This is a genomic window from Allostigmatella hybrida (assembly GCF_020103775.1).
Classification (GTDB): Bacteria; Myxococcota; Myxococcia; order Myxococcales; family Myxococcaceae; genus Hyalangium; species Hyalangium aurantiaca.
In genome coordinates, this window is the sequence record NZ_JAHXBH010000001.1 from 917,932 (window position 1) to 1,143,523 (window position 225,592).

Here is a 225,592-nt window from a genome sequence, read left to right on the forward strand (position 1 = left end):
GACGCGCCACACGGAGCCCCCCGCCCCATGAGCGTGCCGCAAGGCGCTGTCTGCGCGCGCTGCCCGGGGCTGCTCGGCAAGTCCTGCTGCGAGCCGCGCAACGGCGAGCACCTGGCCATGGTCACCCGCGCGGACATGGAGCGGATCCACGCCCACACGGGGCTGGCGGTCCACCGCTTCACCCACCGGGAGGGGCTCACCGACCTCGAGGCCCAGGAGTACGAGGGGCAGTGGCCGCTGTACCGGGGCTACTTCCGCAAGGGGCCCGTGCGGGTGACGCTCGCGGAGCGGCGCGGGGCCTGCATCTTCTTCGCGCCCGCCACCGGGTGCACCCTGCCCGCGGAGGTGCGGCCCGTGGCGTGCCGGCTCTACCCCTTCGAGCAGTGGGCGGACGGGAGCTGGAGCGTGGCGGTGGGCCGGTATGGGGACCTCGCGCTGGCGCGGCAGGAGGGCGGAGCCTGTCTGGGGGTGGAGGAGGCCTCCTCCATGGAAGCGCTGCTTGCGATGTTCGGTACTACGCGTGAAACGGTGGAGGCGCTGGGAGCGCAACTGGCCGAGGAGACACGCGCCCACGGGCGCGGTTGACGGTCTGACGGAGGGCGGGCGGCCAGGAGCCGTTGGCCTTGAGTCCCCGAGGGTGCCGAGTACGATGCCCTCCGTCGATGCCCGAGTACCCTCCGCAGATGTCGATGTTCACCCTGGCTGGCAGCCCGGCGGCGCCCGCACGGCCCCTGGTGCTGCCCCAGCCCCAGCCGCCCGTGCGCAACCGGCTGGAGGAGGCCCCGCGGGCGCTCTCCTCCCGCGAGGAGCTGTTCGCCCGGGCGGAGACGCTCGCGTGGCGGCTCTCGGCGGATCTCGGCATGCCCGTGCGCCTGGCGGTGACGGACAACCGCTCCACCATGGTCTCGTTCCGGCGGGGCGCCAACGTGCTGCAGCTGCGGCTGCACCACATGTTCCTGGACGCGCCCGAGTCCGTGGTGCGCGCCGTGGCGGACTACGCGGGCCGCGGCCACCGGGGCGCGGGCGGTGTTCTGGACGACTACATCCGCGGCCAGCAGCCGCGCATCCGCCAGTTCCGCCGCGAGTCCGACGCGGAGCTCAACCCGCGAGGCAACTGCTTTGACTTGCAGGTGCTCTTCGACACGGTGAACCGGCTCTACTTCCAGAACGGCATCCAGGCGCGGATCGGCTGGGGCCGCATGCCCCCGCGGCGCCGGCGGAAGTCGATTCGTTTGGGCGTCTATGATCATCAGACGCGGGAGATCCGCATCCACCCGGCGCTGGACCGGCCCGAGGTGCCCGCGTTCTTCGTGGAGTTCATCGTCTTCCACGAAATGCTCCACCAGCTCTTCCCGAGCACGGGGCGGGGCGGGCGGCGGGTGCACCACCCGCGCGCGTTCCGCGACCGGGAGAAGGCCTTTCCGCATTACGGCCTGGCCTTGAGGTGGGAGCGGGAGAATCTGGGCGTGCTGCTGCGCGGCTGAAGCGCTTCGCCGGCAGGCGGCTCTTTTACCGTTTTACCAAGCGGAGGAGGTGCGCAGCGTGCTTGACCCGGCGCGGTTCAAGCCCCCATCCTCCGTGCCCTTATGCGACGAGCAAAGATTGTCTGCACCCTTGGTCCCGCCAGCCAGAGCCAGGACATGTTGGAGGCCCTCATCGAGGCCGGCATGGACGTGGCCCGGTTGAACTTCTCCCACGGCAGTCACGAGCAGCACGCCGAGAACATCGCCAAGCTGCGCGCGGCCTCGCTGAAGCTGCGCAAGGCGGTGGGCATCCTCGGTGACCTGCAGGGGCCGAAGATCCGCACGGGCCGCTTCATCACCGGCAGCACGATGCTGAAGGAAGGCGCCACCTTCACCATCACCACCGACGAGAGCGTGAAGGGCACCGACGACATCGTGTCCACCACGTACGCGCACCTGGCGGCGGACGTGAACCCCGGCGACCGCATCCTCCTGGATGACGGCCTGCTGGAGCTCAAGGTGATGGAGACGGACAAGAAGCAGATCCTCCGCACCCAGGTCGTCATTGGCGGCGTGCTGAAGAACAACAAGGGCATCAACCTGCCGGGCGTGGCGGTGCGCGCCGACGCGCTGACGCCGAAGGACCGCGAGGACCTCATCTTCGGCATCAAGGAAGGCGTGGACTTCCTGGCGCTGTCGTTCGTGCGTCAGCCCGCGGACATCGAGCTGGCGCGCCAGGCCATGGCGGAGGCGGGCCGGCAGGTGCCCATCGTCGCCAAGCTGGAGAAGCCGGAGGCCATCGCGCGGCTGGACGCCATCCTGGACAAGACAGACGGGGTGATGGTGGCGCGCGGCGACCTGGGCGTGGAGATTCCCCCCGAGGAGGTGCCGGCCGTCCAGAAGGACATCATCCGGCGCTCCAACCAGCGCGGCCTGCCGGTCATCGTGGCCACGCAGATGCTCAACTCGATGATTGAGAACCCGCGCCCCACGCGCGCCGAGGCCAGCGACGTGGCCAACGCCGTGTTCGACGGCGCGGACGCGGTGATGCTCTCGGGCGAGACGGCCAGCGGCCGCTACCCCATCGAGTCGGTGCAGATGATGGACCGCATCGTGCTGGCGGCCGAGTCCGCGGGCCGGGCGCAGACGGGGCTGGGCCGGATTCCGGACGGGCCCATTGGCGTGCCCTCGCACTTCCCGGACGTGATTGCCCGCGTGGCGTGCCAGGCGGCCCAGGCGAGCGGCGCCTCGCTCATCGCGGCGTTCACGCTCTCGGGCGTGACGGCGCGGCTGCTGGCGCACTACCGGCCGGCGGTGCCCATCGTGGCGTTCAGCCCGAACCAGGAAGTGCGCCGCCGGCTGGCGCTGCTCTGGGGCGTGGTGCCGCGCGTGCTGGAGCCCATCCAGGAGACCGAGGCCATGGTGAAGCGCGTGGAGGAGGAGCTCCTGGCGCGCGGCCTCGCGCGGAAGGGCGAGCGCATCGTCATCGTCTTCGGCGCGCCCGTGGGGCAGCCGGGGAAGATCAACAGCCTCCGGCTGCACACCATCGAGGGCTAAAGCCCCCACCGGGTTTTGAAACGGCCCCTCTGGCGCCCGCGGGCGCTGGAGGGGCTTTTCTACTTCTTGGCGCGGGCCGTCACCTTGCGGACCACTTCCGCCTCGGTGAAGACCGTGAGGAGCTCCTTGTCGAGCTGGCCGCCGTTGGCCTCGCGGGACAGGATGTCGATGGCGAGCGTGTGGGGCACGGCCTTCTTGTAGGGCCGGTCCGACGCGGTGAGCGCGTCGTAGATGTCCGTGATGGCCATCATCTTCGACTGCACGGGAATGGTCTTGCTGGGGATGGCGCGCGGGTAGCCGGTGCCATCGAGCTTCTCGTGGTGCGCGTAGGCAATCTCGGGCACGCGCCGCAGGGTGCGCGTCCAGGGAATCTGGGACAGGAAGCGGTAGGTGTGATCGACGTGGCTTTCGATCTCCCGGCGCTCCTCGGCGGAGAGCGTGCCGCGGGTGATGGAGAGCGAGCGGATCTCCGGCGTCTGGAGCAGGGGCCGCTCCTGGCCGAAGGCATCGGTGTAGGTGAGCTGGGCCAGCTCCTGCAGCCGCTCGAAGCCGCCCTGGGCGAGCACGGTGGGGCGGTTGCAGGTGAGGGTGAACTCGAGCACCTCGTCCAGGCGCTTGAGCTCCTCGCCGAGCCGCTCCTCCTCCTCGGCTTCGATTTCGGGCAGGGCCTTGTCGCCGCGCAGCTTCACGGCGGTGAGGCGGCGGCGGTAGCTCTGGAGCTGGAGATCCTTGCGGGCCACCTGGAAGCGGGCGCGCAGCATGTCCAGCTCGTGGGGGTAGAGCTTCTCGGCCTTGACGAGCACGGCCTCGCGCACGCCCACCTTGCCGAAGTCATGGAGCAGCGAGGCGTAGCGCAGCTCTTGCAGCTCCATGGGCGAGAAGCGGATGTTGGCGTAGGGCCCGGTGGCGGTGTGCTCCAGCGCGTGGGCGAGCTCCACGGTGAGGTTGGCCACGCGCTCGGAGTGGCCCGCGGTGGACGGGTCTCTCGCTTCGATGGCGACGACGGAGGCGGAGACGAAGCCCTCGAAGAGGCGGTTGATCTCCTCGTGGAGCAGGGCGTTCTCGATGGCGCCGGCGGCATTGGCGCCGAGCGCCAGGAGCAGCTCCTCGTCCTCGGCATCGAAGATGCGGCCGTTGCGCTTGTTGAGGGCCTGGATGACGCCGGTCACCTCGCCGGAGGCATCGCGCATGGGCACGCAGAGGATGGTCTGCGTGTGGTAGCCGCTGGAGGTGTCGAAGGAGCGGTTGAAGCGCTCGTCGGCGTAGGCATCCGGGATGTTGATGACGGCGCCGGTGGAGGCCACCTGGCCGGCGATGCCGCTGCCCACGGGCAAGCGGATCTCATTCTTGGAGCCCTGGGCCACCTTGCTCCACAGCTCGTTGCGCTCGCGGTCCATGATGAACAGCGAGCAGCGGTCGGCCTCTACGACCTTGGAGGCCTCGTAGAGGATGAGGGGCAGGAGCAGGTCGAGGTCGCGCTCGGCGCTCATCGCCTTGGCCACGTCCAAGAGGGACGTGAGCTTCAGCAAGCGCCGCGTAAGGGCGGTGTCGTCGGACTGGAAAAGCACCTGGGAGCGACTCCGAAGAAAAGGCGTGTTCTGGCGCAGACCGCTCTTTCTAGCACGAGGCTCCGGGGCGGGCCTGCCCGGCTGGCTGCCTGCATCTGGGATTGAAAACTTCGGCGCTGAACAGGCGGGAAATGCCCGGTACCGTTGGAAACCCGGAGCAGCTATGACAGGAACCCATCATGAGCCGCCGCGTCCTTATCTCCCCGTCTTTGTTGTCCTGTGACTTCAGCCGCTTGGCCGAGGAGGTGCGCGCGGTGGAAGCGGCGGGCGCTGACTGGATTCACGTGGATGTCATGGATGGCCGTTTCGTGCCGAACATCACGCTGGGGCCGGTCATCGTGCAGGCCATCAAGCGGGTGGCGACGAAGCCGCTGGACGTGCACCTGATGATTGTCGAGCCGGAGCGCTACATCGAGGCCTTCGCGAAGGCGGGGGCGGACGTCCTGACGGTGCACGTGGAGGCGAGCCCGCACCTGCACCGCACGCTGCAGCAGATCCGCCAGGCGGGGGCGAAGCCCGCGGTGGTGCTCAACCCGTCCACGCCCCTGTCGGCCATTGAAGAGGTGCTGGGGGAGGTGGAGATGGTGCTGGTGATGAGCGTGAACCCGGGCTTCGGGGGCCAGAGCTTCATCGAGGCGTCGGTGAACCGGGTGCGCCGGCTGCGGGCGATGCTGGATGCCCGGGGGCTGAGCACGCACATCGAGGTGGATGGCGGCATCAACGCGGAGACGGCGAAGCGGGTGGTGGAGGCGGGAGCCTCGGTGCTGGTGGCGGGCTCACACGTGTTCGGCGCGAAGGACTACGCCGAGGCCATCCGCTCGCTGCGGCCGTGACTCAGGCGGGGATGGGCATGGGCTGGGCGCTGGCGGCCAGGCGTGCGACGCGGGGCATGAAGGTGGTGCTGAAGGGCTTCACCTCGTAGGCATCGGCGCCGAGCTTGAAGCACTGGTGGCGCATGTGCTGGTCCTCGATGCCGCTGAGGACGATGACCTTGCAGTGGCGGGTGGCCGGGTCCTGCTTGAGCTGGGAGAGGAGATCCCGCCCATCGAGCTGCTGGTGGATGTCGAGGATGACGACGGCGGGGCGGTGCTGGCGGGCCAGGGGGAGGACATTCTCCGAGCGGGTGTCCCCGATGCAGGTGAGCCCCGCGCGGCGCCCCTCGCGGACGAGCGCGGAGATGAGAAGGGGTTCGTCGTCGGAGATGAGGATGATGGGGGAGGTCATCAGGATCCGCGGAAAGGCGAAAGAGGCGAAAGAGGACCAGAGCAATCCGCATTCCCGGCATCTCTCTGAACAGAATCAGGAGGTTGCGCCCTTCAGGACAGGGTCAAGACGCACTCCTGGGTGCTCAGCGACCCGGGAAACAGCGCTCAAAAGGGTCAGAAAGAAATGCAGATCCTGAGGCGTTGACTCGGCCAGGCGGGTCGGATACATCCGCCGCACTTCGCCTGCCCGAGGCCGTACTCAGGTGAAGGGAAGAGACCGGGGAGTGGCTCAGCCTGGTAGAGCACTTGGTTCGGGACCAAGGGGTCGCAGGTTCAAATCCTGTCTCCCCGACCATTCAAAGGGCGCGGAATCCTTGGAGAAATCCTCGGGTCCGCGCCCTTCGTTTTTCTGGGGTGCAGAAGCCCCGGGCCTTCGTTGTCCGTGCCTGGGGCGGGGCTTAAACTTCTGCTCCATGGCGACCAAGGAAGACCTCCTCTCGGATGTGCTGCGGCTCCCCCCCGAGGAGCGCGCCGAGGTTGCCCACAAGCTCCTGCTCAGCTTGGAGGAAGGGACCGAGGACCCGGAGGCCCAGGCCGAATGGTCCGCGGAACTGGAGCGCCGGGCCCGTGAAGTGCTCGACGGGAGTGTGAAGACGGTGCCCTGGGAGCAGGTGGAGGAACGCGTCCGTACCCGGCTCGGTCAGCGGCGGTGAAGGTTCGTCTCGAACTCCACCCCGAGGCTGTCTGAGGTGGAGGCGGCCATGGACTGGTACGAAGGCCAGCGCGCGGGCCTGGGAGCCGAATTCTTCACTGAACTTCGACGGAGTCTCCAGGTGATTGCCGAGGCTCCTCTCGCCAACCCTTCATGGTCTGGCGGGCGAGCGAGGGACGTGGAGGTGCGGCGGCTCCTCATGGAGCGCTTCCCCTTCGCGCTGCCCTACCTCGTGCTGGAGGAACTCGTGGTGGTGCTTGCCGTCGCGCACGTTCGCCGCCGGCCGGGGTATTGGCTCCAGCGTGCGCGGCCATTGCGGCAGCGTTGAAGCATCGGCTCCAGCTCGGCTTCAGCTATTCCGTAGCCGCTCCATGCGGTGGATGGAAGTTGAGCGGGTTGAGGCCCTTGCGCATGTCCTTCACGTCGAGGTGGCCGTACACCTCCGTGGTGATGGCCGGGTCGTGGAAGCGGACTTGCTGCCGAAGATGCTCGGCCAGCGCGAAGAGGACAGCAACAGTCATCCTCCGGGGGAGTGTCGAGGCCAGCAGCTTCCTCACGGTGCTCAGCATGGCGTTCACCCCCTTCCCGCCGGACTGATCCAGCGCGAACGTCCTACGCAGCAGTCCAGCGAGAGCCCAGTCGCGGCGTGCGCTCCATCGTCGACTCCACGTGAGGGAGCTTTTCCGTGGCTCCCGTTGTGCAGTAAGTCACTTCCCCAATGACCCATACCCCCACTGCTCAGACCTATCTCTCGGACCTGACAGCGCGCATGACGCGGCTCTTTGAGATCAATGGCGAAGCAATTGGAGCCGCTGCCGCTGCCATCCAGCGCACGGCGGAGGCTGACGGCCTGGTCTATGTCTTCGGAACCGGCCACAGCCATACGATGTCCGAGGAAGTGCACTACCGGGCCGGTGGGCTGGCCCTCACCGTGCCGATCCTTGCGACGATGACCATGGTGCATGAGGGGGCCGTGGCGAGCACCGCTTATGAGCGGATGCCGGGTCTCATCGCCAACGTGCTGGTCCGCTATCCCATTTCGGCACGCGATATCCTGATCGTGGTCTCCAACTCAGGCATCAACGCGGCCCCGGTCGAGGCGGCGCGCTATGGCAAGGAGCGGGGGGCAACGGTGATCGCCCTGACCTCGGTGGAATACTCCACGTCCGCCGCCAATGGCCGCCCCCGCATCGCCGATATCGCGGACATCGTGCTCGACAACCTGAGCCCAGCCGGGGATGCGGTGATCAGCTTGCCGGGGACCGAGCTCCGGGCCGGCCCCGTCTCGACCTCGCTGGGGGCGGCGCTGCTCAATGCCGTGCTGGCTGAAGCAGCCGCGCGCCTGCAAGGGGCGGGGACTGCGGCGCCGATCTACCGCAGCGCCAACCTTCCGGGCGCCAACGAGATCAACCAGGCGCTGGTGACGCGGTACCGGCCGCGCAATCCGCATCTTTGACCGATACAACTGGGGACGGCTCGATGTGGACCGCCCATGGGTGCTCTCGGAGTCCTTCCTGGCGTCAACCCGCGAAGAACTGCTGCAGGTATACGAAGCGGCTTCTGACGAGCGGTGAATTCATGGGTTCGTACGAGTAGATCAGATTGCCCTGATCGCGCAGCTCGATCCGGTAAGGCTGGTGCAGCACCTGCGTCAGCGTGTACCAGGCCACAAGCTCGGCGATGTCGTCGTGCCAGTTGTTGCTTCCGTAGAGCGATGCGAAGGGAGTCTGTGAAAGGGCGGCGTAGACGGATGGGATCTTGTCCAGGGGCACCGTCTTTCCGCGCTCGCGCCAGCAAGTCGTATCCAGGATGTCACTGCGGTAGGCGGTCACGGCATGCAGGCGGTCCTCCCAGATGCCCTCGGTGAACGGCCTGGCCGGCTCATACCTCGCGCCGGCCTCGGCGGTGAACCCAAGGCTGCTGTCCACAATGTGCGTCGCCTCGTGCAATAGGACGTAGACCAGTGCGTCCATGTGGCCGGCGTCTATCGACAGTTCCAGCGACGGCCCGGCGGCATCGGCGCAGCTGCGCTCCTTTCGGGTGATGAGTTCGGATACCGTCTCGTTCAGCACGCCGGCGCGGATGGTGATGTGGAAGCGCTTCTCCGAACGGTCCGTCTCATCCGGATACGTGAGCGCATTGTTCGGCATGCCCTCGACGAAACTGATCGAGCGCAGATGCCTGGTCAGCACGCGGCGCTGCAGCGGCGTCAGGTGGCCCAGCGCCGCAGCGAGCTTGTGCCGCTCGGAGTCCGTCAGCGTGCGCGAGGCCGCATCGCGAAGTTGCAGCATTTCGAAGAACGCCTTGGGCGCGGGGCCATGACGGTCCTGCAGGGGAGTCGATGCATCGAATACGTGCGGCGGGGGCATGCCGTGTGCTGCGGGGGCGCGGCTGACGGCCGTGGAGCAGCCACACAGGAGGATGGCCAGGATCATCGGGGGAAGAGCGCGCATGGGGCATACTGTACAAATGTCTCCAAGAGGGGACTCCGTTGTTTTTCCAGGACCCGGGGGGCCCACAGCAAGCGGGGCGTGCCCAAGCCGTGCGAGGGGTCCTTCCCGACGTACATCATCGGAGCAGGACAGCTCACGGCAGCGGCGGGCCACTTCACGGCATGGACGGAGCGCTTTGCTGCAAGGCCGGCGTAACGGGGAACGGGGCTCTGTACATAGCCCCTCGCGAGCAGGGCGCTCCCAGCGGCCCTGACCGCCGCCAGACACGGCGGTTCTGAACCCATCCAGTCCCCAGGAGTGGTCCTTCATGCGTCTTCACAATGCGTTGCTGATGTCCGTGCTGTTCGCCACCGCTTGCGGCCCCGAGTCCGAGCCTGTCCCAGACGAGACGGGGACGCAGGCCGGTGCGCTGGCTTCTCCCTCCATCACCTTCTGGGAGGGCAACTTCTGCGGTGGAGATCAGGTCGGCTCGTATCCCTACAATACGGCGGCGACCATCATCCCCAACTCCGGCGGCTCGGGCTGGTCCAATGACGAGGCCCGGTCCATGAAGTTGTTCCAGGTGCCCGTGGGAACGGTCATCCGCGTCTACAACAGTGCTTCTGGCAGTCATGGCGATGACTGGTCTGAAATCGTCATCACCCAGTACGCGGAGCAGCTCTGTGTCACCTCCTTCGAGGTGACGGGAACCCCCAACCCCTACTACTCGCTTAGCTACTGCGACAAGGGGGGGCTTGACGGAAAGGTCTCGCAGGTCCGGGCTCAGCCCTATGCATTCGTGGGCAGCGACTGCAACTGACCTAGCGCTATTACTGAGGCCGACGTGAAAGAGAGGGCTGGGCCACGGGCCCCAGCCCTCGGCCGTCAGGGGAAGAGTCCGGGGCAGCCTCGGACTCCCAGGCCAAGATGCGGACCTGCCGGACGAAACGGGTGAGGGGCTCGCAGGCCAAGCCGCACAGAAACCAGAGGGGGGCGTAGTCCAGGCGGATCAGCCCGTGAACGCTCCACGGCGAGCCCGTGTAGTCCCACGGGCTCCGGCCAACGGCCGCCACCAGGAGGGCACCGGTGACGTACTCGATCGCGAAACTCGCGGCCATGGCGATGAAGGCGCGCGTGAGCCGGCTCAGCCGCATGCGCCGCAGCCACCCCATGAGGACCTCGGCCAGCAGCAGGGTCGCGCCCCAGATGGGGTGCATCCACAGGTACGAGTACCCCTTGAGCCGCAGGTCTCCCACGCCCGTGGCCAGATCCACCACCGAGGTGAAGCAGCACTCGATGCACAACCCCATCAGTCCATAGACGATGAACCGTCCCAGCCCCCCCAGCCGCTGTCCCCCGGGTGCCAGCGGCGCTGTGCTCGCGCTTGGACCGCCATTCATCCGTGCCTCCCACGTCTGCGACGCATGAGGATAGGCATCTTAGGCGTCTCCGAGCGAATCGCGCCTGCCCGCCCTCCCTACACGTGACGGCACCTTCGCGGGAAGCACTCAGGCAAGAGGGCTCTGGACTGAAACTGCTCTGTCCACCCTCACAAAAGGTGTGTGGTATCGATGGGTTGGATGCGTACCTCGACCCCACCCCACGACGCGGCGGACAGCGCCTCTTCCTCCACCCAGCCGCAGGGCGAGCCCCAGCGCGAAGCGGCGGCGATGCCCGTCGGCGGGGGCGAGATGGGCGCCCTCATGCGCTCCATCGACTGGGCGCAGACTCCCGTGGGGCCTCAGGAAACGTGGCCCCAGTCCCTGCGCACGGCGCTCAGCATCCTGCTCGAATCGCGCTTTCCGATGTACATCGCGTGGGGGCCCCAGTTCGTTCAGTTCTACAACGATGGGTACCGGCCGATTCTTGGCTCGACCAAGCATCCCGGCGCCATGGGCCGCAGCGCCTCGTCCACGTTCGCGGAGAGCTGGCACATCATCGGCCCGATGTTCGAGGGCGTGAGACAAGGGAAGGCGGTCGGCTCCGAGGACTGGATGCTCCCGCTGGACCGGAACGGCTATCTCGAGGAGTGCTACTTCACCTTCGCGTACAGCCCGATACGAGACGAGAGTGGGGGCGTCGGAGGTGTTCATGTCACCGTCACCGAAACGACCGGCCGGATGCTCGGCGAACGGCGGCTGAGGACCCTGAGGGACCTTGCGGCGCGGGCGGGGCCGGCGAGGCGGGAGCACGATGCGTGGCAAGAAGCCGCCCGGGTGCTGCAGGGCAACGCGCTGGACGTTCCTTTCGCCTTGCTGTACCGGATGACGGACGCTGACCAGAGGCCCGAGCTGGTGGCGGCGGCCGGGTGGGGGACGGATCCAGCCGCTGCGGTTTCGCTCCTGGGCGCACCGCAGGCAAACCTCCTGTGGCCCTTCGCGGATGCGGCCGCGGCCCTGACCCCCCAATTCGTCCCGGATGTGCGTGCCCGCTTCGTGGAGCCTCCCAAGGGCCCCTGGCCGGAGGCGCCTCGGTCGGCCTGGGTATTGCCCGTTTCCCGTTTGGGCTCCGCGCGCCTTCATGGCTTTCTCGTGGCGGGCTTGAGCGCGAGGCGCGCTCCTGACGACGACTACCGTAAATTTCTGGAGTGGGTGGCGGATCACATCGCCACGGCCATCAGCAACGCGAGCGCCGACGAGGAGGAAAAGAAGCGGGTCGAGGCACGGGCGGAGATGGACCGCGCCAAGACCGTGGACACCCTGCGTTTTCTCGAGGAGTCCCGCCGCGCCACGCGTCTTCGTGAGGACATGCTCGCCGTCGTCAGCCATGACCTGCGCTCGCCGCTCACCGCCATTCGCACCTCCGCCGAGCTCCTCCAGCGAATTCCCCTGGACGGTGAGCCACTTGCCCGCGTGCGCAAGAAGGCGGACGCCATTCGACGTTCAGCCGACCAGATGAACCGGCTGATCGATGACCTGCTGGATCTGGCGAGCATTGATGCGGGGACGCTCTCCATCCAGCCCCACCCGCAGAGGGTCGAGGCGCTTGTCCACGATGCCCGGGAAGTGTTCGAGCCTCAAGCGGCCGAGAAAGGCGTGCAACTCGCCTTCGAAGTGGAGCCGGGACTCATCCTGACGTGTGACAAGGAACGGATCCTTCAAGCGCTCGGAAATCTGCTCACCAACGCGATCAAATTCACGCCCCCGGAGGGCCGCATCCTCCTCCAGGCCAAGACCGAGGAGGGGACCGGGCATATCCGCTTCAGCGTCGCGGATACCGGCCCGGGAATCCCTCCTGCCGCGCAACCGCACATCTTCGATCGGTACTGGCACGAGGCGCAGCAAAAGCGCGAGGGACATGGCCTGGGCCTCTCCATTGCCAAGGGCATCGTGGAGAGCCACGGAGGGCAGATCCGGCTCGAGAGGACCTCTGCCGCGGGCAGCACCCTCTCGTTCTCGCTTCCCGCCGGACCCCAGGAGGCGGGCGCGGTCTTGCCAGCACACCGCCGCCTCTTCCCGCCGCCGGGCGCCGGGGAGAGTTTCATTCAAGGCGGGGGCGAGATGGGCGCGCTGATGCGCGCCTTCGACTGGTCCAAGAACTCGCTGGGCCCGCTCGAAGCCTGGCCCCAATCGCTGCGGACCTCCGTCAGCACGATGCTCCGCTCCCCGTATCCCATCATTCTGTTCTGGGGCCCCGAGCTTCGCATGCTCTACAACGATCCGTTCCGTCCCATCCTGGGGACGAAGCATCCCCAGACCCTGGGGGCGCGCGGGCATGAGGCGCTTGCCGAGGAATGGGCGCTCCTTGGCCCCCTGATGAAGCGCGTTCACGAGACGGGAGAGCCCCTGTTCATCGAGAACGGGAACGTCAATTTCGCGCGGCGGCCTGGCGGGTTGAGAGAGGAGGCGTACTTCACCTGGTCCTACAACCCGACCATCGGGGAGACGGGGGAGATCGCGGGCCTCTTCGCCATCGCGAGCGAGACGACGCGCCAGGTGGTGGGGGATCGCCGGCTGGGAATCCTCCGGGAGCTGTCCATCCGCGCGGCGCTCGATAAGAAGGTCGAAGGGGTTTTCCGCTCTCTGGACGAGGTCCTTGCGCAGGCTGGCAACGATCTTCCTTTCTCGCTCCTCTACGCCGTCGAGGCCGGGAAGGCGCGCCTGGTGAGCTGTGCCGGCCTTGCACGGGGCGCTCCCGCGGCCCCTCTCGGGCTGAGCCTCGGCGACGCCCACCCGTGGCCCCTCGCCGCCGTTGCCAGCCAGAAGCAGGAGGTGCTGGTCGAAGACCTCCACTTGAAGTTGGGCCCCCTTCCCGGCGGCCCTTGGCCCGAGCCCGCGACACGCGCCCTCGTTCTTCCCGTGCCCATGGGCGCGGATACCGCGGCCACGGGAGTGCTTGTGGCGGGCCTGAGTCCACTGGTCGCGCTGGACGACGAGTACCGCGGCTTCCTGCAGCTGCTGGCGCGGCAGCTCGCCGCCAGCCTCTCCAGTGCCCGCGCCTATGAACAGGAAAAGCAGCGGGCAGAGGCGTTGGCCCTGCTGGACCAGGCGAAGACGGCATTCTTCAGCAATGTGAGCCACGAATTCAGGACTCCGCTCACGCTCATCCTCGGCCCCATCGAGGACGCGCTGTCCAAGCCGGAAAAATCGTTGGAAGGAGAGAAGCTCGGCCTGGTCCGCCGCAGTGCCCTGCGGCTCTACAAGATGGTCAACACGCTGCTCGACTTCTCGCGGATAGAAGCAGGCCGGGCCCAGGCCCACTACGTGCCGGTGGACCTTTCCGCCGTGACGCGCAACCTCGCGAGCGCCTTTCAATCCGCGGTGGAGAGCGCGGGCTTGAGGCTGGTGGTGGAGTGCCCCCCCCTGCCCGAGCCCCTCTACGTCGATCCGGAGATGTGGGAGAAGGTTGTCTTGAACCTGCTCTCGAATGCGGTGAAGTACACCTATGAAGGTGAGATCCGTCTGGGCCTCCGCTGGCAGGAGAGCCATGTGGTCCTCACCGTGCAGGACACGGGGGTGGGGATTCCCGAAGAAGAGCTTCCGCGCGTCTTCGAGCGCTTCTACCGGGTCCGGGTGACCCAGGGACGAAGCCACGAGGGCACGGGGATCGGCCTCGCCCTGGTGCAGGACTTGGTGAAGCTTCACGGCGGCAGCATCTCGGTGGAGAGCAAGCTCGGTGAGGGAACGGCCTTCACCCTGCGGCTGCCGCGCGGGTCGGCCCACCTGCCCCAAGAGCGAATCGAGCGCACGCCCCGGCCGGACTCTTTCTCCGCGGGGATCGCGCCCTTCGTCGAGGAGGCTCAGCGCTGGTCCGCGGATGCCACGGGCGCGGGCATGCTCAGCGCTGGAGCTTCCGATGAACCGGTGCTGGAGGTGCCGGAGGAGCTTGCGCGCTCCCGCATCCTCCTCGTCGATGACAACGCCGACCTGCGCACCTACGTGGCTGGGTTGCTCGGGCGCGTCTTCCGCCACGTCGAGACAGCCACCAATGGGAACGACGCGCTCGAGCGGGTGCGTGCCCAGCTGCCGGACCTGGTCCTCTCCGATGTGATGATGCCAGGGTTGGACGGCTTTGGGCTGGTGCGCGCCCTCCGCGCAGGTGAGGACACGCGCGCCATCCCCATCATCCTGCTCTCCGCGCGGGCGGGCGATGAGTCCACGGTGGAGGGCCTCCAGAGCGGGGCGGATGACTACCTGGTGAAGCCCTTCTCTGCGCGCGAGCTCATGGTCCGGGTGCGCACCCAGCTCGACATGGCCCGCGTGCGCCGGGAGGTGGTCCGCAACGAGCTTGAGAAGAAGGTCCTGCGCGAGTCCGTGCAGGTGCGGGATGAGTTTCTCAGTCTCGTCAGCCATGAGCTGCGCACGCCCGTGGCCGCCCTGTCGCTCAACTTCCAGTCCTTGGTTCGAAGCCTGGGCAGCGAAGACCCGGCCGAGGCGGTTGGGGTAAAGGCGCAAACGACGCAGAAACAGGTGCACCGCTTGACGCGCCTGGTCGAGCGGCTGCTGGACGTGTCCGAGGTCTTTACCGGCCGCCTGAAGATCACACCGCAGGAAGTAGACTTGTCGGCGGTCGCGAGTGCCGTCGTGGAACAGGCGCGGAACAAGGCCGCTCACGCCGGTTGTGTCCTCACGGTGAATGCTCCCTCACCCGTCATCGGACACTGCGACCGGGCGAGGCTGCACCAGCTCCTCGAAGGCCTCATTGATAACGCACTCAAGTTCGGGGCGGGAAGTCCCGTTGAGGTGGCCGTGCGGAGGGACTCGGACCATGCCGTCCTCTCGGTGGTGGATCACGGCGCAGGCATCAGGCCGGAGGACGAGGCGCGCATCTTCGGGCGCTTCGAGCGCGCCGTTTCCGAGAATCATTATGGCGGGTTCGGGCTGGGCTTGTGGTTTGCCCGCTCCATTGCGGAAGCACACGCCGGCAGCATCCGCCTCATGCCCACGGAGGGCGGAGGGGCCACCTTCACGGTGGCGCTCCCGCTGAACGGGACATTGGGATGAGGCCTTACGGCGTCCCTTCCTCGCCGACGAGGAAGAGATTGCTGGTCACCGGCTCCTGGACGGCCTGTCCCTGGGAGTCGGTCCGAAAGGTGTCCACGTGGTGCACGATGCGGTACTCGCCGGCCCGTAGCTCCACGGGGAGCCGCAGCGTGCCCTGGGCCTGTGCGCCGCCCTTCAGCGTTTGACTCATGGCGGGGCAGGCCTCGTCCTCGCCGAGGTGCGGCGTGTGGGTCCACCCGGCGTCCTCTTCCCGGCGCTCGATTCGGACGATGCAGAAGTTGTAGCCCACCTTGGGAGTGCCCTGGTTCTGAAGCAAGAGCTGGACGGTGTCACCAGGCTGATACGCCGTGGTGTCCGTGGTGAGGGAGACCTCGATCTCTCCACAGGCAACCATGAGCGTGGTGAGGGCCATCAACGGAAGTGTCAGTCGCATCTGCGTCCTCCTGAGCGTGAGCCCCGGCGCCAGTGCAACCGCCGGGCCATCCTCATCCCACCGTCTTCCGGGAAGATCGCACCGGGGCCCTCTCGGAAATCCGGAGCCGTTCCCTCGGGCATCACAGATCTCTGATGCCGCCGGGAAAGGAGAGGACCGTTCAGGCGGAGCCCGTCGCCTTGCGCCACGCTCCGAGGATGTGGTCGATGACCTCTTGCAGTCCCACGCTTTTGGTCACCTGGGTGAAGACGAAGGGCCCGTCACCGCGCATCTTCCGCGCGTCGCGGTCCATCACCGACAGGTCCGCGCCCACGTGCGGCGCCAGGTCCGTCTTGTTGATGATCAGCAGGTCCGATTGGGTGATGCCCGGTCCACCCTTGCGGGGCACCTTGTCTCCGCCCGCCACGTCGATGACGTAGATCGTATAATCCGCCAGCTCGCGGCTGTACTGCGCCGCCAGGTTGTCGCCGCCGCTCTCCACGATGAGCAACTGCGGCTTGAGCTCTTCCATCAGCTCTTCGAGCGCGAGCAGGTTGTGGCTGATGTCCTCACGGATGGCCGCGTGGGGGCAGCCCCCCGTTTCCACCGCCTTGATGCGCTCGGGAGACAGCGCCTTGTTGCGGACCAGGAACTCGGCATCTTCCTTGGTGAAGATGTCGTTGGTCACCACGCCGAGCCGGTAGCCATCCCTCAGCGCGCGGCACAGCGCCAGCACCAGCGCCGTCTTCCCGCTGCCCACCGGGCCTCCAATCCCGATGGTGAAGGAACGCGAGGCGAAGTCGCGGAGCTGGCTCGGCTCGCGCTCATGGAAGTGGCCGGGGTGGTCCATCTCCTCATGGGTGTGGTCGTGATCGTCATGGCCGTGGCCGCGGTGGTCGTCGTGCATGGGTTCACCTCAGGAAAGAAAGAGCCGTGAATAGAGCCGGTCGTGTGTGGCGCTGAGCAGGTCCATCAGCGGGGAAGTCTGGCTCAGCGCCTCGACGCCCAGCTCGGAACAGGCTGTGAAGACCTCATCCAACAAGGGGGCACACTGGTGCTGAATCTGGTGGGACTCGTGGGTGCCCACCATGCCCATCCGGACCGCCGCGGAGAGCGTTCCGCGCAGGGTCAGCGACAGAAAGAGCTGCTGGGCATCGAGCCGCTCGACCTCCAAGGCACGCAGCACCGCGCCGAAGAGGGGGGCATGGTGGCAGCGCAGCCCCGCTTTCCGGGCGGTGTGCTGCAAGGGGCTCACCGGCCCGGGGAAGATGCGCGCGCACGTCCCCAGGAACGCCCGCCCCTGGGTGCGGCTTGCCCGATTGGCCACGTGGTTGGTGAGGAACGCCTCCATCCGGGCGTCCAGCGCGGGAAGCGAGGAGGGCTCGCCGTGCGCGGCGCCCAGGACGGGCAGGGCGCCATACCCCGTCTGCCAGAGCAGCTCCCGCGCGAAGCGCTCCAGCCCCTCGCGGCCGCGCACCTCACCTTGCTGCAGTGCCGCCTCCAGTCCCCCCGAGTGCGCGAAGCCCCCGGTGGGAAAGCCCGAGTCCGCCAGCTGTAGCACCCTCCAGGGGACGCCCATGGCCCGTGCCTCAGAACAGCGAATAGAGCTGGGCGAGGGGCAGGCGCGTCGCGGGCTCCACCATGAGCGGCCTCTTGTCGATGTAGACCTTGAATTCATCCGAGACGACGCTCAGGTTGGGCAGCGCGTCGTTGAGCTTCATGTCCACTTTGCCGATCTTCCGGCACTTCTGCACCGCGGAGAGGCGCTTGGTCAGGCCCAGCTCCCGCACGAGTCCTCCTGGCGCCAGGGAGCGCGCCGAGACGAAGGCGATGCTCGTGGCCCCCCGCGCCCGTCCCAGGGCGCCGAACATCGGCCGCATGAAGGAGGGCTGGGGCGTGGGAATGGCCGCCCCCGGGTCTCCCATCTGGGACCAGGCGACGATGCCGCCCTTGACCACCAGCTCCGGGCGCATGCCGAAGAAGGCCGGCTTCCACAGCACCAGGTCCGCCAGCTTGCCCGTCTCCACCGAGCCAATCTCATGCGACATGCCATGGGCGATGGCCGGGTTGATGGTGTACTTGGCCACGTAGCGGCGGATCCGGAAGTTGTCGTTGCCGTCCGTGTCCTCGGGCAGCCGTCCACGCTGCTCCCGCATCTTGTGCGCCGTCTGCCAGGTGCGGTTGATGACCTCGCCCACCCGGCCCATGGCCTGGCTGTCCGAGGAGATCATGCTGATGGCGCCCATGTCATTCAGCACGTCCTCCGCGGCGATCGTCCCGCCCCGGATGCGGCTGTTGGCGAAGGCCAGATCCTCGGGGATGCTCTTCTTCAGGTGATGACACACCATGAGCATGTCCAGGTGCTCGTCCAGCGTGTTCACCGTGAAGGGGCGCGTCGGGTTGGTCGAGCTCGGCACCACATTGGGCTCGCCGCACACGCGGATGATGTCCGGCGCGTGACCGCCACCGGCTCCCTCCGAGTGGTAGGTGTGGATGGTGCGGCCCTTGAAGGCGGCGATGGAGTCATCCACGGAGCCGCCCTCGTTCAGCGTGTCCGTGTGGATGGTGACCTGGACGTCCTCTTCCTCGGCCACGCTCAGGCAGGTGTCGATGGCGGCGGGGGAGGTTCCCCAATCCTCATGCAGCTTCAGGCCCACCGCCCCCGCGGCGATCTGCTCCAGGAGGCCCGCCGGCAGGGAGGTGTTGCCCTTGCCCGTGAGGCCGATGTTGAGCGGCAACGTGTCCGTGGCTTCGAGCATCCGGTGGATGTTCCACGCGCCGGGCGTGCAGGTGGTGGCCTTGCTCCCCGTGGCCGGCCCCGTGCCACCGCCCACCCAGGTGGTGATGCCGCTGGCGAGCGCCTCGTCCGCCTGCTGCGGGCAGATGAGGTGGATGTGCGTGTCGATGCCGCCCGCCGTGACGATGAGCCCCTCGGCGGAGATGACCTCGGTGGTGACGCCCACCACCATGCCAGGGGTCACCGTCATCACGTCCGGGTTGCCCGCCTTGCCGATGCCGGCAATGCGCCCCGCCTTGATGCCGATGTCCGCCTTGTAGACGCCGGTCCAATCAATGATGAGCGCGCTGGTGACGACGCAGTCCAGGGCGTCCGCGTCGCCCACGCCGGCGTTCTGGCCCATGCCTTCGCGCAGCACCTTGCCGCCGCCGAAGATGCACTCGTCGCCATAGAAGGTGTGGTCCTTTTCCACCTGCGCCATCAATCCGGTGTCTCCCAGCCGGACGAGATCGCCCGTGGTGGGGCCATACAAGACACCGTAATCCGCACGAGGGATGGACTTGCTCATGTTTCCTCCTGGTGCCCAAACCCGCGGGCGATCACCTGCTCCATGGCACGCTTCTGGTTCTCCGGTGTCACAGGCCCCGAGGCCAGGTTATTGCCGCCTCGAATGACCTGCGCGCCGGCAATGGGCACCAACGAGACTGTCTTCTCCTGATCTCTCTCGAAGCGCTCCGCAGTTCCCGCCTTGATGTTCAGCCGCCGCCCATACGCCCGGGCCCGGTCGAAGACGAGGTCCTTGTTCACCTCGATGAAGTGGTAATGGCTGCCCACCTGGATGGGGCGATCTCCCCGGTTGATGACTTTCAGGGTGATGGCATCCCGGCCCGGGTTGATCTCGATGGGTTCGGAATGGAAGAGCACCTGGCCCGGCACCAACCGCGCCTCTTTCGTGGAGCGCTCCTGTGGCCAGCGCAGCGGCAGCACCGGCAGGAAGCTGCCATAGAGGGCCAACGACATGTCCCCCTGCTCGAGCTCGATGGGGTTCTGCACCGCCACCAGCTTCGTGCCATCCGGGAAGGTTCCCTCGACCAGGACTTCCGAGACCATCTCCGGCACGCCCTCCATCACCTGCGCGCGGCCCAGCAGTTTACGCCCCAGGTCCATCAGCTCGTATACGCTCATCTGGCCATCGCGGATGAACTCGAGCAATTGGGTGGCGATGAGCGCCACCGCCTCGGGGTAGTTGAGTTGCAGGCCCCGCGCCAGACGTTTCTGAGCCAGGAATCCCGCTTGGTGCAACATCAGCTTCTCGATGTCACGCGGCGACAGGTGCATGGTCCTCCTCCAAGTCAAACTTTGCTGGCTGGAGCTACCCATCCAGGGCGCAGCGGCACTCTACTTCTTGCGACACGCCGGATGACGTGAATTTGCTCAGCTGCCGTGAGACCAGGGGTCATCGCCCAGCAGGGCGGGCAGAAAGGACAGCCAATCCGTGGCCGTGTGCATCAGTATCTCGGGGGAGGTGGCGGCCGCCCGGAGGACCAGCCCATCGCTTCCGATCGGGCTGGCGGAGCAGACGAGCCGGGCGCCCGGAGTGATGGGCAGGGTCCCCACGCGCCCGGCGAGCGCCTCGCGGGCCGCGGTGGACGCAGGCCCTATCAGGAGCACGGTTCCCAGCGCGTCGAACCGGCCCATCCGCTCGGAGAGCGGCCCCTGGGCAGGATCCAGCAGCCAACGCTCGTCGAACAACGCGCGGCCCTCCCGGTAGACGCCGAGCGAAGAGGAGAAGCGGGAGAAGTCCCAGCGCTCACCGGTGGCGCGGCGGCCCGTGGTGACGAGGTCCATCAGGATGAGGGAGGCCTCGGGGGCCAGATGGATGTCCTGGCGTTGCTCGAATCGGGCGCCCGTGTAGCACGTGGTGGGATCTGGAACCAAGATGAGCAAGGCCCCCTTCTCCACCCGGGCGGACAACACACTCCGGCAGCCTTGCGGCGAGCGGTAGATCCGGGTGTTGCCCCGGCTGGACAGGAGGGCGGTGGCGCCCGCGGCCACGCGCACCTCCAGGGAGAGCTGGTCTCCATCCACCAGGCCGTCACCGAACAGGCTGGTGTAGACCCAGGCGGCGTGCCCGTGGTTGCGCGGTGTGAGCAGCCGCATCGGACTGTGGGCCAGGGCCGTGCTCACCACGGTGCGTGTCCCCACCCGTTCGAAGGCAAGCCGTGCCGCTCCATCGTGTCTGCTGCGAGCGGGCTGACGCTGAATCATGCGCCACGAGCCTGCCGCAAGCGTGGCGGAGAAGCCACGAATACGTGGGTGCGGCGAAAGTCGCGGCACCGCTTGTTCACAGCATTTGCCCGCACATAGGATGAGGCGTGCCTCACCACACCAACTGGGCCCGCAACGTCGAATACGCGGCAGCGCGTTTTCACCGGCCTACCTCGCTCGACGAGGTGAAGGAGATCGTCGCCAGGGCGAAGGCCGTCCGCGCGCTCGGGTCAGGGCACTCGTTCAACACCCTCGCGGACACGCCGGGCGATCTGATCTCCCTGGAGGCATTCAACCCAGAAGTGGTGCTCGACCGCGAAGCCCGGACGGTCACCGCCAGTGGCGGCATCCGCTACGGCGAGCTCGGCGCCCGGCTCCAGGCAGAGGGATTCGCTCTGGCGAACCTCGCGTCGCTTCCGCACATCTCGGTGGCTGGTGCCATTGCGACGGCGACGCATGGCTCTGGGTGCGCGAATCGAAGCCTGGCGTCCGCGGTCGCGGGGCTCACGCTGGTCACGGCCAGCGGCGAGACGCTCGCGCTGACCCGGACGAGCCCAGACTTCGCGGGAGCCGTCGTCGGTCTGGGAGCCCTGGGCATCGTCACCTCGGTCACCCTCGACATCGAGCCGGCGTTCACCGTCGCGGTCAGCGTCCACGAGGAGCTCGCCTGGGACACCCTGTTGAACCACTTCGACGCGATCACCGGTGCTGCCTACAGCGTGAGCCTTTTCACGAACTGGGCACGTGACACGATCGATCAGGTCTGGCTCAAGCAGCGGTGCTCGGATGCGCTGCCCGCCGCGGGCCAGCGCTTCCACGGTGCCGTGCCTGCCCAGGTGCAGCGGCATCCCCTGCGTGGAGTCTCACCCGAGGCCTGCACCGAACAACTCGGCATCGCCGGGCCCTGGATCGACAGGCTGTCCCACTTCCGTCTCGACTTCACCCCGAGCCAGGGCGACGAACTCCAGTCCGAATACATCCTGCCCAGGGCCCACGCGGCCGAGGCCATCCAGGCGGTGCGCGCGCTGGCCGGCCGCATCGCGCCGCTCCTGCACATCGCGGAGATCCGGACGATCGCTGCCGACGACCTCTGGCTCAGCATGGCGTACCGCGAGGCCAGCGTCGGTTTCCACTTCACGTGGAAGCGCCTGCAGCCCGAGGTGGAGGCCCTGCTTCCCACCCTCGAAGAAGCGCTCGCGCCGTTCAGGGCGCGGCCGCACTGGGGCAAGCTGTTCCACGCCCAGGCCGGCCACATCGCGACCCTCTATGAGAAGCTGCCGGCCTTCGTTTCGCTGGCCGAGCGGCTGGATCCGGGCCACAAGTTCCGCAATGACTTCCTCACCCGCCATGTCTTCGGCGGCTGACGCTCCAGGCGCGAGGGTGAGGGGGGGACCGCTCCGTTGCCGGCGCATTCTCCGTACCGTAGCGCTCAAGCGGCTTGAGTTCCGCAGCGCGACGCCATAGAGGCCATCCGTCCACCATGACCATCCCCCCGCCACCCATCATCTCCGTCTCCGGCCTGACCAAGACCTATGCGTCAGGGCTTCATGCGCTGAAGAACATCGATCTGGAGATCCGCAAGGGCGAGATCTTCGCCCTGCTGGGCCCCAATGGGGCTGGAAAGACGACGCTGATCAACATCATCTGCGGCATCGTCACCCCCAGTTCAGGAAGGATCGTCGCCGGCGGGCACGACGTGCTCCGGGAGTACCGCGCCGCGAGGTCCAAGATCGGGCTGGTGCCGCAGGAGCTGGTCACCGACGCCTTCGAGACCGTGTGGGCGACGACTTCCTTCAGCCGCGGTCTGTTCGGCAAGGCGCCCCATCCGCCGCACATCGAGAAGGTGCTCCGGGACCTCTCCCTCTGGGAGAAGAAGGACGCCAAAATCATGACGCTGTCGGGCGGCATGAAGCGGCGGGTGATGATCGCCAAGGCGCTGAGCCACGAGCCGGAGATCCTCTTCCTCGACGAGCCGACCGCCGGTGTGGACGTGGGGCTTCGCCGGGACATGTGGGCGCAGGTCCGGGACCTGCGCGAGAAGGGGGTGACCATCATCCTGACCACCCACTACATCGAGGAGGCCGAGCAGATGGCCGACCGGGTCGGGGTCATTTCCAAGGGCGAGCTCATCCTCGTCGAGGACAAGGCCAGCCTGATGAAGAAGCTGGGCAAGAAGCAGCTCACCTTGAACCTCCAGAATCCGCTGACGGCCCTCCCGGCTGGGCTGGCCGACTGGCCGCTCACGCTGAAGGCCGGTGGCCATGCGTTGGAGTACGTCTTCGACGCGACCGAGGAGCAGACGGGCGTGCCGAGCCTCCTGCGGCGGTTGAGCGAGCTGGACATCGGGTTCAGGGATTTGAACACACGCCAGAGCTCGCTCGAGGACATCTTCGTGGGCCTGGTCAAGGAGCGCACCGCATCATGAGCATGACCTTCAATCGCCATGGCGTCTGGGCCATCTACCGGTTCGAGATGGCACGGGCGCTGCGCACCTTGGTGCAAAGCGTGGTGACCCCGGTCATCACCACCTCGCTCTATTTCGTGGTCTTCGGCTCGGCGATCGGTCAGTCGATGCGGCAGGTGGACGGCGTGTCCTACGGCGCCTTCATCGTGCCCGGCCTGATCATGCTCAGCCTGTTCACCCAGAGCCTGTCCAACGCCAGCTTCGGCATCTACTTTCCCAAGTTCACCGGGACGATCTACGAGCTGCTGTCGGCGCCGGTGAGCTATCTGGAAATCATCATCGCCTACGTCGGGGCCGCCGCGACCAAGTCGGCGGCCCTGGGGTTGATCATCCTGGCCACGGCGGCGATGTTCGTGCCCATCGACATCCTCCACCCGCTGTGGATGATCGCCTTCCTGGTGCTGACGTCGGTGACCTTCAGCCTGTTCGGCTTCATCATCGGCATCTGGGCCAACAGCTTCGAGCAGCTGCAGTTCATCCCCATGCTGATCGTGACGCCGCTGACGTTCCTGGGCGGCGCGTTCTACTCCATCGACATGCTGCCGCCCGTCTGGCGCACGGTGACCCTGTTCAACCCGGTGGTCTATCTGATCTCGGGCTTCCGCTGGAGCTTCTACGGGACGGCGGACGTGGCGGTGGAGGTGAGCCTCGTCATGACGCTGGGCTTCTTCCTGCTGTGCCTGGTGGCGGTGGGGTGGATCTTCAAGACGGGCTACCGGTTGAAGAACTAATGGGATGGCCCTGCCTCCAGTCGGGCGCCCGTGTGCGCCCAGCTCCCTGGTTGGTACTGTAGAGCGGCTGCTGCCAACGGGTTGGTACCGTCGACGGGCACAGTCCGCAATTGCGGACTGTCCCTGTCCAGTGCTTTGGGGGACGCGGTGCTGGTTCCCGTGCCTTCGAACGAAGCGAAGGCCGCGAGCTGGCCGGACGCGTGGCGCACACTCTTAAGCAGGGCTTCAAAGCCTCTTTCCGCTCCGGCACCTAGTGCCTCGCGGAGGGCGGGTGCTATTGCTAACCGCATCGAGCCCAACCCCTACGAATTCAAGATTGTAGACCTGCTGTCAGAGCCTCTCTCAAAGAAGGGATGGGACGGATGAAACACCGTACTGCCTTGGTGCTGATCACCGTCGCGCTCAGCGCCTCCACGTGTGCAACCACGGCCGAGCAGCCCGGGCCACTGCTCATTCAGGAACAAGGCAGCTTTGCAGCCGGCGGCACGGTCATCACCGCGCCCGGCACGTTCGACCCAATCAAGCAGGGCAGTTACAACCCCGCAGGGCCCGACTCCGCGGGGCAGATGTTGCACGGCGATCACGTATATGTGTCCTATGAGATCCCGGCGAATGCCAGAAAGCTTCCACTCGTGTTCTGGCATGGCCACGGCCAGTCCGCGAAGACGTGGGAGAGCACTCCGGACGGCCGAGAGGGATTCCAGAACCTTTTTCTGCGCCGTCGCTTTCCAGTGTATTTGATCGATCAACCACGGCGCGGCCGCGCAGCACGCAGCACTCAGCCCATCATGATGACGGCTGCGCCTGACGAACAGCTCTGGTTCGGCATCTTCCGCCTTGGCTTGTGGCCGGACTTCTACCCAGGCGTGCAGTTCTCAAGCGATCCGGAGGCGCTCAACCAGTTCTTCCGGCAGATGGTGCCCAACACGGGTCCCTACGACGTGGAAGTCAATTCCGATGCGGTTTCCGCACTCTTCGGCCGGATCGGGCCCGGCATTCTTGTCACACACTCACAGAGCGGTGGACTCGGCTGGCGCACGGCGATCAAGAACAGAAATGTGCGAGCCATCATTTCCTACGAACCGGGTGCTGGCTTCGCCTTCCCGCCGGGCGAAGCCCCTGAACTGACGATGTCCACCGGCGTCACGGTCAGAGGCGTCGAGGTGCCGCTGCCGGACTTCCTGCTGCTCACGAAGATCCCGATCGTCATGTACTACGGCGACTTCATTGCTGAAAATCCAACCCCGAATCCAGGCCAGGACCAATGGCGAGTCACGCTCGCCATGGCAAGGCTGTTCCGCGATGCGGTGAACCGCCACGGGGGTGACGTGACGGTCGTGCATCTGCCCGAACTCGGGGTTCGCGGCAATACGCACTTCCCCATGTCGGATCTCAACAATGTCCAGATCGCTGACCTTCTGTCTCAGTTTCTCAGGCAGAAGGGGCTGGATTGAACCTCCAGGAAGAACTCCCATGAACGTGTTCGCTTCGGCCGTCCTCTCCCTGATTCTCGCCACTTCCGCATCCGCTCAAACCATTACCATCGCTCGGCGTGGCACGCAGCCGTCGCGGCAGGGGCCAGCCGAAAACTTCACCGGCTCCGTCCGCGTCGACCCGCTGTTTCAGGCCAGCGCTCCGGCGCGGGCGATGGGCGCACTCGTCACGTTCGACGGGGGCGCGCGATCGGCATGGCACAGCCATCCACTCGGTCAGATCCTCATCGTCACAGCCGGAACCGGGCGCGTGCAGCAGTGGGGCGGACAGGTTGACGAGATCCGGCAGGGGGACGTCGTCCGCATTCCGCCGAACGTGAAGCACTGGCATGGAGCGGCGCCGGCCACGTCGATGGCGCATATCGCCATCGTGGAACAGCTCGATGGCAAGAGCACCGATTGGCTGGAGAAGGTCACCGAGGAGCAATACCGCATGCCCGTAAGAGGCTCCTCCACGCCCCCCGCATCGACGCAACCCGCGCAACCGACGCCTGCCCAGAAACTGATCGGCGGCTTCTCGCCGAAGCTGGTCGAGCTGACCGACGAAGTGCTCTTCGGCGATGTGTGGACACGCCCGCAGCTCTCGCCTCGCGACCGCAGCCTCGTGACTGTGAGCGCGCTTATCGCCATGAATCGTCCCGACCAGCTCCGCTCGCACTTTGCCCGCGCCCGCGACAACGGCGTGACGCAGGAGGAGCTGGTCGAGACGATCACACACCTCGCCTTTTATGCCGGCTGGCCGAGTGCAATCACCGCCGTGACCGTGGCCAAGGACGTCTTCGAAAAGAAATGAGGCTCTTCATTATAAATTTGTGCTTAACACCCCATTAACCCCCAGCGCCTAGTGCTCCGCAGGCTTGGGGCATATGGCTGTTCCAGCAAGACGTTCGATCGCCAGGCCAGAAGCGCTGGAGCGCGCGGCAAGGTGCACGGGCCGCAGCAGCCCCCTCTTTCTTTGAGACAATAACACCATGACTGGAAGACGCTTCTCCCTCCCGCGCAGCAACGGCGTTAAGATGCCGGCCCTTGGGCTCGTCGCAGCGCTCTGTGCCTCTGCCCTCCTGGCTTGTTCAGACCGGCCCTCCACCGAGAGGGATGCCGGCGTCGAAATGGATGCCGGGGGGCGGACCGATGCCGGAGATCAAAACCCAACGAGTGACGCTGGTGAGACCGACGGCGGGAGTTCCGATGCTGGCACTTCCGATGCTGGGACTTCTCTCAAGAACAGCTGCCTGGGGCCTTCGAGCGCCAACGTGGCCAATGCGAGGTTGCCAGCGGGGTACTGTGCATGGACCTGGGCGACCGTTACTAATCCGCGAGGGTTGATCGTCGCTCCGAACGGAGACGTTCTGGTGGTCGAGCGCACCGCAGGTCGAATCACCGCACTCTACGATTCGAACGGTGACGGCGTTTCGGATTCGTCCGAACGGGCGACGCTGGCCGAGGCCAGCGGGCTCAACCATGGCATCACACTGCACGACGGATATCTCTATGCCTCTTCCGCGACGCGCGTCCTGCGCTGGCCGTTCGCAACCGGAACGAGAGCCGCGCTGAGCGGCCAGGAAGAAGTGGTGACTGGCATCCCTACGGGCGGCCATGTCACCCGGACGATCATCTTCGACGCCGAAGGCCGCCTCTACGTGAGCGTCGGTTCAGCCGCGAACGTGGACAACAATTCGACGCGCGCTCGCATTCGTCGCTTTACCGCAGCCCAGGTTCAGGCGGGCAACGTGGCTTTCACGGACGGCGAGGTGTTTGCCGATGGCCTTCGGAACGAAGTGGGCCTGCGTTTCGACAGCCAGGGCCGGCTGTGGGGTGTGGAAAACGGGCGAGACAATCTCAACCGTGCCGACCTCGGGGGCGACATTCACACCGACAATCCCGCTGAAGAGCTGAACCTCTTCGCCGAAGCCGGGCGGTTCTATGGCTACCCCTATTGCTTCAGTGAGTTTCTGCTTCCGTCTGGTGTGGGAATGGGCCCGACGACGCAGTGGGCAGATCCGGGCTTCATGAATGATGGTACCCACTCCGATGCGTGGTGCCGCGACGTCAATAATGTGGTGCCTCCGATGTTGGCGATGCCCGCTCACGTTGCGCCGCTCGACATCGTCTTCTACGACGGCGCGTCCTTCCCGCCCGAGGTGGTCGACGACGCCTTCGTCAGCTTCCACGGTTCCTGGAATCGACAGCCCGCCCAGGGTTACGAGGTGGTGCGGGTGGTGTTCGAGAACGGGTTGCCGGTTCGCTACGAGCCGTTCTTCGAATTCGACGGCGCCAGCGACACCGCAGCCGGCTGGCCGCATCGGCCGGTAGGGTTGGGTGTGGGCCCCAATGGCGAGTTGTTTGTGAGCAGCGACGCGTCAGGTCAAATCATCGCAATCGGATACCAGCGATAACCAGATGCCCCGCGCCAATTCGTGGCCGAGCGCCACCGCGAGCACGGGAGCGCCGAGCGCGAACGTGAGCGAGAGCGCTGTCACCCATTGACCCGCCGCCGCGATGGAGACGCCCAGGTCCGTGGACAGGGCTGGCAGGAGGCCGGCCCGCAGTGTGACCGAGGCCGCCGAGTCCGACGCCGCCGACCTTCTTCGCTGGCCCGATGCTCTACCTGCGCAGCGGAGAGTAGACGGTGATGCCCGCGCACAGCATCGGTCCCGCGTGTGCCAGGGCGATCACGTCGGGGATGCCGATGACGAAGTCCTCGTCCACGACGTTGAAGGTCGAGTAGCCGCCCTGTGTCATCGCGCCGTCGCGGTCCTTCGAGCCGTAGGTGAGGACGTTGCCGTTCTCGCAGTACTGCTCCATTCCGCTCTCGCACGGGCCGCAACGGCGGCACGAATTCACCATGCAACCCACACCGACGCGGGAGCCGGCCTTGAACTTGCTGACGCTCGAGCCAACGGCGACCACCCAGTGCTCACGGCCATGGTGGATGTCGGAGTGACAGACCCCACAGTCCGCCAGCGGCCAAGGTGGCCGTCACCATGAACCGCCGCCGGCTCAGGCCAGCGGTCTCATCAGAACTCTGATCGCTTCCTGCTTCTTCGTTCGCCAGCTTGCTCTTCACGGTTCCTCCTGGGGTTTTTGAGAAGGCGGATGTCCGCCAAGCTCGGTTCTCTCAGCGGCCGACCCTGGCCTGAAGGTGCGCGGGATACCGATCCCCTTGCACCGTGATCTTGGAGAGGGCGCCCTCGATGTCGCGGAGCTCATCGGGCGTCAGCTCAACGGCGGACGCTCCAGTGTTCTCCTCCAGGCGATGCAACTTGGTGGTCCCCGGGATCGGCACGATCCACGGCTTCCGGGCCAGCAGCCAGGCGAGGGCGAGCTGGGCTCGCGTTACCTGCTTCCGGGCGGCGATTTCGCCGAGAAGATCCACCAAGGCCTGATTCGCTGCCCGCGCCTCTGGCGTGAAGCGCGGGACGATGTTGCGGAAATCCTTGCTGTCGAATGCCGTGCTCTCGCTGATCGCGCCCGTGAGGAAGCCCTTACCAAGGGGGGAGAAGGGCACGAAGCCGATCCCGAGTTCCTCCAGGGCTGGCAGGATCTCCTTCTCGGGTTCCCGCCACCACAGGGAGTACTCGCTCTGGAGAGCGGCCACCGGCTGGACCGCATGAGCGCGCCGGATCGTCTGCACGCCTGCTTCGGACAAGCCGAAGTGCTTGACCTTGCCCTCCTGGATCAGCTTCTTCACCGCACCCGCCACGTCCTCGATCGGAACGTTCGGGTCGACGCGATGCTGATAGAAGAGATCGATCCGATCGGTCTTGAGCCGCTTGAGCGCTGCTTCCGCGACTTCCTTGATGTGCTCTGGCCGGCTGTTCATGCCGCTCTGCCCGCCATGGGAGTCGAACTCGAAGCCGAACTTGGTGGCGATCACCACCTGGTCCCGGAAGGGGGCAAGGGCTTCGCCCACGAGTTCTTCGTTCGTGTAGGGGCCGTAGGCTTCGGCGGTGTCGAAGAAGGTGACGCCGCGCTCGAAGGCCGCCCGGATCAACTGGATGGCCTCCTGCCTATCCGTTGCCGGGCCATAGCCATAGCTCAGACCCATGCAGCCGAGTCCGATGGCCGAGACTTCCAATCCGCTGTTTCCAAGTCTGCGCTTCTTCATTGTTCTTCTCCTCTAGTTTTCGCTCAGGCTCAGCAGTCCTTCGCCGAGCCGGGCCCCTTGCACCTCGACCTTCGAGGCGGCGAGGTCGATCTCGCGGAGGTCGCCGGGGGTGAGCGCGGCGTCCGTGCGATCGCCTCCTGCTTGCCGGTCGCTGGGCCCAGATTGGCGCTCAGGCCCACATGGCACCGAACCCAAGGGCCGAGACCTCCAGACCGCTATTTCCCAATGAACGCTTACGCATTGCCTCTTCTCTCCCTGTGGGTTGGGAGCCGTTCGCCCTGTTCACGAAGAGAAATAACCCTGGTTTCCTCGGGGGACTACGCGCCCTGGCGTCAATAAGCTCTTAAGCGGTGCTTAACAGTGAGGCGTAAGCTCCCGCGGAATCCACGGTGGCCTTGAAGGGGCTCTCGCAATGAATACGGCTCTCCTCCCGCAGCTCCAGGTGTTCCTCGCCGTGGCCCGTCTGCGCAGCTTCAGCGGCGCGGCGCGCGAACTCGGCGTCTCCACCCCCGCGGTGAGCCAGTCGGTGCGGCAGCTCGAGGAGCAGCTGCGTGTGGTGCTGCTCACCCGCACGACGCGCAGCGTGTCGCTTACGGATGCAGGGCGGCGGCTCTTGGAGGGCGCGGGTCCGGCGTTGGGACAGGCGCTCACCGCCCTCACCGAGGTTTCTGCTCAACCGGGAGAGGCCGTGGGCCGCGTCCGGCTGTCGGTGCCGCGGTCGGCGGTGCCCTTCGTCATCACCCCGGTGCTTCCCACCTTTCGCGCGCGCCACCCGCGGGTCGAGGTGGAGGTCACCATCGAGGATCGCTTCGTGGATATCGTGGCGGAAGGCTACGACGCAGGCGTGCGGCTGAGCGAGGCCATCGAGCGCGACATGGTTCAGGTGCGCCTCACCGACGCCTTCCGCTTCGTGGTGGTGGGCGCGCCTGGCTACCTCGCACGCCACGGGACACCCCAGCGCCCCGAGGACCTCCTTCGCCACGAGTGCCTCACCTTCCGCGTGCACACCACCGGGGCGCTCTACGCGTGGGAGTTGGAGCGGGGCCGCAGAAATTGGCGCGTGCCTGTGCGCGGGGGCGTGGTCGCCAACGACAGCCGGCTGATGGTGACCCTGGCGGAAGAAGGCCTGGGGCTGGCGTACACCTTCGAGCCGATGGTGGCGGAGCAGCTCCAGACCGGGCGGCTGCAGCAGGTGCTCGAGCCCTACGCACCCACGGTCCCCGGCTTCTTCCTCTACTACCCCAGCCGTGCACAGCGCTCCGCGCCGCTGCGTCTCTTCGTGGAGGTGGCCAAAGAGTTGCTCGTGCCGCCTGCACGCGGTGTGAAGTGACCCCGAGGGCGACGCACCCCTCAGAAGGAACTGCCGGGACGCCCTGACGCGCGCGGCGGCTTGGTGCGCGAGGAACGCCAATGGACCTCGGGGCGATTCATGCTGAAACTCGCGTGGGCCTCGCGGCACTCATGGGGGCGCGGCGAAAACGAAGCCGCGCCGCTGGCTCCGGCCCTGGAGCCGCGTCTCCGATTGCACACCAGAGGTTGACCATGAAGCCGTTCCTGTCCGTTGGCGCGGTTGCCACCGCGCTGCTGGGGCTGTCCTCGCTCGCCATCGCCGGCTCGCCGGCCTCCTCGAATCCGGCCGATGAATGCAAGGACCGTCCTCGCTCCGAGGCCATCGAGAAGACGGCCATCCCCGCCCCGCCCCGCCCGGAGGCGCCTTCCCAGGGCCGCGCGGACGCGAAGGTGACCGTGGAGGTGTGGTCCGACTTCGAGTGTTCGTTCTGCGCCCTCGGGGCCGACACGCTCAAGGCCCTGCGTGAGAAGTACGGGGAGAAGGTGCGCGTTGTCTTCCGGCACAATCCCCTGCCCACCCACCCGAATGCGCGCCTGGCGGCCGCCGCCTCGATGGCAGCGCATGAGCAGGGGAAGTTCTGGGAGTTCCATGATGCGCTCTTCGCCCACCAGGACGCGCTGGACCGGGCCTCGCTGGAGAAGCTGGCCGGCAAGCTGAACCTGGACGTGGAGCGCTTCCGGCGCGCGATGGATTCGAGCACCTGGACCCACTACGTGGACATGGAGGTGGTGGAGGGCCAGCGCCGCAAGGTCATGGCCACGCCCACCTTCTTCATCAATGGGAAGACCCTCGCCGGGGCGCGGCCGATGAACATCTTCGAGCAGACCATCGACGCGGAACTCGCGCGCTGACGGACACCGCGTGAGGACAGGGGGAGGGGCAACGCCCTTTCACACCTCCTGGACCCGGTAGCGTATCCTCGGAGCCCACCCTCACCGGAGCCCGACCATGGAAGCGCAACGCCTGCATCGCGGCCGTCTCATCGACCATCTCCAGCTCATCGTTCGTGATCTCGGCGCGAGCCGCCGTTTCTACGTCGCGGTGTTCAACGTGCTCGGCGTGCCGCTGGGTGGCGAGGGCGAGGACTGGTTCTGGGCCGACGAGCTGTTCGTCTCGACGGCCAACAGTGCGGCGGCGGCCGGCGTGCTGACCGGCCGCCACCATCTCGCGTTCCAGGCGCGCGACCGCGCGATGGTGGACACGTTCCACGCCGCGGCGATCGCGGCGGGCGGGCGGGACAACGGGGCGCCGGGCCTGCGCAGCTACCACCCGGGCTACTACGCGGCGTTCGTGCTCGACCCGGACGGCAACAACATCGAGGTGGTCTTCCACGGCCCGGCGGCGCGCAGCGTGCCGTCGGTGGAGATCACCTTCTAAAGCCTGCCACCCGAGCCCCGCATGGCGGGGCTTGCGGTGCAGGGGCTTCAGTTGAGGAGCTTGATGCGGCGGAAGGCGTCGGCCGTCTTGCCGTTCTCCAAAACCCCGCTCTGCTTCATCACGCCCATCACGTGCCCGATGATGGGGATGCGCGGCCACAGCTCCTCCAGGGGCATGGGCGCGAACGTCTCCCCGAGGATGCGGTCGATGTGGTGCTCGGGCACCTGGAGGGACCGCAGGACGTCGCGCTCGTACTGAGGATCCGGCTTGAAGTAGTTGAGGATGAACTCGGGCAGGAGCGGACCGATGGCGCTCCGGGACGGCTCGTCGAGCGCGCTCCACATGAGCTTGAGGATGTGCGTGAAGAAGACGGCATGCCGGCTCTCGTCGCGGACATGGTCTTCGATCACCTGATGGACCACGGGGTTCATGGAGCGATCACCGGTCAGGTGAAGCAATTCCTTGGTCAGCGTGTTCTCTCCCACGCACACGCCCACCAGTTCGAAAATCTCGTGGAGGTTCTCGGGCAGCACGCTCTTGCCGTGGGCAATGGCTTCCGAGAGCACGGTCTTCACCGGCATGGTCACGGGCTTCACGCCGCTGCGCTCAATGACTTGCCGCATGAAATCCCGGGCCACATAGGCGTGGTAGGACTCATCCACGATGATTGCCAGCGCGTCGTGCTGAATGTCTTCCGAGAAGGAGAACGGCAGCGTGTTGTTGACGATCTTCAGGGAGATCTGATTGACCGTGTCCATCTCCACATGGGAGATGTCACTCATGTATTTGTAAGTCGTGTGGATGAGCAGGTGATCCTGCGCCTGCTGTCCTACCGCCTGCATCAGCGGGTGGTGATAGAGGGGCTGCCTCGCGGTGGGGCACATCTGCCCGGTCAGGGGACCCTCGGGGAGCATGCGCCGGGGAATGCTGCGCGCGGTGGCAAACTTGTCCCACTGGAGTTCCTTGGTCTTGTAGTCCTTCAGGTGGACACGGGAATCGGTCTGGGTCACGGCGTCCCTTTGATATGAGAATTTCTCTGGAAAGCCGGAAAATACACTAAACTGGGTATTCTTGGAAGTGGGCGCGGGGGTGATGCCTTTTAGGAGTGTTTGGACGCATGGATTCCGTTCCCCAAATGAGCCGCGCTGCGGTTCTGGATGAGTTTGGCGATGCGTCACGGTTGCACGTGACTGCGGTGCCACGCCTGTCCTGAAGCGTGATCAACCTTGGGCCTGCCAGGCATTGCCCGCTGGAATGGAGGAGGGCAAGGTGTCCGCTCACCCGGCGGCTGCCTTTGACATCAAGCAGATCGCCGAGGCGCCCTGGGGGCTGGCACTGCGCCCCGGCCTTCCTTCCGGTGAGCCCGCGAGCGGGCTTCACCGGAAGGGCAGCGGCCTTGGGCCGGGACTACTTGTTGGTGGAGTCGGTCGTGGGGATGGACACGTCGCTCTTGTTGATGGTGGGATCCTCGATGACCTCGCTCTTGCCGGAGCCGCTCTCGCTGCCGGAGCCGCCCGTGCCGCCGTTGTTCTGGTTCACGGCGCCCTCGGGGGCCGACTGGTTCGTGCCGAGGTCCTGGCCATTGTTCTGCTGCACGTCCCACTTCTGGCCGTCATCGGTCGTCACGGTCTCGCTGCCCGAGCCGCTGCCGCCGGTGGCCTCGCCCTCGTAGACGGTGGGCGCGTCCTTACGATCGCGCTCCTCCAGGGTGGTGACGTTGCTCGCCTCACCGGGCGTCAGGCTCTCCTCGGAGGAGGCCTCGCTGGCGCTGGCCTCGCCGCTCGAGGAGCCAGTAGAGGAATCCACGTTGCCCGAGCCGCCCACGGCACCGGCCTCGGAGGCCGAGGCTTCACGCGTGTTCGAGGACTGGCTGGCGCAACCGTACAGCGTCAGGGCGGCGAGCGCCGCCATCAGAGGAAGCTTCATGGGAGTCTCCACGAGGTGAAAGGTCGGAGTTCTTCTGCCGGAAATCTGGGGACCCCCTGGAGGGAGACAAGCACACCGTCAGGCCAGCGCCCTCGGCTCCGCTCCTGGGCTGACGGGCAGGCAGGCAGTCCTTTTCGTCACCGGGGAAAACGGGTGAAAAGTTACTCACCGTACTCTTGGGGGCGGAAAAATCCATGAAGGACGTGATCAGCCCGCCGCTTCGGTCAAGGCTTCCCCTCCATGATGGTTGGATCGCTGGAGCAGGGCGCGATGGAACGCCTGGAGATGGTGTTGCCGCGCACCGAGCGTCCCACGCAGGCGCAGTCCCTGCGGATTGGTGGCGTGCTCGCCCTGTGCATCGTGTTGTTCTACGCGCTGGATGTGCTGTTCCTGCGCGGCTTCTACCTGCCCTCGCTGCTGGTGCGTGTGGGCTGGGCCCTGGAGATCCTGCTCTACCTCTGGGCACGGGAGAAGGTGGGCGAGCGGGGCGAGGCGGTGCTCACGGCCCTGAACAGTGTCTGCTGCGGCGTGTGCTTCCTGTGGCTCACGTACCTGCTCGGGGGGCCCTCCAACCCGTTCATCTATCTGACCCCGGCGCTGCCGCTGGTCCTGGCGCTCGCGCAGCCCCGGGATGCGCGGCCCATCATCTATTCGGGGCTCACGTGCTCCCTGGGGACGCTGTACCTGTTGCTGTTCGTCTCGCACGATCCCATGCGCGCGCTGGCCGTGGCGGGCCTGGTGGCGTCGATGAGCTTCTGTGGCGCCTATGGCGCGGCGCAGTTCCGAAAGACTCAGCAGGCCCTCAATGCGATGCGCTGGGAGCAGGCCCATCGCGAAGCGCAGGAGAAGCTGGCGCTGGCCGAGCTGCAGCGGGCCCAGACGGAGAAGCTGGCCATGCTGGGCCGCCTGGCCGCCAACGTCATGCACGAGATCAACAGCCCCCTGTCCTTCGTGCACGCCAACGTGGAGTTCCTGCGCGGGGCGCTGCGTGAGCGGCTGTCCGGCCAGGACACCGAGGAGCTGGACTCCGTGCTGGAGGACACCTTCGAGGGGCTTCAGCGCATCGAGCGCATCGTGTCCGACCTGAAGGGCTTCTCCCGGATGCAGGCGGAGGAGCCCTCGGAGTGCGCGCTGGTGGATGTGGTGTCGGACGCGGCGCGGCTGGCGGCGGTGCGGCTCAAGCACGTGGCGCAGCTGTCGGTGGAGGTGCCCGAGGACCTGCGGGTCTTCGCCACCTCGGGGCGGCTCGCGCAGGTGGTGCTCAACCTGCTGGTGAACGCGGGGGATGCGCTGGAGCAGGCCCGGGTGCGCGAAGGGCGCGTGTGGGTGAGGGGCACGCGGGGGAGGGGCCGGGTGATTCTCCGCGTGGAGGACAATGGCCCGGGGTTCTCTCCCGGGGTGTTGCCGCACATCTTCGATGCCTTCTTCACCACCAAGGACCGGGACAAGGGGACGGGCCTGGGCCTGGCCATCTCGCGTGAGATGGCCGAGCGCTTCGGCGGCACGCTGCGCGCGGAGAACCGTCCGGAAGGCGGCGCCCGGATGATCCTGGAGCTGCCCCTGCCGCAGTGAACCCTCTGTGCGCTATCCACCACGCGCCTGGGCGGGAGGGTTGCGCCGCCCGGGTCGGGCTGGTGGGTTGAGGGCGCTCACCGCCGAACCCTGGCCCCTTTCCGGGAGAACGCCCCGTGTCCGATGAGACGACCTCCGCGCCCTCGCGCCGCCTGTTCATGACCCGCTCGGCCCTCGGCCTGGGCAGTGTGCTCCTCGCGGGCCAGGCCGGGGCGCAGTCCATTCCCACCGGCCCCACGGGCCGGCCTCAGCCCCAGCTCGAAACGGAGCCGCCGCTGCCGGCGGAGCAGCAACTGGGCTGGGCCGTGGTGGGGCTGGGCCACTACGCGCAGCAGTATGTGCTGCCGGCCCTGGGCCGCGCGCGCCGGTCCAAGCTGGTGGCGCTGGTGTCCGGCAACGCGGAGAAGGCGCGCACCGTCGCCGCGCGCCACGGCGTGAAGGCCTCCAGCCTCTACACCTACGAGACCCTGTCCCGGCTCTCCAAGGACCGGGACGTGTCGGTGGTCTACATCGTCACCCCCAACTCCTCCCATGCCGAGCTGACGGTGAAGGCGCTGGAGGCGGGCAAGCACGTGATGTGCGAGAAGCCCATGGCCAACTCGTCCGCCGAGTGCCAGCGGATGATCGACGCGGCGAAGGCCGCGGGCCGGAAGCTGATGATCGCCTACCGGGCGCACTGGGAGCCCCACAACGTGCGCGCCCGGGAGATGCTCCAGGCCGGTGAGCTGGGCAAGGTCTGGTTCGCCTCGTCGGACCACCACCGTCCGCTCAAGCCTTCCCAGCCCCGTGACCAGTGGCGGGCGAAGAAGGCCATCGCCGGCGGCGGCTCGTTGGTGGACATTGGCATCTATTCGCTCAACGGGCTCCAGTGGCTCCTGGGCGAGAGCCCGAACGCGGTGTCGGCCTCCATGTTCTCGCCCCCGGGAGACCCGCGCTTCGCCGAGATCGAAAACGTCTTCACCGCGGAGCTGGTCTTTCCCTCGGGCGCCCGCGCGACGATTTCCTCCGGCTACACGGCGGACAAGAAGCGGATCGACCTGTGGGGCGACAAGCAGGTGGCGACGTTGGATCCCGCGACCGCCTATCAGGACAACCGGCTGGTGGTGGGCAACGCCGGGAAGTCCGAGGAGGTGCTCACCTCCCAGTCCAGCGCCGAGCAGTTCACCGGGGAGATCGACCACCTCTCCCAGGTCATCGCCGAGGGCGGCGAGGTGCGCACCCCTGGCGAGATGGGCCTGCGCGACATCCGGCTCATCGAGGCGCTCTACCGCGCGGCCGGGACGAAGCGCTGGATCGAGCTCAACCCGGATATGACGATGAAGAACGGCTGACGGGAGGCGTCTGCCCCCAGCCCGGTTGGCCTCGCCGCAGGATCAGCGTCAGCCCGATGGCGAGCCCCACCGTGGCGAAGCGCGCCACGTTGGCCTGCGTGCCGCCCAGGGCGGTGTCGTCCACGGCGAACGCATCCCAGGACAGGTTCATCAGGGCGTGCATGCCGATGGGCACCCACAGGTCTCCCCAGCGCTCCAGCAGCCATGCGAAGAACAGGTGGCCCAGGCCGGTGATGGCCAGCACCCCGGCGAGCCCCCACAGATCATGCCCCGCACGGACGCTCTGGTAGAGGTGCCCGAGCGCGAAGGGGGCCAGCCCCACCAGCGCCGCACCCCAGAAGGACCAGTCTGCCCGGCGCTGCAACTGGCCGAGCACATAGCCCCGGTACAGGACCTCCTCCGCGAGGGGAGCCGTGACCGCCTGGGTCACCCAGTCGCTCCAGCTCAGGTGCACCTGGAAGCCCGCGGCGGCGCCATAAGTTAAAACCATGGGCAGCACCGCGGCGGCGCAGAAGCCCAGCGCCCGGCCGGTGAGCGGGCCCAGGCCCAGCTCGAGCAGCGCTGCCCGGGGCCGCAGCCGGTGCAGGAGCGCGACCGCCAACAGGCAGACCAGCACCTGGGCGCTCTGCCAGGTCCACAGCCGGAAAGGGCGGGGCAGCAGGCGCAGGAAGGGCAGGGTGTTGATGTACGTATCGACGAGGAGGAGCACCGTCAGGGTGAGGACGGTCACTCCCACTCGGGATTCCAGGAATCGCCGGTCCATCCACAGGCTCCTCGGAGGCCACAGAAGGAAGCGCCGCAGCGAACCGGAGTTTATCCTACCCTCCCGCATCCGATGGAGCGAAGGAGACACACCATGAGCGAGACCCTCTACGGCATTCCGGTGAAGCGCATCGACGGCCCGCAGGCCCAGCTGGCCGAGTACACCGGCAAGGTGCTGCTGGTGGTGGAGGTGCTGGGCTTCCCGGCCAACAACTTCCTGACGCAGGAGCCCGGCACGGACGCCGAGATCCAGAGCTTCTGCAATACCCAATACGACGCGGAGCGCTTCTCACCGGACGTCGCCGAGGATGATCCACGACTGCTCGCCGCCATCGACCGCGAACTCGCCAAGACCGCCTGAGAGACCCGTCCCCATGGCCCCCTCCTTTCGAGACATCCTGGCGAACACGAAGAAGGAAATCCGTGAGGTGCCGGTCGAGCACGTCAAGCAGCTCCTCGACCAGCGGCGTGCCTTCACGCTCATCGATGTCCGCGAAGGGGAGGAGTACGCCGCGGGACGGCTGCCCGGAGCCCTCTCCATTCCCCGCGGCTTTCTGGAGCTGCGCATCGAGGAGAAGGCCGCGCGCGACGACGAGCTGGTGCTCTACTGCGCGGGAGGGACCCGCTCCGCGCTCGCCGCCAAGACCCTGAAGGACATGGGCTACCTGAACGTCTCCTCGATGGCGGGGGGCTACAGCCGCTGGCACGACGCCTCCTACCCCGTGGAGAAGCCGGTGGTGCTGAGCGCCGAGCAGAAGGAGCGCTACCGGCGGCATCTGACCATCCCCGAGGTCGGTGAGGAGGGCCAGGCGCGCCTCCTGGCCTCGAAGGTGCTGCTCATGGGCGTGGGCGGGCTGGGCTCGCCCGCGGCCCTCTACCTGGCCGCCGCGGGCGTAGGCACGCTCGGCATCATCGACATGGACGTGGTGGACCTCTCGAACCTCCAGCGCCAGGTCATCCACACGCGCGAGCGGGCCGGGATGCCCAAGACGGAGAGCGCCCTGGAGGCCATTCGCGCCCTGAACCCGGACGTGAAGGTGCTCCCGTTCCAGGAGCGGCTGACGTCCCAGAACGTCCTGCGCATCCTCGAGCCCTTTGATCTCGTGCTGGATGGCGGGGACAACTTTCCCACCCGCTACCTGCTCAACGATGCGTGCGTGATGCTCAAGAAGCCGAACATCCACGGCTCCATCTACCGCTTCGAGGGGCAGGTGACGGCGTTCGTCCCAGGCAAGGGGCCCTGTTACCGCTGTCTGTACCCGAAGCCGCCTTCGCCCGAGATGGCCCCCTCCTGCGCCGAGGCGGGGGTCCTGGGCGTGCTCCCCGGCATCATCGGCCTGTTCCAGGCCACCGAGGCCCTGAAGCTGCTCCTCGGCATCGGAGAGCCCCTGGTGGGCCGGCTCCTCAACTTCGATGCCCTGAGCACGCACTTCCAGCAGCTCAAGATCCGCCGCGACCCGGAGTGCCCGGTGTGCCGCGAGGGCGCCCAGGTGGAGCTCATCGACTACGAGCAGTTCTGCTCGGCCGTGTCCTGAGCGGCGCCGGGTGGCCGCAGGCCCATCGCCGACGCGCAGAGCTCGGCGGTGGCCTGGGGGTGGAACCGCACGTTCCCATTCATGACGAGCAGCGCGCTCTGGCCGTACTGGATGGCCTCGTCCAGGGCGTGGGTCACGAAGAGGATGGGCACCTGGAACCGCCGCAGGTGGTTCAGGACGTCCTCCGCCAGGCTGTGCCGCAGTTGCCGGTCGAGCGCCGAGAACGGCTCGTCCAGCAGCACCAGCCGGGGCGGCCGGGCCAGGGCCCGGGCCAGGCTCACCCGCTGGGCCTCGCCTCCGGACAGGTGCCGGGGGTAGCGGTGGGCCAGGTGCTCCACCTTCATCCGGCGAAGCAGCGCCAGGGCCTCGTCGCGGCGGCTTGCCCGGGAGCGCGTGCGGTCCAGCGCGAACGTCACGTTGCCCAGGGCCGTCAGGTGGGGGAAGAGGGTGGACTTCTGGAAGACCATCGACAGGGCGCGCTCGTGGCTCGGCCGTTCGAGCCCGCGCTCCGTGTCCAGCCACACCTCGTCTCCCACGGTGATGGTCCCCTCCTCGGGCCGCGTGAGCCCCGCGAGCGCCGACAGCAGGGTGCTCTTGCCTGACCCGGAGGGGCCCAGCACCACCGTGACTCCGGGAGGGGCCTGGAAGGAGGCCGACAGCGTGAAGCCTCCCAGCTCCGATTGGCGCTTCAGCTTCAGCTTCACCTGGAGGAGGGCCGCGCTCATACGACGGTCTTCCGGGTGAGGCGTCCGACCGTATAGAGGATCACCAGGGCGAAGGCCGTGAGGATGATCGCCATCCGGGCCGCCTGGTCCTCCCGGTTGGCCTGGATCGCGTCATAGATGGCGAGCGGCGCGGTCCGGGTCTCGCCCGGGATGTTCCCCGCCAGCATGAGCGTCACCCCGAAGTCCCCCAGCGCCCGCGCGAAGCCCAGCATGAGCCCCGCGAGAATGCCCTGCGAGGCCAGGGGCAAGCGGATGATGAAGAACCGCCGCAGGGCCCCCGCGCCCAGGGTCCGGGCCGCATCGAGGTAGAGCTCATCGACGCCCTCCAGCGCCGTGCGCGCGGAGCGGATGACCAGGGGCAGGCTGCCAATGGCCGCCGCGAGGATGACCCCCGCCCGGGTGAACACGATGGGGCTGCCCACGAGCCGCTCATAGGCGGTGCTGATCCACGTGCCCCGGCCGATGACGACGAGCACGTAGTACCCGAGCACCGTGGGGGGCAGCACCATGGGCGCGGTGAACAACACGTCCAGGAGCTCGCGGCCGGGGAACCGCCAGCTCGCGAGCAACGCGCCCAGACCGATGCCCACCACGGCGGTCAGCAGGGTGGCGAGGGCGGCGGCCTGGAAGGACAGGACGAGGGGGCTCCAATCCATGCGCCGGCCGCTCAGGGATCCAGGAGGATGAAGCCGTGCCGCTGCATGAGGGCCCGGCCCTGCTCGGACTGGAGGAGGGCCGCGAAGCGCTGCGCCCCCTCGGGATTGCCGCCGTTCTTGCAGCGCACCGAGGTCTGCTCCACCGGCGTGTAGAGGCCCTTGTCCAGCAGGGTGTACTGCCCGTCCTGAAGTGAGAGGACCAGGGGCAGGGGCACGATGGCGGCGTCGGCGTTGCCCGTCTGGGCGAACTGGAGCGCGTGCTTGACGTTGTCGGCGTGGACCATCCGGGGCCGCAGCTTCTCCCACAGCCCACTCTTCTCCAGCGCTTCCTTGGCGGCGCGGCCATAGGGAGCGTGCTCGGGGTGGGCGATGGAGATCTTCACGAAGCGAGGGTCCTCCAGCTCGGCGAGGCTCTTGGGGGCGGTGTCCGCCTGCTTCCCACGGGTCCAGAGCACCAGGTGGCTCTGGGCGTAGCGGGCCTTGGTGCGGGCGTCACAGCTTCCCGCCGCGATGGTCTCGTCCACGAAGGCGGCATTCGCGGAGTAGAAGGCGTCATACGGCGCGCCCTGGCTGAGCTGCTTGGCGAGCGTTCCCGACGCGCCGAAGATGAGGGTGACCTTCTCGTGGTGGAGCTGCTCGTACGCCTGGCCCATCTCCTCGAAGGCCACGGAGAGATCCGCCGCGGCGGCGATCCGGGCCGGGGACAGGGCCGCCGTGGGGACAGCCGCTTCCTGAGGCTTGTTGCAGGCCAGCGCCAGGAGCAGGGCGAGCCCGGGCAGGGCACGCCCGCGGGGGGCCTGGTGCCTGCCTGCGCTCGTCCACCACGGGGTCTTCAAGGGGGCTCCCGGAAAGCCACCGGTTCTAGTCCGTCCGGCCCCAACCACCAAGCAGGGCGTCCACCCAGGAGATGTCCATTGGCGGACTGCGCCTCTTCCCGTTCCGAATCCTTCGTCCAGAGTCGCATGGCCATGCGTTCCCCCACGCAGCACTTTTCATTGGGGGAGGGGCGGCATGCGACAGGCAGCGGCGAAGGTGGGCGGTGGGCGCAAGGGTGGGCTGGGACGGTGGGGGCGGAAGGGGACGCTGGTGGCCGCCTTCTCGCTCGTGGCGTATGGGGGGCAGGACGCTGAAGCGGCCGGGCAGGCGTGCTCCTTCGATGTGGGCACTGCCCATCGGGTCAAGCAAGTCCTCCCACCGGGAACGGGCGCAACCCGGTGGGATGGGCCCTCGAACATGGTCGAGTTCCAGGGGCAGTTGTACTTCTCGCTCGTCCGCCAGAATGGCCCTCCGTCGTTGTGGCGGAGCGATGGGACCGAGCCAGGGACCTTCGCCATCCAGGAGTTCCCCATGCCCCCGGTAGGGAGCCTCGCGCAACTGACGCCCACGGCGGATCAGCTCTTCTTCGTCGCGGCGGAGCCGTCGCACGGCCGAGAGCTCTGGGTGAGTGACGGGACGGCAGCGGGAACGTACCTGTTCGCCGACCTGACGCCCGGCGTGCAGGACTCGTCGCTGAACCTCCTGGCGGGGCTGGGGCCGCGGCTCGTCTTCATTCGCAACCAGGCGGGAGGCTTGCAACTATGGGCGGCCGAGGGGACGTCCTCGGAGCTGGGGCCGCTGGTGAACCTGGGAACGAGCGTGGAGGAGTACCCCGGGGAGCCCATCCGGCTGGGAGACTCGGTCCTCTTCTTCTTCCGAAGCGCCCAGGGCAACACGCTCTGGCGCACGGACGGCACGGCGGGTGGCACGGTGGCGCTGGGGTTGCTGGACCGGGGCCCCGGGAGCGCGCGCATGCAAGATGTGCGGGTGTCGGGGGAGGCCGCCTTCTTCACCCTCATCGAGCCGGATGGGGCCACGGAGATCTGGCGGACGGACGGCACCCCGGCGGGTACGGTCCGCTTGCACACGCTCGGGGGGGAGCATCGCGTCTCGCGGCTCCTGGGCCGCATCGGCGCCTCGCTCTACGTGGTGGGCACGGACACTCGCAACCAGCGCATGTCCCTGTTCCGGCTCTCGGCGGAGGTTCCCGGCGGCCGTGAGCCCGTGATGATGCTGCCCAATCCCTACGCGGCCCAGCCCGATGCGTTTCCGTACTTCATCGGCGTCACCGGCTCGGGCGGCAGGCTCTTCTTCCTGACCGGCATTGGCAGCCCGGGGCCCTCTCCTCGCACGACGCAGCTCTGGGTGACCGATGGCACGCAGGCCGGTACCACGCTGCTGCTCGAACCGGTGAGCAACTCGGATGAGTCCGTGCCCTTCGTCCAGTCCGTGGCGGACAACCTCGTGATGCTCCTCGTCTACTCGGGCGGCCCGTCCGCCTGGGTGACGGATGGCACCGTGCCGGGCACGCGCCCCGTGGCCTACGTGGGCGCGGACGGGAAGCCATCGGACCCGGGCCCTTACACGCGCGTGGGGGAGGAGCTCTTCTTCTCTGCCCGCGATGGCTCGGGGTACTACCAGCTCTGGAGCGTTCCGTTGGTGAGTGCTTGCACCCGCCAGGAGCCCTGAGCTTTTGGTAGACTCCGCGAATGTTCAGTCGTGGTGAGGCCGCGCGCCCTGGGCTCCAGCGCTGGGGCGGCGGATGAAAGGCATCCTTCGCGGCCTCTGGTGCGCCCTGTTCCTGGGCTTCCTGGGGATGTGGGCGCTCAGCTACGACTTCTACACGTCCTTTGGCATCGACACGGACCGGCGCGGGGAGCTCTCGGCCCTTCAGGCCCACCTCCGGTTCCGCTGGACGGGCAACGGCTCCTTCATGGTGGGGGCCGATCAGTTCTGGCTGGCCTCCTGGAAGCCCCTGGACCGGTTTGACCTGGGCGGTGCCTTCTTCAAGCCTCCGAGACGGCCGCGCGTGCGCTCCACCTGGAACCAGAGGGGGTTCTGGTTCATCCGCGAGCGCTATCCCTATTCGAAGCTTCCGCTGAAGGTCTCGGAGCCGGCCTCCTCGACCTGGCTCGGCGTGCCGAGCTGGTTGCCCGTCATCCTGACCGGCATCTGGCCCGTCCGCTGGTGGCTGCACCTCCGCGGGGGGCTGCTGTTCAGTCCGCTCCTGGAGCGGATCCGGCGCCGGGGAGTCCGGTCCGCGCACTGAGCCGCCACGCCGCCTGGATGGCGTCCATCGTCTCCATGATCAACAGCGTCTCCTGGAGCGGCATGAGCGGGCTCTCCAGGAGCCCCTCGCGCATGCACCGCATTACCTCCGCAGCCTCGTGCGCGTAGCCGTTGCCCAGCACCTTGCGCGTGAGGGTGTGAGGAGGCTGGAGCGGGGTGTCCGCCCCGCCAATGGCCCGCGTGGGCACGTGCGTGAGCGTCTCGGGGCAGTTGAGGGGCTCGTGCAGGTGGAGCATGCCGTGCGTGCCAAAGACGGCCGCATCGTTCTGCAGGCGGTTGCGCACGCTGGTGCTGAGCGTGGCCTGCCGTCCCTCCGGGAAGTCCAAGAGGATGGAGACCTGCTCGTCCACGCCCGTCTCTCCCAGCACCGCATGGCTGGTGATGCGCGTGGGCCGTCCGAACAGCCGGAGGGCGAACGAGACGGGGTACACGCCCAGGTCCAGCAGCGCGCCACCGCCCAGGGCGGGGGCAAACACCCGGTGGTGGGGGTTGAACGCGAACGGCAGGCCCAGGCTCGCGTTGAGCATCCGCACCTCCCCGATGGCCCCCGTGGCCAGCCGCGCGTCCAGCTCGCGCATGATGGGGACGAACCGGTTCCACATCGCCTCCATGCAGAACAGGCCCTTCTCCCGGGCCTTGTCAGCGATGAGCGCGCCTTCCTGCGCGTCGAGCGTGAAGGGCTTCTCGCACAGCACGGCCTTGCCGTGCTCCAGGCAGAGCAGGCTGTTGTCCTTGTGCAGGGGGTGGGGCGTGGCGATGTAGACCACCTCCACCTCGGGGTCCTTCGCCAGCTCTTCATAGCTGCCGTACGCGCGGGGAACCCCTTGCGTGCGGGCGAACGCGTCCGCGCTGTCCCGGCTGCGGGAGCCCACGGCCAGCAGTCCGGCGTCCGGGAGCATGCGCAGCGCTTCGGCGAACTGGCGCGCGATGTTGCCTGTTCCGAGGATTCCCCACTGAATGGCGTGCGGCATGGCTGTTACGGGCTCCGGGGAGCGGAGGCGGCGAGAATGTGCCGGGTGAGCACCCGGTGGGTGGGGGCGAGGGCCTCGCCGAGCTTGCGCCACTGGCGGCCCGACATTCCTCCACTGTGGAGAAGAACGGCGGGCTCGCCCTCACCGCGGGCCGTGACATGCAGGGACATGGCCCCCAGGCTACGCGGCGCTGCGCAGCTTGAAACGCTGAATCTTCCCCGTGGCCGTCTTGGGCAGCTCGGTGACGAACTCAATCCAGCGCGGGCGCTTGTAGGCCGCCATCTTCTCCGTGCAGTGCTCGGTGAGCTGGTGGATCAGCGCCTCGGAGGGCGTCTGGTCCGGCTTGAGGATGACGAACGCCTTGGGCTTGATGAGCCGGCTCTGGTCCGGGCACCCGATGACGGCGCACTCCTGCACGGCCGGGTGCTGGATGAGGGTGCTCTCCACCTCCACGGGGGACACCCAGATGCCGCCCACCTTCAGCATGTCGTCCGAGCGGCCCGCGTGCCAGTAGTAGCCGTCCGCGTCGATGAAGTACTTGTCCCCCGTGGCGAGCCACTCGCCCTGGAAGGTCTGCCGGCTCTTCTCGAAGTTGTGCCAGTAGGAGAGCGCCGCGGTCTCGCTGCGCAGCAGCACGTTGCCGATCTCGCCGGCCTGCACCGTCTTGCCCTCATCGTCGACGAGCTTGAGGTCGTAGCCCTCGACGGGCTTGCCGCTGCTGCCGGGGCGGATGTCCCCGGGCCGGTTGGAGATGAAGATGTGGAAGTTCTCCGTGCAGCCAATCCCGTCGATGATGTCCACCCCCGTGGCCTCCTTCCACGCGTACCAGAGCGCCGCGGGCAGGGCCTCGCTGGCCGACACGCACAGCCGCAGGGAGGACAAGTCGTACTGGGAGAAGTCCTTCATCGCCAGCGCCGCCGCGTAGCCGGTGGGGGCGTTGTAGAAGATGGTGGGCTTGAAGCGGGCGATGGTGCCCAGCACGTTCGCCGCCACGCGCGCGGCGCCCGGGAAGAGCACGCAGCTGGCGCCCACGTACCACGGGAAGATGAGGTTGCCGCCCGTGCCGAAGGTGAAGAACAGCTTGGCCAGCGCGAAGGTGCGGTCGCTCTCGCGCAGCCCCAGCACGTTCACGCCCCAGAGCTGCGCGGTGAGCGGGTAGTCCTTGTGCGCGTGGGGAATGCCCTTGGGCCCGCCCGTGGTGCCGCTGGAGTAGTTCAGCGAGCAGATGTCCTCGCGGTGGCTCTGCGCCGCCTCCAGCGCGGTGGACTGCCCGCGCATCCACTCGTGGAAGGAGAGGTGGCCCGCATGCGGACCCTCGCCGATGACGACGATGTGCTCCAACATGGGCAGGTTGCCGCGGACCGACTCGATGAGCGGGAGGAACTCCTGATGGACGATGAGCACGCGGGCCCGGCAGTCGCGCAGGATGTACTCGTACTCGGGCGCCTTGAGCAGCGTGTTGATGCCCACCGCGATGGCGCCGAGCTTCACCGTGCCGAAGAAGGACGTGACCCACTCGGCGCTGTCCAGCGTGAGGATGCCCACGCACTCGCCGAAGCGGACCCCCAGCCCCTTCAGCGCGTTGCCCACCTGGTTGGCCTCGTCCGAGACCTGCCGGAACGTCAGCTCCCGCTCCGGCGTGAAGAGGGCCGTCTTGTCCGGGCGCGTGGCGAGGTTGCGCTCCAGGATGTCCACAGCGTTGTAATACAGCGGTAGATCTGCAGCCTTCATCCACAACCCTCGTCGCGAGCTGTCAGCGGAATCGCCTCTAAGTGGAATAATGCACTTTTGGCGGCTAACAGGGAAGTGGGGGGCTGCCGCAGCTCGTCACGCCCCCGCGCCCAGAGGGGCGGGGGGCATGGGTCAAGCCGGACCTCAGGCGGATTCGGCGACGCGGACCGGCTGGGGCTGGCCGCGGTAGATGCGGTTGACCAGGGTGCGGACCTGGCCCAGGGGCTTGTCCAGGCGGCCCAGCTTCATGCCGCGCAGGTTCGGGTCCTTGTCCGCCAGGTTCGCGAGCATCTCCTGGTCGAGCTTGGTCTCGTAATCGACGAGCGTGTAGAGCACCTTCCGGCCCAGGAAGGGCATGCGCGTCATCATCTTGTGGAGCTTGGGCGAGACGAAGGTGAAGGTCAGCACGTCGGTGATGTCGTCGGTCACCGGGGTGAAGTAGATGACCATCTGGGTGCCGGGGGAGCGGACCTTGCCGGGCTCCTTGTCGTTGGTCCAGAGCTGCTCGGAGATCATGCTCACGGGGCTGAAGCGCATCTCGGTGGGCACCTGCACCCAGTCGCCCTCCTTCACGCCGAACATGAGCTTCAGGGGCAGGGAGACCTGCTTCTGGGGGCCCCGGTGGTTGACGCGCATGACGTCGCCGTCCATCTCGACTTCCGCGGAGGCTTGGGTCACGTTCTGGTAGCCGAAGATGAGGTGGGTGGTGACGCTGTGGTCCAGCTCGACGAAGTTGTCGAGCACCACCTCCAGGGGGGCCTCCATGCGGTGGCGCATAACGAAGGCGCAGCGGTGGTCGGGCTTGTGGAGCTGGGGCAGCGGGGTGTCCTCGCCCGCGTTCTTGAGCCAGATGGCGCCGTGCTGCTCGGCGGCCATGTAGTGGGTGGCGCACGAGCGCATGGGCTCGTTGTTGTGGATGGGCGCCTTCACCTCGCCGGCCCGGTCGATGCTCCAGCCGTGGTAGGGGCACACCAGCCGGTCCCCCTCGACCTTGCCCTTGCTGAGCTTCATGCGGCGGTGGGGGCAGCGGTCCTCCAGCGCGCCCACCTTGCCGTCCGCGGTGCGGAACAGGGCGATGTTCTTGCCCAAGACGGTGACGGCCAGGGGCTTGTCCTTCAGGTCCTGGCTCTGAATGACGGGGTGCCAGAAGTCGAGTTCTTTCATGACGTCCTCCCAGGTGAATCAAGCAGCAATGCGTTCAAAGCGGTGAGTCGAAGGCCAGGGGCTCAAGACGCCTGGGCGTGGGCATGGGGCGCCGCGCCCCGGAACTCGCCCTGCAGCATCTTGCCATCCTGGATGTGGAGCGCGCGACGGGCGTGGCTCACCACCCGCGGGTCGTGGGTGGAGAACAGGAACGTCACCCCGTTCTCGCGGTTGAGCCGGAGCATCAGGTCGATGATCTGCTCGCTCGTGGAGGAGTCGAGGTTGGCGGTGGGCTCGTCGGCGAGCACCAGCTTGGGCTCGGTGATGAGCGCCCGGGCAATGGCCACGCGCTGGCGCTGGCCGCCCGACAGCTCGTCCGGCCGGTGGTGCAGGTAGGGCTTGAGGCCCACCGCCTCCGCCAGGGCCTCCACGCGCTGGCGCAGGGCCGCCTTGCCCTCGGCGTTGCGGCGCACCACGCAGGGGAACTCGATGTTCTCCGCCACGTTCAGCACGGGGATGAGGTTGAAGTTCTGGAAGATGAAGCCGATCTTCCGGTTGCGCACCTCGGCCAGCGCGTCGAAGTCGCGGTTGCCCACCTCTTCCCCGTCGAGCTTGTAGGAGCCCGAGGTGGCCCGGTCCAGGCAGCCGATGATGTTGAGCAGCGTCGTCTTGCCGCTGCCCGAGGGGCCCGTCACCACGGTGAACTCACCGGCCGCGACGGACAGGTCCACGCCGCGCAGGGCGCTGACCTTCGTCTTTCCCAGCAGGTAGTCCTTGGTGATGCCCTGGAGGTCGAGGATGTTTTGAGAGGTGTTCGCAGAGGTCATGGTCGTCTTTCAGTAGAAGATGCGGGCCTGGAACAGGCCGCGATACTTGAGGGGCAGGAGACTGAACTCGCTCACCGCCTCCCCGGTTCCGGGTCTCTTGGCGGCAAGTGAGCGGGGGCCCGCGTAGGGAACGAAGGCGGACAGGGTGAGCGTCAGCCACTCCTTGGCGGACCAGGCGAGGCTGGGGCTCACCAGCCCGGACAGGTCCTGAAGGCTGGAGACGAGCACCACCGAGAAGGTGAAGTCGTCGCGGATCTTCGGCTTCTGGAAGCTGAGGAAGGCGTAGTGCCGGGTGATGGGCTCGAAGCTGAACTTCTGGGGCAGCCCCGGGTCCGCCCCGCCAAAGCCGATGCCGGACGGATCCAACCCGAACTGCTCGCCCGAGCGCAGGAGCGACAGCCCATTGAGGTAGTCCTGCGCCTCGGCCTTCTTCAGGCCGTCGGCCTGGTAGAGGTACTCCAGCGACACCATGGACTCGTCGCTGAACATGTAGCGCGTGCCGGCGAGAATCTGCGGCCGGATGCGGCCCTCCTTGATGCGGCGGGGCACGAGGAAGTCCGCGCCGCGCTCCGCGCAGCCGAGCGCCGCCTCCGGGGAGGCCACGCAGTCCGGGGCCGCATAGAGCCGCGGGGAGCCGGCGCCCACGAGCGCCTCCACGTGCAGCTCGTAGTCGGTGAAGAAGTAGCGCGAGAAGGAGAAGCCGAGCTGCGTCTTGTCCTCGAAGGCGTTGCGGTACAGGTTCGAGTGGAAGAGCATCAGGTTGACGTCCGCATCGAGCACCAGCGCGTACGCGCGGGCGGCGATGAGGTAGTGCAGCTCGTCATCCCGCTTGTCCCACGAGGGGTAGGTGAGGATGGAGCGGGGCAGGCCGCTCACCTGCTCGGTCACCGCGGGGCTCGCGAGCAGCGTGAAGGCGTACTTCTCCAGCGGCACCTCCAGGCGCACCATCCACGCGCCGGCGCGCTGGAAGGTGGGGTCCGTCGGGTCCTTCAGCGGGTTGAGCAGGTCGGTGGGGTTGTAGGCCAGGCCCGCGCCCCAGATGAGCCGCTTCTTGCCCGCCAGCACGTTGAAGGCCGGGGCGAACTCGTGCTGGAGGAACAGCTCGTTGATGGAGGCGATGGGCTGGGCGCCGGCCTCCTCGGTGGGCCGCACGCCCACCTCCCGCTGCTCCGCGTTCAGGCTCCGGTAGCGCCCGGCCATGGACAGGAACAGCGAGAGGTCGGCCGAGACGACGCCGCCGGGCCGGTACTCGTGCCGGAGCTGGCCGTTGAACTCGAAGAGCTGCTGCAGTTCGGGCTGCCCGCGGGTGGGCAGCACCCCGTCCACCCGGGAGCGGGTGTACTGGGTGCGGCTCTCCACATAGCCATTCACCTCGGCGCCCCGGGCAACCGGGGACAGCAGGGGCGAGGCCAGCAGCAGGCAGAGCAGGGCGTGGGGGCGCATAAAGGCCAGGGGCGGCAGGAGGGGGTTAGCGGCCGAGATCCGCCTGGGTGAAGCGCTGCGCCTTGATCTCCACGTCGCGCTTCATGGTCTTGAAAATCATCTCCGAGCGGCGGGTCTTCACCAGCTCGTTCTGCATGATGATGCGGGCCGGCCGCGTGAAGCCCTTCTCGAGCTCGGTGTAGTCGGTGAACTCCGCGCTGCGCTGGAGCTGCCCGCTGGTGCCGAAGTAGTGGCCCTTCACCGGCAGGCTGTCGGACTTGCGCAGCCACAGCTTGATGGAGTCGTAGGCCGTGTCCTGGTTCTTCGCCTTCAGCTCCAGCGCCCAGGTGTCCGGCACGTCGGAGGCCACCAGCTTGGCGGTGTAGTCCTTGGCGTAGGTGACGCGCAGCACGTCGGCGTTGTTGAAGTCACCGCCCTGGAAGCTCTCCCGGTTGGCGATGCGCGTGGCGCGCTTGAGGTTGGGCAGGTAGATCCACATGTTCTGCCCGGAGCGCAGCACCTCCTGGCCCTTCACGCTGGAGGGCGAGGTGAACCAGATGCGGAACTTGTCGTCGTCCGCCTTCATCATCCGCATGCCGTAGGTGCGCTTGCTGCCATCCTCCCGGTACGACACCATTTCCGATTCGCTGTCGTACGTGTGGGGCCCCATGACCGCATCGTACTGGGCGATCAGTTGATCGGCGGTGGGGTCCGCGGCGAGCGCCGGAGCGGCTGCCAGGAGGGTCATCAGGCTGAGGAGCAACGTCTTCATGGGTTCCTCGGGGGTCAGGGAGTAGAGAGACCTACACGGAGCGAAGGGCATCCACGGGCTGCATGCGGCTGGCCCTCCAGGCGGGGTAGCTGGCCGCGAGGACGGCGCCGAGGGTGGCGAAGGCGAGCGTGCCGAGCATGAAGGGCGCGTGCAGCTCGGGGCGCAGCAGGGACTCCACGCCGCTGCCCAGGCTCTTCATGGGGATGCCCTTGGAGGCCAGCAGGGCCACGAGCGCGCTGCCAATGGCCGCGCCGCCCACGCTGCCCAAGAGCCCCAGGAAGGCCGCCTCCGCCAGGAACAGGGTGAGCACCTGGCGGCGGCGCACGCCCACGGCGAGCATGGTGCCAATCTCGCGCACCCGCTCGAACACGCTCATGAGCATCACGTTGATGATGCCGGTGACGATGATGATGCCGAGCACCGCGGACACGAAGCCCAGCACCACCTTCAGGCGGACGATGACGTCGCGCACGAACGGCTGCAGCTCCTGCCAGGTGTGGACCTCGTACTCGGGGCCGAGCTTCGTGCGCAGCTCCGCGGCGATGCGCTCCAGGTTCTCCAGGTTGTCCACCGCCACGGCGTACTCGGTGACGCGGCCCTGCATGCCCAGCAGGTCCTGCGCGAGCGCCAGCGGCACGGTGGCCACGCGCTTATTCTCGAAGGGCAGGTTGGAGTCGCTCAGGCCCTTGATGGACACGTCGAACGAGTTGGAGCGGCCCTTGGGGCTGGTGGAGGAGAGCGTCACCTGCTCCACGAGCGCCTGCGCGCCGGGGGCGTTCTCCGCCAGGGCCTTCTTCTTGGCCGTCTGGGTCACCGCGCCGAAGGATTTGATCAGCTCGGCGCCGAAGATGCCGTGGGTGTAGTCCGCCTCGGTCAGCGCCTCGCCGCCCACTCGCACGTCGAAGCCCGAGCGGGGCACCGCCTGCTTCTCGGTCTTCATGTCCAGCGCCCGGCCGACGAACATCGTCTGCGAGACGCCGTTGCTCACCAGCCCCGAGAACTGGATGTGGCCGGTGACGCCGGTGACGCCGGGCACGCCGCGGATACGGGCGCGCATCTCGTCGTCGTAGGGCATGTTGGGCTCCAGCGGGAGCGCCTCCACGCTGTCGACGAAGCCCTTGCGGTGAATCTGCAGGGCGCCCGTGCGGCCCTGGACGACTTCGTCCTCCATGAGGCGCACGAAGCCATCGGAGATGCCGCGCAGCACGATGACGGCGGTGACGCCGAGCAGCACGGCGGCCAGGGTGATGAAGCTGCGGCGCCCATTGCGCGCCACGTTGCGGACGGCGATCGAAGGAAGGGACGTGCTCATGAGGTGCTCAAAGCCTCCACGGGACGGAGCCGGGACGCGCGGTAGGCGGGCCACAGGGCCGCCAGCGATGCGCCCACGATGGCCACCACGGTGGCCCGGACGAGGTAGGTCAGCGGAATGACGGGCCGGATGATGCTGTCCACGCTGGCGCCAGGGGCGGGGATGCGGATGCCCTTCTGGTTCAGCCAGAGCGTGAGCGCGTAGCCCACGAGCGCGCCGATGACGCCGCCCAGCAGGCCCAGCACCGCGCCCTCCATCAGGAAGAGCGAGATGATGTGGCGCCGGCGCATGCCCACCGCCAGCATGGTGCCAATCTCCCGCACCCGCTCGAGCACGTTCATCAGCATCACGTTGACGACGCCCAGCAGCACCACGAACAGGAAGATGAAGATGATGATGCCGAAGAGGGAATCCTCCTGCTTGAGCAGCTCCGCCACGTAGGGCTGCACCTCATCCCACGTGTGGACCTCGTAGTCCGCGCCGAGCTGGGCCTTGAGCGCATCGCGCACCCGGGGCGCATCCTCCAGCCGGTTCAGCGCCAGGGCGTACTCCGTCACGCGCCCCTCCATGCGCAGCAGGCGCTGCGCGGTGGCCAGCGGCAGGTAGCCCAGGCGCCGGTCTCCCGGCGTGGCGCTCACCAGCGTGCCGGAGAGCTTCACGCCCTCGCCGTTGAGCACGCCGTCGCGGTCGCTGGCCAGCAGCGCGGGCCACTGGTCCTCGGGCGGCGGCGACTGGAGGCTCATCACCTGGGTGCCCAGGCTGCGCGCCATGTCCGCGTTGAGCATCATCTCGGAGGCGTCCACGCTGGACAGGAAGCTGCCGGTGCCCAGCCAGTCCATCCGGCGGGGCGTCACCTGCGCCTCCAGCTTCGGATCGAACGCCGTCATATAAAGGAAGGTCGTCTTGCCCGCGCCCTCGTCCTCCTCGGAGGCGGGGGGCGGCTGGCCCTCGGCCTGCGTGTCCGGCATGGAGAGCATGGCGCCGAAGGCGATGCGCGCGGTGAGCGCCTTGACGCCCTCCACGGAGGCGATGCGCTTGCGCAGCTCCTCCGAGTCCGCCATGTCCAGCGTCAGCGGCGAGCTCTGGACGTTGGCCTGGTAGCCCTTCTTGTTGATGACGACGGCCCCGAGGTTGCCCTCCACCACCCCATCCTGGGTGACGCGCTGCTGGCCGTTGATGTAGGCGCGCAGGAGCACCATCACACACACACCCAGGACGAGGGCGGCGAGCGAGATCGCGGTCCGGCGCCGGTTGCGCGTGAGGTTGCGGGCGGCGAGTGTGATGAGCTTCACCGGCCCCTCCACTGAGCGAACGTTCGTTTCATAGTTTCACCGACTGACAGAAATGGTGGACGTGTTGTTCAACCTGGTTTTTCAGGACCCGCATGTCCGTCAGGCCCCAGGACATCATCAGGTACATCTGGCGCAGCATGATGAGCGGCCCCATGAACTCCAGGGCGTAGAGGTCCAAATCCCCGGGGCGGATGAGCTGGCGGCGCACCAGCTCCTCCAGGAAGTGCACCATGTGGGTGTGCGACTGGCCCAGGATGGCGGCGGGGTGGACGATGCCCGCGGTGCTCAGCCGCGGGGCCTCGGACATCATCAGCCGGGCGAACTTCTGCTCGCGCGGCAGGGCCCATTCCTCGAAGAGCGCCACGGCCATGGTGCGCAGGCAGGCCTGGACGCCGCCCGCCAGCGCCGCGTCCAGGTCGAGCTGGCTCAGGCGCTCGGTCTTCCCCGGGCCGTACTCGTGCAGCAGCGCCTCGAAGATGGCCGCCTTGGACGGAAAGTGGTGGTAGAGCGCACTTTCCCGCACCTCCACGGCGCGGGCGATCTGCCGGATGGACGTGCCCGCGTAGCCATGGACTGAGAACAGGTCCAAGGCCGCATCCAGGATGGCGCGCCGGGTGTTTCGGGCCTCGTCTTTTCGCAGCGCTTGCGCCATGGACCGCTGTTTAGCCTAACGAACGTTCAGTTCACAAGCCGACCCCCGGCGGCCGGGGGGTGGGGGTTCTGATGTTCGTGATAAGAACCCGGAGAGGTGGGACAACCGGGTTTAGCCGCAGTTTGAACCCAGAAAGAATTTTCCGTATCTTATGGGATTTGTGCAATCAGCGACATTCCCCACGCGCGTTGTGACCCTGCTCCAAGTGGGCAGCATCCGGTTCACGGCCTTTTATCTGGCGGCCTTCTCCACGGCGATTGCCGCCACGGGGCACGACCCCGTGCCCTGGCTGGCGATCGCCGTGCCGCTGTGGATGGTGAAATGCCTGGCCATCGAGCTGACCAACCGCTACGCGGACCGCATCGAGGACGCGGTGAACCGCCAGGAGCGGACGCTGCTGTGCGAGCAGGTGGGGTACGACATCATCCGCCGGGCGGCCATCGGGCTGAACGCGCTGGTGCTGGCCTTCTACCTGGCGTGGTTCGCCGAGTGGCGGCGCCCGGAGCTGTTCGCGGTGCAGCTCGTCTCGTGGCTGGTGATGTGGAACTACTCGGTGGGGCTGCGCTTCAAGGCGCGGCGGCTCGGGGTGCTGGTGGCGCTGTGCGGCACCTTCATCCTGCCGTTCCTCTGCGGGTGGATGATCTACGGCGAGTTCAAGAGCGTGCCGCTGCCCATCCTGGCGATGCTGGTGTTCGTCTTCTCGCTGTCGGGCATCAAGGACATCACCGACGTGGAGGGCGATGCGAAGCGCGGCTACCGGAGCTTCTTCGTGGACGTGGCCAGCCGGCGCTCGGCGGCGCGGCTGCTGCTGCTGCTGGGCAGCCCCTACCTCTTCATCGCGGGGCTGGTGGCCTCCGGCGCGGCGGAGCCGCGGTTCCTGGCGCTCGTGGTGTTCGCCCCCATCTCGCTGCTCTTCGCCTCGCTGGTGCGCGGTGCGCGCGAGCCCCACGAGCGGACGACGGTGCGCGAGTGGACGTACCAGTTCTGGTATGTGTTCCTGATGGGCATCCTCTGGCTCGTACAGCCCACCGTGCACAACGCGCTGGTGCTCGGCGGCTGCACGCTGTTCTGGGTGCTGGCCACGCGCAAGCTGCACTGGGCCGTGGGGCTGCGGGCGGATCAGGTGGAGGATGTCAGCCGGATCCTCTCGCGGGTCTTCGTCGCTTCGTGAGTCCGGGCGAGCCGAAGGAAGCCTTGACTGAAGTTCCCTCATTCTAGAAGAAGGCGCACACCGTCATGACACGTGATGAGATTCGTTCCAAGGTGATGCAGATCGCTGGCGAGGTCTTCGAGCTGGAGCCCGAGGAGCTCCAGGGCGACAAGCACATCATCGATGAGCTGGGGGCCACCTCGGTCATGCGGCTGGAGTTCATCGTGATGCTCGAGCGCGGCTTCGGGCTCCAGTTCGTCCCCGAGGAGATCGAAGTCGCCCAGAACCTGGACGAGGTGGTGGGGGTGGTGGAGACGTTCGTCCGTAGGAAGACTCCATGAGCAAGCGGAATGTCGTCGTCACGGGGGTGAGCGTCATCACCTCCGTGGGGGTGGGTGTCGACGCTTTCTGGTCCGCGGTCTGCCGCGGCGAAGTGGGAACGGGCAAGCTCACCCGCTTCTCGCCCGAGGGGCTGCGCAGTGACCGCGCCGGCGAAATCAAGAACTTCGATGACACGAAGGCCTTCCGGCACCTGGACCCGGCGCCGCACCAGCGCGGGACGCGGCTCGCCATGTCGGCCTCGCGCATGGCCGTCGAGGACGCGAAGCTGAGCGCGGGTTCGCTGGAGGGTGTCTCCGAGCGCGCCGGTGTGGTGATGGGCGTGGTGGTGGCCAACCGCCCGGGCCTGGAGGCGCCGTATGGCCAGGGCCACAAGCAGCCCGAGGGCCGCAAGCCTGTGTCGCTGCGCGCCCATGACGTGGCGCTGGTGAGCGAGGTGCCCGCCAGCGAGCTGGGGCTGCGCGGCCCGTCGCTGGTGATTCCCACGGCCTGCGCCGCGGGCAACAGCGCCATCGGCTGCGCGATGGACCTCATCCAGGACGGCCATGCCGACCTGATGCTCGCGGGGGGCGTGGACGAGCTGTCGCCCGCGATGCTCATGATGTTCTCGCTGTTCGACGCGATGTCCACCGACGTGGTGCGCCCGTTCGACAAGAACCGGCGCGGGCTCATCCTCTCCGAGGGCGCGGCGGTGCTGGTGCTCGAGGCCGAGGAGCACGCCCGGGCGCGCGGTGCGCACATCTATGGACGGGTGCTCGGGCACGGGAACTTCGCGGATGCCCACGACATGACGCACCCGCACCCCGAGGGGCTCGGCGCGCGGCTGGCCATGGCGTCGGCGCTGCGCGAGAGCGGGCTTTCCCCGAAGGACGTGCACTACGTCTCCGCGCACGGGACGGGAACGCCGACGAATGATCCGACCGAGGCCCGGGCCATCCGGGACCTGTTCGGCAGCCACACGGACTCGCTGCCCGTCTCGTCCATCAAGTCGATGCTGGGGCACTCCCAGGGCGCCGCGAGCGCCATCGAGTCGGTGGCGTGCCTGATGGCGATGCGCGACGGCGTGGTGCCGCCGACCGTGAACTTCACGGAGGCGGACCCCGAGTGCCAGGCGCTCGATGTGGTGCCCAACCAGGCCCGCAAGCACCGCGTGCAGGTGGCGATGAACAACGCGTTCGGCTTTGGCGGCAACATTTCTTGTGTCGTCTTCGGTCAGTGAGGGGGCTGTTGTGAGCGGATCAGACGTGGTCATCACGGGGCTGGGGGCCATCACGCCGTTCGGCGTGGGGGCGGCGGCGGTGCGTCAGGCGCTTCTGGAGCGGCGGACGGTGTTCGCCTCGTCGGCTCCCACGATGGATGCAATGCCCCCGCTGGAGCCCTTCCTCTCGGCCCGGGTGGCCGAGGCCGCGGCCAGCACGGTGCTGGGCAAGAAGGGGCTCCGGGCGGTCAACCCCGAGTCCCAGCTCTTCATCGCCGCGGCCCAGCTCGCCCTGCGCGAGGCCGGGGTCGACTCCGCCAACCTGGACCCGACCCACATCGGCCTGTTCGCGGGCACGGTGCGCGGGGGCCTGGACGAGTACCTGCGCTACCACATCGAGAGCCTCGTGTGGGGCATGCACCGGGTCAGCGCCACGCGCGGTCCGAACACGGGCTTCAACGCGCCGGCTTCCCACGGCTCCATCCGGCTGAAGCTGCAGGCGGCCAACATGACGCTGTCCAGCCGGACGGCGGCCTCGCTGGATGCCATCTCCCAGGGCGCGGACTTCATCCGCAAGGGCCGGGCGCGGTTCATCCTCGCGGGCGGCATCGAGACGTTCAGCTACGCGGCGGCCGATGCCCTCCACGCCGACGGCCAGGTCCCCTCGGGGCCTCCCCGGCCGTATGACGCCCAGCGCGGGCGGCCCGTCCCCGGCGAGGGGGCGGTGGTGTTGCTGCTGGAGACGCGCGAGAACGCCCAGGCGCGCGGCGCCAAGATTCTGGCCACGGTGGGCGCCTGGTCCACCGCGTTCGAGCCGGCGCTCCGGGGCGCGAACGTGGCCGCCGCCGGCGTGCGCTCCCTCAAGGGCGCGCTCAGCCGCGAGGGCATCGAGGCCAAGGGCATCGGCGCCATCTTCTCCTCCGCCGCGGGCAGTGTGGAGACGGATGCCGCGGAGGCGCAGGCCCTGGGCGAGGTGTTCGGGCCGGCCTTGAGCGAGACGCCGCTGTGCGCCGTCAAGGGCACCGCGGGCGAGTGGGATGGGGCCAGCGGCGCGCTGCAGGCGCTCGCGGCCGTGCAGACGCTGGCCGAGGGCGTGCTGCCGCCCACGGCGGGCACCGAGAGCGTGGACCCCGCGCTGCCCCGCATGCGGATTCCGAAGGAGCCGCTCGCGGGCACCTACCAGCGGGCCCTGGTGCACGTGCTGGATCCGTCCGGCCGCTCCTCGACCCTCATCCTGCGGGGAGCCGAGGGGTGAGCGGAGCCAACGTCTTCACGTTCCTGCTGACGCGGCACCTGGAGGCGGGCAGGGGCGACCGGCCGGCGTACCGCCAGTCCGGGCGGACCTATACGTACGCCGAGATGGAGCGCCTCTCGGCCCGGGCCGCCGGGCTGCTGCACGAGGCGGGGGTCCGCCGGGGCGAGCGCGTGCTCTGCCTGGCCGGGGACAGCGTGGAGATCATCGCCCTGGTGCTCGGGGCCTTCCGGCTGGGGGCGGTGGCGGTCGTGGCCAACCAGCTCTCGCCCGCGGCCAAGCTGCGCTTCCTGTGCCAGGACACGGCGGCGCCGGTGGTCGTCGTGTCCTCCATCAGCGCGCCGGCGCTGGCCTCCTGGACGGAGCGGCCCGCCTCGCTGCGCAGCCTCTGGTTCCAGGGCGAGGGCGAGACGGGAGGCCTCCCCCGGCTGGAGGAGGCGATCGCCGTCATGCCCCCGCGCGACCTGGTGGAGGCCGTCGAGGGCTCCCACCCCGCGTGCTGGCAGTACACCCACGGGGCGGACGGCACGGAGCTGGCGGTGGTGCACGCCCACGGTGGGCTGGCCGCGGCGGTGGAGCCCTTCGCGCGCGCGAGGCTGCACCTGCGCGAGGACGACCTCGTCTTCTCCATCGCCAAGCTGTACTTCGGCTACGGCTTCGCCAACTCGCTGGTGTTCCCGCTGGCGGCCGGCGCGTGCGCGCTGCTGCACCCGGGCCGCTCGGACGTGCTGACGGTGATGGAGCTGGTGCGGCGCGAGCGCCCCACGCTCTTCTTCGGCGTGCCCACCTTCTATGCGGGCATCTTGAAGGTGCCCTCGGCCGCCCAGCGCTTCGATGTCTCCAGCGTGCGGGCCTTCATCTCCGCCGGCGAGGCGCTGAGCGTCCCACTGGCGCGCAAGTTCCAGGAGACCTTCGGCATGCTGCCCGTCAACGGGCTGGGCTCGACGGAGATGTTCCACATCTACATCGCCACGGAGCTGGATGGCGCGCCTGCGGGCTCCCTGGGCACCGTCACGCCGGGCCATGAGGTGCGCCTGCTCTCGGCCCAGGGCCAGCCGGTGGCCGAGGGCGAGGTGGGCGAGCTGTGGGCGAAGGGGCCGCACCTCGGCCTGGGCTATGCGCACCACCCGGAGCACACCCGCCGCGTCTTCGTGGACGGCTGGGTGCGGACCGGGGACCTGCTGAGCCGGGACGCGGGCGGCGCCTACACCTTCCACGGCCGGACCGATGACCTGCTGAAGGTGGCCGGGCAGAAGACGTTGGTCTCCGAGATCGAACAGTGCCTGCGCTCGCACGAGTCGGTGCGGGAGGCCCAGGTCCAGGTGGTGGTGGACGAGGATGGCATCCGCGACCTGCTCGCGAAGGTGCGCCTGCGCGAGGGCGTGCCCACGGGCAACGCCACGGTGCGCACGCTGCGCACCTTCATGCGCGAGCGGCTGCTGCCCCACTACTGCCCCTCGAAGATCGAGGTGCTGGCCGGCTCAGCCGCGTAGCCGGGCCGCGAGGAACCGGAGCAGGTGTCCCCAGGCCTGCTCCGCCGCGGCCGCGTCGTACTCCTCGGGCCAGTGCGTGCTGAAGAAGCCGTGCTTGGCCTCGTAGCGGTGGAAGTCCACGTCCACCCCGCCCTCGCGCATGCGGGCCTCCAGCGCGTCGATCTGCGGCACGGGGTACCAGTCATCCGACAGCCCGTAGTGCGCCTGGAAGGGGATGCGGATCTGCCCCGGGTCCGCGTTCTTCCCGGGGGGAATGCCGTAGAAGGAGATGCCCGCGTCGAACTCGGGCACCTGGCAGGCCGCCATCGTGGCCACGGCCCCTCCGAGGGAGAAGCCCAGCACGGCCGTCTTGCCCCCGGAGGCCTTGAGGTACTGCGCCGCCCCCCGGACGTCCTGGGTCACCACGTCCGGGATGTCCAGGGACATGCGCTTGCGCATCGCCTCCAGCTTGGAGCTGGCGACGTAGCCCCGGTAGTAGTCCACGGCGAGGGCGCGGTAGCCCTCGGCCGCGAGCCGGTCCGTCACCTTCTCCACCGTCCCGGTGAGCCCCCACCACTCGTGCAGCACCACCACCGAGGGTCCCCCCGTCCCGGAGGAGGGAAGGGCCAGGCTGCCCTGGGCCTCCTGGCCATCAGGGCGTGGGTAGTGGAGGCGGGTGCTCATGCGGCGTCCTTCGCGGGGGTGGGGGCTTCCGGGCGAGAGCCTACTCGTAGAACTTCAGACTCCAACCCGTGTTGCTCTCGGAGCCGCGGGTATAGGTGGTGTTGCCCCACCACTGGAACGTCCCGGAGTACCAGTACCGTCCGCCCCAGAAGGGGTTGGGGTAATCGGCCTTGGGCACGCCGTGGTAGGCCAGGGGGAAGGTGGGGCCTGCGGGGGGGCTGGTGTTCGGGTCCCCGTTGAGCAGCACGAAGGAGTGGTGGCCCACGCCCTTGGCGTACAGCGTCGGGTGCCAGCCGCTCATCATGATGCTGCCGTTGGCGCCGAAGAAGCAGCCGTTGGCCTTGAACCAGTCCCAGACGTAGGTGGGGTCTCCGCCCGCCCGGAGCCGGAGGTCCGCCAGGCAGTAATTCACGTCCCAGCTGCCGTTGGCCGAGTACACGATGTGCAGTTGCCCGTTGGGATCGATGATGGGCTCGGGCCCTTCGTTGACGCGCGTGGGCGGGTTGACGTCGGCCTTCTCCCACCACTCCCGGGGCTGGGAGATGACGAAGCGGGGGCCGGTGACTTGGGTCGGGCTCGACATCCGCGCGATGAACAGCGTCTGCTCTCCGTTCTGGTCACCCATCCAGCCGGACCAGACGAAGTACCACTGGTTCTTGTAGATGAAGGCCGTGCCGTCGATGGCCCACTTGTTGTCGGGCAGGGCCAGCGCCTGGGCCGCCGAGTAGCCCGTGTTGGGCGAGCGGGACTGGATGACGTACATGCGGTGGGCGCTGCCGGCGCCTGCCGTGAAGTAGATGTAGTAGGTCCCCCCGCTCATGATGATCTGGGGCGCCCACACCTCCGCCCAGTTGTTGGGGTTTCCCCAGATCTGCTGTTTGGCCGCTCCGGCCAGCCCGTCCACGGAGGAGGCCGTCCGCACATAAATCCGGCCTCCTTCCGTCTCCGCGGAGATGTACGTGCTGCCCACCCGGATGATCGTGGGGTCGGCATTCTTGATGGAGAGCCGCCCCAGGGACTGCTCTTGGGACGCGAGGGCTTCCGCGCCGGGCGCCGGGAGGGCAGCCGTCTCGGGACCACAGGCTTGGAGGGAGGCAGCGAGAACGGCACTTTGCAGGAAGTTCAACCAGCGCATTCGGGAAATCCTCGTAAAGCTGAATTAAGCAATTATCGCCGGACTGGCGGGTGCGTTGCGGCGTGCGTGCATCGGATGCAATCGTCGGGTGGCACGCGCGTACCCCAGGGGTCTGGAACCGCCGCTCCAGCGCGAAGAGGGAGCAACACCATGGATACGACCGAGGCCATCACCGTCGTCATGATCGTGGGGATGACCTGTGGCATCCCGCTGCTGGGGTTGACGCTGCGCTTCTGTGTCAAACCCGTGATGGAGGCCTACATCCGCCTGCGCGAGGTGCAGAACCAGGCGCCCCAGGTGCAGAGCCTGATGGATCGCGTGGCATACCTGGAGCGGAAGCTGGAGCTGCGCGAGCTGATGGACCTGTCCATCCCCACGTCCGTGCAGTCCATTTCCGCCGAGGCCCCTGCCGCCCTGGTGAAGAAGGAGCAGGGGCTCAGCTAGGGGGCTCAGCCCGCCGGGCAGAACGTCACGTTCATCTGCTGCCCGCCGGTGCAGGTGTAGAAGCCGGCCTGGTTGGCGGCCATCGGGTAGTCGTCGTACGCGAACCCGTACACGGCGCCGCACTGCTGGTGGACCCACTTGGCGTACTGGTTATAGGGCTTGCCCGTGTTGTAGTACTTCGACACGTCCGTGCTGTCCGGCATGTCCACCGTGCCGCGGTTCAGCGCGGCGCACCACTTGGCGCTCATGTCGAAGAACGGCGGCGAGCAGGCGTACACCTGGGCCGTCTTCGCCGTGCCCGGGTTGCACTGGCCCGGGTACTTGCTGGCGCAGCGGGCAATCTCGCCGTCCAGCCGCGTGCAGACGTCGCCGCGGCGCGGATCACTGGCGTACTCCCCGTCCAGACAGAAGGAGCGCGGCGCGAGGCAGATGGTGCCGCCGCCCATGGAGTAGCGCAGGCCATCCGGGCACTGGCCGGCGATGGCCGACTCGATGGCGCTCGCGGACTTGTTGCACCGCACCGCCACGCAGCTCGAGCCGGAGCCGGCGCTGGAGATCTCCATGGGCAGGCCCACGTGGTCCACGTACGTCAGGTTGTAGTGGATGAGCTGCGAGCCGCCCGAGGGCTTCTCCAGGGTGAACTCCGCCTTCTCCAGCTCCCGGGGCGACTGGGGCGTGGGCAGCACCTTGTACGCGCTCACGCGGCCGCTGGGGTAGTTGGCCGGGGTGGCATAGGTGTAGCTCGCCCCCCGGGCGAGGTTCCGGTAGATGGGGTTGCCCGCGCCGTCCCTCTCCAGGGCGATGCTGTTCACGCCCGTCAGCGTCACGTTGAGGTTGTAGGGGCACTTGTTGGTCACCACCACCGGGATGGTGCCGGAGGGCGTGGTGGGCGGCTGCGTCGTGCCCGAGTTGTGCAGCTCGAACCAGTCGAGCTTGAACAGCCAGTCCCCGCCCGTGGCGATGCCCTTGAAGAAGAGCGCCCGGGTGCCGCTCACCGGGGTGATGCTGAAGGTCTTGGTGACGAAGCCGTTCCAGTCGCCGCCCGTGGCGGCATCCAGGCTCACCGTTCCGAGCTTCGTGCCGCTGCCCACCGCGTCCGCCCAGAGCTCCGCCTTGCCGCCCCCGTAGGGCGCCGCCAGGCGGACCTGGATCTGGTTCGCGTTGGAGAAGTTCACCGAGTTGTAGCGGATGACGTCGTTGACCTGGAACCCGGCCACGGACTGCCCTTCGCCGCCCCCCTCGTTGGCCACGCCCGTGGTGCCGCTGGCCCAGGACTCCGCCTGGTACCGGCTCCCGACGATGGCCTCCTGCCCCACCGCTTGCGGCGGGGGGACGTCCTGGGGCTCCACGCCCCCATCACATCCCACCGCGGTGGCGAGCACACAGCCCGCCGTCACCGAGCGCCACAGCCTCTTCCCGAAAGGTGAACCTGAGGTGTTCATGCCGTTCTCTCCCTTGTGCTGCCTCTCAAGAGACGAGAACGTAAGTTATCGGGTTAAGATGACAAGTTCCCTTAAGCCGTTTTCCCTGGGTGGTACGCCACCCAGGGAAAGTTGGGGCTCATTCGAACTCGAGCGCGCGCTGGAAGTCGGCGGGGTTGGTGGCGGCGCTGCTGGCCGTCTCCAGGGTGATGAGGCCCGCGCGGTACAGCTGGCTCAAGTGCTGGTCGAAGGACTGCATGCCGTAGGTGTCGCGGCCCTTCTCGATGACGTCCTTGATTTCGCTGGTGCGGTCCTCGCGGATGTACTCCTGGATGGTCTTGGTCTGGACCATGATTTCCAGGGCCACGGCGCGGCCCTTGTTGTCGGCGCGGGGCAGGAGGCGCTGGGAGATGGTGGCCTTGAGGTTGTCGGCCAGGCGCATGCGCACCATGGTCTGCTCCTCGGAGTTGAACACCGACACCAGGCGGTTGATGGTGCGCGAGGCGTCCGTGGTGTGCACGGTGGAGAGCACCAGGTGGCCCGTCTCGGAGGCCTTGAGCGCGATGTCGATGGTCTCCGTGTCGCGCATCTCGCCCACGAGGATGACGTCCGGGTCCTGCCGCAGCGCGGCGCGCAGCGCCATGGCGAAGCTGTTGGTGTCCGGGCCGATTTCCCGCTGCGAGATGGAGGACTTGACGTTCTTGTAGATGAACTCGATCGGGTCCTCGATGGTGAGGATGTGCAGGCTCTCGTTGCGGTTGATGTGGTCGATCATCGAGGCCAGCGTGGAGCTCTTGCCCGAGCCCGTGGCGCCCGTGACGAGCACCAGGCCGCGGTCCTGGCTGGCGATGGTCTTGATGACCTCGGGCAGGCCGAGCGACTCGGCGGTGGGCACGTTGGCCGGGATGATGCGCAGGATGATGGCCAGGGTGCCGCGCTGCCGGTAGATGTTCACGCGGAAGCGGGCCACGCCCTGCAAGCCGTACGACGCATCGTGCTCCTGGATGCTGTCGATCTGGTTGCGCTTGTTCTCCTCGTGGATGAGGTGCAGGGCCACTTCACGGGTGTGCTCGGGCAGCAGCTTGTCCATCCGCAAGGGACGGAGCACGCCATTGACCCGGTAGATGGGCGGATCCCCGGGGCGGAAGTGGATGTCGGAGGCGCCGTTCTGCACGCCCACGGTCAGCAGCTTGTCGAGTGTCGCTTTGTCCAGGAGCCTTACCTCACGATCGGGTGGACCCTAACATCATGGGCTGTTCCCCTCCCACCCCTCACGCAAAAAGCGCCGGGCCCTTTCCGGGCTCCGTCCGCCCGGGTGTAGGGGAGTCTGGGAGACCCCATGCTAGGTTGCCCGCCCTCACGAAAGGAGCTCGCCGATGATCGACCTGTACACCTGGGCCACCCCCAACGGATACAAGGTGTCCGTCACGCTGGAGGAGCTGGGCCTGCCCTACACCGTTCACCCGGTGGACATTGGTAAGGGTGAGCAGAAGCAGCCGCCGTTCCTGCGAATCAATCCCAACGGCCGCATCCCCGCCATCGTGGACCGGAGCGAGGGGGACTTCGCGGTGTTCGAGTCGGGGGCCATCCTGCTCTACCTCGCCGAGAAGGCAGGGAAGCTCTTGCCCACTGACCGGCAGGGCCGCTCCCGGGTGACGCAGTGGCTGATGTTCCAGATGGCCGGCGTGGGGCCCATGCAGGGCCAGGCCAACGTCTTCTTCCGCTACTTCCCGGAGAAGATCCAGCCGGCCATCGACCGCTACCAGAACGAGACGCGGCGGCTCTACACCGTGCTCGACACGCGCCTTTCAGAGAGCGAGTACCTGGCCGGGGACTACAGCATCGCCGACATCGCCAACTGGGCGTGGGTGCGCGTCCACGGCTGGGCGGGTGTCTCCGTGGAGGGGCTGCCGCACTTGCAGCGCTGGCTGGCCGCCATCGAGCAGCGGCCCGCCGCCCAGAAGGGGGTGACGGTGCCCCATGAGTCGAAGCTCGACGCCTCCACCACGCAGGACCGGATCGCGTCGGCGCAGGCCATGCTTCAGCGGTAGGCGGCACGCGGGGCTTCAGCGCGCGGACTCGGGTATTCCCATGATGCATCGGTTTGACGCCCTGAATCAAGAGATGGGCTTTCGCGCGCATTGCGGGTATTCGCGTGGGCGCGTGCCTCAGCTTGGAGGAGCAGAACCCGTCATGACGAACGCCGTTCCCGGGGGTGGAAACGCCTTCCACCCCACAGTGAAGACTTGGTTTCCTTTTGCCCGGCCCCGGCCCGAGGCCCGCCTGCGCATGGTGTGCTTTCCCTTCGCGGGCGGGACTGCCTCCTTCCTTCAGCGGTGGGTGGACCTGATTCCGGACGTGGAGGCGTTCGCCGCGCAGTACCCCGGGCGGGAGACGCGCTTCACCGAGACGCCCTTCCGGGATGTGCGCACGCTGGCCGAGGCGCTGGGGCCCGTGGTGCGCTCCCTGGCGGACCGTCCGCTCGTGTTCTTTGGCTACAGCCTGGGTACCCTCGTGGCGGTGGAGGTGGCGCGCTGGCTGATTCGCCAGGGCGGGCCTGCGCCGCTGGGGCTGCTGGTGGCCGCGGGCACGCCCCCGGGCCGCCGGACGACCCGTCCGCTCTACGCGCTCTCGGAGAAGGACTTCATCCAGGCCCTGGAGGAGTACGGGGGCACCCCTCCCCAGGTGCTCGCGCACAAGGACCTGATGGAGATGTTGATTCCCATGCTGCGCTCCGACTTCGAGATGGTGGACACCTACAAGCTCACCGACCCCTCGCCGCTGCCGGTCCCCGTGCATGCCTTCTCGGGGGATCGGGACTCGCATGCCCTGCCGCCCGTGATGGAGGGGTGGAAGGACTTCACCTCCACCCCGGACTTCTCGCTGCAGGTCTTCCCCGGGGAGCACTTCTTCATCAACACCGCGGCGGACAGCCTGCGTGAGGCGATGGAGCGCTCGATGCTCCGGTGGTGCCCCCGGGCACCGTGAGGCGTGGGCCCGCGGGTGTCCGCGGGCCCCCTCTTGAAGGTGGGGGGCGGCCAGTGGACCTCTCAGGTCCTGCTGGCCTCAGGCCGTGTCAGGTTCTCCCGGTGAGGTGGGCAGCTGTCCGGTGAGCGCGATGTAGAGCGCCTTCAGGACGGACGGGAGCGTCCCGGGAGGGGAGGCCTTCTCCACCAGCGCGATGCCGCGCGCGCTCCGCAGCTTCCCCGGGGGATGCGCGGTGTGCAGCACGCAGGCCACGCGGGGGTCCAGGGCCTTCATCTGCTCCAGCAAGCTCAGGCCGTCCACTTCCGGGAGGCAGTAGCCGCTCACGACGACTTCGGGCGCGTGCTGCCGCAGCAGGCGCAGCGCCTCTTCCGCGTTGCGGGCCAGGAGCTTGGAGCCCGGAAGATCGCGGCTCGCACGCCCCAGCGCCGACAGCCAGAGCGGGTTCTGATCCACGAAGAGAAAGCAGGGCAATTTCACGCGAACCATACCGTCCACACCTCGTTCAGCCATGTGACTCGTCTGGTCATATCCGTACGAGCCTACCTGCCGAGTTCTTGGAAGCCAACCCTGCAAGTCATATCGACATAGGCGAACCCGGTGGGTTAACGAATATGGAAAAGACCCTCGCAGCCAGGCTCGGCGCGGCTGCTCGCCTCGCTCGACAGCGCCTCAACCTCACGCAGGCCGACGTCGCTGAGCGCATTGGTATTGCGAGCGAAGTCTATGGCCGTCTGGAGCGCGGCCACATGCTGCCGAGCATCCAGACTTTTCGCCGGCTGTGCGTGGTGCTCTCCATCTCCGCGGACGAAGCGCTGGGCCTCAAGCCCTCGCAGGACGTGAAGTGGGCCGCGGAGCCTCCTTCGGATGCCGGCGAGCCCGCGGAGCTGCGCCGGCTCATGCGCCGCGCCCGCCAACTGGACCGCAGCGCCATCCGCTTGCTCAGCGTCCTGGCGTCGAACTTCCGCCCTCGCGGCGGTTGACGCCCGGGGGCGTCAGCCCTCCGCCAGCCGGGCCAGGCGCTCCCGGAGCCTGCGCGCGGAGGGAAAGCCGTTGAAGAGCATGACCTGCGGGTGAGCCTCCAGCTCCCCGGGGTCCCCCGCGCGCGCCAGCGCCCGGTCCACCCCCAGCAGCAAGCGCGGATCGGGCCGCGAGCGCAGCTCTGCGAGCCGCCGGGCCAGGGGACCTGCGTGCCACGCGTGGAAGAGCTCCAGCGCCACCTCGTGCCCCGTCTTCTGGTGGCGGAAGGTGAGGTCCGGCACGCACAGGCCCGCGGCCCCCGTGTGCCGCGGCAGGGGCGTGAGGTCCATCGCCCACTCCGCATCCTCGAAGCCCTGGGCCAGCGTGGCCACCTCGGGCGGAATGTGTCCCAGCGCTGCTGGGTGGGGAGAGACGAGAGGATCTCTCTGGTCCAGTACGAGGACCGCGCGCCGTCGCGCGTGGGTCTCTACCTCCGCGGACAGCTCCCAGCGCTCCAGCACCGGCACCACCGACAGGAAGCTGGCGAGCTGCAGCCCGTACTTCTTCTGCAGGGACAGCAGCGCCCCGGGCCCCTCCACCTCCAGCGCCCAGTCGTCGCCCTCCTGGCGCACCTCCGCCACCAGCCGGCAGAACTTCAGCCACCGCAGCACCTTGCGCACCCGCAGCAGCGTGGGCGCCCGGGCGCGGAGGGTGAGCCGCCGCGCGCCCAGCAGGGGGCCCTGGGCCAGCGCCAGGTTGTACCGGTCCAGCAGCTCCGGGGGCGTGAGTGCCTCCCAGCCGAGCAGCCGCCGGGAGCCCGGCAGGTCCGCGTAGAGCGCCTCGCGGACCTCCTCCAGAGGGGCGGGCAGTACCTCCGCGAGCCGGGCCTCGTAGACCTCCACGGGTGTCCCGGGGGAGAGCGTCCGCAGCACCTGGGCGGCGGTCTGGAAGCGCTCCCAGCGCACCGCCGAGGCCCCCTCGGTGGCCTCGTCGAACAGCGCCCGGTCCAGCAGCAGCTTCACCAGGCCCCGGGCAATCTTCGGCCGCGAGAAGGCGCCCGCGCGCAGGGCGAGGGTCTCCTCCACGTCATCCCGCATCTGGCCCCGGGCCCCCTCCACCTCGGCCACCAGCTCCGTGGCCAGGGCGAGCAGCTCCGGGTCCTCCCGCTTGATGAAGGAGGGGCGCAGCTTGCCCTCGCGCACGCGGAACAGCAGCAAGTCCCGGGTCAGCACGGCTCACCGTCCTGGTAGGCGCTGTGCTGCCGCCGCCGCTCGCTGATGCCGCTCTCCGCCGTCTGCGCCGAGCACACCTCGTACAGCAGGGCGCGTTTCCCCGGCCGCTGGCGCAGGATGCGGCCCAGCCGCTGCACGTGCTCGCGCACGCTGCCGCTGCCGCTGAGCACCACCCCCACGCGCGCCTCGGGCACGTCCACCCCCTCGTTGAGCACGCGCGAGGTGAGCAGCACCGGCAGCTCCCCGCTCGCGAAGGCCGCGAGGAGCGCCTTGCGCTCGGGCACGGGCGTGTGGTGGGTGATGACGGGCAGCAGGAGCTTTCGCGCCAGCGTGTACACCGTCTCGTTGTCGTCGGTGAAGACGAGCACCCGGTCCTCGCGGTGCTCCAGCAGCAGCCGCCACAGCACCTCCATCTTGGCGGCCGACGTCAGCGCGATGCGCCGCTGCTCCCGGTAGCCCCGGTAGGCCGCGCGCCCCTCGTCGCTGCGCTGGCTCTGCGCCAGGAAGCGCGCCCAGCCCTCCGGGGCGCTCAACGCGATGCCGTTCTTGCGCACGAAGCCCAGGTAGCGCGCCCGGGCCTCGTCGTACCGGGTCTTCTCGTCCGGAGACAGGGGCACCTCGATGCGGCGCACCTCGTACGGCGCGAGGTAGCGGCCCTGCAGCTCGCGGATGTCCGCCCGGTACACGCGAGGGCCCAGCAGCTCCTCGCACACGCGCTCGCCCCCGTCCGCGCGCTCCAGCGTGGCGGACAGGCCCAGCCGGTACGGGGCCAGCGAGCCCTCCGCGATGAAGCGGTAGCTGGGCGCGGGCAGGTGGTGGCACTCGTCGCAGATGAGCAGGCCGAACCGGTTGCCGTGGAACTCCGTCTGCGCCATCGCCGAGTCGTACGTCGTCACCGTCAGCGGCTGCCGGTCGTTCACCCCGCCGCCCAGGAGCCCCACGGGCACGCCCAGGTGCCGGGCCAGCACCGTCTGCCACTGCGCCATCAAGTCCAGCGTGGGCACCACCACCAGCGTGGGCCGCTTCACCTGGGCGATGGCCAGCACCGCCAGCAGGGTTTTTCCCGCCCCCGTGGGCAGCTCCACCAGCCCCCGGCCTCCGGCCTGCGTCCAGGCCTCGAGCGCCTCGCGCTGGTGCGGAAAGGGCTCGATGGGCGTGGTGAGCGCCACCTCCAGCGGCTCGAAGCGCCGGGCCTGATCCTTATAAGGGGCCTCCAGCTCGCGCAGCCGCAGCACCACCTCCCGGTAGCGCCAGGCCGCCGCCCGGAACACCCCCGTACGCCCGTCCTTCTGGAAGAGCGCGCGCAGGGGCCCGTCCTCCGGCAGGGCCGGGGCCACCAGGGTGCCGCAGTCGAAGTGAAGCTCGGTCGTCATCGGTAGGACCTGTTGAGTAGCCTGTCGCCCTTCCTGGCGCCACCCCGACAGGGCCCCCCGCCGGGCATGTCAGAGGGGTGTGCTAGGGGCCGTGCCCTCCATGGCCCTCGCTCTTGCCCTCGTCCTGCTCCTCGCCGGAAGCCTGCTCGGCGCCGGTCTGACGTGGCTGCTCCTCCAGGGGCGGCTCCAGCACGAGACGCGCCTCGTCCGCATGGAGGGCGAGGCCGAGCGGGCCACCCTGGCCGAGCGGCTGCGCGGCCGGGAAGGGGAGCTTCAGGAGCTGCGCCGGGCGCTGGATGCCGAGCGGCTCCGGGTCCGGCAGCTCCAGGAGGTCCGCACGGGGCTGGAGGTGCGGCTGTCCGCGCTCCAGTCCGCCACGGACGAGGAGCGCCGCGCCATGGAGGAGAAGCTGGCGCTGCTCACCGAGGCCCGGGATGAGCTGGCCCAGTCCTTCAAGGCGCTCTCCGCGGACGCGCTGCGGATGAACAGCCAGTCCTTCCTGGAGATGGCCCAGCTCCAGCTCTCGCGCTTCCAGGAGGGGGCCCGCGCGGACCTCACCCAGCGCGAGCGCTCCATCGAGGCGATGGTGAAGCCCCTGCGCGAGTCCCTGGAGAAGGTGGATGCGCAGGTGAACCAGCTGGAGCAGGCGCGGGCCCAGGCCTACGGGGGGCTGGCCCAGCAGCTCCAGTCCCTCGCCTCCACCCAGGAGGCCCTGCGCGCCGAGACGGCCAGCCTCGTGGGCGCCCTGCGCGCCCCCACCGTGCGCGGGCGGTGGGGGGAGATTCAGCTGCGGCGCGTGGTGGAGCTGGCCGGCATGGTGGAGTGCTGTGACTTCGTCCAGCAGGAGACCGTCACCCACGAGCGCGGGCGCCTGCGCCCGGACATGGTGGTGCGCCTGCCCGGCAACAAGTGCGTGGTGGTGGACTCCAAGGCCCCGCTCCAGGCGTACCTGGAGGCGCTGGATCTGCGCGACGAGGGCGCCCGCCTGGTGAAGCTGCGCGAGCACGCCGCGCAGACGCGCGCCCACCTCAAGGCGCTGGGGGACAAGGCCTACTGGGAGCAGTTCCCCTCCGCGCCGGAGTTCGTGGTGATGTTCCTGCCGGGCGAGACGTTCTTCAGCGCCGCGCTGGAGCAGGACCCGGCCCTCATCGAGGCGGGGGTGGACCGGCGGGTCATCCTCGCCACGCCCACCACCCTCATCGCCCTGCTTCGCGCGGTGGCCTATGGGTGGAGCCAGGAGAACGTGGCGCGCAACGCCCATGACATCCGCGAGCTGGGCCGCTCGCTGTATGACCGGATTCGCACGCTGGCGCGCCACTTCGGCGACCTGGGCCGCAACCTGGACCGCGCCGTGGATGCATACAACACCACCGTGGGCTCGCTGGAGGTGCGCGTGCTGCCCGGGGCCCGGCGATTCAAGGAGCTGGGCGCCGCCACGGGCGAGGATGTGCCCGTGCTGCCCACGCTGGACACCGTGGCCCGCCCGCTGCGTGCCCCGGAGCTGGAGCCCCCCGTTGCCGAGCGGACGGGCTTGCCGGAGAACTGAAGGGCGGGCTTGCCGCGCTGCGGGGCTTCGGATACCTGCCCAGGCCCATGCGACATGTCCTCGTCGTCAGCCCTCACCGCGCCTCGCGCGAACTGCTTCTGCGCTTCCTCTCGGAGCCGGAGCTCGCCGTGGGCGCCGCCGAGGACGCCGACGCGGCGCTGGCCTCCCTGGCCTCCACGCCCCCGTCCGTCGTGGTGGTGGACTTGCGAAGGCCCGATGAGGACCACCCGCTGTTCCTGGCCCTGCTGCGCAAGCGCTACCCCGCGCAAGCCGTCATCGCGCTCATCCCCGGCAGCCTGCGCGTCTTCGATGGGAGCCACGAGCGGGTGCTCGAGGTGAGGGATGATTCGGCCGAGGGGCTGCACCGGCTCCTGAGCGCGCTGAAGCAGGCGGTGGGCGAGGTGCTGGCCCACCACCTGCTCCGGGTGTTCCGCCCCCCGGTGGGCCAGGCCTGAGCGCCGCGCGGCCTCAGTACACGGTGATCCGGAACTCGCGGTTCTGCACGAACAGGCCGCTCGTCGAGAGGGTGAAGAGCTCGGTGCCGGCCTTGTCCGGCGTGCCCTCCAGGAGCCCCGTGGAGGAATTCAACCGGATGCCGCTGGGCAAGGTGCCCTTCGACACGGACCAGGAGGGCATCCCGTCCGAGGCCTTGAGAACGTAGTGGTACGGCGTCCCGACCCGCCCATCTGGCAGGGACTGGGTGGCGATCTCCCTCAGAAGCGAGATGGGCGGTATCGCGATGTCGAGGGAGAGATCCCGGATGGAGATCTGCGGGGGATTTCCCGAGTCGGTGACCCGCACCCGGTAGGTCTTCACCCCCGTGGTGCTGTTGGGGGTTCCCGAGAGGGTGCCACCGTCTTGAAGTGACAGCGCAGGGGGAAGCGCGCTGCCGCTCTCCATCTTGAAGGCATAGGGCGCGATGCCTCCCGTGGCGTACACGCGCTCTGCGTAGGCGGTGCCGCTGTAGCCCGTGACGAGGGTCACCGGCCCCGCCAGCCGCAGCAGGGTCCGCACGGTCAGCTTGAAGTCCTCTTTTCGGAGCGTCGAGGGGGGCGTGGCCGAGTCCTTCACCTCCAGCGCCACGTCGAAGACGCCCACCGTGTGCTTGTCCTCCGCTTCGAGGAAGCCCTGTCTGAGCTTGAACCCCGGGGGCAAGCTGCCCACAGACCGGAACGTGTAGGGCGGCACGCCCCCTTCCACTTCCAGCACCTGGGCGTACGGCGTGGCCTCCGTGGCCAGGCTCAGGCTCTGCGTCACCCAGCGCAGGGGCTTGAGCGTGGGAATGCCCGCGTCGGTGCCCGCGTCTTCGCCTTCGTCCGGCGTCTGTCCGCCACCTCCGTCCGGAGGCAGTCCGCCGTCCGGCTCCTCCCCGGGGGGCGGGTCCGTGACGTCGCATGTCCCCTGGAAGCCACAGTCCGGAAGGCAGACGGCCTCTTCGGTCAGGCAGGTGTAGCCGTTGCGGCAGGCGTTGTTGGGGCCGCACCGCTCGAAGCGGGAGAAGTTGGGATCGAACAGGCAGGCCGTCGCACCCAGCCCGCAGAGCACCACCCACCCGAGGAGGCTCCAGCGCAGGTTCATGGCAACTCCCAGACGAAAAGCAGGGCGCCGCCCGCGCCCAGCACCGCGCCCGCACCCATCAGGCCGTTGGCGAGGCGGCTCTGCTGCTTGCCCTTGCGCAGCCCGTCCGCGAAGCAGCTTCGCAGGGCCTCGCCCTCGCCCGTGCAGCCGCCGGTGCCCTCGGAGAGGCGGTTCTCCGTGGCGCGCGCCGCCAGGCCAAAGCCCACCCCTGCGGCGAGGGCGGCCGCGCCCGCGCCCAGCATGACCTTGGGCCAGGCGCTCCGCCGCCGCTGGGTCTCCACCACCACGCCCTGGGGCTGCGCGGGCAGCCGTCCCTCCCAGAGCGAGGCGAAGGCCTGCGCGGCGGCCTGCTCGGTGCCCGCCTCCTCCTCCGGAAGCGTGAAGGCGCTCCGGTGCTCCTGCCCATCCGGGCCCACGAGCACCAGCGCCACCGAGCGCGCCCCGCCCAGGCCCATCACCCGCCCTCGCACCAGCCACTGCGCGCCGAAGTGCTTCACCTGGGCGGTGCGGCAGGCCGCGTTCAGGCACGGGCTCAGGGGGTTGCCCTGGGCCAAGAGCCCCTCCACCGTCCGCTGGCGCGGCTCCAGGCACGTGTTTTCCGTCCGGGCCACCGCGCGCCGCACCGCCTCCTCCGTGCGCCGGGCCTCGGCGCGCGCCACGGCCACGGTGTCGAAGGGAATCAGCGCCAGGCGCTCGCCCTCGCAGGGCAGCATCGAGGGCTGGGAGGCCAGGGCCATCAGCAGCGCGAGCGAAAGGGCCGTCATGGGGAGAGATCAGGCCCGGGGTAGAGCGTCACGGGGGCCGCGCCGGTGCTCGCCACGTACCCGCTGTAGAAGCGCGGGCCGAACGCCACGCTGAAGAGGTGGTCCCGGAAGGCATCCTCCAGCGCGCCCCGGCTGGCGACCGACAGGGCCGTCCAGGAGAGCCCGCCTGCGTCCACCACCTCGCGCCCCTGCGTCACGGTGAAGCGGGCCTCCTGCCCCGGGGTGCGCAGGTAGTACCCCCGGCCGGAGGGCAGCCCCAGCACCAGCGCGCGCTCGCGCTCCTTGTGGAACTCGGCCAGGCGCACGCCCCGGGTGTCCTCGACCCACATCCTGCCGCCCTGCCCCTCGGGGATGAGCAGGTAGCCCAGGCCGGACTTCTGGGCGAGATCGCTCAGGGCCGCGCTGCGGTCGAGCAGGGGCGGGCGCGCGAAGATGTCCAGCCGGCCGCGCACATCCTCCACGCCCTGGCTGGCGGAGGCGATGAAGGCCATCAGCTCCGAGTACTCCACGCGCCCATCCGCGTTCACGTCCGCGGCGCCCGCCAGCGCCGAGCGCACCTGGTGGCTGAAGACGCCCGCGGAGATGGCGCTCCACTCGTGGCTCTCCTGGGCCTTGGAGGTGGACAGCACCACGCCCACGTGGGGGTAGCGCTCCAGCTCGCGCGAGGCCAGGTGCTGCGTCACCGCCGAGCCCAGGGCGGGCCCCACCGGCAGCGCGCCGCGCGAGTTGACGAAGAAGTACGAGTCGCACGCATCCACGATGAGGTGGAGCAGCCCCGCGGTGCTGGGGGCAATCACTTGCTTGTAGAGGTCCGTGCGGCTGAAGGGGCCGTCCAGCAGGCTCACCGAGCCTTCACCCGCGGCCCCGCGCTGCCCGTGGCCGGTGAAGATGAAGTAGAGCACCGGAATGTGCCCGGCCGCCTTGTCGGCCGCCATGCGGGCGTTGAGCCCCTGGAGGGCCTCCAGCAGGGCGGCCCGGGTGGGCGGACGGGTGCGCGCGGCCAGCCCCGGGTGCCGCTCCTGCGTCTCCGCGTCCAGCACGCTCAGCAGCACGGCCTGCTGGGACTGGGGGGCGAGCAGCTCGTAGTAGCGGGCCCCATCGTCGTCCGCGTACCGCAGGTCCGCCTGCTTCGGGTCCAGGCTGGCGTTGTTGGCGACGATGAGGGTGTAGGCGGTTCGCTGAGGGGCCTCGGCCCGGGCGGACCCGGGCAGGGCCCCTCCCGCGCCCAGCAGCAGCATGACGCAGTGGGACGCAAGGAGGCGATAGGACAGGTGCATGGCGCGAAGGTGGGGGGTGGCCGGCCGCGCCCCCACGGCAGGTTTCTGGGCATTCAGAGTGCCATGTTCGGGGGGGGGCGATCCAGCCGGGTCGGCTTCTGACAAGGAGAGGTGACGGCCGGTGAACGCCGCTGTATGTGGCTGAAATGGCGTGGGAGTGGGACCAGGAGCGATTGCGGCGCTTCCGGGAGGGCGCACCGGACGTGCTCGGGGAGGTATTCCGCGCGCATTCTGAGTGGCTGGCCCGGATGCTGCGGGGCGCGGCCTTCCGGGGGAGGGGCTACTCCCACCTGCGAAGTGCCCTCGAGGTGGAGAACACGGTGTTGGAGACCTTTGCCCGCGCCTTCGAGCCCCGGACGCGGATGGCGTACGACGGGGTGCGTCCTTATGGACAGTTCCTCATGGGCATCGCGCGCAACGTGGTGCTCGAGGAGCTGCGCTCGCGCGAGGTGGTGGCGGGGCTGGGCCCTCAGCACGAGGACAGCGCGCTCGACTGGGAGTCGGGGGCCGAGGGCACGGGGGAGAACCTGGAGCAGATGCTGGAGGACCGCGAGGTCGAAGCGCTGCTGAAGGACTTCAAGGAGGGGCTCTCCGAGCAGGAGCGGGCGCTGTTCGAGTTGCGGTTCTCGGAAGGGCTGGCGCAGGAGAGCGCCGCGGAGCGGGTGGGCCTCACGCGCATCCAGGTCCGCCGGAGGGAGAAGGGACTCAAGCTTCGGCTGCTCGAGTTCCTGCAGGAGCGTGGGTATCTGCAAGGCGTCCAGGCGAAAGGCTGGGGCTTCTTGAAGAGGAGTGGGGACGGATGACGTGCGAGAGTGGGGAGGCGAAGATGGCGCTCCGGGCGCTGTTCCAAGGGGATCTGGACGCGGAAGGCCACGCGCGCTTGCGCACGCACGCGAAGGCCTGTGCCGCGTGTGGCACGGCCTACGAGAAGCTCTCCCGCGTGGAGTCCGCGCTGGAGCGGCGCGTGTTGCCCGTGGGCCGCGAGCGTCTGCTGGAGGCGCAGGTGCTCTCGCGCGTGAAGGGCGCGGAGCAGGCCGCCGCGCCGGCGCGGGCCCCGTTCTGGAGCTGGTGGAAGGTGGCGCTGCCCATGGCGGCGGCGGCGGCCGTGGCCGTTGTGGTGCTGCCCAGGGCGCAGCCCGGCACCGGCGAGGCGGAGTGGCAGGCGCGCGCGGGCGCCGGTGGAAAGGCGTTCGGGGTGCGTGCGTTCTGCATCACCCCCGAGGGCAAGGTGGCCGGGGAAGCCTCGCCCGGGGGCGCGCTGGCTTGTCCCGAGGGCGCGGCGGTGCAGTTCAGCTACACGGCGCCGGAGCAGGCGCGGTTGTCGGTGGCCAGCCGGGCCCCCTCGGGGGAGCTGCTCCAGTTCTTCCCGCGGGAGGGGGACGCGGTGCCGGTGGCGCCGGGCGTGGATGTGCCCCTGGCCTACAGCACGCCGGTGCAGGGCGGATGGCTCTCCCAGCCCCTGGAGGTGCGGGCGCGCTTCACGGATGAGCGCGGGACGCTGCTGGGCGAGACGCAGGTGACGCTGACGCCGGTGAAGTAGGCCCTCGTCCGGAGGGCGGGCCTTCCTTCAGTGAAAGGGGGCCGTGCCGTCCTCGGTGGCGGCCAGGGGCACCTTGAGGGCGGTGAGCCGGTCCAGGCGCTTGCGCTCCACGAGCGTGCCCGCGGTGGGAAAGGCCAGCCCCGAGGCGCCCCACTGGGGGACGAAGAGGATGGGCTCGGCGGCGCCGTTGTAACCGAGCTGCACGAGCTGGTCCTCCTCGAAGGTCTGGCAGCGCTTCTCACAACAGAAGAAGGACTCCCGGACCCGGTAGAAGCCCTCGTTCACGAGGGGCTCCAGGTGCTCGGCCCATTCTGGGGCCGGCAGCGTCGTGCCCCGCGCGTGCCACTGGGCCCGGTTCTGGTTCCATCCACTGGGCAGGTAGAGCCCAGGCCCCGGGTCTCCATGGTTGTGGAAGTAGACCAGGCGGCCTTCGGGGATATGGGAGCCGAGGGCCTGCCGGGTGCGATAAAGCCCACAGGGGGGGAGGGGAGACATGGCCTCGTTCTAACGTGGCCCCTCTTCGCTGGCGCATTTCCCGCGGGGACGGCCCCCTCTTTTTCCAGGGCGGGAGGGATGCACGGGAGATTTTTCCGGAGCCTGGATTCAGGGCCCCTCCCTTCATGCCCATGCCAAGAGGTAACGGGTTGAAATGACAGGAGATGGAGGGCTCCAGGGGCATCGGCACGCCGAATGCTAAGGACAAAGGCGTGGGCAGCACGGGGCAGGGCGGGACGGGGCAGGGCGGGCGGGACGGGGCAGGACGGGCGGGACGGGGCAGGGCGGGGCGGCAGGACGGGCGGGACGGGGCGGTTCGCAGGACGGGCGGGACGGGGCGGTTCGCAGGACGGGCGGGACGGGGCGGTTCGCAGGACGGGGCAGGACGGGCGGGACGGGGCGGTTCGCAGGACGGGCGGGACGGGGCAGGACGGGGCAGTTCGCAGGACGGGGCTGGGCGGGCAGGACGGGCGGGACGGGGCTGGGCGGGCAGGACGGGCGGGACGGGGCAGTTCGCAGGACGGGGCAGGACGGGCGGGACGGGGCAGGACGCAGTGCGGGGGGAGGGGGACGGTCGGGGGGAATGGCAGTGCAGTGGGGACGTCGCGGAAGTGGGGGCGTGACGTTGGGGGGATGGACGGTCGGGGGGTTTAGGAACGGCTCAGGGGTAGGTCGAGTGGCGGGGATGGAGAGCCGGTACCTGGCGGGGAAGCACGCTCGCTGGGACCGGCGTTTTCACGTTCGGAGGGGAGGGCGAGCATGACATGGGTGTTCGCGCTTCTCGCGATGGGGCTCGTGTTCCTGGCCCCGAGAGCGCATGCGCTGGATGGCCGGGCGCACGCGTTTGGAAATGAAGTCCGGCTGCGGATGCAGGATCCGGAGCGTCTGGCGCCCTTCGGGCTGCTGCTGGACGCGAACCTGCCCGAGAAAATCGGCTGGTCCGCGGTGTTCCGGCCCTCGCCGCACCTGCGGCTGCAGATGGGGGGCGCGCACAATGGCCTGCGGCTGGGGGGCCGGGTGGCGGTGACGCTGCGGCCATTACGGGCGGGCGCTTCGCCCTCTCTCTCGTTCGAGCTGGGACATGCGTTCGCCGGCAGCGCCCATGCGCTGACGCGGCGCCTGTCGGACAGCTCGCAGATGCCAGGCCCCACGATGGACCGCGTGGGCTACTCCTACGCCAGCGTGCACCTGGGCTTCGAGGCCGGCGCGCCCGGCCGGTACATGTTCTTCGTCCGCGGGGGCATGAGCTGGGTGCAGCTCGATGTGCCCAGCCTGGAGACGCTGGGAGAACCCTTCCTCGCGAACCTCAGTTCGCTGGAGGCGCAAGGGGGCCGGTTCCTCTACGCCAGGCCCTCCGCGAAGCTGGGGCTCATCGTCTACTTCGGGTGAGCCTGCCGGGCGAAGCGGCCGAGGAACTCCAGCACCTGGGCATCGCCCCAGAAGCGCGGGGCGCGCCAGTGGCCCGAGACGAAGCCCACGTGGCCCCCGTGCTCCGTCAACACGATGCTCAGCAGCGGGTTGTCCGCGGCGCCGGGCGGGATGACGGGGGTTTCCAGCATGGGGTCATCGCTGGCGCTCAGCAGTAGGGTGGGCCGCTGGATGGCGTGCAGCCGGGGCCCGGAGGAGGCCTCCGCGTAGTAATGAGCCGCATCCCGGAAGCCATGCAAGGGCGCGGTGACGGCATCATCGAAGGCACGGATGGAGTGCGCGGCCTCCATGGCCTTGCGATCGAAGGCGCCGGGAAAGCGCCGCAGCTTCTCGCGGGCCTTGTGCTTGAGCGTGCGCAGGAAGCGCTCCCGGTACAGGCGCTGGAAGGGGCCCGGACCGTCGATCTTGCGGCAGCACGCATCCAGCAAGAACGGCGCGCTCACGGCCGCCGCGGCCTCCACGGGGGCCTCCGCGCCCGTCTCCGCCAGCAGCCGGCAGAGCACGTTGGCGCCCAGGGAGAAGCCCACCGCGTACAGCGGGCCCCGCAGGCGCCGGCGCAGGAGCCCCATCACCTCGAGCGCGTCGCCAATCTCCCCCGAGTGGTACGAGCGCGCCAGGCGGTTCGGCTCGCCGCTGCAGGAGCGGAAGTTGAGCGCGGTCGCGCCCCAGCCCCGTGAGGCCGCGCCCCGGAGGACGGCGGCGACGTAGCCCGACCCGGACGAGCCCTCCAGCCCGTGGAGCACCAGCACGTGCGGCGCGCCCTCGGGCGAGTCGAGAATGTCGAGGTCGACGAAGTCCCCGTCGGACAGCTCGTGCCGCTCGCGGCGCAGGGGCGGGCCACGGGTGGGCCGCACGAGCGACGCATAGATGGTCTGCGCGTGGGGGGAGGCCAGCCACGGCGCGGGAGCGAAGGCTTCGGTGGGTTGGAATCGCACGGGCCGGCAATCTACAGGGCGCCGCGGGCCTGGCGCATGGACGTGCAGCCCTTCTGCCGGAGGGTGGCCGCCTCGGCGCCCAGCTCGAACAGCTCCAGGTACTTCTGGACGCGCTCGTCCAGCGTGGGCGCCTCGATGAGGCGGCACACCTCATCGGCCTGGTAGCTGCGGCAGACGCTGGGCCGCCGGTCATACACCGTGCAGAGGTTCTCCTCGGAGAGGTGGGGACAGCGCATCCCCAGCGGCTTGTCCAAGGCGGCGATGTCGGGCGCGACGCAGCAGGCGCCACAGCGGGTGCACTCCATGGCGCGATGCTACCCCTGTTTCCGCGCTACACCCACAGGGCCCGGGCAACGGGCAGGTCCTCGGGCAGGAGCACCCCGGGCCGCAGCGCCTGCAGCATGGGCAGGGAGCCGTCCCGAGGCTCTCGCGTGGCGCCCGGGACGCGGGCCAGCCAGGGGGCGGTGGCCGGCTCCTCCCACACCTCCACCCGGGAGAGCCCCGCACGGTGGGCCACGCGCTGGGCGGCGCCCAGGAGGGCGGCGGCGTCCTGGGCGCTCCGGGCATCGAGCCACAGCAGCACGAGCACGCCATACCGGCCCACCATGGCCCAGAGCGCGGTGGAGTCACCCACGGTGGCGCCGCAGGCCTCCGGGCGGGGGCGGCCGAGCTGCTCCGCATAGATGCGCTCGCGCTCGAGGTGCCAGTCCACCTGCGCGGCGGTGGGCCAGAGGTAAAAGGGCCGCTCGGGCTCCTTCGCGCGGGCCAGGGCGCGCTCCAGGTCCTTCTCCGTGAGAAGTCCGTCCACACACGCGGCGGGGTCGCCCGGCTCGGGCGCGAGGGTCCAGTTCCAGGCGGGCACCTCGCGGTAGCCCGAGCGCTGGTAGAGGGGGGCGCCCACATCGGAGAAGAGCAGGGCGGCCTGGGCGCCGGGCGCACGCCCGAGCTCCGTCACGAGCAAGTCCATCATCCGCGTGGCGTAGCCGCGGCCCCGCAGCCGCTCCTCGGTGAAGACGCTGGCGATGGCGAAGCTGTCCCCCGGCACGGGTGTCCCGTCCCCGGCGCGCAGGATGCTGCGGGTGCGGAACGTCTCGCAGGAGGCGAGCACGCTGCCCGCCTCGTCACACAGCAGCCACGTCTGCATGCCGGCGCGGGCCCAGGGGTGGGCGCGCAGCCGCTGCTCGCGGACGGCGTAGCCCTCGCGGGTGAGGGGCGGCCCCCACTCCGAATAGGTGACGGCATCGCGTTCGGTCTTCTGGGCGTCGGTGGCGAGGACGAGGCGCATGGCTCAGATCCGGGTGGTGACGGGGACGCGGAAGTGGAGCAGCAGGTAGGGCTGGCCCACGTGGAAGATGGACGCATCCAGGGGCTTCACCTCGCCCAGGGTGCCCAGCTTCTGGGGAACGTAGACGGTGGAGGCCCACCCGAGGCTCAGCAGGAAGCTCTTGCTGAGCTGGAACTCGAGGTCCAGCCCGGCCTGGAGCCCGGGCCGCAGGAAGTGGGTGTTCTCCAGCGTGTCCGAGTACAGATAGGCGTAGGTGAGCACCAGGCCCGCGTCGAACGAGAGGCGCACGGGGCTGGGGGTGAGCCCGAGCCCAATGCCCAGCGGCTTCCAGGTGGCGCCGTAGATGCCCGTGTTCCGGTATTTCGGAGAAATGATGAGCGTGTCCGGAATGAGGGCCGCCAGGGGAGGCGCGACGCGGATCTCCCCGGCCTTCAGGGCCTGGCTCCGGTACTTGCGGGGGATGAGCGACCGGTTCTTGCGCAACCACTCCGGGTCGAGCACCGCCTCCACGTCGAGCTTCAGGCCGGTGTGCAGGGGCTGGTCGTCGAAGACAGGTCCGAAGAAGAGCAGCGCGGAGGGGCCCACCGCGATGTCCACCGGCACGGTGACCTGACGGGCCGCGGACGCGGCGCCGGGAAGCAGCAGCAACAGCAGAAGGAGGGCAGGGGAGGTGGGCTTCATGGAAATCCGCTCCGGGGGGGCTGAACGCACCGCGCAGGAAGAGTAAAGGGAGCGGACGTCCGCTGTCGTCAGGACAACACAAAGGACCTGAAGAGAGTTTCCCATGCTGACCGCCTTCCTCGTTGCCACGTCCCTCCAGTCCCAGGTTCCCCCCGCTTCCGCCCCGCCCCCCCCGGCGCCCGCGCAGGCCGCCGCCGCCGAGCGTGCCGCGGCCGCCGCGGAGAGCGCCGCCACCGCGGCCCAGGAGGCGGCCAAGGCCAGTGAGCGCATGGCCACCGCCGTGGAGAAGCTGACGGAGGCCCTGGCCCATCCCCCCACCGTCCCCCCCGCGGCGATGCCCGGAGCGCCCCAGAAGAGTGATGCGCCCGTGGTGCCGGATCCCTGGACGGGGGCGGTGGGCCTGGGCCTCATCTCCCTGTCGGGCAATGCCTCCACGCTGACGTTCAACGGGCTGGCCACCGCGCAGCGCAAGACGCGCGACTGGATTTACGCCGTCCGGGCCCAGGCGGTGTACGGCCGCAGCCGCCTGCCGGCCACGGAGACGGAGCCCGAGCGCGCCCAGGTGGTGGCGCTGGGCGCCGCGCTGCAGGTCCGCGGGGACCGCCGCTTCACCGAGGTGGTGAGCGGCTACCTGCTGGCGGGCGCCGAGACCGACCACATCAAGAGCGTGGAGGTGCGAGGCCTGGGCGAGGCCGGTACCGGCATCCTCTGGTGGGACGAGAAGAGCGCCGACGGCCGGGAGTCCTTCCTGCGCACGGACCTGGCGTTCCGCTTCCTGCGCGAGACGCGCTTCCAGTACTACCCCACCCGGGAGGACCTGCCCGATGTGGACCTGGGCGGCCCCCGGCTGGGCGTCGCGCTGCGCTACGGCATCTCCAAGGACGTCATCTTCACCGAGGAGGCCGAAGCGGTGCCCAACGTGCTCGGCGATGCGCGCCTGCTCGTCAACAGCCAGTCCAAGCTCACGGCGCGGCTGACCCAGACGCTGGCGCTCGCCACCAGCTTCCTCGTCCAGTACGACAGCTCGCCCGCCGAGGGGAAGGTGTCCACCGACACCGCGCTCTCGGTCAGCATCGAGGTGGGATTCTAGGCCCCGCAAATGCCACGCGGCGCCGGGGAGAACCCTCGGCGCCGCGCGGTGAAGCAGGGAGCTGTCCGTCCCGCTACGGGTGCGTGGACGGGTTCTTCAGGTCATGCGAACCGCCGTGCATCGCATCGCCCTGGGCCTCCGGGAAGTTGAGATCCTTCAGGTCGCTCACGTGCGAGCCGGGAGGATTCGAACCGCGGAAGCGCGTGGCGAAGTCCGCCATCGGGGCGGCGATCATCAGCACCACGAAGAGCAGTGACACGCCCATGACGAGGCGGTTGGCGCCCTTGTGGTCGATGAGGTGCATGAAGAACAGCAGCACCAGGGTGCCCTTCACCGTGGCGATGACGAGCGCCAGCAGCAGCCCGAAGGTGGGCAGGTGCATGCGGCCGGTAACCACCGTGATGAGGGTGAAGGCCAGGAGCGCGCCGTACACAATCCAGTACCGGGCCGTGCCGTGGTGCTCCTGCATGTTGCGGTGCTCCGTGTGGGTCTCGTTGACGATGGCCATGTGGGAGCGCTCCTAGACGAGATACAGCATCGGGAAGAGGAAGATCCACACCAGGTCCACCAGGTGCCAGTACATGCTGGCGAGCTCCATGCCCGTGTAGTTGTCGGGGCCGAAGCTCTTCTGGGTGAGCGCCCGGAGTCCCATCCAGCTCAGCACGCCCATGCCGATGGTGACGTGCAGCGCGTGCAGGCCCGTGGTGAGGAAGTAGATGGTGAAGTACATGGGCGCCCCAGGTATCTGGAGCCCCGCGTAGTGGTAGTGCTTCCCGGGCAGCGTGCCCTCGTGGAACTTGTGCGAGTACTCGAAGCCCTTGATGACGAGGAAGCCCACCGCCATCAGCAGGGTGAGCCCCACCATCACCGCCACCAGGTTGTTCTTCCCCTCCTTCGCGTAGTGCACGGCGAGCGCCGCCGTCAGCGACGAGGTGATGAGAACCACCGTGTTCACGGTGCCCAGCGTCAGGTCCAGGTGGCGGCTCGCCAGCGCGAACGCCTCCGGATAGAGGTAGCGGTAGCAGGCGTAGCAGACGAACAAGCCCGCGAAGAGCAGGATTTCCGTCGAGAGGAACAGCCACATGCCCAGGCGGGCCGCGTGGTTCTGCACCTCCAGGGACGCGAAGTGCTCAGCGAACTTCGGGCCGGGCGCCGCGCCGTGGGCGGCCGGAGCGCTAGACATCTTTCACCTCGTCCTTCTTCGGGGCCAGGTAGTAGTGCGGCTCTTCGGGGAACACCGGCTGCGGCCCCACGAAGTTGTGCGTGGGCGGAGGGGACTCGGAGACCCACTCGTAGCCCGTGCTGCGCCAGGGGTTCTTCCCGGACGCGCGCCCGTAGAACAGCGCGTACGTCAGGTAGATGGCGATGACGATGAAGCCGAACGCCAGCAGGGTGGCCCCCGCCGTGGAGGCGACGTTGAGCGCCTGGAACCGCTCCGGGTACTCGTAGTAGCGGCGCGGCATGCCGTAGTTGCCCAGCAGGAACTGGGGGATGAACGTGGCGTTGAACCCCAGGATGATGAGCGCCGCGGACACCAGGCCCCACCCCTCGTGGTACATGCGCCCGAACATCTTCGGGAACCAGTAGTGGAGGGCCGCCAGGAAGGCCATGATGGTCGCGCCCACCATGATGAAGTGGAAGTGCGCCACGACGAAGTAGGTGTCGTGCCACGGCACGTCCAGCGACACCGTGCCCACCGCGATGCCCGTCATGCCACCGAACACGGTGAAGAACAGGAAGCCGCAGAAGTAGGCGAACGGGGTGCGGAAGTCGACCGCGCCCTTGTACACGGTGCCCACCCAGTTGAAGACCTTGATGGCGGTGAACACGCCCACCAGCATCGTCAGCACACCGAAGATGCCCGCGTCGAATGTCGACTGGCCGGACACGAACATGTGGTGGCCCCAGGCGAAGAAGCCCACGAAGGCGATGCCCAGCGAGGAGTACGCCACCGCGCGGTAGCCGAAGATGTTCTTGCGGCTGTAGGTGGCCACCACCTCGGACATCACGCCGAAGGCAGGCAGCACCATGATGTACACGGCCGGGTGGCTGTAGAACCAGAACAGGTGCTGGAAGAGCACCGGGTCGCCGCCGCGCGCCGGGTCGAACAGGCCGAAGTCGAACAGGTTCTCGCCCACCACGAGCAGCGTCAGCAGGCCGATGACCGGCGTGGCCAGCACCTGGATGCAGCTGGTGGCGTAGATGGCCCACACGAACAGCGGCAGCTTGAACCAGGTGATGCCCGGCGCCCGCATCGTGTGCACGGTAACGATGAAGTTCAGACCCGTGGCGATGGAGCTGAAGCCGATGACGAAGGCGCCAAAGAGCACCGGCGCCACCGTCGTCGTCGTGTGGATGCTGTAGGGCGCGTAGAACGTCCAGCCGGTGTCCAGGCCGCCGTTCAGCATGCCCCACACCATCAGCACCGCGCCCGTCACGTAGATGTAGAAGCTCGCCAGGTTCAGCCGCGGGAACGCCACGTCCTTGGCGCCCAGCATCAGCGGGAGCATGAAGTTGCCGAACGCCGCCGGGATGGCCGGAATCATGAACAAGAAGATCATGATGAGGCCGTGCAGCGTGAACGCCCGGTTGTACGTCATGGCGTCCATGATGGTCGGACCCGGCGTGAGCAGCTCCACGCGGAGGGCCAGCGCGAACACGCCGCCCACCAGGAAGAAGAACAGCACGCTGGCCAGGAACATCAGGCCGATGCGCTTGTGGTCGATGGTCAGCAGCCACGACTTCAGCGTGGTGCCGTCGACGAGGTAGTTCGGGTGGTGGTGGTGCTCGGCATGCCCGCCGGCGTCAGCGTGTCCGGGCAGGACACCCTCGGCGGTAGGGCTACTGGACGGGGTCATAGGCGGGGCCCTCCGGGGAGGCTTCGCGGACGTTCGCGGTACGCAAGGTCTTGAGGTACTCGACGATGGCGGCCGTCTCGGGGCCCTGCAGCTTGCCCTGATAGGTCGGCATCACGTTCTGGTATCCGACCACCAGGTGAGCCCCGGGGTCCATCATCGACTGGGTGATGTAGGCTTCATCCACACGGACCGTCTGGCCGTCCGCCAGCTTCTCCTCGCGGTCATACAGGCCGAGGAACGTGGGGCCCACGTGCTGGGAGCCGTCCACCGTGTGGCACTTGAGGCAGCCCTGGGAGACGGCGAGCTTCTCGCCCTGCTCGGCCATGCGGGCCACCGGCGGCACCAGCGAGGTGTCCGCCAGCGCGTCCTGACGGCCCTGGAGCCGGCCGCGCTGCTGCTCCTTGAGCCACTCCTCGTAGTCCTCCGGGGCCAGGACGACGACCTCGGCGAGCATCTTCGAGTGCGACAGGCCGCAGTACTCGGTGCAGAGCACCTGGTACGTGCCGGGCTTGGTCGCCTCGAACCACACCTGCGTGTAGCGGCCGGGCAGCGCATCCATCTTGATGCGGAAGGCCGGCACGTAGAAGGAGTGGAGCACGTCGCGGGACGTGATGAGCAGCCGCACCGGGCGGTGGGCCGGCACGTGCAGCACGTTCACGCCGTTGGGCCCCTCCGGGTAGGCGAACTTCCACATCCACTGCTTGCCCATGACGTAGACGTCCATCGCGTCCTTGGGCGGCGTGGTGACCCAGGTGAAGTCCCGGAAACCAATGGCGAACCAGGCCAGGAAGAACACCAGGGGCACCGAGACGAAGAGGAACTCCGTCTTGAGGTCTGGCGTCACGTACTCGGTGGTCTGGTTGGGCACGCGCCGGCGGTAGCGGAAGAAGAAGAACAGCGCCGCCAGGCCCACGCCCGCCGACATCACCATGGTGGTGCCGACGACGAAGTAATGGAGGACGTCGACTCGATCAGCGAAGGTCGACGCGCGCTCCGGAAGGAAGAGGATTTTATTGGCAATGTCGCTCATGCCGTCGCGCCTTTCTTCAGCTCGCGCCTCCAGAAGTAGATCAGCATTGTCGAGAGCGCGCCGAATACCATGAGCGCGCCCACCCGGATGAAACCGAAGATGTAGAAGCCATACCGCCGCGTGGCCGTGTCGTACTTGAAGCAGGTCATCAGGACACGGTCAAAGCTGGTGCCTATCTTGCCGTGCGAGGCCTCCACCAGCGCCATCTTCATGTCGCTGGCGGGAAAGCTGGTGCCGTAGAGGTACCGGGAGATGGTCCCCTCGGGGGTGAGAACGAACACCACCGCCGCATGGCCGTACTGCTGGGTGCTCTCGTCGTAGGTGTACTTGAATCCCAACGATTCCGCGAGCTTGTGAATGTTCTCCTCACTGCCCGTGAGAAAGTGCCAGGGGGCCGTCTCGGGCTTGCCCATGGCCTGGAGGTGGCGCCGGCGCCGGTCCAGGCTCTGGGTGGAGGTGTCCTTGGGGTCGATGCTCACCGTCACCGACTCGTAGTCCTTGCCCAGCTCCAGCCCCAGCTCGCGCATGGCGCTCACCTGGCCGTTGATGACGAGGTTACAGAGCATGGGGCACTGGTAGTACACCAGCGTCATCAGGGTGGGCTTGTCCTTGGGCAGCACATCGCCCAGGCGCACCTCGTTGCCCTGCGCGTCCGTGAAGCGCGTCCCGGTGGGCACCAGCTCGCCCAGGTGCTCCTCCACGTCCACGCCGCGCATGGCCGGGGGGGTATCCGATTGCGCCTCGATGATGGCGCGGGGCGTCTTGCCGCCGCCCGGCAGCGCCGCCGCGGGCAGCGCCGCCCCGAGGAGCAGCACCACCGCGGCGAGCCCGAGGGCCCGCGGGGCGCGGACAGACGTGTGAGGGGAGAGGGAGGACATCGTCGGAGACTAGCGCTTGGGCGAGGGGGAAGGGGAGACGGGGGCCGGGGCGGCCTCCGGCTCGGGGGCCGGGGGCGGCGGCGGGGGCGCGCGGCGGGCATCGGAGATGACGCGCTCCATGGCCTGCTCCAGGTTCGGATGGGCCGCGGTGCCCGGCTGGTCACCCCAGCCGTTGCGCAGCGCCTGCTGCTGGCCGGCGATCTTCTGCTCGGCGTGGAAGTCCTGCTGGAACAGGCGCTGGTTGACGATGCCGATCTCGTACTGGCCCATGGCGGCAGGGCGGGGGGTGGGGCCCTCCGGCAGCTGCTCGTTCATGGTGGCCACCTGGATGCGCCAGGCCCACACGCCGCCCACGGCGAAGATGATGAGCGAGATGACGCCCACGCTGACCACCTTGCCGAGGATGAGGTGATCCTCCTCGGCCGCCACGCCATGCGCGCCGGTGATGATGCGCGACTCCTGCTCGACCTGGGTCTTCTTCATGGCTGCACGTACCTCAGGGACTCGGCGATGTACGGATCCTTCACCGGCAGCGTGTACCGGCCGCGGATGCGGAACAGGGCGAAGGCGATGGAGATGCCTCCCACGCCCAGGAAGGCGGTGACGAGCGTCCAGTGGAAGGACGGGTGCTCGGGGCTGAGGGCCGGCCAGATGAGCCAGTACAGGTCCACCGCGTGGATGACGAGCAGGTACACGGCCACCACCGCCAGCTTGCGCGGCTGCAGCTTGAGGTTGCGCGACAGGAGGATGGCGAACGGCAGCAGGAAGTGCAGGAAGAACAGCGAGATGGACAGGCTGCGCCAGCCGGTGGCGATGCGCGTGTGGTACCAGGGCGCCTCTTCCGGAAGGTTGGCGATCCAGATGAGGAAGAACTGGGAGAAGGCGATGTAGGCCCAGAAGGCCGTGAAGCCCAGCATCAGCTTGCCCAGGTTGTGGAAGTGCGAGGGCTTCACCAGATTGCCGTACAGGTTATGCCCCTGCGCGTTCACCGACACGATCGTCAGCACGCAGAAGACCGCCAGGAAGCTGCCCGTGAAGTAATAGACGCCGAAGATGGTGGAAAACCACAGCGGCGTGAGGCTCATCATCCAGTCGAACGAAGCAAAAGTAATGGTGAGCGCAAGGAAGGGCAGGGAGCCCGGGGACCACTTGCGCAGGCTCGCGGTGCGCTCGAGCTGGCCGTCCTCGTCCTGGCGGGTGCTGAGCGAGTGCAGCCGGTGGCTCACGAAGATCCACACGCCGAAGTAGATGACCTGGCGCACGGCGAAGAACGTGGGGTTCAGGTAGCCGTGCTGCTTGTGGCCCAGGTGCTCGCGCTCCAGCTCGCTCAGGCTGTTGACGAGCTCCGAGCCGGGGAACCACGGGTAGATGTGCTTGAAGGCCGGGATGAGGCCCAGGAAGAGCACCGCGAACAGGGGGATGGACACGGCCATCGTCTCCATCACCCGGCGCAGCACCGTCATCCACGTGGCCTTGGCCGTGTGGAAGATGGCGATCATGATGGTCGAGGCGATGGAGATGCCGGCCCAGTACGCGAACGCCAGCAGGTAGCTGTGGCCGGTGGTGCGCGGGTCCACGAAGTACCCCGCGGCGGTGGCCAGCAGGCCGAGCACGCCGATGCCGCCGGCCAGCGGCATGAGCTTGGGCGTGGCGGTGTAACGCTCCACGGAAATCATCGGTTCTCCTGGGGAAGGGGCTCGCCTCCCGGACGGGTGGACCGGGCGGCCTGGAGCGCGCGCACGTAGGCGACCACGGCCCAGCGCTCCTGGGTGTTGAGCTCGCCGCTGAAGGACGGCATCACGCCGTAGCCCTCGTTGATGGCGGTGTAGAAGTGGCCCGCCGGGCGCTCGGACAAATCCAGCAGGGACGGCGGCAGCCGCAGGCCCATGTTCTCCGCGACGATGCTGTTTCCGTCACCGAGCACGCCATGGCACTGCGAGCAGACGATGTTGTACTTCTTCTGGCCGAGCAGCAGCAGGCTCTTGTCCACGGACACCGGGATGGCGGACACCAGCTGCGTGCCCACGCGGCCGGTGGTCAGCCCCGGGTTGCCCACGAGCTGCTCGCGCGCGACGGTGCCCTCGGGTGGGGTGCGCATGGCACGCCCGTCGGCCCAGAACTCGGAGGTCTCGTAGTACTCGTACTTGGCCTGGTCCTCCATGCGCTGGAGGGTTTCGGAGGAGACGTGGCAGCCGGTGAGGGCCACCAGTCCCATGGCGGGGATGAGGGACTTCATTCCTTCTCTCCGGTGACGACGGTCACCTGGGTGGCGCCCAGGCCCTGCAGCTGCTTCATGACATCATCCGTGTTCACGCCCGCGAGCTTCGGAATGCTCAACCAGAAGCCGTGCGTGGAGGCGCTGCGGAACGCCTCGTGCTCGAACACCGGGTGGTAGAGCTGGGGCAGACGGCTGAGCGCCATGAGGCCGAAGAAGATGCCGAAGGCGGTGAAGAGCACCGACAGCTCGAAGGTGACGGGCACCCACGAGGGCAGGCTCAGGATGGGACGGCCACCCACGTTGAGCGGGTAGTCCACCGAGTTCATGAACGTCTGCATCGTCAGCGCGGTGATGCAGCCGGTGAGCGTGCCGCCCAGGGCGATGGCGGGCACCTTGGAGGGGGGCAGGCCGAGCGCCTCGGACCCGCCGTGCAGCGGGTACGGGGAGTACGTGTCCATGCCCTGAAAACCCTTCAGGCGCATTTCATTGGTGGCGGCGACCAGGGCTTCGGGCGTCTCGAATTCGCCCAGCACATAGCTGTCGAGGACCTTGGCTTGCATGGCTCTAGTGCGCTCCGTGGGTGAGGGTTCCCGCCGCGCCCGTGTCGTTGGCGTGGCCTGCGTGGGCAGCGTGGGCGGCGTGCTTGAGCTCCAGCTGCATCTCCTTCACCTCGCTGATGGCCACCGCGGGGATGAACTTGAGGAACAGCAGGAACAGGGTGCCGAACAGGCCCAGCGTGCCGATGTAGATGGACCAGTCCACCCAGGTGGGCGCGTACATGTCCCACGAGGAGGGCAGGAAGTCCTGGTGCAGCGAGGTGACGATGATGATGAAGCGCTCGCACCACATGCCGATGTTCACCAGGATGGAGGCCACCCACATGATGGGGATGCTCGTGCGGCACTTCTTGAACCAGAAGATGTTCGGGGTGATGACGTTGCAGGCGATCATCAGCCAGTACACCGGCCAGTAGGGCCCCCGCGCGCGGTTCACGTAGAAGGTCCAGATTTCATACTGGCTCTGCGAGTACCAGGCGATGAAGTGCTCCATCATGTACCCGTAGGACACGAGCAGGCCCGTCGCGAGGATGACCTTGTTCATGTTCTCCAGGTGGCGGTCCGTAATCACGTCCCGCAGGCCCATGTACTTGCGCGCCGGGACGATGAGCGTAATCACCATGGCGAAGCCGGAGAACACGGCGCCGGCCACGAAGTAGGGCGGGAAGATGGTGGCGTGCCAGCCGGGCAGCAGCGACACCGCGAAGTCGAAGGACACGATGGTGTGCACCGAGACCACGAGCGGCGTGGAGATACCGGCCAGGAGCAGGTAGGCGATCTTGTAGTTGTGCCAGTGCCGCCCGGAGCCGCGCCAGCCGAGGCTGAAGATGCCGTAGAGGATGCGCTGGAGCTTCGTCTTCGACGAGTCGCGCAGTGCCGCCAGGTCCGGGACGAGGCCCACGTACCAGAACAGCGCGGACACCGTGAGGTAGGTGGAGATGGCGAACACGTCCCAGAGCAGCGGGGAGCGGAACTGCGGCCACGCGCCCAGGGTGCTGGGGTAGGGGAACAGCCAGAAGGCGAACCAGGGGCGGCCGGTGTGGAACAGCGGGAAGAGACCCGCGCACATGACCGCGAACAGCGTCATCGCCTCGGCGAAGCGGTTGATGCTCGTGCGCCACTTCTGCTGGAAGAGCAGGAGGATGGCGGAGATGAGCGTACCGGCGTGGCCGATACCCACCCACCACACGAAGTTGACGATTTCGAGCGCCCAGCTGACCGGCTGGTTGTTACCCCACGTGCCGATGCCCTTGGCCACCGTGTAGGTGAGGCCGATGACGAGCAAGCTCAGCAGGCACAGGGAGATGCCGAACAGCATGAACCAACCCTTGCCCGGCTTTTGCCAGACATAGTCGAGCAGGGTCTCGTTGAGCGTCCGGTCGTTGTGATGCGGCGGGACGAGGTCGCGCGGCTCGAGGGGGTCGAGCGCGGAATGAGCGGCGGTCTCGGCCATGATCAGTGCTCTCCTTCGTGGGCCTTGGGAGCTTGGGCCAGGGCGGGATTCGGGTTGCGCAGCCGCACGAGGTGCACCGTGCGCGGGAGGGTGCCGAGCTCGTACAGCAGCTTGTAGCTGCGGTCATCCTTGTGGAGCTGGCTGACGCGGGAGTTCGGATCGTGCAGCGAGCCAAAGGTGATGGCCTGGGTGGGGCACGTCTGCTGGCAGGCGGTCTGCAGCTCGCCGTCGGCGATGGGCCGCTTCTCCACGCGCGCGTTGATGCGCACGCGCTCGATGCGCTGGACGCAGTAGGTGCACTTCTCCATGACGCCGCGGTTGCGCACCGTGACGTCCGGGTTCATCAGCATCTTCTGCGTGGGCGTCTTGCCCTGCGTGTAGTGCAGGTAGTTGAACCGGCGGACCTTGTACGGGCAGTTGTTGGCGCAGTACCGCGTGCCGATGCAGCGGTTGTACACCATGTCGTTGAGGCCCTCGTCCGAGTGGACGGTGGCGTTCACCGGGCAGACGTACTCGCAGGGCGCCTTCTCGCAGTGCACGCAGGTGACCGGCTGGTGGATCATCTGCGGGTCGGCATCCGGGTCGGCCTTGTTGGCGTAGCCGTCCGTGTGGATGCCGGTGCCGCTGAAGTAGCGGTCCACGCGCAGCCAGTGCATCTCGCGGCTGCGGCTCACCTGCTCCTTGCCCACCACGGGCACGTTGTTCTCGGCCTGGCAGGCCACCACGCACGCGGAGCACCCGGTGCAGCGCGCCAGGTCGATGGCCATGCCCCACTTGTAGTCGTTGTACTCGAAGGCGCCGAGGTTGTTGAACTCGCTCTTCGGGTCGTCCAGGTTGCCGCGGGTGCGGGCCAGGGCCGCCTTCACGTCGTGGCTGGACTTCGCGCGGTACTCCTCCGCGGTGAAGTCGAGCGCCACCGGGCGCTTGGCCATGCTCCAGTGCTGCTGGGTGGAGATGAGCCGGTAGGTCTTCCGGGTCTTGGTGAGCGTGGCGCCCGCGTCGAACCAGGGCGCCTCGATGCTGCGCAGCACGTTGGCATTGAAGCCCACGTTCTGTGCCACCGTCTCGTGCATGCCCGTGCGGCCGTAGCCCAGGGGCAGCGTCACCGAGCCGTCGGCGTGGCCGGGGAGGATCCACACGGGCACCTCCAGCGTGCGGCCGCGCGAGGACAGCTCCACCACGTCACCGGTCACCAGGTTGTTGTCGGCGGCCGTCTTGGGGCTGATGAGCGCCGGGTTGTCCCACACCAGGCGGGTGACGGGATCCGGCAGCTCCTGCAGCCAGGTGAGGTTGCCGAACCGGCCGTCGTAGACCTTGTAGTCCGTGACGAAGTTCAGCTCGACCTGGTTGGCCTGGGTGCCCGCCTGGGGCGCGGCATAGGCGCTGACGAGCGAGGCGACGCCCTGGGGGTCGGCCGTGACGCTCACCGGGGTGGCGGTGGTGTTGGGCACGATGCCCACGGAGACGGCCGTCTCCCACTGGCTGTCGAAGTCCCCGTTGGGGGCGAGGTTCTGCCCCATCCAGTGCTCGCGCAGCATCTGGTGCGCGGGGCGGTAGGGCTCGTCCAGGAAGTACGCGAGCAGCTCGGACTCGGGCACGCCATTGTAGATGGGCTGGATGAGCGGCTGGGCGATGGCCACCGTGCCCTCTTCGGCGCGGCCGTCGCTCCACGTCTCGAGCTGGTGCGCCGCGGGGATGAACCAGTCGGTGACCGCGGCGGTCTCGTCCTCGAAGAGCGAGGTGTAGATGACCGACAGCTTCGAGCGCTGCTCGGCGTTGGTGGCCGGGTTGAGCACCTCGGCCAGGCCCGCGTCCCCGGGCAGCGAGTACACCGGGTTGTAGGCGGTGATGACGAGCGTGTCGACGCGGCCCGCCTTGATGTCCGCCACCAGCTCGCGGATGCCCGCGAGGCCCGTGTGCTCCGCGGACACCGGCACGTAGTTGACCGTCTTGCCGATGTTGCCCAGCGCGGCGTTGAGCGCGTGCGCCAGGGCGTGCACCGCGGCCGGCTGGCGCTCACCCACCACCACCACGGAGCGGCCCGCGGCGGCGCGCAGGTCGCCGGCGACGGCGTTGATCCACTTCTGGGCGCTCTCGCTCCACTGCACGGGCACCTTGGCGGCGGCCGCGGCGGCGGCAGGCGCGTTGAGCACCTGGCCGATGGCGCCCGCCAGGGAGAGGATCTCCGAGGACTTCAGGCGCAGGCGGTGGTCCGCCATGCCGCCGGTGATGGAGTAGCGCGCCTCGGCCACGTACAGGCGGTTGAGCCGGTCGATGTTGTCGCGGCGGCTGGCGAACTGGCGCGTGTAGGCGAAGTTGGCCGGGTGCGCGGCGAGGAAGTCGGCATCCAGCGAGAGGATGACGTCCGCCTGGGCGAAGTCGTACACCGCGTTGAGTGGCTGGCCGAACACCGCCTGGGTGCCCTCGGTGGAGCCGGTCTTCCCCGTGGGCGCGTAGCTGTAGAAGCGCGCGCTGGGCAGCTTGCGCTGGATGCGCTCGCGCAGCCCCACCATCAGGGGCGAGTTGAGGGGCTCGGTGAGGAAGCGGATGCCGGCGCCGCCGTCGGTGGCCGCCTTGTTCACGCGGGCGGAGATGGTCTCGGCCAGGGTGCGCAGGGCGCGCGGGGACTTGCCCTGGCGCAGGACGCGGGCGCGCTGCGGGTCATAGAGCGCCAGCAGGAACGACTGCTCGAAGGGGCTCGCCGCGCCCTGGTTGACCGGGTGCTGGGGGTTGCCCTCGACCTTGACGGGCCGGCCCTCACGCGCCGTGACGAGCAGGCCGGAGGTGTAGCCGGCGAACGTCATGCCCGAGGCGTAGTGCAGCGGGTTGCCGGGCTTCATCTCCGGCGGCGTCTTGGTGAAGGGGACGATGCGCTCGTCCGGGGGGCGGGTGGTGCAGGCCGAGGCGCCCGCCAGTGCCAGCGAGGCGCCGATGAGCTGCATGAACTCGCGGCGGGCCACGCCGGTGGGGGGCAGGTCCGCGCCCGCGGGGAACTCGGGGCCCGTCGTCTCGGTGAACTCGGGCAGCCCGAGCCGCTCCTCGAGGCTGCGCCAGTAGGTGCGGCCGTAGCCGCCCTCGGAGGCAACGCCCATGGCGGCCGCGTGCTCGAGCGCCTCGCCGATTTCATCGCCGTGCGAGTGGCCGTGCTCGTGGCCCTCGTGGTCGTGGTCATGGCCTTCGTGGCCATGGGCCTCGGCGCGGGCGGCCTGGCTGGAGACCACCGGCAGCGCGAAGGAGGAGGGGATGTCCTGCGCCGGAGCGCCGTCGTGCTTGGGGTTCATCGGTGGCATGTGGAGCAGCTCGTGCGCGAGTGAACTTCGTATTCCTTGGCCAGCGTCTCACCGAGGGCGGCAGCCTCTTTCGGGTCCGCGGGCGGGGTCCAGGTCATGCTGGTGATGTACTCGGCCGGCCGCAGGTGCGGCTTCGGGTCCCGGTGACAGTCCAGACACCAGGCCATGGTGAGGGTGGAGGCCTGGTGGATGGCGGCCATCTGGTCCACGCGGCCGTGGCACGTGGCGCAGCCCACGCCCTTGTTCACGTGGATGGCGTGGTTGAAGTAGACGAAGTCCGGCAGGTTGTGCACGCGCACCCAGGGGATGGGCTGGTCGGCGAAGTAGGCCTTGCGCACCTCGGTGAGGTACGGGCTCTTGTTCCAGATCTGCGCGTGGCAGGACATGCACACGGTGGTGGACGGGATGCCCGCCGACGGGGCGCTCTCCACCGTCCAGTGGCAGTACCGGCAGTCGATCTGCTCGTCACCCGCGTGGTGGCGGTGGTCGAACTCGATCGGCTGTTCGATGGGCTGATTCTGGTTGGTGACGTGCGGGGAGCGCGCGTAGGCCAAGAGTCCGCCGATGGAGAGGGCGGGGACTGCGAACAGGCCCGCGACGGACAGCCGCGACACCGTGTTCGTCCAGCGAGGGAAAAGAGGGCCGCTCATACCAGGACCTGGGGATAGCTGTGGACTGCGGTGGAACACAACGGAAGGGAAGAGGCGCCTTGCCAGCGGGGTTCTGCTCGGTGCGGGAGGCTCATGTGTCTCATCTCGTCGAGGCAGTCAGGGCGACGCGCGGGGCGTGCACGGGCATGGAGAACACGATCAAAGTCGACGACTGAAATCCCAAGAGATGCCGCGGGCGGGGACCCTCTTTCATTTCCCGTTCCAACGCGGCGCGCGACCATCGACCAACAACTCCTGACTGTCAATCTTCTTTCGTTAAGGCCATGACCTGGCGCGCCGGGATACCACGGCGCCGCCCGCGAGGTGCGCCAATCCGGCCTCAGCCGATGACGTTCTCTTCTGGCAATCGGAAGGGGGGTTGAATGAGGACTGGATCAGGCCTGTTACAACCGGTGGCTCAGTCCGCGTCCGGCTCGCGCCAGCGCTCGCGGCGCCGGGCCTGGAGCCGGGCCACCAGCTCCTGCGCGCGGGCGTCCTTGAGGTAGCGCGGGTCGTGGCGGCTGCCCTTGCCCTGATTACACCGGGCGCACGCCAGGCCCAGGTTCTCCAGCGCGTCGGTGCCGCCGTGGGTCCGGGGGATGATGTGCTCGATGGTGGCCCGGCTGATGGGCTCGCCCTGGAGGCTCACCATCAGGTGGGCATTGCAGTGCAAGCACTTGCCCAGCCACACCTCGTGCTCCCGGAACCCGGTGCGCTCGAAGGTGGCGTCGGTGGCGATGATGCCCAGGACGCGGCGGCGCTTGGTGGCGCTCATCGCCTCAAACCTCCACCACCGTTTCTTCTGCGATGGCGAAGATGCGCTCTCCGGCCCGGCGGGACACATTCAGCCCGCCGGTGAAGGCGCTGAAGGCAGGAAGTATGCCCAGGGTGGGGCCCACGTGAAAGCACGGCAGGCGCAGCCGGTCCGCCCCCGAGGACAGCCGGACCACCGGGTGGAGGTGCCCCGCCCAGAGGTAGCGCCCGGCGACGGGCTCCGGGTGGTGGGCGAAGCGGAAGGGGCCCTCGTCCAGGTGTTCCTCGCGGACCTCCAGGCGCCAGGAGGCCGGGAGCGCGGAGAGGTGCCGGTCGTGGTTGCCCCGGATGAGCACCATCTCCACGTCGTGGAGGGCGCGCCACTGGGCGATGCGCTCCACCACGGCCGGAGTGACTCCTCCCTTGGAGTGGATGAGGTCTCCCACGAGCAGCAGCCGGCGCGCCCCCGTGGTCCGCAGGGCCTGGGACAGGCGCGCCAGGTCATCCTCCAGCACCCCGAGGGGCAGGGGAATTCCGAACTGCTGGAAGCTCTCCGGCTTGCCCCAGTGCAGGTCCGCCACGGCGAGCAGGCCCCCCTCGGGCCAGGACAGGCCCCGCTCGGGGAGCAGCTCCACCGGGGTGCCGCTCACGCGGACCTGGCATCGTCGCGTTGCCATCGCTCCTTGAGGCGCGTCACCCGCTCCAGCAGGGACTCGCTGGAGAGGCTCGCGCTGATGCGTTCAACCACGAGCGGGAATCCCAGCGGCGTGGGCCGCCGCACGGGCACGAACTCCAGGGTGGAGCGCTCCAGGCGCTCCAGGGTGGCGGTGAGCCGGTTCTGCTCGAACTGCTGCTCCAGCACTTCGCGCCGGGCCTGGACCAGGAGCAGGTTGTCCGGGTCGTACTTCGAGAACACATCATATAAGAGCGAGGCGCTGGCTTGAACTTGGCGCGTGGACTTGCGCGCCCCGGGCAGCCCCGGCAGGACGAGCCCCGCCACGCGCGCCACGTCCCGGAACTGCCGCCGTGCCAGCTCGCTCAGGTTGACGCTCTCCAGGATGTCCTCCACCAGCCGCTCGCGGGTGAAGAGGGCCGGGCGCAGCGCCTCCTCGAAGGGGAAGTCCTCCGGCGTGAGGAACTCGATGCCGTAGTCGTTCACCGAGAGGCTGAAGGTGGCCTTCCGCATCCGGGTGAAGCGCAGCGCCAGGAGGGCCGCCAGCCCCTCGTGTACCAGCCTCCCTTCAAAAGGATAGAGGAAGAGGTGGTGCCCATCCCGCGTCTGGCACGTCTCCGCCAGGCAGGTGCCCTCGCCGGGGATGCGCGAGAGCCGGGCTTGCGCCTCCAGCACCGGCCAGGCCGCCGCGAACTCCTCGGCCGTGACATCCCCGTACCGGGCGGCGTTCAACGTGCGGCGCACCGCCGCGGCCAGCGAGCCCGAGAGGGGCAGGCGGCTGCCACCCCAGCGCGGCGTCTGTGTGGCCTTGGCCTTCGCGGGCTTCACATAGGCCGTCATGTCCTTGAAGCGGCTGAACTCCAGGCGCTTGCCCGCGAAGAGGAAGACATCCCCCGGGCGCAGGCGGCTGATGTAGGACTCCTCCACGCTGCCCAGCCGCCCGCCGCTCCAGTAGCTCAGCTGCACCGTGGCGTCCGAGGCGATGGTTCCGATGTTGAGCCGGTGCAGCCGGGCGATGCGCGCGTCCGCCACCCCGAAGCGGCCCTCGTGCTCCACCACCCGGCGGAACTCCGGGTAGGCCTTGAGCGTCGGGCCGCCCTCGCGCACGAGCGCCAGCGTCCACTCGAACTCCTCGTCCGTGAGGTGGGCGTAGCTGGCGGCCTCGCGGACCTCGGCCCGCATCGCCTCCCGGGTGAAGCCGCCGCCCAGGGCACAGGTGACGAGGTGCTGGGCCAGCACGTCCAGGGGCTTGCTCAGGGGCACGCGGGCTTCCACCTCCCCCTGTTCGAGCGCCTGGCGCGCGGCGGCCATCTCCACCAGCTCCAGCGCGTGCGTGGGGACGAAGAGCAGCCGGCACGTCTCCCCCGGCCGGTGGCCGCTGCGGCCCGCGCGCTGGAGCGAGCGGGCGATGCCCTTGGGGCTGCCCACCTGCACCACTCGCTCCACCGGACCGAAGTCCACCCCCAGGTCCAGCGAGGAGGTGCACACCACGAGTCGCACCGAGCCGTCCTTGAGGCCACCCTCCACCCGCTCCCGCTCCTCCCGGTCGATGGAGCCATGGTGCAGGGCGAGCACGGGCTCGAACTCGGGCCGGGCGAAGCGCAGGCCCTCGAACCAGCGCTCCGCCTGGGAGCGCGTGTTGGTGAAGAGCAGCGTGGAGCGGGCCGGGTCCAGCCACGCCGCCACCTTCTCCAGCATGGAGAAGCCCAGGTGGCCCGCCCATGGAAAGCCGTCCACCTGGTCCGGCAGCAGGGTGCTCACCTCGATGGGCCGCTCCAGGTCGGCGCTCAATAAGGTGGGCACCGTCTGCGTGCCCACCACGGCGCGGGCTGCCTGCTCCAGGTTGGCGAGCGTGGCGGAGAGCGCCCAGGTGCGCACGCCCGGGGCGAAGCGGCGCAGGCGCGCCAGGGCCAGCTCCATCTGCGTGCCGCGCTTGCTGCTCAGCAGCTCGTGCCACTCGTCGGCGATGACGGCGCGCAGGGAGGAGAACAGCTCGGCGGAGCGCTCGTTGGACAGCAGTACCGAGAGCGACTCTGGCGTGGTGATGAGCACCTCGGGCAGCCGCTGGCGCTGGCGCTGGCGCACCGAGGAGGAAGTGTCCCCCGTGCGGCTCTCCACATCAATGTCCGCGCCGAGCGCCATCAGCGGTGCGCGCAGCGCCAGCTCCACGTCCCGGGACACAGCGCGCAGCGGGGTGACATAGAGAATCTGGAGCCCCTTCTGGCCCCGCTCCGCGACGTCGGCCAGGGGCCCGATATAGGCGGCGTAGGTCTTCCCGGCGCCCGTGGGGACGTGGATGAGGCCGCTCTCGCCCCGGGCGTAGGCCGCCCAGGCCTGCTCCTGGAAGGGGTATGGGGTCCACCCGCGCTCCCGGAACCAGGCACGGAGCGGGTCAAGCGGGGGCCCTGCGTTCGCCGGCAGGGGCTTGGGTGGCGGGGCCCGGACACTTCGCCGCTTAGTGCTGGGCATGCAGCAGGTCCTTGAGGCGGTCCAGGGAGTCCGCGTCCTGGGGCTTCTTGTCCAGGCGCCAGCGGGCAATGCGCGGGAAGCGCAGGGCCACGCCCGACTTGTGCCGGGGCGAGGCGGCGATGCCCTCGAAGTGCAGCTCGAATACCTGCTCGGGCGCCACGGAGCGCACCGGGCCGAACTTCTCCTGGGTGTGGGCGCGGATCCACCGGTCCAGCTTGGAGATCTCCTGGTCCGAGAGCCCCGAGTACGCCTTGGCCACCGGCAGCAGGTCCTCGCCGTTCCACACCGCGAAGGTGTAGTCCGTGTAGAGCGAGGCCCGCCGGCCGTGCCCCGGGTGCGCGTACAGGAGCACCGCGTCCACGGTGAACGGATCGATCTTCCACTTCCACCAGTCCCCGCGCTTGCGCCCGTGCTGGTAGGTGGACTCCATGCGCTTGAGCATGAAGCCCTCGACGTTGCGCTCGCGGGACTCGTGCCGCAGCTCCGCCAGGGCCTCCCAGGATTCCGGCGACACCGCGGGCGACACGGTGAAGCCCGGCTTGTCCTTCAGCAAGGCCACCAGCCGCGCGCGGCGCTCCCGCAGGGGCTTGCCGCGCAGGTCCTCGCCCCCCTCCTCCAGCAAGTCATAGGCGATGAAGGCCGCGGGGGCCTCGGCCAGCACCTTGGCGGTCAGCTTCTGCCGGCCGATGCGCCGCTGGAGCCGGCTGAAGGGCAGGGGCTTGCCCTCCTCGTAGGCCAGCACCTCTCCGTCCAGTACCACCCCGTCCGGCAGGGCCGCCGCGGCCTCGGTGATTTCCGGGAAGCGCCCGGTGATGAGCTCCTCGCCCCGGCTCCACAGGTACACCTGCCCGTGGCGCCGGATGAGCTGGCCGCGGATGCCATCCCACTTCCACTCGATGAGCCAGTCCGCGGGCTCCCCCAGCGCCTCCACGGGCTGCTCCAGCGGGGAGGCGAGATAGAAAGGATACGGGCGGGAGACATCGCCGTCCGAGACATCGGGCGAGAGGAGCTGCTCGAAGAAAGTGCGCGTGGGCGCCCACGTCCCCATCAGCCGGTGCGACACGGTGGCCGGGGGCAGCCCCGCGACCTGGGCCACGGCGCGCACCACCAGCGTGTCCGACACGCCCACCCGCAGCTCGCCCGTGAGCAGCTTGTTGAGCAGGAACAGCTCCCGCCGGGGCAGCGTGTGCCACCAGGAGAGAACCTGCTCGCGCTGCTCGGGGACCTCCAGCTCCTTCAAGGGCAGGAGCCGCTTCTCCAGCCACCACGACAGGGGCATCTCCTCGGGGGCGGGGGGGCGCTCGTACTGGTCGAGCAGCAGCGCGATGACCTCCGCCAGGTCGCCCACGGAGGCGTACACCTCGTCGAAGAGCCAGTCGGGCGTGCCCGTCAGCTCCTGCGTCCACTGGGCCAGGAGCTTGGAGGTCAGCAGCCGCTTCAGGCGCCGGCCCGTGAGGAAGTACAGCCCCCAGGCCGCATCCTGGGGCGGTGCCTCCCGGAAGTAGCGCACCATGGCCTCCACCTTGGCGTTGGTGGAGGTGGTGGCGTCCAGCGCCTCGTACAGGTCCGCGAGCCGTCGCACGTCAGTCCTCCGCCTCGCCCTCGAAGGGGGTGGCCAGGGGGGCCGCATCCAGCCCCTGCTCGCGCAGGTAGCGCGCGAGCGGATCGCTGAACCCATGGGTGGCGAGCACCCGCGCGGCCTGGGTGTCCTTCACCGTCCGCAACAGCTCGGGCCAGTCCGCATGGTCCGAGAGCACGAAGCCCCGGTCGAACCCGCGCCGCCGCCGGTTGCCGCGCACGCGCATCCACCCCGAGGCGAACGCCGTGGCGGAGTCCCCGAAGCGCCGCATCCACGTCGAGCCCCCCGCACTGGGCGGGGCGAGCACGAGCGCGCCCGTGAACGAGGCCCCCTTCTCCGTCTCGGACACGAGCTGCGTGGGCACCATCCTCACGCCCGCCTCGCGGTAGCACGCCACGAGCCCGTTCACGGCGCCATGCACCAGCACGGGCCGGTCCGTCAGCCGGGAGAGCTCCCCGAGGATGCGCTGCGCCTTGCCCAGCGCGTAGCAGAACAGCACCGAGGCGCGCCCTGCCTCGCGGTTGCCATCCCACCAGCGAAGGATGTCCTCGGCCACCAGCCGCGGGTCATCCCAACGGTAGATGGGCAGGCCAAACGTCGCCTCGGTGATGAAGGTGTCGCAGCGCACCACCTCGAACGGGGTACACGTCGGGTCCGGCGTGCGCTTGTAGTCCCCGGAGACGATCCACACCTCGCCCCGGTGCTCGATGCGGATCTGCGCGCTGCCCAGCACGTGCCCCGCCGGGTGGAAGCTCACGGTGGTCTCCCCCACGGTGAGCCGCTCGCCGTACTCCAGCGTGGCCAGCTCCGTGTTCGCCCCCAGCCGCTTGTGCAGAAGCCCCTGGCCCGCCCGGGCCGCCAGGTAGCGCTGGCTGCCTCCGCGCGCGTGGTCCCCGTGCGCATGGGTGATGAGGGCCCGCTCCACGGGCCGCCAGGGATCGATGTGGAAGTTGCCCGGGGGGCAGAACAAGCCCTGAGGCGTCACCGAGACCAGCGGCGGTCTGTCCTGGAACGGGTAGGTGCCCACGCGTCCAATTTGGTAACGGCCGCCCGGCCCGGCGGCGGGAAGGGACGGGGCCGAAGTGCCCGCCGCCTCCAGGCCCGGCCAGGCAGCCAACCCCTCTCCCCGCGTCTTGCACGCCCAGTCAATCCAAGGGGGTAGGAGAAACAGGGTGATGGTGGGAATGGATATTTTCGATGAAAACGGACCTGGCCCTTGGCACCGCGCAGCGCTCGGGGGACACTGGGGCGGACCCTGCCAGGATGTTCACAGCCAGGGGGGAAACGATGACGATGAACGCAGAAGAGCGGAAGGCGGCGTACCGCCAGCGCGCGGAGAAGGGCGAGGCGGTCCCCGTCTCGGTGGAGATTCCTGCGGATCTCGACACGCCGTTGTCGGTCTATCTGAAGCTGGGGTTGGGCGCAGGGCAGCGGGGCTTCGTGCTCGAGTCGTGCCACGGCGGAGAGAGCTTTGGCCGCTACAGCCACGTGGGCACCGCGCCCGCGGGTCGCGTCCGGCTCGACCGGGGCGGGGCTACGCTGTGGCGTGGGGACCGGCAGGAGCGCCGCGACGGCAAGCCGCTGGACGTGCTCCGCACGCTCTGGAAGGAGCTGGCGGTGGCGTCGTTGCCCGGCGAGGCGCCGTTCCTCGGCGGGCTCGTAGGCTACATGGGCTACAACTGCATGTCCTGGTTCGAGCGCCACATCCCGGACCGGCACCCGAACGACTTGTCGTTCCCGGACTCCGAGTGGCTCCTGTGCGAGGAGTTCGTCACCCACGACTCGCGCAGCCAGTCGCTGCGGCCCACGGTGATTGCCCGGCCGTCGATGTTCGGCAGCGTGGCCCAGGCGCTGAAGGACGCGGAGGAGCGCGCGGAGGCCCTGGCCGAGCGCCTGCGCCGGCCGCTGCCGCCGGAGGCCTATACGCCGGCCCCGAAGATGCGCGGCGAGCCCGAGATGGTGGTCCACTGGGACCGCGCCGGGTACGAGGCCGCCGTGGAGCGCGTGAAGGAGTACATCCGCGCGGGCGACTGCATGCAGGTGGTGCTGGCGCGGCGGTTCGAGTCTCCGGGCGCGCCGCCGCCCTTGAGCCTCTACCGGGCGCTGCGGCGGGTGAACCCCTCGCCGTACCTGTTCCTGGTGGAGCTGGGCGAGGCGCGCGCGCTGGTGGGCGCCTCCCCCGAGCTGCTGGTGCAGGTGCGCGATGGGGACGTGGTGGTGCGCCCCATCGCGGGCACGCGGCGCCGGGGCAACAACGAGGCCGAGGACCAGGCGCTGGAGAAGGAGCTGCTCGCCGACGAGAAGGAGCGCGCCGAGCACACCATGCTCGTGGACCTGGGGCGCAACGACGTGGGCCGCGTGGCGGCTCCGGGCTCCGTGAAGGTCGAGGATCTGATGATCATCGAGCGCTACAGCCACGTGATGCACATCGTCTCGCAGGTGCGCGGCAAGCTGGGCAAGGGCTTCGACGCCCTGGATGCGCTGGCGTGCACGTTCCCGGCGGGCACGGTGTCGGGGGCGCCGAAGATCCGCGCGATGCAGATCATCGACGAGCTGGAGCCGATGCGCCGCGGGCCGTACTCGGGCGCGGTGGGCTACCTGAGCTTCTGCGGCACGCTGGATGTGGCCATCGCGCTGCGGACGTTCTTCGTGGACGGAGACCGCACGTTCTGGACCGCGGGCGCGGGCCTGGTGGCGGACTCGGTGCCCCGGCTGGAGGCGGATGAGACGGAGGCCAAGGCGCGCGCGCTCGGCGCGGCACTGAAGCTGGCCCGTGAGGGAGGTGGACGGTGATTCTCGTCATCGACAACTACGACTCGTTTACCTTCAACCTCGTGCAGCTCTTGTACACGCTGGGCGCCGAGGTGAGGGTGGAGCGCAACGACGAGATCGACGCCGCGGGCGTGGCGGCCTCGGGCGCCTCGCACGTGGTGGTGTCGCCGGGCCCCTGCACGCCGTATGAGGCGGGGGTGAGCATGGCGGCCATCCGCGACGCGAAGGTGCCCGTGTTCGGCGTCTGCCTGGGGCACCAGTCCATCGGCGCGGTGTTCGGGGGCAAGGTGATCCGGGCCCCGGAGCCCATCCACGGCAAGACATCGCCGGTGAAGCACGAGGGCACGGGCCTGTTCACGGGGATGAAGCAGGGCTTCCAGGCGGGGCGCTACCACTCGCTGGTGGTGGAGGCCTCGTCGCTGCCCGGGGAGCTCCAAGCCACGGCGTGGACGCCGGACGGGCTCATCATGGGCCTGCGGCACAAGACGCGGCCGGTGGTGGGCGTGCAGTTCCATCCGGAGAGCGTGCTCACGCCGGATGGGCCGACGCTGGTGAAGAACTTCCTGGAAGGCCGTTACTGAGAGGCTGACGGGCGCTCCCGTGGGAGCGCCCGTGGCCCGGCGCTGAAGCCCGTTACCGCTTCAGTCCGCGCTTGATCTCCGCGCAGAGCTGGCGCGCTGCCGCAGGGCCGTCCGCGTGCGCCGCGCGCACGAGGGCGCTGCCCACCACCACGCCATCCGCGTGCGCGCCAATCGCGCGCGCCTGCTCGGCGGTGGAGATGCCGAACCCTGCCGTGATGGGCACTGGCGAGGCCCGTTTCACCAACTCGAGCCGCGAGGAGAGGTCCGCGGGCAGCTCGGCGCGCATGCCCGTCACGCCCGCCACGGACACGCAGTAGACGAAGCCCCGGGCATCCCGGGCGATCGCCTCGGCCCGCGCCGGAGGGGTGGTCGGCGCGCACAGGGGGATGAGGTCCATGCCCGCCGCGTCGAAGGCCGCGCGAATCCCCTTGCTCTCCTCGGGAGGCAAGTCCGGGAGGATGGTCCCGGAGATACCCTTCTCACGGGCCAGCTTCGCGTACGTCTCCTCGCCCATCGCCATCACCACGTTGATGTACGTCATCACCACGAGCGGTGTCTCGGGGCAGCGCCTGCGCACTTCGGGCACCACCTCGTTCAGCACGCGCTTCAGCGAGGCTCCCGCCTTCAGCGCCCGATCCGAGGCCGCCTGGATGACAGGCCCGTCCGCGATGGGATCGCTGAACGCCACGCCAAGCTCCAAGATGTCCGCGCCGCCTTCCACCATCGCCGCGAAGACGTCCACCGAGCGGGCCAGGTCCGGATCTCCCGCCATGGCGTACGCCACCAGTGCGCCTTCGCCCCGTGCCTTCGCCCTCGCGAAGGCCGCCGCGATCTCTCCACTCATGACTTGTTCCCCGTGATGGCCGCGGGGATGCCCCGGGCCGCGATGGTGGCCACGTCCTTGTCGCCGCGGCCCGAGCAGTTGATGACCAGGTGCTTGCCCTTGCCCAGCTCCCGCGCCAGCTCCGCGCCCCGCGCGAACGCGTGCGAGGTCTCCAGCGCCGGCAGGATGCCCTCGGAGCGCGACACCTCGTAGAAGGCCTGCAGCGCCTCGTCGTCCGTCGCCGTGCGGATCTCCATGCGCCCCGTCTTCACCAGGTAGGCCAGCTCCGGGCCCACGCCCGGGTAGTCCAGACCGGCGGAGATGGAGTGGGCCTCCTGAATCTGTCCGTTCTCGTCCTGCAGCACCAGCGACCGCGAGCCGTGGAGCACGCCCTCGGTGCCCAGCGTCAGCGACGCGCCGTGCTGCTTGGTGTTCAGGCCATGGCCGCCCGCCTCGACGCCCACCAGCCGCACCTGCTTGTCCCCGACGAACGGCTGGAGCACGCCGATGGCGTTCGAGCCGCCACCCACGCACGCGATGATGGCATCCGGCAGTTGGCCGAAGAGCGCGTGGGACTGCTTGCGCACCTCGTGGCCGATGATGGATTGGAAGTCCCGGACGATGGTGGGGTAGGGGTGCGGCCCCGCCGCGCTGCCGATGACGTAGTGCGTGTCCTGCACCTGGGAGACCCAGGTGCGCATCGCCTCGTTCATCGCGTCCTTCAGCGTCTTCGAGCCCAGCTCCACCGGGCGCACCGTGGCGCCCAGCGCGCGCATGCGGAAGACGTTGAGCGCCTGGCGCTCCACGTCCAGCGCGCCCATGTACACCTCGCACGGCAGGCCGAAGAGCGCGCACGCCGTCGCCGTGGCCACGCCGTGCTGGCCTGCGCCCGTCTCCGCGATGATGCGCTTCTTGCCCATGCGCCGCGCCAGCAGCACCTGGCCGATGGTGTTGTTGATTTTGTGCGCGCCCGTGTGCGCCAGGTCCTCGCGCTTGAGCCACACCTGGGCGCCGCCCCAGGCCTCGGTGAGCCGGTACGCAGGCGTCAGCGGCGTCTCCCGGCCCACGAACTCCTTGAGGACCTGGGCCACCTGCTTGCCAAAGGACGGGTCGGCCTGGGCCGCGGCGTAGGCGGCCTCCAGCTCCAGCAGGGCCGGGACGAGCGTCTCCGGCACATAGCGGCCTCCGAAGGGACCAAAGCGGCCAACGGTTGCGGAAGTCTCGATGCTCATGGTGTTACTCCCTGAAGCTCACAGTGCCTTGGCAGCGCGAATGAACGTCCGCACCGCGTCCACATCCTTGATACCCGGGCGGGACTCCACCCCACTCGCCACGTCCACCCCGTAGGGGCGCGTGGCGCGGACCGCCTCGGCCACATTGGCCGGCGTCAGCCCGCCCGCCACCAGCACGGGCACGCCCGCATCCGTCAACCGCGCCACCAGGCTCCAGTCGAACGTCACGCCGCCGCCCCCGTAGCCGGGCGCCGCGCCGTCCAGGAGCAGCGCCGCCACATCCCCCACGCCCACGTACGTCCGTGCCCGCTCCACGTCCTCTTCGCCGCGCACCCGCAGGGCCTTGATGATGGGCACCCCGTAGCCGGTGCAGGCCTCGGGAGGCTCATCCCCGTGGAGCTGCACCGCGGTGAGGCCGCACTCGCGCACCCGCGCGAGGATGGTGACCGGCGTCTCGTTGACGAAGACGCCCACCACCGCGCCCAGCGCGGGCCGGGTCTTCGCCAGGGCCGCCGCCGTGGCGGGCTCCACGTAGCGGGGCGAGCGGGGGTAGAAGTTCAGCCCCAGCGCGTCCGTACCCGCATCCCACGCCGCACGGGCATCCTCGGGCCGCGTCACCCCGCAGATCTTCACCCGGACGCTCACCGCGTGCCGTCCCCGGCGGCCAGCAGCCGCGCCAGGGCCTGGCCCGGGTCCGCGTTCCGCAGGAGTGACTCGCCCACGAGCACCGCGTCCGCGCCGGCCGCCTGCGCCGCCGCGAAGTCCGCCGCCGTCTTCAGCCCGCTCTCGGCCACCAGCGCCCGGGAGCGCGAGCGCAGCCGGGGCATCACCCGGAGCGCCGTGGCCGTGTCCGTGCGCAGCGTGGACAGGTCCCGGTTGTTGATGCCCACCAGCTCCGCGCCCGCCGCCAGCGCCCGCTCGGCGTGCGCCGCCGTGTGCGCCTCCACCAGGGCCGCGATCCGGCACGCCTTCGCCGTGGAGAGCATCTCCCGGAGGAGCCCGTCCTCCAGCGCGTCCGCGATGAGCAGCACCGCGTCGGCGCCCATCGCCGCGCTCTCCTCCACCTCCTGCGAGGCCACGAGGAAGTCCTTGCGCAGCACGGGCAGGCGGATGGCGGCGCGCACCTGCAACAGGTCCTCCACGCTGCCGCCGAAGTCCACGTCATCGGTGAGCACGCTGATGGCGCTGGCGCCCCCGGCCTCGTACCCCCGGGCCACCTGGACGAGATCCTGATGGGGGAAGGGGCCGCCCGAGGGGCTGCGCCGCTTCACCTCGGCGATGACGTTGATGACCGCCTCCGGGCGGCGCTGGAGCAGGGCCGCCGTGAAGTCCCGGCCCGGAGGGCGTACCCGGGCGCCCAGGGGGGCGCGCGCGGCGAGCTCCCGGCGCTTGCGTGCGAAGATGTCCGCGAGCAGATTCATTCCTGTTTCTCCGAGACGGCTCCCTGAATGAGTGCCGCGAGCTTGCGCGCCGCGGCCCCGGAGTCGATGGACTCCGCGGCCCGCTGGACGCCCTCGCGCAGATCGGCTGCTTTTCCCACGACAACGAGCGCGGCCCCGGCGTTGAGCAGCACGGCGGTGCGCACCCCGGAGCGCTCTCCGTCCAGCAGCGCCCGGAGCATGCGCGCGTTCTCCGGCGCGTCCCCGCCGGCGATGGCCGAGGGCGGCACCCGCTCCAGCCCCACGTCCTCGGGGACGATGGTGAAGATGCGCACCGTGCCGTCCTCGCGGAGGTCCGCGACATCGGAAGGGCAGCAGGGGGAGATTTCATCCAGCCCGTCCTGGCCGTGGACCACCCAGGCGCGCTGGCTGCCCAGGCGCTTGAGCACGCGCGCCGTCTGCGACAGGCGCTCGCCGGCGAAGGTGCCCAGGAGCTGGTAGCGCGCCCCGGCGGGGTTCGTCAGCGGCCCCAGCAGGTTGAAGAGGTTGTGGAACCCCATCTCCCGGCGGGCCTGCGCCACGTGCCGCATGGTGCTGTGGTGCGCGGGGGCGAAGAGGAAGCCCAGCCCATGCTCCTCGATATCGCGGGTGATGGACGCATGGGGCCGGTTCATGGGCAGCCCCAGGGCCTCCAGCACGTCCGCGCTGCCGCAGCGGCTGGAGATGGCGCGGTTGCCGTGCTTGGCCACCGTGACCCCGGCCCCCGCGGCCACGAAGGCCACCGCGGTGGAGATGTTGAAGGTGTGGGCGCCGTCGCCGCCGGTGCCGCACGTGTCCAGCACCACCTCGGCCTTGACGGGCAGCTTCGCCGCGCGCTCGCGCATGGCCTCGGCGGCCCCGAGAATCTCATCCTCGGTCTCGCCCTTCATCCGGAGCGCGGCGGCCAGCGCGCCCACCTGGGCGGGCGTGGCCTCGCCGGCCAGCATGACGCCCATGACGGCGGTCATCTCCTCCCGGGTCAGGTCGCGCCGGCCCAACACGATGCCCAGCGCCTCTTTGAGTGTCATGGGGGCCTATCCTAGCCTTGCGACATCGCGCCCAATGGCTCCGGCAATGGCCCGTACCTCGTCCATGGCCTTTTCGAACTCGGGGAAGTCCAGGGTTTGGTGGCCATCCGAGATGGCCCGCGGCGGGTCCGGGTGGACCTGCACGAGCAGGCCGTCGGCGCCGGCCGCCACCGCGGCGCGCATCAGCGCGGGCACCGCCTTGCGCATGCCGATGCCGTGCGAGGGATCCACGAAGACGGGCAGGTGGCTCAGGGACTTGAGCATCGGCACCGCGTTCAGGTCGAGCGTGTTGGGCGTCATCGTCTCGAAGGTGCGGATGCCGCGCTCGCAGAGGATGACGCGGGTGTTGCCGCGGGCGACGATGTACTCGGCCGCCATCAGCACCTCCTTGAGGGTGGCGCTGATGCCGCGCTTGAGAATCACCGGCTTGCGCACCTCGCCCACGGCCTCCAGCAGCGCGTAGTTCTGCATGTTGCGCGAGCCCAGCAGGAGCACGTCGGCCACCTCGGCCACCTGGGCCAGCGTCGCCGTGTCCTTCACCTCGGTGACGATGGGCATGCCCGTCTCCCGGCGCGCCTCGGCGAGCAGCGCCAGCCCGTCGTGCTTCAGCCCCTGGAACTCATAGGGGCTCAGGTGCGGCTTGAACGCGCCGCCGCGCAGCAGCGTGGCGCCCGCCTTCTTCACCCCTTGCGCGGTGCCCACAATCTGGTCGCGCGTCTCCACGGAGCTGGGGCCCGCGATGACGTGGATCGACTTGCCGCCCAGGGTGAGCGAGCCCACCTGGAACTTGCTGTCCTCCGGCTTTACCTCGCGGCTGACGAGCTTGAAGGGCTGGGAGATGAGCACCGCGTCCGCCACGCCCGGCAGCACGCGGAAGGGCTCGGGCTCGACGACGCCCCGGTTGCCGGTGATGCCGATGGCGGTGCGGGTGCCTCCGGGAATGGCATGCGGTTGCCAGCCGCGGCGGCGGATCTCCGCATTGACCTGTTCGATGTCCTGGGGTGTCGCATCCGGTCGCATCACGATCAACATGGGGCGCTTGTCTCCGCTGCTCCCGCGCGGAAGTTCCGGCGGGAGGACTCGTGGGCCGCGTGGCACGGGAACCAGGGAGGGCGCCTCCTGGCGGAGTGCTCACGGGGGTGCGAGTGTCCCTTGCGGCACAGAAGCAAATCAAGTGACGTTGAAGGCTTTCACTCTTGACGGTTGGCCGCCTGTGGTCAGAACAGGGGAGGAAGTGTGGGTGAAGCGTCTACGCACCGGGAATGGACGGTGGCCGCGAGCGTGACGGCGCTCGTCTGGGCCGTGCTCGTCCAGCTTCGCTTCCCGGGCTTCTACCTCGTCGCGCCGCTCTACTGCCTGGGGTGGCTGGGGCTCTCGTGGAAGGCCCTGGGGGCTCCGCGCGTGCGGCGCCCTGCCTCCTTCGGGAAGGAGGTGCTGCTGGGCGCGGCGGTGGGGGCAGGGATGGTGGGCGTGTCGCTGGCGGTGGCCTGGGGGCTCTGCGAGGGCGCCGCGTGGCCCTTCTGCCAGCCGGTGGAGACGCTGACGCAGCAGGCCAAAGGGGTGAGCGCCGCGGCGCTGCTCGGCGTGGGGCTGCTCGTCGTGCCCGCGGAGGAGGTGTTCTGGCACGGCGTGGTGCAGACGGCGCTGCGGCCGAGGGTGGGCCTGCTGGCGCGCGTGGGGCTGTCCACGGGGCTGCTGGCCCTGTCCTACCTCCTGGTGGGCGCGTGGGAGCTGGCCCTGGCGGCGCTCCCGACGTTCCTCGTCTGGGGGTGGCTGACGGAGTGGCGCCAGACGCTCGTGGCCCCGCTGGTGAGCCACGGCCTCTGGACGGTGCTGATGATCGCCCTCCTCGGTTAGAGGAGGGCGAGGGGGCCTCAGGCCTGCGCGGCCACCTGGGTGAGCAGGGCCGTCATCCGCCGGGCGAAGCGGTTGGGGTCCTCCAGCCCGCTGCCCTCGGTGAGCAGGGCCTGGTCGTGCAGCAGCTCAATCCACTCGGTGAGCCGCTCGGACGTCGCATCCTTCTCCTGCAGCTTGCGCAGGTGCTCCACCACGGGATGCGTGGGGTTCACCTCGAGGATGCGCTTGGCGCGCGGGGCGGCGCGGCCGTTCTCGCGCAGGAGCCGCTCCAGGAAGGCAGGCGAGCCCCCTTCCGGGAGCACGAGGCACACGGGCGAGTCGGTGAGCCGGTCCGACACGCGCACCTCGCGCACGGACTCCTTGAGCACCTCCTTCATCCGCTCGGTGAGGGGCCCCAGGCCCTTGGCGTGCTCCTCCTGCTGCTTCTTCTCCTCCTCGGTGGCCTGGATCTTCAGGTCCGCCTGGAGCGCGGACACCAGCGGCTTGCCCGAGAACTCGTTCAGCCCCTGGGCGGCCCACTCGTCCACCGGGTCGGTCATGAAGAGCACCTCGTAGCCGCGCTTGGTGAGCGTCTCCATGTGAGGGGAGCCCTCCAGCGTTTTGCGCGACTCACCGTAGGCGTAATAGATGGCCTGCTGGCCTTCCTTCATGCGCGAGACGTAGTCGGCGAGCGAGGTGAGTCCCTCCTGGTTGCTGCTCTCGTAGCGCACCAGCGAGCCCAGCTTCTCGCGCTGCTCGCTGTCGGCGGCGAGCCCCTCCTTGAGGGTGACGCCGAAGTTCTTCCAGAACGTCTGGTAGTCCTCGGGCTTGTCCTTGGCGAGCTTCTCCAGCTGGTCCAGCGTCTTCTTCACGACGTGCTTGCGGATGGCGCGCACCACGGCGGAGTCCTGGAGCAGCTCGCGCGAGACGTTGAGTGGCAGGTCATCCGAGTCCACCACGCCGCGCACGAAGCGCAGCCAGGGCGGCAGAATCTCCTCGCAGTCGTCCATGATGAACACGCGCTTGACGAACAGGCGCACGCCGCGGCGCTTGCCGGAGGCGTCCATGTCGAACGGCTTGCGCTTGGGCACGAAGAGCAGGCCGGTGAACTGCTGGTTTCCGTCCGTCTTGAAGTGCGTCCACGTGAGCGGCGGCTCGAAGTCGTGGGTGAGCTGCTTGTAGAACTCCTGGTACTTCTCGTCGGTGAGCTCCGACTTGGGGCGCTGCCACAGGGCGCTCGCCTTGTTGACGGTCTCCAGCGCCGTGGTGACCGTCTTCTGGCCCGTCTGCGCGTCGATGACGTCGGTGGTCTTCTTCACCTGGAGCTGGATGGGGTGGCCGACATAGTCGGAGTACTGGGTGATGAGCTGGCGCAGGCGCCACTCGTCCAGGAACTCCTTCTGGTCCTCCTTCAGGTGCAGGGTGACGGCGGTGCCCCGCGCGGCGCGCGTGGCGGGCTCCACCGTGAAGGTGCCCTTGGCCTCGGAGGTCCACCGCCAGGCCTGGCTGTCGGCGCCGGCCGCGCGGCTGACCACCTCCACCCGGTCGGCGACGAGGTAGGCGCTGTAGAAGCCCACGCCGAACTGGCCGATGAGGTTCACGTCCTTCTGGCCGCGCTGGGAGAGCAGCTCCAGGAACTCGCGCGAGCCCGAGTGGGCGATGGTGCCCAGGTTCTTCACCAGCTCGTCGTGCGTCATGCCGACGCCGGTGTCCTCGATGGTGAGCGTGCCCTTCTCCGCATCCGGGAGGATGTGGATTTCCAGGGCCGCCTGGTCTCCCAGCAGCTCCGGCTCGGTGATGGAGCGGAAGCGCAGCTTGTCCAGCGCGTCGGAGGCGTTGGACACCAGCTCACGCAGGAAGATCTCCTTGTGGCTGTACAGGGAGTTGATGACGAGGTGCAGCAGCTGATTGATTTCAGCCTGGAAAGAGTGGGTTTCCCGTGGGGTTTCGACGGACATGGGGCCTCCGGGCGCCCCGGTGGGGGGCTGCCTGTCGCGTTCCCCATAACCATCCCAGACGGCTTGTCGAGTCCGGAATGGGTGGGGAATTTTTCCCCGGTTGACGCCAGGGGGGAGGGGGGTATGACTCCGCCCATGACACGCACCCTCCTGTCCCTCCTCACGGCGGTGTCCCTTGCGGGGGCCGCCCAGGCCGCGGAACCCGCCGCCCCGGCGCTGCCCAACGCCGCCCAGCTCCAGCGGATGACGGCGCGCTTTGCCCCGGTGGACCTCAAGGCCGACCTGTCGAAGCTCCCGGAGAACGAGAAGCGGGCCCTGGCGAAGACCCTCCAGGCCGCCCGTCTGATGGACGTGCTGTTCCTGCGCCAGTCCTGGGTGGGCAACGAGGCCCTGTTGCTGGACCTCCTGAAGGACACGTCGCCCCTGGGCCGTGCGCGGCTGCAAGCCTTCCTGCTCAACAAGGGGCCCTGGTCCCGGCTGGACGAGGGGCGGCCCTTCCTGCCGGGCATCCCGGCGGAGCCCCCCGCGCAGGGCAACTTCTACCCCGCGGGCGCCACCAAGGAGGACGTGGAGCGCTGGGTGAAGACGCTGTCCGAGCCGCAGCAGCGCGAGGCGACGGGCTTCTACACCACGCTGCGCCGCGCGCCGGACGGCAAGTTCATCACCGTGCCCTACAGCGTGGAGTACCAGGGCGAGCTGTCGCAGGCGGCGCAGCTTCTGCGCGAGGCGGCGGCGCTCACGAAGCAGCCCACGCTCCAGGCGTTCCTCACGGCGCGCGCGGACGCGTTCCTGTCCAACGACTACTACGCCAGCGAGGTGGCGTGGATGGAGCTGGATGCCAGCATCGAGCCCACCATCGGGCCCTACGAGGTCTACGAGGACAACTGGTTCAACTACAAGGCCGCCTTCGAGGCCTTCATCACGCTGAAGGACGAGACGGAGACGCAGAAGCTGTCGCGCTTCAGCGGCGAGCTCCAGTGGCTGGAGGACCGCCTGCCCATCGACCCGAAGATGCGCAACCCGAAGCTCGGCGCCCTGGCCCCCATCAGCGTCGTCAACAGCGTCTTCTCCTCGGGCGATGCGAACCGGGGCGTGCAGACGGCCGCCTTCAACCTGCCCAACGACGAGCGGGTGACGGCGGAGAAGGGCAGCAAGCGCGTGATGCTCAAGAACGTGCAGGAGGCCAAGTTCCAGCAGGTGCTCAAGCCCATCGCCCAGGTGGCGCTGCCCGCGAAGGACCGCAAGGACGTCTCCTTCGATGCCTTCTTCACGCACATCCTCATGCACGAGCTGATGCACGGCCTGGGGCCGCACACCATCACCGTGAACGGCAAGCAGACCACGGTGCGCCAGGCGCTCCAGGTGGCCTCCAGCGCCACCGAGGAGGCCAAGGCCGACATCTCGGGGCTCTGGGCGCTGCAGCAGCTGGTGAACAAGGGCGTGCTGGACAAGTCCCTGGAGCGCACCATGTACACCACGTTCCTGGCCTCCGCGTTCCGCTCCATCCGCTTCGGCATCGACGAGGCGCACGGCAAGGGCGTGGCGCTCCAGCTCAACCACTTCCTGGACACCGGCGCGGTGAAGGTGAACGCGGACGGGACGTTCTCCGTGGTGCCCGAGAAGATGCAGGCCTCGGTGGAGAGCCTCACCCAGCAGCTCATGGAGCTTCAGGGCCGCGGCGACCGGGCCCAGGCCGAGGCGCTGCTGGCCAAGCAGGGCGTGGTGCGCCCCGAGGTGAAGCGCGTGCTCGACAAGCTCCAGAACGTGCCGGTGGACATCGCCCCGCGTTTCGTCACCGCCGACCAGCTCCTCCAGGAGTACGGCGCCGGAGCCGTTCAGAAATAAGCACGGGCGCTTGCCCGTCCGTTCTCCCGCCCGCCACGCCCTTCTTTTCCCGTGCATGGCGGCGGGGACATGGCCAGAACCACCCCTGCATGAGCGCTCGCGTCGACCATGGCCCCTGGGGGGTTCCCATCGCGCTGTTCATCCTCGGCGCGTGGGGTGGCCACCTCGTCTGGATGCTCACGGCGGACGGGCTCTCGGCCACCTCGCCGCTCGCCTGGCTGCACGTCCTGGTGCAGGGCTACCTGTGCACGGGCCTCTTCATCACCGGCCATGACGCGATGCACGGCACGGTGAGCCGCCGCCGGTGGCTGAACAACGCGGTGGGCACGGTGGCGTGCTTCCTCTTCGCGGGGCTCTCGTACCACCGGCTGGTGGTGAACCACCGCGCCCACCATGCGGACCCCACCAGCGAGAGGGATCCGGACTTCTCCACCCGCTTCCAGTCCTTCCTGCCGTGGCTGGGCACCTTCATGGTCCGCTACGTCACGGTGATTCAGTTCTCCGTGATGGCGGTGAAGTTCAACATCCTCTGGTGGCTGGGCGTGGACCAATGGCGCATCTGGATGTTCTGGGTGGTGCCCGCCGTGCTGGGCACGCTCCAGCTCTTCTACTTCGGCACGTACGTGCCCCACCGCCGCCCGGAGACGCCGGAGATGGCGCCCCACCACGCCCGCACCCTGCCGCGCAACCACCTGCTGGCCATGCTCTCGTGCTATTTCTTTGGCTACCACTGGGAGCACCATGAAGCGCCCTCCACCCCCTGGTGGGCCCTCTGGCGCATGAAGGACGCGCGGGCCTCGGTAACCGATGCGCGGCCTGTCGCGTAATCTCAAGACCCATGTCCGACAAGAAGGCTCCCCAGCCCCCCGAGTCCGAAGTCACCCCCGAGCCGCTCTACCGGCGGCGCCGTGAGTTCATCAAGAACGTGGGCCTCTTCGCCGGGACGGCCGCGGCCGTGGGAGGCGGCCTCTACCTGCTGGCGCCCAAGCGCGGCAAATCCCCGGAGCCGCCTCCGCCCGAGGCTGCCGGCAAGGCAGGGCCCGCCGAGCCGCCTGCGGCGCAGGCCAGCGCCGCCGGGAACCCCGCGGGCCCCTACGACACCACCGAGGAGCAGACGCCCTACGAGGACGTCACCTCCTACAACAACTTCTATGAGTTCGGGCTCGACAAGGGCGACCCGGCCCGCAACGCCCACACGCTCCAGACGCGGCCCTGGTCCGTCGTGGTGGACGGCGAGGTCCACAAGCCGCAGACGGTGGACATCGAGCAGCTCAAGGCGTGGTTCACGCCGGAGCAGCGCATCTACCGGATGCGCTGCGTGGAGGCCTGGTCCATGGTCATCCCCTGGCTGGGCATTCCGCTGGGCGAGGTGCTCAAGCGCGTGGAGCCCACCAGCCGCGCGAAGTACGTGGCCTTCACCACCCTGGTGAACCCGGAGCAGATGCCCGGCCAGAAGCGCCAGGTGCTCGACTGGCCCTATGTGGAGGGGCTGCGCCTGGACGAGGCGCTCCACCCGCTGACGCTGCTGGCCACGGGGCTCTATGGCCGCGAGCTGCCGCCGCAGAACGGCGCGCCCCTGCGCCTGGTGGTGCCCTGGAAGTACGGCTTCAAGGGCATCAAGTCGATTGTCCGCATCACGCTCACCGAGCGGCAGCCGCCCACCACGTGGAACCTCGCCGCCGCCAACGAGTATGGCTTCTACGCGAACGTGAATCCCGCGGTGGACCACCCGCGCTGGAGCCAGGCCACCGAGCGGCGCATCGGCGAGTTCCGCCGCCGGCCCACGCTGCCGTTCAACGGCTACGCCGAGCAGGTCGCCTCCCTCTACGCGGGCCTGGACCTGCGCGAGAACTACTGAGCCATGGCCTCTTCTCCATTGCCCTGGCTCAAGCCCGCCGTGCTGGTGGGAGGGTTGAGCCCCCTGGCGCTCCTGCTCGTGCAGGGGCTGCAAGGTGAGCTGGGCGCCAACGTCATTGAGGTGGTGCTCAACCAGACCGGCCTGCTGACGCTGGTGTTCCTGATGGCGTCGCTGGCGTGTACGCCGCTCAAGCTGCTCTTCGCGTGGACGTGGCCCATGCGGCTGCGAAAGCTGCTGGGGCTGATGGCCTTCGCCTACGCGGTGCTGCACTTCCTCACGTATGCCGTGGTGGATCAGGGGCTGGCGCTGGGCCGCATCTTCCAGGACGTCACCGAGCGGGGCTTCATCGCCGTGGGCTTCCTCGCGCTGATGCTGCTGGTGCCCCTGGCGGTGACGTCCACGAACGCCTCCGTGCGGCGCCTGGGCTTTCCCGCCTGGCAGCGCCTGCACCGGCTTGTCTACGTGGCGGCGGTGCTGGGCGTGGTGCACTTCGTGTGGCGGGTGAAGAAGGATCTCACCGAGCCGCTCATCTTCGGAGCAATCCTCGCCCTGCTGCTCGGCATCCGGGCCGTGGAGGCCGTGCGCAAGCGCCGCCGCGTCCGGTCCACACCGCGTCACGCCTGACTTTCTTGAATTTAAGTTAAATCGAGATTAGGCCGTCGCCCGTGGGCGGACGGGTGTCCAGCCCACACCCCGTCTCGTCTCAAGAAAGCGCCGGAGTCTGATCCATGAGAAGCCTCATCCCCGCTGCCGCCTTCGCCGTGCCCTTGCTCGCGTCCGCCACGGCCTGGGCGCAAGTTCCCCCCGCCACCTGGCAGGAGCACTGGTTCGAGCACAACCAGGTGGTGACCCGCGTCTTCCAGGACAATGACGTGGCCATCTACTTCGACAAGGACGTGGACCGGTCCATCACCTGGCCGAACGCGTATGTCGGCGCGGTGTGGCGCTACACGAAGAAGACCTACGGGCACTTCGGCGCCTCCCCCCACCTCTACGCCATCTTCCATACGGCCAAGTACAGCGGCGGGCACCCCTCCACGTACTTCGACACCAGCCACGACTCCCGGAACGTCATCGACGTGGGCTCCAACGCCACCAACGCGTGGATCTCCGGCGCGGGCAATGACCTGGACCTCGTCACCCACGAGGTGGCCCACATCGTGGAGGGCGCCTCGAAGGGCACCCAGCGCTCGCCCGCCTTCGGCATCTGGGGCGACAGCAAGTGGGCGGAGATCTTCAACTACGACGTGTACCTGGCGCTGGGCCGCACCGCCGATGCCAACCGGTGGTTCAACCTGATGCAGAACGCGACGGACAACTTCCCCCGCGCCAACACGCACTGGTTCCGCGACTGGTTCCACCCCATCTACAAGAACTACGGCGGCGCCACGGTGCTCAACCGCTACTTCGTGCTGCTGGCCCAGTACCTGCCGAAGAACGGCAGCGCCTACGCGCGTGACTTGAACTGGGGCGAGTTCGTCCACTTCTGGAGCGGCGCCGCGGGCGTCAACCTGAAGACCCTGGCCACCTCCGCCTTCGGCTGGCCCGTCGAGTGGGAGAACCAGTTCGTCCAGGCGCAGCGGAGCTTCCCCTTCACCTACGCGAACCCCGGCCCCTCGGTGGTGACCCTGTTCCAGGACATGAACTACGGCGGCTATGGCACGAGCTTGCCCGTGGGCCGCTACACCCTGTCGGCCCTGAGCGCCTGGGGCATCCGCAATGACGACATCACGTCCCTGAAGGTCTCCAGCGGCTACAAGGTGGTGTTCTACGCGGACGACAACTTCACCGGCGCCACCCTCACGAAGACGGCGGACGACGCCTCGCTGGTGGACGACGGCTGGAACGACCGGGCCACGTCCCTCGTGGTGAGCGCGAACTAAAGACGTCTCCTTGCCCCTCCCCGCGGGGAGGGGCGAGCCCTGCCCGCGGTGTTGTCGCGGGCGCTGGCCTCCCCCCACATTCACGCAGTTCTTCGCAGGAGGGGGTCACGATGAGCTGCAAACGGGGAATGGGTTGGAAGGTGTGGGTGGTGGGGGGGATGGCCGCGCTGTCGCTGGGGACCACCGCGTTCGCGAACGACGGGGCCAAGAAGGAAGCGCAGCGCATGGGCAAGGCGGAGGCGAAGAGCGACGCCTACCTGGACCAACTGGCCCTCTTCAACGCCAAGCAGGTGGCCATGGCCGAGCTGGCGCTGCAACGCGCTCAAAGCCCGGAGGTCCGCGAGTTCGCCCAACACCTGGTGCAAGACCACCGGCAAAACTCCGATGACTGGATGGCCTGGGCGGGCAGTCAGGACATCGAGATGATGGTGGCCGATCTGTCCATGCCGATGATGGGCACGGGCGGCTCGGGCACGGCCGGCATGGAGGACAAGGCCTACGGCGAGGAGATGAAGAAGGCCGGCAAGCACATGGACAAGCGGACCATGGAAGCCCAGAAGGAGCTCGACAAGCTCGGCCAGAAGGAGGGCATGGACTTCGACAAGGAGTTCCTCTCGCGCGTCATCGATGACCATGAGAAGGGCCAGAAGATGATGGGCAAGGGGGAGAAGAAGTTCGCGTCGGATCCCGCCTTCGCCAGCCTCATCGCCAAGACGGACTCGATCATGATGGGCCACATCACCGAGGGCAAGCGCCTCAAGGACAACATGAAGTGAGTGCCTGACAGGGCAAGGCCGCGGCCGCATCCGGTGTCTCCGGGTGCCCCGCGGCCTCGTCCTTGTTTCACCTGGAGCTGTTCCCGGCTCAGGCCTCCTGCGGGGTAGGCGCCGGGCCCGCGGGGTGCTCCTTCTTGCGGCGCTTCAGGACCCGCTCGCGCCCCGCTTCCACCAGCACGTACAGCACGGGGATGAAGATGAGGTTGATGAAGGTGGACAGGAACATGCCGCCGAACACCGCCGTGCCCAGGGACTTGCGGGCCGCGGCCCCCGCCCCCGAGGCCAGCACCAGCGGCAGCACGCCCAGCAGGAACGCGATGGAGGTCATCAGGATGGGGCGCAGCCGCGTCTCCGCCGCCTGCACCGCCGCGTCCACGATGGACTTGCCCTCGCCGCGCAGCTGCTCGGCGAACTCCACGATGAGGATGGCGTTCTTGCTCGCGAGGCCCACCAGCATCACCAGGCCCACCTGGCAGAACACGTCGTTGGGCAGCCCGCGCAGGTTCTGGAGCCCCAGCGCCCCCAGGATGGCCACCGGCACCGAGAGGATGACCACCATGGGCAGCGCGTAGCTCTCGAACTGCGCCGCCAGCACCAGGAACACGAAGACGATGCCCAGGGCGAAGATGAGCAGCACCTGGCCGCCGGCCTGCTTCTGCTCCAGCGAGATGCCCGTCCACTCGTAGGTGTAGCCGGGCGGCAGCGTCTTCTGGGACACCTCCTCCATCGCGTTCAGGGCCTCGCCCGTGCTGACCCCCGGCGCCTGCTGGCCGTTGATTTCAGCGGACCGGAACAGGTTGTAGTGGCGGATGGTCTGCGCGCTGGTGATGGGGTTGATGGTCACCAGGCTGTCCAGCGGCACCATGCTCCCGTCGCCGGCGCGCACGTAGAAGGAGCCGATGTCCTTCGGCTCGTCCCGGAAGGGCGTCGCCGCCTGCACATAGACGCGGTACACCCGGTTGGCGAAGGAGAAGTCATTCACGTACTGGCTGCCCAGGTACACCTGGAGCGTGGAGAACAGGCTGTCCAGCGAGATGCCCAGGGACTTGGCCTTCTCGCGGTCCACCTTCACGTCCAGGAGCGGGGTGTCCGCCGTGAACGTGGAGAACACGCCGCGCAGCGCCTCCGACTGGTTGGCGGCCCCCGACAACTGCTTCGTAACCTGGGCCAGCTCCTCCAGGGAGCGCTCGCCCTGCTGGTCCTCCAGGATGAACTGGAAGCCGCCCACGCTGCCCACGCCGCGGATGGCCGGGGGCTGGAAGGGCAGCACGCGCGCGCCGCTGATGGCGCTCAGCGGGCCGCGCAGCCGCTCCACCAGGCCCGCCACGCTGCTCTCCTGCTTCTCGCGCTCGGACCAGGGCTTGAGGCTGACGTAGAGCGTTCCGTAGTTGGGCCCGTTGCCCTGGAACGAGAAGCCGCCGATGGTGAACAGGGTGTTCACCTCGGGCTGCTTGCGCAGCACCTCCTCGGTCTTCAGGAGAATGTCCCGCGTGTACTCCAGTGAGGTGCCCTCCGGCCCCTGCACGGAGACGATGAAGTAGCCCTGGTCCTCGTCGGGGATGAAGCCGGTGGGCGTGGCCTTGTAGACGAGCACCGTGAGCCCCACGAGCAGGACGAACACCCCCGCCACCACCCAGCGCATCCGGCCGAGCAGCTTGCGCAGCAGCCAGTCATAGCCCCGGCGCGTGGCGTTCAGCCCCTGGTCCACCCAGCGGAACACCCGCCACTTGGAGCCATGCTGCGGGCGCAGCAGCCGGGCGCACATGGCCGGGGACAGGGTGAGCGCGCACAGCGCCGACAGGGCGATGGAGAAGGCGAGCGTGAGCGCGAACTGCCGGTAGATGGCGCCCGTGGTGCCCGGGAAGAAGGCCACCGGCACGAACACCGCCGAGAGCACCAGCGCGATGGCCACCACGGCGCTGGCCACCTGCCGCATGCCCTTGGAGGTGGCCTCGCGCGCGTTCAGCTTCTCCTGCTCCATGACGCGCTCGACGTTCTCGATGACGACGATGGCGTCATCCACCACGAGGCCCGTGGCCAGCGTCAGGCCGAACAGCGTGAGCGTGTTGAGCGAGAAGCCGAACAGGGACACGAACGCGAAGGTGCCCACCAGGGACACCGGCAGCGTCAGCGCGACGATGAGCACGCTGCGCCAGCCATGCAGGAAGATGAACACCACGAGCACCACCAGCGCGATGGCCTCGGCCAGCGTGGTCAGCACCTCCTCGATGGAGGCCTCCACCGCGAGCGTCGTGTCCGTGGACACCTGGTACTTCATCCCCGGCGGGAAGCGGTCCTTGAGCCGCTCCAGCTCCTTCACCACGCCCTCGCGCACATCCAGGGCGTTGGCCTCGGGGAGCTGGAAGATGCCCAGGCCCACCGCGTCCTGCCCGTTGAAGCGCAGGAGCTGCCCGTAGTTCTCCGCCCCCAGCTCCGCGCTGCCCACGTCCTTGAACCGCACGAGCTCGCCGCTGGCGCCGCGCTGGATGATGAGGTTGCCGAACTCCGCGGGCTCGTTCAGCCGCCCCTGGACCCGGACGCTGAGCTGGTAGGACTGGTCCGCGGGGGAGGGGGGCTGGCCCACCTGGCCCGCGGCCACCTGGAAGTTCTGCTCGCGCAGCGCCGCCACCACGTCCTGCGCCGTGAGGCCACGGGCCGCCAGCTTCGACGGATCCAGCCACAGCCGCATGGCGAAGCGCCGCTCGCCGAAGATGCGGACATCGCCCACGCCGGGCACCCGCCGCAGCGAGTCGCGGATGTAGACGTCCGCGTAGTTGCTCAGGAACTCGCGGTCGTAGCGCTGGTCGGGATCGAACAGGCCGAAGGTCATCAGGAGTTGCGTCTGGGCCTTGTTGATGGTGAGGCCCACGGCGTTCACCTCGGCCGGCAGGCGCGCGGAGGCCGTGGACACGCGGTTCTGCACGTCCACCGCCGCCAGGTCCACGTCGCGGCTGGGCTCGAAGGTGAGGGTGATCTGACTGGTGCCGTCATTGGTGCTGCTGGAGGAGATGTAGCGCATGCCCTCCAGGCCGTTGAGCTCGCGCTCCAGCACGGTGGTCACCGCGCTCTCCACCACCTCGGCGGAGGCGCCCAGGTAGGTGGCCTGCACGGTCACCTGCGGCAGGGCCAGGTTCGGGTACTGGGCCACCGGCAGCGAGGGAATGGAGATGGCGCCGACCAGGACGATGATGATGGACAGAACGGTGGCGAAGACGGGCCTGCGGATGAAGAAGTCCGTGAACATGCAGAGCCCTCACTGTCCCGCGCCGATGCCGCCGCCCACACCCGCATCACCGCCGCCGCCCACGCCCTCCCGGCGCTCCGGGTGCGGCTTGGGCTCGATGGGCTGGCCGTTCTGGAGCAGCTGTAGGCCGCTCACCACCACCTTGTCGCCGGCCTTGAGCCCCTCGCGGACCTCGTAGGCGTTGTCGGAAATGTCCCCCAGCGTCACCGGGCGCCGCTGCGCCGCGGGCCCGCCGCCGTCGCCCTCGGCCACGACCCAGGCGAAGCTCTGGCCGCTCTGCCGGGCCACCGCGTAGGTCGGCAGCCGCAGGGCCTCGCGCACGTCGAACACCACCCGGACGGGGACGCGCTGGCCCGCGCGCAGGCCCACCTCGTTCTGGAAGGTGGCCTTGATTTCCACCAGCTGCGTCTGCGGATCGGGCGTGGGCGAGACGAAGAAGACGGTGGAGGCCGCCACGGGCTCGTTCTTCTCGCCCAGCACCTCCACCTCCGTCTGGCCCGGCTTCACCTCCGCGGCGCGCTCGGCGGGCAGCGCCACGGAGATCTCCAGCGCCTGGCTCTGGTCCACGCGGGTGATGGCCGTCTGGGGCGAGATGAAGTCGCCCACCTTCACGGGGATGTCGCCGACGATGCCGGCGAAGGGGGCCTTCACGTTCGTGAAGCCCAGTTGCACCGCCTGGGCGGCGAGCTGGGCCGAGACGGCGCGGGCATTGGCCTCGGCCGCCCGGGACTGCGCCACCGCCTGGTCATACTCCTGCCGGCTCATGAGCCCCTCGCGCACGAGCTGCTCGCTGCGCTTGAGGCTGCGCTGGGCCAGCTCCAGGTTGGCCTGGGCCGAGGCGCGCTGGGCCTGGACGCCCTCGAGCAGCGCCCGCCCCTCGCGGGGATCCACCTGGATGAGCACCTGGCCGGCCTCCACCTTCTGGCCGGGTTTCACCTCGATGCTCTGCACGTAGCCGGTCGCCTGGGGGTACACGGTGACGCTGGTGCGGGAGATGAGCGTGCCCAGGTAGTCCTGCGTCTCCCGCATGGGGCCGGGCTTCAGCTCCACCACCTCCACGGCGGCAGGTTTGCCCTGGCCGCTGCCACCGTCCTGCCCGCCGCTGGCGGCCTTCTCGTCCTTGCTGCAGCCCGAGAGGGCCACCACCGTCAGGGCCGTCCAGGCCACCGTGCCGCGAAGGGACGCCAGCGTCCAGAGTGCCCGCCGCCCGTTGATACGACTCACCCGCTGCATGCCGCCTCCCCAGCCCACGCCGCCACGCCGCCACGCTCCAGACGCCGCGAGCAGGGAAGCGGCCAAAGAACCGCTCTCAGATGTAGGTATTGCCCCCCCGGCGGGGCCACCCGGGGAGGGGGGGGCCCTTCGCCTGGAGAACAGAGGCCTGGCGGCTCTGCTCAGCAGTGGATGGAGCGGCCCGTGGGGTGCTCCGGGGGCAAGCGATCAGGCGTGCTGGGGCACGCGCGAAGCTGTCCCCGGGTGCAGGGTTGCGCGCCGCGCATCCAGGCTCAACGCGCCCGGGCCCGAGATCGCCTGGGCGAGCAGGCCGCCGATAAGGCTCAGGTTCTTCATGAAGTGGATGAGGTGCATCTGGCGGGCCTCGCCGGTCTGCGCCCAGAAGGCGTGCAGGGTGAGGGAGACGGGGACCAGGAAGGCCACCAACATCAGCGCGCCCCACGAGGTCCGGTACCCCAGCAGCAGGGACAGCCCCCCGGCCAGCTCCGCCGCCGCCGCCCCCGCAAGCAGCAGGTTCGCCAGCGGCAGACCCTGGCTCGCCATGTGCGCCGCCGTGTGCTCCCAGTTGCCCAGCTTGCCCAGCCCACTGATGACGAACAGCGAGCCGAGCAGCACCCGGCCCACCAGCGACACCCACTTCGTATTCACGTTGTTCACGGGACCCGCTCCTGGCACTTCCCTGAGGGAAGCGACTGTTTTTGAGATAGCCCATCTATAACCGTGGGCTTTCGAATGGCAATGAACTTTCTTTTGGAAAGCCCGTGGCCCTGGAGAAAGAGGGTGGCGCGGGGCAGGCCTCCGCCCCATGATTGGAGCACCATGCAGGACCCTGCCCACGCTCTGTGCCCCAGCATTCAGGCTGCGCTCGACATCCTGGGGCGGCCCTGGACGGGCTTCGTGCTGGTCAGCCTCCAGAATGGGCCCTTGCGCTACAGCGAGCTGGCGGCCCGGCTGCCGGGGCTGGGCGACAAGACGTTGTCTGCCCGGTTGAAGGAGCTGGAGGCCAAGGGGTTCATCTCGCGCCGGGTGCTCCCGGAGCCGCCCATCCGCGTGGAGTACGCGCTCACCCCCAAGGGCACCGCGTTCCGGGCCGTGATGGAGGCCATCCACGACTGGGGCCAGCAGTTCGGCGGCGATTCCGGCCGCGCAGCCCCGGCGGAGCCCAAGGCGGCCCCGGCGAGCCTGCCCAAGCGGGCCCGCTCCCAGCGCAAGGCGGGGTGAGCCTCAGGGCTTCTTGCGCAGCCGGGTGAGCTCCCGGTCCAGCGCGGCGGCGAACTGCTGGCGGTCCTGGGCGGAGAAGCCTCCCGGGCCGCCCGTCATCACCCCGCTCTCGCGCAGCTCCTGCATGAAGTTCCGCACCGAGAGGCGCTCGGCGATGTTCTCCTCGCTGAAGAGCTCGCCGCGCGGATCAATCGCCACCACGCCCTTGGGGACGAGCAGCGCGGCCAGGGGAATGTCCTGCGTGATGGCGAGGTCTCCCGGCTGGGCCGCCGCGGCGATGTGGCCATCCGCCACGTCGAGCCCGGCGCCCACCTGCACCGAGGAGACGAACTCCGAGCGGGGCAGGTTCAGGCGCTTGTTGGCCACGAAGACCGTGGGCACCTGGAGCCGCTGGGCGGCCCGGACGATGATGTCCCGCACGGGTCCTGGACAGGCATCGGCATCGACCCAGATCTTCATGGTCCGCGCATCCTCGCGGATTCCGTCCGGGTGGGCGAGTCCCGTGGCATTGGGATGTCCCATGGAACAATGTGTCCCACCTGGGGTGGCTGGTTCCCGGCGGGGGCTGCCCCCATCATGCCGGCATGAGGGCCCGCTTCCGGGGCCCGCGAGGAGCGACACATGAGCTGGGACGCGGACGAGACACGGCGGCACCCCGCGCTGGAGACCCTGATCGTCACCCGGACGCGGGAGATCTCCGATGGGTTCGACGTGCGGCGGGCCCTCCCCTCGATGCACCGGCGGATGGTGGGCCCCTTCATCTTCCTGGACCAGATGGGGCCCGCGGTGTTCCAGGGCGGCAAGGGGCTGGATGTCCGGCCCCACCCGCACATTGGCCTGGCCACCGTCACCTACCTGCTGCAGGGGGAAGTCCTGCACCGGGATGGCCTGGGCACCGTGCAGTCCATCCGGCCCGGCGAGGTGAACTGGATGACGGCGGGGCGCGGCATCGCCCACTCCGAGCGCACCGGCCCGGAGTCCCGGGCCTCGGGAGGGCCGCTGTTCGGCCTTCAGGCCTGGGTGGCGCTGCCCAAGCAGCACGAGGAGACCGCCCCGTCCTTCGTCCACCACGAGGCCCACACGATTCCCTTCCTGGAGGGCGAGGGCGTGCGGATGCACCTCATCGCGGGCTCGCTCCACGGGAAGCGCTCCCCGGTGAAGACGTTCTCGGAGATGTTCTACGCGGACGTGGCGCTCCAGGCGGGCGCGCGCCTCCCGCTGCCGGCCGGGCACGAGGAGCGGGCCCTCTACCTCTTCGAGGGCACGCTGGAGGCGGACGGCATGGTGTTCGGTCCCGGCGAGCTGCTCGTCTTCCGGCCCGGCGCGGAGCTTGTTCTCAAGGCCCCCCAGGCCGCGCGCATGGTCCTGCTCGGGGGCGAGCCCATGGATGGGCCGCGCTACATCTATTGGAACTTCGTCTCCAGCTCGAAGGAGCGGCTGGAGGTGGCCAAGGCGGACTGGCGCGAAGGCCGCTTCGCCCCGGTGCCCCAGGAGACGGAGTTCATCCCCCTGCCCGACGAGCCCACGCCCGTCCGGTATCCGTGAGGGGGCCGATGCGCCGGAACGTGGGCAAGGTGCTGGCGGTGGGGGTGCTGGGGCTCGTGGCCTTCGCCACCTTCGAGTACCTGCGGCTGCCCGAGGCCGGGCCCCTGGTGGATCAAAACCCGAAGACGACGGCGCTCATGGAGCAGCGGGCGGCCGAGGCGCACGAGGCTGGGCACAAGCCACGGCAGCGCCAGCACTGGGTGAGCCTGTCGAGCGTGTCCAAGCCGGCCATCGACGCGGTGCTGCTCTCGGAGGACGCGGGCTTCTATGTCCACCAGGGCGTGGACACCGTGGAGCTGAAGCGGGCGCTCACGGAGGCGTGGGCGGAGGGGGAGCTGGGGCGGGGCGCTTCGACGCTCACGCAGCAGCTGGCCAAGAACCTGTGGCTGTCCACGGACCGGAGCCTGCTGCGCAAGCTGAAGGAGCTGGTGCTGGCGCGGCGCCTGGAGAAGGCGCTGACCAAGAACCGCATCCTGGCGCTGTACCTGAACGTGGTGGAGTGGGGCAACGGCGTGTACGGCATCGAGGCCGGCGCCCGCGAGCACTTCGGCATCTCCGCCTCGCGGCTCTCGGTGGCCCAGGGCGCCGTGCTGGCGGCGATGCTGCCCTCGCCCCGGAAGCGCCCGGTGTCCTCTGGCTCGAAGGCGCTGCGCAAGCGGGCCTTCTGGATCATCGATCAGATGGAGACCTTCCAGCGCATCTCCTCCGCGCAGGCCCAGGCGGCCCGGACGGAACTGGCCCAGCTGCTCGATGGGAAGGCCGCCTCCGGAGAAGGGGACGGCGAGGACGCGCCTTGAGGGGACGGGCGGCCGCGGCTACAGGTTGCGCGGCAGGATGGTGTCCACCAGCGTCATCAGCTGCGCGCAGCTCACCGGCTTGCGCACGAAGGCGTTGATGCCCGCGCGCTGGCCCAGCGCGCGCACTTCCGACACGTTCGGATCACCCGTCATCATCAGGATGGGCGTGCGCGCGATGCGCGTATCGGGGTGGGCGCGCATGGCCTCCGCCAGCTCCGCGCCGCTCATCCCATCCATGCGGTAGTCCGTCAGCACCAAGTCCACCGCGCCCTGCTCCAGCAGCTGCAGGGCCTCCTCGCCGGACTCGGCCTCCACGTACTCGAAGCTGCGCGCCATCAGGTAGATCTTCAGCAGCGTCCGGATGGAGCGGCTGTCATCGACCAGGAGGACCCGCTGGGGAGCCCCCGGGGCGATCTTCAGCCCGGGACGGGAGGTTTCAGCGGCGGGGCGGGAGCCGGGGACAACTGCGATGGAGGTGAATGTAGCAGCTGTCATGGGCCGTCCCTCGTTCAGGTGTCACCCTGAACTGCAGTATTCGCATAGTGCCGGAAAACCCGTGGGCTGTCAAATTAGCGCCATCTTCGTAAAACAGGGAATCTAGGGAACCTCCACGGCGAAGGCCTGGCTGTCCACGGCGGGCAGACCGAGGCCCGGGGCGAGCGGGGGCGAGAGCTCGTTGGGGACGCGCCAGACCTGTCCAGAAGACTGCATGACGACGACCGCGTAGCGCCCGGAGGGCAGGCCCTGGAGCCGGACGGGGGCCGCCGGGTTCCGGGCGTCGAAGGCCACGGGCTGGATGCCCACGGTCAGCTCGGAGACCTCCAGCGTCTTGTTCAGGAGCGGACGGCCCGAGGCGTCGAAGAGCTGGGCGCGGTACGCCTCCAGCACCAGCCCCGCGGCGAGCACCACGAGCTGGGGGGACTCGTCCGGCTGGCCATCCGCGCGCGGGTAGCGGACGCCCTCGTCATCCAGCACGCCGTTGTTGTCCAGGTCGTTCTCGTCGAGCAGGCCGGCCTCGGTGTCGGCCAGCTTGCGCACCACCACGCGGGGCCAGAGGTCCGGCTGCCCGTCGCCATTGGTGTCATCGGGCGTGCCGTCGCCGTTCGCGTCCGCCAGGTGGACGCGGAAGATGGGGGCCTGCAGGTCCATCACGCCATCGCGAATGGCGCGGGCGCGCAGCTGGAGCACCTTGGGCCCGGCGCCCGCCTCGAGGCGCGGGGTGCCCTGCACCTCGAACACGGGGCGCTCGTTCTGCACGATGGCCTGCTTGCCGAAGCTCACCGCGACGCCCAGGGTGGGCATGGGCTTGCCGTCCGCGTCCATACCCACCTCCACCACGCGGGGCGCGAAGGTGGTGGGGTCCACCGCGGCCCCGCCCACGTCGTGCACGTTGGGCTCGCCGGTGACGGTGTACCAGGGGCTGAAGTCCGGCCCATGGCAGGGCTGCAGGCCCATGAGGCAGGTGTCCACGTCGATGAAGCCGCGCAGCAGGTAGTGGCCCGGGGCCAGGTTGCTGAAGGTGAAGGGCGCCGTGAAGGGGCCCTCGTTGGCGGGGCCGGGCGGCCCCTCGCCGAACAGCGTGGCCTGGGGAATCACGGTGAAGGACAGGGGGCGCCCGGTGCCCAGCGGGGGCGGGGGGCGCGTGGCGTCATAGAGCAGCACCACGGCGTTGCCCCGCGCCGGGCCCTGCATCACCACGTTGCCCTCGATGCGCGCGGTGTAGCGGTTCTGCTGCCGGTCCTGGGTGGGCACCACGGGCGGTGGCTCGCAGCCGGCCGTGAGCAGGGTGGCGAGGGCCAGGCCCATGAAGGCCTTCTGACGCGGGCGGAGCGTGCTCATGGGGTCACCGTCACGGTCGCGTAGACGCGGCGCTCGACGCGGTTGCCAAAGGGGTGCTGGAAGTGGGAGCTGCCCAGGTTGGAGCCCACCACGGCCACCGTGAGCTTGTCCTGGAGCAGCGAGTAGCCCACCCGGGCGTTGAGCACGGTGTAGGCGGGCAGCTGGTTGGCGATGAAGTCGATGCGGGTGGGGTCCCCCAGGTCGGGCTCGCGTTCGATCCAGGTGGTGTCCGAGGTGAAGGCCGCGTCGATGCCAAACTCCAGGTCGGCGCGCGTGCGGTAGGTGAGGCCACCGAACAGCCGCACCTGGGGCGCCTGGTTGCACGGGGCGCACAGCGACTCCTCTTCGCCCTCCGCCGTCACCTTCTGCAGCGCGGCGCTGACCTTGATGCCCAGGCCGTCCACCGGGGCCAGCGACACGCCCACCTCGGCGCCGCGCGAGGTGTAGGTGGCCTGCTCGTTCTGGAAGAAGGAGCGGCCGGCCAGGTACGAGCCGGTGACGGAGTCGAAGGACTCGCCCGCGGGCATCCGCTGCAGGGGGGACAGGCCGATGAGGTTCTTCACCGTGTTCTGGTAGAGGGCCACGTCCCAGTCGATGCCCAGGGTGGGCGCCTCGCCGCGGTAGCCCAGCTCGTAGGCCACCAGCCGCTCGGGGCGCAGCGTCCGGTTGCCCTGGGTGAGCGCGCTGGCGCCCGGCACGCCGGGCACGGGCACGCGCAGCGCGGTGTAGCTCTCCAGGAAGGCGGGCTCCCGGAAGGCGGAGGCCGCGGTGGCGCGGAAGGCATGGCCCTCGAAGGGCATGAGGATGCCGGAGACGCGCGGCGAGTGCGCCAGCCCGGGCTCGCCCTGGGACAGCAGCGGGTGCCGGTCCATGCGGTAGGAGGCGATCAGCCGGAAGGGATCCACGGGCCGCCACTCATCCTGCACGAAGGCGGCGGTGTGGAACTCCTCCTTGGCCCCAGGCCCCAGGTAGTCCCAGATGACGCGCTTGAAGCGGCCCTCCACGCCCACGTTGAGCAGGTGCTCACCGCCGAGCTCGAAGCCCTTGCTGAAGAGCGCCTCGCCGTTGAAGACGTGGAAGTCGACGCGGCTGCTCAGCGAGCGCTGGCCGATGCTCTGGTACTGCGGCGCGGCCTTCGAGCCGGTGTGGTTCCAGAAGGCCTTCACCTTCACGGGGCCCAGGCCCAGGTCGGTCTTGGCGTAGGCGCTCAGCCCGTCCAGGTAGAAGTTGCGCAGCACCCCGAGCGGGTACACCTCGGTGTAGTACCGGTGGACGCCGGAGGACACGCCCAGGTCCACCCCCGAGTCGAACTTGTACTCGGTGGACAGGTTGGCCCGTGCGCCGCGGTAGCCCAGGTCCTTCAGGGGCGTCGTCTGGGCGACGTCGGGCCGGTTGTCCCCGAAGTCCCGGCTCCACTTGTCCTCCTGCCCGTAGCCCACGGACAGGCGGTAGCGCAGGCCGCCCGCGGCCCCATGGCTCAGGAAGGAGCCGGCCGCGGTGTTGCCGCCGCCCGCCCGGGCGATGAACTGCCGGTCCCCGGAGCCGGGCGCCTGGGTGATGATGTTGACCACGCCCAGCATTGCGTTGGCGCCGTACAGGGCGCTGCCCGGGCCGCGGATGACCTCGATGCGCTCAATTTCCTCCAGCCCGATGGGGAAGTTGGCCCACAACGTCATGCCCAGGAAGTCCTGGTACTCGGTGCGGCCGTCCACCAGCACGAGCACCTTGTTGGCCATGCGCTGGTTGAAGCCGCGGAAGGAGAGGTTGGCGCTCGTGACGCCCATCTCCATCACGTCCGCGCCCGGCACCCGGCGCAGCAGCTCCACCAGGCTGGTGGCCCCAGACAGGCGGATGTCCTCGGCGGTGATGACGGTGGTGGCGTTGGGCGCCTCCAGCGCGGACTGGGCCCGGCGGCTGGCCGTCACCACGCGCTCTTCATAGGGCACCGCGCCCACGTCCTCCTCGGCCCGCGGCAGCGCGGCGCGGGTGGACGCGGTGGCGCCCGGCGCCGTGGGGGCGGGCGTGGCGGAGGCGGTGGGCAGGGACTCCGCGCGGGCGATGGCCTTCTCCAGCCGCTCCAGGAGCTGCGCCAGGGCCTGCGCATCCGGCGCGGCCGTGGGCGTGGCCGGGGTGGGCCGGGGCGTGCCCGGCGGCGGCGGCATGGGGAGCTTCTGGGCCAGGCTGGAGGACTCGGGCTCGGAGGCCTTCACCGCCTCCTCCAGGCGGGCGATGGTGGCGCGCACGGAGACCGCGTCCGCGGGGTTGGTCTCCAGGTAGCGCTGGTACCACTCCAGCGCCTCCGGCGAGCGGCCGGCGTCGAGGTACGCGCGCGCGATGTTGTAGAGCACGCTGGGGTGCGGCTTGATGGCGTACGCTTCCTTCAACTCGGCGATGCCCGGGTCGAACGCCCCCTGGGCGATGAGGCTCATGCCGTTGCGGAAGTGGCGCCGCGCCTCCAAGCGCTCGTCGGCCAGGGCATTTCCCGCGTACAGGGACAGCGCGAGAAGGCCCGCTCGCTTGAACACTTCGGTGAGTTTCACTGGTAGGGATCGTCCTTGTAACCGGTCGAGCCCGGCCGCTGCCGCGAGGGGCCCTTCTTCTTCTTGAGCTTGTGGGTGAAGCGCACTTCAGGCCCCTCGCCCTCCGCCTTGACGGTGGCGCGGGGGTAGCCGCTGAGCTCGAACGTCAGCTCGGCGCTGGCCCGGCCCGCCGCGTTCGCCGGGAGCTTCAGCTCCACGGGCGTCTGGCCCAGGTCCTTGCCCCGGTGCTTCACCCGGGCGCCGCTGGGCTCGCTGGCGATGAGGAAGCGCACCAGGGAGGCCTGGGCCACGGCCTCCGGCGCGGCGGGCTCGGGAGGGGCCTCCTCCACGGGAGCCTCGGGAGCCTCGGGGGCCTCGGGGGCCTCCGGCTCGCCGGTGAGGTTGGCGGCGAGCGCATCGGGCGCCGGCTCCGTGCCGGCGGGGGCCTGCGTGGGGGGAGGGGCCGGGAGAGGCGCCGGGGCCGCCACGAGCGGGGCCGGGGGTGGCTTGGACGTGGGCGTGCTCAGGGCGAACACCAGGGACACGGCCACACCGGCCAGCACCGAGCCACCGAGCAGGGCGATGGCCAGCGAGTTGCGGCGCCCCTTCGTCCGTGGCTCCTCCTCCTCCACGGAGATGTCGAGCGCCATGGTGGAGGCGTTGGAGGGCGAGGGCGGCGGGCTGAGGGGGCCCGTGTGGGGACCGCTGCCGGGGGTGATGAAGGAGCGGGGGCCCGAGTAGAAGCCGCTGCTGAGGCCGGCCGCGGCGGTGGTGCGGCGGATGCTGTCGAGCACCCGGTCCATCGAGTCGAACCGCTCCGCGGGGTTCTTGGCCAGGCACTTCATCACCAGCGCCTCCACCTCGGGAGGGATGGTGTGGTTGGGCCAGATGGCCGCGAAGGTGGGGGGCGGCTCGTTGAGGTGCTTGACGATGATGTCGATGCTCTGCTCGGCCAGGAACGGCGGGCGCCCCAGCAGCATCTGGTAGAGCACCACGCCCAGCGAGTACACGTCGCTGCGCGGGTCGGAGATGTTGCGCGCCTGCTCGGGCGCCATGTACTGCGGCGAGCCGAGGATGACGCCCGCCTGGGTGAGCGACACGTCCGCGGGGAAGCTGCCCCCGTCGGGCATGAAGGACTTCACCAGCCCGAAGTCCAGCACCTTCACCAGGTCGTGGTCCTTCTCCTGGTTGAGAATCATCACGTTGGCGGGCTTCAGGTCGCGGTGGATGAGGCCGACCTTGTGCGCCTCGCGCAGGGAGCGGGCAATCTGCTGGGCGATGCTGAGGGCGCGCGGCCAGGGCAGGGGGCCCGTCTGGGTGAGCATCTGCGACAGCGTCAGCCCCTCGATGTACTCCATCGCGATGTAGTAGATGCCGTCGTCGGTCTTCCCGTAGTCGATGATGGTGATGGTGTTGGGGTGGCGCAGCTTCGCGGTGACGTTGGCTTCCAGGAAGAAGCGGCGCTGGAACCCGGGATCCTTGTCCTGGCCGTACTGGGGATTGAGGATCTTCAGCGCGACCATGCGGTCGAGCGGGGACTGGATGGCCTTGTACACGCGTCCCATGCCGCCGGCGCCCAGCGCTTCGACGATCTTGAAACGCTCGTTGAGAACCCTGCCCAACAGGGGGTCCTCAATGGGGGGTGGCGCGCCCCCCGCAGAGGCGTCGCTTTCAATCATGTGCTCCCCCGCCGCAAGGCGGCTTCAAAGCCAGTAGGGCAGGAATGCTAGCACCGGATGTTCTACTGCCCAAGAGACCGGGCCGCGGAGAAGCCCTCCAGGCCCGGAAATCCGGCCTCGGGCGGGGGGCCCCATGTCCGGGGCAGGCGGGGGAGGGGGCGGGGCGCCGGCAGGTGACCGGAGGGGAACTCCCGGGCATAGAGTGCCCGGCATGACGGCCTCCCTCGACCGGTTGCTTGCTTCCGCGCCCCGGTACCCCCAGCGCATCGTCTGCATGACGGAGGAGACGACGGAGACGCTCTACCGCATTGGCGCAGGAGACCTGGTGGTGGGGGTCTCGGGCTTCACGGTGCGCCCCCCCGAGGCGCGCAAGAAGCCGCGCGTCAGCTCGTTCCTGGACGCGAACTTCGAGCGCATCCTGGAGCTGAAGCCCGACCTGGTGCTCGGGTTCTCGGACCTGCAGGCGGACCTGGGGCGCGAGCTGTGCAAGCGCGGCGTGCCCGTGTACCTGTTCAACCAGCGCTCGGTGGCGGAGATCCTCCAGACCGTGCGCGTGGTGGGCGCGCTGGTGGGGCGGGCGGAGGCGGCGGAGCAGCTGGCGGACACGCTGAGGGCCAACCTGGAGCGCCACGCGCACGCCGCGGAGGCCCTGCCCCGGCGGCCCCGCATCTTCTTCGAGGAGTGGCACGAGCCCCTCATCTCCGGCATCCGCTGGTGCTCGGAGCTGGTGGATCTGGTGGGCGGCGAGGACGTGTGTGCCGAGTCCCGCGCCCACCCGGAGGCCAAGGGCCGCATCTTCACCCCGGAGGAGGTGGCGCGGCGCAACCCCGAGGCGGTCATCGCCAGCTGGTGCGGGCGCAAGGCCAAGCGGGACAAGATCGTCTCCCGCCCGGGCTGGAAGGAGGTCCGCGCCGTGGTGGATGACCAGCTCTACGAGGTGAAGAGCTCCTTCATCCTCCAGCCGGGCCCGGCGGCGCTCTCGGATGGGGTGGAGCAGCTCGCGCGCATCGTGGCGGCCGTGGCCCAGGGGCGCACATTGCCCTCGCCCCGCCCGGAGGACCTGCGCACGGCATGACCGGGACGCGCGCTCAGGCCGCGTGCTGGGCCAGGGCGGCGAACTCTTCTTCGACGATGTTGAGGAAGTCGTTGATGTCCAACGGCTTGTGCAGCATGCGCACGCCCGAGGGCGGCACGACCCGGGGGTGTGCGGTGATCATCACCACCCGCGTCTGGCGGACACAGCCCTCTTTCATGGCCTGCTCCACCAGCCAGCCGCCGCTCTCCCCGGGCAACATGTAGTCGGTGATGAGCAGGTGGACATGCTGGCGCTGAAGCTGGGCGAGCCCTTCCTCCGCCGTGCCCACGGGGATGACACCGTAGCCTTCGGCTTCCAACAGGGTGCTCAGGCCCTCTCGGATGTCTTCGTTGTCTTCCACCAATAGGACCCTGGGTCCATGAAGAGGGTCCACGATGGTGCGCTCCCGAGATGCGGTCTGACCCGTAGTGTGCGTATGAAACGTTCCGCTGGAACGAAAAGTCCTCTGGCGGCCGGGTACCAGTGTCTACCAGAAACCACTTCGGTGTCGAACTGAGTGCATTTCAACCCTGGAAATGTCGCCTCGTGCACGGCCCCGTGCGTGCCAAGATGGACGGGTGCCGTTCGCGCTCCTTGCCCTGCTGATCCCACCCCTGGTGATGTCGGCGCCCGAGGCCCCGCCTGAGGTTCAAGAGGGGTACGAGGAGACGCTCGTGTCCTGGGGGCTGGCCCAGCACGGGCGCCTGCTGGAGCCCGAGCCCGAGGGCAAGCGGCTCGAGGCCATCCTCGTCGCGGCCGAGGATGTGGTGGCCGAGAGTGATCCGTACCCCAACTTCCTGAACCTCTTTCACGCGCGCACGCGCGAGACGGTCATTCGCCGCGAGGTGCTGCTGGAGCCCGGCCAGCCGTACTCCGCCGCGCTCGTGCAGGAGACGATGCGCAACCTGCGCAAGCTCGGCATCTTCGCCGTGGTGCGCGGGGTGGCCGTGCAGGGCGAGTCCCCCGGCGGGGTGGCCCTGCTCATCATCACCAAGGACCTCTGGTCGCTGCGGCTCAACCAGACCTTCGAGGTGGTGGGCTCCTTCGTGAGCTACCTGAAGCTCCAGGGCACGGAGGCCAACTTCCTGGGGCTCAACCAGCGCCTAGCGGCGGACTTCATCCTGCGTCCGGACACCTTCAGCTTCGGCCAGAGCTACATCAACCGGCGGGTGGGCGGCAGCCGCTGGTACTTCGGCGAGAGCGCCGCCCTCATCCTGGGGCGCGAGAGCGGCAAGCCCGAGGGCTCGCGGGGCTCGGTGGCCATCCAGCGCCCGCTGTACTCGCTGTCCACGCCCTGGGGGCTCAGCACGTCCGCGTCCTGGAACGTGGCGACGACGCGGGTGTACCGGGGCACGGAGGTGTGGCAGCTGGACTACCCGGGGGGCGCGCCCGTCCCCTATATCTACAAGACGCGCGAGGTGTCCGCGGACACGCAGTACACGCGCTCCTATGGCGGGCTCCACAAGGTGAACGTGAGCGGCGGCGTGGCCGCCTACCACCGCGATTATCGCGCCCCCGAGGAGGCGCCGCTGGATGAGGGGCAGCGCGCCTGGCTCCGGGACACCCTGCTGCCGCGCAGCGAGGACGCCGCCTATGCCCTGCTGAGCCTGTCCGCCTTCCAGGCGCGCTACCAGGTGATGCGGGATGTGGACTCGTACGCGCTCTCGGAGGACTACCAGCTGGGGCACTCGGTCTTCGCCAGCGTCCGGTACGCGCCCCCGGTCTTCTCCTCCGCGGCGCACTACGCGGAGCTGGGCGTGGCGGCGCGCTACCGGTGGCTGTGGGGGGATGCGCTCACCACGGTGGCGGCGGCCGCGGCCATCCGCCGCGCGCTCGGGGACGGCGGCGGGTGGACCAACCGGCGCTGGGCCACCGAGGTGCAGCAGGTCTCCCCGCGCGTGCTGGGGGGCCGCTTCGTGGCGCGCGGCGTGCTGGACGTGAACATCGATGATCTGTTCGACCGGGTCGTCCTGCTGGGGGGCGGCAATGGGCTGCGCGGGGCGAGCCCGGATGCTTACTCGGGCAAGCGGATGCTCCTGGTGAACCTGGAGTACCGCACGGTGCCCGTCGTCTTCCAGACGCTGCACCTGGGTGGGGTGCTCTTCTACGACGCGGGCTCCGCCTTCGACCGGCGGCCGAAGGTGGTGCACTCGGTGGGCCTGGGGGTCCGCTTCCTGTTCCCGCAGTTCAACCTGTACCCGTTCCGGCTGGACTTCGGGTACGTGCTCAACGACACGATGCCCTCGGTGGGGCAGCGCTTCACGTTCAGCGGCGGGCAGATCACCGACTACCGGCCCGGCTTCCTGGACTCGCCCCTGCGGTGAGCTCCGGCTTCAAGCGTCCGGCCGCCACAGCTCCCAGCTCGTCTCCGGAGGCGCCTCGGGAGAAGGGATGTGTCGTGCCACACGGTGCCTGCCCCCCCGTCCCGGGGCCGGCTGGACCACCTTCCGGGGACCTGGAACGATGAATCCAAACGCGGGGTTCCGGGAGCGGACGATGGCTGCGAAGCGAGCGTGGGTGCGGATGGCGGTGGGCTCCCTGGCACTGGCCTGGGGCCTTGCCGGGTGTGGGGGAAACAAGACGGCGGTCTCCTGCCAGGTGTTGGATCCGGCACTGCCCTGGTACGGCACCAACCGGACCCAGCTCGACGGGCTGATGAAGACGTACGGCCACTGCGCGGGAGCCTACGATGAGGCGAAGAAGCCCATCGCCGCCTTCGATTGGGACAACACGGTCATCAAGAACGATGTCGGGGACGCCACCTTCTTCTACATGCTGGCGCACGATGCGGTGTTTCAGCCCCCGGGCAAGAACTGGCGTCTGACAAGCCACCTGCTGACGGGGGAGGCCGTCGCGGCGCTGGATGCCGCCTGCGGCGCGCTGGCCGAGGCGGGCACGCGCCTGCCGACCTCATCGAATCCGGCCTGTGCCCAGGAGCTGCTGAGCATTTACTCCGAGGCGAAGACCACCACGGGCCAGGCCGCGTGGGCGGGCTGGAACTACCGACGCATGGAGCCCTCCTATGCCTGGTTCGCCCAGTTGCTCGCGGGCCATACCCGGGCCGAGGTGAAGGCCCTGGCCGAGGCCGCGATGGCCGAGAACCTGCGCAATCCCATCGACGCGAAGCAGACGGTGGGCACCGCCTCGGTGACGCACTGGGTCCGGGTGCCGGATCAGATGAAGGACCTGCTGGCGAGCCTGCAGGCCAACGGCTTCGACGTCTGGGTCGTGTCGGCCTCTCCCCAGGCGGTCGTCGAGCCCTGGGCCCAGTCGGTGGGCATCGATGCCAGCCACGTGATTGGCATCCGCACGCTCGAGGCCGGGGGCAGGCTCACCTCCAACCTGGAGGGCTGTGGCGACGTGCCGGATGGCACCAACGACGGCCAGGGCAAGGTCACGGGCAACAGCCTCATCACCTACATCGATGGCAAGCGGTGCTGGATCAACAAGGTGCTCTTCGGCGTCACGGGCGCCGAGGCGCTCCAGCCCAACCCCGACCTGAGCAAGCGCCCCCTGTTCGCCGCGGGGGACTCCGACACGGATCTGACCTTCATGCGGGATGCCACCGCGCTCCGCCTGGCCATCAACCGGAACAAGAAGGAGCTGATGTGCAACGCCTACCGCAACGATGATGGGCGGTGGCTCATCAACCCCATGTTCCTCCAGCCGAGGCCGCAGCAGGCCGCGCCCTACGCGTGTGCGACGGCGGCGTGCAAGTCCGCGGACGGAGCGTCCATCCCGTGTACGGATGGGATGGGCGCCCTCATTCCCGACCAGGCCGATACCGTCTTCTGAGCGGCGGGAAGGGCCGGGCGCTCACCACGAGGTGTGGCGGTAGTCCTTGAAGAAGTTGCCCCAGGCGCCGTGGCCCGAGTTGACGGCCATGAAGACGGGGTCCACCACGCGGGCGGCCCCATCCACGATGTCCAGCGGCGGGTGGAAGTCGAACTCCTCCTGCTTGCGCTGGGCGTGGAGGACGGGGTCCTCGTCCGTCACCCAGCCCGTGTCCACGGCGTTCATGAAGATGCCGTCCCGCGCGTAGTCGGCCGCGGAGGTGAGCGTCATCATGTTCAGCGCGGCCTTGGCCATGTTGGTGTGGGGGTGCTTGTCCGTCTTCTTTCCCCGCGAGAAGCTGCCCTCCATCGCCGACACGTTCACGATGTGGCCCATGCGGGAGCGGTTGCGCAGCATCAGCGGCTTGAGCTTGCCGCAGAGGATGAAGGGGGCCACCGCGTTCACCAGGTGCACCTCCAGCATCTCGGCGGTCGCCACCTCCGCCAGCCGCAGCCGCCACGAGTTCACCTCGCGCAGATCGACCTGTTGCAGGTCCGCGTCCAGCCGCCCCTCGGGGAAGAGCCGCCGCGTGTCCCCCTCCTGCTCGAGGGCATAGGGCACCAGGGACAGGGCCGCCGAGGAGTGCAGGCCGAGGGCCGGGTCCGCGCTGCTCCAGGTGATGGCCGTGCCCGGGGCTCCCGCCTCCAGGGCGGGCTGAACCCTCGCCAGGCATTGCAGGTGCTCCGCGAGCAGCGGGGCACACGCCTGGGGCAGGGCGCTCACGGGCAGCAGCTCCTTGGCGAGCAGGTGGGCATAGAAGCCCGGGGGCCGGCGGACGGTCTGGGCCGCGTTGTTGATCAAGATGTCCAGGCGGTCATACGTCTGGTCCATGTAGCGCGCGAAGAGCTCCACGCTGGGCGCGTGCCGCAGGTCCAGCCCGTGGACGTGCAGGCGGTGGCCCCAGTCGGAGAAGTCCGGCTCCCGGGCATAGCGCTCGGCGGCGTCATTCGGGAAGCGCGTGGTGGCGATCACCCGGGCCCCGGCGCGCAGCAGCATCAGCGAGGCCTGAAAGCCAATCTTCACCCGTGCCCCAGTAATGAGCGCCACCTGGCCGTCCAGCGGGGCCGTCTGGAAGCGCTTGGCGTAGTTGAAGTCGGCGCACGGCGGGCACATGGAGTCATAGAAGAAGTGAACGCGCCGGAACTCCTCTTTGCACACGTAGCAGTGGCGGGGGTTCTCCAGCAGCTGCTCCGGTCCCGGGGTCTCGCTGGGAAGCTGCGGCGGGGGGGCCTGGAAGACCGGTTCCTGGCGCAGGGTGCGGATCCTGGTCGAGGCGCGGACGAGCTGGTCCTTCTTGCGCTTGACCTGCTTCTCCTCCTTGCGCAGCGACTTGACGAGGCGTGCCCGGACGTCGCGCTCGGGAAGGACGACCTTGCCCGCGGCGCTGAGCAGGGCAATCCGGTCCGGCTCGGGAAGCCGGAGCAGGAGCCGGCGGTCCGCCACGATGGCCTCCAGGAGCTGTGCGCAGCGGCGCACCTCTTCCAGGTCGAGGGCCGGGGGCGGCGGAGAATCCGAGACAGGGGCCGGGGGCAGAGGGGAATCCGAGACAGGGGCAGGGGCAGAAAGAGAATCGAAGGTGCTCATCGCGGTTCAGTGCATAGCCCGAGGCTGGCTCGTCTGGAAAGCCGGCTCGGCCGCACGGTGGGGGGGCTGGCCTTGCCTCCTCACGGTGGTAGGCTGGTGGGGGACTGACGATGGCACCCCCGACGCTGGGAAACACGCCCCCGGGCAGAGAACTCAAACGGCGCTTCCTGTTCCTGGGACTGGCGATGGTGGGCGGTATGGTGCTGCTGGCCATGCAGCTCTACCGGCTCCAGCTCATCCGCGGCGAGGAGTATGCCGCCAAGAGCGTGGCCAACTTCGTCAAGGAGGTCCGCCTCCGGGCCGATCGCGGCGTCATCAAGGATGTGCGCGGCACCATCCTGGTGGACAGCCGTCCCTCCTTCGATGTGTTCCTCACCCCGGCCTTCTGCACGAACTGCTTCGAGCAGGTCATTCCGAAGCTGGCCGAGCTGCTCGCGCTGGAGGCCGATCAGCGCCAGAAGGTGGAGGACCAGGTCCGCGCCGCCCGCCGCAACGCCCCGTTCCAGCCGCTCTCCATCCGGGTGGACCTGTCGCGGGACGAGCTGGACCGGCTCAACGCCCGGCTCGATGTCCTGGACGGCGTGGAAGTGGTGCCGGTGCCGCACCGCAACTACCGCGCCGGCACGGTGCTCTCGCACGTGCTGGGCTACATGAACGAGATCAACCAGGACGAGCTGGCGAGGCTCAACGCCGATGGCGCCCGGTACGCCCTGGGTGACTACATTGGCCGCCGGGGCCTGGAGCGCTACTTCGAGTCCCGGCTTCGCGGGGTGGATGGGGTGCGCAAGCAGGTGGTGAACGCGCGCGGCCAGACCATCGAGGAGCTGAACGACATGCTCGGTGAGAACTCGGTGGTGCCCCCGCAGGCCGGTGGCAACGTCGTGCTCTCGCTCGACATGCGGTTGCAGGAAGCAGCCGAGCAAGCCTTCCCGGGCGTGGCGGGCGCGGTGGTGGCCATCGACGTGAACACCGGCTTCATCCGCGCGCTGGTGTCCCGGCCGGGCTTTGACCCGAACCTGCTCACCGGCCGCATCACCCCGGCGCAGATGGCGGCACTGGCGAAGGATCCGCTCCAGCCGATGATCAACCGCGTGGCCGCCAACCACTACAGCCCGGGCTCCACCTTCAAGGTCGTCACGGCGCTGGCCGCCTACAAGTCGGGCCTCTTCCGGCCGGAGACGGTGGTGAACTGCCCCGGCGGCTACACCCTCGGAGGCCATACCTGGCGCTGCCACAAGGACAGCGGCCACGGTCCGGTGAATGGCCTGCTGGCGATGCAGTACTCGTGCAACACCTGGTTCTACAAGGTCGCCGACACGCTGGGGCTGGACCCCATCGCCGACATGGGCAAGGCCCTGGGCCTGGGCAGCCCCACCGGGATTGCGGTCCTGGCCGAGGTGCCGGGCATCATGCCCAGCACCGCCTACCATGACCGGCTCTCGCCGGGCGGCTACTCCAAGGGCATGGCGCTCAACAGCTCGGTCGGCCAGGGCGATGACAACGTGACGCCGCTGCAGCTGGCGCTCGTGTACGCCTCCCTGGCCAACGGCGGCACGCTGTACAAGCCGCAGCTCGTGCAGCGCATCGAGGATCTGGACGGCAACGTCATCGAGGCGTTCCAGCCGCAGGTGGTGCGCAAGGTGAACATCAACGCGGCGCACCTCAAGGCGGTCATCGAATCGCTGATGGCGGTGGTGAACGAGCCCGGCGGCACCGCCTACCGCCAGCGCCTGCCGGACATCAAGGTCGCGGGCAAGACGGGCACCGCGCAGGTCGTCACGCTGGGCGCGGTGCGGCTCAAGACGCACCAGATGGAGTTCTTCTCGCGGCACCACGCCTGGCTGGCGTCCTTCGCGCCCGCGGAGGCTCCGGAGATCGCCGTGGTGGTGCTCAACGAGCACGGCGGGCTCGGCGGCCTGGACGCGGCGCCCACGGGCATGGCCGTCATCCAGAAGTACTTCGACCTGAAGGCGCAGGATGAAGTCTCACCGCCGCCGCGTGCCAACCAGCCCTACACGCCCGGGCAGACTCCCGTGCGGGTCCAGGAGCGGGCCCCCGTCTCCCAGACGCCGGTGGCCCCGGACCTGCGCGAGGCGTCCGCGATTCACTGAGGGGACTTCAGGTCATTCGGGGACAGCTCGGGCTGGACCCGGGGGCCGGGGCCCAGCTCGAAGACGAGGCCCACCTGGACGAGGCTGATCCGCTGGAGAAAGAGGATGTTGTAGTAGTCCTGGCCCCGGACGTAGCGGACGAATCCTCCGAAGCCCGCCCCCCAGCGCGGCAGCGCGGCGGCCTCCAGGCTCATCGTCCACGGCTGGTGGGGGCTCTCCCCATACGGGGTGCTGGCGTTGCCTTCCAGGCGGAAGCGGTGGCCGAACCAGATCCGCCCCAGCAGGAACCCCGCTCCCGCGTGCCCATCCCCATAGACTTCGCGCATCTCCGGGGTGATGCCGCCGATGGCCACCGAGGCGTTGTGCTCGATGAAGGCATTGAGCCCGAAGCTCCACATGGAGTTGCGCCGCAGATCGACGTGGGTGAGCAGCCGGCCGTGGACCTCCAGCCGCACGAAGTTCGTGGAGAAGTCTCCAGAAAGCTCATTGAGCGGCAGGTGGCCCTCGGTGGAGGCGCAGCCCTCCTCGGCGGACTGGTTGGCGTAGAAGCACCCTGCCTGGCCATTGGAATAGTGGCCCACCACGAGGTTGACCAGGCCGATGCGCACCGAGGTGGGGAGCGTCTGCGGTTCCAGTTCAGGCAGCCACAGGTGGGCCAACTGAAGGGTCAGCTTGGGCATGAACGACGGCGGGATGACGGGGCTCGATTCCTGCGCCAGCATGCGCAGGCGGATGTTCGGGGTGAGCACCGCGCTCAGGATGAACTCCCCGAGCCCCGGGAGCACCTGGCCGAAGTGAAGCTGGGGAAAGAAGAGGTTGGGCGCGACCTGGGCCTCGAAAACGAGCGCGGAGGGCTCCGGCTCCCCGTCCCGCCGGATGCGGTTGGGGGAGGAGAAGACGTACGAGCGGTCCAGGCCGGTGTTGAAGGGCGTGTCCAGCTCGAACCGGGCGCTGGCGTGCGCCTCGGGAAGCAGTCCGAGCAGGACCAGGAGGAAAAGGAAGGGGGCACGGGCGAAGCGGGACATTGGGTTTTCCTTTTAATCCGGAATGCCCAATTGTTTGCGGAGTTCCTCGGCCGTCAGCACCCGCGTGTAGACCGAGGTCCCCACGTCGAAGTCCTTCGCCCGGTCCAGGCCGCCCACGATGACCGGCTCGAAGCCGGCCGCCTTGACCAGCTCGGCCGCGGCCTTCAGGGCGTGCGCGTCATCGCTGGCCAGGGGCACGGCGGCCAGGGGGCCCTCCCGGCCCGCGTGGCTGTTGAGGTCCACGGCGCTGATGGCGTTGAAGGCGCGCACGAGCTTCACCCCGGGCAGCAGGGCCTTCGAGGCTTCGCCCGTTCCCTTGCGGCGCGCCTCCTCGGCCATCGGCCCGTCCCGTTGGGGATAGGGATTGCCGGCGTCCAGGACGATCTTCCCCGCGAGCTCCTTGGCGTAGTCGCGGCCGATCTGCGGCAGGGCCCCATAGGGCACCGCGATGAGCACGGCGTCGCCGTACGCCGCGGCCTCCCGCGGGGTGCCGGTGCGGGCCTTGCGGCCGAGCTGCTGCGCCAGGGGCTTGAGCTCCTCCGGGTGGCGCGAGGAGAGCATCACCTCGTAACCCGCCTTGACCCAGAGCCGGGCCAGGCTGCCGCCGACCTTTCCGGAGCCGATGATGCCGATCTTCCGGAGCTTGACGGTCTCGGCGGGGGTTTTCGCAGGGGCGGTCTTGCCCGTGGCGTGCGCGGAGGGCACGGGCAGGAAGATCAAAGCCAGGGCGGAGGCGAGGCCGAGGAGCCCCGCGGTCCGGGGTCGCGCTGCGCTGTTCATGAAAACCTCATTCCCGCATCACGGGCGGCGGTCAAGAACTTGAGAGGGCCTTCGTACCGAAGGCCTTCCGTTCGCCGTGTGCGCCCGTGCGGGGGTGAGGTGGGTGCCGCGAGCCCCGGCTTCGCCGGGGGCGGACTTCACAGCACGTTGAGGGCGCGCTGGTAGTAGGCCTCGCGGCTGGCGAGCCCGTTGTAGCCGCCGTTGACGCGGCGGGTGACTTCGCGGAAGTTGCCCGCGTCCGCGTAGCTGTTGAGGTTGCGGCTGTTCCAGAACCAGGCGGCGGTGCGGAAGCCCACGTCCGGATCCGCGGCGCGCTTCGGGTTGTTCTCCAGGTCGATGCCCAGCGCCTGGCCCGCGGCGCGGTAGTTGGAGCGGCCGGTGAGCTGGATGGGGCCGCGGCCCTTGAAGCGCACGCCGTCGCCCGGCTGCGTGTTGCCCAGGTCCCTGCGGCCCTCGTAGGCGGCGCCGGAGGCGATCTCCTCCATGTAGCGGAACTCGCCGCTCTCGTGGGCGAGCTGCGCGAGGAAGGCGGCCTGGCGCTTGGGGGTGTTGATGTTCGCCTCGGCCATGGCGCGGTTGAGGTGCGGCAGGTACTGCTCCGCCTTGGCCTGCGACAGGTTGGGCATGATCTTGCGCAGCTGCGCGAGCGACACGCCGCCCTTGACGTCCCCGCCGTTGCTGGGGCCGGTGACGGGCCCCGTGGGGGGCTTGCCGCCGGTGGCCGGCGGATCAAAGCCGTCCTGGGGGCCGGGCCGGGCGCCGCCCGGGATGGTGAGCTTCTGCCCGACCTGGATGAGGTTGGGGTTGCTGATGTTGTTGGCCTTGGCCAGCGCGCCCGTGGTGGTGCCGTAGCGCTGGGCAATGCCGCTCAGGGTGTCGCCCGAGCGCACCGTGTACTGCTGGGAGGAGGGCGCCGGGGCCGGGGCGGGCTGGGCCGCGCCCGCGCCTGGAATGGAGAGCTTCTGCCCGGCATAGATGCGGTTGGGGTTGCTGATGTTGTTGGCCTTGGCCAACGCACCCGTGGTGGTGCCGAACCGCTGGGCAATGCCGCTCAGGGTGTCACCCGAGCGCACCGTGTACTGCTGGGCGGACGCCGCGGCGGGACGGCCCGCGCTGGCGCTGCCGGACACGTTCAGCTTCTGCCCGGCGTAGATGCGGTTGGGGTTGCTGATGCCGTTGTCCTGGGCGAGCTTGCTGACCGTGGTGTTGTATCTCTGGGCGATGGCCGACAGCGTGTCGCCGTTGCGAACGGAGTAGGTGCTCACGGGAGGAAAGCTCCGGAGAAGATGCTGCGAGAGGAGAGGCACCTGGGTTCTCGCAAGCGCCGAGAAAAAGTTGCTCGGCCCCCGAGCTTTTCAGGGAGAGGCGGGTCGTTATTTACCCGCCTTGGGCCTCCAGCTCAGGAGGGCTGGACGTCTCGGCCGGGCGCGGGCCGCGGGCTCAGCCGGGGATGAGGGCCTGCAGGCGCTCGGGCTCCTCTCCGAGCCACTTGGGGTTGAGGGCCGTGCCGTCGTGGATGGAGGAGGTCTTGAAGGGCTCGAACTCGCCCCGGGCCGCGGCCTGGGCGGTCTTGGCCAGCAGCGCCTGGAGCTGCTCGCCGGTGAAGGGCTTGAAGGTGCGGGCCGCCTCGAAGGCCTGGTCGAGGATCTCCATCTTGTCCACGCCGGTGATGACGACCGAGGTGGGCAGGTGGAGGGCGTAGTGGAGACACTCGATGGGGGTCACCGTCTTGGAGCGGAGCAGGGAGCCGTTGGCGAGGGTCTTCATGGCGAGGATGCCGATGCCCTCCTGGACGAGCTCGGGCACCACGAGCTTCGAGAAGCTGCGGAAGTGCGCGTCCATGAGGTTGAGCGGCAGCTGCACCGCGTCGAACTTGACGCCGTTCTGCCGGGCCACCTCCAGCATGTAGAGGTGGATGCGAGGATCCTTGTGGCCGGTGAAGCCGATGTAGCGCAGCTTGCCGGCCTTCTGGGCTTCGAGCAGCGCGGCGTGCGCGCCGTCCTCGGCGAAGACGCGGTCGGGGTCCTCGTAGCGGATGATTTCATGGTGCTGCACGAGATCGATGCAGTCGGTCTGGAGCCGCTCCAGGGACTGCTCCAGCTGGCGCAGGGCCTCCTTCTTGGAGCGGCCGTCGATCTTGGTCATCAGGAAGACCTTCTTCCGGTAGCCGTCCTGGAGCGCCTTGCCCATGCGCAGCTCGCTCATGCCGTCGTTGTAGTCCCACGAGTTGTCCATGAAGTTGATGCCGCCATCGATGGCGCTGCGGACGATGCGGTGGGCGAGCTTCTCGTCCACGCCGGGAATGGACAGGTGCCAGCCACCGAGGCCAATGGCCGAGACCTTCTCGCCGGTGCTGCCGAGGACCCGGTACGGCATGTCTGAGGTGGCCATGTGCGCTCGCTCCTGGTTCATCACAGAGGGACTGCTTCGGAGATGAGGACGCAGGGCAGCGGATGCAATCCGAGCGCGGTAGCACCTGAGGCAGAGGAGGGCAGAGGGCTTGCTCCCTCGTGCCACCGCCGGGCAGGTTGGGGGCGACGGATAGCGAAATCAGGGAGGCGTGGCGTGGAGCAGCTCGCGGAACAGCACCTCGGCGACGTCCCGGAACAGCTCCCCCGAGGCCAGCAGCCCCCCGCAGTGGTGGGGCTCCCGGGCCAGCGTGAGCGCCACGGTCTTCTCCAGCACCGCGTCCCAGAAGGGACCGGAGCCCTCGGGCAGCAGGAACTCCCGGATGATGTCGCGGGGCCAGGGCAGCACCGTCGTTGGGTCCGCGTCGCTGGGCGAGGTGAAGCAATCCAGGTCCACGTCCAGCAGCACCCGCTCCGTCCGCTCCAGCACGTCCCGGACCGCGTCGCCCGGCGCGGGCGACAGGAAGGCCTCCGCCGCCCGGTCCACCGTGGGCACCGCCACCAGCCGGTGCTCCCTGCCGCGCGTATCCTTATAGAGGCTCTCCGCGAAGGCCCCCCGGGGGCGGGCCCGGGCAATCAGGAGCGCATCTCCCACCAGCCCTGCCTCCATGGCCGCGAGGATGTGATCGTAGTTGCGCACGTCCAGGGACCATCGCGCATGTTCATCCAGCGCGCGGAGGCCCGCCGTCCGGTCGGGCACGGCTTCCGGGTGCTGGGGAGGCACCAGATCGAGGTGCCGGTCCAGGGTTACCAAGAGCGCCGGAGGAACCGTGGTCCCCAACGTGTATGCCCAGCAGGGCAGGGCGAGCCGGTGGGGATCGAAGACCCACGCGTCCCTGGGCCCCCGGCCCCCGGCCAGGGCCAGGCGGATGACGCCCGCGAGTCTCATGTGCACCAACTTTTCAGGATCCACGCCGGACATCCTCTCTGCCCGGCGGTCTCTCGACGGCCGTTTCCAGTTCGGAAAAGATGCGTCCTTTGGGAGGAACAAACATGGGGTTTGGCCGTGGTTTCAAGAAGTCCTGGGTGAGTCTGTCGCTGGGCTTGAGTCTCCTCGCGTGTGGAGACGAGGACCCCAAGCCTCCTGAGGACTATCAGCACCCGCTGGCCGAAGGGGAGGCCATCTGTGGGCGCTCTGATTTCAATCAGATGTTCCCCTTCTCCCTTCGCTCCTCGTCGCTGCCGGTGCTCGTCCACTACTACAAGGAATCCGAGCGGGAGACGGCCGAGCAGGTGCTCCAGTTCGTCGAGAAGGGCTGGGACTACCACGTCAACCAGCTCGGCATGCGCCAACCGCTCACGGATGCCGGCGAGTGCGGCCCCGACGAGGCCTTCGACGTCTTCGTGTGGAAGGGGCACCGCAGCTGCCTCGTCAACGTCCTGTCGGGCGATGACACCACCGCGTGGGATGACCGCCGCGGCTTCATGGTGGTGGACCCCTGGGGGCCGTATGGCGGGGCCGAGCTGGAGGAAACCGTCGTCCATGAGATGGCCCACGCCTCTCAGGCCGCGGACGACTGGTACGAGTCCCCCATCACCTTCGAGATGTCCGCCGTCTTCACGGATCAGGTGTACGCCAACCGCTACATCAAGACCTACTTCGACGACTTCCAGGCGCACCCGGACTGGGCGCTCGACTACTACGACGACTACGAGACCTGGTACATGTACGGCTCGTCCATGTACCTGCTCTACCTGAAGGACCGTTTCTTCGGGGGAGATGCCCGGTTCCTGTCGCGCATCTGGCTGGCGTCCCGGAACCCTCCCGGGGCGGGCGAGGACCAGACGCTCAACGAGCCCGACTTCACCGATGCGCTCGATGGGATGCTGGCCGGGTTCCAGTCGAGCTACGTGGCGACGGTTCCCGAGTTCTCACGCTGGCGCTGGTACACCGGCGACCACGTGGATGACCGCCACTTCCGGCACTTCAAGGACGGGCTCGACAACCTCAAGCAGGCCAAGCTCGCCATCGCTGCCCGGCAGGAGGCAAAGCCCGGGACGACGGTCTCCATCCAGGAGAACGCGCCGATGATGCTCGGCACGAGCTACATCGAGCTGACGGGGGGGACATCCGGGCTGTACGTCTCCTTGAAGGCCCCCACTGATGCGCGGCGGCACTTCGTCGTCCAGGCGGTGCCCGGACTGACCCCTGATTCCGATGGAGAGGTCCTGAACCTGTCGGCCGGTGCGAAGCCCCTGCAGTTCCCGGTGGATCAGCGCCGGACGCTCATCGTGACCGTCCTGCCCACGGGCCCCTATGATCCGGACCTGAGGGATTCCGAGCGGTACCCGTTCTCCCTGGTGTTCTCGGACACGCCGTAGCGGCGGAATGTTGGGCACTGGCCTCCCGGGCCCGCGCTTTCCCTCGGGATGCGCGGCGCCGGGAGGTAGGCTCCGGCGCATGCGCCCACTCGCCGCCGCGCTCTTGCTCGTGAGCCTCTCCGTTTCCGCCCAGACCCCCTCGACGCCCATGTCCGACCGGAAGATCGATCCCTTCCTGCAGCAATATTCCGAGACGCGCCGCTTCATGAGCGGCCGTCCCGTCAAACCGCGCATCACGCCCGACGAGAAGACGGTGCTGTTCCTGCGCGCCCAGCCGAAGTCCTCCACGCAGACGCTGTTCGCCTTCGACGTGGCGACAGGCACGACGAAGGAGCTGCTCACCCCCGAGGTGCTCCTCAAGGGCGTCGAGGAGACGCTCTCCGTGGAGGAGGCCGCCCGGCGCGAGCGCATGCGGGTGAGTGCCCGGGGCTTCACCAGCTATGAGCTGTCCCAGGACGGCGAGCGCATCCTGGTGGGGCTCTCCGGCAAGCTCTACGTGTTCGAGCGCACCACCGGGAAGGTGGTGGAGCTGAAGACGGGCATCGGCATCATCGACCCGCACTTCTCCCCGGACGGCAAGCAGGTGGCCTACGTGCGGAACAACGACGTGTTCCGCGTCGTGCTCGCCACCAACAAGGAGCAGCGCGTCACCCAGGGGGGCTCGCCCGAGAAGACGCACGGGCTGGCGGAGTTCGTCGCCCAGGAGGAGATGCACCGCTTCTCCGGCTATTGGTGGAGCCCGGACGCGAAGTTCATCGCCTACGCCGAGGCCGACACCTCATCCGTGGAGAAGCTCACCATCGTGGACGTGATGCACCCCGAGCGCGGGGGGAACATCTTCGCCTACCCCCGGCCCGGCAAGAACAACGCCGTGGTGCGGCTGGGCGTTACCCCCGCCGCCGGGGGCAAGCCGGTGTGGGTGGCCTGGGACGCGAAGGCGTACCCGTACCTGGCCACGGTGGCGTGGCAGAAGGGCGGGCCGCTGACGGTGCTGGTGCAGAGCCGGACGCAGACCGAGCAGCAGCTGCTCGCCGTGGACCCGGCCACCGGGAAGACGCGCCTGCTGCTCACGGAGAAGGACTCCGCCTGGCTCAACCTGGACCAGGACTTCCCCCGGTGGCTCGAGGATGGCAGTGGCTTCCTCTGGTACACCGAGCGCAATGGCGGGCCAGAGGTGGAGCTGCGCAACGCGGACGGCAGCCTCGCGCGCTCCTGGGTGAAGCCCGAGGCGGGCCTCCGCGCCCTGGTTCGCGTCGTGGATGCGGACCGCACGCTCTTCTTCAACGGGGAGGCCAACCCCACCGAGTCCTATGTCTGGCGGGTGAAGGACGGCGGCGCGCCCGAGAAGCTCGCCACGGGCGTGGCGGCGGGCCCGGCCAACGAGATGGCGGTGACCGTCTCCAAGCAGGGCGGGCTGCTGGTGACGCAGTCCCAGTCGGACACCTCCATGCCGCGCTACTACGTGCTGCGCGCGGACGGCACCCGCGTGGGCGAGCTGCCCTCGGTGGCGGTGGAGCCCTCCTTCACCCCGAAGGCCCAGTTCTTCCAGGTGGGCCCGGAGGGCTTCCACGCCTCCGTCATCCGCCCCAAGGAGATGAAGGCCGGGGTGAAGCTGCCCGTCGTCCTCAAGGTGTACGCGGGCCCCACCACCACCGTGGTGCGCCACAGCATGGCGGAGAACCTGCTCAACCAGTGGCTGGCGGACAAGGGCTTCCTCGTCGTGAAGATCGACGGGCGCGGCACCCCCCTGCGCACTGCCGCGTGGGAGCGCCAGGTGAAGTACGACTTCGCCACCGTGACGCTCGATGACCAGGTCACGGCCCTGCGCGCCCTGGCGGAGAAGGTGCCCGAGTTGGATCTCAACCGCGTGGGCATCGAGGGCTGGAGCTTCGGGGGCTACATGGCCGCGCTCGCCGTGCTCAAGCGGCCGGATGTCTTCAAGGCCGCCGTGTCCGGCGCGCCCGTGGTGGACTGGCTGGACTACGACACCCACTACACCGAGCGCTACCTGGGGCTGCCCCAGGAGCACCCCGAGGCCTACGAGAAGAGCTCCCTGCTCACCTACGCCAAGGACATGAGCAAGCCCATGCGGCCGCTGCTGCTCGTGCACGGCACCGCGGACGACAACGTGTACTTCTTCCACACGCTCAAGCTCTCGGATGCGCTGTTCCGGGCGGGCAAGCCGCATGACCTGCTGCCGCTCAGCGGGCTGACGCACATGGTGCCGGATCCGCTCGTCACCCAGCGCCAGAATGAGTGGGTGCTGGGCTACTTCCAGAAGCACCTGTAGCCTTGGAAAAGAGAGAGGCCCGGCTCCCGCGAAGGGCACCGGGCCTCGGCTCATGCGCCAGTCCGTGAGGAGTGGCTCAGAGGGCGCTCAGGCAGCGCGCACGTTCTGGGCCTGCAGGCCCTTGGGGCCGCGGGCCACCTCGAACTGGACCTTCTGCCCCTCCTGGAGGGTGCGGAAGCCGTCCATGTTGATGGCGGTGTGGTGGCAGAACACGTCCTCGCCACCGCCGTCCTGCGTGATGAAACCGAAGCCCTTCGCGTCGTTGAACCACTTCACGGTACCGGTTGCCATGTTGCGTCCTCTTGAACGGGTGGCCCTGGGGCCACCCGGGTTCTTCTGCCCCCCCGACTACCGGGAGACCCCCGGTTTTAGTGGGGGAGCGGACCGCAAGTCCAGGCCGTCAGACTTCCAGCAACAGGCGCTCGGGGTTCTCGATGCACTCTTTGATGCGTACGAGGAATTGTACAGCCTCGCGGCCATCCACCAGGCGGTGATCGTACGAGAGCGCCACGTACATGATGGGGCGGATGACGATCTGGCCATCCTTCACCACGGCGCGCTCGACGATGTTGTGCATCCCCAGGATGCCCGTCTGCGGCGGGTTGAGGATGGGCGTGGACAGCATGGAGCCGAAGACGCCGCCGTTGGAGATGGTGAAGGTGCCGCCCTGCAGCTCCGCCAGGGTCAGCTTGTCATTGCGCGCGCGCGTGCCGTAGTCGCCGATGCGCTTCTCCAGCTCCGCCAGCGACAGCGTGTCCGCGTCCCGGACGACGGGGACCACCAGGCCGCGCGAGCCGGACACCGCCACGCCGATGTCGTAGTACTTCTTGAAGACGACCTCCTCGCCGTCGATCTCCGCGTTGATCTGCGGGAAGGTCTTCAGGGCCTCGATGGAGGCGCGCACGAACAGGCTCATGAAGCCCAGCTTCACGCCGTGCTTGGCCTGGAACTTGTCGTTGTACTTCTTGCGCAGCGCCATGGCCTCGCCCATGTCCACCTCGTTGAAGGTGGTGAGGATGGCGGCGGTGGACTGGGCCTGAATGAGGCGCTCGGCCACGCGCTTGCGCAGCGGCGTCATCCGCACGCGCTCCTCGCGGGCGGCGTTGGCGCGCGGGCCCGAGGGGGCAGGCGCCGGCGTGCTCTTGTTGAGCTGGCCGAGCACGTCGTCCTTGGTGATGCGGCCCGCGGTGCCAGAGCCCTGGAGCTGGGCCAGGTCCACGTTGTTGGCCTCGGCCACCTTGCGCGCGGTGGGCGTGGAGCGGGCCTCCGAGGCCGGGGCCTCGGACGCGGCCGGGGCGGCGGCGGGAGCCGGAGCCGCGGCGGCAGGCTTGGGGGCGGCGGCGGCGGCGCCTCCGGCCTCGATGGTGCCCAGCACCTCGCCCACGCGGACCTTATCCCCCTCCTTGAAGGCGAGGCTGGCCAGGGCGCCGGCGGCCGGGGCGGGCACGTCGATGGTGACCTTGTCCGTCTCCAGGACGACGAGCGGCTCGTCCGCGGCGACGCTCTCACCCTGCTTCTTGTTCCACTTGCTGATGACGGCTTCGGTGATGGATTCGCCCAGGGGCGGGACTTTCAGTTCAACGGCCATTCTTGGTTCCTCGGAGGATGGCTTCCTCGACGATGAGGTTCTGCTCGTAGTCGTGCGTCTTCGTGAAGCCGGTGGCGGGGCTGGCGGCTTCCGCCCGCCCGATGTAGCCCACCTTCACTGGACCGGTGGCATGGGAAGATGCCACGTCGTGGAGGCGGGGGAACATGAAATACCAGCCGCCCGCGTTGCGCGGCTCTTCCTGCACCCAGTACAGCTCGGTGAGCTTCGGGAAGCGGGCCACGAGGCGGGACACCGCCTCGAACGGGAACGGGTAGAGCTGCTCCAGGCGGACGATGGCCACGTTGCGGACCTGCTGCTCGTCCCGGGCCTTGACCAAATCGTAGTAGACCTTGCCGGAGCACAGCAGCAGCCGCGTCACGCCCTCGGGGGCGAGCTCCGCGCGGTCGGGAATGACTTCCTGGAACTGGCCGGTGGCCAGCTCGTCCAGCTTGCTCACCGCCTCGGGGCGGCGCAGCAGGCTCTTGGGCGACATGACGACGAGCGGCTTGCGGTAGGGGCGCACCACCTGGCGGCGCAGCAGGTGGAAGATCTGCGCGGGGGTGGTGGGGTAGCAGACCTGGAGGTTGTCCTCGGCGCACAGGCTCAGGAAGCGCTCCAGGCGGGCGCTGGAGTGCTCCGGGCCCTGGCCCTCGTAGCCGTGGGGCAGGAGCAGCGTGAGCCCGGACAGCCGGCGCCACTTGCTCTCACCGGCGGCGATGAACTGGTCGATGATGATCTGCGCGCCGTTGGCGAAGTCACCGAACTGGCCCTCCCACAGGGTGAGGCCGTCCGGCACGTCCAGGCTGTAGCCGTACTCGAAGCCCATCACGCCCATCTCGGACAGGGGGCTGTTGAAGACCTGGAAGGAGGCGCGGCCGGTGGGGAACTGGGACAGCGGCACGAAGCGCCCGCCCGTCTTCACGTCGTGCAGCACCGCGTGGCGGTGGCTGAAGGTGCCGCGCTCGCTGTCCTGGCCGGACAGGCGCACCGTGTGGCCCGCGCTCAGGAGCGTCGCGTAGGCGAGCGCCTCGCCCTCGCTCCAGAGCAGCTCCTCGCTCTCCAGCATGGCCTGGCGCTTCTTGAGCACCGTGCGCTCGACGATAGGGTGCACGTTGAAGCCCTCGGGCGCCACGGACAGCTTGCGCAGGGCCTCGCGCAGCTGGGCCTTGTCCACCGCGGTGGCCACCTGCGGCGCCTGGGTGTAGGAGCCGCCCTTGTAGGGCTGCCACAGGCCCTCCAGGGCGCTGGGCTCCTTGAACTGGCGGGCCTGCTTGATGCGGGTGAGCGCCTCGTCGAAGTCCTTGAGGCAGCGCTGCTTGATGTTCTCGGACTCCGCGGCGGGGATGCGGCCGGTCTCGGCGAGCGACTGGGCGTAGACCGTGCGCACCGTGGACTGCTTGCGGATGAGCTCGTACATGCCCGGCTGGGTGAAGGAGGGGTCGTCCCCCTCGTTGTGGCCGTAGCGGCGGTAGCAGATGAGATCGATGACGACGTCGCTCTTGAACACCTGGCGGTACTCGGCCACCAGCCGCGCCACGTGCACGCACGCTTCCGGGTCATCCCCGTTCACGTGGAACACGGGAATGTCCAGCATCTGCGCGATGGCGGTGGCGTAGATGGAGGAGCGCGAGTCGTGCGGATCGGTGGTGAAGCCCACCTGGTTGTTGATGACGATGTGCAGCGTGCCGCCCGTCTCGTAGCCCTTGAGGCGCGAGAGGTTGAGCGTCTCGGAGATGACGCCCTGGCCCATGAAGGCCGCATCCCCGTGGATGAGCAGCGGCATGACCCGCGTGCGCTCGGTGTCCCCGCCGCGGTCCTGCTTGGCGCGCACGCGCCCCTCCACCACCGGGTCCACCGCCTCCAGGTGGCTGGGGTTGAAGGCCAGCGACAGGTGGATCTTGATACCCGCGCGGGTGGTGTGGTCCGAGGAGAAGCCCATGTGGTACTTCACGTCGCCGCGCCCCATGTAGGCCTTGGGGTCGGCCGGGCCCTCGAACTCGCTGAAAATCTGATCCGGGCTCTTGTGCAGGATGTTCGTCAGCACGTTGAGGCGGCCGCGGTGGGCCATGCCGATGACGACTTCCCGCAGCCCCAGGCCGCCGCCCACCTCGAGGATGGCGTCCATCATGGGGATGAGGCTCTCGCCGCCATCCAGGCTGAAGCGCTTCACGCCCACGTACTTGGTGTGCAGGAAGTGCTCGAAGCCCTCGGCGTAGGAGAGCTTGGTGAGGATGTGGCGCTGGTCCTCCTGCGAGAACGGGGTGCGGTTCTCGCTGTGCTCCATGCGCTTGAGCAGCCAGCGGCGCCGCTCGCTGTCGAGCATGTGCATGAATTCCACGCCGATGGAGCCGGCATAGGTGCTGCGCAGCCGGCTCAGCAGCTGCGACACCTTCACGCGACCGCCGGGGAAGACATTGCTCGTCTCGACGCTCTGCTCCAACTCCTGGGTGGAGAAGTGGTTCTCGTCCACCATGGGCATGTCCGCCACGTGCTCCAGGGGCGGGCGGGGGCGGCCCAGCGGGTCCAGCTTGGCGCGCAGGTGGCCCCGGAGCCGGAAGGCGGTGATGGTGTGGTCCACGCGCGACTGCAGGCGCATGTCCTGCGCGAGCGTGGCCACGGCGGCGTTGGCCGCGGGGGCGGCGGGCGTCACGGCCGCGGCGGGGGCGGCCTGTTTGCCGTTCTTGCCGGGGGGCGCGGCCGCGGGGGCGGGCGCCTCCAGCAGCGTCTTGCTGAAGATGGGGCGGCCCCCACCATTGCTCTTCTCGAAGATGTCGCGCCAGCTGGGATCCACGCTGGAGGGATCCTGCAGGTAGCGCGCGTAGAGACCTTCGATGAAGTCGATGTTGGCGCCGGAGAGGTACGTGTCCTGGAAATTCGCCATGGCAGAGGGTCTTTTACTGGTGATGGGCCCCGGGTGGGGGGTTTTTGAAGCGATTTGTCACCCGTTTCGGGAAACAACGGAAAGGGCCGTGGATAAAGCAACAGGAAGAGTCATGCGCCACGTGAGCCCAACTTCATGCCGGGGCTCCCGGCGAAAACCCTTGGGGTCTCACATTTCGGGAGGCATTCAGGGCCCTTGGGGGTTTCCCTGCCCCCCGGCCAGCAGGAGTGGTAGATCGCCCGCCCTCTTCATCTGTCCTTGTGAAAGGCCCCCCATGCTGCTGCAGGGTAAGAAGATCCTCATCACCGGTGTCTTGACCCCCCAGTCGATTGCCTACGGCATCGCCGAGCATGCCCTGGCCCAGGGCGCGGAAATCATTTTGACCGGCTTTGGCCGGGCCCGCTCGCTCACGGAGCGCAGCGCCAAGCGCCTCAAGCCCGGCACCGAAGTCCTCGAGCTGGACGTGAACAAGCCCGAGGATTTCAAGGCGTTGACGGCCTCGCTGAAGGAGAAGTGGGGCCGGGTGGATGGCGCCGTGCATTCGATTGCCTTCGCTCCCGAGGATGCCCTGGGAGGCAACTTCCTCAACACGCCCTGGGAGAGCGTTCAGACCGCGTTTCGCGTCTCCACCTTCTCCCTGAAGGAGCTGGCGGTGGCGGTCGCCCCGCTCATGCCCTCGGGTGGGTCTATCATCACACTGGATTTTGACAACAACGTTGCATGGCCCATCTACGACTGGATGGGGGTGTGCAAAGCGGCGCTCGCGGCCACCGTTCGCTACCTGGCGCGGGACTTGGGCCCCAAGGGCATCCGGGTCAACGCCCTGGCCGCGGGGCCCCTGAATACGATCGCCGCCAAGGGAATTCCGGGGTTCAAGTCCCTGGAGCAGGCCTGGGGCCGGCAGGCGCCGCTGGGCTGGGACTCGCGCAACAGCCACGAGACGGTTGGCCGGACCGCGTGTGCCCTGTTGTCGGATTGGATGCCGTCCACCACCGGAGAGCAGGTGCACGTGGATGGGGGCTACCACTCCATCGGGGCCCCGCCGGTGGACCCGTCGCTGGATGACCCGCCCGAGGCGAAGCCCGCCCCGGCGGACGAGTAGGCCGGGCACGGAAGCACGGGGGGAGTGCCGGGCGTTCTGTCCCTCGCCCGGTCTCATGAAGACCGGGCGTGCTTTCTCCCCCGGAAGCGGACACGCTAGAGTCTCATCTGTTTGCAGCGGGGCCGTAGGCGGCCATCGCGTGAGGAGCCGTGGGGTGAGTGCCAACATCCTGGTGGTGGATGACAGCCCAACCGTCCGCAACATCATCAAGATCTACTTGATGAACCTCCGGCTCAGCATCATCGAGGCGGAGGATGCGACGCGGGCGTTGCAGCTGTTACGGCTCGTGCCGGTGAGTGTCGTGATCGCGGATATCAACATGCCGGGCATGGATGGCATCACCTTCGTGAAGGAGCTGCGCGCCAATCCCATGCCCCAGGTGCGCGGCATCCCCGTGATTCTCCTGACCGCGGAGAAGGGCGGAGACCTGCGGCAGCGGGGCGCCGATGCCGGGGCCAATGCGTTCATTCAGAAGCCGGTGTCCCACCACGATTTGACCGAGACGGTCCGTCAGTACCTGCCCCAAGCCGCCCCGTGAGCCTCCCGTCCCTCCTTCTCGTCGATGACAGCGACGCCATTCTCGCGCTCGAGCGGGCCATCCTGTCAGGCCACTACGCGCTGAACACCGCGAGCAACGGCCGCGAGGCGCTCGAGAAGGTGGGACGGCTCCAGCCGGAGGCCGTGCTGCTGGACCTGTCGATGCCGGAGATGGACGGGGACGAGGTGCTCCAACGGATGAAGGCCTCCGCGGCCACCGCCAGCATCCCCGTCATCATCATCTCCTCGGAGAAGTCGCGCGCGGAGGCGTGCCTGGGGCTGGGGGCGGAGGCGTTCCTGGCCAAGCCCTTCCGCGCCGAGGATCTGCTGTCCGCGGTGGCCAAGGCGCTGGAGAACGCCCGCAAGCGCACGCGCGCCGGGGCGATGCTGGTGCTGCGGATGACGACAGGGGACCAGGAGTTCGCCGTGCCCCTGGACTCGGTGCGCGAGGTGCTGCTGCAGCCGGCCCTGCGGCCCCTGCCCACCGGGCCCGACTACCTGCGCGAGTACGTGGAGCTGCGCGGCTCGGCGGTGTGCGTGCTGGACGTGGCGCGCCGGCTGGAGATGGAGCACCGCGTGCCGGTGCGCGAGCGGATGCTCGTCATCATCCACGTGGACGGCGTGCCGCTGGCCCTGTGCGTGGACCGGGTGCAGGACCCGGAGGAGTTCCCCGCGGGGGACATCGACCGGCGCCTGGGCGGCGTGGAGCATGGGCTCCTCAGGGAGGGGCTCATCGGCATGCTTCGGGTGGGGGGAGGCCGGACGCTTCCCCTCCTGGATCCGCGCGTCTTCGTCGCGCGGGAGCTGTTGAAAGACTTGTCCACGCTGTTGAAGCCCGGTGGTGTGGGACAGGGCGCATGACGGGGCCGGGGGGAATGGATCCACTGCTGTTTGCCCGGGCCCGGCAACTGGTCTCCGAGCGGACAGGTTTCCGGGACGACGCCATTGCCCCGGAGTCCCTGGAGCGCGTCGTGCGCGCGGAGCTGGCGCGCGGGCGCTCCTTGGGGGAGCTGCTCACCGAGCTGCAGAACCCGGAGTCGCCCTTCGCCCAGGTCGTCGTGCGCTCCTCGCTGGTGGGGGAGACGTACTTCTACCGGCACCCGGAGCACTTCCGCTTCGTGGCCCGGGACGGGGTTCCCGGCGTGCTGCGCCGCAACCCGATGCGCCTGCGGGGCTGGAGCGCGGGGTGTGCCACCGGGGAGGAGGCCTATTCGCTGGCGTCCTGCCTGCTGGCGTCCGCGCCGCCGGGCATGCCCGTGGAGGTGCTGGGCACGGACATCAACGAGACGAGCCTGGCCCACGCCCGGCGCGCCACCTATGGCGCCTGGTCCCGGCGGGACTCCGGCCCCCACCTGTTTCCGCTGTACCGCGCCACGGGGGAGCGGGAGGTGGTCATCTTGGAGGGGGTGCGCAGCGTCACCTCCTTCGCGGTCACCAACCTGATGGGGCCGCTGCCGGATCTGTTCGGGCTCTTCGAGTTCATCCTCTGCCGCAACGTGCTCACCTACTTCACGCCCGCGGCGCGCGAGGTGGCCATCGGCCACATCGTCCGGGCGTTGGCCCCCGGGGGCTACCTCTTCTTGGGGACCGTGGAGGTGGACCGCGTTCCGGACGGGCTCGTGCGCGTGGGGCCCCCCGAGCTGCAGGCCTTCCACCGCCCCGAGACGCCCCTGGTCCCTCCCAAGGCGCTCGTGCCCCGGCCCGTTCGCACCGGGCACCCGCGGATGACGCCGCCTCCGGTGGCCTTGCCCCCGCCCGAGCCGCCCCGCTCGCCCTCGCAGTTCCACCTGGAGGCGCTCGAGCGCATCGAGCAGGGCGACGTTCCCCGGGCCACGCTCATGCTGGAGGCCCTGGTGCGGCAGTTCCCGGACTACCTGCCCGGCTTGCTGGAGCTGGCCCTGCTGCGCGAGCGCAACGGGGCCCGCGCGGCCGCCTACCCGCTCATGCGCGCCGTGCACGCCCGCGCGGCGAAGCTGCCCCCGGATCAGCTCGTCGAGGGGCCCGAGTGTCTTCCCGCCCGCTTCTACAAGGCGTCGGCGGACGCCTATCTGAACCAGGGAGCCGCTGAATGAAGGTGATTCCAAGGACCCTGGATGAAGCCCAGGAGGAGGAGCTCCGCCGGCTCCTGGAGCGGCGCGCGGAGCGCCTCCGGGAGCAGGAGCAGGGCGACAGCACCCAGGACGAGGCCGTCTACATGGTGGCCGAGTTCCCCCTGGGCGAGGAGCGCTATGCGCTGCCGCTCGAGGCGCTGCGCGCGGCGCTCCCGCTGCGGATGGTGACCCCCGTGCCGCTCTCGACGCCCCACATCATCGGCGTGCTGCGCTTCCAGGGGCAGGTGCTCGCGGCCCTCAGCCTCGCGTCCCTGCTGGGAGGCCACGGCTGGCGGGAGGATCCCGCGGTCCTGCTGGTGGTGGACCGGGGCGATGGGGAGCTGTGCGCGCTGGACTGCGAGGCCATTCCGCGCCCCACGAGCCTGCCCGTGGCGGCGGTGGAGGCGGCGCGCTCCCGGGCGGAGGGCGCCATCCTGGAGGTCTACACCGACCAGCAGCTCGTTCACCTCATCGATCCGCCCCGCCTCTTCGTGAAGGCCGGAACGGGAGTGCGTCATGGCCGTTGATCCTCTCCTGCAAAGTCTCGTCTCGGGCTTTGCCGCCGAGGCCCAGGAAGTCTGTCAGAAGGTGACGATCGACCTGCTCGAGCTGGAGCGGGACGGGCTGGATGCCGATGCGCTGAACAAGGCCTACGTGCGGCTGGGGCGCCACCTGCACACGCTCAAGGGCAGCGCCGCGAGCCTGGGCCTGCAGGACCTGAGCGAGATCGCCCACAAGCTGGAGGACGCGCTGGCGCCGCTGCGCGAGCATCCGCAGAAGATGCCGCGGGCGGTGGTGGACCTGCTGCTGCACGGCCTGGACATCTTCATGCTGCGCGTCCAGGCCCACGCGGATGGGCGCGGGGACGCGCTGCCGGACTACACCATCGCCCTGGCCCAGCTCGTCGCCGTGGCCCCCCCGCCGGAGCTGGCCACCGCGGTGCCCAGCCCCGCCGCGCCTCCGGTGGCGGTGGTGGCCGCCGCGCCGGGCCCCGTCGCGGCCGCCGTGCCCGCCGCCGCCTTGCCCCCGGCCCTCAAGCCGCCGGCCTCCACGCCCGCGCCGCTGCCCACGGGCGGAGGCGGAGGCACGGGGCCGGCCGAGCTGCCCCGGGACGAGTTTCACTCGGGGGACTCCGAGGGCGCGGGCTGGCGGGTGGGCACGCGCCAGGTGACGGCGCTGATGCGCGAGGTGGAGCGCCTGCGCGAGGTGCGTCTGCGCACCGAGGAGCGCTCGCGCGAGCTGGACCGGGCGGTGGCGCTGCTGGCTCGGCAGGGCCTGCTGGCGGAGACGGCCGAGGCCCGGACGCTGCTCGCGGGCGTGGGACGGGCGCTGCGCTCCGATGGGGAGGAGACGGCTGACGTCGTCGACGCGCTGGAGGAGGGGCTCAAGGCCATCACCACCCGGCCGGTGCGCACCATCCTCGAGCCGCTGCAGCGCATGGTGCGGGACTTGTCCCGCCAGCTGCGCAAGGAGGCGCGGCTGTCCGTGGTGGGGGCCGAGGTGTCGCTGGACCGGCGGCTCCTGGAGAAGCTCAACGGGGCGCTGGTGCACCTGCTGCGCAACGCGGTGGACCACGGCCTGGAGTCCCCCGCCGAGCGTGAGCGCACCGGCAAGCACCACGAGGGGGCGCTCACCCTGCGCATCGAGCAGCAGGGCAACCTGCTCTTCCTGGAGTCCAGCGACGACGGCCGTGGCATCGACGTGGCGCGCGTGCGCCAGGTGGCCGAGAGCCGGGGGCTGGCCACCGCCGAGGAGCTGGTGCGGATGAACGACAACCAGGTGAGGGACCTCATCTTCCGCCCGGGCTTCAGCACCCGCGCGGACGTGACGGACACCTCCGGGCGCGGCGTGGGGCTCGACGCGGTGCGCGCCGCGGTGGAGTCGCTCCAGGGCCGCATCGAGGTGGCCAGCACCCTGGGCCAGGGCACGCGCTTCATGCTCACCCTGCCGGTGGAGCTGGGCAGCTCGCCGGTGCTGGTGGTGCGCGTGTTCGACCAGATGATGGGCCTGCCCATGCTGGCGGTGGAGGCCACGCAGCTCACGCGCATGAGCACCCTGCGCTTGAGCAAGCGGCGCGCCCAGCTCGAATACCAGGGACAGCTCATCCCCGTGGTGGACCTGGGCGCCCGGCTGGGCCTGCGCGCCGCCTCCCCGCCGTCCGAGGGGCAGCCGCTCATGGTCATCCAGAACGGTGGCAAGCGCGTGGCGCTCGCGGTGGACTCGGTGGTGGGTGACAGAGACCTGGTCATCCGGCCGCTGCCCGCGGAGGTGCGGGATGTGCCCGCCTACCAGGGCGCGGCCACGCTGAGCCGCGGCGAGCTGATGCTCATCCTGCGCCCCAACTGGCTGGTGCTGGAGCCCGCCACCCTGTCCGCCGTGGCCCCGCAGAGCCGCCGGGCCCTGGTGGTGGACGACTCGCTCACCGCGCGCGCCCTGCACCGGGCCATGCTGGAGGCCGGTGGGTTCACCGTGCACCTGGCCTCCAGCGGCGCCCGGGCCCTGGAGCGGGTGCTGACGGATGCCTACGATGTCATCATCTGCGACCTGGAGATGGAAGAGATGGATGGCGAGGAGTTCATTCGCCGCATGCGGCAGCGCCCCGAGACGCGCAACCTGCCCATCATTCTCGTCTCCACCCACGAGGCGGCCCGGGACCGGGGCCGCGTGGCGGGAGCGGATGGATTTCTGAGCAAGCGCGACTGTGCCTCGGGCCGGTTGCTGGCCGAGGTTCTCGACGTGATGAGCCGCCGCGGAGGACGCCCATGAAGCGCCCCATTCGAGTGCTGGTGGTGGATGACTCGCCCACCATGGTCAATACGATGGCCACGCTGCTGACCATGGACTCGCGCATCGAAGTGATTGGGCGCGCGGGCGATGGCAACCGGGCCGTGTCGCTGGCCCGGCTGCTGCGGCCGGACGTCATCACCATGGACCTGCTGTTGCCCGGGCTGGACGGGCCCGGGGCCATCGCCGCCATCATGATGGACGCGCCGGCGCGCATCCTCGTGGTGAGTGCCGTGGCGGACCGCGGGGCGGACCTGGCCTTCCAGGCCATCCGGGCCGGGGCGCTGGAGCTCATCGCCAAGCCCAACGTGACGTCGGGCGAGGAGCTGCGGCGCTGGGGCCGGGAGCTCGTCAACTCCGTGTGCCTCATGGCGGAGGTGCCCGTGGTGTCCCGCCGCGCGCGCAAGGATGTGCCGCTGCCGCCCCCGTCCACGGGAGCGCGGGTGGACATCTTCGGGCTGGCGGCCTCCACCGGGGGACCGCCGGCGCTGGCGGAGATTCTCTCGCGCCTGCCCAAGGAGCTGCCCGTGCCGGTGGTGGTCGCCCAGCACATCACCGAGGGCTTCACCCCGGGCATGGTGCGCTGGCTCAGCCAGGTCACCACCCTGGGGGTGGCCATCGCCCACGAGGGCGAGCGGCTGGAGCCGGGCAAGGTCTACTTCGCGCTCGACGGGCATGACCTCACCCTGGAGGGCGGCGTGGCCCGGCTCAGCCGGACGCGCGGGGGGCCGTGCCCCTCGGGGGACCTGCTGCTCTCGTCGCTGGCCCGCGTGTACGGCAGCCGGGCAGGCGGCATGGTGCTCACGGGCATGGGAGAGGATGGCGCGCGTGGGCTGTTGGACATCTACCAGGTGGGTGGGGTGACCTGCGCCCAGGACGAGGCCACCTCCGTGGTCTTCGGCATGCCCAAGGCGGCGTTGGATCTCGGGGCCACCACCCAGGCGCTCGCGCTCTCCGCCATGCCGGACTTCATCCGGCAGTGCTGTACGCGTCCATTCGACCGGCCGCGGGGGGGATTTGGAGAGGCGGTATGAGCCGGTTGCTGCTTAACGTGAACGTGCCCGCGGTGTTTCCGTGAAATTGCCCAATCGGTTCCGTCTCTCGCTTGGCCTGTCCGTCAAGTTCATCCTGGTCACCGGGGCGATCAGCGCCATCGTGGCGGTCATCCTCACCACGGTGGCCACGCGCAGGCTGCACCAGAGCCTCGTGGTGGCGCACGCGAGCGAGGGGGCCGCGCTCGCCCTGGGGCTCACCCGGGCCGCCGAGCAGGAGGCCCGGAGCGCCGGGGAGAGCGTCTCCCTGCAGAACCTGATCGAGTCGTTCCAGGTGCAGCAGGGGGTGAGCTACATCTACGTGTCGGACGCCACGGGCCGCGTCCTCGCGCACACCTTCCGGGGCATGCCCCCCGCGGAGCTGATCGCCAGCACGCGCGTGGAGCCCATCGTGCTGGAGCAGGAGCCCGAGCAGCGGCGCATCCAGGAGGTGGAGCTCGGCACGGGCAAGGCGCGGCTGCACGCGCTCGACATCGCCGTGCCCCTGGTGGACAACCGGGGCGTGGTGCACGTGGGCGTGCAGCGCGACTCCCTGGGGAAGAAGGCCTCGCAGCTGTCCCAGGAGATGCTCCTGCTGGCGCTGGTGCTCGTGGCGGGCAGCGTGGTGGTGGCCGCGGTGTTCGTGCGCACCATCGTGCGGCCCCTGCGGAACCTGACCGATGTGGCCGCCCACATCGTCGAGTCCGGGGACCTGACGCGCTCCATCCAGGTGACGAGCGGGGATGAGGTGGGCCGGCTCGCCAAGAGCTTCTCCCAGGTGGTGGAGAAGCTGCGCGAGGTGACCATCAACCTCCAGCAGGCCGCCGAGGCGCTCAAGCAGTCCACCGACCACCTCAACGCCTCGTCCAACGAGCAGGCGCAGACCGTCTCGCGCCAGGCCGCCGCGCTCCAGGAGACGCAGGTGACGGCGCACGAAATCCGCCAGACGAGCCTCCTGGCCTCGCAGAAGGCCGCCTCGGTGCTGGCGGTGGCCGAGCGCGCCGACGAGCTGGCCCGCTCGGGCGAGGCCGCCATCGAGATGACGATGGCGGGCCTGAACGACATCCGCAACCAGGTGGGCAAGATTGCCCAGAAGATCATCGAGCTGGGCGAGCGCACGCAGCAGATCGGCGGGATTACCCAGACGGTGAAGGACCTGGCGGACCAGTCGAACATGCTGGCGCTCAACGCCGCCATCGAGGCGGTGCGCAGCGGCGAGCACGGCAAGGGCTTCGGCGTGGTGGCCCGCGAAATCCGGGCCCTGGCGGACCAGTCCATCCAGGCCACCAGCCGGGTGCGCGAGCTGCTCGATGACATCAGCACCTCGGTGAGCGACGCGGTGCGCATCACCGAGAGCGGCGCGGAGCGCATGGAGTCAGGGCTGACGCAGGTGCGCACCTCGGGCCAGAACCTGCGCGAGCTGTCCGGCATCGTCCAGGACAACGCCGCGGCCGTGCGGCAGATCGCCGCCGCGGTGAATCAGCAGAACGTGGGCATCAACCAGATCCACCAGGCCGTGAACGAGCTGTCGAAGATGATGGACGACACGGTGGCGCGCATCGGCTCCACGGGCGAGGCGGCCACCACGCTGCAAATCATTTCCGAGCAGCTCAGCAGCGCCGTGAAGAGTTACCGGGTAGAGTAGGCGTGGCTGTCCGGTCCCGTGGGTGTGTCCAGCGAGTGAGTGGAGGAAATCATGATGCCGCCCCTTGTCCTTGCCACGATGGAACGCCTGTCCGCCCAGAGGATGCAGGCCGCGTAGGGGGCCCCGGAAGGCCCGCCGCAGCGCGTGACTGCTCCCCGCTGGGCGCCCTGAATGCTCAGGTGCGCCTCTGGCACCGCTCTGCCCGGAATCCTTCCCATGCTTCTTGAGTCTCTCGGCTGGGGCCCCGAACTCGGCCTCGCACTGTCGCAGCTCACCTCCGCTTCTCCGCTGTCCCTCGTCCCTGGCCGCGTGGTGCGGCAAGCCCGGGGGCTCCTCTCCGTTCAAACCGCCGAGCGGCTCTACCTCGCGCGCACCGCGGGCCGGCTCCTGCACCAGGCCTCGGGCATCGAGGCGCTGCCCACCGTGGGGGATTGGGTCGCGTTGACCTTGCCCGCGGGGCAAGGGGAGGCGCTGCTCCAGGCGGTGCTCCCGCGCCGCAGCGTCCTCGTCCGGCGCGAGGCGGGCAGCGAGCACGAGGGGCAGCTCATCGCCGCCAACTTCGATGTGGTGTTCCTGGTGGCGGGGCTGGATGGGGACTTCAACCCGCGCCGCATCGAGCGGGCGCTCGCCGTGGCCTGGAAGAGCGGGGCCACGCCCGTGGTGCTGCTCAGCAAGGCGGATCTCCACGAGGACGCCAGCGCCCGTGTCGAGGAAGTCCGCGCCCTGGCGCCGGGCGTCTCCGTGCTCCCCCTGAGCGCGCAAACCGGCGCCGGGTTGGAGGAGGTGCGCGCGAGGCTTCCGCCTGGGAAGACGGGCGTCCTGCTCGGCTCCTCGGGCGTGGGCAAGTCCACCCTCGTCAACCGGCTCCTGGAAGAGGAGCGGCTGGCCACCCAGTCCGTCCGGGTGGAGGACAACAAGGGGCGGCACACCACCACCCACCGGGAGCTCTTCCTGCTGCCCCACGGGGGCCTGCTCATCGACGGGCCCGGTGTCCGCGAGCTCGGGCTGTGGGGCGAAGAGGAGGGCGTGCAGCAGGCCTTCGATGATGTCCTGGCCCTGGCGGCGGGGTGCCGTTTCTCCGACTGCCGCCACCAGCGGGAGCCCGGCTGCGCGGTGCGCGCCGAGGTGGAGGCGGGCCGGCTCTCCCAGGAGCGGCTCGATAACTTCGAGAAGCTCCAGCGGGAGCAGGCCCACCGGGAGCGCCAGGTGAGCGGCACCGCGCAGCGCGAGCACAAGCGCGCCCAGCGGAACCTCACCCAGGACGCGCACCAACGCTCGCGCACCAAGAAGCGGTAGGCGCCTCCGGCAGGCTCACCCGCCGGTGCCAGGCTCCGGCTCGCCCGTGTTCTCGCCGTCCCAGTAGTCCACCTCGGCGGCCAGGGGGAGGTAGGCGTGCAGGAAGCGCGCGGCCTTGTCTCCCCCTGGCGCCGCGCCGCCGAACACGCCCACCTTCTTCGAGTCCGGGTACATGACGATGTCCGGGGCCTGCATGGTGGAGAAGGCCAGATAGCGCAGGGGCTCGGGCCCCTCATTGAAGAGCTGGTGCGCGGTGCCGGGGCCCGCCGGGAGCGCGACGTAGTCCCCGGCCTTCAGCGGCAGCGTTTCCTCCCCCAGACGCAGGGAGCCCTGGCCGGCGAGCACGTAGATCGCCTCCTCGTTGGCGAGGTGGTAGTGGCGCGGCCAGGACTGCTTGCCCGGGAGCAGCTCGATGAGGCTGCACCCGAGCTGCTGGCCCTTCGCGGCGGCGCCGAGCTGCTTGCGGCGGAGCGCGACGCGGCGGCCGTGGGTGATGTCCGTCCAGGGCAGTTCCGATTCGTGGATGAGGTGAGGGGAGGGCATGAGGGCTCCAGGGGGCTCGCCCCGTCTCGACACCCCGGCGGATCGCGCCGACACTTCCTGTCGAGGAGGCTTCGGTCATCATGGTGAAGCGCAGAGGGGGGCGTTCTCAATCTCGATTCGACCATCGACATGAGGAGCTGGTGTCCGCAGCGGAGGCGGCGGCGTTGCTGGGCATCAAGCGGACGACGCTCTACACGTACGTGAGCCGGGGGCTTGTGCGGTGCGTTCCGGAGAAGGGGACGAAGCAGAACCGCTATGTGCGCATGGACCTGGAGCGGCTGAAGGTCCGGCACGATGCGCGGGCGGGGCATGCGGCGGTGGCCTCGGGCGCGCTGCGCTGGGGCGAGCCCGTGATTGACTCCTCCGTGACGCGCATCGATGCGCGGGGCGTGGCCTACCGGGGCCATCCGGCGGTGGAGCTGGTGGCGCGCGGCGCCTCCTTCGAAGCGGTGGCGGAGCTGCTGTGGACGGGGCAACTGCCAGCGGCTCCCGTGCGGTGGCCCGCGCCGCCGTTGCCCTTTCCCGCCTCGGCGCTGAAGGGCCTGCTCCCCGCTGAGGCACCTCCCGTGGTGGCGCTCTCCGCGGTGGTGCCCCTGTTGGGGGCCGCAGACCCAATGCGTTTCGTCGCGCCCCCCGAACAGGAACGGCTTCGCGCCCGGCGTTTGCTCCGGCTGCTGGGCGCATGGGTGGGCGTGGCCCAAGGACCCAGCCGTGTGGCCGAGGCGCTGGCGCAGGACTCCCTGGCGGCGGGGCTGGTGCAGGCCTGGGGGGTGAAGGCCCGGGGCGCGGCCGGGCTGCTCGACCGGGCCCTGGTGCTCTGCGCGGACCACGAGCTGAACGTCTCGACCTTCGCGGCGCGGGTGGCGGCCTCCTCCGGGGCGGACCTGTACGCGTGCGTGAGCGCGGCGCTGGCGGCGTTGTCCGGGCCCCGGCACGGGGGCGCGTGTGACCGCATCGAGGCGCTGATGCAGGAAGTGGGGCGTCCCGGGCGCGCGGCCACGGTTGTCCACGAGCGGCTGCGGCGGGGCGAGTCCATCCCCGGCTTCGGGCACCGGCTCTATCCCGAGGGAGACCCGCGTACACCCCCATTGCTGGAGGCGGCCTGGGCGGTGCGCCCGGAGCGGGCGGCGGTCCGGGTGGTGCGCGCGGTGGCGGAGGCCATGCGGGACGAAGGGCACCCGTCGCCCACCATGGACTTCGGACTGGTGGCGCTGGCGGCGGCCCTGGGCTTGCCCCGGGGGGCGGCCACGGCGCTGTTCGCGGTGGGGCGCGCCGCGGGCTGGGTGGCCCACGTGCTGGAGCAGCGCGAGCAGGGCCACGTGCTGCGGCCCCGGGCCCGCTACGTGGAGGCCAAAAAAGAGAGGTGAAGGGGCATGACACCCCTTCACCCCGGATGAGAACCGCCGGAAGCGGCTAGGCCTTGGCCGAGGGAAGCGGTACGGGCTTGAGTTTGAGCTCCTCGCCCTCGACGTCGAAGACGGCGGTGCCGCCGTGCTTCAGCTCGCCGAAGAGGATGGACTCCGCCAGCGGCTTCTTCAGCCGGTTGTCCACGAGCCGCGCCATGGGGCGCGCGCCGAAGGCGGGATCGTACCCGTGCTCGGCGAGCCAGGCCCGGGCCGCGGTGGTCAGCTCCAGCTTCACGTTCTTCTCCACCAGCATCTTCTGGAGGAGGCCCACTTCCTTGTCGACCACCTTGAGGATGATCTCGGAGGAGAGCCCACCGAACAGCAGCCACCCGTCCAGCCTGTTGCGGAACTCCGGCGTGAAGGTGCGCTCGATGGCCTTCTTCGCGCGCTTCGGATCCGACGGGGCCTGCGTGTCCCCGAAGCCGATGGCCTGCACGTTCATCTCGCGCGCGCCCGCGTTGGTGGTGAGGATGAGGATGATGTTGCGGAAGTCCGCCTTGCGGCCGTTGTTGTCCGTCAACGTCGCGTGGTCCATCACCTGGAGCAGGATGTTGAAGAGGTCCGGGTGGGCCTTCTCGATTTCATCCAGCACCAGCACCGCGTAGGGGTGCTTGCGCACGGCGTCCGTGAGCAGGCCGCCCTGGTCGAAGCCCACGTAACCCGGGGGCGCGCCGATGAGCCGGCTCACGGTGTGCTTCTCCGAGTACTCGCTCATGTCGAAGCGCAGGAACTCCACGCCGAGCACGGCGGCCAGCTGCTTGGCCAGCTCCGTCTTGCCCACGCCCGTGGGGCCAGAGAACAGGAAGCTGCCGATGGGCTTCTCGGGCGAGCGCAGGCCGCTGCGCGCCAGCTTGATGGTGCTGGTGAGGTTCTGGATGGCCTCGTCCTGGCCGAAGATGACCGCCCGCAGCTCCTTCTCCAGGTTCTGGAGCTGCACGCCCTCCTGCGCCGAGACGCTCTTGGCGGGGATGCGCGCCATCTTGGCCACCACGGCCTCCACGTCCGCCATGGTCACCTTGCCGGTGCGCTGGCCCTCGGGCTTGAGCCGCTCGGCGGCGCCCGACTCGTCGATGACGTCGATGGCCTTGTCCGGCAGGAACCGGTCATTGATGTGCTTGGCGGACAGCTCCGCGGCGGCGCGCAGCGCATCCGTGTCGTACTTCACCCCGTGGTGCTGCTCGTAGCGGCTCTTGAGCCCCTCCAGGATGAGCACCGTGTCCTCCACCGAGGGCTCGGGCACTTCGATCTTCTGGAAGCGCCGGGACAGGGCCCGGTCCCGCTCGAACGAAGCCTTGAACTCCTGGTAGGTGGTGGAGCCGATGCAGCGCAGGCGCCCGTTGGCCAGCGCCGGCTTGAGCAGGTTGGAGGCATCCATGGAGCCCCCGCTGGTGGCGCCCGCCCCGACGATGGTGTGAATCTCGTCGATGAAGAGGATGGCGTTGGGGTGCTCCTGCAGCTCCTTGAGCACGCCCTTGAGGCGCTCCTCGAACTGGCCGCGGAACTTGGTGCCCGCGAGCAGCGCGCCCATGTCCAGCGAGTAGACCTCCGCGCCCTTCAGAACCTCGGGGACCTTGTCCTCGTGGATGCGCAGCGCCAGGCCCTCGGCGATGGCCGTCTTGCCCACGCCCGTCTCGCCCACGTAGAGCGGGTTGTTCTTGCGCCGGCGGCACAGCACCTGGATGGTGCGCTCCAGCTCCTTCTCGCGGCCGATGAGCGGATCGATGCGCCCCGCCTTGGCCTCGGCGTTCAGCAGCGTGGTGTAGGCCGCCAGCGGGCTCTTGCGCGGCGCCTCTCCCTCCTCGTCCTCCCCGGCCGGCACGCCGCGGGCCTCTCCGCCCTTGCTGTCCGCGCCTTCCTTGGTGATGCCGTGGGAGATGAAGTTGAGCAGGTCCAGGCGCGTCACGCCCTCCTGCTGGAGGAAGTAGAGCGCCTGGCTCTCGTCCTCGCGGAACAGCGCCACGAGCACGTCTCCGCCATCGATGACCTTCTGCTCGGCCGACAGCGCGTGCATGGCGGCGCGGTGGAGCACCCGCTCCACGCCGATGGTCTGCTGGGGCTCGCCGTCCGCGTCCTCAGGCAGGCGCTCGACCGTCTCCTCCAGGAAGGCCTCCAGCCGCTCCTCCAGGCGCTTGACGTTCGCCCCACATCCTTTGAGGACCTCACGCGTGCGGGCATCCTTCGTCAGTGCCAGCAGCAGGTGCTCGAGCGTGAGGTATTCGTGCTGCATCCGGCGCGCCTCCTCCAGCGCTTTCCGGAAGCTCGTCTGCAACTCCTTGGCAATCTGGGGTCCAGCCACGGTTCAACCTTCCTCTGGTTCCATCGAGAGTCGCAGCGGGTACCCATTGTCCCGGGCTGCATCCTCTACGGTCTTTACCTTCGTCTCGGCGACCTCATAGGTATAAACGCCCGCCACGCCGATGCCGTTGTAATGAACATGCAGCATGATCTGCACGGCTTCGCCCTCGGACTTGTGGAAGATTTCCTTGAGGACCGCGACCACGAACTCCCGCGTCGTGTAGTTGTCGTTGTGCAGAAGCACCTTGTAGAGGGTGGGCTTCTTGAGCTTCTTCTCGGGGCGGGTCTCGGTGACGACGTTCTCGTCGTTTTCGAACTTCTGGGCCATGGCTCTTCCTTAGGACGTGAGGGGGGACCTCACACCCCTTCCTTCTTGAAACCAGTCGCCGCGTGCCACCGGGACAGTCCCGTCCGCACGGCTGCCTGCTCCTGGGACAGGAAGGCACGTACGGCCCGGTCCAGTCTAGGGTGAAGGAGCAGGTGCGCGCTGTAGGTGAGATGGGGCTCGAATCCGCGCGTCAACTTGTGCTCCCCCCCGGCGCCCGGCTCGAAGCGCCGCAGTCCCTGGGCGATGGCCTCCTGGATGGGGTGGTACAGGCAGACATTGAAGTGCAGAAACGGATGCTCCTCGATGCACCCCCAGTACCGTCCATACAGGACGCCCGGGCCGACGAGGTTGAACGCGCCGGCGATGCGCTGGCCTTCCCGCCGGGCCTCCACGAACTCGCAGCGGTGGCGGAAGGTAGCAAGCAGGCGAGCGAAGAACTCCGGGGTGAGGAGGCGGCGGCCCCACGGGTACTTGTCCACCGTGGAGCAGTAGAAGCGGAAGATCTCCTCGCTGCCCAGCGCCGAGAGCTCCTCGCCGCGCAGCGTGCGCAGGGTGATGCCCTGCTCGGCGGGGGCGCGCAGCTCGCGCCGCAGCTGGTGGCGCCGCTTGGCGTGGAAGCGGCCGAGGAAGTCCTCCATCGAGTGGTAGCCGGGGTTGTGCCACTGGTACTGCACCCCCAGGCGCACCGCGAAGCTGGAATCCTCCAGCACGCCCAGCTCCTCCTGGGAGGGGAAGAGGACGTGGATGCCGGAGATGCCCTCGGAGCGCGAGTAGGCCAGGGCCCCCGCGTACAGCTCCGCCTCGCGCAGGGCCCGGTCCTCGCCGGGGGCCACGAGGATGCGCCGCCCGGTGACGGGGGTGAAGGGCACGGTGAGCACGAGCTTCGGGTAGTAGCGCAGGCCCACCCGGCCGGCCGCGTCGGCCCAGGTGCCGTCGAAGACGAACTCGCCCTCGCTGTCGTCGCGCAGGTACGCGGGCGCGGCGGCCACCAGGCGAGAGCCCTGCCACAGCGTCAGGTGGCGCGGGTGCCAGCCCCGCTCGGGCGCCACGCTGCCGCTCTCCTCCAGCGCCACCAGGAAGGCCCACTCCATGAAGGGCACGGCCGCGTCATCCAGCAGCGCGTCCCAGTCCTGCTGGGCAACCTCGGTGAGGGCGCGGTGGACGCGCAGGGTGGCGGGCGTCGGACGGGACATCGGGGCGGCCAGGGCCGGGCGAGCGTATAACGTCCGGGACCAGGGCTTTCCAGAGGCTCGCGCGGGGCTACCAGCGCAAGAAGAGCCGGTAGCCCTCCGGGGTGCGCTCTTCCACGGTGACGGTGGGCCGCACGTGGGTGCGCTCCATGCCCGCCTCGATGGCGCCGGCCAGGAACTCGGGCCGGTTGTAGATGTCCTTGAAGGCGATGCGCCGGGCCTTCTCGCCCGCGGAGGTAATCTGGGGCGCCATGTCCGCGCGGCCCATCATCGCGCAGTAGCGCGGAATGCGGTCCACCACGTGCGCCGGGCCAATCATGGGCATGGCCACGCCCACCACCTTGCCCAGCAGGGTCTCCAGGAAGCCCTCCATCATCTTCCGGCCGAGCAGCCGGTGGGCCTCCTCGTCGGTCAGGTGGCTGAACAGCTCCTGCCGGGCCGCGTTCACGCAGCGCTGGTAGGTGAGCACCGAGTAGTGCACCTCGGGCTTCTTGAGGTCATACCCCAGGGAGAGCAGCCGCTCGGCCAGGCGCCCCTCGGCCTTGAGCCCCCGGACGAAGAGCCCCTCCATGACGCTCACCGGCACCCGCGGCGGCGAGGCGGGCTCGGACAGCGGGCGGATGGGTGGCTTCGGCTCCATTGGTGGGGGTCCCCAGAGGTACCCTCTTACACCGTCCCGGGCCGCCTCTCTACATCTTGGCCCTTGGGAAGGCGTGGGGGCAGATTGCCTCCAAGCCCGCCGGGTTGCTATGGGGCGGGGGCCGCCTTAGAGAAGAGGCATAGGAGATTTGAATGTCAGTCAACATCCAGTTGGAGTGGACCCCGAACCCCAGCACCCTGAAGTACGTGGTGGATCGGCGCCTGCTGACCAGCGGGGCGGTGAACTTCACCCGCCGCGAGGACGCTGAGCAGAAGTCCCCCCTGGCCCTCAAGCTGATGGACATCCAGGGCGTCACCGCGGTGATGCTGGGCCTCAACTTCGTCACGGTGACCAAGGGCGCGGAGGGCGAGTGGGACGAGCTGAATGACGCGGTGATGTCCACGCTGGATGCGCACTTGGGCAGCGATGAGCCCGTGGTGGACGAGGCGGCCGTGGCGGCCGCGCGCGCCAACCCTGCGGATTCTGGCTCCTCGGTGGAGCAGCGCATCCGGGACATCCTCGATGCGGAGATCCGCCCCGCGGTGGCGCAGGACGGTGGCGACATCACCCTGGACCGCTTCGAGGGCGGCATCGTCTACCTGCACATGCAGGGCTCGTGCAGCGGCTGCCCCTCGTCCACGGCGACCCTGAAGATGGGCATCGAGGGGCGCCTCCGGGAGGCGATTCCCGAGGTGACCGAGGTGGTGGCAGTCTGAGGCGCAACGTCAAGGCGGCCCAGGTGCGGCGCGAGCTGCTGCCGGCCCAGTCCCCGGCGCTCCTGCGGGAGCTGCACCTGCTCACGCGCGAGGGCAACCTCAACGCGGACTCGCTGCGCAAGCTCAAGCAGGTCAACCACCTGGTGGGCCTGCTGCGGCCCGCCGTGGAGGACGTGCTCGCGCGCCACCCGTCCACCGTCATCGTGGACGCGGGCAGCGGCAATGCCTACCTGGGCTTCATCCTCTATGAGCTGTTCCTCAAGGACGCCGCCGAGGGCCGCCTGCTCTCCATCGAGGGCCGGGCGGAGCTGACGGCGCGCGCGCAGGAGCGCGCCCAGCGCCTGGGCTTCACGCGCATGGAGTTCCAGACGGCGCACCTGGAGGGGGCCACCTGGCCCGAGCGCATCCACCTGCTCACCGCGTTGCACGCCTGTGACACGGCGACGGATGACGCGCTGCTGGCCGCCATCCAGCACAACGCGGACCACGTGGCGGTGGTGCCGTGCTGCCAGGCGGAGGTGGCCGCGCAGCTCAAGGGGCAGCGGCAGGAGGTGGAGGCCTCGCTGGGGATGCTCTTCCAGCACCCCTGGCACCGGCGCGAGTTCGGCTCGCACCTCACCAACGTCATCCGCGCGCTGACGCTGGAGGCGTTCGGCTACCAGGTGACGGTGACGGAGCTGACGGGCTGGGAGCACTCGCTGAAGAACGAGCTCATCCTGGGCCGCCGCGTGCACCGGGAGAACCGCCCGGCGCGGGCGAAGCTGGAGGCGCTCCTGGGCTCCTTCGGGGTGCAGCCCAAGCTGACCCAGGCCCTGGGCGTGGGGCCCGCGGCTACCCGTACGCCTCCCGCTTGATGCGCTTGTCGTGAATGCCCAGGGTGTGGAGGTGGCCCACCACCGTCTCCAGGAAGCGGGGCGTGGCGGGGGTGCGCGTCTCCAGCGCCTTGCGCCGGTCCCACGGGGTGATGGCGGGCCCGCAAATGTAGACCAGGCACGTCTCCCGGTCCGGGATGAGCTCCTCCAAGAGGGCCTGGTCCACCCGGCCCTTGCGCACGTGGGGGCCCAGGTGGGCCGTGTCCGTCTCCCGGGTGAGGGTGTGCACCACGCGCAGCCGGTCCGGGTGCGCGGCCTCCAGCGCCTCCAGGGCCTCGCGGTAGAGCATGTCCGCGGCCGTCTTGTTGGAGAGCACGAAGGTGTGGCGCAGCTTCAGGCCCCGGTGCAGCGCGTCCTTGATGATGGAGAAGTTGGGCACCGCGCCGGAGCCGGCCACCACGTGGACGATGTGGTCCGTGCGTGACTCCACGTCGTCGGGCAGGACGTAGGGGCCCATGAAGCCGGAGACCTTGATGCGGGCGCCGGTGAGCCGGCCGTGGATGAGCAGCGGCGCGAGCAGCGCCGGGTAGCGGGTGAGCCCGGGCAGGTAGGGCTCGTCCTTCACGGTGATGGCCACGAGCGGCTCGTGGGGCGCGGAGCTGAGCGAGTAGGAGCGGAAGATTTCCCGGCGGCCCTTCTGCTCCTGGAGGAAGGCGGCCAGCGGGGCCAGCTCACGGAACTGGTGCGGGTCGATGTTGAGAAACTGGCCGGCCTTGTAGTCCAGCGGGGCCCCTCCAAAGTCCAGGTAGAGCGTGGCGGTGTCCGGCGTCTCCATCTGCACGCGGGTCACGGTGGGCTCGTACTCCAGGGGCTTCTTCCGGACGGGGGCTTCGGGGGTGCTCATGCGCCTCTCCCTTAACGCAACCGGAGGGCGGGTGCCGATAAGGATTGCAGTGGGGCCCCCGGCGCGGACAATGGGCCTCCGCCGCATGCCCCCTCCACCGACCGAACAGCTCTTCGCCGTGGCCTCCCCTGGGCTGGAGCCCGCCCTGGAGGCGGAGGCGGAGGCGTTGGGGATGAGGCCCCGCCGGGAGGAGGGCGGGGTGGTGCTGGAGGGCCCTGCCGGGCTGCACCAGGAGGCCAATGTGCGCCTTCGCACCGCCAGCCGGGTGCTGCTGCGCCTGGGCGGTTTCCGGGCGCCGGACGTGGGCGCCCTCACCCGGGGGCTGGCGGCACTGGACCTGGGCCGCGTGTGGAATGGCACGGGCACGCCGCGGCTGCTCGTGGCCGCGCACCGCTCCCGGGTGCCCGCCGGGGCGGTGCTGGGCGCGGCAGCCCGGGCCTGGGGCGTGCCGGGCCTGGCCCGCGGGGGGGACCTGGAGGAGGACGACACCGAGGGGCTCACCCTGCTGGCGAGGCTGGAGGGCGACACCTGCACGGTGAGCGTGGACACCAGCGGAGGGCTCCTGTACCGCCGGGGCTACCGCCAGGAGGTGGGGCGGGCCCCGCTGCGGGAGACGCTCGCGGCGGGGCTGCTGGTGCTCGCGGGCTATGACGGCGGGGAGCCTCTGGTGGACCCCATGTGCGGCTCGGGCACCTTCCTCATCGAGGGGGCGTGGATGTCCATGCGCCGGGCCCCGGGCCTGGAGCGGCGCTTCGCCTTCGAGCGCTTCCCGGGCTTCGCGCCGGCGGCCTGGGAGGCCCTCCGGGCCCGGGTGCAGGCCGAGGCGCTGTCCACGCCCCGCGCGGCCCTGTCCGGGTTCGACCTCAACGCCGGGGCGCTGGGAACGGCCCGGCGCAACGCGCGGCGGGCGGGGGTGACGCTCGCCCTGGATCGCCGGGACGTGAAGACGCTCGAGGCGCCGGGAAAAACCCCAGGCCTGGTGGTGGCCAACCCGCCGTATGGCAAGCGCGTGGGGGAGGGCGGAGAGCTGCCGGACCTCTACCGGGCGCTGGGCGCCACGCTGAAGCGGGCCTTCGGAGGCTGGCGGGTGGCGCTGCTCGTCCCGGACGAGGCGGTGTTGATCCGCGCCCTGGGGCTCACCGGGGCCCGGAGCCTTCCGGTCCGCAATGGCGGGCTGCCCTGCCGCTGCCTGCTGAGCCCGCTCTGAGCGGACCGCCGGCCCCGGCTCAGCCGCGCCCGATGTCCTGGAGGAGCAGCTCGAAGCGCGCCCCGCCGCCGGATCGCTCGGAGGCCTGGATGTCCCCCCCGTGGGCCAGCACCACCCGGCGCACCACGGCGAGCCCCAGGCCCGCGCCATTGTTGCGGCTGGTGAAGAAGGGCTCGAAGAAGCGCTGGGTGTCCGTGTGGCTGAGGCTCGCGCCCTGGTCCTCGACGGCGATGGAGAGGCCCTTGGCGGCCCGGGCCAGCACCATGCGCACCGTGCCCCCCTCGGGCGAGGAGCGCAGCGCGTAGCGGACGAGGTTGGAGAGCGCCAGCTGCATCAGCGTCTCATCGGCCTGGAGCGGGGGCAGGTCCGGCTCCTCGTCGATGACGACCCGGGCCTGCGTGGCCTCCGCCACGGGCTGCAGGAGCGTCACCGTGTGCCGCGCCAGGTCTCCCAGGTGCACCATGCGGGGCCGCAGCTCGAAGGGGCGCACCACGTCCAGCAGGTCCCGGACGATGTCCTCCAGCCGGATGGCCTCCTCCTCCAGCATGGACACCGCGCTGTGGCCGACGGCGCTCAACTGCTCCTCGCGCTTGAGCAGGGCCGTGGCGTTGAGGATGGCACCCAGGGGATTGCGGACCTCGTGGGCCACCACGCCGGCGGCCTCGCCCAGCACGGTGATGCGCTCGTGCGCCACCAGCTCGTTCTGGAGCCGGGTCAGCTCCGCCAGCCGCTCCTGGGCCCGCTGGTGGTGGCGCACGTTCTCCAGTGCCCCGCCCATCATCTGCGCGAACAGCTCCAGCGTCGCCGTGCTCATGATGGTGAGCGAGCGGCCCTTCACCGACAGCACGCCGTAGGGTTGGCCCTCGACGAAGATGGGCACATCCAGCGACTTGAGCCCCGGGTGCTTGTGCTCGTGAAACTCCGCCAGCTCCGAGGGGAAGAGCCGGCGCAGGATCGCGTTCCATTCCGGATGGAAGGTGGCCTTGCGCTGCTGGAACAGGGCGTTCAGGTGAGGCATCCGGGCCCGCGGATAGCTGTAGTCCGCGAGCGGCTGTCCCACCAGGCGCTCCAGCAGCGCGATGGCCTCGGGATCATGCCGCACGGGGCCATAGACGAACAGGTCCTGCCGGGCATGCAGGATGGAGGCGAAGAAGCCCTGGGCGGAGATGGCATCCAGGGCCCGGTCCAGCACCCCTGTCTCGTCCTGGCAGACCATCATCTCGCTGGCGGCGATGACCAGCGCGCCGATGAGCTGCTGGGCGGTGTCCTCGCCCTGCGCATCGACCAGCACCACGGTCTGCTCGCCGGGGCCGGGGCCACTGTGGATCCGCAGGTGGAACGTCCGCTCCTTGCCGCCCACGCCCCGCACGTGCAGCCACAGGTCCGTGGGGGCCGATTGCAGGTGCCGCGCCTGGGCCTGGGCCTGATACCGCGGTTCGATCCAGGGCTGATCCTTGGGAACGAAGCGCGAGAGCAGCTCCGACATGGACAGCTGGGACAGGGCCTCCTGGGAGAGGCCGAGCAGGGCGGTCAGCGCGGCGTTGGCATAGGCCACCCGGTCCGCTCTCAGAATGGCCACGGGGATGGGCAAGCCCTCGAGCGGCAGGTACTCGGAGGCGGCGCGAATCCCGGTGGAGGGCGGCGGAGCGGTCAAAAGGGTCTCAGTCCTTGGGGTGATTGCGGACGAACTCTTGAAGGAAGCTCTTCTCCTCGGCCCTTAATCCCGCCAGGCCCAACCCATAGCCCGCGGGCTGCCGCCCATCGTTCAGGGCGTTCTCCCAGATGACGGTGGTGCGCAGCTCGATGGTGCGGGCCGGTTGCTCGAAGCGAAGCGTCAGGTCCACCTGCGTCCCCAGCCGCAGGGGCCTCGGGGTGGGCACGAAGAGCCCGCCCGTGGCCAGGTTGATCATCCGGTGCTCGGTGAAGAGCCCCACGCTGCGCGCGTTGACGTGGATCTCCGCCTGGAGCCGCTCGCCATCCCGCGGCTTGAGGCCGACGAACTCCGAGGTGGAATAGATGGGCGAAGTCATCTGCTGCCGCACCTGCGTGGCCAGCAGGGCCCCCGGAGCCATGGGGCCCGTGGAGCCCAGCGGGGGCCTGCCCGCCAGGGGCACGGGGGTGAGCCGCCGGCCTGCCACGGGAGCAGGGGTGGGCTGCCGCTCCGCCACGGGGGCGGGAGTGGGCGGCCGGCCGGGGGTGCCCCGCGGGGCCATGGCCTCCACTTCGCGCATCTTCTGCGACAGGAAGTCGAACGTCTCCTGGGACACCTGGCGCAGCGCCTCGGGGGTGTCCGGGGGCAGGTGCTCCGGAGCATAGCGCTTGGCCATCCGGAAGAAGGCCAGCCGCACCTCGTCCAGCGAGGCGGTGGGCCTCATGCCGAACACCTCGTGCGGCGTCTTCAGGTTCTGCATGCCCCGGAGCTGGGTGCGCAGGGTCTCGGCCCGCTGCTGCTCGGCGGCGAGCGTGGGCAGGGCGGAGGCGACCAGGTCCTTCACCTCGGTGAAGTCCTGGAGGGGAATCCAGGTGGTGCCATCGCGCGAGGCCCGGTTGACGGCCCGCAGGCGTCCGGAGCCGATCAGATCCCTCAGGGCCTGAAGCGTCAGGGGGCCGAGCACCCGGCCCGTTGCATCTCCAATCCAGTAGTTCGCCATGCGCGCGCCCCGTCTATTGCGCGAGGGCTTGCCGGACGGCGGACGCAATCTCCAGCGGGTGGAAGGGCTTGCCCACGAAGCCCACCGCACCGGCCGCCAGGGCCTGCTCCACCACGGGCTCCGCGTCCATGCTGCTGATCACCAGCACGCGCGTGCCCGGCGACGTCTGCTTCATCGCGGCGAGGACCTCCAGCCCGCTGCGGCGGGGCATGAACAGGTCGAGGAACATCAACGCGGGCTTCTCTCGCGCGGCGATGGCCAGCCCCTCCTCGCCGTCCGAAGCCTCGAGCAGCCTCAGCTCGATCCCCGTTTCGGCCAGGGTGTCTTTGAGGATGCGCCGGACGAAGTTGTCATCATCTACCAGGAGAAGAGTCGGAGCGTCGGACATGCGCCCATGATATCGGCTGGGCTCGCCCCGTGCCCATGGACAGCGAGCGGAAGCGGCGGCTTTTGCGATATGGGACGTTTCCATGCCGATCGACAAAGCGCTCGCATGTTTTGAGTCTCAGAAGAATTCGTACTTGGAGGATCTGAAGGCCCTGGTGCGCATTCCCAGCGTCTCGTTCCCGGGCTTCGACCCAAAGCAGGTCCGGCGCAGCGCCGAGGCCACCGCGGCGCTTTTGCGAGACCGTGGCTTTGAAAATGTGCAGCTGCTCGAAATCGAGGGAGCGCACCCCTACGTCTACGGGGAGGTGCTCCGGGCGCCAGGCAAGCCCACGCTGTTGTTGTATGCCCACCATGACGTCCAGCCTGCGGGCGACGAGGGGCTGTGGAAGAGCCCTCCCTTCGAGCCCGAGGTGCGGGACGGGCGGCTCTATGGCCGAGGGTCCGCCGACGACAAGGCGGGCATCGTGGTGCACACCTCGGCGGTGGAGGCGTGGCTGAAGGGCGCGGGCACGCTGCCCCTCAACGTGAAGGTGATCATCGAGGGCGAGGAGGAGGCGGGCAGCGAGCACCTCGCCCCGTTCCTGCGCCAGCACGCGGCGTTGCTGAAGGCCGATGCCATCGTCCTGACAGACACGTCCAACTTCGATGTGGGACTGCCGTCCGTCACCACGGCCCTGCGGGGGCTGGTGATGGTGGACGTGGAGGTGCGCGCCCTGCGGCAGGCCGTGCACTCGGGCATGTGGGGAGGCCCCGTGCCGGATCCGGTCATGGGGCTGTGCCGGATGCTGGCGACGCTGACCCATCCGGATGGCACCCTCGCCATTCCGGGCATCCTGGACGCGGTCAAGCCGCTGACGGAGGCCGAGCGGCGGAGCATCCAGGCCCTGCCGGGGGACGAGGCGCGCTTCCGGGAGCAGGCGGGCCTGCTGCCCGGGGTGCAGCTGCTGGGCAATGGGCGGCACCCCTGGGAGACGAACTGGCGGCAGCCCTCGCTGGCCATCAACGCCATTCAGGCCAGCAGCCGGAAGGACGCGCGCAACATCATCTGCGACTCGGCATGGGCCCGGGTGGGCATCCGCATCGTGCCGGACATGGACGCGGAGGACGTGCACCGCCGGTTGGTGGAGCACCTGCGGAAGGTGACGCCGTGGGGGCTGGAGCTGCACCTGCGCGAGGAGCAGCCCTCGGGGTGGTGGTACACGGACTCCAGCCACCCGGCCTTCCAGGCGGCGCTCCGGGCCATGAAGCAGGGCTTCGGCCGGGAGCCGGTGACCATCGGGTGCGGCGCCTCCATTCCCTTCGTGGAGCCCTTCGCCAAGGAGCTGGGCGGGGTGCCCGCGCTGCTCATCGGCGTGGAGGACCCCTACACCCAGGCGCACTCGGAGAACGAGAGCCTGCACCTGGGGGACTGGGAGAAGTCCATCCGCACCGCCATCCACATGTACGACGAGCTGGCCCGCGAGCTGGCGGCGCGCTGAGCCCCCCCCCGCGGCCGGGCTACGGCCGGAAGCGGTCCGTGGCCTCCACGAGCGCGGCGGCGATGCCGGGCTCGTTGGCGGAGTGTCCCCCGTCATCGATGATGCGCAGCTGTGCCTCGGGCCAGGCCTTGTGCAGGGCCCAGGCGCTCTGCATGGGGCAGGGGATGTCGTAGCGCCCCTGGACGATGACGCCCGGGATGTGGCGGATGCGCGGCACATCGTCCAGGAGCTGGGTGTCGCTCCGGAAGAAGCCACGGTGGACGAAGTAGTGGCTCTCGATGCGCGCGAAGGCCAGCGAGAAGAGATCCTCGCCATACCGGTCGACCAGGGCCGCGTTGGGCAACAGGTGGCTCGTGCGCGCCTCCCAGATGCTCCAGGCCCGCGCGGCCTCCTGGCGCACGTGCGCATCGCCGCTCATCAGCCGCCGGTGGTAGGCCTGGAGCAGATCCCCCCGCTCCTCGGGAGGAATGGGCGCGAGGTAGTCCTCCCACGCATCCGGAAAGAGGATGTTGGCGCCCTGCTGGTAGAACCAGTCGATCTCCAGCTTGCGCAGCAGGAAGATGCCGCGCAGCACCAGCTCGGTGACGGCCTCGGGGTGCTTCTGCGCGTAGGCGAGCGAGAGCGTGCTGCCCCAGGAGCCGCCAAACACCATCCACCGCTCGATGTTCAGGTGGCGGCGCAGCCGCTCCATGTCCTCCACGAGGTGCCAGGTGGTGTTGTCCTCCAGGTTCGCGTGGGGCGTGCTCTTGCCGCAGCCGCGCTGGTCGAACAGTACGATGCGGTAGGCCTTCGGATCGAAGAAGCGCCGCTGCCGGCCATCCGTGCCGCTTCCAGGGCCGCCGTGGACGAAGACGACGGGCTTGCCGTGAGGGTTGCCGCTCTCCTCGTAATAGAGCTCATGGACGGGGGAGACGCGCAGCCGCCCGGTGGCGTAGGGCTCGAGGGGCGGGTAGAGGGCCGCGGGTGTGGTGCTGGACATGGGCCCTTCTTTTAATTCGGTCTTGCCTTGAATTTGCCCGGGCCGGCGTATGGTCCCGTCCGCTGCGCCCTTCACCGGCAAGACCGTTCAATGAAAAACACTCCTTGGAACCCTCCCCTCGTGCTCGTGGCGTGCCTGACCGCGGGATTCTTCGTTCAAGCCTCCGCCCAGGAGCCCAGCGGTGCGAAGCCCGCGGCCCCGGCCAAGAAGGCCAAGCCCAGCGAGCCCAAGGCGGCCATGCCCTCCCTCCCCAAGCCGGATTACCTCCCGGAGCAGGCGCGGGGCCTGCTGCGCCAGAAGATGGAGCGGCACGGGCAGGACGCGAGGGATCTCATGTTCGGGGTGACCCTGCTCCAGTACGACGTCGCGCGGGCCGCGGCCCAGCGCATCTCCTCCGAGCCCCGGCTGGTCCGGCCCCTGCCCGGCGGGGAGGGCGAGCTCAACGCCCTGCTGCCCGAGCGCTTCTTCGTGCTTCAGGACGAGGCCCGTCTGCGGGCCCGCGCCGTCAGCGAGGCCGCGGAGAAGCGTGACGACAAGGCCCTTGCCGAAGGGTACGGCCGTCTCGTGGAGACGTGCGTGGCCTGCCACTCGGCGTACCTGAACCACCGGTAGGCAGACCTCCGTGCGCACCCCGTCCGACCGGTACCTTCCGCCCTCCCAAGCCGCCTTCGCCGCCTCCGCGCCGCCGGGAGGGCGCGTCATCGTCATCGCCCCCACGCGCGCCGCGTGCGAGACCATCGAGCTGGCCATGGGGCTGCGGCTCGCCACCTACCTCGAAAAGCACCATGGGCCGCAGGTCCGCGAGCTGGCGCGGGCCCGGAAGGGCTTTGGCATCGTGGCCGGCACGGGGACGGGCAAGACGCTCGCCATCCGGCTCATCGCCGAGGAGGCCGTGGGCGCCGGGGGCGAGGTGCCGCTCCGGGTGGGGGTCATCAACCGCGAGCGCGAGGCGACGGCCGACACCCCTTCCTGGAACGTCATCATCGTGACGACCGGCATCGCCCGGCGCTGGTTCCAGAATGGCGACATCCTGCCCCGGGACACGCTCATCATCGATGAGATCCACCAGACCTCGGCGGAGCTCGAGCTCTGCCTGGCGCTTGGCAAGCGGGTGGGCTGCCGCTTCATCTGGCTATCGGCCACGGTGGATCCGGCGCTCTACGCGCGCTACCTGAACAGCGCCAACGTGCTCCAGGTCCAAGCGTTCGACGCGGAGAAGGTGGCCACGGTGCGGGTCGAGCGCAAAGAGCCCCTGGCGTTCCTCGACGAGACCTTTCTTCAGACGGTGACGCGGGAGCGGCGCGGCGTCGGCATCTTCCTGCCCACGCGGGCGTCCGTGGAGCAGGCGGCCGCGCACGTGCGCGCGCTCGCTCCCCGCATCAACGCGGCGTACTACCACGGCGGGGAGCCCATCCGCGCCATCCGGCCGTTCCTCGAAGGGACGGAGTCCCGGCCGTTCCTCCTCGCGATGACCGCCGCAGGCCAGAGCGCGCTCAACGTCCCGGGGCTCGACACGGTCATCATCGATGACACGCGCTTCGCCAACCTCGTCGAGCGGGGACGCAACGTGCTCACGCGGGTCCACCTGGGAAACAACGAGATCCTCCAGATGGCGGGGCGTGTGCATGGCCGCGTGGAGGGGGGGCGCGTCTTCATCCTGAGCGACCGCGACATCGACTTCTTCTCGCTGAAGCCCACGGAGCCGGACTTCCAGCTCGCGGGGGACTCGGAGCGGGTGGCGCTCACGGCCGCCGCCCTGGGCGTGAGGGCCGATGAGCTGGACCTACCCGTGCCCCTGGACCGCATCGCCTACCGGCGGGCGTTCCAGCACCTGCAAGCGCGCTACATCATCGACGCGGAGGGGAAGCTCTCCCCGTACGGCCGCGCGGTCGAGGCGCTGCCCGTGGAGCGCGCGTGGGCGGAGCTCATCGTCAACGCGGAGGATGCGCTGCTGCCCTTCCTCTCGGTGTGCAGCGCCATCGAATCGCTCCACCGCATGCTGCGGGAGGAGCACTCCCTGGAGGGACTGCGCGTTCCCGGGAGCGATCACCTCACGGCCTACAACCTCTACGCGGAGGCGTACCGCGAGGCGGGCGCCATCGGCGAGGTGCACGGCCTGGCGCGCCACGTGTTCCAGACAGAGAAGATGGAGGCGTGGGCGGAGCGGCGTGGGGTGCTGATCAAGGCGGTGGAGGACGCGGCCCTGGCCATGGCCAGCATCTACCGGAGCGTGGGGGTGGACCTGCCGGGCCGGATGCCCTTCGCCGGAGACCGGGTCCTCCGCCGCTTCGCCGAGCTGCTCGCGCGCTACATGCCGTTTGCGCTCGTCATCGACGAGCAGACGTCCTGGGGCGACGAGGCCCGGGTCTCGAAGACCAGCATGTGCGGAAGCCTGGGAGCGGTCGCCGGGACGCTCCGGTATTTCGCGGACCGGCAGGGCACCACCCGGGCGGCCATCGAAGGCACCCAGGTGCCCATGGGGCTGCTGCGAAAGTTCGCGCGCCGCACGAACCCGGAGCTGGTCTACGGGCCGGAGTACCGGGCGCTCATCCGGGAGTGGACCCTGGAGCACTCCGGCTTCAAGTTGGAGCACGAAGTCGAAGTGCTCCGCGCCTGGGGGCCCGAGCAGATGGACAGCGCGCGGCGGGCGCTGGCGGATGCGCTGGCCCGGGGCGAGACCCGCCACCCAGCGGTTCGCCGCAACCAGGCGGCCATCATGCAGGTGCGCGAGCTCTGGCGCCGCTCCGGGGGACGCACGGCGAAGCTCGGGGTGCCGGAGCTGACGGCCCTCTACGAGGCCCGTCTCCAGGGCATCTCCACGATGGACGAGTTCCTGTCGCGTCCGCTGGAACTCGGCCTGGGCACCTGGGTGCCTCGCGAGGAGCGTGAGGCGCTGCTGGCCTTGCCGGACGCGGTGTACTTGCGCGAGCGCGAGGTGCCGCTGAGCTACGAGGTGGAAGCCGAGGATTCGGGCTCGCCACAGGGCGTGGTGCGGCTCCACCTTCCGGAGAAGCTGGCGCGCACGCTCGTGGAGGAGGAACTTCCGGTGCTCGACCGGCCCCTGCGCTTCATGGTGAGCCGCGGCCAGCGCGGCACCTTGCGGGCCGAGACGCTGCTCGAGCTGCAAGAGCTGCTCGACATGCCGTGGATGCCCGAGGAGCTCGAGGCCCGGCACAGCCCCCGCCCCCGGCCCGGAGGAGGGGGGCCCCGGAAGCAGGGCGGTGGCGGCCGGGGCCCTGCCCGGGGTGGCAAGCCGAGCCAGGGCGGGCGTCCGGGGAAGCGGGAGCGGGGAGCCCGCCGCCCCCGGCGGTGAACCTCTCCTGGCCGAGCAAGCCTTCTGGAGCAGGGGGCTTGCTTGTCTTGAAATTCTGGAATTGACTGGTAGGCAGGAACAGGAATGGGTTTGCGCCAATGGCGCCAGGCCCCTTGCCCCAGGAGTTCCAGCGTGAGAGTCCAAGACACAGGTGGGTGGCTGCCGTTGCTGGTGGCTGCCGTGATGACCGGGTGTGGCCCGGAGATGGCGGTAGACGCCCCGGACCTGGCGGCGGAGGGCTGGGAGCAGAACACCCAGGCCGTCATCAGTGGCGCCACCCGCGGTGCCACGGTGCGGGCCTTGGAGGGGGTGAACCTCCGCTCTGGTGCTGGCACCTCGTACGGCGTTCTGCTGACGGTGCCCGCGGGACAGACCGCCACCGTGATGGAGCCCGTGGCGAGCGGCGGATTCTACAAGGTGAACTACCAGGGCACCGTGGGCTGGACGCACGGGGACTACTGGACCGTGCTGCAGGGCCTGTGGGTGAACGGCTACGCGCTCACCAGCACGCAGGAGCAGTGGGTGAAGTGGATCGCCACCTACTCGGTCCCCAAGCTGCTGGGAGACCGGGAGGCGCGCCTCACCGTGGCCTCGCGCGTGGCATGGTGGTCCCTCAAGGAGGGCGTGCTGGGCTTGTCCAACCCGTTCGTCTACTCCAACTGCAACACCGCGTCGGGGGACACGCGCATCGAGCCCCTGGCCACCTGCGCACCGGGCCGGGCGTGGCAGGTGGGGCTCTCGGGCGTCCAGGTGCCGAACATCCTCACCCTGGCGCAGGCGCAGAGCACCTCGGCGTCCATTCACAAATCCCTGACCGAGGCCCAGGTGCTGGGGGCCACGGCGAACCAGGCGGGCTTCGCCACGGGATCCTCGACGTACAACGGCATCGTCAACTCCACGGGGGACCTGCGGAAGTCCTGGCTGCTGCGCAACCACGCCGTGGGCATCACCCTGCAGGAGCCCTTCGTCACCGGCGACTGCATCAACGGCAGCATTTACTGGTGCTACGGCACGGGCTGGACGGAGACGGCCCGCTATGCGCCCAACCGCGCCGAGGCCCTGGAGTCCATCCGCGAGCTGAAGGCCATCCTGGACGGCTTCGCCCCCTAGCGTTTTGCCTGGAGAAAACCCCATGAACTCCCCTTCACACAAAGAGTCCCCGTCTCACCGGCGACTGCCCCGCTGGATTGCCCTGGGCTGGGTGTCGGTGCTGTCCTTCGTGGCCTGGCGGCACGTGCCCCAGGCCCAGGCGTCGCACTCGCACAACGGCTCGTATCAGGTCCACCTGTCCACGATTCACGGCAACGACGGAACGAGCACCACGCCGGGCCCTCAGGACGAGCAGTACTGCATCCTGCCGCTCACGTCGGCCGTCAACGCCACCCAGATGGCGAACCTCATCGAGGAGACGCTCGCGAAACTGGCGGCGAGTCAGATCTGGGATGGCACGGGCTCGTGGCGCGTCGACCTGTGGCGTGCCGCCAAGTTCTGCAATCAGTATGACTCGGCCACCCGCGGCACCATCGCGATCGAATACCAGATCGCCGATTCCTGGGCCTCGGTCTGCGGCGGGGACCTGTACAGCTGCGTCGTCCAGACCAACCCGGCGGTGGATCCCGTGAATGGGCATACCCACTTCAAGTGGGCGTATGCCCATCTCAAGGCGCAGCACCTCAGTACGGATGTGACCCGCGCGCGCAAGTTCATCAACCACGAGACCGGCCACGTCCTCGGGCTGAAGGATCCCAGTGGCCCAAATGACTGCTCACACAGCGTCATGCACAACGACCTGTACTCCAACTACGGGTGCTGGGACCCCGTCTGGCACCCCACCTCCAATGACTTCGCGTCCGTGACGAAGATCCAGGACCGCCGCAACTGAGCCCGCGGAAAGGAATCGAGCCATGAAGAAAGTGTCGATGCGGGAGTGGGTTCACGTGACGGCGATGCTGGGCGTCCTCGGTCTGGGCGTCCGGTGCGCGGGGGAGGAGGAGGTTCCGGAGGCATCCGGGCACTCCCACGTGGTGTTCGAGGGCGGGCTGCTGGTGTCCGAGCGCCAGGCGCTCCAGCTCTGCGTGGAACTGGCCCCCGGGCTGGCGGACCGGGGGGAAGAGGTGCTGCGTCGGCTTCAGGCGGATGTGGCGGCCCTGGAGGGCGGCCATCCCGACTGGGACGTGGCGCGCTACCGCCGGGCCCCGGTGCGGATGCAACTGGGGTGTCCCGGAGCGGGGCTGCCCAAGCGCCGGCTGGAGGGCAAGGGCGAGTCGCTGAACCCAAGCCCCACCCTGGCTCCCAGCCCCTTCCGCACCTTCGTCTATGTGCTGGACGACGCGAGCGCGGACGCGGTGCTGGGCGGGCAGGAGGCGGTCCGGGCCAGCGCGGAGACGATGCGGGTGGATGACCATGTGATGGTGGAGGTGTCCACCGCCCTGGTGGTCCGGGCCTCCTCGCTCGGAACGGCGTCCTTCCGGGAGACCTGGCTGCCCACGGGCGTGGGGCTGCGGCCGTTGAATGCTCCCGCCGAGCCGGCCGTGGACGTCATGCCCAAGGTCTCCGGCTCGGGGGAGCTGAACAAGTAAGCCGCTGCCCCCAGGCGTCAGGGGGCCCGGCACGCCGAGGCAAGCTCGGCGGCCGCTGACGCCAGCGGGATGTTCCGCTGGGCCCCGCTCCGCTCCCTCAGCTGGAGGGAGCGGCTGGCCCTTTCCCGGCCACCCACCAGGGCGACGTAGGGCACGCCGTCATGGTGGGCCTCAAGGATGCGCCGGGACAGCGTCTCGCTCCGCACGTCCGACTGGACGCGGAGGCCCGAGGCCGAGAGCTGCGCTTGCACCTCGGCGGCGTAGGCCTGCGAGTCCCCGCTCACCGGAAGCACGCGGACCTGCTCGGGCGCGAGCCACGCGGGCAGCGCGCCCTGGTGGTGTTCCAGCAGGATGCCCAGGAACCGCTCCACGCTGCCGAAGATGGCCCGGTGCAGCATGGCGGGGCGCCGCTTCTCACCTCCCGAGTCCACGTAGTGCAGGTCAAAGCGCTCGGGCAGGACGAAGTCGAGCTGGATCGTCCCGCATTGCCAGTCGCGGCCGGACCGGTCCTTCAGGATGAACTCCAGCTTGGGGCCGTAGAACGCGCCCTCGCCGGGTTGCATCCGGCAGTCGAGCCCCACGCGCCCCGCGGCTTCGAGCAGCGCGGCCTCGGCCCGGTCCCAGAGCAGGTCATCCCCGGCGCGCTGGGCGGGCCGGCTGCTGAAGGCCACCTGGACCTCTTCGAAGCCGAACTCCCGGTAGAACGTGCGCAACGACTGGCAGAAGGCGGCCACCTCGTCGGCCACCTGCTCCTCCTGGCAGAAGATGTGGCCATCGTCCTGCGTGAACTGCCGCAGGCGGAACAGGCCGTGCAGCGCGCCCGAGGACTCGTTGCGGTGAACGAGCCCGAACTCCGCCAGCCGCAAGGGCAGGGCGCGGAAGGAGGGGGCCTGCCGCTGGAAGAGCTGGATGTGCCCTGGGCAGCTCACGGGCTTCATCGCGAAGGGGCGCTCGCCGTCATCCAGCACGAACATGCCGCTTCGGAAGTTCTGCCAATGGCCACTGCTCTCCCAGATGCGCTGGCCGAGCACCTGCGGCGTTCTCACCTCGCGGTAACCGCCCGAGGCCAGCTCGCGGCGGACCCGCTCCTCCAAGAGCTGGTACAGGATGAAGCCGCGGGGGTGCCAGAACACCATGCCAGGGGCCTCCTCCTGCAGGTGGAAGAGGTCCAAGCGGTCGCCCAAGGCGCGATGATCGTGTTCGCTCAACATGTCCGTCTCCGTGTGTTGGGGAAAGCCGGTCCGGAGCGGGGTTGAAGCGATTCGCGCGGTGCGCCCCAGTCCGGATGACCCGGCGGGGCTGCGGTGTCCGCGCGCTCAGCTCACGTGCGCACGGCCGCTCGCCCGCCGGTGCGGGGAGTGGTGGTGCGCGTCGTGTGCTGGCTGAACTTCATGAAGGACAAGATGCACGCAGAGATTGTCTTCGTCAAGATGCCCCGGCCGCCATGACTCCACTCGATGTGGGCGGAAGGAGAGGGCAGAGATGAGCAATTGGAAGCTTCCATGGGAAGGTGGATGCCGCTGTGGGCAGGTCCGGATCCGCGTGAATGCCATGCCGTTGCTGACGATGGCGTGCCATTGCACGGGCTGCCAGCGGATGTCCTCCAGCGCGTATTCCCTGAGCGCGGCGATTCCGAGCTCGGGGTTCGAGATCCTCCAGGGCGAGCCCGTCATCGGTGGGCTCCACGGGGAGCACCGGCACTTCTTCTGTGGGTACTGCATGACGTGGATGTTCACGCGGCCCAACGGGATGGACTGGTTCGTCAACCTGCGCCCGACGATGCTCGATGACCCCCGCTGGTTCACGCCCTTCATCGAGACCTGGACCCGCGAGAAGCTGCCGTGGGCGTCGACCCCCGCGGTGCACAGCTTCGAGTCGTTGCCCGCGATGGAGGAGTTCGAGGGGCTGACGAAGGCCTATCTGGCGAGCCTCACGTAAGGCGGCTCCGGTCCCCATGGGTTCTCACGCTGGTGCTTGGCGCCCAGCAGGCCCTCGCGGCGGGCGTGACCGGCGCCCGCCAAGCCCGCCTTGTGAGAGGCGTCTACTGGGCTTCGCCCGGAGCGGGCGCGGCCGAGGTGCACCAGGTCGCCTCGCAGTCCATGCGGGCGTATTCACAGTTCTGCTTGGCCTCAGGGGTCTGCGCGCGCGACATGCACCGCACGTAGAGCCAGCTGCAATCCGAACACAGCGCCATCGCCTCGACTTCGGCCTTCTCGCCGCCCGTGTCCCCCTCGGCTCCGCCACATCCCACGAGCAACCCCAAGGCCAGTACCGCTCCGACAAGTCCGCGCATGCATCCTCCCGGTTGTGAGTCCTTCAGAGGCTAGCGGTTCTTTCGCGGATGCCCAGGACCTTGGGCGTCCTGGTCAGAAGTGAACGTCTGGGCGCGGAGCTGTCCTGGATCAACAGGGGCCGCCCGTGGCCGAGGGCCACCGCTCGCCCTCCTGCAGGTGGACAGTGTCATAATGGCCGCAGCCCGAGGCTCACCACCATGTCCAACGTCCCGCTCCTCGATGCCGACCGCGCCACCCCTGAAGTCATCTCCATCTACCAAGCCTTCCAGACGGGAATGGGTTTCCCGGCCCCCCCTGATTTCATCAAGGTCTTGGGTCACTCGTACGCCGCCGCCGCCGGGACGCTGGAGATCGTGAAGCACGTCCTCCTGCAAGGCGTTCTTCCCCGGACGGTGAAGGAGATGCTCTTCGTCGCCGTCTCCCATGCGCGGGGGTGCAAGTACTGCGAGGCCGCGCACCTCGCGTGCTGCCGTTCCCTGGGCATCGACGAGTCGACGCTCGACCTGTTGGTATCGAATGTCTCGGACATCATGCCGGTGAAGACACGGCGCCTGCTGGAGTTCGGAGTGCGCTGTGCCATGAATCCGCAGGCGCTCACCGAGGCGGACTACGAGACCTTGCGCGGACAGGGGTTCTCCCAGGCCGAGCTGGTCGAGACCGTGTCGATGGCCGGGCTCGCGGTCTACCTCAACACGATGGCCGAGGCGCTCAAGGTTCCCCCGGACAAGATGTTCGAAAAGGCGTAAGCGCTAGACGATGGCGAGCATGGACATTCTGCAGCGTCAGGACCTGCTGCTCGAGGTGCTGACGGATTGCGCGGGCGTGACGGCGCTCGAGGCACTTCCACGCATCGTCTTCAGCCGTCTGTCCTGGGTCCTCGATTTCCGCCGCTGTGCGCTGGTCCTGAAAGAGGATTCGGAGGGGGGCGCGGTCGCGCTCCTCGGAGGTGCGGAGGGTACGGTGCGCTCGCGGGTGAGCGAGCTGCCCGAGCCGGAGCGCACCCGCGTGCAGGATGCGCTCGATGCGGCCAGCTTTCGCGTGCAGCCGCACGGGCAAGGCACGGAGCTGTTCGTCCCCCTGGTGGCGAACGGCTCGAACCTCGGCGTGCTCTGGTTTTCCGGCGCGGCCGGCGCGGTCTTCAGCGATGCGGACGTGCGCCTTGCCCGGATTGCCTCTGGCGTGCTCGCGGGAGCCGTGCAACGGCTCCGTCAGGAGGACACCATCCTCCGTCAGCAGCGCGTGGAGGCCGAGCTCCGGAAGACGCAGGCCCTGCTGCATGAGGCGGTCCGCGCCCGGGAGGAGTTTCTCTCCATCGCCTCGCATGAGCTGCGCACGCCGCTGACGTCTCTGAAGCTGATGAATCAGGCCCGGCAGCGTGCCTTGGCGAATGGAAAGACGCTGTCGCCCGACTCCATTCAGCGCCTGCTGGCGGACAGCGACAAGCACATCGACCGGCTGATCCGCCTGGTGGAGCAGATGCTGGACCTGTCCCGGATCCAGGCCCAGCAGCTCGAGCTGACCCCCCGTCCGTTGAACCTGGGCGCCCTGGTGCGCGAGGTGCTCCTGCCCTTCGAGAGCGCCACGGCGAATGCGCCGCCGCTCCAGGTGGACGTGGCGGAGGACGTCGTCGGGACGTGGGATCCGCAGCGCATCGAGCAGGTCGTGCTGAATCTCGTGGAGAATGCCCGGAAGTACGGCGCCGGGAAGCCGATCGACGTCCGGGTGGTCCAGGAGGAAGGCTGGGCGCTGCTCCACGTGCGAGACCGAGGCATTGGAATCCGGCGCGAAGAGCTTCCGCACGTCTTCAAGGCATTCGAGCGGGCCTCGAACGCGCGTCACCTGCAAGGGCTTGGCATCGGCCTCTTCGTCTGCTCGCGCATCGTCGCGGCGCACCACGGGACGCTCTCGGTCGAGAGCGTCGAAGGCGAGGGCTCCACCTTCACGGTCCGGCTTCCGCGGGCCTCTGTTCCACCGGCTTCCTGAGCTACCGGGACAGCAGCCGAGGGAGGGGCTTGGGCCCCATTTTCGGAGTGCTCATGGGCATGGACCTCGGACTACAGGAAGAAGCGGGTGCCAAAACCCAGGGTGAGCTGCCTTCCATCCTTCCAGGGCACGTTGAACTGATGCCACCGCAGCTCGAGCGCGAACGTTGCCCCGTTGGCGGGCCTCCAGTCCAGGCCGGCCCCCACGGAGTAGGTCACGGGCTGCCCCTGCGTATGTGCGGAGAAGCCCACCAGGAGTGAAGGCGTGAGGGCAGAGGGGCGGGGGGTGGCGCGCATCAGCACGCCAAAGGAGAACAAGGCCGAGTTCAGTGGCTGCCCATCCAGGCTCTCGAACAGATGATGAAAGGCCACCTCGGGCCCCAGGGCGACATAGCGGCCAAGCTGCACGAGTCCCTCGACGCGGGCGCCCAGTCCGAGGGCATCCGCGGGCTCGGCGATGGTGAGGACATTGGAGACGAACAGGCCGAGCTGCCCGGTGACGGGCCACGCTTGCCCCTCGGCGGTTTCCACCCAGTCCTTCTCCGGCGCTCGCAGCGGGGGAAGGAGGAGCGGACCATCCAGCACGCGCTCGTACACCTTGTCCCAACTGGGAATGAGGCTTCCGATGAGCGCGCCCAACCCCGCCGTCACGAGGGCCCCCCCGACGCCGGCCAGGCCACTCACCGGAAGGCATGAATCCGTCGTGGAGTCATCCGCGATGCGGCACACGTACATGCCGACGATGACGCCTGTCAGAAAGCCGGGCACGGCACCGATGGCCGCCCCCGTTCCCGCATGGCGCCCCCGGACGTAAAGCTCCCGGACACTGGACAGCGGAAACAGCTCTCGCTGGGACTCAGACACCCCCGCGTCGAGCGTGAGGAACTGGGCGCTCGTCTCCAACAGCCGCCCCTCCACGAAGCCCTCCTCGCCAGCCACCCGCAAGGGCTTGCCCAGCGACTTCTCCAGGGCGCGGGACACTTTGGACGGAGCCTCCGCCGCTACGGGAGCCTCGGCGCGCGCTGCGGTGCCGATGAGAATGCAGGCCAAAAAAGAAACCATGCGCATGGGGCAAATCTAGCAAGAGGCCTCGAGGGGCCGGAGCCCCTTTGGCCAGGTCAATCCCCTGGCGGCGGCATGGTGGCGTACGAGCGGCAGTGACTCAGGCGCTCGGGAAGCGCACGTGCAGCGAGCTGGGCCCACGATCCTGGAAGTTGGAGCCCTGGTAGTCGTAGGGCCTGCCAGCGAGCTCCCAGCGCGGAAGCGTGAGCAGGGCGCGCAGGGCCTCCTCGACCTCGAGACGCACGAGAGAGGCGCCGGGGCAGTAGTGGGCGCCGACCCCAAAGGTCATATGCCGGTTGGCCGTCCGGGTGATGTCGAAGCGATCCGGGTCGGGGAACACGGCGGGATCGCGGTTGGCCGCGGCGGCCATCGCGTAGACGAACCGCCCCTTGGGGATCCTCGTGCCGTTCAGCGCCGTGTCCTCCACGCACAGCCGGTTGATGGACAGGATGGCCGGCTCATGGCGCAAGCTCTCTTCGATGGCACCCCGGGTGAGGCCCGTGTCCTGCCTCAACGCGCGCAGCGGCTCGGGGTGCTTGAGGAGCGCGAGGACCGTGTTGGTGATCTGGTTCGTCGACGTGACGAAGCCCGCGCCGATCATCTGGAAGGACTGGATGACGGCCTCCCCCGCGAGCTGGGGATTGCCGTCCTCCCCCGCGATGAGCTGGCTGACGAGATCCTCGCCGGGTGCCGCACGGCGCTTCTCGACGAGGTCCGTCAGGTAAGCCACCATGTCGTTGGAGGTCCGCCGCACGGAGTTCCTCGCCTCGTCCGTGCCGATCCCCACGCCTGCGGGCTTGAGCAGGTCTTTCGACCAGCGCATGAACTGCGGCCGATCCACTTCAGGAAGCGCGAACAGCTCGGCGATGGCATTGATGGCGATGGGCTCCGCGAAGTCCGCGACGACGTCCATCTCCCCCTGGCGCCGTCCCTTCTCCAGGGCCCGCTCCACGAGTGACGCGAGCTGGGGGCGGAAGCGCTCGAGCACCGCCGGCGTGAAGCCCTTCATGACGAGCTGGCGCAGCAGCGCGTGGCGGGGCGGATCCTGGAAGAAGACGAGCCGTGACCAGGTGGCGAGCATCTTCTTCGACGTCTCGTCCTCTCCCAGCAGCCCGAGCCCCCCGAGCATCTCGTTCGCGCGCCGCGAGGAGAAACACGGACTCTTGGTGACCGCCTCGATGTCGGCACCCCGCGTGAGGATGAAGGACTGGTAGGGCTCGAAGAAGTAGACGGGCTGCTGGGTGCGCAACCGTTCGAACGTGGGGAATGGATTGGCGAAGAAGCTCTCACTCGTCAGATCGATACTGTCGCTTGCGCTCATCGCTTCTCCTGTGACGCGTGGCGAGACCGGCTGGGAAACTAGCAGACGTCTCGGGAGGATGGGACCGGGACTGCCCGCGCAGCCAGGTTTGTTCTCTCCACGGCGGCACCTACTGCATCGCGAACACCGCAGGCACGGCGGTGTTCGCGCCATCCCGGCGTGTCGGCGCAGGAACGAGGAGCAGAACCATGGCCGTCACCTACACCATCCGCATCCATGCGATTCCCTTGTCCGACGACGACGGCGCTCGTTCCTGCAGCGTCACACCGCAGGCTTTCGCGAGCGCGCTCGAAACCGTCAACGATATTTTCGAGCAGGCAAACCTGCGTTTCACCTTCGATCCGGTGAAGGACTGGCATCCACGCAAGAGCACCTCGCTGAACCGGCTCAGCAACGGCAACAAAGGGGAGTGGTGGAAGGAGGCGAACGAGGTCGCGGCCGGTATCCGTGGCCAGCTCACGGTGTTCCTGCGTTGGGGCGCCGATCCGGACAAGTCCGATAACAACTGGTTCGCGTACCCTCCCGACACCGGCCAGAAGCAGCCGCCCCTGGCGAAGCTGCTGTACGAGAACATCGACTTCGTGGTGATCACCAACCAGTCCTCGAAGTTCGCGGGTACCGCCGGGACCGGCGCTGTCCTTGCACATGAGTTCGGTCATTACTTCGGCCTGTTTCATACGCATCCGGGCTGGGGGACGACCAAAGTCGAGAAGGTGATCGAGTTGGTGAAGGAACAGGGGGCGGCCGGACTTGACGGAGACCTGCTGTCCGATACCGAGCCCGACTGCTGCGTCGCTTATTACACGGCCAACGTCAGCAGCGACCTCTGCGGCGGCCCGGCGAGCTTCAAGATCGAAGGCATCACGTTCAAGCCGGACCGCCTGAACCTGATGAGCTACTACAACAGGTGCCATCCGCCGGTGACCTTGTCGCCGCAGCAGTTGCAGGTGATCCGCACCACCGTCCATCATAAGACGCGCAAGCACCTGATCGAGACCAGCGCCGGAGTCCGGTATGCCGGCGTGTTTTCCGACAGCCGTGAAGAGCAGGCGCTGTGGGTGGGCGACGACTGGGAAGGCTTCGAGGCGAAGTGGAAGGAACTGGCGAAGAAGAACCTGCGCCTGGCAGATTTCGAGACGTATGTCGTCGACTCGAAGCAACGCTACACCGGCGTCTTCGAAGCCGGTACCGACGAGCAGGCGCTGTGGGTGGGCGACGACTGGGACGGCTTCGAGGCGAAGTGGAAGGAGCTGGCGAAGAAGAACCTGCGGCTGATTGACCTGGAAACGTGGCTCGACGGCAAGACCCGCCGCTACGGGGGTGTCTTCCGCACCGGCACCGACGAGCAGGCGCTGTGGGTGGGCGACGACTGGGACGGCTTCGAAGCGAAGTGGAAGGAGCTGGCGAAGAAGAGCCTGCGGCTGATCAGCCTGAAAACGTGGCTCGACGGTAAGACCCGCCGCTACGCCGGCGTCTTCCGCACCGGCGCCGACGAGCAGGCACTGTGGGTGGGCGACGACTGGGAAGGCTTCGAAGCGAAGTGGAAGGAACTGGCGAAGAAGAACCTGCGGCTGATCGACCTGGAAACGTGGCTCGACGGCAAGACCCGCCGCTACGCCGGCGTCTTCCGCACCGGCACCTACTCTCAGGCCTTGTGGGTGGGCGATGACTGGTTCGGCTTCGAGAAGCAATGGCAGGCGCAGGCAAAGAAGGGCCGGCGCCTCGTCGATATCGAAGTGTACGGCTCGAAGGTCACGTGACCGAACGTTGCTGGCAGCGGACCTGCTGAAGGACTTACTTACGCCGTGCTCACGGGTGCCGAGAGCGCTCCGAGTCGAGTAGAACGTCAGACCCTCATGGTCTAAAGGCAAGGAACTCACGGTTTCAAAGAGAGACCGGAGTGGCAAAGCAAGCCCTTCCCTGCTGCGCTTCTACGACAAGGTCCTCATGCCTTTACACGCTCTCCTTTATCGGACGGTCCTCGTGGCCATGGTGTTGGTGTCACTCCCTGGCGCCGCCTGGGCACAAGCTGCCCTGAGCGGGCAGGTGAAGTTCTCCGATGGCAGCATTGGGGCGGGAGTGACCGTTTACGCCAGGGTGCCATCGAGCACCCAGGCGTATCGGGCCACCGCGGACGCAGCCGGTATGTACTCGCTGCAATTGATTCCTGGCACCTACAACGTCGGCGTCGACTTCGCCTTCCACAACTTCAGTGGCATGGATCCCCTGGTCTCCGCACTGTCCATCAGCACTCCCACCACGCTCAATCTGACGGCCCATGACATCCAGCTCAACGGCCGGGTCGTCAACAGCAGCGGCCAGCCGGTGGCCAACGTGCGCCTGTGGGGCGAGGCGTTGAGTGGTGGCTACGACTCGGATCGTGAGCTGTCTCCCGTGTCTGGAGCCGACGGCCGCTTCCAGGTGCGCATGCTTCCAGGCACCTACTCCTCGATGCAGTTGGAGCCTCCCACGGGTGGCCCCTATGTCATCACGCCTCTTCCGAATCAGACGTTCTCGGGCAACACCACGCAGGACTTCGTCCTGGGCAGTGTCATCCACCTCTCCGGGCAGGTGAAGTTCTCCGACGGCAGCATCGCGGCGGGAGCGACCGTTTATGCCAGAACATCCCCGGGCGGCGTCATGTACCGGGCCACCACGGATGCAGCCGGGATGTACTCGCTGCCGTTCATCCCTGGCACCTACAGCGTCGGCGTCGAGTTCACCTCACCCGGCTTCATGGGCACGGCGCTCGTGTTTCCCTCCCGGGCCTTCAGCACCAGCAGCACACTCGATCTGACGATTCAGGACATCCAGCTCAACGGCCGGGTCGTCAACAGCAGCGGCCAGCCAGTGGCCAACGTGCGCCTGCGGGGCGGGGTGTATCGCAACAACGGTTGGAATGGGCTGTCTCCCGTGTCTGGAGCCGACGGCCGCTTCCAGGTCCGCATGGTTCCGGCCACCTACCTCTCGATGCAGTTGGAGCCTCCCACGGGTGGCCCCTATGTCATCACGCCTCTTCCGAATCAGACGTTCTCGGGCAACACCACGCAGGACTTCGTCCTGGGCAGTGCCATCCACCTCTCCGGGCAAGTGAAATTCTCTGATGGCAGCCTCGCGGCGGGAGTGTCCGTCTATGCCCAGGAACCCTCGAGCTCCACCGCCACGTATCGGGCCACCACGGATGCCGCCGGGATGTACGCGCTGCCGTTCATCCCTGGCACCTACAACGTCGGCGTCGAGTTCACCTCACCCGGCTTCACGGGCTCGCAGACCCTGCTGTTCTCCCAGCCCTTCAGCACCAGTAGCACACTCAACCTGGCGGTCCGGGACCTCCAGCTCCATGGCCGGGTCGTCAACAGCAGCGGCCAGCCGGTGGCCAACGTGCGCCTGCGGGGCTCGATGTATCGCGGCATCGGCTGGAATGAGCTGTCTGCCCTGTCTGGAGCCGACGGCCGCTTCCAGGTACGCATGGTTCCAGGCACCTACTCCTCGATGCAGCTCGAGCCGTACACCCCCGCGTACTTGATGGTGCCGCTGCCGTTCCAGACGTTCTCCGCTTCCCTCAGTCAGGAGTACGTCATGGCCGACAACGACGAGTGCATGGTGGACAACGGCGGGTGCAATGTGAACGCCACGTGCACGAACCTCCCCGGCTCGCGCACGTGCGCCTGCAACGCCGGCTACTCAGGCGATGGCATCAGCTGCGTGGAGGTGCCTCCCGGGACGCTGACCGTCACCGCCCCCAACGGCGGCGAGCAGTGGTCCACGGGCTCCGTCCGGAACATCACCTGGGCATCCTCCGGGGTGAGTCAAGTGAACCTCCGGTATTCGCTCGACAACGGTTCCACCTGGGCGCTCATCGCCGCCAACGTGCCGGCCGGCTTGGGCGCCTATGCCTGGACGCTGCCTGCCTCGACTTCCTTGAGCGCCCTCGTGCGCATCGCGGACGCCCAGAACGGCAACCTCGTGGATACCAGCAACGCCACGTTCACCGTGACCTCCGGGCGTGTCATCCTCAATGAGATTCTCGCCAACGAGCCCGGCTCGGCCACCGCTGGCGAGTTCGTCGAGCTGGTCAACGCGGGCAGCACGGCCATGGATCTCAGCGGCTGGGTTCTCTGGGACGCCACGGAGGTGCGCCACACGTTTGCTTCCGGCACCGTGCTTGCTCCGGGCAAGGCCCTGGTGGTGTTCGGTGCGGCCTCCGGTATGCCGTTGTGCTCCTGCACGTCCAATGCCGTGGCCGCCACCACCGGCAGCCTCAGCCTGGGCAATGCCGGCGACACTGTCACCGTGAAGAACGCCGTCGGCACCGTCATCGACACCTTCACCTATTCCAGCGCATTGGCCGGGGCCGATGGCGTGTCGATGAACCGCAGCCCGGATGCTCAGCCGGGGGGCAGCTTCCTGCTGCACAACACGCTCTCGCCTCTCTCGGCCTCGGCTGGCAAGCGCGCGAACGGCTCCTCCTTCTAACTCAGCTCGGACGCGCCGGGCGTTACAGCGCTCGGCGCGTCCGGTGTCCCCTGGGGACTGCTGCTTGCAGGTGTGAGCGTCACCCGCTTCGGTGGACAGGCTGACGCTGCCGCTCGATGCGCTCGCTCATGCTCCAGCCCACGACGCGGCGACTGAGCGCGCGGTAGCAGGACGGAGGGGAAGACCGCGCTGGACTCAGAACTGCGGGGTCTGCGGGGCCTTCACGGCCTCGGCGACGGTCTTGGCCAGAGAGGGCAGGGCGTTCGCGCCGCTGGCCTGGTCCACGAGGCTCGTCACGGCCTCGGCCACCTGGGTCACGGTGGCGACGGCGTTGGCCACCGTGTCCAGCAGGGCGCTCAGGCCCGAGCCGGACTGGCCGCTGGCGTCCAGGGCGGGGCCGCCGAAGCCGCCAGCCGCGTACGGGTCCATCGCAGGGCCCGGCCCCATCATGCCCAGCTCGGGGGGCAGGCCACCGGCCGCGTACGGGTCCATCGCAGGGCCCGGCCCCATCATGCCCAGCTCGGGGGGCAGGCCACCGGCCGCGTACGGGTCCATCATGGGCGCACCGGCCAGTTCCGGGGGCAGGCCACCGGCGGCGTACGGATCCATGGCGTACGGGTCCATCATGGGCGCCATCATCTGCGGCGCCATCATGCCGAGCATGGAGGCGGCATCGAGCCCGGCCCCGGCCAGTCCGGCGGCACCTTCGGCGATTCCGCCGAAGACATCGCCCACGCCGCCCAGCCCGTTGCCCAGCCCGTTGCCCAGCCCGTGCGGCTTGTTCAGCCCGCCCGGCTTGAGGCTGTCCAGGTTGAAGTCCGGCTTGTTCAGCCCGCCCGGCTTGTTCAGCCCGCCCGGCTTGAGGCTGTCCAGGTTGAAGTCCGGCTTGTTGGACTGGGGCTTGCCGTTGATGTCCGGGCGCGGGGTGAAGGTGGGCTTCGCGTCCGGCTTGGGGGTCTGGGGCTTGAAGTCCGGCTTGTTGGACTGGGGCTTGCCGTTGATGTCCGGGCGCGGGGTGAAGGTGGGCTTCGCGTCCGGCTTGGGGGTCTGGGGCTTGGGAGCGCTGGGCTTGAAGTCCGGAATCTTGCCGCCGCCCTTGAAGAGGTTGCCAACACCACCGAGTTTGATGCCCATGACGTGCTCCGGAAGGACGAGAGATTGAGAGGAGGAGGAAGCCTTGACGGGAAGGCTTCATTGCAGCGTGCGTGCCAGGCCCTGAGGCCTGCCCAAACCCTGTCTTCTCAAGCAGTTACGTCACGAAGGTGTGCTTCCGGTGGCCAGGGTGGTGACGGGGCTCACCTGGGAGCAGGGAAAGCCGAGTCACCACTGGTGAGTGGTGTCACCAGGGGGCCTGGGCTCAGTTGAGCGTCAGGTCCGAGGGCTGCCGGGGGATGACCTCGTACTGGGACTCGTACTGCGCGGCGAAGCCCACCACGGTGATGCGCTGGCCGGCGGTAAGCGCCTCCAGCGTGGCCCGGTCGAAGCCCGTGGTGAGGTACACGTAGATCTGCACCTCGCCCGAGCCATCGTTGATGTAGAGCTCGTAGCCGTAGGGCGAGTCGTCCTGGAAGGTGCGGGTGACATTGCCGGTCACCTGCACGAGCCGGCCCTCCACGGGCTCGGCGACTTCGCCGGTGAGCACCGCGCGGGGCGTGACCGTCTGGGTGCCCTGGACCTGTTCGATCTCCGAGGGCTGGCTCTTCAAGATGCGCAGCTTGTTCTGCTCATCCATCGTGCCCTGAACGCGCACCTGCGTGCCCAGGCCGAAGTTCAGCTTCTGATCGAGCTGCACGTAGATGCCGCCGGTGGCGTCCTGGATGGCGAAGCCATTCTCCTCCGTGCCCGAGTTGAAGGCGCCGGGGGGAACCGTGACGTAGCCCTGGATTGTCACCTCGTCGCCATTGGCGCGGCCCCGGGCGTCGGCGATGGCGATGGGCTTGGGAAGCTCCCCATCCTCATCATCCCCGCAGCCGGTCATCCAGGCGGCGAGCGTGACACCGAGCAGCAGGAACGGAAGACGGGGCTTGGAAGCGAAGCGAGGCGAGGGACCAGGAGACAGGGAGGGAGAGGTCATGTCCCTGGTTATCTGCCGGGGCCCTGCTCCGGGCAACCCGAAATCAGGTGGCCTCGGGCCCGGGCGGGGGAAAGAAGCGGCGCAGTTTCTTCTCCAGGACAGCAGGGTGCTGGGCCTCGCATTCCCAGATGACGAGCACGCGAAAGCCGAGCTGGACGAGCTTGCGGCGGTTGCGGCGGTCCCGGAGGACGTTCCGCTCGAGCTTGGCTTGCCAGTAGGACAGGTTCGTCTTCGGGACGTGGCCGTCCACACAGCGCCGGTGCTGGTGCCAGAAGCAGCCGTGGATCAACACCACGGCCTGGTGCCGGCGCAGCACCAGGTCCGGCTTGCCGGGCAGCTCGCTCGCGTGAAGGCGGAAGCGCAAGCCCATGCGGTGCAGGGCCCGGCGCACGGCCAGCTCCGGCACGGTGTCCTTGGCGCGGATGCGCCGCATGTTCTCGCTGCGCGCGGCCCGGGAGAGCGTGTCCGCCATGGCGTGGCTACGCGAGCCGCAACTGCGCGGGCACCTCGGCCAGGGACTTCAGCAGCGCCTTGCGGATGGACACCCCGACCGCGTACGCCACGGGGGGCGGAAACGCGTTGCCCACCTGGCGGTAGGCGGCCGTCTTCCCCCCGGACAGCGTCCATGTGTCCGGAAACCCTTGGATCCGCGCGACCATGGGCACCGTCAGCTTGGGCTTCTGGCTCACGGGGAACGCGGCATCCGGCGGCGCGTTGGCGATGCCCAGCCCATCGACGCCCAGCCGGGCCCATTCGAGCCGCGCCCGGGTGGGTCCGAGATCCGGCCCCCCATGCTTCTTGGAGCCGCCCACGATGGTGGGCGCCAGGGCCTGCGCGCCCGCCACCCAGGCCGGTGCCCCCGGCCAGCCCGCGGCGGCCATGAGGTCTCCGATGGCATGGCCCACGGTGGGCACCTCGCGGTGGGGCTTGGGCCAGGCGAAGTGCTCCGCGGCGGACGGCCGGAGCGCGACGAGGATGAAGCGGGGACGAAGCTGGGGGACGCCGTAGTCCGAGGCGTTCAGCACCCGCCACGCGGCCACGTAGCCGAGCCGCTCCAGCCGGCCGAGGACGGACGCGCGGTAGTCCGCGAAGCGCTCCGCCGCGAGCCCCCGGACATTCTCCAGCATCACCGCCGCGGGGCGGATCTCCTCTACCAGGCGCAGGGCCTCGGGGAACAGGTCGCGCTCATCGTCGGCCCCCAGTTGCTTGCCGGCGATGGAGAAGGGAGGACACGGCACGCCTCCGGCGAGCAGGTCCACCCCCCGGAAGGATGTCCCGGAGAAGCTCCGCAGGTCCTCCTCCAGCACGCGCCACTGGGGCCGGTTCCGCCGCAAGGTGGCGCAGGCGTGCGCGTCGATCTCCACGGCGGCCACGTGCTCGAAGCCGGCCAGGTCCAGGCCGATGGCTTGTCCTCCCGCGCCGGCGCAGAGCTCGATCGCCGTGAGCGTGGGCTTTCGTGAGCGAAGACGAGCGGGCCTCATGGGCGGCCTCCTGCGGCGGGCTGGGGGAGCAAGGCGGGCATGGGCGCGTCCGGTTCATTCTCGCCAGGAACCGGGCTGCCTCCAGAAAAAAGGACGTGAATGCCCGTATGCTTCATGGGAACACGCTCCGGAACTTCACACATGCGCTTTCGTCCGTGGTGGTTGCTCGCGCTGGGCCTGGGGTGTACCTCGGCCCGCTCCGATTCCGGACCTCCTCCCGTCACCGCCCCGGCGCGGGCGGGGCTGCCGGGCCAGGTGCTGGACGCGCAAGGCGCCCCCCTTCCAGGGACGCGGATCACCGTGATTCCACGGGTGCCCTCCTGGGATGTGCGCTCGGATGCTCCCGTGGCGCGCGTCACCTCGGGGGCTGGGGGCCGCTTCGAGGTGCCTTCGCTCCCGCCGGGAGAGTACGGCCTTGCCGGCATCACCTCTGATGGGCTCTTCGCCGTGGGCGAGACGCTGAAGGTGGAGGCAGACCAGCCCGTGAAGCCCCTGGAGCTCCGGGCGGAGATCGCCTCACCTGGGCTGCTGGAGGGCATCGTGGTGGACGAGGCCGGCGCGCCCCTGCCCGGGGTGGCTTTGCGCATCGTCCGGGCGGGGATGCCCTTTGACGACGTCGCGCTGCTCGAAGCCTCACCGGAGGGCCGCTTCCAGGTGAGGAGCGCGGAGGGCGCCCACAGCGTCATCGCCTCCGCGCCCGGCTTCTCGACGGTGATGCAGCGGGTGCCCCGGAGGGGCGAGCCCGTCACGGTGCGCCTGGAGCGGGCGGCGGACCCGTCCATGTCCCGGGCGGCCGTGGCGTGGATGAAACAGACCGGGGTGCCGCTGAAGTCGGTGGAGGCGGGGCAGGGGCTGGAGGACCTGGCGCCGCTGAAGCCGGTGCTGAAGGACACGCGCGTGGTGGCGCTGGGGGAGGCCACGCACGGCACGCGGGAGTTCTTCCAGCTCAAGCACCGCATGCTGGAGTTCCTGGTGACGGAGCTGGGCTTCACCGTCTTCGCCCTGGAGGAGAACTTCGCCGAAGGGCTCGCCTTCAATGACTACGTGCTCGACGGTAAGGGAGACCCCGCGCGGCTCCTGAGCGGTTCCGCCTGGAACACGGAGGAGGTCCTGGCGCTCCTCCACTGGATGCGCCGCTACAATGAAGACCCCGCCCACCCGAAGAAGCTGAAGTTCTACGGCGTGGACATGCAGTTCTCGCCCGAGGCCGTGGCGCGCGTGAAGGCCTACCTGGCCCAGGTGGACACGGCGCAGGGAGCGCAGGCCGGGGAGATGCTCGGGAGGCTGGCCCTGCCCAAGGCCGGTTTCAGCCGGCTCCCGGCGGAGCGCCAGCAGGAGGCGAGGGCGCACCTCGACGCCCTGGCCGGGCGGTTCGAGGCGGAGAAAGCCCGGTACATCCGCGAGTCCAGCGCGGCGCAGTGGGCGGTGGCGCGCCAGTGCGTACGCGTGCTGCGCCAGTTCGTGGGCAAGGTCCTCCAGGAAGAGGAGGAGCTGCGGGACCGGGCGATGGCGGAGAACCTGCTCTGGGCCTTGGAGCACGAAGGGCCCGGCACGCGGGCGGTGCTGTGGGCGCACAACGGGCACGTGCAGCGGGGCCCGGGCGAGTGGCGAGAGTACGCCGCGGGCCGGCACCTGGCGGACGCGCTCGGCCCCTCCTTCTATGTGTTCGGGATGGCCTTTCACCGGGGCGAGTTCCTCGCGTTCAACATGGACCCCCAGCCGCCCCCGGGCCGCAAGGGCAGGGTGGCCTTCTCCGTGCCGCCGGAGCCGGAGGACACGCTGGATGCCGCGCTGGCCGCCACGGGCTGGCCCGTGTTCGCGCTGGACCTTCGCGCCCTGCCGCGCACGGGCCCGGCGTACGAGTGGTGGCGGCGCTCGCGGCGCGCCCACGACATCGGCTTCATCTACTCGGACGGGGGCTATCCCTCCCTGGCGCAGGTCCACGCGCTGCGGCTCTACGACGGCCTGCTGTTCGTGGAGCGCACCACCGCGGCGCGGCTCAACCCCCGGTAGCCAGCAGGGGCAGCAGCTTGTTCCGGGCGAACGCCTCGAACGTCGTCGGCGTGAAGGCCTCGGGCGTGCGCGCCGTCGCGTAGATGCCCTGTGGGTCTCCGAGCGCCCGGAACAGGTCCCCCAACTGCTTCTGCACGGTGGGGTTCACGCCCTGGGCGCGGAGCTGCTGCTGCAAGGCCTCCTCGGACACCCGCTCATACCGGACGGGCTTGCCGGACACCCGGGTGAGGAGGGCCGCCACCTCCGTCAGGGTCAGGTTCTCCGGCCCGAGCAGGTTCCGCGTCCAGTGGCCCGCCCAGCCTCCATCGAGCAGGTACTTCGCGGCCACATCGCCAATGTCATCCGTGCTGATCCACGGGATGTCGTGGTCCTCCGCGTAGGGAAAGGACAGGACACCGTGGCGGAGAGACTCCACCTGGGCCAGACAGTTCTCCATGAAGTAGCCAGGTCTCAGGTGCAGCACGTTCGGGGCAGCGCGGTTGAAGATCTCCTCGACCTCCGCGGCGAAGGAGACCGTGCCGAGCGGGGCGTTCGCGTTGGCCCCCACGGAGGAGATGCAGACCACGCGCGGGATGCGATGCTCCCGGACGGCCTGCGCGGCGGCCGTGGCCGTCTGGAGATACCAGTCGCGCAGGTCCTTCGCGCCGGGGTTCGGAGGGGCCAGATAGAACAGCGCCTCCGCGCCCTTGGCGGCGGAGAGCAGCCCGGGGGCATCGTCGCTGCCAACGGGCAGGACTCGGGCGCCCCGGGCGCTCAAGGCCGAGAGCTTCGCGGGGTGACGCGAGAGCAGCACGGCCTCGGCGCCGGCCGCGACCACCTGCTCCGCCACGCGGGAGCCGATGTTGCCGGAGGCGGCGGTGATGACGATCTTCATGACCGTCCCCCGGCCTCGAAGGCGTTGGCAACCCCCTGGTGCCCTCCAAAGGCCTGGATGACGGGGACCGGGTTCCAGTACTCGCGATAGTGGATGATCCGCTCGCCATCCGTCTCCAGGCGCATCACGTAGTCCTGTACGTACCGGAGCCCGGTGCTCGAGATGGTGGCCTCGCCATGGACCTCGGCGAACAGCACATGGGGCTCGTGCGTGGGGAAGACCCGGAGGTCCGAGAAGACGAAGTCCCGCATCATCGCGGGCACGCCCTGCGCGTAGGCGGTGATGGCGGCCTTGCCCGCCAACCGGGCCGGGGTGCCCACGGAAGGCGCATAGGGGAACTCGATGACGGCGTTCTCGGCGAACAGCTCCAGCCACGCCGGCATGTCCTTGATGACGAGCGCGAGGTGTGCGGCGAAGAGCTCCGCGGCTTTTCCTGGGTGTGGCGTCTGCATGAGGCCTCCTGGGCGGTGTTCGCGAACCAAGGTAACGGCCTCACTACCCATTGGGAAGTAGGCACCTTTTGGTATAGTAGGTACCTGGAGGTAAGTGATGGCGGGAAAGAGAGCGGACGAGGCGGTGCGGCAGCAGCTCGTGACGGGACTGCTGGAGCGCATGCTCGTGAAGGACGTGTTCGATGAGACCTGTATCGTGAATCAGGCGCTCGTCTTGCTGGCGGACAAGTGGTCCCTGCTGGTGCTCATCGTGCTGATGCAGGGCACGAAGCGCTATAGCGAGCTGCAGCGGCAGATCCGGGGCGTGTCACCGAAGATGCTGACGCAGACCTTGCGCGCGCTGGAGGAGAACGAGCTGGTGGAGCGGCAAGTGTTCCCCGAGGTGCCCCCGCGGGTGGAGTACCGCCTGACGGCGTTTGGAAAGAGCCTGAGCCATCCGCTGGCGGCGCTCTGCGACTGGTCGTTCGAGCACGAGCCCCAGCTGCGGAAGGTCTACGCCCGGGTCCGCCCGGCGTCCTGAGCCGCCCCCGCTCCGGGAAGGAGGGGGGCGTGGACATGGGAGAGGCTACTTCCCGAAGACGCCGCGCAGGCGCTTCTTGGCCTCTTCCTCGGCCTTCTTCTTGGCCTCCTCCTGTTTGGCGCGGGCGGCGGCCTCCAGCTTGGCCTTTTCCTCGGCGGCCTTCTGCTCCAGGGCCTGCTTCTGGCGCTCGGCCTCCTCCCGGCCACCGGCGACGAGGTCCTGCACCGGCTTGGCCTTGTCCCCGAGGAGCTGTCCGGCGAGGCCGCCCAAGGCCTGCTTGGCGATGGCCGTGGCGGCGGGCTTCACGTCCAGGCCCGTCACCTTGGGGCTCCACGCGGGCCCGGTGAGGTTGAGTGTTACCGGGATGGCCTCGGTGGGCGTGGCCTTGCCGAGGGTGAGCGTCTTGATGGTCTGCGGGGTGAGGTTCACCGTGCCGTTCAGGTCCAGCTCCCCATCCAGCCGGATGCCGCCGGTGAAGTTCATCGTGCCCTCGGGGCGCGACCAGGTGAGGGGCTTGTCGAGCTGCGCCACGCCGTTCTTGATCTCCACGCCGAAGGGCAGGTTCTCGCCCAGCGAGGTGACATCGCCGCTGCGCAGGGCCTTGGCCGCGAAGGGCAGCGCCTTGGCCAGCGGCTCGGTGACCGCCGAGACGATGTCCAGGCCCAGGAGCGAGCCATTGGCCACGTTGCCGTTGATGGCGCCCAGCAGCGTCTGCTTGAGCTGATCCGGGTTGTAGCCCACGCCCTTCACGTCCACGTTTCCGTTGAAGGTGCCCGTCATCACCTTCTTGGGGGTGAAGGCGGACAGCGCCGAGCCCATCTCCACCGCCTGCACCTTCACCTTGGCCTCGAAGGGCCGCTGCTCGGGCAGGGGCCCCAGGCGCATCTGCGTGCCGTCGGCCACCACCGAGCCGCCGTAGATGCCCGCGGTCAGCTTCTCCACCTTGATGAGGTCATCCACCATGGTGACGTGGGCCACGATGTTGGACAGGTCCATCCCGCTGTAGCGCACGGCGCCCACCTGGAACTTCATGTCCCCGCGGTAGCCGTTGAAGCGCGTGGCGTCATCCGAAGGGGGCTCCTCCTTGCCGCCGGTGCGCGCCACCACCTCTTCCTCGGGCAGCAGCAGCGCGTCCGCGTCAATCTTCGGGCTCTTCATGTCCAGGGCGAACGTGGTCGTCTGCTTCTTGCCCTGGCCCGCGAGCGCCGCGGAGGCGGTGCCGGTGAGCGTGTCCTCCAGCACGTTGAGCGTGAGCTGGCGCACGTCCACCTTCATGCCGTCCTTCGTGGGCTGGTAGGTGCCGGCCACGGCCGCATCGAGCCGCTGGCCGGGCGTCTTGTTCAGCACCAGGCCCGGGCGCATGTCCACGCCGGCGAGGTTCGCCTTCGCATCGAAGCGCAGGGCGCCGCCGCTGGCCGCCGCGCCGGTGACGCGGGCGGTGAGCTTCATGGGGGCACCGGGCTCCTTGCTGAGCTGGGCGGGAACGCGCAGCCGCACCGGCGTGAGGTCCACCTCCGCGTCCAGCGCCTGGGCCTCCTGGGTGCCGCTGCCCTTCACGGACAGGCCCACGGGGCCGGCAATCATGCCGCCCAGCATCTTCTTGAGCGGCGGGTAGTAGTCGGAGAGCACCGCCGGGTCGAGATCATGGCTCGTCAGCTCGAAGCCCTCCACGGAGGGGCTGTCGCCGAGCATGCCCTTCACGCGGCCCTTGCCGTCGATGCCGGCGGGGCCGAAGTCGAGCTTGAAGCGGTCGAGCGCCAGGTCTCCGGCGGCGAGGTCCGCCTTCACGTTCGTGTCGAGCACCACGTCGAGCGCCTTGCCGCCCTCGGAGCCCGCGAACTTCAGGCCCAGGGCGCGGATGGCGCCCTCCAGCCGGGTGGGGCCCTTGCCGCCGGGGATGGCGGCGCCCAGCTCGGCCTTCCAGTCCGCCGTCAGGGTGCCGGCCTGGAAGCCCACGCTGGGGGGAAGGAAGGGGCCCAGGGGGGCGAGGTCGATGGCCTCGGCCTTGAGGGAGAGGCGCTCGGGGGTGGGCACCAGGGTGGGGGGCAGCGGCGAGGCGGCCAGGGTGGCGAAGAGGTTCTGCTTCTGGGCGAGCACGGCGGCGGCGAGCTTCACCTCGAGGGGCTGGCCCACGCGCAGGTCCTTCACCTCGATGTCGAGGTCCGACACGGCCAGCTCCTGGGCCTTGGCGCCGGAGCGGTCCACGAAGCGGATGGTGCCATCGGTGAGGGCGGCGCGGTCCACGCGCACGCCGGACAGGTCCGTGGGCTTCTCGTCCTCGGCGGGGGCCTCCTCCTCGGGCTTCTGCTGGCTGGCGAGCCGCTCCTGGAGGCGCTGCACGTTGGTGGTGCCATCGGGCAGGCGGATGACGTTGACGGTGAGGCCGGTGACCTCCGCGTTGAGCACCTGGATGTCCTTGCCGCTGGAGCGCAGCAGGGGCATGGCGGCCACGCGGACATCGAGGGCCTTCACCTCGGCGAGGGGCATGTCCTCGCCCTCGGCGGCGCCCACGGAGACGTTCTCCACGTCCACGCCGATGTGGGGGAAGAGCTTGGTGGAGATGTCGCCGATCTGGATGGGCCGGCCGAGCAGCTGGGAGTAGGTGGCCGCCTGGGCGCGGGCCTGCTGGAGCAGGATGGCATCGAGCCGCCACAGGACGATGACCACCGCGAGCACCAGGACGGCGAAGATGCCTCCGAGCACATAGGGCCAGCGCCGTTTCTTTCGTGCCTCCATCGCTTGCTTCCTCCTTCTTCGGCCCGGCGGGCGGGGAACTCGCGGGGAACCAATGTTGGGGGCGGAACCTAACCACCTTCCTGTCCCTGTTCAGCCCCGACGTGCGAATGAAAGAAGACTTCATCTTGCAGGGGTGCGGCAGAAGACGCAGGGCCGCCCAGGAAACGGCCTGAAATCAGCGCCTTCCGGGGAATCTCGGCCCCCGCTCGCTGCTTGCCCGCTCACCGGACAAGGTCCAGCGGACAGGAGATTGCCCCACGCAGGCTCCCGGACACGGCAGCCAAGACTCAAAGTGAGACCAGGAGGCGTCGCGTGAAGACACTTCGAGTGCTCTTGCCGCTGGGATTACTGGCCGGTGCTTTGGGTTGTGCGGATTACGACCAAGAGGTTGCAGCCTTCTGCGATCGCAATGGCGAAAGTTGCGACAATACGGCGCCCGTCATCACGCAGAGTTCGCAGTCCGCCACAGAGGTCGAGGCTCGGGGCTTGGTTACCTTGAGCGTGACGGCTCAAGATAAAGAGACGCCGTCCCTGAGCTTCTCATGGGCGTCAACCCTCGGGAACTTAGGGGAGCCCAAAACCACAGGCTCTACCAGTGAGATCACCTGGACCGCCCCTGTCTGTGTGCCTTCGGGCCAGCGTGCAGATGCCACTGTGACGGTGTCCAACGGAATCACGGAGACTGTCTCCAAGACGTTCACCCTCTCCACCGAGCCGTGCCGGATTCTCGCCGTGAGCGCGGGCGGCAGTCATTCGCTGGCGCTGCGCAGTGACGGGACCGTCTGGGCCTGGGGCAGCAACAGTGCCGGTCAACTGGGAAATGGGAGGAAAGACACAGTGCCAGTACCGGTGCCAGGGCAGGTGGTTGGATTGGAAGGAGTCATCGCTGTGGCAGCAGGCTTGTCCCATTCGCTGGCGCTGCGCGAGGATGGCACCGTCTGGGCGTGGGGCAATGGCGGTGAGGGCCAACTCGGGGATGGAAGTGCCCTCGATTGGGACAAGCCCGTACAGGTTTCTGAGGTAACGGGCGTCATCGCTCTGGCGGCAGGCGATAACCACTCCATGGCATTGCGCGGGGATGGAACGGTTTGGGCTTGGGGGGACAATGAGGGCGGCCAGCTAGGGGATGGAACGGACAACGATCAAGCCGTACCGGAGCAGGTGCGAGGACTTCCTGGAGACTGCACGGCATTGGGCGGGGGACTGGACCAATCGCTGGCGGTGTGCGGCGACGGCAATGTCTGGGCATGGGGATACAACGACTCCGGTGAACTCGGAGAAACGATGAGTGAGGAGCAATACACGCCGGTTCAGGTGAAAGGGTTGACCAGGATCAAGGCAGTGGCCTCGGGTGACTCCCACTCACTGGCCCTAAGCGAGGATGGCAGCGTCTGGGCGTGGGGGGATAACAGTGAGAAACAACTCGGTGATGACGACACGGAGGCGGCCCCGCGGCCAACGCCGGTGCAGGTGCAGGGAGTGACAGGCGTCACGGACGTGGCGGCGGGCACTTCCCATTCGGTGGCGTTGACTGCGGATGGCACTCTCTGGGCCTGGGGTCTCAATGATAACGGTGAACTTGGAGACGGCACGGATACATCGCGTGCAAGCCCAGCACGGGTCCAAGGGCTCAAGGACATTGAGGTTTTAGCCGTGGGAGACTCTCATGCAGTGGCGATGGAAGGTGATGGTACTGTGTGGGCTTGGGGGAGTAACAGTTCAGGCCAGCTCGGCAACGGGACTGCCCGGCTGACGCTCGTGCCAGTCAACTCCCAGCTGCCTTGAACGTTGAGGGTGCCTGTAGTGGATCTGCTCATAGAGGTGCGGCGGAAGACGCAGGGCCTTCCAGGGAGCGGTCTGAAATCAGTGCCTTCCGGAAAATCTCCCATTGTCAACAGGGCTCATGGGAGTTTAGGGAACGTGGGAACGGGTAGATCGCGCGGTGCTGAGCGCGGGGCTGATACACCGCGAGATGTGGCTCTCCAGCGATGTGGATGATGGACGAATTGCCGGGAGCCGACTGACGCTGGAACCACGCTTCCGCGTCTTGACGCGTGGCGAAGGAAGCCACAGGGGCTGGGAGTCCATCCCGGAGCAGTCCGTTGAGGACGTGCTCAAGCACGGGGTGTGGGAAGATGCTGCGGTGGTTCTGTTCGCGAATGAAGACAAGCTCGTGATACTGGCCGCCAATCAGGAGGGAGGCCGAGGAAGGGGGCTCGGGAGTTTCCCGCAGCCAGGCCTCCGCTTCTTGGAGCGTGTCGAAAGAGGCCAGGGCCAACGGAAGGTCATTCGAGGCGAGGTGCTTCCGGTAATCCTCGAACGCATACAGTTGCCCCGTGGAATCAATGAAGAGGAGCGCATCGAAGACGGCATCCAAAAGCTCACGCTGCTCGGGGGACGCGGTGTTCGATTGGATTTCCGCGATCAGTGCCTTGGCGTTGGAGAGAAGTTTTCGCGTATTCATCGGTTGTTTTCCACAGATGCCATCCAGAGTACGGGCGCAAGAACGAGGAGTCCTGTTCCAGCCGAGATGACAACGAAGGCCACCCCTGCGATGACGATGATGCCGCCCACCACGACAGCCGCCCGGTGGCGATTCAACCAGTCGATGGCCTCGCCAGGGGCGGAGAACTCTTGGGGCTGAAGCCGCTCCAGTTCCAAGCAATCGACATAGGCCTGTCTGCATTCGTTGCGGCAGAACTCTGATTTCCCGCCTCGCTTTCGTGGAGAGGACTCCCTCATAGCCAGGAGGGAGAGGCCGGTTCATGCAGGTTCGATATTTCCGAGGGGCTCTCTCGCCTGGCCAGTAGATGCTAACGGCTGGATTTACCACGCCCTTGCACCAGCAGGTCCGGGATGCGGTGGCGCGGGCGCGGCCCCTCCGGGGGCCCTCCCAGGAGCGCAAGTGCGGAACTGCTCTCGCGGTCGCGGCGCACGGCAGGCGGGGGGCTGGTCAACTCACGGAGACGCCCTTGGACCTTGATGGCCCCACGCACGTGGAGGCGCTCCTGCGTACCGTCCCTACGAGCGCTTCCCGGAGAGTGGTGGACGCGCCCTCTCGCGTTGATGTCCTCTGCTGCCTCCGTGCGGACGGACACCCGTTGGGCCGTCTGGCCGGCCGACCCTCGGGCACGGGACACGGGTGATCGCGGCGGCGCGGTTAACGGACAGGCCCCTGCCCCTTACCTTTTGTGAAAACCCTGGAATGGAGCAGGAGGCACCCATGGCCCGAAAGAAGACCCCAAAGGCGGAGCCGATCAAGAAAAGCCGGGTCAAGCGGGGCGCTGCGCAAACTGGCCGACTCGTGGCTCGCCCGGAGACCTCGGAGTACCGGGCTGCCGATACCGAGCAGACGCTCCGCGTCCGTGCGGAGATCGACGCGGCACTGGCGAACGCTCGCCGGACGCGCGAGGAGATCGAAGGGCACATCGAGCAGGAGTGGCAGAACCGCACCTTGCCCGGCACCCCCCGGCGGTAAGCCGGGGCACCTGCGGCCTGCACGGCCGCTTCCGGTCAGGGCCCCGGTCGACACGGGGCCCTTGGCTCATTTCTTGAGAATTATGAGCCGCAACGGACGGTGGGTCTCGAAGGCGTGCTGGCGCCTCCCCACCGCTGTGTCAGGAAACGCGGGCAGCTTGCTTGACACGTCAAGAGCCCGGCGTTGACATGTCTCGCGACACTGTCCGCCTGGGGTCCTGAAGGCCCTCTCCCTCGGGCATGGCCCCTCCCATCCCATGGTCTGCCTTGTGCAGTGGCCCTGTGCTGGGACGAAGGTCTCTTCCTTTTGAAAGCAGGTTGAACGTGAAGCCGCATTGGAGTTTCTCATCCCGACTCTTGTCCGTGCCCGCCCAGGCCCTGTGCCTGGCCGTGGGCGTCCTGAGCGCCTCGTGCGCCCAGGAGGCTGCTCTTCCCGAGCACTCCTCGGCCCCCGTGATGGACGCCCCCGCCGTGGCCAGCTCCGCCCTGGTGGGCGTGGACGGCGACCTGACCGTCAGCGCGCCCAACACGCAGCTCAACCAGTACGCGGTGCTCGGCGCTGCCGCCTCGGCGGGCGCCACGAGCTTCGTGGTGGACGACATCGGCAACCTCGCCAGCCCTGACTTCGGCGCCCTGGCGGCCGGCGACCTGCTGATGATCATCCAGATGCAGGGTGCCACCATCGGCACGGACACCACCTCGGCGGCGTTCGGTACCGTCACGGCGCTCAATGGGGCGGGGCTCTACGAGCTCGTCACGGTGGGCTCCATCTCCGGCAACACCATCACCATCAGCACGGCCGGCTGCAGCGGGCTGCGCAACGGCTACGTGTCCGGGGCGGGGACGCAGGTGGTGCGCGTGCCGCAGCTGGCCAGCCTCACCATCAACTCCGGGGCCAGCGTGATGGCCCGGCCCTGGGATGGGACCAAGGGCGGTGTCGTGGCGCTGCAGGTGCAGAACGCCATGACGGTTAACGGCCTTCTGAGCGCGAGCGCGGCGGGCTTCCGGGGCGGGGCGGTAGACAATGACGCCATCACCGGTGTGGTGTCCTACGCTTCCACCTCGAGCAACGACGGCGGAGAGAAGGGCGAGAGCATCGCCGGTTACAAGGCCACCTACGACGCCTTCGGGGGCCGGTACGCCCGCGGCGCGGCGGCCAACGGCGGTGGTGGCGGCAACGCCCACAACGCCGGCGGTGGCGGCGGCGCCAACGGCAGCAACGGCAACACCTGGTCAGGCCAGGGTATCATGAGCGCCTCGGTCACCGGGGCCGCGGCGTGGACGCTGGATCCGGCCTATGCCGCGAACGGCAACGCGCTGACGGACTCCTCGGGTGGCGGCCGCGGTGGCTACACCTTCTCCGCCAACGATTTCGATGCGCGCACGTATGCCCCTGGCCAAGGCGGCTGGAACGGGGACTACCGCCGCGAGGTGGGTGGACTCGGTGGCCGGCCGGTGACGAATGATCCGGCGACGCGGTTGTTCCTGGGCGGTGGCGGAGGCGCGGGCGATGGCAACAACCTCGCGGCCGGCCCGGGCGGCAACGGTGGCGGCATCGTGTGGGTGGTGGCCGATGTGGTGACGGGCTCGGGCACCATCACCTCCAACGGGCAGAACGGCGGCAACACGACGTCCGCTCCCCACAATGACTCGGCGGGCGGCGCAGGCGCGGGTGGCACGGTGGTGGTGGCGGCCCGGTCGTTGACCAGCGTGAGCCTCTTCGCCCAGGGCGGCAAGGGCGGTGACCAGCTCATCCAGGTCACCGAGGCGGAAGGCCCCGGTGGTGGCGGTGGCGGTGGCTACATCGCCATCTCGGGCGGCACGGTGCCGCGCGATGTGTCCGGTGGCGTCAGCGGCGTCACGCAGTCGCCGGCCCTGTCGGAGTTTCCCGTCAACGGCGCCACGTACGGCGCCTCGGGCCAGCTGGGCGCGGCCGTAGCGGCGCTGCCGCTGTGCCTGCCCTCGGACCTGGCCATCACGGTGACGGACGGGCAGACGACCGTGGAGCAGGGTCAGCCCCTCACGTACACCATCACCGTGACCAACAATGGTCCCAACGCGGTGTCGGGCGCAGGGGTGACGGATGCGTTCCCCGCGGCGCTGACGGGCGTGAGCTGGACGTGCGCGCCCGCGGCGTCGTGCTCGGCGCCCAGCGGCACTGGCAACCTCGAGGATGTGCTCCTGTCGCTGCCGAGCGGCGGCTCGGCGGTCTTCACGGTGACGGGCACGGTTAGCCCCACGGCGACCGGCACGCTGACGAACACCGCCACGGTGGCCTCTCCGGCGAGCAACGTGGACCCGGTCCCGGCGAACAACAGCGCCACGGACACGACCACCATCGTCGCTGCTTCGACGGCGGACCTGCAGGTGTCCATCGGGGACTCCCCGGATCCGGTCGTTGTGGGAGGAGCGCTCACCTATACGGTGAACGTCACCAACAACGGGCCGAGCACGGCCTCCACGGTGACGGCGACGGTGAACCTGCCCCCGGGCGCGGTGTTCGTGGGCGCCACGGGCACGGGCTGGACGTGCAATCAGGCGGGAGGCGTCGTGACGTGCACCCGGCCTTCGCTGGGCACGGGTGAGGCGGCTCCGCCCATCACGGTGAATGTGACGGCCCCCACCACTCCGGGCTCCATCACGGCCACCTCGACGGTGAGCACGTCGACTACGGATCCCGTGGCGGGCAACAACTCCGCCTCGCAGAGCACCACCGTGGTGGCGGCCAACCGCCCGCCCGTGGCGAACGATGACACCGTGTCGGTGGGCGCGAACAGCGGCGCCACCGTGGTGAACGTGCTGGGCAACGACACGGATCCGGACACGGGCGACACGCTCACCGTGACGGCCGTGACCCAGTCTGCAAACGGCGGCACGGTGACGCTCGTCGGCGGCGTGGTGAGCTACACCCCGGCCCCGGGCTTCACGGGCACTGACACGTTCACGTACACGATCTCCGACGGCAAGGGCGGGACCGACACGGCCACCGTCACCGTCACCGTCGCTCCGGGCAACGTGCCGCCCACGGCGGTGGACGACAGCATCACGGTGCCTGGCAGCAGCGGCCCGGTCACGGTGCCCGTGCTGGGCAATGACACGGATCCGGACCCGGGCGCGGTGCTCACCGTGACGGAGGTCACCCAGCCCCCCAACGGTACGGTGACGCTCGTCAACGGCGTGGTGACCTACACGCCGAACCCCGGCTTCGTTGGCACCGACACGTTCACCTACACGATTTCGGACGGCCAGGGAGGCTTCGATACGGCCACCGTCACCGTCACCGTCGGCAACAACCCGCCCGTGGCGAACGATGATGCCGTGACGGTGAGCTCGGGCAGCACGGGCACGGTGGTGGACGTGCTGGGCAATGACACGACCGCACCGGACACGGGCGAGACGCTCGCCGTGACGGCCGTGACCCAGCCCGCGAACGGCACGGTGACGCTGGTCAACGGCGTGGTGACCTACACGCCGGCCCCGGCCTTCACTGGCACCGACACGTTCACGTACACTGTGGACGACGGCCACGGTGGCACGGATACGGCCACAGTGACCGTGACCGTCACGCCGAACGCCCCGCCCGTGGGCACCGACGACACCTTCGAGGTGTACCCCGGCGGTGGTCCGATCGACCTGCCCGTGCTGGACAACGACACGGATCCAGACACGGGCGACACGCTCACCGTGATTGAAGTCACCCAGCCCGAGAACGGTGAGGTGAGGCTCGAGAACGGCGTGGTGCGCTACTACCCCAAGCCGGGCTTCGTGGGCACCGACACGTTCACCTACACGGTGTCGGACGGGAAGGGTGGCACCGATGTCGTCACGGTGACCGTGAACGTCGGCTTCGGGGAGGATGAGGATGACATCCGCGTGGTGGGCCGTGGCTGCGCCTCCTCCGGCACCGGCACCCTCGTTCCGCTGGCCCTGATGCTGCTCGCCCTGCCGCTGCTGCGCCGCCGGTCCTTTCAGGGACTGATGCGCATGGGAGGACTCCTGGGTGTGCTCGCCGCCATGTTCGTCTCGGCGCCGGCCCTGGCCCAGGACTCCCAGGGCATCGACGTGCAGCAGTACAAGCCGGGCCCGGGCTCCAAGGACGTGCTGGGCCTGCACAGCGCCCAGATCGCCCCGCACCTGGGCTGGAACCTGGGGCTGTCCATCAACTACGCCCGCAACCCGCTCAACTTCCTCCGGCCGAGCACGGACGAGTTCATCTACAACCTCGTGCGTCACCAGTACACGCTCGACCTGATGGGCTCCATCTCGCTGTTCGACCGGCTCGAGTTGGGTGTGGCGGTGCCCCTGACGCTCCAGAAGGAGCAGTCCTCGGACCCCTTCACCCCTTTTTTGGGTGAGGCCATCGACACCACGGGCCTGGGGGACCTGCGCCTGGTCCCCAAGGTGCGCCTGCTGTCCACCGATGGCGGGCTGCACCTGGCCCTCGTGGTGCCGGTGATTCTTCCGACCTCGGGCGGCAACGAGTTCCGGGGCCGGGAGGGGGTGGCGGCCTTTCCCCGCCTCGTGGGTGAGTGGTCCAGCGAGAAGGGCACGCGCATCATCGCCAACGCGGGCGTGAACCTTCAGCCCCGCGAGACGTTTCGCAACCTGAGCGTGGGCAACGAGTTCGCCTACGGCCTGGGCGCGGAGGTGCCCTTCCACATCAGCGACCACAAGCTCGCCGCCGAGGCCACCATCGCCGGTGCCCTGGGCCTGAAGGATGCCGAGACGGAGGAGCGCCCGCTGGAGGTGCTCGGCGCGCTGAAGTACTTCTTCTCCGAGCAGCTGACCGCCCACGTGGGCGCGGGCCCGGGCCTCACCCGGGGCTATGGCACGCCCGCCTTTCGCATCCTCGCGGGGGTGAACTGGACCGCGAAGCCCGAAGAGAAGCCCGTGCCGGTGGACTCGGATGGGGACGGCCTGATGGACCCCGAGGACCGTTGCCCGAACGAGCCCGAGGACAAGGACGGCTTCCAGGATGAGGACGGCTGCCCGGATCCGGACAACGACCAGGACACCATCCCGGATGTCTCCGACAAGTGCATCAACGAGCCGGAGACGGTGAACGGCTTCGAGGACGCGGACGGCTGCCCGGATGCGGTGCCTGACTCGGATGGGGACGGCCTGACGGATGACAAGGACCGCTGCCCGAATCAGCCCGAGGACAAGGATGGCTTCCAGGACGAGGATGGCTGCCCGGATCCGGACAACGACAAGGACGGCATCCCGGACACCTCCGACGAGTGCATCAACGAGCCGGAGGTCATCAACGGGGTGATGGACGAGGACGGGTGCCCGGACAAGGGTGAGGTGAACGTCCGCGTGGAGGGCAAGAAGTTCTTCATCCTCCAGAAGGTCCACTTCGCCACGAACAAGGACGTCATCCTGGAGCGCTCCTTCAGCCTGCTGAAGCAGGTGGCCGCGGTGCTGCGCGCCAATCCCCAGCTGACCAAGATTCGCGTGGAAGGCCACACGGACAGCCAGGGCTCGGATGCGTTCAACATGGACCTCTCCGACCGCCGCGCGAAGAGCGTGCGCACGTACCTCATCGAGAAGGAGGGCATCGCCGCGGACCGGCTGGAGGCCGTGGGCTACGGCGAGACGCAGCCGGTGGACACCAACGCGACGGCCGCGGGCCGTGAGAACAACCGCCGCGTGATCTTCACCATCCTGGAGCAGTCGGGCGAGTAGTCCTCCACCGTCCGGGCCGTGAGCCTTCCGGGGCTCACGGCCTCAACCAGGCGCCTCCCCTACGGAGTTCCGGGGGAGGCGCTTGGCGTTTGAGGGGCCCCGCGCGCCACCCACCCCTGGAGCCGCTTGCGGCCCCAGGAGCGCATCGGCATCTCGAACCACCGGTAGGTGAGCCACGAGAGCCCCACCAGCAGCCCCAGGTACACGGCGAAGAGGGGCTTCGGGGCGCGGAAGTCCACCCACGGGGCCACCGCCTCCGCCAGCGCCTGGGACGCCTTCCACACGGGGTACTGGAGGATGTAGAGCGCGTAGCTGGCCTCGCCCAGCCGCAGGAGCAGGGGCCGTGACAGCACCCACCCGAGCGCCCCGCCGCCCCGCGCCAGCCCATACACGAGCGCCGCGAACGCGGGGGCCAGCAGCGCGTTGTGCAGCAGCTCGAAGGGAATGGACGGGCTCAGCGCGAAGGCGCCGAGCAGGAGCACGGCCGCCGCCGGGGCCAGCAGCGCCCCCGAGTGGCGCGGCGAGGAGGACTCGCCGAGGAAGAGCCGGCCCAGCACCAGCCCCATGAGGAACTCGGGCAGGCGCAGGAGCGGGTTGAACTTGAGGACATTCAGCCCTCCGTCCACCTGAAGCCCCAGGTACACCAGCGACGGCAGCAGTCCCAGGACCCAGAAGCCGCCCATCGCGCCCCACAGCTGTCCGCGCCGCAGCCGGCCCAGCCAGGGCGCGGCGAAGGGGAACACCGCGTAGAAGAAGGCCTCCACGGAGACGGACCAGCCCGGAGGGTTCCAGTAGAGCGCCACAGGGGGCAGCCACGCGTGGACGAGCAGCAGCGCGCTCAGCCCGCCCAGCAGGAGCTTCGCGGCGGCCACCGGCACGGTGTTCGCCTCCAGCGAGCCCTGGATGACGGTGGGGGCGAGCAGCACCAGGGCCAGGGCGTAGACGGGGTACACGCGCGCGAGCCGGGCCGCCCAGAAGCTCCGGGGCTCGGCCTTCACCCCGCCTTCTGGCGTCAGGTAGTTGTAGGCCAGCACGAAGCCGGACAGGACATAGAAGAGCCCCACCGAGGCGTACCCGCACGCCGAAATGGCCTGCAGCGCGCCGGGGAGGTTCTCGAACCAGACGCCTCCGAAGTGGAACACCACCACGTGCAGGGCGGCCAGGAACCGCAGGCCGGTGAGCGCATCTCGCGAACCGCTCGCGCTCACGGGAGGCCGCTGCCAGGGCAAAAGGGGCACATGTGGGCGAGTCTATGCTTCTCCCCCGTTTCTCAGGTGGCTCATCCAGGCCCACCGGAGGGTTCCCCGCCCGTCCGGAGAGCATCCGAGGGTTTCTGACGTGTCAGGGCGAGGGGAGCACGGGGGCTGACGCGCCGGAAGGCGCCCCCGGCGTCCGGGCGGAGCGTGTGCGCGCCTGGGCGGGGCCCTGGACCTGGGCAGGCACCCCGCTTGCTATGGGCAGGCAGGCGCGGCTCTCACCGATGGGAGTTCGTGATTCCTCCGAGGACCTTCATGCGAAAGACCCTGCCTGGCCTGATGATGCTCACCCTGGCGTCCGGCTGCGCCACCCTGCCCGGCGCCCCTGGCGCCAGCAACGAAGCGGTCACCGGGCGCCATTTCGCGTCCCTGGTGTCCGGCGCCGCGCCGAAGACGGCCGAGCTGAGCCTGTTCATGAACAAGCTGCCCAAGGGGGGGGACCTGCACCACCACTACTCGGGCGCCATCTATGCCGAGCAATATCTGGAGTGGGTGGACACGCAGGGCTTCTGCGTGAACAAGGCCACCTCCAAGATTCAGCACCAGCGGCCCACGCCGCCGGACTGTGTCAGCGGCAAGGACCTGGCGGCCGATGACACCGCCTACCGCAACCTGCTGCAGCTCTGGTCCAGCAAGGACTTCAACAACCATGGCGCGTTGAAGCCGCCCCCGGACCTCCAGTTCTTCAACACCTTCATGTACTTCGACGACGTGGCGTCCACCAATACCCGCGAGGGATTGCAGACGCTGAAGCAGCGCGCGATCGCCGAGAACGTGGGCTACATCGAGACCATCTTCCAGCTGACCACGGGCACGCAGGACGACGCGTTCGACCGCGACATCGCGGCGGCGGGGCTCGACAGCGCGAAGCTGCAGGCCCAGATGACGGCGCAGCTGGCGAAGCTGGCGGCCAATGCCAGCTTCAACCAGGGCATCCAGCAGTACCTCGCCTACGTGCAGGACAGCAGCCAGGGCATCGACGACGAGAACTTCACGATGCGCTACCAGGCCTACGTGCTGCGTGCGCTCTCCCCGTCGATGGTGTTCTCGCAGACCGCCGCCGCGTTCAAGATCGCCTCCCAGGACAAGCGCGTGGTGGCGGTGAACCTCGTGGGCGCCGAGAACGGGACCGTCGCGATGCGCGACTACCGCCTGCACATGCAGATGTTCAAGTTCCTGAAGGCCCAGCATCCGGACATCAAGCTGGCGCTGCACGCCGGTGAGCTGGCGCTGGGCATGGTGCCGCCCGAGGGGATGAAGTTCCACATCGCCGAGGCGCTTGGGGTGGCCGGGGCCAACCGCATCGGCCACGGCGTGGACATCATGCACGAGACCAACGCGCAGCAGACCCTGGAGACCCTGCGCGAGCTCGACATCCCCATCGAGGTGAACCTCACCAGCAACCAGTTCATCCTGGGCATCCAGGGCGACGCGCACCCGGTGGGGCTGTACCGCAAGTACGGCGTGCCGTTCGTCATCTGCACCGATGACTCCGGCGTCACCCGGCACACGCTGTCGAACGAGTACGTGCTGTTCGCCAGCCGCTACCAGCCCACCTACGCGGAGGTGAAGAAGTTGTCCTACGATAGCCTGCGCTACGCCTTCCTCCCGGACGCGGACAAGCAGCGCCTGACGCAGCAGCTCGATGCCCGGTTCGCGAAGTTCGAGGCCGACATCGCCGCGCTGGAGGCGCGCACCGTCCGGAAGGAAGACCGTTGATTCTGGAGTGAGCCTTCCCGCAGGCTCACTCCATGAACTCTCTGTCTCGGACGAGCCGTAGCTCCTGTCGTTCCCAGCCGCGCGCCCGGCGGTTGGGGTGGGCGCTTCTCCTGGCACCGGTGTTCGCGTGCGCCCCTGGCGAGCCCTCCGGGGACAGCCCCGGGCCCGTGGCGCAGGTGGAAGCGGCCCTGCCCAGCGGTGGCTGGAGCGTGCTGATGGCCAGCGGCGGGGCGCCGATCCGCAGCATCACCCGCCGCTCGGATGGATGGCTGATCGGCGGGGTGAGCACGGGCCACGGCATCACCGTCTGGGCGAGCCGCGACAATGGCGCGAGCTGGTTCGTCCACGGCTCCGTCGCCAACAACCCGAACGTGGAGTTCGGCGACGTGACGATGCGAGCCATCCCCGGCACCCGCACCGTCTTCTGTGCCTTCCGGGAACTCGCCGGGGGGCAATGGCGCGTCACGGTCACCCGGAGCGACAACGATGGGGACAGCTGGGTCTACGACAGCACCGTCGTGGGGCCCACGGCCCACTTCGTGGGCGCGCCGTTCCTCTTCCAGCGCGCGAACGGGGATCTCCAGGTGTATTACGACTCGGAGCTGCTCGCGGCGCAGCGCGGGTACCCGGGCCACCAGTGGATCGCCATGCAGGGCCGCCGGGGCACCACGGGCGCGTGGACGGCGTATGGCACCGTGGCCGTGTCCTGGGACAAGCGCGCCGGGGCGCTCAACCGTGACGGCATGCCCACGGTCGTGCAGCTCGGGGGAGACCGGCTCATGGCCGTTGTCGAGGGCGTGGAAGCATTCCCCACCGGCGGTGCCCGCGCCAATGTCATCAACGCCGTGCAGTCGTGGGACGGCGGCAAGACGTGGGACGAGTCCCTGCGCCGCACCATCTACCAGGCGCGCATCGATCCCGGCTCGGGGCGGCGCTACAACGCCTACGTGCCTTCCGCCATCCGCGTCGGCAACGGGCCTGTGGGGGTCGCGTTCTGCACCGACGAGGACAAGGCGGGGCCGCCGGACGCCGCGAACGCGCCGGTGGACCAGCGCAACTGCCATGTCGGCTACATCAGCACGACGGCCAACTTCGAGACCTGGTCCGGCGCCAGCCCCGTGTGGACGGCCACCTCGCGCAACTACACGCCGGGCCTCTTCGAGCGCGCCCTCAACGACGTCATCGTGGTGATCGACGGGCTGGGCTCCAGCCGGGTCTTGAGGCGGTGAAACTATCATGGAAAAACGAGACAAAGTTGTTTAATTTGTTTTTCCATGACCCCCTCTTCTTGGCGTACCCGCCTGGGCCGTGAGGCCCGGCGGCTGCTGCCCCTGTGTTGTGGTTTGCTCTCCCTTCAAGGCGCTCAGGCGGCCTGGTCCCTGAAGACCCCTCCGCTGTCCACGCAGTGGACGTCCCAGGTGTCCCCGGCCAATGCCCTGCCGGAGTATCCGCGTCCGCAGATGGTCCGCGCGGATTGGCTCAACCTCAACGGGGAGTGGCAGTTCGGCAACGCCTCCGCGGGCCAGACCCCGCCGTTCGGCCAGAACCTCGCCGAGAGCGTGCTGGTGCCGTTCCCCATCGAGTCAGGGCTGTCGGGCATCAAGCGGCACCAGGACCGCATGTGGTACCGGCGCACCTTCACGGTGCCCGCCGCCTGGAGCGGCCGCCGCGTGCAGTTGAACTTCGGCGCCGTGGACTGGGAGGCCACCGTCTACGTCAACGGCCAGCGCGCCGGCGTCCACCAGGGCGGCTTCGACAGCTTCAGCTTCGACATCACCGGCTACCTCAACGGGGGCACCAACGAGCTCATCGTCGGCGTTTATGACCCGACCGACGCGGGCTCTCAGCCTGTGGGCAAGCAGACCAACAACCCCCAGGGCATCGAGTACACGGGCGCCTCGGGCATCTGGCAGACGGTGTGGCTGGAGCCCACGGCCTCGGCCCGCATCACCCGGCTGGACATGACGCCGGATGTATCCGGCTCGGTGCTGAAGCTCACGGTGCGAGGGGCGGGCCTCAGCGGCCAGACGGTGGAGGCGGTGGCCTTCGATGGCACCACGCAGGTGGGCAGCGCCACGGGCAGCGTGGATGGGGAGATTCGCATCCCCGTGCCCAACCCCAAGCTCTGGACCCCCGAGAGCCCCTTCCTCTACGACTTGCGCGTGTCGCTCAAGGGCGGCGCCACCACCGTGGATCAGGTCACGAGCTACTTCGGTATGCGCTCGGTGGGCCTGAAGCTCGTGGGCGGCGTGCTGCGGCCGGTGCTCAACGGCCAGTTCGTCTTCCAGATGGGCACGCTGGACCAGGGCTACTGGCCGGATGGCATCTACACCGCGCCCACGGACGCGGCGCTGAAGTTCGACATCCAGAAGCACAAGGACCTGGGCTACAACCTCATCCGCAAGCACATCAAGGTGGAGCCGCAGCGCTGGTTCTACTGGGCCGACAAGCTGGGCATCCTCGTGTGGCAGGACATGCCCTGCATGGACTCGGGCAAGAGCCCCACGACTGCCGCAAAGGCGCAGTTCGAGCTCGAGATGCGCGAGATGATCGACGAGCACCGCAGCTCGCCCTCGGTCATCGTCTGGGTGATTCAGAACGAGGGTTGGGGCCAGTACGACCAGGCACGGCTGGCGGACCTCGCGAAGGGGTGGGACGCCAGCCGCCTCGTGGACAACATGAGCGGCGTCAACTGCTGCGGCGCCGTGGATGGGGGCAATGGGGACCTGGTGGACTGGCACGTCTACGTGGGCCCGGGGTCTCCGCCGCCTTCCGCCAAGCGCGCCGCGGTGGTGGGCGAGTTCGGCGGCCTGGGCCTGAAGGTGGCCGGCCACCTGTGGAACCCCAACGGCAACTTCTTCAGCTACGAGGAGGTGCCCGACAGCGCGACGCTCACCAGCCGCTACGTGGGGCTCATCAAGTCGATCCAACCGCTGATGAACCGGCCGGGCCTGAGCGCGGCCGTCTACACGGAAATCACCGACGTGGAGGGAGAGATCAACGGCGTGCTCACGTATGACCGGGCCATCGTCAAGGTGGATGCCAACGCGGTCCGGACGGCGCACCTCAACCTGCTCGCCGCCTCGCGCCAGCTCAACACCCAGGGCCTCCTGCCCGTGGGGCAGCACCGCTCGCTGCAGGTGATGGTGCCGGGCTACACCGATCGGTACCTGCGCCACTTCGAGGGCCTGGGCAGCACCGAGGTGGTGACCCGCACCAGCAGCGGCCCGGCCAAGCAGGACGCGACGTTCAAGGTCACTGCGGGCCTCGCGGATGCGGCCTGCTACTCGTTCGAGTCGCGCAACTTCCCGGGCAGCTACCTGCGGCACTTCAACAGCCGCATCCGAAGGGACGCGCGCGATGGCTCGGCGCTCTTTGATCAGGACGCCACCTTCTGCGCCCGCCCGGCGCTGGATGGCTCGCCGGCCGTGTCGCTGGAGTCCAAGAACAAGCTGGGCTTCTACCTGCGCCACCGCAGCAGCGAGGTGTGGGTGGACGCACTCGAGAACACCGCCGGCTTCCGTCAGGATGCGACCTGGGGCATCGCGCCCCCCTGGTGGCAGAGCAACGCCAACGTCTCTCAGGGCACGTTCCAGTCCCTCCAGGTGACGACGCCCGGCTACACCAACCGCTACCTGCGCCACATCGAAAGCCTGGCCAGGACGGAGGTGGTGGACGGAGGCAGCAACGCCACGCTCAAGCAGGACGCGACGTTCAAGTTGGTGCCAGGGCTCGCCGAGTCGAGCTGCTACTCGTTCGAGTCGCGCAACTTCCCGGGCAGCTACCTGCGGCACTTCAACAGCCGCGTCCGCAGGGACGCCTCCGATGGCTCGACGGTCTTCCAGCAGGACGCCACCTTCTGTGCCCAGCCAGGGCTGTCGGGCACCGGCGTCTCCTTCGAGTCCTTCAACTTCCCCGGGCGCTACCTCCGCCATGCCACCTCCGAGGTCTGGACCGCCTCGGGGATTGGCACCAGCTGGGATTCGCCCGTGAGCTTCAACGAGGACTCGAGCTGGAACGTCGCGCCCGCCTGGGCCCCCTGAGCGGAAGGCCCGGGCGTGAGCCGCCTGGGCCAGCCCCTCAAGACTTGCCGTAAGGAAGGGGCCGTGCGCAAGGGCCCACATGTACAAGGGAGATGCTGCATGGCTTCCAGGAAGGTGCTCATGAGTGCCCGGTGGATCTCGTGGGGCCTCCTGCTGGTGGTGGCCAGCGCGTGCGGAAGCACGCGCAGGGTGCGGCTTGAGACGGGAGCGGGACCCGCGCGGGAGTACGCGGCGCCCAGTTGGAACAAGTCCGTGAAGATCCATCAGGACGAGTTCGAGGAGGCACTGGGGGCTTTGGTGTTGGAAATGCCGCTGGCCATCCGCTCCATGCAGGCGCGCTTGCTGGTGCGTACCTCCCATTCCGCCCATGAGGGGGACATGGCATGGCATGTCCTGCTTCGCAGGAGCCATGGGGGCGTCTGCGCGGCCGCTGGGCCCAGCCAGGACTGTCTGTCGCCCTTGGAGGATGTGGGAAGGTGGAGAGGCGGGGACAGGCTGATGGTGGCGCTGGGGCTGTCACTTCGGCCTCTCAAGAGGAGCATCGCCGAGGCGGTGAAGGAGACACTCACGCCTCAACTTTTCTATGCAGCGGCCGTCACGGGGTTGGTGACGTGGGTGGCGTTGGCGGCGGCACCCGAGCCCATGTTCACCAAGGCTGCGGCGGTGGTGGCCGCGGTGATGATGGCCTACCTGGGCGTGGACGCCTTCCTGGAGGTGTTGAAGGCCAGCGTGGAACTGAAGAGGGCCACGGACGTGGCAACCACCGTGGAGGACTTGGAGAGGGCAGGGCAGAGGTTCGGCCAAACCTTGGGGACCCAAGGCGCGCGAGTCTTCATCTTGGCGGTGACGGTGGCGGTGAGCCGTGGGACCGGTGGTACTGCCACGTGGCTGGCGGCCCGGATGCCCTTGCTTCCGCGGTTCTCGGAAGCAGCGGCATTGGCAGCGGCCCAAGTAGGGCTGAGGCTGTCGGCGGTGGAGCAGGTGGGGGCAGTGGCGGCGGTGGAGGGACAGCTTGCGCTCACGTTGGCGCCCACGGCCGTGGCCATGGCTGTCACGGGCTCGGGAGGCGCTTCCTCAGGGGGGCCTGGCACGTGGGTGCAGGTGAACGAGAGCATGTCCGCGAGCGCCCGGAAGTACCAAGCGCAGGTGACAGGGGCTCCGGAGGGGTCGGCCTACCGGGTCAAGGGAGGCGGAGAACAAGCGGACTTCGATGGGTATCGGGACGGAGTCTTGCTGGAGGCCAAGGGCCCTGGGTATGCGAAGTTCATCGATGAGGATCTGGACCCTGTCGGTTTCTTCAAGGGGGCCGATAAAGTGGTCGAGCAGGCCCGCCGCCAGTGGGTTGCGGCTGAGGGGGGGCCCATCCGGTGGCTCGTTGCCGAAGAGAAATTCGCGGCGGCCCTCCGCAAACTCTTTCGCTTCAACGATATCGGTATCGAGATCATCCATGTCCCCCAGGTTTGAAGAAATAGGCAACCGATGAGAGAGACCTACCATGC

200 protein-coding genes, 1 tRNA gene and 2 pseudogenes (2 of these 203 running past the window's edge) are annotated in these 225,592 nt (G+C 69.0%); 93 read left to right on the top strand and 110 right to left on the bottom strand.

Features of this window, described 5'->3' with window-relative positions; genetic code table 11:
* From KY661_RS03590 to pyk, 4 genes are all read left to right on the top strand, one after another.
* A protein-coding gene (locus KY661_RS03590; protein ID WP_225408847.1) for an NFACT RNA binding domain-containing protein crosses the window boundary here: on the top strand, window positions 1-31 show its 3' end. It extends 1,430 nt beyond the left edge of the window; only the last 31 of its 1,461 coding nucleotides appear in the window; its start codon lies beyond the left edge, outside the window; the stop codon is at window positions 29-31.
* Complete coding sequence (locus KY661_RS03595; RefSeq protein ID WP_225408848.1) at window positions 28-585, top strand: YkgJ family cysteine cluster protein; 558 nt, start codon at window positions 28-30, stop codon at window positions 583-585. The genes KY661_RS03590 and KY661_RS03595 overlap by 4 nt, the downstream gene beginning before the upstream one ends.
* 77 nt (window positions 586-662) lie before the next feature.
* Window positions 663-1,484, top strand: a complete 822-nt coding sequence (locus KY661_RS03600) for a hypothetical protein (RefSeq protein ID WP_225408849.1) — start codon at window positions 663-665, stop codon at window positions 1,482-1,484.
* A 102-nt stretch (window positions 1,485-1,586) separates the two neighbouring features.
* Complete coding sequence (pyk, locus tag KY661_RS03605) at window positions 1,587-3,020, top strand: pyruvate kinase (RefSeq protein WP_225408850.1); 1,434 nt, start codon at window positions 1,587-1,589, stop codon at window positions 3,018-3,020.
* 59 nt (window positions 3,021-3,079) lie between these two features.
* On the opposite strand, the gene KY661_RS03610 is transcribed toward pyk, so the two are convergent.
* Window positions 3,080-4,588 (bottom strand): GAF and HD-GYP domain-containing protein, encoded by a 1,509-nt coding sequence (locus KY661_RS03610; RefSeq protein ID WP_225408851.1) that lies wholly within the window; start codon window positions 4,586-4,588, stop codon window positions 3,080-3,082.
* Between the two features lie 179 nt (window positions 4,589-4,767).
* On the opposite strand from KY661_RS03610, the gene rpe reads away from it, so the two are divergent.
* Window positions 4,768-5,421, top strand: coding sequence for a ribulose-phosphate 3-epimerase (gene rpe / locus KY661_RS03615; RefSeq protein ID WP_225408852.1), 654 nt, complete (start codon window positions 4,768-4,770; stop codon window positions 5,419-5,421).
* A 1-nt stretch (window position 5,422) separates the two neighbouring features.
* On the opposite strand, the gene KY661_RS03620 is transcribed toward rpe, so the two are convergent.
* Window positions 5,423-5,812, bottom strand: coding sequence for a response regulator (locus KY661_RS03620; protein ID WP_075009795.1), 390 nt, complete (start codon window positions 5,810-5,812; stop codon window positions 5,423-5,425).
* A 259-nt stretch (window positions 5,813-6,071) separates the two neighbouring features.
* Between KY661_RS03620 and KY661_RS03625 the strand changes: the two genes are divergently transcribed.
* The 3 genes from KY661_RS03625 to KY661_RS03635 all read left to right on the top strand — a co-directional run bounded on the left by KY661_RS03625 (window position 6,072) and on the right by KY661_RS03635 (window position 6,833).
* Window positions 6,072-6,148, top strand: a tRNA-Pro gene (locus KY661_RS03625).
* Between the two features lie 118 nt (window positions 6,149-6,266).
* The gene (locus tag KY661_RS03630) at window positions 6,267-6,506 is read left to right on the top strand and encodes an addiction module protein (protein ID WP_225408853.1); all 240 of its coding nucleotides are present in this window, start codon (window positions 6,267-6,269) and stop codon (window positions 6,504-6,506) included.
* 48 nt (window positions 6,507-6,554) lie between these two features.
* On the top strand, window positions 6,555-6,833 hold the full coding sequence (locus KY661_RS03635; RefSeq protein WP_225408854.1) for a hypothetical protein: 279 nt from the start codon (window positions 6,555-6,557) through the stop codon (window positions 6,831-6,833).
* Between the two features lie 25 nt (window positions 6,834-6,858).
* On the opposite strand, the gene KY661_RS03640 is transcribed toward KY661_RS03635, so the two are convergent.
* Window positions 6,859-7,026, bottom strand: a complete 168-nt coding sequence (locus KY661_RS03640) for a hypothetical protein (protein ID WP_225408855.1) — start codon at window positions 7,024-7,026, stop codon at window positions 6,859-6,861.
* A 197-nt stretch (window positions 7,027-7,223) separates the two neighbouring features.
* On the opposite strand from KY661_RS03640, the gene KY661_RS03645 reads away from it, so the two are divergent.
* Window positions 7,224-7,961, top strand: coding sequence for an SIS domain-containing protein (locus tag KY661_RS03645; RefSeq protein WP_075009774.1), 738 nt, complete (start codon window positions 7,224-7,226; stop codon window positions 7,959-7,961).
* Window positions 7,962-8,025: 64 nt separating this feature from the next.
* Here the strand turns inward: KY661_RS03645 and KY661_RS03650 are convergent, their stop codons facing one another.
* Complete coding sequence (locus KY661_RS03650; RefSeq protein WP_225408856.1) at window positions 8,026-8,958, bottom strand: hypothetical protein; 933 nt, start codon at window positions 8,956-8,958, stop codon at window positions 8,026-8,028.
* Window positions 8,959-9,265: 307 nt separating this feature from the next.
* On the opposite strand from KY661_RS03650, the gene KY661_RS03655 reads away from it, so the two are divergent.
* Window positions 9,266-9,757 carry a hypothetical protein gene (locus KY661_RS03655; RefSeq protein ID WP_225408857.1) on the top strand — a complete coding sequence of 164 codons (492 nt, stop codon included), beginning with the start codon at window positions 9,266-9,268 and terminating at the stop codon, window positions 9,755-9,757.
* 10 nt (window positions 9,758-9,767) lie between these two features.
* Here the strand turns inward: KY661_RS03655 and KY661_RS03660 are convergent, their stop codons facing one another.
* Window positions 9,768-10,337, bottom strand: a complete 570-nt coding sequence (locus tag KY661_RS03660) for a putative ABC transporter permease (RefSeq protein ID WP_225408858.1) — start codon at window positions 10,335-10,337, stop codon at window positions 9,768-9,770.
* Between the two features lie 180 nt (window positions 10,338-10,517).
* Here KY661_RS03660 and KY661_RS03665 point away from each other — a divergent pair, with 180 nt between their 5' ends.
* The gene (locus KY661_RS03665) at window positions 10,518-15,380 is read left to right on the top strand and encodes an ATP-binding protein (RefSeq protein WP_225408859.1); all 4,863 of its coding nucleotides are present in this window, start codon (window positions 10,518-10,520) and stop codon (window positions 15,378-15,380) included.
* Window positions 15,381-15,384: 4 nt separating this feature from the next.
* Here the strand turns inward: KY661_RS03665 and KY661_RS03670 are convergent, their stop codons facing one another.
* The 6 genes from KY661_RS03670 to KY661_RS03695 form a co-directional block, all read right to left on the bottom strand.
* Window positions 15,385-15,813, bottom strand: a complete 429-nt coding sequence (locus KY661_RS03670; protein ID WP_225408860.1) for an immunoglobulin-like domain-containing protein — start codon at window positions 15,811-15,813, stop codon at window positions 15,385-15,387.
* 160 nt (window positions 15,814-15,973) lie between these two features.
* Window positions 15,974-16,699 (bottom strand): urease accessory protein UreG, encoded by a 726-nt coding sequence (ureG, locus tag KY661_RS03675; RefSeq protein ID WP_225408861.1) that lies wholly within the window; start codon window positions 16,697-16,699, stop codon window positions 15,974-15,976.
* A 9-nt stretch (window positions 16,700-16,708) separates the two neighbouring features.
* Window positions 16,709-17,371, bottom strand: a complete 663-nt coding sequence (locus KY661_RS03680; protein ID WP_225408862.1) for an urease accessory protein UreF — start codon at window positions 17,369-17,371, stop codon at window positions 16,709-16,711.
* Between the two features lie 10 nt (window positions 17,372-17,381).
* Entirely contained in the window at window positions 17,382-19,097 is a 1,716-nt protein-coding gene (gene ureC, locus KY661_RS03685; protein ID WP_225408863.1) for an urease subunit alpha, read from the bottom strand.
* Window positions 19,094-19,867, bottom strand: coding sequence for an urease subunit gamma (gene ureA, locus KY661_RS03690; RefSeq protein WP_225408864.1), 774 nt, complete (start codon window positions 19,865-19,867; stop codon window positions 19,094-19,096). Before ureA ends, ureC begins: the two co-directional genes overlap by 4 nt.
* A gap of 96 nt (window positions 19,868-19,963) precedes the next feature.
* The gene (locus tag KY661_RS03695; protein WP_398577142.1) at window positions 19,964-20,689 is read right to left on the bottom strand and encodes an urease accessory protein UreD; all 726 of its coding nucleotides are present in this window, start codon (window positions 20,687-20,689) and stop codon (window positions 19,964-19,966) included.
* Between the two features lie 215 nt (window positions 20,690-20,904).
* On the opposite strand from KY661_RS03695, the gene KY661_RS37510 reads away from it, so the two are divergent.
* The 6 genes from KY661_RS37510 (at window position 20,905) to KY661_RS03725 (ending at window position 27,881) form a co-directional block, all read left to right on the top strand.
* Window positions 20,905-22,161 (top strand): FAD-binding protein, encoded by a 1,257-nt coding sequence (locus KY661_RS37510; protein WP_225408866.1) that lies wholly within the window; start codon window positions 20,905-20,907, stop codon window positions 22,159-22,161.
* A 116-nt stretch (window positions 22,162-22,277) separates the two neighbouring features.
* Entirely contained in the window at window positions 22,278-23,222 is a 945-nt protein-coding gene (locus tag KY661_RS03705; RefSeq protein WP_225408867.1) for an ABC transporter ATP-binding protein, read from the top strand.
* The gene (locus tag KY661_RS03710) at window positions 23,219-23,992 is read left to right on the top strand and encodes an ABC transporter permease (RefSeq protein WP_225408868.1); all 774 of its coding nucleotides are present in this window, start codon (window positions 23,219-23,221) and stop codon (window positions 23,990-23,992) included. Before KY661_RS03705 ends, KY661_RS03710 begins: the two co-directional genes overlap by 4 nt.
* Before the next feature lie 362 nt (window positions 23,993-24,354).
* Window positions 24,355-25,446, top strand: coding sequence for an alpha/beta hydrolase (locus KY661_RS03715; RefSeq protein WP_225408869.1), 1,092 nt, complete (start codon window positions 24,355-24,357; stop codon window positions 25,444-25,446).
* A gap of 19 nt (window positions 25,447-25,465) precedes the next feature.
* Complete coding sequence (locus KY661_RS03720) at window positions 25,466-26,278, top strand: (R)-mandelonitrile lyase (RefSeq protein ID WP_225408870.1); 813 nt, start codon at window positions 25,466-25,468, stop codon at window positions 26,276-26,278.
* Window positions 26,279-26,594: 316 nt separating this feature from the next.
* Window positions 26,595-27,881 (top strand): PQQ-dependent sugar dehydrogenase, encoded by a 1,287-nt coding sequence (locus KY661_RS03725; protein WP_225409182.1) that lies wholly within the window; start codon window positions 26,595-26,597, stop codon window positions 27,879-27,881.
* 208 nt (window positions 27,882-28,089) lie between these two features.
* Here KY661_RS03725 and KY661_RS03730 read toward each other — a convergent pair whose 3' ends face one another.
* The 3 genes from KY661_RS03730 to KY661_RS03740 form a co-directional block, all read right to left on the bottom strand.
* Window positions 28,090-28,395: an alcohol dehydrogenase catalytic domain-containing protein gene (locus KY661_RS03730; protein ID WP_225408871.1), complete on the bottom strand. Its 306-nt coding sequence runs from the start codon at window positions 28,393-28,395 to the stop codon at window positions 28,090-28,092.
* Between the two features lie 7 nt (window positions 28,396-28,402).
* Window positions 28,403-28,471, bottom strand: a complete 69-nt coding sequence (locus KY661_RS37680; protein WP_398577143.1) for a hypothetical protein — start codon at window positions 28,469-28,471, stop codon at window positions 28,403-28,405.
* Window positions 28,472-28,603: 132 nt separating this feature from the next.
* Window positions 28,604-29,593, bottom strand: coding sequence for an aldo/keto reductase (locus tag KY661_RS03740; protein ID WP_225408873.1), 990 nt, complete (start codon window positions 29,591-29,593; stop codon window positions 28,604-28,606).
* Window positions 29,594-30,005: 412 nt separating this feature from the next.
* On the opposite strand from KY661_RS03740, the gene KY661_RS03745 reads away from it, so the two are divergent.
* From KY661_RS03745 to KY661_RS03755, 3 genes are all read left to right on the top strand, one after another.
* Window positions 30,006-30,923, top strand: coding sequence for a LysR family transcriptional regulator (locus KY661_RS03745; RefSeq protein ID WP_225408874.1), 918 nt, complete (start codon window positions 30,006-30,008; stop codon window positions 30,921-30,923).
* Between the two features lie 212 nt (window positions 30,924-31,135).
* Complete coding sequence (locus KY661_RS03750) at window positions 31,136-31,795, top strand: DsbA family protein (protein ID WP_225408875.1); 660 nt, start codon at window positions 31,136-31,138, stop codon at window positions 31,793-31,795.
* 97 nt (window positions 31,796-31,892) lie between these two features.
* Window positions 31,893-32,321, top strand: coding sequence for a VOC family protein (locus tag KY661_RS03755; protein WP_225408876.1), 429 nt, complete (start codon window positions 31,893-31,895; stop codon window positions 32,319-32,321).
* Between the two features lie 47 nt (window positions 32,322-32,368).
* Here KY661_RS03755 and KY661_RS03760 read toward each other — a convergent pair whose 3' ends face one another.
* Window positions 32,369-33,331 (bottom strand): diiron oxygenase, encoded by a 963-nt coding sequence (locus tag KY661_RS03760; protein WP_225408877.1) that lies wholly within the window; start codon window positions 33,329-33,331, stop codon window positions 32,369-32,371.
* Window positions 33,332-33,728: 397 nt separating this feature from the next.
* Window positions 33,729-34,247 carry a hypothetical protein gene (locus KY661_RS03765; RefSeq protein ID WP_075011328.1) on the bottom strand — a complete coding sequence of 173 codons (519 nt, stop codon included), beginning with the start codon at window positions 34,245-34,247 and terminating at the stop codon, window positions 33,729-33,731.
* 240 nt (window positions 34,248-34,487) lie between these two features.
* On the opposite strand from KY661_RS03765, the gene KY661_RS03770 reads away from it, so the two are divergent.
* Both KY661_RS03770 and KY661_RS03775 read left to right on the top strand, forming a co-directional pair.
* Window positions 34,488-35,819: a sensor histidine kinase gene (locus KY661_RS03770; protein ID WP_225408878.1), complete on the top strand. Its 1,332-nt coding sequence runs from the start codon at window positions 34,488-34,490 to the stop codon at window positions 35,817-35,819.
* 116 nt (window positions 35,820-35,935) lie between these two features.
* Complete coding sequence (locus KY661_RS03775) at window positions 35,936-37,150, top strand: Gfo/Idh/MocA family protein (protein ID WP_225408879.1); 1,215 nt, start codon at window positions 35,936-35,938, stop codon at window positions 37,148-37,150.
* Here KY661_RS03775 and KY661_RS03780 read toward each other — a convergent pair.
* A complete protein-coding gene (locus tag KY661_RS03780; protein ID WP_225408880.1) occupies window positions 37,119-37,913 on the bottom strand; it encodes a CPBP family intramembrane glutamic endopeptidase in 795 nt (264 codons plus the stop codon). The two genes, KY661_RS03775 and KY661_RS03780, sit on opposite strands and share 32 nt — an antisense overlap.
* Before the next feature lie 93 nt (window positions 37,914-38,006).
* Between KY661_RS03780 and KY661_RS03785 the strand changes: the two genes are divergently transcribed.
* Window positions 38,007-38,273, top strand: coding sequence for a hypothetical protein (locus KY661_RS03785; protein WP_225408881.1), 267 nt, complete (start codon window positions 38,007-38,009; stop codon window positions 38,271-38,273).
* A gap of 13 nt (window positions 38,274-38,286) precedes the next feature.
* On the top strand, window positions 38,287-39,447 hold the full coding sequence (gene moeB / locus KY661_RS03790) for a molybdopterin-synthase adenylyltransferase MoeB (RefSeq protein ID WP_225408882.1): 1,161 nt from the start codon (window positions 38,287-38,289) through the stop codon (window positions 39,445-39,447).
* Here the strand turns inward: moeB and KY661_RS03795 are convergent.
* From KY661_RS03795 to modA, 3 genes are read right to left on the bottom strand one after another with little or no spacing between them, the layout of a single operon-like run.
* Entirely contained in the window at window positions 39,417-40,172 is a 756-nt protein-coding gene (locus KY661_RS03795) for an ATP-binding cassette domain-containing protein (protein WP_225408883.1), read from the bottom strand. The genes moeB and KY661_RS03795 overlap by 31 nt on opposite strands.
* A complete protein-coding gene (gene modB, locus KY661_RS03800; protein WP_225408884.1) occupies window positions 40,169-40,828 on the bottom strand; it encodes a molybdate ABC transporter permease subunit in 660 nt (219 codons plus the stop codon). Before modB ends, KY661_RS03795 begins: the two co-directional genes overlap by 4 nt.
* Before the next feature lie 11 nt (window positions 40,829-40,839).
* On the bottom strand, window positions 40,840-41,664 hold the full coding sequence (modA, locus tag KY661_RS03805) for a molybdate ABC transporter substrate-binding protein (RefSeq protein WP_225408885.1): 825 nt from the start codon (window positions 41,662-41,664) through the stop codon (window positions 40,840-40,842).
* A gap of 175 nt (window positions 41,665-41,839) precedes the next feature.
* Between modA and KY661_RS03810 the strand changes: the two genes are divergently transcribed.
* Window positions 41,840-43,333, top strand: a complete 1,494-nt coding sequence (locus tag KY661_RS03810) for a hypothetical protein (RefSeq protein ID WP_225408886.1) — start codon at window positions 41,840-41,842, stop codon at window positions 43,331-43,333.
* Between the two features lie 73 nt (window positions 43,334-43,406).
* The gene (locus KY661_RS03815; protein ID WP_225408887.1) at window positions 43,407-43,913 is read left to right on the top strand and encodes a hypothetical protein; all 507 of its coding nucleotides are present in this window, start codon (window positions 43,407-43,409) and stop codon (window positions 43,911-43,913) included.
* Here KY661_RS03815 and KY661_RS03820 read toward each other — a convergent pair.
* The 10 genes from KY661_RS03820 to KY661_RS03865 form a co-directional block, all read right to left on the bottom strand.
* Window positions 43,861-44,904 carry a Gfo/Idh/MocA family protein gene (locus tag KY661_RS03820; protein WP_225408888.1) on the bottom strand — a complete coding sequence of 348 codons (1,044 nt, stop codon included), beginning with the start codon at window positions 44,902-44,904 and terminating at the stop codon, window positions 43,861-43,863. The two genes, KY661_RS03815 and KY661_RS03820, sit on opposite strands and share 53 nt — an antisense overlap.
* Before the next feature lie 5 nt (window positions 44,905-44,909).
* The gene (locus KY661_RS03825) at window positions 44,910-45,074 is read right to left on the bottom strand and encodes an alpha/beta fold hydrolase (RefSeq protein WP_225408889.1); all 165 of its coding nucleotides are present in this window, start codon (window positions 45,072-45,074) and stop codon (window positions 44,910-44,912) included.
* A gap of 10 nt (window positions 45,075-45,084) precedes the next feature.
* A complete protein-coding gene (locus KY661_RS03830) occupies window positions 45,085-46,635 on the bottom strand; it encodes a benzoate-CoA ligase family protein (protein WP_225408890.1) in 1,551 nt (516 codons plus the stop codon).
* 144 nt (window positions 46,636-46,779) lie between these two features.
* Window positions 46,780-47,799, bottom strand: a complete 1,020-nt coding sequence (locus KY661_RS03835; RefSeq protein ID WP_225408891.1) for a Rieske 2Fe-2S domain-containing protein — start codon at window positions 47,797-47,799, stop codon at window positions 46,780-46,782.
* A 62-nt stretch (window positions 47,800-47,861) separates the two neighbouring features.
* Window positions 47,862-48,605: an ABC transporter ATP-binding protein gene (locus KY661_RS03840; RefSeq protein WP_225408892.1), complete on the bottom strand. Its 744-nt coding sequence runs from the start codon at window positions 48,603-48,605 to the stop codon at window positions 47,862-47,864.
* Window positions 48,606-48,614: 9 nt separating this feature from the next.
* A complete protein-coding gene (locus KY661_RS03845) occupies window positions 48,615-50,048 on the bottom strand; it encodes a hypothetical protein (protein WP_225408893.1) in 1,434 nt (477 codons plus the stop codon).
* Window positions 50,049-50,073: 25 nt separating this feature from the next.
* Window positions 50,074-50,799: an outer membrane lipoprotein-sorting protein gene (locus tag KY661_RS03850; RefSeq protein ID WP_225408894.1), complete on the bottom strand. Its 726-nt coding sequence runs from the start codon at window positions 50,797-50,799 to the stop codon at window positions 50,074-50,076.
* A gap of 31 nt (window positions 50,800-50,830) precedes the next feature.
* Window positions 50,831-52,111: an ABC transporter permease gene (locus tag KY661_RS03855; RefSeq protein ID WP_225408895.1), complete on the bottom strand. Its 1,281-nt coding sequence runs from the start codon at window positions 52,109-52,111 to the stop codon at window positions 50,831-50,833.
* Window positions 52,108-53,403, bottom strand: a complete 1,296-nt coding sequence (locus tag KY661_RS37515; RefSeq protein ID WP_143101698.1) for an ABC transporter permease — start codon at window positions 53,401-53,403, stop codon at window positions 52,108-52,110. Before KY661_RS37515 ends, KY661_RS03855 begins: the two co-directional genes overlap by 4 nt.
* 28 nt (window positions 53,404-53,431) lie before the next feature.
* Window positions 53,432-54,055, bottom strand: coding sequence for a TetR/AcrR family transcriptional regulator (locus KY661_RS03865; protein WP_225408896.1), 624 nt, complete (start codon window positions 54,053-54,055; stop codon window positions 53,432-53,434).
* Window positions 54,056-54,245: 190 nt separating this feature from the next.
* Here KY661_RS03865 and KY661_RS03870 point away from each other — a divergent pair, with 190 nt between their 5' ends.
* The 5 genes from KY661_RS03870 (at window position 54,246) to KY661_RS03890 (ending at window position 59,487) form a co-directional block, all read left to right on the top strand.
* Window positions 54,246-55,226 carry a UbiA family prenyltransferase gene (locus KY661_RS03870; protein ID WP_225408897.1) on the top strand — a complete coding sequence of 327 codons (981 nt, stop codon included), beginning with the start codon at window positions 54,246-54,248 and terminating at the stop codon, window positions 55,224-55,226.
* A gap of 65 nt (window positions 55,227-55,291) precedes the next feature.
* Window positions 55,292-55,546, top strand: a complete 255-nt coding sequence (locus tag KY661_RS03875) for an acyl carrier protein (RefSeq protein ID WP_225408898.1) — start codon at window positions 55,292-55,294, stop codon at window positions 55,544-55,546.
* Window positions 55,543-56,763, top strand: coding sequence for a beta-ketoacyl-[acyl-carrier-protein] synthase family protein (locus KY661_RS03880; RefSeq protein ID WP_075011306.1), 1,221 nt, complete (start codon window positions 55,543-55,545; stop codon window positions 56,761-56,763). Before KY661_RS03875 ends, KY661_RS03880 begins: the two co-directional genes overlap by 4 nt.
* 10 nt (window positions 56,764-56,773) lie before the next feature.
* On the top strand, window positions 56,774-57,997 hold the full coding sequence (locus KY661_RS03885; RefSeq protein ID WP_225408899.1) for a beta-ketoacyl-[acyl-carrier-protein] synthase family protein: 1,224 nt from the start codon (window positions 56,774-56,776) through the stop codon (window positions 57,995-57,997).
* Complete coding sequence (locus tag KY661_RS03890) at window positions 57,994-59,487, top strand: AMP-binding protein (RefSeq protein WP_225408900.1); 1,494 nt, start codon at window positions 57,994-57,996, stop codon at window positions 59,485-59,487. The genes KY661_RS03885 and KY661_RS03890 overlap by 4 nt, the downstream gene beginning before the upstream one ends.
* Here the strand turns inward: KY661_RS03890 and KY661_RS03895 are convergent.
* Both KY661_RS03895 and KY661_RS03900 read right to left on the bottom strand, forming a co-directional pair.
* Entirely contained in the window at window positions 59,476-60,150 is a 675-nt protein-coding gene (locus KY661_RS03895; protein WP_225408901.1) for a dienelactone hydrolase family protein, read from the bottom strand. The two genes, KY661_RS03890 and KY661_RS03895, sit on opposite strands and share 12 nt — an antisense overlap.
* A gap of 40 nt (window positions 60,151-60,190) precedes the next feature.
* Window positions 60,191-61,285: a glycoside hydrolase family 43 protein gene (locus KY661_RS03900; RefSeq protein ID WP_225408902.1), complete on the bottom strand. Its 1,095-nt coding sequence runs from the start codon at window positions 61,283-61,285 to the stop codon at window positions 60,191-60,193.
* Window positions 61,286-61,435: 150 nt separating this feature from the next.
* Here KY661_RS03900 and KY661_RS03905 point away from each other — a divergent pair, with 150 nt between their 5' ends.
* Complete coding sequence (locus KY661_RS03905; protein WP_225408903.1) at window positions 61,436-61,729, top strand: hypothetical protein; 294 nt, start codon at window positions 61,436-61,438, stop codon at window positions 61,727-61,729.
* Window positions 61,730-61,734: 5 nt separating this feature from the next.
* Here the strand turns inward: KY661_RS03905 and KY661_RS03910 are convergent, their stop codons facing one another.
* A complete protein-coding gene (locus KY661_RS03910) occupies window positions 61,735-63,171 on the bottom strand; it encodes a beta-1,3-glucanase family protein (RefSeq protein WP_225408904.1) in 1,437 nt (478 codons plus the stop codon).
* A gap of 118 nt (window positions 63,172-63,289) precedes the next feature.
* Window positions 63,290-64,330, bottom strand: coding sequence for a type IV pilus twitching motility protein PilT (locus KY661_RS03915; RefSeq protein WP_245769039.1), 1,041 nt, complete (start codon window positions 64,328-64,330; stop codon window positions 63,290-63,292).
* 196 nt (window positions 64,331-64,526) lie between these two features.
* Between KY661_RS03915 and KY661_RS03920 the strand changes: the two genes are divergently transcribed.
* Together KY661_RS03920 and KY661_RS03925 are read left to right on the top strand one after the other, a co-directional pair.
* Window positions 64,527-65,201 carry a glutathione S-transferase family protein gene (locus KY661_RS03920; protein ID WP_225408905.1) on the top strand — a complete coding sequence of 225 codons (675 nt, stop codon included), beginning with the start codon at window positions 64,527-64,529 and terminating at the stop codon, window positions 65,199-65,201.
* 142 nt (window positions 65,202-65,343) lie between these two features.
* Entirely contained in the window at window positions 65,344-66,138 is a 795-nt protein-coding gene (locus KY661_RS03925; RefSeq protein WP_225408906.1) for a thioesterase II family protein, read from the top strand.
* Between the two features lie 78 nt (window positions 66,139-66,216).
* On the opposite strand, the gene KY661_RS03930 is transcribed toward KY661_RS03925, so the two are convergent.
* On the bottom strand, window positions 66,217-66,624 hold the full coding sequence (locus KY661_RS03930) for a response regulator (protein ID WP_075011297.1): 408 nt from the start codon (window positions 66,622-66,624) through the stop codon (window positions 66,217-66,219).
* Window positions 66,625-66,749: 125 nt separating this feature from the next.
* Here KY661_RS03930 and KY661_RS03935 point away from each other — a divergent pair, with 125 nt between their 5' ends.
* A complete protein-coding gene (locus KY661_RS03935; protein WP_013377485.1) occupies window positions 66,750-67,118 on the top strand; it encodes a helix-turn-helix transcriptional regulator in 369 nt (122 codons plus the stop codon).
* A 12-nt stretch (window positions 67,119-67,130) separates the two neighbouring features.
* Here the strand turns inward: KY661_RS03935 and KY661_RS03940 are convergent, their stop codons facing one another.
* Window positions 67,131-68,327, bottom strand: coding sequence for a DUF790 family protein (locus KY661_RS03940; protein WP_225408907.1), 1,197 nt, complete (start codon window positions 68,325-68,327; stop codon window positions 67,131-67,133).
* Window positions 68,321-69,700 (bottom strand): DEAD/DEAH box helicase family protein, encoded by a 1,380-nt coding sequence (locus tag KY661_RS03945; RefSeq protein ID WP_225408908.1) that lies wholly within the window; start codon window positions 69,698-69,700, stop codon window positions 68,321-68,323. The genes KY661_RS03940 and KY661_RS03945 overlap by 7 nt, the downstream gene beginning before the upstream one ends.
* Before the next feature lie 100 nt (window positions 69,701-69,800).
* Here KY661_RS03945 and rmuC point away from each other — a divergent pair, with 100 nt between their 5' ends.
* Both rmuC and KY661_RS03955 read left to right on the top strand, forming a co-directional pair.
* Window positions 69,801-71,246, top strand: coding sequence for a DNA recombination protein RmuC (gene rmuC / locus KY661_RS03950; protein WP_225408909.1), 1,446 nt, complete (start codon window positions 69,801-69,803; stop codon window positions 71,244-71,246).
* Window positions 71,247-71,293: 47 nt separating this feature from the next.
* Window positions 71,294-71,701 carry a DNA-binding response regulator gene (locus KY661_RS03955; RefSeq protein WP_225408910.1) on the top strand — a complete coding sequence of 136 codons (408 nt, stop codon included), beginning with the start codon at window positions 71,294-71,296 and terminating at the stop codon, window positions 71,699-71,701.
* 13 nt (window positions 71,702-71,714) lie between these two features.
* Here KY661_RS03955 and KY661_RS03960 read toward each other — a convergent pair whose 3' ends face one another.
* Genes KY661_RS03960 through KY661_RS03970 form a run of 3 tightly spaced genes read right to left on the bottom strand, consistent with a single transcriptional unit; the run spans window position 71,715 to window position 74,901 of the window.
* Window positions 71,715-72,824, bottom strand: coding sequence for an Ig domain-containing protein (locus KY661_RS03960; RefSeq protein WP_225409183.1), 1,110 nt, complete (start codon window positions 72,822-72,824; stop codon window positions 71,715-71,717).
* On the bottom strand, window positions 72,821-73,588 hold the full coding sequence (locus tag KY661_RS03965; RefSeq protein WP_225408911.1) for a hypothetical protein: 768 nt from the start codon (window positions 73,586-73,588) through the stop codon (window positions 72,821-72,823). The genes KY661_RS03960 and KY661_RS03965 overlap by 4 nt, the downstream gene beginning before the upstream one ends.
* Window positions 73,585-74,901 (bottom strand): hypothetical protein, encoded by a 1,317-nt coding sequence (locus KY661_RS03970; RefSeq protein ID WP_225408912.1) that lies wholly within the window; start codon window positions 74,899-74,901, stop codon window positions 73,585-73,587. Before KY661_RS03970 ends, KY661_RS03965 begins: the two co-directional genes overlap by 4 nt.
* Before the next feature lie 110 nt (window positions 74,902-75,011).
* Here KY661_RS03970 and KY661_RS03975 point away from each other — a divergent pair, with 110 nt between their 5' ends.
* Together KY661_RS03975 and KY661_RS03980 are read left to right on the top strand one after the other, a co-directional pair.
* Entirely contained in the window at window positions 75,012-75,668 is a 657-nt protein-coding gene (locus tag KY661_RS03975) for an RNA polymerase sigma factor (RefSeq protein WP_225408913.1), read from the top strand.
* Window positions 75,665-76,405, top strand: coding sequence for an anti-sigma factor (locus KY661_RS03980; RefSeq protein ID WP_225408914.1), 741 nt, complete (start codon window positions 75,665-75,667; stop codon window positions 76,403-76,405). The genes KY661_RS03975 and KY661_RS03980 overlap by 4 nt, the downstream gene beginning before the upstream one ends.
* A 27-nt stretch (window positions 76,406-76,432) precedes the next feature.
* Here the strand turns inward: KY661_RS03980 and KY661_RS03985 are convergent, their stop codons facing one another.
* Window positions 76,433-76,900, bottom strand: a complete 468-nt coding sequence (locus KY661_RS03985) for a hypothetical protein (protein ID WP_225408915.1) — start codon at window positions 76,898-76,900, stop codon at window positions 76,433-76,435.
* Between the two features lie 759 nt (window positions 76,901-77,659).
* On the opposite strand from KY661_RS03985, the gene KY661_RS03990 reads away from it, so the two are divergent.
* On the top strand, window positions 77,660-78,289 hold the full coding sequence (locus KY661_RS03990; RefSeq protein WP_225408916.1) for a hypothetical protein: 630 nt from the start codon (window positions 77,660-77,662) through the stop codon (window positions 78,287-78,289).
* On the opposite strand, the gene KY661_RS03995 is transcribed toward KY661_RS03990, so the two are convergent.
* The 4 genes from KY661_RS03995 to KY661_RS04010 are packed head-to-tail and all read right to left on the bottom strand — an operon-like array spanning window position 78,277 to window position 81,229.
* The gene (locus KY661_RS03995; protein WP_225408917.1) at window positions 78,277-79,263 is read right to left on the bottom strand and encodes a hydrolase; all 987 of its coding nucleotides are present in this window, start codon (window positions 79,261-79,263) and stop codon (window positions 78,277-78,279) included. The genes KY661_RS03990 and KY661_RS03995 overlap by 13 nt on opposite strands.
* An 11-nt stretch (window positions 79,264-79,274) precedes the next feature.
* A complete protein-coding gene (locus tag KY661_RS04000; RefSeq protein WP_075007402.1) occupies window positions 79,275-79,568 on the bottom strand; it encodes a YkgJ family cysteine cluster protein in 294 nt (97 codons plus the stop codon).
* A gap of 26 nt (window positions 79,569-79,594) precedes the next feature.
* The gene (locus tag KY661_RS04005; RefSeq protein ID WP_225408918.1) at window positions 79,595-80,548 is read right to left on the bottom strand and encodes a GNAT family N-acetyltransferase; all 954 of its coding nucleotides are present in this window, start codon (window positions 80,546-80,548) and stop codon (window positions 79,595-79,597) included.
* Between the two features lie 3 nt (window positions 80,549-80,551).
* Window positions 80,552-81,229 (bottom strand): hypothetical protein, encoded by a 678-nt coding sequence (locus KY661_RS04010; RefSeq protein WP_225408919.1) that lies wholly within the window; start codon window positions 81,227-81,229, stop codon window positions 80,552-80,554.
* 103 nt (window positions 81,230-81,332) lie between these two features.
* Between KY661_RS04010 and KY661_RS04015 the strand changes: the two genes are divergently transcribed.
* Window positions 81,333-82,319 (top strand): DUF481 domain-containing protein, encoded by a 987-nt coding sequence (locus KY661_RS04015; RefSeq protein WP_225408920.1) that lies wholly within the window; start codon window positions 81,333-81,335, stop codon window positions 82,317-82,319.
* A gap of 73 nt (window positions 82,320-82,392) precedes the next feature.
* Here the strand turns inward: KY661_RS04015 and KY661_RS04020 are convergent, their stop codons facing one another.
* From KY661_RS04020 to KY661_RS04100, 17 genes are all read right to left on the bottom strand, one after another.
* Entirely contained in the window at window positions 82,393-82,827 is a 435-nt protein-coding gene (locus tag KY661_RS04020; RefSeq protein WP_225408921.1) for a cytochrome C oxidase subunit IV family protein, read from the bottom strand.
* A 12-nt stretch (window positions 82,828-82,839) separates the two neighbouring features.
* Complete coding sequence (locus KY661_RS04025) at window positions 82,840-83,502, bottom strand: cytochrome c oxidase subunit 3 family protein (protein ID WP_075007406.1); 663 nt, start codon at window positions 83,500-83,502, stop codon at window positions 82,840-82,842.
* Entirely contained in the window at window positions 83,495-85,177 is a 1,683-nt protein-coding gene (locus KY661_RS04030) for a cytochrome c oxidase subunit I (RefSeq protein ID WP_225408922.1), read from the bottom strand. The genes KY661_RS04025 and KY661_RS04030 overlap by 8 nt, the downstream gene beginning before the upstream one ends.
* Entirely contained in the window at window positions 85,161-86,207 is a 1,047-nt protein-coding gene (gene coxB, locus KY661_RS04035; protein WP_075007408.1) for a cytochrome c oxidase subunit II, read from the bottom strand. The genes KY661_RS04030 and coxB overlap by 17 nt, the downstream gene beginning before the upstream one ends.
* Window positions 86,204-87,085 carry an SCO family protein gene (locus tag KY661_RS04040; RefSeq protein WP_225408923.1) on the bottom strand — a complete coding sequence of 294 codons (882 nt, stop codon included), beginning with the start codon at window positions 87,083-87,085 and terminating at the stop codon, window positions 86,204-86,206. The genes coxB and KY661_RS04040 overlap by 4 nt, the downstream gene beginning before the upstream one ends.
* 9 nt (window positions 87,086-87,094) lie before the next feature.
* Window positions 87,095-87,568, bottom strand: a complete 474-nt coding sequence (locus KY661_RS04045) for a hypothetical protein (RefSeq protein WP_225408924.1) — start codon at window positions 87,566-87,568, stop codon at window positions 87,095-87,097.
* Window positions 87,565-88,761: a hypothetical protein gene (locus KY661_RS04050; RefSeq protein ID WP_225408925.1), complete on the bottom strand. Its 1,197-nt coding sequence runs from the start codon at window positions 88,759-88,761 to the stop codon at window positions 87,565-87,567. The genes KY661_RS04045 and KY661_RS04050 overlap by 4 nt, the downstream gene beginning before the upstream one ends.
* Window positions 88,758-89,321 carry a c-type cytochrome gene (locus KY661_RS04055; RefSeq protein WP_075007411.1) on the bottom strand — a complete coding sequence of 188 codons (564 nt, stop codon included), beginning with the start codon at window positions 89,319-89,321 and terminating at the stop codon, window positions 88,758-88,760. Before KY661_RS04055 ends, KY661_RS04050 begins: the two co-directional genes overlap by 4 nt.
* Window positions 89,318-89,863: a DUF3341 domain-containing protein gene (locus KY661_RS04060; protein ID WP_225408926.1), complete on the bottom strand. Its 546-nt coding sequence runs from the start codon at window positions 89,861-89,863 to the stop codon at window positions 89,318-89,320. Before KY661_RS04060 ends, KY661_RS04055 begins: the two co-directional genes overlap by 4 nt.
* A 4-nt stretch (window positions 89,864-89,867) precedes the next feature.
* Entirely contained in the window at window positions 89,868-91,313 is a 1,446-nt protein-coding gene (nrfD, locus tag KY661_RS04065; RefSeq protein ID WP_075007413.1) for an NrfD/PsrC family molybdoenzyme membrane anchor subunit, read from the bottom strand.
* Between the two features lie 2 nt (window positions 91,314-91,315).
* Window positions 91,316-94,594, bottom strand: a complete 3,279-nt coding sequence (locus KY661_RS04070; protein WP_225409184.1) for a TAT-variant-translocated molybdopterin oxidoreductase — start codon at window positions 94,592-94,594, stop codon at window positions 91,316-91,318.
* Window positions 94,591-95,253, bottom strand: coding sequence for a cytochrome c3 family protein (locus tag KY661_RS04075; protein ID WP_075007415.1), 663 nt, complete (start codon window positions 95,251-95,253; stop codon window positions 94,591-94,593). The genes KY661_RS04070 and KY661_RS04075 overlap by 4 nt, the downstream gene beginning before the upstream one ends.
* A 418-nt stretch (window positions 95,254-95,671) precedes the next feature.
* Window positions 95,672-96,028 carry an HNH endonuclease gene (locus KY661_RS04080; protein ID WP_225408927.1) on the bottom strand — a complete coding sequence of 119 codons (357 nt, stop codon included), beginning with the start codon at window positions 96,026-96,028 and terminating at the stop codon, window positions 95,672-95,674.
* Window positions 96,029-96,032: 4 nt separating this feature from the next.
* Entirely contained in the window at window positions 96,033-96,683 is a 651-nt protein-coding gene (gene pdeM, locus KY661_RS04085; protein WP_225408928.1) for a ligase-associated DNA damage response endonuclease PdeM, read from the bottom strand.
* Window positions 96,653-99,217, bottom strand: coding sequence for a ligase-associated DNA damage response DEXH box helicase (locus KY661_RS04090; protein ID WP_398577133.1), 2,565 nt, complete (start codon window positions 99,215-99,217; stop codon window positions 96,653-96,655). Before KY661_RS04090 ends, pdeM begins: the two co-directional genes overlap by 31 nt.
* On the bottom strand, window positions 99,135-100,730 hold the full coding sequence (locus KY661_RS04095) for an ATP-dependent DNA ligase (RefSeq protein ID WP_225408930.1): 1,596 nt from the start codon (window positions 100,728-100,730) through the stop codon (window positions 99,135-99,137). Before KY661_RS04095 ends, KY661_RS04090 begins: the two co-directional genes overlap by 83 nt.
* A gap of 1 nt (window position 100,731) precedes the next feature.
* Window positions 100,732-101,754: a ligase-associated DNA damage response exonuclease gene (locus KY661_RS04100; RefSeq protein ID WP_317987213.1), complete on the bottom strand. Its 1,023-nt coding sequence runs from the start codon at window positions 101,752-101,754 to the stop codon at window positions 100,732-100,734.
* A 266-nt stretch (window positions 101,755-102,020) separates the two neighbouring features.
* Between KY661_RS04100 and KY661_RS04105 the strand changes: the two genes are divergently transcribed.
* Window positions 102,021-103,520, top strand: coding sequence for an anthranilate synthase component I family protein (locus KY661_RS04105; protein WP_225409185.1), 1,500 nt, complete (start codon window positions 102,021-102,023; stop codon window positions 103,518-103,520).
* Window positions 103,517-104,080 carry an anthranilate synthase component II gene (locus KY661_RS04110; protein ID WP_225408932.1) on the top strand — a complete coding sequence of 188 codons (564 nt, stop codon included), beginning with the start codon at window positions 103,517-103,519 and terminating at the stop codon, window positions 104,078-104,080. Before KY661_RS04105 ends, KY661_RS04110 begins: the two co-directional genes overlap by 4 nt.
* 52 nt (window positions 104,081-104,132) lie before the next feature.
* On the opposite strand, the gene trpA is transcribed toward KY661_RS04110, so the two are convergent.
* Genes trpA through aroF form a run of 6 tightly spaced genes read right to left on the bottom strand, consistent with a single transcriptional unit; the run spans window position 104,133 to window position 109,613 of the window.
* Window positions 104,133-104,924: a tryptophan synthase subunit alpha gene (gene trpA / locus KY661_RS04115; protein ID WP_225408933.1), complete on the bottom strand. Its 792-nt coding sequence runs from the start codon at window positions 104,922-104,924 to the stop codon at window positions 104,133-104,135.
* A complete protein-coding gene (trpB, locus tag KY661_RS04120; protein WP_075007423.1) occupies window positions 104,921-106,135 on the bottom strand; it encodes a tryptophan synthase subunit beta in 1,215 nt (404 codons plus the stop codon). The genes trpA and trpB overlap by 4 nt, the downstream gene beginning before the upstream one ends.
* An 18-nt stretch (window positions 106,136-106,153) precedes the next feature.
* Window positions 106,154-106,780 carry a phosphoribosylanthranilate isomerase gene (locus KY661_RS04125; protein ID WP_075007424.1) on the bottom strand — a complete coding sequence of 209 codons (627 nt, stop codon included), beginning with the start codon at window positions 106,778-106,780 and terminating at the stop codon, window positions 106,154-106,156.
* Window positions 106,777-107,556 (bottom strand): indole-3-glycerol phosphate synthase TrpC, encoded by a 780-nt coding sequence (locus KY661_RS04130; RefSeq protein ID WP_225408934.1) that lies wholly within the window; start codon window positions 107,554-107,556, stop codon window positions 106,777-106,779. The genes KY661_RS04125 and KY661_RS04130 overlap by 4 nt, the downstream gene beginning before the upstream one ends.
* Window positions 107,553-108,581: an anthranilate phosphoribosyltransferase gene (gene trpD, locus KY661_RS04135; protein WP_225408935.1), complete on the bottom strand. Its 1,029-nt coding sequence runs from the start codon at window positions 108,579-108,581 to the stop codon at window positions 107,553-107,555. The genes KY661_RS04130 and trpD overlap by 4 nt, the downstream gene beginning before the upstream one ends.
* 6 nt (window positions 108,582-108,587) lie before the next feature.
* Complete coding sequence (aroF, locus tag KY661_RS04140) at window positions 108,588-109,613, bottom strand: 3-deoxy-7-phosphoheptulonate synthase (protein WP_225408936.1); 1,026 nt, start codon at window positions 109,611-109,613, stop codon at window positions 108,588-108,590.
* A 429-nt stretch (window positions 109,614-110,042) separates the two neighbouring features.
* Between aroF and KY661_RS37685 the strand changes: the two are divergent.
* Window positions 110,043-110,354, top strand: a pseudogene (locus tag KY661_RS37685) (CPBP family intramembrane glutamic endopeptidase); the annotation flags it as partial.
* A gap of 58 nt (window positions 110,355-110,412) precedes the next feature.
* On the opposite strand, the pseudogene htpG reads toward KY661_RS37685, so the two are convergent.
* Window positions 110,413-112,375, bottom strand: a pseudogene (gene htpG / locus KY661_RS04150) (molecular chaperone HtpG); the annotation flags it as partial.
* Window positions 112,376-112,510: 135 nt separating this feature from the next.
* Here htpG and KY661_RS04155 point away from each other — a divergent pair.
* The 6 genes from KY661_RS04155 to KY661_RS04180 all read left to right on the top strand — a co-directional run bounded on the left by KY661_RS04155 (window position 112,511) and on the right by KY661_RS04180 (window position 118,737).
* Window positions 112,511-114,220: a dipeptidyl-peptidase 3 family protein gene (locus KY661_RS04155; protein WP_225408939.1), complete on the top strand. Its 1,710-nt coding sequence runs from the start codon at window positions 112,511-112,513 to the stop codon at window positions 114,218-114,220.
* 89 nt (window positions 114,221-114,309) lie between these two features.
* A complete protein-coding gene (locus tag KY661_RS04160; RefSeq protein ID WP_225408940.1) occupies window positions 114,310-115,047 on the top strand; it encodes a fatty acid desaturase in 738 nt (245 codons plus the stop codon).
* Window positions 115,048-115,058: 11 nt separating this feature from the next.
* Window positions 115,059-116,078 carry a protein-methionine-sulfoxide reductase catalytic subunit MsrP gene (msrP, locus tag KY661_RS04165; protein WP_225408941.1) on the top strand — a complete coding sequence of 340 codons (1,020 nt, stop codon included), beginning with the start codon at window positions 115,059-115,061 and terminating at the stop codon, window positions 116,076-116,078.
* A 3-nt stretch (window positions 116,079-116,081) separates the two neighbouring features.
* The gene (locus KY661_RS04170) at window positions 116,082-116,702 is read left to right on the top strand and encodes a protein-methionine-sulfoxide reductase heme-binding subunit MsrQ (protein WP_225408942.1); all 621 of its coding nucleotides are present in this window, start codon (window positions 116,082-116,084) and stop codon (window positions 116,700-116,702) included.
* Window positions 116,703-116,806: 104 nt separating this feature from the next.
* Window positions 116,807-117,961 carry a hypothetical protein gene (locus KY661_RS04175; protein ID WP_225408943.1) on the top strand — a complete coding sequence of 385 codons (1,155 nt, stop codon included), beginning with the start codon at window positions 116,807-116,809 and terminating at the stop codon, window positions 117,959-117,961.
* Window positions 117,962-118,071: 110 nt separating this feature from the next.
* Window positions 118,072-118,737, top strand: a complete 666-nt coding sequence (locus tag KY661_RS04180) for a DUF4142 domain-containing protein (protein ID WP_225408944.1) — start codon at window positions 118,072-118,074, stop codon at window positions 118,735-118,737.
* 88 nt (window positions 118,738-118,825) lie between these two features.
* On the opposite strand, the gene KY661_RS04185 is transcribed toward KY661_RS04180, so the two are convergent.
* From KY661_RS04185 to KY661_RS04195, 3 genes are all read right to left on the bottom strand, one after another.
* Window positions 118,826-121,981, bottom strand: a complete 3,156-nt coding sequence (locus KY661_RS04185) for an efflux RND transporter permease subunit (protein ID WP_225408945.1) — start codon at window positions 121,979-121,981, stop codon at window positions 118,826-118,828.
* A 9-nt stretch (window positions 121,982-121,990) separates the two neighbouring features.
* A complete protein-coding gene (locus tag KY661_RS04190; RefSeq protein WP_225408946.1) occupies window positions 121,991-123,214 on the bottom strand; it encodes an efflux RND transporter periplasmic adaptor subunit in 1,224 nt (407 codons plus the stop codon).
* A 207-nt stretch (window positions 123,215-123,421) separates the two neighbouring features.
* Window positions 123,422-123,871: a DoxX family protein gene (locus KY661_RS04195; RefSeq protein WP_225408947.1), complete on the bottom strand. Its 450-nt coding sequence runs from the start codon at window positions 123,869-123,871 to the stop codon at window positions 123,422-123,424.
* A 162-nt stretch (window positions 123,872-124,033) separates the two neighbouring features.
* Between KY661_RS04195 and KY661_RS04200 the strand changes: the two genes are divergently transcribed.
* Window positions 124,034-124,435 (top strand): winged helix-turn-helix transcriptional regulator, encoded by a 402-nt coding sequence (locus tag KY661_RS04200; RefSeq protein WP_225408948.1) that lies wholly within the window; start codon window positions 124,034-124,036, stop codon window positions 124,433-124,435.
* A 3-nt stretch (window positions 124,436-124,438) separates the two neighbouring features.
* Here KY661_RS04200 and KY661_RS04205 read toward each other — a convergent pair whose 3' ends face one another.
* Window positions 124,439-124,894 (bottom strand): YaiI/YqxD family protein, encoded by a 456-nt coding sequence (locus KY661_RS04205; protein WP_075007678.1) that lies wholly within the window; start codon window positions 124,892-124,894, stop codon window positions 124,439-124,441.
* A 162-nt stretch (window positions 124,895-125,056) separates the two neighbouring features.
* Between KY661_RS04205 and KY661_RS04210 the strand changes: the two genes are divergently transcribed.
* Both KY661_RS04210 and KY661_RS04215 read left to right on the top strand, forming a co-directional pair.
* On the top strand, window positions 125,057-125,980 hold the full coding sequence (locus tag KY661_RS04210) for a pirin family protein (protein WP_075007444.1): 924 nt from the start codon (window positions 125,057-125,059) through the stop codon (window positions 125,978-125,980).
* Window positions 125,981-125,988: 8 nt separating this feature from the next.
* Window positions 125,989-126,777 carry a biosynthetic peptidoglycan transglycosylase gene (locus KY661_RS04215; RefSeq protein ID WP_225408949.1) on the top strand — a complete coding sequence of 263 codons (789 nt, stop codon included), beginning with the start codon at window positions 125,989-125,991 and terminating at the stop codon, window positions 126,775-126,777.
* An 18-nt stretch (window positions 126,778-126,795) separates the two neighbouring features.
* Here KY661_RS04215 and KY661_RS04220 read toward each other — a convergent pair whose 3' ends face one another.
* The 4 genes from KY661_RS04220 to KY661_RS04235 form a co-directional block, all read right to left on the bottom strand.
* Window positions 126,796-127,272, bottom strand: a complete 477-nt coding sequence (locus tag KY661_RS04220) for a response regulator (protein WP_225408950.1) — start codon at window positions 127,270-127,272, stop codon at window positions 126,796-126,798.
* A 102-nt stretch (window positions 127,273-127,374) separates the two neighbouring features.
* Window positions 127,375-128,616: a hypothetical protein gene (locus KY661_RS04225; protein ID WP_225408951.1), complete on the bottom strand. Its 1,242-nt coding sequence runs from the start codon at window positions 128,614-128,616 to the stop codon at window positions 127,375-127,377.
* Entirely contained in the window at window positions 128,613-131,156 is a 2,544-nt protein-coding gene (locus KY661_RS04230; protein WP_225408952.1) for a TonB-dependent receptor domain-containing protein, read from the bottom strand. The genes KY661_RS04225 and KY661_RS04230 overlap by 4 nt, the downstream gene beginning before the upstream one ends.
* Window positions 131,153-132,814 (bottom strand): serine/threonine-protein kinase, encoded by a 1,662-nt coding sequence (locus tag KY661_RS04235; RefSeq protein WP_225408953.1) that lies wholly within the window; start codon window positions 132,812-132,814, stop codon window positions 131,153-131,155. Before KY661_RS04235 ends, KY661_RS04230 begins: the two co-directional genes overlap by 4 nt.
* A gap of 211 nt (window positions 132,815-133,025) precedes the next feature.
* Between KY661_RS04235 and KY661_RS04240 the strand changes: the two genes are divergently transcribed.
* Complete coding sequence (locus KY661_RS04240; protein WP_225408954.1) at window positions 133,026-133,889, top strand: cobalamin-binding protein; 864 nt, start codon at window positions 133,026-133,028, stop codon at window positions 133,887-133,889.
* Window positions 133,890-133,902: 13 nt separating this feature from the next.
* On the opposite strand, the gene KY661_RS04245 is transcribed toward KY661_RS04240, so the two are convergent.
* Complete coding sequence (locus KY661_RS04245) at window positions 133,903-134,250, bottom strand: response regulator (protein ID WP_317987208.1); 348 nt, start codon at window positions 134,248-134,250, stop codon at window positions 133,903-133,905.
* Between the two features lie 259 nt (window positions 134,251-134,509).
* On the opposite strand from KY661_RS04245, the gene KY661_RS04250 reads away from it, so the two are divergent.
* Together KY661_RS04250 and KY661_RS04255 are read left to right on the top strand one after the other, a co-directional pair.
* On the top strand, window positions 134,510-136,213 hold the full coding sequence (locus tag KY661_RS04250; RefSeq protein WP_225409186.1) for a BamA/TamA family outer membrane protein: 1,704 nt from the start codon (window positions 134,510-134,512) through the stop codon (window positions 136,211-136,213).
* Window positions 136,214-136,385: 172 nt separating this feature from the next.
* Entirely contained in the window at window positions 136,386-137,684 is a 1,299-nt protein-coding gene (locus KY661_RS04255) for an HAD family hydrolase (RefSeq protein ID WP_225408956.1), read from the top strand.
* 21 nt (window positions 137,685-137,705) lie between these two features.
* Here the strand turns inward: KY661_RS04255 and KY661_RS04260 are convergent, their stop codons facing one another.
* A complete protein-coding gene (locus tag KY661_RS04260) occupies window positions 137,706-139,307 on the bottom strand; it encodes an SDR family NAD(P)-dependent oxidoreductase (RefSeq protein ID WP_225408957.1) in 1,602 nt (533 codons plus the stop codon).
* A 110-nt stretch (window positions 139,308-139,417) separates the two neighbouring features.
* On the opposite strand from KY661_RS04260, the gene mrdA reads away from it, so the two are divergent.
* Window positions 139,418-141,418, top strand: a complete 2,001-nt coding sequence (mrdA, locus tag KY661_RS04265; RefSeq protein WP_225408958.1) for a penicillin-binding protein 2 — start codon at window positions 139,418-139,420, stop codon at window positions 141,416-141,418.
* Here the strand turns inward: mrdA and KY661_RS04270 are convergent.
* The 5 genes from KY661_RS04270 to KY661_RS04290 all read right to left on the bottom strand — a co-directional run bounded on the left by KY661_RS04270 (window position 141,412) and on the right by KY661_RS04290 (window position 146,520).
* Window positions 141,412-142,443: a hypothetical protein gene (locus KY661_RS04270; RefSeq protein WP_225408959.1), complete on the bottom strand. Its 1,032-nt coding sequence runs from the start codon at window positions 142,441-142,443 to the stop codon at window positions 141,412-141,414. The two genes, mrdA and KY661_RS04270, sit on opposite strands and share 7 nt — an antisense overlap.
* A gap of 12 nt (window positions 142,444-142,455) precedes the next feature.
* Complete coding sequence (locus tag KY661_RS04275; RefSeq protein ID WP_225408960.1) at window positions 142,456-143,223, bottom strand: NADPH-dependent F420 reductase; 768 nt, start codon at window positions 143,221-143,223, stop codon at window positions 142,456-142,458.
* A gap of 137 nt (window positions 143,224-143,360) precedes the next feature.
* Window positions 143,361-144,488: a LysM peptidoglycan-binding domain-containing protein gene (locus KY661_RS04280; protein WP_225408961.1), complete on the bottom strand. Its 1,128-nt coding sequence runs from the start codon at window positions 144,486-144,488 to the stop codon at window positions 143,361-143,363.
* Window positions 144,489-144,663: 175 nt separating this feature from the next.
* Window positions 144,664-145,614, bottom strand: coding sequence for an aldo/keto reductase (locus KY661_RS04285; RefSeq protein ID WP_225408962.1), 951 nt, complete (start codon window positions 145,612-145,614; stop codon window positions 144,664-144,666).
* Window positions 145,615-145,773: 159 nt separating this feature from the next.
* Window positions 145,774-146,520, bottom strand: a complete 747-nt coding sequence (locus KY661_RS04290) for a UPF0489 family protein (protein ID WP_225408963.1) — start codon at window positions 146,518-146,520, stop codon at window positions 145,774-145,776.
* 104 nt (window positions 146,521-146,624) lie between these two features.
* Here KY661_RS04290 and KY661_RS04295 point away from each other — a divergent pair, with 104 nt between their 5' ends.
* Window positions 146,625-147,953 carry a hypothetical protein gene (locus KY661_RS04295; protein ID WP_225408964.1) on the top strand — a complete coding sequence of 443 codons (1,329 nt, stop codon included), beginning with the start codon at window positions 146,625-146,627 and terminating at the stop codon, window positions 147,951-147,953.
* A 79-nt stretch (window positions 147,954-148,032) separates the two neighbouring features.
* Window positions 148,033-150,243: a S9 family peptidase gene (locus KY661_RS04300; protein WP_225408965.1), complete on the top strand. Its 2,211-nt coding sequence runs from the start codon at window positions 148,033-148,035 to the stop codon at window positions 150,241-150,243.
* Between the two features lie 87 nt (window positions 150,244-150,330).
* Here the strand turns inward: KY661_RS04300 and KY661_RS04305 are convergent, their stop codons facing one another.
* From KY661_RS04305 to KY661_RS04315, 3 genes are all read right to left on the bottom strand, one after another.
* Window positions 150,331-150,534 carry a cold-shock protein gene (locus KY661_RS04305; protein WP_075007460.1) on the bottom strand — a complete coding sequence of 68 codons (204 nt, stop codon included), beginning with the start codon at window positions 150,532-150,534 and terminating at the stop codon, window positions 150,331-150,333.
* Between the two features lie 109 nt (window positions 150,535-150,643).
* Window positions 150,644-151,831 carry a 2-oxoglutarate dehydrogenase complex dihydrolipoyllysine-residue succinyltransferase gene (gene odhB / locus KY661_RS04310; protein ID WP_225408966.1) on the bottom strand — a complete coding sequence of 396 codons (1,188 nt, stop codon included), beginning with the start codon at window positions 151,829-151,831 and terminating at the stop codon, window positions 150,644-150,646.
* Window positions 151,821-154,712 (bottom strand): 2-oxoglutarate dehydrogenase E1 component, encoded by a 2,892-nt coding sequence (locus tag KY661_RS04315; RefSeq protein WP_225408967.1) that lies wholly within the window; start codon window positions 154,710-154,712, stop codon window positions 151,821-151,823. Before KY661_RS04315 ends, odhB begins: the two co-directional genes overlap by 11 nt.
* 274 nt (window positions 154,713-154,986) lie before the next feature.
* On the opposite strand from KY661_RS04315, the gene fabI reads away from it, so the two are divergent.
* From fabI to rsgA, 9 genes are all read left to right on the top strand, one after another.
* Window positions 154,987-155,814, top strand: a complete 828-nt coding sequence (gene fabI / locus KY661_RS04320; RefSeq protein WP_225408968.1) for an enoyl-ACP reductase FabI — start codon at window positions 154,987-154,989, stop codon at window positions 155,812-155,814.
* Window positions 155,815-155,968: 154 nt separating this feature from the next.
* Window positions 155,969-156,352: a response regulator gene (locus KY661_RS04325; protein ID WP_075007464.1), complete on the top strand. Its 384-nt coding sequence runs from the start codon at window positions 155,969-155,971 to the stop codon at window positions 156,350-156,352.
* A complete protein-coding gene (locus KY661_RS04330) occupies window positions 156,349-157,212 on the top strand; it encodes a response regulator (protein ID WP_225408969.1) in 864 nt (287 codons plus the stop codon). Before KY661_RS04325 ends, KY661_RS04330 begins: the two co-directional genes overlap by 4 nt.
* The gene (locus KY661_RS04335; RefSeq protein ID WP_225408970.1) at window positions 157,209-158,423 is read left to right on the top strand and encodes a CheR family methyltransferase; all 1,215 of its coding nucleotides are present in this window, start codon (window positions 157,209-157,211) and stop codon (window positions 158,421-158,423) included. The genes KY661_RS04330 and KY661_RS04335 overlap by 4 nt, the downstream gene beginning before the upstream one ends.
* Window positions 158,420-158,968 (top strand): chemotaxis protein CheW, encoded by a 549-nt coding sequence (locus KY661_RS04340; RefSeq protein WP_075007467.1) that lies wholly within the window; start codon window positions 158,420-158,422, stop codon window positions 158,966-158,968. Before KY661_RS04335 ends, KY661_RS04340 begins: the two co-directional genes overlap by 4 nt.
* Window positions 158,958-161,207 carry a hybrid sensor histidine kinase/response regulator gene (locus KY661_RS04345; RefSeq protein ID WP_225408971.1) on the top strand — a complete coding sequence of 750 codons (2,250 nt, stop codon included), beginning with the start codon at window positions 158,958-158,960 and terminating at the stop codon, window positions 161,205-161,207. The genes KY661_RS04340 and KY661_RS04345 overlap by 11 nt, the downstream gene beginning before the upstream one ends.
* Entirely contained in the window at window positions 161,204-162,259 is a 1,056-nt protein-coding gene (locus KY661_RS04350) for a chemotaxis protein CheB (protein ID WP_093525565.1), read from the top strand. The genes KY661_RS04345 and KY661_RS04350 overlap by 4 nt, the downstream gene beginning before the upstream one ends.
* Before the next feature lie 40 nt (window positions 162,260-162,299).
* Window positions 162,300-163,901, top strand: a complete 1,602-nt coding sequence (locus tag KY661_RS04355) for a methyl-accepting chemotaxis protein (protein WP_225408972.1) — start codon at window positions 162,300-162,302, stop codon at window positions 163,899-163,901.
* A gap of 216 nt (window positions 163,902-164,117) precedes the next feature.
* Window positions 164,118-165,197, top strand: coding sequence for a ribosome small subunit-dependent GTPase A (rsgA, locus tag KY661_RS04360; RefSeq protein ID WP_225408973.1), 1,080 nt, complete (start codon window positions 164,118-164,120; stop codon window positions 165,195-165,197).
* 15 nt (window positions 165,198-165,212) lie between these two features.
* Here rsgA and KY661_RS04365 read toward each other — a convergent pair whose 3' ends face one another.
* Window positions 165,213-165,740 carry a cupin domain-containing protein gene (locus tag KY661_RS04365; protein ID WP_225408974.1) on the bottom strand — a complete coding sequence of 176 codons (528 nt, stop codon included), beginning with the start codon at window positions 165,738-165,740 and terminating at the stop codon, window positions 165,213-165,215.
* Between the two features lie 80 nt (window positions 165,741-165,820).
* Between KY661_RS04365 and KY661_RS04370 the strand changes: the two genes are divergently transcribed.
* A complete protein-coding gene (locus tag KY661_RS04370) occupies window positions 165,821-167,107 on the top strand; it encodes a citrate synthase family protein (RefSeq protein ID WP_225408975.1) in 1,287 nt (428 codons plus the stop codon).
* A gap of 46 nt (window positions 167,108-167,153) precedes the next feature.
* Here the strand turns inward: KY661_RS04370 and clpA are convergent, their stop codons facing one another.
* From clpA to KY661_RS04390, 4 genes are all read right to left on the bottom strand, one after another.
* Entirely contained in the window at window positions 167,154-169,442 is a 2,289-nt protein-coding gene (clpA, locus tag KY661_RS04375; RefSeq protein ID WP_225408976.1) for an ATP-dependent Clp protease ATP-binding subunit ClpA, read from the bottom strand.
* 3 nt (window positions 169,443-169,445) lie between these two features.
* Window positions 169,446-169,769 carry an ATP-dependent Clp protease adaptor ClpS gene (locus KY661_RS04380; RefSeq protein ID WP_225408977.1) on the bottom strand — a complete coding sequence of 108 codons (324 nt, stop codon included), beginning with the start codon at window positions 169,767-169,769 and terminating at the stop codon, window positions 169,446-169,448.
* Window positions 169,770-169,798: 29 nt separating this feature from the next.
* Complete coding sequence (locus KY661_RS04385) at window positions 169,799-170,962, bottom strand: GNAT family N-acetyltransferase (protein ID WP_225408978.1); 1,164 nt, start codon at window positions 170,960-170,962, stop codon at window positions 169,799-169,801.
* A 67-nt stretch (window positions 170,963-171,029) separates the two neighbouring features.
* Window positions 171,030-171,599 (bottom strand): DUF2378 family protein, encoded by a 570-nt coding sequence (locus KY661_RS04390; RefSeq protein ID WP_225408979.1) that lies wholly within the window; start codon window positions 171,597-171,599, stop codon window positions 171,030-171,032.
* 152 nt (window positions 171,600-171,751) lie between these two features.
* Here KY661_RS04390 and KY661_RS04395 point away from each other — a divergent pair, with 152 nt between their 5' ends.
* Complete coding sequence (locus tag KY661_RS04395; RefSeq protein WP_225408980.1) at window positions 171,752-172,315, top strand: NifU family protein; 564 nt, start codon at window positions 171,752-171,754, stop codon at window positions 172,313-172,315.
* Window positions 172,316-172,338: 23 nt separating this feature from the next.
* Window positions 172,339-173,169, top strand: coding sequence for a class I SAM-dependent methyltransferase (locus KY661_RS04400; protein WP_225408981.1), 831 nt, complete (start codon window positions 172,339-172,341; stop codon window positions 173,167-173,169).
* Here KY661_RS04400 and KY661_RS04405 read toward each other — a convergent pair.
* Window positions 173,147-174,031, bottom strand: a complete 885-nt coding sequence (locus KY661_RS04405; RefSeq protein ID WP_225408982.1) for a ferredoxin reductase domain-containing protein — start codon at window positions 174,029-174,031, stop codon at window positions 173,147-173,149. The genes KY661_RS04400 and KY661_RS04405 overlap by 23 nt on opposite strands.
* Before the next feature lie 85 nt (window positions 174,032-174,116).
* On the opposite strand from KY661_RS04405, the gene KY661_RS04410 reads away from it, so the two are divergent.
* Window positions 174,117-175,238 carry a THUMP domain-containing class I SAM-dependent RNA methyltransferase gene (locus KY661_RS04410; protein ID WP_225408983.1) on the top strand — a complete coding sequence of 374 codons (1,122 nt, stop codon included), beginning with the start codon at window positions 174,117-174,119 and terminating at the stop codon, window positions 175,236-175,238.
* Between the two features lie 19 nt (window positions 175,239-175,257).
* On the opposite strand, the gene KY661_RS04415 is transcribed toward KY661_RS04410, so the two are convergent.
* The 3 genes from KY661_RS04415 to KY661_RS04425 are packed head-to-tail and all read right to left on the bottom strand — an operon-like array spanning window position 175,258 to window position 178,277.
* Window positions 175,258-176,892, bottom strand: a complete 1,635-nt coding sequence (locus KY661_RS04415) for an ATP-binding protein (protein WP_225408984.1) — start codon at window positions 176,890-176,892, stop codon at window positions 175,258-175,260.
* Between the two features lie 7 nt (window positions 176,893-176,899).
* A complete protein-coding gene (locus tag KY661_RS04420; RefSeq protein ID WP_225408985.1) occupies window positions 176,900-177,889 on the bottom strand; it encodes a TIGR02266 family protein in 990 nt (329 codons plus the stop codon).
* 13 nt (window positions 177,890-177,902) lie between these two features.
* A complete protein-coding gene (locus KY661_RS04425; RefSeq protein ID WP_075007480.1) occupies window positions 177,903-178,277 on the bottom strand; it encodes a response regulator transcription factor in 375 nt (124 codons plus the stop codon).
* A gap of 82 nt (window positions 178,278-178,359) precedes the next feature.
* Between KY661_RS04425 and KY661_RS04430 the strand changes: the two genes are divergently transcribed.
* A complete protein-coding gene (locus KY661_RS04430; protein WP_075007481.1) occupies window positions 178,360-179,754 on the top strand; it encodes a M20/M25/M40 family metallo-hydrolase in 1,395 nt (464 codons plus the stop codon).
* A 19-nt stretch (window positions 179,755-179,773) separates the two neighbouring features.
* Here KY661_RS04430 and pip read toward each other — a convergent pair whose 3' ends face one another.
* Window positions 179,774-180,733, bottom strand: a complete 960-nt coding sequence (gene pip, locus KY661_RS04435; RefSeq protein WP_225408986.1) for a prolyl aminopeptidase — start codon at window positions 180,731-180,733, stop codon at window positions 179,774-179,776.
* A 90-nt stretch (window positions 180,734-180,823) separates the two neighbouring features.
* Between pip and KY661_RS04440 the strand changes: the two genes are divergently transcribed.
* The 5 genes from KY661_RS04440 (at window position 180,824) to KY661_RS04460 (ending at window position 186,625) form a co-directional block, all read left to right on the top strand.
* Window positions 180,824-181,345, top strand: coding sequence for a hypothetical protein (locus KY661_RS04440; RefSeq protein WP_225408987.1), 522 nt, complete (start codon window positions 180,824-180,826; stop codon window positions 181,343-181,345).
* Between the two features lie 10 nt (window positions 181,346-181,355).
* Complete coding sequence (locus tag KY661_RS04445) at window positions 181,356-184,046, top strand: DEAD/DEAH box helicase (protein ID WP_225408988.1); 2,691 nt, start codon at window positions 181,356-181,358, stop codon at window positions 184,044-184,046.
* Between the two features lie 132 nt (window positions 184,047-184,178).
* A complete protein-coding gene (locus KY661_RS04450; RefSeq protein WP_225408989.1) occupies window positions 184,179-185,156 on the top strand; it encodes an SH3 domain-containing protein in 978 nt (325 codons plus the stop codon).
* A gap of 22 nt (window positions 185,157-185,178) precedes the next feature.
* Window positions 185,179-185,928 carry a hypothetical protein gene (locus KY661_RS04455; protein ID WP_225408990.1) on the top strand — a complete coding sequence of 250 codons (750 nt, stop codon included), beginning with the start codon at window positions 185,179-185,181 and terminating at the stop codon, window positions 185,926-185,928.
* A gap of 22 nt (window positions 185,929-185,950) precedes the next feature.
* Window positions 185,951-186,625, top strand: a complete 675-nt coding sequence (locus tag KY661_RS04460; RefSeq protein ID WP_225408991.1) for a hypothetical protein — start codon at window positions 185,951-185,953, stop codon at window positions 186,623-186,625.
* Window positions 186,626-186,642: 17 nt separating this feature from the next.
* Here the strand turns inward: KY661_RS04460 and thrS are convergent, their stop codons facing one another.
* Window positions 186,643-187,836, bottom strand: a complete 1,194-nt coding sequence (gene thrS / locus KY661_RS04465; RefSeq protein WP_225408992.1) for a threonine--tRNA ligase — start codon at window positions 187,834-187,836, stop codon at window positions 186,643-186,645.
* Between the two features lie 271 nt (window positions 187,837-188,107).
* Between thrS and KY661_RS04470 the strand changes: the two genes are divergently transcribed.
* On the top strand, window positions 188,108-188,563 hold the full coding sequence (locus tag KY661_RS04470; protein WP_225408993.1) for a GFA family protein: 456 nt from the start codon (window positions 188,108-188,110) through the stop codon (window positions 188,561-188,563).
* A gap of 103 nt (window positions 188,564-188,666) precedes the next feature.
* Here the strand turns inward: KY661_RS04470 and KY661_RS04475 are convergent, their stop codons facing one another.
* Complete coding sequence (locus tag KY661_RS04475; protein ID WP_225408994.1) at window positions 188,667-188,918, bottom strand: hypothetical protein; 252 nt, start codon at window positions 188,916-188,918, stop codon at window positions 188,667-188,669.
* Window positions 188,919-189,116: 198 nt separating this feature from the next.
* Between KY661_RS04475 and KY661_RS04480 the strand changes: the two genes are divergently transcribed.
* Window positions 189,117-189,665 (top strand): carboxymuconolactone decarboxylase family protein, encoded by a 549-nt coding sequence (locus KY661_RS04480; protein WP_225408995.1) that lies wholly within the window; start codon window positions 189,117-189,119, stop codon window positions 189,663-189,665.
* A gap of 19 nt (window positions 189,666-189,684) precedes the next feature.
* Window positions 189,685-190,902, top strand: coding sequence for a sensor histidine kinase (locus tag KY661_RS04485; protein WP_225408996.1), 1,218 nt, complete (start codon window positions 189,685-189,687; stop codon window positions 190,900-190,902).
* Between the two features lie 71 nt (window positions 190,903-190,973).
* On the opposite strand, the gene KY661_RS04490 is transcribed toward KY661_RS04485, so the two are convergent.
* Window positions 190,974-191,882, bottom strand: a complete 909-nt coding sequence (locus KY661_RS04490; protein WP_225408997.1) for a hypothetical protein — start codon at window positions 191,880-191,882, stop codon at window positions 190,974-190,976.
* 181 nt (window positions 191,883-192,063) lie between these two features.
* On the bottom strand, window positions 192,064-193,284 hold the full coding sequence (locus KY661_RS04495) for a cytochrome P450 (RefSeq protein ID WP_225408998.1): 1,221 nt from the start codon (window positions 193,282-193,284) through the stop codon (window positions 192,064-192,066).
* Between the two features lie 188 nt (window positions 193,285-193,472).
* Here KY661_RS04495 and KY661_RS04500 point away from each other — a divergent pair, with 188 nt between their 5' ends.
* The gene (locus tag KY661_RS04500; protein ID WP_225408999.1) at window positions 193,473-195,044 is read left to right on the top strand and encodes a zinc metalloprotease; all 1,572 of its coding nucleotides are present in this window, start codon (window positions 193,473-193,475) and stop codon (window positions 195,042-195,044) included.
* 385 nt (window positions 195,045-195,429) lie between these two features.
* Window positions 195,430-197,760 carry a carboxypeptidase regulatory-like domain-containing protein gene (locus tag KY661_RS04505; protein ID WP_225409000.1) on the top strand — a complete coding sequence of 777 codons (2,331 nt, stop codon included), beginning with the start codon at window positions 195,430-195,432 and terminating at the stop codon, window positions 197,758-197,760.
* A 195-nt stretch (window positions 197,761-197,955) separates the two neighbouring features.
* Here the strand turns inward: KY661_RS04505 and KY661_RS04510 are convergent, their stop codons facing one another.
* The 4 genes from KY661_RS04510 to KY661_RS04525 form a co-directional block, all read right to left on the bottom strand.
* Window positions 197,956-198,894 carry a PspC family transcriptional regulator gene (locus KY661_RS04510; protein ID WP_225409001.1) on the bottom strand — a complete coding sequence of 313 codons (939 nt, stop codon included), beginning with the start codon at window positions 198,892-198,894 and terminating at the stop codon, window positions 197,956-197,958.
* A gap of 223 nt (window positions 198,895-199,117) precedes the next feature.
* Entirely contained in the window at window positions 199,118-199,834 is a 717-nt protein-coding gene (locus KY661_RS04515; protein WP_225409002.1) for a DUF5689 domain-containing protein, read from the bottom strand.
* A gap of 43 nt (window positions 199,835-199,877) precedes the next feature.
* Window positions 199,878-200,306, bottom strand: a complete 429-nt coding sequence (locus KY661_RS04520; RefSeq protein WP_225409003.1) for a very short patch repair endonuclease — start codon at window positions 200,304-200,306, stop codon at window positions 199,878-199,880.
* Window positions 200,307-200,313: 7 nt separating this feature from the next.
* Complete coding sequence (locus tag KY661_RS04525) at window positions 200,314-201,315, bottom strand: DNA cytosine methyltransferase (protein WP_225409004.1); 1,002 nt, start codon at window positions 201,313-201,315, stop codon at window positions 200,314-200,316.
* Window positions 201,316-201,456: 141 nt separating this feature from the next.
* On the opposite strand from KY661_RS04525, the gene KY661_RS04530 reads away from it, so the two are divergent.
* Window positions 201,457-203,328 (top strand): erythromycin esterase family protein, encoded by a 1,872-nt coding sequence (locus tag KY661_RS04530; RefSeq protein ID WP_225409005.1) that lies wholly within the window; start codon window positions 201,457-201,459, stop codon window positions 203,326-203,328.
* Here the strand turns inward: KY661_RS04530 and KY661_RS04535 are convergent.
* Window positions 203,315-204,202 carry an NmrA family NAD(P)-binding protein gene (locus tag KY661_RS04535; protein WP_225409006.1) on the bottom strand — a complete coding sequence of 296 codons (888 nt, stop codon included), beginning with the start codon at window positions 204,200-204,202 and terminating at the stop codon, window positions 203,315-203,317. The genes KY661_RS04530 and KY661_RS04535 overlap by 14 nt on opposite strands.
* Window positions 204,199-204,654: a nuclear transport factor 2 family protein gene (locus KY661_RS04540; RefSeq protein ID WP_225409007.1), complete on the bottom strand. Its 456-nt coding sequence runs from the start codon at window positions 204,652-204,654 to the stop codon at window positions 204,199-204,201. Before KY661_RS04540 ends, KY661_RS04535 begins: the two co-directional genes overlap by 4 nt.
* A gap of 97 nt (window positions 204,655-204,751) precedes the next feature.
* On the opposite strand from KY661_RS04540, the gene KY661_RS04545 reads away from it, so the two are divergent.
* Window positions 204,752-205,174, top strand: coding sequence for a winged helix-turn-helix transcriptional regulator (locus tag KY661_RS04545; RefSeq protein ID WP_225409008.1), 423 nt, complete (start codon window positions 204,752-204,754; stop codon window positions 205,172-205,174).
* A 45-nt stretch (window positions 205,175-205,219) separates the two neighbouring features.
* Here KY661_RS04545 and KY661_RS04550 read toward each other — a convergent pair whose 3' ends face one another.
* Window positions 205,220-207,910, bottom strand: a complete 2,691-nt coding sequence (locus tag KY661_RS04550) for an AsmA family protein (RefSeq protein ID WP_225409009.1) — start codon at window positions 207,908-207,910, stop codon at window positions 205,220-205,222.
* Window positions 207,911-208,222: 312 nt separating this feature from the next.
* On the opposite strand from KY661_RS04550, the gene KY661_RS04555 reads away from it, so the two are divergent.
* Entirely contained in the window at window positions 208,223-209,695 is a 1,473-nt protein-coding gene (locus KY661_RS04555; protein WP_225409010.1) for an RCC1 domain-containing protein, read from the top strand.
* Window positions 209,696-209,801: 106 nt separating this feature from the next.
* Here KY661_RS04555 and KY661_RS04560 read toward each other — a convergent pair whose 3' ends face one another.
* Window positions 209,802-210,374, bottom strand: a complete 573-nt coding sequence (locus KY661_RS04560; protein WP_225409011.1) for a head protein — start codon at window positions 210,372-210,374, stop codon at window positions 209,802-209,804.
* Between the two features lie 759 nt (window positions 210,375-211,133).
* On the opposite strand from KY661_RS04560, the gene KY661_RS04565 reads away from it, so the two are divergent.
* Window positions 211,134-211,388 (top strand): hypothetical protein, encoded by a 255-nt coding sequence (locus KY661_RS04565; RefSeq protein WP_225409012.1) that lies wholly within the window; start codon window positions 211,134-211,136, stop codon window positions 211,386-211,388.
* A gap of 362 nt (window positions 211,389-211,750) precedes the next feature.
* Window positions 211,751-217,075: an Ig-like domain-containing protein gene (locus tag KY661_RS04570; protein WP_225409013.1), complete on the top strand. Its 5,325-nt coding sequence runs from the start codon at window positions 211,751-211,753 to the stop codon at window positions 217,073-217,075.
* Between the two features lie 59 nt (window positions 217,076-217,134).
* Here KY661_RS04570 and KY661_RS04575 read toward each other — a convergent pair whose 3' ends face one another.
* Window positions 217,135-218,283 (bottom strand): acyltransferase family protein, encoded by a 1,149-nt coding sequence (locus KY661_RS04575; protein WP_225409014.1) that lies wholly within the window; start codon window positions 218,281-218,283, stop codon window positions 217,135-217,137.
* A 303-nt stretch (window positions 218,284-218,586) separates the two neighbouring features.
* Between KY661_RS04575 and KY661_RS04580 the strand changes: the two genes are divergently transcribed.
* The 5 genes from KY661_RS04580 to KY661_RS04600 form a co-directional block, all read left to right on the top strand.
* Window positions 218,587-220,050: an adenosine deaminase family protein gene (locus tag KY661_RS04580; protein ID WP_225409015.1), complete on the top strand. Its 1,464-nt coding sequence runs from the start codon at window positions 218,587-218,589 to the stop codon at window positions 220,048-220,050.
* Window positions 220,051-220,082: 32 nt separating this feature from the next.
* Window positions 220,083-221,279, top strand: coding sequence for a sialidase family protein (locus KY661_RS04585; protein WP_225409016.1), 1,197 nt, complete (start codon window positions 220,083-220,085; stop codon window positions 221,277-221,279).
* A 45-nt stretch (window positions 221,280-221,324) separates the two neighbouring features.
* Window positions 221,325-224,093, top strand: a complete 2,769-nt coding sequence (locus KY661_RS04590; protein WP_225409017.1) for an AbfB domain-containing protein — start codon at window positions 221,325-221,327, stop codon at window positions 224,091-224,093.
* Window positions 224,094-224,213: 120 nt separating this feature from the next.
* A complete protein-coding gene (locus tag KY661_RS04595; RefSeq protein WP_450097566.1) occupies window positions 224,214-225,557 on the top strand; it encodes a restriction endonuclease fold toxin 5 domain-containing protein in 1,344 nt (447 codons plus the stop codon).
* A 15-nt stretch (window positions 225,558-225,572) separates the two neighbouring features.
* Window positions 225,573-225,592, top strand: partial view of an immunity 52 family protein gene (locus KY661_RS04600; protein WP_225409018.1) — the start only. It continues 709 nt past the right edge of the window; the window shows 20 of its 729 coding nt (coding positions 1-20); it begins with the start codon at window positions 225,573-225,575; its stop codon lies off the right edge, out of view.

What these genes read in the sequence shown, in the direction of transcription:
- KY661_RS03595 (WP_225408848.1), top strand. Translation starts at nt 28, where the DNA reads ATGAGCGTGCCGCAAGGCGCTGTCTGCGCGCGCTGCCCGGGGCTGCTC.
- KY661_RS03600 (WP_225408849.1), top strand. Translation starts at nt 663, where the DNA reads ATGCCCGAGTACCCTCCGCAGATGTCGATGTTCACCCTGGCTGGCAGC.
- pyk (WP_225408850.1), top strand. Translation starts at nt 1,587, where the DNA reads ATGCGACGAGCAAAGATTGTCTGCACCCTTGGTCCCGCCAGCCAGAGC.
- rpe (WP_225408852.1), top strand. Translation starts at nt 4,768, where the DNA reads ATGAGCCGCCGCGTCCTTATCTCCCCGTCTTTGTTGTCCTGTGACTTC.
- KY661_RS03620 (WP_075009795.1), bottom strand. Translation starts at nt 5,812, where the DNA reads ATGACCTCCCCCATCATCCTCATCTCCGACGACGAACCCCTTCTCATC.
- KY661_RS03630 (WP_225408853.1), top strand. Translation starts at nt 6,267, where the DNA reads ATGGCGACCAAGGAAGACCTCCTCTCGGATGTGCTGCGGCTCCCCCCC.
- KY661_RS03635 (WP_225408854.1), top strand. Translation starts at nt 6,555, where the DNA reads ATGGACTGGTACGAAGGCCAGCGCGCGGGCCTGGGAGCCGAATTCTTC.
- KY661_RS03640 (WP_225408855.1), bottom strand. Translation starts at nt 7,026, where the DNA reads ATGACTGTTGCTGTCCTCTTCGCGCTGGCCGAGCATCTTCGGCAGCAA.
- KY661_RS03645 (WP_075009774.1), top strand. Translation starts at nt 7,224, where the DNA reads ATGACCCATACCCCCACTGCTCAGACCTATCTCTCGGACCTGACAGCG.
- KY661_RS03650 (WP_225408856.1), bottom strand. Translation starts at nt 8,958, where the DNA reads ATGCGCGCTCTTCCCCCGATGATCCTGGCCATCCTCCTGTGTGGCTGC.
- KY661_RS03655 (WP_225408857.1), top strand. Translation starts at nt 9,266, where the DNA reads ATGCGTCTTCACAATGCGTTGCTGATGTCCGTGCTGTTCGCCACCGCT.
- KY661_RS03660 (WP_225408858.1), bottom strand. Translation starts at nt 10,337, where the DNA reads ATGAATGGCGGTCCAAGCGCGAGCACAGCGCCGCTGGCACCCGGGGGA.
- KY661_RS03665 (WP_225408859.1), top strand. Translation starts at nt 10,518, where the DNA reads ATGCGTACCTCGACCCCACCCCACGACGCGGCGGACAGCGCCTCTTCC.
- KY661_RS03670 (WP_225408860.1), bottom strand. Translation starts at nt 15,813, where the DNA reads ATGCGACTGACACTTCCGTTGATGGCCCTCACCACGCTCATGGTTGCC.
- ureG (WP_225408861.1), bottom strand. Translation starts at nt 16,699, where the DNA reads ATGCACGACGACCACCGCGGCCACGGCCATGACGATCACGACCACACC.
- KY661_RS03680 (WP_225408862.1), bottom strand. Translation starts at nt 17,371, where the DNA reads ATGGGCGTCCCCTGGAGGGTGCTACAGCTGGCGGACTCGGGCTTTCCC.
- ureC (WP_225408863.1), bottom strand. Translation starts at nt 19,097, where the DNA reads ATGAGCAAGTCCATCCCTCGTGCGGATTACGGTGTCTTGTATGGCCCC.
- ureA (WP_225408864.1), bottom strand. Translation starts at nt 19,867, where the DNA reads ATGCACCTGTCGCCGCGTGACATCGAGAAGCTGATGTTGCACCAAGCG.
- KY661_RS03695 (WP_398577142.1), bottom strand. Translation starts at nt 20,689, where the DNA reads ATGCGGCTGCTCACACCGCGCAACCACGGGCACGCCGCCTGGGTCTAC.
- KY661_RS03705 (WP_225408867.1), top strand. Translation starts at nt 22,278, where the DNA reads ATGACCATCCCCCCGCCACCCATCATCTCCGTCTCCGGCCTGACCAAG.
- KY661_RS03710 (WP_225408868.1), top strand. Translation starts at nt 23,219, where the DNA reads ATGAGCATGACCTTCAATCGCCATGGCGTCTGGGCCATCTACCGGTTC.
- KY661_RS03715 (WP_225408869.1), top strand. Translation starts at nt 24,355, where the DNA reads ATGAAACACCGTACTGCCTTGGTGCTGATCACCGTCGCGCTCAGCGCC.
- KY661_RS03720 (WP_225408870.1), top strand. Translation starts at nt 25,466, where the DNA reads ATGAACGTGTTCGCTTCGGCCGTCCTCTCCCTGATTCTCGCCACTTCC.
- KY661_RS03725 (WP_225409182.1), top strand. Translation starts at nt 26,595, where the DNA reads ATGGATGCCGGGGGGCGGACCGATGCCGGAGATCAAAACCCAACGAGT.
- KY661_RS03740 (WP_225408873.1), bottom strand. Translation starts at nt 29,593, where the DNA reads ATGAAGAAGCGCAGACTTGGAAACAGCGGATTGGAAGTCTCGGCCATC.
- KY661_RS03745 (WP_225408874.1), top strand. Translation starts at nt 30,006, where the DNA reads ATGAATACGGCTCTCCTCCCGCAGCTCCAGGTGTTCCTCGCCGTGGCC.
- KY661_RS03750 (WP_225408875.1), top strand. Translation starts at nt 31,136, where the DNA reads ATGAAGCCGTTCCTGTCCGTTGGCGCGGTTGCCACCGCGCTGCTGGGG.
- KY661_RS03755 (WP_225408876.1), top strand. Translation starts at nt 31,893, where the DNA reads ATGGAAGCGCAACGCCTGCATCGCGGCCGTCTCATCGACCATCTCCAG.
- KY661_RS03765 (WP_075011328.1), bottom strand. Translation starts at nt 34,247, where the DNA reads ATGAAGCTTCCTCTGATGGCGGCGCTCGCCGCCCTGACGCTGTACGGT.
- KY661_RS03770 (WP_225408878.1), top strand. Translation starts at nt 34,488, where the DNA reads ATGATGGTTGGATCGCTGGAGCAGGGCGCGATGGAACGCCTGGAGATG.
- KY661_RS03780 (WP_225408880.1), bottom strand. Translation starts at nt 37,913, where the DNA reads ATGGACCGGCGATTCCTGGAATCCCGAGTGGGAGTGACCGTCCTCACC.
- KY661_RS03785 (WP_225408881.1), top strand. Translation starts at nt 38,007, where the DNA reads ATGAGCGAGACCCTCTACGGCATTCCGGTGAAGCGCATCGACGGCCCG.
- moeB (WP_225408882.1), top strand. Translation starts at nt 38,287, where the DNA reads ATGGCCCCCTCCTTTCGAGACATCCTGGCGAACACGAAGAAGGAAATC.
- KY661_RS03795 (WP_225408883.1), bottom strand. Translation starts at nt 40,172, where the DNA reads ATGAGCGCGGCCCTCCTCCAGGTGAAGCTGAAGCTGAAGCGCCAATCG.
- modB (WP_225408884.1), bottom strand. Translation starts at nt 40,828, where the DNA reads ATGGATTGGAGCCCCCTCGTCCTGTCCTTCCAGGCCGCCGCCCTCGCC.
- KY661_RS03810 (WP_225408886.1), top strand. Translation starts at nt 41,840, where the DNA reads ATGCGACAGGCAGCGGCGAAGGTGGGCGGTGGGCGCAAGGGTGGGCTG.
- KY661_RS03815 (WP_225408887.1), top strand. Translation starts at nt 43,407, where the DNA reads ATGAAAGGCATCCTTCGCGGCCTCTGGTGCGCCCTGTTCCTGGGCTTC.
- KY661_RS03820 (WP_225408888.1), bottom strand. Translation starts at nt 44,904, where the DNA reads ATGCCGCACGCCATTCAGTGGGGAATCCTCGGAACAGGCAACATCGCG.
- KY661_RS03825 (WP_225408889.1), bottom strand. Translation starts at nt 45,074, where the DNA reads ATGTCCCTGCATGTCACGGCCCGCGGTGAGGGCGAGCCCGCCGTTCTT.
- KY661_RS03830 (WP_225408890.1), bottom strand. Translation starts at nt 46,635, where the DNA reads ATGAAGGCTGCAGATCTACCGCTGTATTACAACGCTGTGGACATCCTG.
- KY661_RS03835 (WP_225408891.1), bottom strand. Translation starts at nt 47,799, where the DNA reads ATGAAAGAACTCGACTTCTGGCACCCCGTCATTCAGAGCCAGGACCTG.
- KY661_RS03840 (WP_225408892.1), bottom strand. Translation starts at nt 48,605, where the DNA reads ATGACCTCTGCGAACACCTCTCAAAACATCCTCGACCTCCAGGGCATC.
- KY661_RS03845 (WP_225408893.1), bottom strand. Translation starts at nt 50,048, where the DNA reads ATGCGCCCCCACGCCCTGCTCTGCCTGCTGCTGGCCTCGCCCCTGCTG.
- KY661_RS03850 (WP_225408894.1), bottom strand. Translation starts at nt 50,799, where the DNA reads ATGAAGACGTTGCTCCTCAGCCTGATGACCCTCCTGGCAGCCGCTCCG.
- KY661_RS03855 (WP_225408895.1), bottom strand. Translation starts at nt 52,111, where the DNA reads ATGAGCACGTCCCTTCCTTCGATCGCCGTCCGCAACGTGGCGCGCAAT.
- KY661_RS03865 (WP_225408896.1), bottom strand. Translation starts at nt 54,055, where the DNA reads ATGGCGCAAGCGCTGCGAAAAGACGAGGCCCGAAACACCCGGCGCGCC.
- KY661_RS03875 (WP_225408898.1), top strand. Translation starts at nt 55,292, where the DNA reads ATGACACGTGATGAGATTCGTTCCAAGGTGATGCAGATCGCTGGCGAG.
- KY661_RS03880 (WP_075011306.1), top strand. Translation starts at nt 55,543, where the DNA reads ATGAGCAAGCGGAATGTCGTCGTCACGGGGGTGAGCGTCATCACCTCC.
- KY661_RS03895 (WP_225408901.1), bottom strand. Translation starts at nt 60,150, where the DNA reads ATGAGCACCCGCCTCCACTACCCACGCCCTGATGGCCAGGAGGCCCAG.
- KY661_RS03900 (WP_225408902.1), bottom strand. Translation starts at nt 61,285, where the DNA reads ATGCGCTGGTTGAACTTCCTGCAAAGTGCCGTTCTCGCTGCCTCCCTC.
- KY661_RS03905 (WP_225408903.1), top strand. Translation starts at nt 61,436, where the DNA reads ATGGATACGACCGAGGCCATCACCGTCGTCATGATCGTGGGGATGACC.
- KY661_RS03910 (WP_225408904.1), bottom strand. Translation starts at nt 63,171, where the DNA reads ATGAACACCTCAGGTTCACCTTTCGGGAAGAGGCTGTGGCGCTCGGTG.
- KY661_RS03920 (WP_225408905.1), top strand. Translation starts at nt 64,527, where the DNA reads ATGATCGACCTGTACACCTGGGCCACCCCCAACGGATACAAGGTGTCC.
- KY661_RS03925 (WP_225408906.1), top strand. Translation starts at nt 65,344, where the DNA reads ATGACGAACGCCGTTCCCGGGGGTGGAAACGCCTTCCACCCCACAGTG.
- KY661_RS03930 (WP_075011297.1), bottom strand. Translation starts at nt 66,624, where the DNA reads ATGGTTCGCGTGAAATTGCCCTGCTTTCTCTTCGTGGATCAGAACCCG.
- KY661_RS03935 (WP_013377485.1), top strand. Translation starts at nt 66,750, where the DNA reads ATGGAAAAGACCCTCGCAGCCAGGCTCGGCGCGGCTGCTCGCCTCGCT.
- KY661_RS03945 (WP_225408908.1), bottom strand. Translation starts at nt 69,700, where the DNA reads ATGACGACCGAGCTTCACTTCGACTGCGGCACCCTGGTGGCCCCGGCC.
- rmuC (WP_225408909.1), top strand. Translation starts at nt 69,801, where the DNA reads ATGGCCCTCGCTCTTGCCCTCGTCCTGCTCCTCGCCGGAAGCCTGCTC.
- KY661_RS03955 (WP_225408910.1), top strand. Translation starts at nt 71,294, where the DNA reads ATGCGACATGTCCTCGTCGTCAGCCCTCACCGCGCCTCGCGCGAACTG.
- KY661_RS03960 (WP_225409183.1), bottom strand. Translation starts at nt 72,824, where the DNA reads ATGAACCTGCGCTGGAGCCTCCTCGGGTGGGTGGTGCTCTGCGGGCTG.
- KY661_RS03965 (WP_225408911.1), bottom strand. Translation starts at nt 73,588, where the DNA reads ATGACGGCCCTTTCGCTCGCGCTGCTGATGGCCCTGGCCTCCCAGCCC.
- KY661_RS03975 (WP_225408913.1), top strand. Translation starts at nt 75,012, where the DNA reads ATGGCGTGGGAGTGGGACCAGGAGCGATTGCGGCGCTTCCGGGAGGGC.
- KY661_RS03980 (WP_225408914.1), top strand. Translation starts at nt 75,665, where the DNA reads ATGACGTGCGAGAGTGGGGAGGCGAAGATGGCGCTCCGGGCGCTGTTC.
- KY661_RS03985 (WP_225408915.1), bottom strand. Translation starts at nt 76,900, where the DNA reads ATGTCTCCCCTCCCCCCCTGTGGGCTTTATCGCACCCGGCAGGCCCTC.
- KY661_RS03990 (WP_225408916.1), top strand. Translation starts at nt 77,660, where the DNA reads ATGACATGGGTGTTCGCGCTTCTCGCGATGGGGCTCGTGTTCCTGGCC.
- KY661_RS04000 (WP_075007402.1), bottom strand. Translation starts at nt 79,568, where the DNA reads ATGGAGTGCACCCGCTGTGGCGCCTGCTGCGTCGCGCCCGACATCGCC.
- KY661_RS04005 (WP_225408918.1), bottom strand. Translation starts at nt 80,548, where the DNA reads ATGCGCCTCGTCCTCGCCACCGACGCCCAGAAGACCGAACGCGATGCC.
- KY661_RS04010 (WP_225408919.1), bottom strand. Translation starts at nt 81,229, where the DNA reads ATGAAGCCCACCTCCCCTGCCCTCCTTCTGCTGTTGCTGCTGCTTCCC.
- KY661_RS04015 (WP_225408920.1), top strand. Translation starts at nt 81,333, where the DNA reads ATGCTGACCGCCTTCCTCGTTGCCACGTCCCTCCAGTCCCAGGTTCCC.
- KY661_RS04020 (WP_225408921.1), bottom strand. Translation starts at nt 82,827, where the DNA reads ATGGCCATCGTCAACGAGACCCACACGGAGCACCGCAACATGCAGGAG.
- KY661_RS04025 (WP_075007406.1), bottom strand. Translation starts at nt 83,502, where the DNA reads ATGTCTAGCGCTCCGGCCGCCCACGGCGCGGCGCCCGGCCCGAAGTTC.
- KY661_RS04030 (WP_225408922.1), bottom strand. Translation starts at nt 85,177, where the DNA reads ATGACCCCGTCCAGTAGCCCTACCGCCGAGGGTGTCCTGCCCGGACAC.
- coxB (WP_075007408.1), bottom strand. Translation starts at nt 86,207, where the DNA reads ATGAGCGACATTGCCAATAAAATCCTCTTCCTTCCGGAGCGCGCGTCG.
- KY661_RS04040 (WP_225408923.1), bottom strand. Translation starts at nt 87,085, where the DNA reads ATGTCCTCCCTCTCCCCTCACACGTCTGTCCGCGCCCCGCGGGCCCTC.
- KY661_RS04045 (WP_225408924.1), bottom strand. Translation starts at nt 87,568, where the DNA reads ATGAAGAAGACCCAGGTCGAGCAGGAGTCGCGCATCATCACCGGCGCG.
- KY661_RS04050 (WP_225408925.1), bottom strand. Translation starts at nt 88,761, where the DNA reads ATGATTTCCGTGGAGCGTTACACCGCCACGCCCAAGCTCATGCCGCTG.
- KY661_RS04055 (WP_075007411.1), bottom strand. Translation starts at nt 89,321, where the DNA reads ATGAAGTCCCTCATCCCCGCCATGGGACTGGTGGCCCTCACCGGCTGC.
- KY661_RS04060 (WP_225408926.1), bottom strand. Translation starts at nt 89,863, where the DNA reads ATGCAAGCCAAGGTCCTCGACAGCTATGTGCTGGGCGAATTCGAGACG.
- nrfD (WP_075007413.1), bottom strand. Translation starts at nt 91,313, where the DNA reads ATGGCCGAGACCGCCGCTCATTCCGCGCTCGACCCCCTCGAGCCGCGC.
- KY661_RS04070 (WP_225409184.1), bottom strand. Translation starts at nt 94,594, where the DNA reads ATGAACCCCAAGCACGACGGCGCTCCGGCGCAGGACATCCCCTCCTCC.
- KY661_RS04075 (WP_075007415.1), bottom strand. Translation starts at nt 95,253, where the DNA reads ATGAGCGGCCCTCTTTTCCCTCGCTGGACGAACACGGTGTCGCGGCTG.
- KY661_RS04080 (WP_225408927.1), bottom strand. Translation starts at nt 96,028, where the DNA reads ATGAGCGCCACCAAGCGCCGCCGCGTCCTGGGCATCATCGCCACCGAC.
- pdeM (WP_225408928.1), bottom strand. Translation starts at nt 96,683, where the DNA reads ATGGCAACGCGACGATGCCAGGTCCGCGTGAGCGGCACCCCGGTGGAG.
- KY661_RS04105 (WP_225409185.1), top strand. Translation starts at nt 102,021, where the DNA reads ATGAACGCAGAAGAGCGGAAGGCGGCGTACCGCCAGCGCGCGGAGAAG.
- trpA (WP_225408933.1), bottom strand. Translation starts at nt 104,924, where the DNA reads ATGAGTGGAGAGATCGCGGCGGCCTTCGCGAGGGCGAAGGCACGGGGC.
- trpB (WP_075007423.1), bottom strand. Translation starts at nt 106,135, where the DNA reads ATGAGCATCGAGACTTCCGCAACCGTTGGCCGCTTTGGTCCCTTCGGA.
- KY661_RS04130 (WP_225408934.1), bottom strand. Translation starts at nt 107,556, where the DNA reads ATGAATCTGCTCGCGGACATCTTCGCACGCAAGCGCCGGGAGCTCGCC.
- trpD (WP_225408935.1), bottom strand. Translation starts at nt 108,581, where the DNA reads ATGACACTCAAAGAGGCGCTGGGCATCGTGTTGGGCCGGCGCGACCTG.
- aroF (WP_225408936.1), bottom strand. Translation starts at nt 109,613, where the DNA reads ATGTTGATCGTGATGCGACCGGATGCGACACCCCAGGACATCGAACAG.
- KY661_RS04155 (WP_225408939.1), top strand. Translation starts at nt 112,511, where the DNA reads ATGACACGCACCCTCCTGTCCCTCCTCACGGCGGTGTCCCTTGCGGGG.
- KY661_RS04160 (WP_225408940.1), top strand. Translation starts at nt 114,310, where the DNA reads ATGAGCGCTCGCGTCGACCATGGCCCCTGGGGGGTTCCCATCGCGCTG.
- msrP (WP_225408941.1), top strand. Translation starts at nt 115,059, where the DNA reads ATGTCCGACAAGAAGGCTCCCCAGCCCCCCGAGTCCGAAGTCACCCCC.
- KY661_RS04170 (WP_225408942.1), top strand. Translation starts at nt 116,082, where the DNA reads ATGGCCTCTTCTCCATTGCCCTGGCTCAAGCCCGCCGTGCTGGTGGGA.
- KY661_RS04175 (WP_225408943.1), top strand. Translation starts at nt 116,807, where the DNA reads ATGAGAAGCCTCATCCCCGCTGCCGCCTTCGCCGTGCCCTTGCTCGCG.
- KY661_RS04180 (WP_225408944.1), top strand. Translation starts at nt 118,072, where the DNA reads ATGAGCTGCAAACGGGGAATGGGTTGGAAGGTGTGGGTGGTGGGGGGG.
- KY661_RS04185 (WP_225408945.1), bottom strand. Translation starts at nt 121,981, where the DNA reads ATGTTCACGGACTTCTTCATCCGCAGGCCCGTCTTCGCCACCGTTCTG.
- KY661_RS04190 (WP_225408946.1), bottom strand. Translation starts at nt 123,214, where the DNA reads ATGCAGCGGGTGAGTCGTATCAACGGGCGGCGGGCACTCTGGACGCTG.
- KY661_RS04200 (WP_225408948.1), top strand. Translation starts at nt 124,034, where the DNA reads ATGCAGGACCCTGCCCACGCTCTGTGCCCCAGCATTCAGGCTGCGCTC.
- KY661_RS04205 (WP_075007678.1), bottom strand. Translation starts at nt 124,894, where the DNA reads ATGAAGATCTGGGTCGATGCCGATGCCTGTCCAGGACCCGTGCGGGAC.
- KY661_RS04210 (WP_075007444.1), top strand. Translation starts at nt 125,057, where the DNA reads ATGAGCTGGGACGCGGACGAGACACGGCGGCACCCCGCGCTGGAGACC.
- KY661_RS04215 (WP_225408949.1), top strand. Translation starts at nt 125,989, where the DNA reads ATGCGCCGGAACGTGGGCAAGGTGCTGGCGGTGGGGGTGCTGGGGCTC.
- KY661_RS04220 (WP_225408950.1), bottom strand. Translation starts at nt 127,272, where the DNA reads ATGACAGCTGCTACATTCACCTCCATCGCAGTTGTCCCCGGCTCCCGC.
- KY661_RS04225 (WP_225408951.1), bottom strand. Translation starts at nt 128,616, where the DNA reads ATGAGCACGCTCCGCCCGCGTCAGAAGGCCTTCATGGGCCTGGCCCTC.
- KY661_RS04235 (WP_225408953.1), bottom strand. Translation starts at nt 132,814, where the DNA reads ATGATTGAAAGCGACGCCTCTGCGGGGGGCGCGCCACCCCCCATTGAG.
- KY661_RS04240 (WP_225408954.1), top strand. Translation starts at nt 133,026, where the DNA reads ATGACGGCCTCCCTCGACCGGTTGCTTGCTTCCGCGCCCCGGTACCCC.
- KY661_RS04250 (WP_225409186.1), top strand. Translation starts at nt 134,510, where the DNA reads ATGTCGGCGCCCGAGGCCCCGCCTGAGGTTCAAGAGGGGTACGAGGAG.
- KY661_RS04255 (WP_225408956.1), top strand. Translation starts at nt 136,386, where the DNA reads ATGGCTGCGAAGCGAGCGTGGGTGCGGATGGCGGTGGGCTCCCTGGCA.
- KY661_RS04260 (WP_225408957.1), bottom strand. Translation starts at nt 139,307, where the DNA reads ATGAGCACCTTCGATTCTCTTTCTGCCCCTGCCCCTGTCTCGGATTCC.
- mrdA (WP_225408958.1), top strand. Translation starts at nt 139,418, where the DNA reads ATGGCACCCCCGACGCTGGGAAACACGCCCCCGGGCAGAGAACTCAAA.
- KY661_RS04270 (WP_225408959.1), bottom strand. Translation starts at nt 142,443, where the DNA reads ATGTCCCGCTTCGCCCGTGCCCCCTTCCTTTTCCTCCTGGTCCTGCTC.
- KY661_RS04275 (WP_225408960.1), bottom strand. Translation starts at nt 143,223, where the DNA reads ATGAACAGCGCAGCGCGACCCCGGACCGCGGGGCTCCTCGGCCTCGCC.
- KY661_RS04285 (WP_225408962.1), bottom strand. Translation starts at nt 145,614, where the DNA reads ATGGCCACCTCAGACATGCCGTACCGGGTCCTCGGCAGCACCGGCGAG.
- KY661_RS04290 (WP_225408963.1), bottom strand. Translation starts at nt 146,520, where the DNA reads ATGAGACTCGCGGGCGTCATCCGCCTGGCCCTGGCCGGGGGCCGGGGG.
- KY661_RS04295 (WP_225408964.1), top strand. Translation starts at nt 146,625, where the DNA reads ATGGGGTTTGGCCGTGGTTTCAAGAAGTCCTGGGTGAGTCTGTCGCTG.
- KY661_RS04300 (WP_225408965.1), top strand. Translation starts at nt 148,033, where the DNA reads ATGCGCCCACTCGCCGCCGCGCTCTTGCTCGTGAGCCTCTCCGTTTCC.
- KY661_RS04305 (WP_075007460.1), bottom strand. Translation starts at nt 150,534, where the DNA reads ATGGCAACCGGTACCGTGAAGTGGTTCAACGACGCGAAGGGCTTCGGT.
- odhB (WP_225408966.1), bottom strand. Translation starts at nt 151,831, where the DNA reads ATGGCCGTTGAACTGAAAGTCCCGCCCCTGGGCGAATCCATCACCGAA.
- KY661_RS04315 (WP_225408967.1), bottom strand. Translation starts at nt 154,712, where the DNA reads ATGGCGAATTTCCAGGACACGTACCTCTCCGGCGCCAACATCGACTTC.
- fabI (WP_225408968.1), top strand. Translation starts at nt 154,987, where the DNA reads ATGCTGCTGCAGGGTAAGAAGATCCTCATCACCGGTGTCTTGACCCCC.
- KY661_RS04335 (WP_225408970.1), top strand. Translation starts at nt 157,209, where the DNA reads ATGACGGGGCCGGGGGGAATGGATCCACTGCTGTTTGCCCGGGCCCGG.
- KY661_RS04340 (WP_075007467.1), top strand. Translation starts at nt 158,420, where the DNA reads ATGAAGGTGATTCCAAGGACCCTGGATGAAGCCCAGGAGGAGGAGCTC.
- KY661_RS04345 (WP_225408971.1), top strand. Translation starts at nt 158,958, where the DNA reads ATGGCCGTTGATCCTCTCCTGCAAAGTCTCGTCTCGGGCTTTGCCGCC.
- KY661_RS04350 (WP_093525565.1), top strand. Translation starts at nt 161,204, where the DNA reads ATGAAGCGCCCCATTCGAGTGCTGGTGGTGGATGACTCGCCCACCATG.
- rsgA (WP_225408973.1), top strand. Translation starts at nt 164,118, where the DNA reads ATGCTTCTTGAGTCTCTCGGCTGGGGCCCCGAACTCGGCCTCGCACTG.
- KY661_RS04365 (WP_225408974.1), bottom strand. Translation starts at nt 165,740, where the DNA reads ATGCCCTCCCCTCACCTCATCCACGAATCGGAACTGCCCTGGACGGAC.
- KY661_RS04370 (WP_225408975.1), top strand. Translation starts at nt 165,821, where the DNA reads ATGGTGAAGCGCAGAGGGGGGCGTTCTCAATCTCGATTCGACCATCGA.
- KY661_RS04380 (WP_225408977.1), bottom strand. Translation starts at nt 169,769, where the DNA reads ATGGCCCAGAAGTTCGAAAACGACGAGAACGTCGTCACCGAGACCCGC.
- KY661_RS04385 (WP_225408978.1), bottom strand. Translation starts at nt 170,962, where the DNA reads ATGTCCCGTCCGACGCCCGCCACCCTGCGCGTCCACCGCGCCCTCACC.
- KY661_RS04390 (WP_225408979.1), bottom strand. Translation starts at nt 171,599, where the DNA reads ATGGAGCCGAAGCCACCCATCCGCCCGCTGTCCGAGCCCGCCTCGCCG.
- KY661_RS04395 (WP_225408980.1), top strand. Translation starts at nt 171,752, where the DNA reads ATGTCAGTCAACATCCAGTTGGAGTGGACCCCGAACCCCAGCACCCTG.
- KY661_RS04405 (WP_225408982.1), bottom strand. Translation starts at nt 174,031, where the DNA reads ATGAGCACCCCCGAAGCCCCCGTCCGGAAGAAGCCCCTGGAGTACGAG.
- KY661_RS04410 (WP_225408983.1), top strand. Translation starts at nt 174,117, where the DNA reads ATGCCCCCTCCACCGACCGAACAGCTCTTCGCCGTGGCCTCCCCTGGG.
- KY661_RS04420 (WP_225408985.1), bottom strand. Translation starts at nt 177,889, where the DNA reads ATGGCGAACTACTGGATTGGAGATGCAACGGGCCGGGTGCTCGGCCCC.
- KY661_RS04425 (WP_075007480.1), bottom strand. Translation starts at nt 178,277, where the DNA reads ATGTCCGACGCTCCGACTCTTCTCCTGGTAGATGATGACAACTTCGTC.
- KY661_RS04430 (WP_075007481.1), top strand. Translation starts at nt 178,360, where the DNA reads ATGCCGATCGACAAAGCGCTCGCATGTTTTGAGTCTCAGAAGAATTCG.
- pip (WP_225408986.1), bottom strand. Translation starts at nt 180,733, where the DNA reads ATGTCCAGCACCACACCCGCGGCCCTCTACCCGCCCCTCGAGCCCTAC.
- KY661_RS04440 (WP_225408987.1), top strand. Translation starts at nt 180,824, where the DNA reads ATGAAAAACACTCCTTGGAACCCTCCCCTCGTGCTCGTGGCGTGCCTG.
- KY661_RS04455 (WP_225408990.1), top strand. Translation starts at nt 185,179, where the DNA reads ATGAACTCCCCTTCACACAAAGAGTCCCCGTCTCACCGGCGACTGCCC.
- KY661_RS04460 (WP_225408991.1), top strand. Translation starts at nt 185,951, where the DNA reads ATGAAGAAAGTGTCGATGCGGGAGTGGGTTCACGTGACGGCGATGCTG.
- thrS (WP_225408992.1), bottom strand. Translation starts at nt 187,836, where the DNA reads ATGTTGAGCGAACACGATCATCGCGCCTTGGGCGACCGCTTGGACCTC.
- KY661_RS04470 (WP_225408993.1), top strand. Translation starts at nt 188,108, where the DNA reads ATGAGCAATTGGAAGCTTCCATGGGAAGGTGGATGCCGCTGTGGGCAG.
- KY661_RS04475 (WP_225408994.1), bottom strand. Translation starts at nt 188,918, where the DNA reads ATGCGCGGACTTGTCGGAGCGGTACTGGCCTTGGGGTTGCTCGTGGGA.
- KY661_RS04480 (WP_225408995.1), top strand. Translation starts at nt 189,117, where the DNA reads ATGTCCAACGTCCCGCTCCTCGATGCCGACCGCGCCACCCCTGAAGTC.
- KY661_RS04485 (WP_225408996.1), top strand. Translation starts at nt 189,685, where the DNA reads ATGGACATTCTGCAGCGTCAGGACCTGCTGCTCGAGGTGCTGACGGAT.
- KY661_RS04495 (WP_225408998.1), bottom strand. Translation starts at nt 193,284, where the DNA reads ATGAGCGCAAGCGACAGTATCGATCTGACGAGTGAGAGCTTCTTCGCC.
- KY661_RS04500 (WP_225408999.1), top strand. Translation starts at nt 193,473, where the DNA reads ATGGCCGTCACCTACACCATCCGCATCCATGCGATTCCCTTGTCCGAC.
- KY661_RS04505 (WP_225409000.1), top strand. Translation starts at nt 195,430, where the DNA reads ATGTACTCGCTGCAATTGATTCCTGGCACCTACAACGTCGGCGTCGAC.
- KY661_RS04510 (WP_225409001.1), bottom strand. Translation starts at nt 198,894, where the DNA reads ATGGGCATCAAACTCGGTGGTGTTGGCAACCTCTTCAAGGGCGGCGGC.
- KY661_RS04515 (WP_225409002.1), bottom strand. Translation starts at nt 199,834, where the DNA reads ATGACCTCTCCCTCCCTGTCTCCTGGTCCCTCGCCTCGCTTCGCTTCC.
- KY661_RS04520 (WP_225409003.1), bottom strand. Translation starts at nt 200,306, where the DNA reads ATGGCGGACACGCTCTCCCGGGCCGCGCGCAGCGAGAACATGCGGCGC.
- KY661_RS04525 (WP_225409004.1), bottom strand. Translation starts at nt 201,315, where the DNA reads ATGAGGCCCGCTCGTCTTCGCTCACGAAAGCCCACGCTCACGGCGATC.
- KY661_RS04530 (WP_225409005.1), top strand. Translation starts at nt 201,457, where the DNA reads ATGCGCTTTCGTCCGTGGTGGTTGCTCGCGCTGGGCCTGGGGTGTACC.
- KY661_RS04535 (WP_225409006.1), bottom strand. Translation starts at nt 204,202, where the DNA reads ATGAAGATCGTCATCACCGCCGCCTCCGGCAACATCGGCTCCCGCGTG.
- KY661_RS04540 (WP_225409007.1), bottom strand. Translation starts at nt 204,654, where the DNA reads ATGCAGACGCCACACCCAGGAAAAGCCGCGGAGCTCTTCGCCGCACAC.
- KY661_RS04545 (WP_225409008.1), top strand. Translation starts at nt 204,752, where the DNA reads ATGGCGGGAAAGAGAGCGGACGAGGCGGTGCGGCAGCAGCTCGTGACG.
- KY661_RS04550 (WP_225409009.1), bottom strand. Translation starts at nt 207,910, where the DNA reads ATGGAGGCACGAAAGAAACGGCGCTGGCCCTATGTGCTCGGAGGCATC.
- KY661_RS04560 (WP_225409011.1), bottom strand. Translation starts at nt 210,374, where the DNA reads ATGAATACGCGAAAACTTCTCTCCAACGCCAAGGCACTGATCGCGGAA.
- KY661_RS04565 (WP_225409012.1), top strand. Translation starts at nt 211,134, where the DNA reads ATGGCCCGAAAGAAGACCCCAAAGGCGGAGCCGATCAAGAAAAGCCGG.
- KY661_RS04580 (WP_225409015.1), top strand. Translation starts at nt 218,587, where the DNA reads ATGCGAAAGACCCTGCCTGGCCTGATGATGCTCACCCTGGCGTCCGGC.
- KY661_RS04585 (WP_225409016.1), top strand. Translation starts at nt 220,083, where the DNA reads ATGAACTCTCTGTCTCGGACGAGCCGTAGCTCCTGTCGTTCCCAGCCG.
- KY661_RS04590 (WP_225409017.1), top strand. Translation starts at nt 221,325, where the DNA reads ATGACCCCCTCTTCTTGGCGTACCCGCCTGGGCCGTGAGGCCCGGCGG.
- KY661_RS04595 (WP_450097566.1), top strand. Translation starts at nt 224,214, where the DNA reads ATGAGTGCCCGGTGGATCTCGTGGGGCCTCCTGCTGGTGGTGGCCAGC.